The organism is Rhodopseudomonas palustris, from assembly GCF_003226555.1.
GTDB classification, from domain to species: domain Bacteria; phylum Pseudomonadota; class Alphaproteobacteria; order Rhizobiales; family Xanthobacteraceae; genus Rhodopseudomonas; species Rhodopseudomonas palustris_I.
On sequence record NZ_QKQS01000023.1, the window covers coordinates 548,346 to 775,788 of the forward strand.

Annotated in this window: 205 protein-coding genes and 1 tRNA gene (2 of these 206 only partly in view); 81 read left to right on the forward strand and 125 right to left on the reverse strand. The window is 65.1% G+C overall.

The annotated features are described in order from the left end of the window. The 4 genes from trpB to DNX69_RS15105 all read left to right on the forward strand — a co-directional run. Window positions 1-938, forward strand: partial view of a tryptophan synthase subunit beta gene (trpB, locus tag DNX69_RS15090; RefSeq protein WP_110786776.1) — the 3' portion only. It extends 277 nt beyond the left edge of the window; the window shows 938 of its 1,215 coding nt (coding positions 278-1,215); the start codon falls outside the window, past its left edge; the stop codon is at window positions 936-938. Next, window positions 938-1,774, forward strand: a complete 837-nt coding sequence (gene trpA / locus DNX69_RS15095; protein WP_110786777.1) for a tryptophan synthase subunit alpha — start codon at window positions 938-940, stop codon at window positions 1,772-1,774. Before trpB ends, trpA begins: the two co-directional genes overlap by 1 nt. Window positions 1,775-1,883: 109 nt before the next feature. After that, window positions 1,884-2,870 carry an acetyl-CoA carboxylase, carboxyltransferase subunit beta gene (gene accD / locus DNX69_RS15100; RefSeq protein ID WP_110786778.1) on the forward strand — a complete coding sequence of 329 codons (987 nt, stop codon included), beginning with the start codon at window positions 1,884-1,886 and terminating at the stop codon, window positions 2,868-2,870. Continuing rightward, the gene (locus DNX69_RS15105) at window positions 2,867-4,195 is read left to right on the forward strand and encodes a bifunctional folylpolyglutamate synthase/dihydrofolate synthase (RefSeq protein ID WP_110786779.1); all 1,329 of its coding nucleotides are present in this window, start codon (window positions 2,867-2,869) and stop codon (window positions 4,193-4,195) included. Before accD ends, DNX69_RS15105 begins: the two co-directional genes overlap by 4 nt. 9 nt (window positions 4,196-4,204) lie before the next feature. On the opposite strand, the gene DNX69_RS15110 is transcribed toward DNX69_RS15105, so the two are convergent. The 12 genes from DNX69_RS15110 to ubiE form a co-directional block, all read right to left on the reverse strand. Beyond that, window positions 4,205-5,242 carry an ATP-dependent DNA ligase gene (locus tag DNX69_RS15110; protein ID WP_110786780.1) on the reverse strand — a complete coding sequence of 346 codons (1,038 nt, stop codon included), beginning with the start codon at window positions 5,240-5,242 and terminating at the stop codon, window positions 4,205-4,207. Window positions 5,243-5,454: 212 nt separating this feature from the next. Next, window positions 5,455-5,775, reverse strand: coding sequence for a thioredoxin (gene trxA / locus DNX69_RS15115; protein WP_110786781.1), 321 nt, complete (start codon window positions 5,773-5,775; stop codon window positions 5,455-5,457). A 96-nt stretch (window positions 5,776-5,871) separates the two neighbouring features. Next, window positions 5,872-9,357 carry a double-strand break repair helicase AddA gene (gene addA, locus DNX69_RS15120; protein WP_110787639.1) on the reverse strand — a complete coding sequence of 1,162 codons (3,486 nt, stop codon included), beginning with the start codon at window positions 9,355-9,357 and terminating at the stop codon, window positions 5,872-5,874. After that, window positions 9,354-12,503, reverse strand: a complete 3,150-nt coding sequence (gene addB / locus DNX69_RS15125; RefSeq protein WP_110786782.1) for a double-strand break repair protein AddB — start codon at window positions 12,501-12,503, stop codon at window positions 9,354-9,356. Before addB ends, addA begins: the two co-directional genes overlap by 4 nt. A 76-nt stretch (window positions 12,504-12,579) precedes the next feature. Continuing rightward, the gene (locus DNX69_RS15130) at window positions 12,580-13,302 is read right to left on the reverse strand and encodes a nucleotidyltransferase family protein (RefSeq protein WP_110786783.1); all 723 of its coding nucleotides are present in this window, start codon (window positions 13,300-13,302) and stop codon (window positions 12,580-12,582) included. 147 nt (window positions 13,303-13,449) lie between these two features. Next, window positions 13,450-13,761, reverse strand: coding sequence for a PilZ domain-containing protein (locus tag DNX69_RS15135; RefSeq protein ID WP_110786784.1), 312 nt, complete (start codon window positions 13,759-13,761; stop codon window positions 13,450-13,452). 101 nt (window positions 13,762-13,862) lie between these two features. Next, a complete protein-coding gene (gene tsaE, locus DNX69_RS15140; protein ID WP_110786785.1) occupies window positions 13,863-15,383 on the reverse strand; it encodes a tRNA (adenosine(37)-N6)-threonylcarbamoyltransferase complex ATPase subunit type 1 TsaE in 1,521 nt (506 codons plus the stop codon). Beyond that, entirely contained in the window at window positions 15,380-17,893 is a 2,514-nt protein-coding gene (locus DNX69_RS15145; protein ID WP_110786786.1) for a sensor histidine kinase, read from the reverse strand. The genes tsaE and DNX69_RS15145 overlap by 4 nt, the downstream gene beginning before the upstream one ends. Window positions 17,894-18,112: 219 nt before the next feature. Continuing rightward, on the reverse strand, window positions 18,113-18,571 hold the full coding sequence (gene dut / locus DNX69_RS15150; RefSeq protein ID WP_110786787.1) for a dUTP diphosphatase: 459 nt from the start codon (window positions 18,569-18,571) through the stop codon (window positions 18,113-18,115). Next, on the reverse strand, window positions 18,568-20,013 hold the full coding sequence (gene coaBC / locus DNX69_RS15155; protein WP_110786788.1) for a bifunctional phosphopantothenoylcysteine decarboxylase/phosphopantothenate--cysteine ligase CoaBC: 1,446 nt from the start codon (window positions 20,011-20,013) through the stop codon (window positions 18,568-18,570). The genes dut and coaBC overlap by 4 nt, the downstream gene beginning before the upstream one ends. Window positions 20,014-20,066: 53 nt before the next feature. Then, window positions 20,067-21,644, reverse strand: coding sequence for a 2-polyprenylphenol 6-hydroxylase (gene ubiB, locus DNX69_RS15160; RefSeq protein WP_110786789.1), 1,578 nt, complete (start codon window positions 21,642-21,644; stop codon window positions 20,067-20,069). Next, complete coding sequence (gene ubiE / locus DNX69_RS15165; RefSeq protein WP_110787640.1) at window positions 21,641-22,402, reverse strand: bifunctional demethylmenaquinone methyltransferase/2-methoxy-6-polyprenyl-1,4-benzoquinol methylase UbiE; 762 nt, start codon at window positions 22,400-22,402, stop codon at window positions 21,641-21,643. The genes ubiB and ubiE overlap by 4 nt, the downstream gene beginning before the upstream one ends. A 127-nt stretch (window positions 22,403-22,529) precedes the next feature. Between ubiE and DNX69_RS15170 the strand changes: the two genes are divergently transcribed. Together DNX69_RS15170 and mutM are read left to right on the forward strand one after the other, a co-directional pair. Beyond that, window positions 22,530-22,913: a glyoxalase superfamily protein gene (locus DNX69_RS15170; RefSeq protein WP_110786790.1), complete on the forward strand. Its 384-nt coding sequence runs from the start codon at window positions 22,530-22,532 to the stop codon at window positions 22,911-22,913. A gap of 7 nt (window positions 22,914-22,920) precedes the next feature. Further along, complete coding sequence (mutM, locus tag DNX69_RS15175; protein WP_110786791.1) at window positions 22,921-23,796, forward strand: bifunctional DNA-formamidopyrimidine glycosylase/DNA-(apurinic or apyrimidinic site) lyase; 876 nt, start codon at window positions 22,921-22,923, stop codon at window positions 23,794-23,796. Between the two features lie 263 nt (window positions 23,797-24,059). On the opposite strand, the gene DNX69_RS15180 is transcribed toward mutM, so the two are convergent. The 3 genes from DNX69_RS15180 to DNX69_RS15185 all read right to left on the reverse strand — a co-directional run bounded on the left by DNX69_RS15180 (window position 24,060) and on the right by DNX69_RS15185 (window position 26,028). After that, window positions 24,060-24,335: a hypothetical protein gene (locus DNX69_RS15180; protein WP_110786792.1), complete on the reverse strand. Its 276-nt coding sequence runs from the start codon at window positions 24,333-24,335 to the stop codon at window positions 24,060-24,062. Window positions 24,336-24,406: 71 nt separating this feature from the next. Then, window positions 24,407-24,583: a hypothetical protein gene (locus DNX69_RS26345; protein WP_165825268.1), complete on the reverse strand. Its 177-nt coding sequence runs from the start codon at window positions 24,581-24,583 to the stop codon at window positions 24,407-24,409. Window positions 24,584-24,684: 101 nt separating this feature from the next. Further along, window positions 24,685-26,028, reverse strand: a complete 1,344-nt coding sequence (locus DNX69_RS15185; RefSeq protein ID WP_110786793.1) for a serine protease — start codon at window positions 26,026-26,028, stop codon at window positions 24,685-24,687. A gap of 197 nt (window positions 26,029-26,225) precedes the next feature. Between DNX69_RS15185 and DNX69_RS15190 the strand changes: the two genes are divergently transcribed. Further along, window positions 26,226-27,026, forward strand: a complete 801-nt coding sequence (locus DNX69_RS15190) for a HesA/MoeB/ThiF family protein (RefSeq protein WP_110786794.1) — start codon at window positions 26,226-26,228, stop codon at window positions 27,024-27,026. A gap of 123 nt (window positions 27,027-27,149) precedes the next feature. Continuing rightward, entirely contained in the window at window positions 27,150-28,838 is a 1,689-nt protein-coding gene (locus tag DNX69_RS15195) for an MFS transporter (RefSeq protein ID WP_110786795.1), read from the forward strand. A 52-nt stretch (window positions 28,839-28,890) separates the two neighbouring features. On the opposite strand, the gene DNX69_RS15200 is transcribed toward DNX69_RS15195, so the two are convergent. From DNX69_RS15200 to DNX69_RS15215, 4 genes are all read right to left on the reverse strand, one after another. After that, window positions 28,891-29,112, reverse strand: a complete 222-nt coding sequence (locus tag DNX69_RS15200) for a hypothetical protein (protein WP_110786796.1) — start codon at window positions 29,110-29,112, stop codon at window positions 28,891-28,893. Between the two features lie 133 nt (window positions 29,113-29,245). Continuing rightward, window positions 29,246-29,587 (reverse strand): phasin family protein, encoded by a 342-nt coding sequence (locus tag DNX69_RS15205; protein WP_110787641.1) that lies wholly within the window; start codon window positions 29,585-29,587, stop codon window positions 29,246-29,248. Window positions 29,588-29,828: 241 nt separating this feature from the next. Next, the gene (locus DNX69_RS15210; RefSeq protein WP_110786797.1) at window positions 29,829-30,233 is read right to left on the reverse strand and encodes a hypothetical protein; all 405 of its coding nucleotides are present in this window, start codon (window positions 30,231-30,233) and stop codon (window positions 29,829-29,831) included. A 78-nt stretch (window positions 30,234-30,311) separates the two neighbouring features. Beyond that, a complete protein-coding gene (locus DNX69_RS15215) occupies window positions 30,312-30,653 on the reverse strand; it encodes a hypothetical protein (protein WP_110786798.1) in 342 nt (113 codons plus the stop codon). 800 nt (window positions 30,654-31,453) lie between these two features. On the opposite strand from DNX69_RS15215, the gene DNX69_RS15220 reads away from it, so the two are divergent. Together DNX69_RS15220 and DNX69_RS15225 are read left to right on the forward strand one after the other, a co-directional pair. Continuing rightward, window positions 31,454-32,350 carry a PepSY-associated TM helix domain-containing protein gene (locus DNX69_RS15220; protein WP_110786799.1) on the forward strand — a complete coding sequence of 299 codons (897 nt, stop codon included), beginning with the start codon at window positions 31,454-31,456 and terminating at the stop codon, window positions 32,348-32,350. A gap of 135 nt (window positions 32,351-32,485) precedes the next feature. Then, window positions 32,486-32,896 (forward strand): flagellar basal body rod protein FlgC, encoded by a 411-nt coding sequence (locus tag DNX69_RS15225; protein ID WP_110786800.1) that lies wholly within the window; start codon window positions 32,486-32,488, stop codon window positions 32,894-32,896. Between the two features lie 107 nt (window positions 32,897-33,003). On the opposite strand, the gene DNX69_RS15230 is transcribed toward DNX69_RS15225, so the two are convergent. The 7 genes from DNX69_RS15230 to DNX69_RS15260 form a co-directional block, all read right to left on the reverse strand. Beyond that, window positions 33,004-34,062: an ABC transporter ATP-binding protein gene (locus tag DNX69_RS15230; protein ID WP_110787642.1), complete on the reverse strand. Its 1,059-nt coding sequence runs from the start codon at window positions 34,060-34,062 to the stop codon at window positions 33,004-33,006. Then, a complete protein-coding gene (locus DNX69_RS15235) occupies window positions 34,059-35,057 on the reverse strand; it encodes an ABC transporter ATP-binding protein (RefSeq protein WP_110786801.1) in 999 nt (332 codons plus the stop codon). The genes DNX69_RS15230 and DNX69_RS15235 overlap by 4 nt, the downstream gene beginning before the upstream one ends. A 3-nt stretch (window positions 35,058-35,060) precedes the next feature. Continuing rightward, window positions 35,061-35,969 (reverse strand): ABC transporter permease, encoded by a 909-nt coding sequence (locus tag DNX69_RS15240; RefSeq protein WP_110786802.1) that lies wholly within the window; start codon window positions 35,967-35,969, stop codon window positions 35,061-35,063. After that, the gene (locus tag DNX69_RS15245) at window positions 35,966-36,946 is read right to left on the reverse strand and encodes an ABC transporter permease (RefSeq protein WP_110786803.1); all 981 of its coding nucleotides are present in this window, start codon (window positions 36,944-36,946) and stop codon (window positions 35,966-35,968) included. The genes DNX69_RS15240 and DNX69_RS15245 overlap by 4 nt, the downstream gene beginning before the upstream one ends. A gap of 28 nt (window positions 36,947-36,974) precedes the next feature. After that, on the reverse strand, window positions 36,975-38,582 hold the full coding sequence (locus DNX69_RS15250; RefSeq protein WP_110786804.1) for an ABC transporter substrate-binding protein: 1,608 nt from the start codon (window positions 38,580-38,582) through the stop codon (window positions 36,975-36,977). A 91-nt stretch (window positions 38,583-38,673) separates the two neighbouring features. Further along, window positions 38,674-39,630, reverse strand: a complete 957-nt coding sequence (locus tag DNX69_RS15255) for a CobW family GTP-binding protein (protein WP_110786805.1) — start codon at window positions 39,628-39,630, stop codon at window positions 38,674-38,676. Further along, window positions 39,627-41,270, reverse strand: coding sequence for an amidohydrolase (locus tag DNX69_RS15260; protein WP_110786806.1), 1,644 nt, complete (start codon window positions 41,268-41,270; stop codon window positions 39,627-39,629). The genes DNX69_RS15255 and DNX69_RS15260 overlap by 4 nt, the downstream gene beginning before the upstream one ends. Before the next feature lie 238 nt (window positions 41,271-41,508). Here DNX69_RS15260 and DNX69_RS15265 point away from each other — a divergent pair, with 238 nt between their 5' ends. Continuing rightward, window positions 41,509-43,065 carry a PLP-dependent aminotransferase family protein gene (locus tag DNX69_RS15265; protein WP_110786807.1) on the forward strand — a complete coding sequence of 519 codons (1,557 nt, stop codon included), beginning with the start codon at window positions 41,509-41,511 and terminating at the stop codon, window positions 43,063-43,065. 34 nt (window positions 43,066-43,099) lie between these two features. Here the strand turns inward: DNX69_RS15265 and DNX69_RS15270 are convergent, their stop codons facing one another. Genes DNX69_RS15270 through DNX69_RS15285 form a run of 4 tightly spaced genes read right to left on the reverse strand, consistent with a single transcriptional unit; the run spans window position 43,100 to window position 47,975 of the window. Beyond that, the gene (locus tag DNX69_RS15270; protein ID WP_110786808.1) at window positions 43,100-44,308 is read right to left on the reverse strand and encodes an ABC transporter substrate-binding protein; all 1,209 of its coding nucleotides are present in this window, start codon (window positions 44,306-44,308) and stop codon (window positions 43,100-43,102) included. 18 nt (window positions 44,309-44,326) lie between these two features. Beyond that, entirely contained in the window at window positions 44,327-45,367 is a 1,041-nt protein-coding gene (locus DNX69_RS15275) for an alcohol dehydrogenase catalytic domain-containing protein (protein ID WP_110787643.1), read from the reverse strand. A 29-nt stretch (window positions 45,368-45,396) separates the two neighbouring features. Beyond that, entirely contained in the window at window positions 45,397-47,145 is a 1,749-nt protein-coding gene (locus DNX69_RS15280; protein WP_110786809.1) for a thiamine pyrophosphate-binding protein, read from the reverse strand. A 41-nt stretch (window positions 47,146-47,186) separates the two neighbouring features. Beyond that, the gene (locus DNX69_RS15285) at window positions 47,187-47,975 is read right to left on the reverse strand and encodes an SDR family NAD(P)-dependent oxidoreductase (RefSeq protein WP_110786810.1); all 789 of its coding nucleotides are present in this window, start codon (window positions 47,973-47,975) and stop codon (window positions 47,187-47,189) included. A gap of 201 nt (window positions 47,976-48,176) precedes the next feature. On the opposite strand from DNX69_RS15285, the gene DNX69_RS15290 reads away from it, so the two are divergent. Next, on the forward strand, window positions 48,177-48,839 hold the full coding sequence (locus DNX69_RS15290; RefSeq protein WP_110786811.1) for a TetR/AcrR family transcriptional regulator: 663 nt from the start codon (window positions 48,177-48,179) through the stop codon (window positions 48,837-48,839). Between the two features lie 53 nt (window positions 48,840-48,892). Here the strand turns inward: DNX69_RS15290 and DNX69_RS15295 are convergent, their stop codons facing one another. Continuing rightward, on the reverse strand, window positions 48,893-49,681 hold the full coding sequence (locus tag DNX69_RS15295; protein ID WP_110786812.1) for a sulfite exporter TauE/SafE family protein: 789 nt from the start codon (window positions 49,679-49,681) through the stop codon (window positions 48,893-48,895). 4 nt (window positions 49,682-49,685) lie between these two features. Continuing rightward, window positions 49,686-51,197: an aldehyde dehydrogenase family protein gene (locus DNX69_RS15300; protein WP_110786813.1), complete on the reverse strand. Its 1,512-nt coding sequence runs from the start codon at window positions 51,195-51,197 to the stop codon at window positions 49,686-49,688. A 211-nt stretch (window positions 51,198-51,408) separates the two neighbouring features. Here DNX69_RS15300 and DNX69_RS15305 point away from each other — a divergent pair, with 211 nt between their 5' ends. Together DNX69_RS15305 and DNX69_RS15310 are read left to right on the forward strand one after the other, a co-directional pair. Further along, window positions 51,409-51,816, forward strand: a complete 408-nt coding sequence (locus DNX69_RS15305; RefSeq protein ID WP_110786814.1) for a nuclear transport factor 2 family protein — start codon at window positions 51,409-51,411, stop codon at window positions 51,814-51,816. Beyond that, window positions 51,813-53,207 (forward strand): NAD(P)/FAD-dependent oxidoreductase, encoded by a 1,395-nt coding sequence (locus tag DNX69_RS15310; RefSeq protein ID WP_110786815.1) that lies wholly within the window; start codon window positions 51,813-51,815, stop codon window positions 53,205-53,207. The genes DNX69_RS15305 and DNX69_RS15310 overlap by 4 nt, the downstream gene beginning before the upstream one ends. 146 nt (window positions 53,208-53,353) lie before the next feature. Here the strand turns inward: DNX69_RS15310 and DNX69_RS15315 are convergent, their stop codons facing one another. From DNX69_RS15315 to kdpF, 7 genes are all read right to left on the reverse strand, one after another. Beyond that, window positions 53,354-53,662, reverse strand: a complete 309-nt coding sequence (locus DNX69_RS15315; protein ID WP_207803153.1) for a hypothetical protein — start codon at window positions 53,660-53,662, stop codon at window positions 53,354-53,356. 233 nt (window positions 53,663-53,895) lie between these two features. Next, entirely contained in the window at window positions 53,896-54,600 is a 705-nt protein-coding gene (locus DNX69_RS15320) for a response regulator (RefSeq protein WP_110786816.1), read from the reverse strand. Beyond that, complete coding sequence (locus DNX69_RS15325) at window positions 54,597-57,296, reverse strand: sensor histidine kinase (protein WP_110786817.1); 2,700 nt, start codon at window positions 57,294-57,296, stop codon at window positions 54,597-54,599. The genes DNX69_RS15320 and DNX69_RS15325 overlap by 4 nt, the downstream gene beginning before the upstream one ends. Then, complete coding sequence (locus DNX69_RS15330; protein WP_110786818.1) at window positions 57,296-57,913, reverse strand: K(+)-transporting ATPase subunit C; 618 nt, start codon at window positions 57,911-57,913, stop codon at window positions 57,296-57,298. Before DNX69_RS15330 ends, DNX69_RS15325 begins: the two co-directional genes overlap by 1 nt. Window positions 57,914-57,924: 11 nt before the next feature. After that, window positions 57,925-59,997 (reverse strand): potassium-transporting ATPase subunit KdpB, encoded by a 2,073-nt coding sequence (kdpB, locus tag DNX69_RS15335; RefSeq protein ID WP_110786819.1) that lies wholly within the window; start codon window positions 59,995-59,997, stop codon window positions 57,925-57,927. A gap of 15 nt (window positions 59,998-60,012) precedes the next feature. Beyond that, window positions 60,013-61,716, reverse strand: a complete 1,704-nt coding sequence (gene kdpA, locus DNX69_RS15340) for a potassium-transporting ATPase subunit KdpA (RefSeq protein ID WP_110786820.1) — start codon at window positions 61,714-61,716, stop codon at window positions 60,013-60,015. A 10-nt stretch (window positions 61,717-61,726) separates the two neighbouring features. Further along, a complete protein-coding gene (gene kdpF, locus DNX69_RS15345; protein ID WP_110787645.1) occupies window positions 61,727-61,816 on the reverse strand; it encodes a K(+)-transporting ATPase subunit F in 90 nt (29 codons plus the stop codon). 257 nt (window positions 61,817-62,073) lie between these two features. Between kdpF and rfbB the strand changes: the two genes are divergently transcribed. The 7 genes from rfbB (at window position 62,074) to DNX69_RS15380 (ending at window position 70,553) form a co-directional block, all read left to right on the forward strand. After that, window positions 62,074-63,135, forward strand: a complete 1,062-nt coding sequence (gene rfbB, locus DNX69_RS15350) for a dTDP-glucose 4,6-dehydratase (RefSeq protein WP_110786821.1) — start codon at window positions 62,074-62,076, stop codon at window positions 63,133-63,135. Between the two features lie 25 nt (window positions 63,136-63,160). Further along, window positions 63,161-63,718 carry a dTDP-4-dehydrorhamnose 3,5-epimerase gene (gene rfbC / locus DNX69_RS15355; RefSeq protein ID WP_110786822.1) on the forward strand — a complete coding sequence of 186 codons (558 nt, stop codon included), beginning with the start codon at window positions 63,161-63,163 and terminating at the stop codon, window positions 63,716-63,718. A gap of 4 nt (window positions 63,719-63,722) precedes the next feature. After that, complete coding sequence (gene rfbD / locus DNX69_RS15360) at window positions 63,723-64,616, forward strand: dTDP-4-dehydrorhamnose reductase (RefSeq protein ID WP_110786823.1); 894 nt, start codon at window positions 63,723-63,725, stop codon at window positions 64,614-64,616. A 1-nt stretch (window position 64,617) separates the two neighbouring features. Further along, on the forward strand, window positions 64,618-65,493 hold the full coding sequence (rfbA, locus tag DNX69_RS15365; RefSeq protein WP_110786824.1) for a glucose-1-phosphate thymidylyltransferase RfbA: 876 nt from the start codon (window positions 64,618-64,620) through the stop codon (window positions 65,491-65,493). 89 nt (window positions 65,494-65,582) lie between these two features. After that, a complete protein-coding gene (locus tag DNX69_RS15370; protein WP_110786825.1) occupies window positions 65,583-66,473 on the forward strand; it encodes a hypothetical protein in 891 nt (296 codons plus the stop codon). Between the two features lie 92 nt (window positions 66,474-66,565). After that, the gene (locus tag DNX69_RS15375; protein ID WP_110786826.1) at window positions 66,566-68,845 is read left to right on the forward strand and encodes an ATP-binding protein; all 2,280 of its coding nucleotides are present in this window, start codon (window positions 66,566-66,568) and stop codon (window positions 68,843-68,845) included. Next, the gene (locus DNX69_RS15380) at window positions 68,838-70,553 is read left to right on the forward strand and encodes a potassium channel family protein (protein ID WP_110786827.1); all 1,716 of its coding nucleotides are present in this window, start codon (window positions 68,838-68,840) and stop codon (window positions 70,551-70,553) included. Before DNX69_RS15375 ends, DNX69_RS15380 begins: the two co-directional genes overlap by 8 nt. A gap of 13 nt (window positions 70,554-70,566) precedes the next feature. On the opposite strand, the gene DNX69_RS15385 is transcribed toward DNX69_RS15380, so the two are convergent. The 6 genes from DNX69_RS15385 to DNX69_RS15410 form a co-directional block, all read right to left on the reverse strand. After that, window positions 70,567-71,391 (reverse strand): phosphodiesterase, encoded by an 825-nt coding sequence (locus DNX69_RS15385; RefSeq protein ID WP_110786828.1) that lies wholly within the window; start codon window positions 71,389-71,391, stop codon window positions 70,567-70,569. Further along, entirely contained in the window at window positions 71,388-72,212 is an 825-nt protein-coding gene (locus DNX69_RS15390; RefSeq protein WP_110786829.1) for a phosphodiesterase, read from the reverse strand. Before DNX69_RS15390 ends, DNX69_RS15385 begins: the two co-directional genes overlap by 4 nt. A gap of 64 nt (window positions 72,213-72,276) precedes the next feature. Continuing rightward, window positions 72,277-73,557, reverse strand: coding sequence for an ABC transporter substrate-binding protein (locus tag DNX69_RS15395; RefSeq protein WP_110786830.1), 1,281 nt, complete (start codon window positions 73,555-73,557; stop codon window positions 72,277-72,279). A 28-nt stretch (window positions 73,558-73,585) separates the two neighbouring features. Next, the gene (locus DNX69_RS15400; protein ID WP_110786831.1) at window positions 73,586-74,422 is read right to left on the reverse strand and encodes a carbohydrate ABC transporter permease; all 837 of its coding nucleotides are present in this window, start codon (window positions 74,420-74,422) and stop codon (window positions 73,586-73,588) included. After that, entirely contained in the window at window positions 74,419-75,363 is a 945-nt protein-coding gene (locus DNX69_RS15405) for a carbohydrate ABC transporter permease (protein ID WP_110786832.1), read from the reverse strand. The genes DNX69_RS15400 and DNX69_RS15405 overlap by 4 nt, the downstream gene beginning before the upstream one ends. After that, complete coding sequence (locus DNX69_RS15410) at window positions 75,356-76,510, reverse strand: ABC transporter ATP-binding protein (protein WP_110786833.1); 1,155 nt, start codon at window positions 76,508-76,510, stop codon at window positions 75,356-75,358. Before DNX69_RS15410 ends, DNX69_RS15405 begins: the two co-directional genes overlap by 8 nt. A 127-nt stretch (window positions 76,511-76,637) precedes the next feature. Here DNX69_RS15410 and DNX69_RS15415 point away from each other — a divergent pair, with 127 nt between their 5' ends. Continuing rightward, on the forward strand, window positions 76,638-77,516 hold the full coding sequence (locus DNX69_RS15415) for a LysR family transcriptional regulator (RefSeq protein ID WP_110786834.1): 879 nt from the start codon (window positions 76,638-76,640) through the stop codon (window positions 77,514-77,516). A 16-nt stretch (window positions 77,517-77,532) separates the two neighbouring features. Here the strand turns inward: DNX69_RS15415 and DNX69_RS15420 are convergent, their stop codons facing one another. From DNX69_RS15420 to DNX69_RS15485, 14 genes are all read right to left on the reverse strand, one after another. Further along, the gene (locus DNX69_RS15420) at window positions 77,533-78,231 is read right to left on the reverse strand and encodes an ABC transporter ATP-binding protein (RefSeq protein ID WP_110786835.1); all 699 of its coding nucleotides are present in this window, start codon (window positions 78,229-78,231) and stop codon (window positions 77,533-77,535) included. Further along, on the reverse strand, window positions 78,228-79,004 hold the full coding sequence (locus DNX69_RS15425) for an ABC transporter permease (protein ID WP_234826983.1): 777 nt from the start codon (window positions 79,002-79,004) through the stop codon (window positions 78,228-78,230). The genes DNX69_RS15420 and DNX69_RS15425 overlap by 4 nt, the downstream gene beginning before the upstream one ends. A 7-nt stretch (window positions 79,005-79,011) precedes the next feature. Continuing rightward, on the reverse strand, window positions 79,012-80,004 hold the full coding sequence (locus DNX69_RS15430) for an ABC transporter substrate-binding protein (protein WP_110786837.1): 993 nt from the start codon (window positions 80,002-80,004) through the stop codon (window positions 79,012-79,014). Window positions 80,005-80,020: 16 nt separating this feature from the next. Next, window positions 80,021-81,880, reverse strand: coding sequence for a [FeFe] hydrogenase, group A (locus DNX69_RS15435; RefSeq protein ID WP_110786838.1), 1,860 nt, complete (start codon window positions 81,878-81,880; stop codon window positions 80,021-80,023). A 4-nt stretch (window positions 81,881-81,884) separates the two neighbouring features. Further along, window positions 81,885-83,882 carry an FAD-dependent oxidoreductase gene (locus DNX69_RS15440; protein ID WP_110786839.1) on the reverse strand — a complete coding sequence of 666 codons (1,998 nt, stop codon included), beginning with the start codon at window positions 83,880-83,882 and terminating at the stop codon, window positions 81,885-81,887. Window positions 83,883-84,012: 130 nt separating this feature from the next. Next, complete coding sequence (locus DNX69_RS15445; protein WP_110786840.1) at window positions 84,013-85,722, reverse strand: chemotaxis protein; 1,710 nt, start codon at window positions 85,720-85,722, stop codon at window positions 84,013-84,015. Between the two features lie 7 nt (window positions 85,723-85,729). Continuing rightward, window positions 85,730-86,821, reverse strand: coding sequence for a protein-glutamate methylesterase/protein-glutamine glutaminase (locus DNX69_RS15450; protein ID WP_110787646.1), 1,092 nt, complete (start codon window positions 86,819-86,821; stop codon window positions 85,730-85,732). Between the two features lie 20 nt (window positions 86,822-86,841). After that, a complete protein-coding gene (locus DNX69_RS15455) occupies window positions 86,842-87,684 on the reverse strand; it encodes a CheR family methyltransferase (RefSeq protein WP_110786841.1) in 843 nt (280 codons plus the stop codon). A 162-nt stretch (window positions 87,685-87,846) separates the two neighbouring features. Then, window positions 87,847-89,655, reverse strand: a complete 1,809-nt coding sequence (locus tag DNX69_RS15460; protein WP_110786842.1) for a methyl-accepting chemotaxis protein — start codon at window positions 89,653-89,655, stop codon at window positions 87,847-87,849. Window positions 89,656-89,722: 67 nt separating this feature from the next. Next, entirely contained in the window at window positions 89,723-90,211 is a 489-nt protein-coding gene (locus tag DNX69_RS15465; protein WP_110786843.1) for a chemotaxis protein CheW, read from the reverse strand. Window positions 90,212-90,271: 60 nt separating this feature from the next. After that, window positions 90,272-90,742, reverse strand: a complete 471-nt coding sequence (locus DNX69_RS15470) for a chemotaxis protein CheW (RefSeq protein ID WP_110786844.1) — start codon at window positions 90,740-90,742, stop codon at window positions 90,272-90,274. After that, window positions 90,742-92,796, reverse strand: a complete 2,055-nt coding sequence (locus tag DNX69_RS15475) for a chemotaxis protein CheA (RefSeq protein WP_110786845.1) — start codon at window positions 92,794-92,796, stop codon at window positions 90,742-90,744. The genes DNX69_RS15470 and DNX69_RS15475 overlap by 1 nt, the downstream gene beginning before the upstream one ends. Beyond that, on the reverse strand, window positions 92,793-93,158 hold the full coding sequence (locus tag DNX69_RS15480; protein ID WP_110786846.1) for a response regulator: 366 nt from the start codon (window positions 93,156-93,158) through the stop codon (window positions 92,793-92,795). The genes DNX69_RS15475 and DNX69_RS15480 overlap by 4 nt, the downstream gene beginning before the upstream one ends. Next, entirely contained in the window at window positions 93,143-93,481 is a 339-nt protein-coding gene (locus tag DNX69_RS15485; RefSeq protein ID WP_110786847.1) for an STAS domain-containing protein, read from the reverse strand. The genes DNX69_RS15480 and DNX69_RS15485 overlap by 16 nt, the downstream gene beginning before the upstream one ends. A 279-nt stretch (window positions 93,482-93,760) precedes the next feature. Between DNX69_RS15485 and DNX69_RS15490 the strand changes: the two genes are divergently transcribed. Then, window positions 93,761-94,873, forward strand: coding sequence for an HD-GYP domain-containing protein (locus DNX69_RS15490; protein ID WP_110786848.1), 1,113 nt, complete (start codon window positions 93,761-93,763; stop codon window positions 94,871-94,873). 130 nt (window positions 94,874-95,003) lie between these two features. Here DNX69_RS15490 and DNX69_RS15495 read toward each other — a convergent pair whose 3' ends face one another. After that, window positions 95,004-95,693 carry a response regulator transcription factor gene (locus tag DNX69_RS15495; protein WP_165825269.1) on the reverse strand — a complete coding sequence of 230 codons (690 nt, stop codon included), beginning with the start codon at window positions 95,691-95,693 and terminating at the stop codon, window positions 95,004-95,006. Further along, window positions 95,690-98,026: an ATP-binding response regulator gene (locus DNX69_RS15500; RefSeq protein WP_133256017.1), complete on the reverse strand. Its 2,337-nt coding sequence runs from the start codon at window positions 98,024-98,026 to the stop codon at window positions 95,690-95,692. Before DNX69_RS15500 ends, DNX69_RS15495 begins: the two co-directional genes overlap by 4 nt. A 159-nt stretch (window positions 98,027-98,185) precedes the next feature. On the opposite strand from DNX69_RS15500, the gene DNX69_RS15505 reads away from it, so the two are divergent. From DNX69_RS15505 to torA, 3 genes are read left to right on the forward strand one after another with little or no spacing between them, the layout of a single operon-like run. After that, window positions 98,186-99,811, forward strand: a complete 1,626-nt coding sequence (locus DNX69_RS15505; RefSeq protein WP_110786851.1) for a c-type cytochrome — start codon at window positions 98,186-98,188, stop codon at window positions 99,809-99,811. Window positions 99,812-99,819: 8 nt separating this feature from the next. Next, complete coding sequence (locus DNX69_RS15510) at window positions 99,820-100,482, forward strand: TorD/DmsD family molecular chaperone (protein WP_110786852.1); 663 nt, start codon at window positions 99,820-99,822, stop codon at window positions 100,480-100,482. Continuing rightward, a complete protein-coding gene (gene torA / locus DNX69_RS15515; RefSeq protein WP_110786853.1) occupies window positions 100,472-102,943 on the forward strand; it encodes a trimethylamine-N-oxide reductase TorA in 2,472 nt (823 codons plus the stop codon). The genes DNX69_RS15510 and torA overlap by 11 nt, the downstream gene beginning before the upstream one ends. Before the next feature lie 144 nt (window positions 102,944-103,087). On the opposite strand, the gene DNX69_RS15520 is transcribed toward torA, so the two are convergent. Then, window positions 103,088-103,267, reverse strand: a complete 180-nt coding sequence (locus DNX69_RS15520; RefSeq protein ID WP_110786854.1) for a hypothetical protein — start codon at window positions 103,265-103,267, stop codon at window positions 103,088-103,090. 614 nt (window positions 103,268-103,881) lie between these two features. On the opposite strand from DNX69_RS15520, the gene DNX69_RS15525 reads away from it, so the two are divergent. The 5 genes from DNX69_RS15525 to DNX69_RS15545 all read left to right on the forward strand — a co-directional run bounded on the left by DNX69_RS15525 (window position 103,882) and on the right by DNX69_RS15545 (window position 108,206). After that, window positions 103,882-104,130, forward strand: coding sequence for a type II toxin-antitoxin system Phd/YefM family antitoxin (locus tag DNX69_RS15525; protein ID WP_165825270.1), 249 nt, complete (start codon window positions 103,882-103,884; stop codon window positions 104,128-104,130). Next, complete coding sequence (locus tag DNX69_RS15530; RefSeq protein WP_110786856.1) at window positions 104,127-104,588, forward strand: type II toxin-antitoxin system VapC family toxin; 462 nt, start codon at window positions 104,127-104,129, stop codon at window positions 104,586-104,588. The genes DNX69_RS15525 and DNX69_RS15530 overlap by 4 nt, the downstream gene beginning before the upstream one ends. A 519-nt stretch (window positions 104,589-105,107) precedes the next feature. Then, on the forward strand, window positions 105,108-105,362 hold the full coding sequence (locus DNX69_RS15535) for a helix-turn-helix domain-containing protein (RefSeq protein ID WP_110786857.1): 255 nt from the start codon (window positions 105,108-105,110) through the stop codon (window positions 105,360-105,362). Window position 105,363: 1 nt separating this feature from the next. Then, window positions 105,364-106,692, forward strand: coding sequence for a type II toxin-antitoxin system HipA family toxin (locus DNX69_RS15540; RefSeq protein WP_110786858.1), 1,329 nt, complete (start codon window positions 105,364-105,366; stop codon window positions 106,690-106,692). Between the two features lie 293 nt (window positions 106,693-106,985). Further along, a complete protein-coding gene (locus tag DNX69_RS15545; RefSeq protein WP_110786859.1) occupies window positions 106,986-108,206 on the forward strand; it encodes a DUF6538 domain-containing protein in 1,221 nt (406 codons plus the stop codon). On the opposite strand, the gene DNX69_RS26105 is transcribed toward DNX69_RS15545, so the two are convergent. The 7 genes from DNX69_RS26105 to DNX69_RS15575 all read right to left on the reverse strand — a co-directional run bounded on the left by DNX69_RS26105 (window position 108,164) and on the right by DNX69_RS15575 (window position 116,563). Further along, on the reverse strand, window positions 108,164-108,418 hold the full coding sequence (locus DNX69_RS26105; protein WP_133256018.1) for a hypothetical protein: 255 nt from the start codon (window positions 108,416-108,418) through the stop codon (window positions 108,164-108,166). The genes DNX69_RS15545 and DNX69_RS26105 overlap by 43 nt on opposite strands. A gap of 375 nt (window positions 108,419-108,793) precedes the next feature. Next, entirely contained in the window at window positions 108,794-109,696 is a 903-nt protein-coding gene (locus DNX69_RS15550; RefSeq protein WP_110786860.1) for a DUF4238 domain-containing protein, read from the reverse strand. 153 nt (window positions 109,697-109,849) lie between these two features. After that, window positions 109,850-110,623: a hypothetical protein gene (locus tag DNX69_RS15555; RefSeq protein ID WP_110786861.1), complete on the reverse strand. Its 774-nt coding sequence runs from the start codon at window positions 110,621-110,623 to the stop codon at window positions 109,850-109,852. Window positions 110,624-110,632: 9 nt separating this feature from the next. After that, complete coding sequence (locus tag DNX69_RS15560) at window positions 110,633-112,054, reverse strand: hypothetical protein (protein WP_110786862.1); 1,422 nt, start codon at window positions 112,052-112,054, stop codon at window positions 110,633-110,635. 335 nt (window positions 112,055-112,389) lie between these two features. Beyond that, window positions 112,390-114,165, reverse strand: a complete 1,776-nt coding sequence (locus DNX69_RS15565; RefSeq protein ID WP_110786863.1) for an ATP-dependent helicase — start codon at window positions 114,163-114,165, stop codon at window positions 112,390-112,392. After that, window positions 114,155-115,930, reverse strand: a complete 1,776-nt coding sequence (locus tag DNX69_RS15570; RefSeq protein ID WP_110786864.1) for an ATP-dependent nuclease — start codon at window positions 115,928-115,930, stop codon at window positions 114,155-114,157. The genes DNX69_RS15565 and DNX69_RS15570 overlap by 11 nt, the downstream gene beginning before the upstream one ends. 330 nt (window positions 115,931-116,260) lie before the next feature. Further along, window positions 116,261-116,563, reverse strand: coding sequence for a helix-turn-helix domain-containing protein (locus DNX69_RS15575; protein WP_133256019.1), 303 nt, complete (start codon window positions 116,561-116,563; stop codon window positions 116,261-116,263). A gap of 101 nt (window positions 116,564-116,664) precedes the next feature. Here DNX69_RS15575 and DNX69_RS15580 point away from each other — a divergent pair, with 101 nt between their 5' ends. Both DNX69_RS15580 and DNX69_RS15585 read left to right on the forward strand, forming a co-directional pair. Further along, window positions 116,665-117,201 (forward strand): hypothetical protein, encoded by a 537-nt coding sequence (locus DNX69_RS15580; RefSeq protein WP_110786866.1) that lies wholly within the window; start codon window positions 116,665-116,667, stop codon window positions 117,199-117,201. Between the two features lie 273 nt (window positions 117,202-117,474). Next, complete coding sequence (locus DNX69_RS15585; protein ID WP_110786867.1) at window positions 117,475-118,443, forward strand: hypothetical protein; 969 nt, start codon at window positions 117,475-117,477, stop codon at window positions 118,441-118,443. 97 nt (window positions 118,444-118,540) lie between these two features. On the opposite strand, the gene DNX69_RS15590 is transcribed toward DNX69_RS15585, so the two are convergent. The 6 genes from DNX69_RS15590 to DNX69_RS15620 all read right to left on the reverse strand — a co-directional run bounded on the left by DNX69_RS15590 (window position 118,541) and on the right by DNX69_RS15620 (window position 130,521). After that, entirely contained in the window at window positions 118,541-119,323 is a 783-nt protein-coding gene (locus DNX69_RS15590) for a hypothetical protein (protein ID WP_110786868.1), read from the reverse strand. 389 nt (window positions 119,324-119,712) lie between these two features. Beyond that, a complete protein-coding gene (locus DNX69_RS15595) occupies window positions 119,713-120,627 on the reverse strand; it encodes an ImmA/IrrE family metallo-endopeptidase (protein WP_133256020.1) in 915 nt (304 codons plus the stop codon). A 1,361-nt stretch (window positions 120,628-121,988) separates the two neighbouring features. Further along, complete coding sequence (locus tag DNX69_RS15600; RefSeq protein ID WP_234826985.1) at window positions 121,989-123,782, reverse strand: DUF262 domain-containing protein; 1,794 nt, start codon at window positions 123,780-123,782, stop codon at window positions 121,989-121,991. Between the two features lie 44 nt (window positions 123,783-123,826). Continuing rightward, window positions 123,827-128,716, reverse strand: coding sequence for an AAA domain-containing protein (locus tag DNX69_RS15605; RefSeq protein ID WP_110787648.1), 4,890 nt, complete (start codon window positions 128,714-128,716; stop codon window positions 123,827-123,829). 374 nt (window positions 128,717-129,090) lie between these two features. After that, a tRNA-Ser gene (locus DNX69_RS15615) sits at window positions 129,091-129,180 on the reverse strand. Between the two features lie 201 nt (window positions 129,181-129,381). Next, window positions 129,382-130,521 carry an ROK family protein gene (locus DNX69_RS15620; RefSeq protein WP_110786871.1) on the reverse strand — a complete coding sequence of 380 codons (1,140 nt, stop codon included), beginning with the start codon at window positions 130,519-130,521 and terminating at the stop codon, window positions 129,382-129,384. 356 nt (window positions 130,522-130,877) lie between these two features. Between DNX69_RS15620 and rplU the strand changes: the two genes are divergently transcribed. From rplU to DNX69_RS26350, 5 genes are all read left to right on the forward strand, one after another. Then, the gene (gene rplU, locus DNX69_RS15625) at window positions 130,878-131,258 is read left to right on the forward strand and encodes a 50S ribosomal protein L21 (RefSeq protein WP_110786872.1); all 381 of its coding nucleotides are present in this window, start codon (window positions 130,878-130,880) and stop codon (window positions 131,256-131,258) included. A gap of 89 nt (window positions 131,259-131,347) precedes the next feature. Then, window positions 131,348-131,620 carry a 50S ribosomal protein L27 gene (rpmA, locus tag DNX69_RS15630; RefSeq protein WP_110786873.1) on the forward strand — a complete coding sequence of 91 codons (273 nt, stop codon included), beginning with the start codon at window positions 131,348-131,350 and terminating at the stop codon, window positions 131,618-131,620. A gap of 134 nt (window positions 131,621-131,754) precedes the next feature. Continuing rightward, entirely contained in the window at window positions 131,755-132,354 is a 600-nt protein-coding gene (locus DNX69_RS15635) for a GNAT family N-acetyltransferase (protein ID WP_110786874.1), read from the forward strand. A 214-nt stretch (window positions 132,355-132,568) separates the two neighbouring features. After that, window positions 132,569-132,760, forward strand: coding sequence for a hypothetical protein (locus DNX69_RS15640; RefSeq protein WP_110786875.1), 192 nt, complete (start codon window positions 132,569-132,571; stop codon window positions 132,758-132,760). Window positions 132,761-132,891: 131 nt separating this feature from the next. Continuing rightward, on the forward strand, window positions 132,892-133,065 hold the full coding sequence (locus tag DNX69_RS26350; protein WP_165825271.1) for a hypothetical protein: 174 nt from the start codon (window positions 132,892-132,894) through the stop codon (window positions 133,063-133,065). Here DNX69_RS26350 and DNX69_RS15645 read toward each other — a convergent pair whose 3' ends face one another. Then, window positions 133,066-133,971: a DMT family transporter gene (locus tag DNX69_RS15645; protein WP_110786876.1), complete on the reverse strand. Its 906-nt coding sequence runs from the start codon at window positions 133,969-133,971 to the stop codon at window positions 133,066-133,068. Window positions 133,972-134,122: 151 nt separating this feature from the next. On the opposite strand from DNX69_RS15645, the gene obgE reads away from it, so the two are divergent. Together obgE and proB are read left to right on the forward strand one after the other, a co-directional pair. Then, window positions 134,123-135,184, forward strand: a complete 1,062-nt coding sequence (obgE, locus tag DNX69_RS15650; protein WP_110786877.1) for a GTPase ObgE — start codon at window positions 134,123-134,125, stop codon at window positions 135,182-135,184. A 140-nt stretch (window positions 135,185-135,324) separates the two neighbouring features. Continuing rightward, window positions 135,325-136,455 (forward strand): glutamate 5-kinase, encoded by a 1,131-nt coding sequence (gene proB, locus DNX69_RS15655; RefSeq protein WP_110786878.1) that lies wholly within the window; start codon window positions 135,325-135,327, stop codon window positions 136,453-136,455. Here the strand turns inward: proB and DNX69_RS15660 are convergent, their stop codons facing one another. Further along, window positions 136,456-136,692 carry a type II toxin-antitoxin system RelE/ParE family toxin gene (locus tag DNX69_RS15660; protein ID WP_234826986.1) on the reverse strand — a complete coding sequence of 79 codons (237 nt, stop codon included), beginning with the start codon at window positions 136,690-136,692 and terminating at the stop codon, window positions 136,456-136,458. It lies immediately after the preceding gene. A gap of 55 nt (window positions 136,693-136,747) precedes the next feature. Next, window positions 136,748-137,029, reverse strand: a complete 282-nt coding sequence (locus DNX69_RS15665; RefSeq protein WP_110786880.1) for a type II toxin-antitoxin system ParD family antitoxin — start codon at window positions 137,027-137,029, stop codon at window positions 136,748-136,750. 123 nt (window positions 137,030-137,152) lie between these two features. Between DNX69_RS15665 and DNX69_RS15670 the strand changes: the two genes are divergently transcribed. From DNX69_RS15670 to DNX69_RS15710, 9 genes are all read left to right on the forward strand, one after another. Then, a complete protein-coding gene (locus DNX69_RS15670; protein ID WP_110786881.1) occupies window positions 137,153-138,445 on the forward strand; it encodes a glutamate-5-semialdehyde dehydrogenase in 1,293 nt (430 codons plus the stop codon). A 24-nt stretch (window positions 138,446-138,469) separates the two neighbouring features. Next, complete coding sequence (locus DNX69_RS15675; RefSeq protein ID WP_110786882.1) at window positions 138,470-139,099, forward strand: nicotinate-nucleotide adenylyltransferase; 630 nt, start codon at window positions 138,470-138,472, stop codon at window positions 139,097-139,099. Window positions 139,100-139,297: 198 nt separating this feature from the next. Then, a complete protein-coding gene (gene rsfS / locus DNX69_RS15680; RefSeq protein ID WP_425327308.1) occupies window positions 139,298-139,765 on the forward strand; it encodes a ribosome silencing factor in 468 nt (155 codons plus the stop codon). An 84-nt stretch (window positions 139,766-139,849) separates the two neighbouring features. Then, entirely contained in the window at window positions 139,850-140,332 is a 483-nt protein-coding gene (gene rlmH / locus DNX69_RS15685; RefSeq protein ID WP_110786883.1) for a 23S rRNA (pseudouridine(1915)-N(3))-methyltransferase RlmH, read from the forward strand. Window positions 140,333-140,351: 19 nt separating this feature from the next. Next, window positions 140,352-141,737 (forward strand): murein hydrolase activator EnvC family protein, encoded by a 1,386-nt coding sequence (locus tag DNX69_RS15690; RefSeq protein ID WP_110786884.1) that lies wholly within the window; start codon window positions 140,352-140,354, stop codon window positions 141,735-141,737. After that, window positions 141,734-143,110 (forward strand): S41 family peptidase, encoded by a 1,377-nt coding sequence (locus DNX69_RS15695; protein ID WP_110786885.1) that lies wholly within the window; start codon window positions 141,734-141,736, stop codon window positions 143,108-143,110. Before DNX69_RS15690 ends, DNX69_RS15695 begins: the two co-directional genes overlap by 4 nt. Before the next feature lie 113 nt (window positions 143,111-143,223). After that, the gene (locus tag DNX69_RS15700) at window positions 143,224-144,639 is read left to right on the forward strand and encodes an IS1182 family transposase (RefSeq protein ID WP_110786886.1); all 1,416 of its coding nucleotides are present in this window, start codon (window positions 143,224-143,226) and stop codon (window positions 144,637-144,639) included. Between the two features lie 176 nt (window positions 144,640-144,815). Next, window positions 144,816-146,045, forward strand: coding sequence for a divergent polysaccharide deacetylase family protein (locus DNX69_RS15705; RefSeq protein WP_110786887.1), 1,230 nt, complete (start codon window positions 144,816-144,818; stop codon window positions 146,043-146,045). A gap of 35 nt (window positions 146,046-146,080) precedes the next feature. Continuing rightward, window positions 146,081-146,587 (forward strand): RNA pyrophosphohydrolase, encoded by a 507-nt coding sequence (locus DNX69_RS15710; RefSeq protein WP_110786888.1) that lies wholly within the window; start codon window positions 146,081-146,083, stop codon window positions 146,585-146,587. A gap of 52 nt (window positions 146,588-146,639) precedes the next feature. On the opposite strand, the gene DNX69_RS15715 is transcribed toward DNX69_RS15710, so the two are convergent. Further along, the gene (locus DNX69_RS15715) at window positions 146,640-147,710 is read right to left on the reverse strand and encodes a glycosyltransferase (RefSeq protein ID WP_110786889.1); all 1,071 of its coding nucleotides are present in this window, start codon (window positions 147,708-147,710) and stop codon (window positions 146,640-146,642) included. 218 nt (window positions 147,711-147,928) lie between these two features. Here DNX69_RS15715 and DNX69_RS15720 point away from each other — a divergent pair, with 218 nt between their 5' ends. Beyond that, the gene (locus DNX69_RS15720) at window positions 147,929-148,876 is read left to right on the forward strand and encodes a UDP-glucuronic acid decarboxylase family protein (protein ID WP_110786890.1); all 948 of its coding nucleotides are present in this window, start codon (window positions 147,929-147,931) and stop codon (window positions 148,874-148,876) included. Further along, complete coding sequence (locus DNX69_RS15725; protein ID WP_110786891.1) at window positions 148,873-149,382, forward strand: RNA pyrophosphohydrolase; 510 nt, start codon at window positions 148,873-148,875, stop codon at window positions 149,380-149,382. Before DNX69_RS15720 ends, DNX69_RS15725 begins: the two co-directional genes overlap by 4 nt. A gap of 200 nt (window positions 149,383-149,582) precedes the next feature. Here DNX69_RS15725 and DNX69_RS15730 read toward each other — a convergent pair whose 3' ends face one another. From DNX69_RS15730 to DNX69_RS15750, 5 genes are all read right to left on the reverse strand, one after another. Next, on the reverse strand, window positions 149,583-149,990 hold the full coding sequence (locus tag DNX69_RS15730; protein ID WP_110786892.1) for a F0F1 ATP synthase subunit epsilon: 408 nt from the start codon (window positions 149,988-149,990) through the stop codon (window positions 149,583-149,585). Between the two features lie 113 nt (window positions 149,991-150,103). Beyond that, window positions 150,104-151,534 carry a F0F1 ATP synthase subunit beta gene (gene atpD, locus DNX69_RS15735; RefSeq protein ID WP_110786893.1) on the reverse strand — a complete coding sequence of 477 codons (1,431 nt, stop codon included), beginning with the start codon at window positions 151,532-151,534 and terminating at the stop codon, window positions 150,104-150,106. 73 nt (window positions 151,535-151,607) lie between these two features. Continuing rightward, complete coding sequence (locus tag DNX69_RS15740; RefSeq protein WP_110786894.1) at window positions 151,608-152,483, reverse strand: F0F1 ATP synthase subunit gamma; 876 nt, start codon at window positions 152,481-152,483, stop codon at window positions 151,608-151,610. A gap of 143 nt (window positions 152,484-152,626) precedes the next feature. After that, window positions 152,627-154,159 (reverse strand): F0F1 ATP synthase subunit alpha, encoded by a 1,533-nt coding sequence (gene atpA / locus DNX69_RS15745; protein ID WP_110786895.1) that lies wholly within the window; start codon window positions 154,157-154,159, stop codon window positions 152,627-152,629. Further along, window positions 154,159-154,719 (reverse strand): F0F1 ATP synthase subunit delta, encoded by a 561-nt coding sequence (locus DNX69_RS15750; RefSeq protein ID WP_110786896.1) that lies wholly within the window; start codon window positions 154,717-154,719, stop codon window positions 154,159-154,161. Before DNX69_RS15750 ends, atpA begins: the two co-directional genes overlap by 1 nt. 705 nt (window positions 154,720-155,424) lie before the next feature. Between DNX69_RS15750 and DNX69_RS15755 the strand changes: the two genes are divergently transcribed. Then, a complete protein-coding gene (locus tag DNX69_RS15755) occupies window positions 155,425-155,901 on the forward strand; it encodes a septal ring lytic transglycosylase RlpA family protein (protein ID WP_110786897.1) in 477 nt (158 codons plus the stop codon). Between the two features lie 158 nt (window positions 155,902-156,059). On the opposite strand, the gene DNX69_RS15760 is transcribed toward DNX69_RS15755, so the two are convergent. Continuing rightward, window positions 156,060-158,270, reverse strand: a complete 2,211-nt coding sequence (locus tag DNX69_RS15760) for a primosomal protein N' (protein WP_110786898.1) — start codon at window positions 158,268-158,270, stop codon at window positions 156,060-156,062. Window positions 158,271-158,459: 189 nt separating this feature from the next. On the opposite strand from DNX69_RS15760, the gene DNX69_RS15765 reads away from it, so the two are divergent. Both DNX69_RS15765 and DNX69_RS15770 read left to right on the forward strand, forming a co-directional pair. Then, window positions 158,460-159,431 carry a tyrosine recombinase XerC gene (locus DNX69_RS15765; protein ID WP_110786899.1) on the forward strand — a complete coding sequence of 324 codons (972 nt, stop codon included), beginning with the start codon at window positions 158,460-158,462 and terminating at the stop codon, window positions 159,429-159,431. A gap of 141 nt (window positions 159,432-159,572) precedes the next feature. Further along, the gene (locus tag DNX69_RS15770) at window positions 159,573-160,163 is read left to right on the forward strand and encodes a DUF4337 domain-containing protein (protein WP_110786900.1); all 591 of its coding nucleotides are present in this window, start codon (window positions 159,573-159,575) and stop codon (window positions 160,161-160,163) included. A gap of 2 nt (window positions 160,164-160,165) precedes the next feature. Here DNX69_RS15770 and DNX69_RS15775 read toward each other — a convergent pair whose 3' ends face one another. The 12 genes from DNX69_RS15775 to DNX69_RS15830 all read right to left on the reverse strand — a co-directional run bounded on the left by DNX69_RS15775 (window position 160,166) and on the right by DNX69_RS15830 (window position 173,881). Beyond that, window positions 160,166-160,708, reverse strand: a complete 543-nt coding sequence (locus DNX69_RS15775; protein ID WP_110786901.1) for a hypothetical protein — start codon at window positions 160,706-160,708, stop codon at window positions 160,166-160,168. 41 nt (window positions 160,709-160,749) lie between these two features. Then, window positions 160,750-162,153 (reverse strand): dihydrolipoyl dehydrogenase, encoded by a 1,404-nt coding sequence (gene lpdA / locus DNX69_RS15780; RefSeq protein ID WP_110786902.1) that lies wholly within the window; start codon window positions 162,151-162,153, stop codon window positions 160,750-160,752. A gap of 31 nt (window positions 162,154-162,184) precedes the next feature. Next, window positions 162,185-162,931 (reverse strand): SDR family oxidoreductase, encoded by a 747-nt coding sequence (locus tag DNX69_RS15785; RefSeq protein ID WP_110786903.1) that lies wholly within the window; start codon window positions 162,929-162,931, stop codon window positions 162,185-162,187. A gap of 7 nt (window positions 162,932-162,938) precedes the next feature. Beyond that, window positions 162,939-163,340 (reverse strand): MAPEG family protein, encoded by a 402-nt coding sequence (locus DNX69_RS15790; RefSeq protein WP_110787650.1) that lies wholly within the window; start codon window positions 163,338-163,340, stop codon window positions 162,939-162,941. 60 nt (window positions 163,341-163,400) lie between these two features. Beyond that, the gene (gene odhB, locus DNX69_RS15795) at window positions 163,401-164,639 is read right to left on the reverse strand and encodes a 2-oxoglutarate dehydrogenase complex dihydrolipoyllysine-residue succinyltransferase (protein WP_110786904.1); all 1,239 of its coding nucleotides are present in this window, start codon (window positions 164,637-164,639) and stop codon (window positions 163,401-163,403) included. A 104-nt stretch (window positions 164,640-164,743) separates the two neighbouring features. Next, on the reverse strand, window positions 164,744-167,701 hold the full coding sequence (locus tag DNX69_RS15800) for a 2-oxoglutarate dehydrogenase E1 component (protein WP_110786905.1): 2,958 nt from the start codon (window positions 167,699-167,701) through the stop codon (window positions 164,744-164,746). A gap of 127 nt (window positions 167,702-167,828) precedes the next feature. Beyond that, on the reverse strand, window positions 167,829-168,713 hold the full coding sequence (gene sucD / locus DNX69_RS15805) for a succinate--CoA ligase subunit alpha (RefSeq protein ID WP_110786906.1): 885 nt from the start codon (window positions 168,711-168,713) through the stop codon (window positions 167,829-167,831). A 63-nt stretch (window positions 168,714-168,776) separates the two neighbouring features. Next, on the reverse strand, window positions 168,777-169,973 hold the full coding sequence (sucC, locus tag DNX69_RS15810; RefSeq protein ID WP_110786907.1) for an ADP-forming succinate--CoA ligase subunit beta: 1,197 nt from the start codon (window positions 169,971-169,973) through the stop codon (window positions 168,777-168,779). 96 nt (window positions 169,974-170,069) lie between these two features. Then, the gene (mdh, locus tag DNX69_RS15815; protein WP_110786908.1) at window positions 170,070-171,038 is read right to left on the reverse strand and encodes a malate dehydrogenase; all 969 of its coding nucleotides are present in this window, start codon (window positions 171,036-171,038) and stop codon (window positions 170,070-170,072) included. Between the two features lie 145 nt (window positions 171,039-171,183). After that, window positions 171,184-172,368: a cell division protein ZapE gene (zapE, locus tag DNX69_RS15820; RefSeq protein ID WP_110786909.1), complete on the reverse strand. Its 1,185-nt coding sequence runs from the start codon at window positions 172,366-172,368 to the stop codon at window positions 171,184-171,186. A gap of 58 nt (window positions 172,369-172,426) precedes the next feature. Beyond that, a complete protein-coding gene (gene thpR, locus DNX69_RS15825) occupies window positions 172,427-172,981 on the reverse strand; it encodes an RNA 2',3'-cyclic phosphodiesterase (protein ID WP_110786910.1) in 555 nt (184 codons plus the stop codon). 207 nt (window positions 172,982-173,188) lie between these two features. Further along, window positions 173,189-173,881: an arylesterase gene (locus DNX69_RS15830; protein ID WP_165825272.1), complete on the reverse strand. Its 693-nt coding sequence runs from the start codon at window positions 173,879-173,881 to the stop codon at window positions 173,189-173,191. Here DNX69_RS15830 and DNX69_RS15835 point away from each other — a divergent pair. The 4 genes from DNX69_RS15835 to DNX69_RS15850 all read left to right on the forward strand — a co-directional run bounded on the left by DNX69_RS15835 (window position 173,880) and on the right by DNX69_RS15850 (window position 179,111). Further along, the gene (locus tag DNX69_RS15835) at window positions 173,880-174,620 is read left to right on the forward strand and encodes an ABC transporter ATP-binding protein (RefSeq protein WP_110786911.1); all 741 of its coding nucleotides are present in this window, start codon (window positions 173,880-173,882) and stop codon (window positions 174,618-174,620) included. The two genes, DNX69_RS15830 and DNX69_RS15835, sit on opposite strands and share 2 nt — an antisense overlap. A gap of 3 nt (window positions 174,621-174,623) precedes the next feature. Next, the gene (locus tag DNX69_RS15840) at window positions 174,624-177,194 is read left to right on the forward strand and encodes an ABC transporter permease (protein ID WP_110786912.1); all 2,571 of its coding nucleotides are present in this window, start codon (window positions 174,624-174,626) and stop codon (window positions 177,192-177,194) included. A gap of 328 nt (window positions 177,195-177,522) precedes the next feature. Then, the gene (locus DNX69_RS15845; protein ID WP_110786913.1) at window positions 177,523-178,314 is read left to right on the forward strand and encodes a Bax inhibitor-1/YccA family protein; all 792 of its coding nucleotides are present in this window, start codon (window positions 177,523-177,525) and stop codon (window positions 178,312-178,314) included. Between the two features lie 245 nt (window positions 178,315-178,559). Beyond that, window positions 178,560-179,111 carry a GNAT family N-acetyltransferase gene (locus tag DNX69_RS15850; protein WP_110787652.1) on the forward strand — a complete coding sequence of 184 codons (552 nt, stop codon included), beginning with the start codon at window positions 178,560-178,562 and terminating at the stop codon, window positions 179,109-179,111. Between the two features lie 155 nt (window positions 179,112-179,266). Here the strand turns inward: DNX69_RS15850 and DNX69_RS15855 are convergent, their stop codons facing one another. From DNX69_RS15855 to acnA, 3 genes are all read right to left on the reverse strand, one after another. Then, the gene (locus tag DNX69_RS15855) at window positions 179,267-179,635 is read right to left on the reverse strand and encodes a DUF2794 domain-containing protein (protein WP_110786914.1); all 369 of its coding nucleotides are present in this window, start codon (window positions 179,633-179,635) and stop codon (window positions 179,267-179,269) included. Between the two features lie 412 nt (window positions 179,636-180,047). Beyond that, window positions 180,048-180,803, reverse strand: a complete 756-nt coding sequence (locus tag DNX69_RS15860) for a DUF1223 domain-containing protein (RefSeq protein WP_110786915.1) — start codon at window positions 180,801-180,803, stop codon at window positions 180,048-180,050. A gap of 167 nt (window positions 180,804-180,970) precedes the next feature. Beyond that, on the reverse strand, window positions 180,971-183,688 hold the full coding sequence (acnA, locus tag DNX69_RS15865) for an aconitate hydratase AcnA (RefSeq protein ID WP_110786916.1): 2,718 nt from the start codon (window positions 183,686-183,688) through the stop codon (window positions 180,971-180,973). Between the two features lie 215 nt (window positions 183,689-183,903). On the opposite strand from acnA, the gene ccmA reads away from it, so the two are divergent. The 6 genes from ccmA to DNX69_RS15895 all read left to right on the forward strand — a co-directional run bounded on the left by ccmA (window position 183,904) and on the right by DNX69_RS15895 (window position 187,287). After that, window positions 183,904-184,506, forward strand: coding sequence for a heme ABC exporter ATP-binding protein CcmA (ccmA, locus tag DNX69_RS15870; protein ID WP_110786917.1), 603 nt, complete (start codon window positions 183,904-183,906; stop codon window positions 184,504-184,506). Continuing rightward, window positions 184,503-185,171, forward strand: coding sequence for a heme exporter protein CcmB (gene ccmB / locus DNX69_RS15875; RefSeq protein ID WP_110786918.1), 669 nt, complete (start codon window positions 184,503-184,505; stop codon window positions 185,169-185,171). Before ccmA ends, ccmB begins: the two co-directional genes overlap by 4 nt. Before the next feature lie 93 nt (window positions 185,172-185,264). After that, entirely contained in the window at window positions 185,265-185,999 is a 735-nt protein-coding gene (locus tag DNX69_RS15880; protein WP_110786919.1) for a heme ABC transporter permease, read from the forward strand. Then, entirely contained in the window at window positions 185,999-186,172 is a 174-nt protein-coding gene (gene ccmD / locus DNX69_RS15885; protein WP_110786920.1) for a heme exporter protein CcmD, read from the forward strand. The genes DNX69_RS15880 and ccmD overlap by 1 nt, the downstream gene beginning before the upstream one ends. A gap of 15 nt (window positions 186,173-186,187) precedes the next feature. After that, a complete protein-coding gene (locus tag DNX69_RS15890; RefSeq protein WP_110786921.1) occupies window positions 186,188-186,784 on the forward strand; it encodes a DsbE family thiol:disulfide interchange protein in 597 nt (198 codons plus the stop codon). A gap of 140 nt (window positions 186,785-186,924) precedes the next feature. Next, entirely contained in the window at window positions 186,925-187,287 is a 363-nt protein-coding gene (locus DNX69_RS15895; protein ID WP_207803154.1) for a ComEA family DNA-binding protein, read from the forward strand. A 145-nt stretch (window positions 187,288-187,432) separates the two neighbouring features. On the opposite strand, the gene DNX69_RS15900 is transcribed toward DNX69_RS15895, so the two are convergent. Then, entirely contained in the window at window positions 187,433-188,050 is a 618-nt protein-coding gene (locus tag DNX69_RS15900) for a septation protein A (protein ID WP_110786923.1), read from the reverse strand. Beyond that, entirely contained in the window at window positions 188,047-188,994 is a 948-nt protein-coding gene (gene ftsY, locus DNX69_RS15905; RefSeq protein WP_110786924.1) for a signal recognition particle-docking protein FtsY, read from the reverse strand. The genes DNX69_RS15900 and ftsY overlap by 4 nt, the downstream gene beginning before the upstream one ends. Window positions 188,995-189,022: 28 nt before the next feature. On the opposite strand from ftsY, the gene DNX69_RS15910 reads away from it, so the two are divergent. Further along, a complete protein-coding gene (locus tag DNX69_RS15910; protein WP_110786925.1) occupies window positions 189,023-189,904 on the forward strand; it encodes an RluA family pseudouridine synthase in 882 nt (293 codons plus the stop codon). 5 nt (window positions 189,905-189,909) lie between these two features. Here DNX69_RS15910 and DNX69_RS15915 read toward each other — a convergent pair whose 3' ends face one another. Further along, window positions 189,910-191,007 (reverse strand): DNA topoisomerase IB, encoded by a 1,098-nt coding sequence (locus DNX69_RS15915; protein ID WP_110786926.1) that lies wholly within the window; start codon window positions 191,005-191,007, stop codon window positions 189,910-189,912. 385 nt (window positions 191,008-191,392) lie between these two features. On the opposite strand from DNX69_RS15915, the gene acs reads away from it, so the two are divergent. Next, window positions 191,393-193,345, forward strand: coding sequence for an acetate--CoA ligase (gene acs / locus DNX69_RS15920; RefSeq protein ID WP_165825273.1), 1,953 nt, complete (start codon window positions 191,393-191,395; stop codon window positions 193,343-193,345). Window positions 193,346-193,729: 384 nt separating this feature from the next. Beyond that, window positions 193,730-194,257 carry a L,D-transpeptidase gene (locus DNX69_RS15925; RefSeq protein WP_110786928.1) on the forward strand — a complete coding sequence of 176 codons (528 nt, stop codon included), beginning with the start codon at window positions 193,730-193,732 and terminating at the stop codon, window positions 194,255-194,257. Window positions 194,258-194,342: 85 nt separating this feature from the next. Here DNX69_RS15925 and DNX69_RS15930 read toward each other — a convergent pair whose 3' ends face one another. The 7 genes from DNX69_RS15930 to sdhC form a co-directional block, all read right to left on the reverse strand. Continuing rightward, window positions 194,343-196,163, reverse strand: coding sequence for an OmpA family protein (locus tag DNX69_RS15930; protein ID WP_110786929.1), 1,821 nt, complete (start codon window positions 196,161-196,163; stop codon window positions 194,343-194,345). Window positions 196,164-196,418: 255 nt separating this feature from the next. Beyond that, window positions 196,419-196,679 (reverse strand): hypothetical protein, encoded by a 261-nt coding sequence (locus DNX69_RS15935; protein ID WP_110786930.1) that lies wholly within the window; start codon window positions 196,677-196,679, stop codon window positions 196,419-196,421. Further along, entirely contained in the window at window positions 196,680-197,168 is a 489-nt protein-coding gene (locus tag DNX69_RS15940) for a pyridoxamine 5'-phosphate oxidase family protein (RefSeq protein ID WP_110786931.1), read from the reverse strand. It abuts the gene before it with no gap. A gap of 148 nt (window positions 197,169-197,316) precedes the next feature. Beyond that, the gene (locus DNX69_RS15945) at window positions 197,317-198,099 is read right to left on the reverse strand and encodes a succinate dehydrogenase iron-sulfur subunit (protein WP_110786932.1); all 783 of its coding nucleotides are present in this window, start codon (window positions 198,097-198,099) and stop codon (window positions 197,317-197,319) included. A gap of 139 nt (window positions 198,100-198,238) precedes the next feature. Beyond that, window positions 198,239-200,062: a succinate dehydrogenase flavoprotein subunit gene (gene sdhA, locus DNX69_RS15950; protein ID WP_110786933.1), complete on the reverse strand. Its 1,824-nt coding sequence runs from the start codon at window positions 200,060-200,062 to the stop codon at window positions 198,239-198,241. Between the two features lie 3 nt (window positions 200,063-200,065). Further along, window positions 200,066-200,479 carry a succinate dehydrogenase, hydrophobic membrane anchor protein gene (gene sdhD / locus DNX69_RS15955; RefSeq protein WP_110786934.1) on the reverse strand — a complete coding sequence of 138 codons (414 nt, stop codon included), beginning with the start codon at window positions 200,477-200,479 and terminating at the stop codon, window positions 200,066-200,068. Beyond that, on the reverse strand, window positions 200,476-200,874 hold the full coding sequence (gene sdhC / locus DNX69_RS15960) for a succinate dehydrogenase, cytochrome b556 subunit (RefSeq protein WP_110786935.1): 399 nt from the start codon (window positions 200,872-200,874) through the stop codon (window positions 200,476-200,478). Before sdhC ends, sdhD begins: the two co-directional genes overlap by 4 nt. 377 nt (window positions 200,875-201,251) lie before the next feature. Between sdhC and DNX69_RS15965 the strand changes: the two genes are divergently transcribed. Further along, entirely contained in the window at window positions 201,252-202,196 is a 945-nt protein-coding gene (locus DNX69_RS15965; RefSeq protein WP_110786936.1) for a cation diffusion facilitator family transporter, read from the forward strand. A 276-nt stretch (window positions 202,197-202,472) separates the two neighbouring features. Here the strand turns inward: DNX69_RS15965 and DNX69_RS15970 are convergent, their stop codons facing one another. Then, on the reverse strand, window positions 202,473-203,984 hold the full coding sequence (locus DNX69_RS15970) for a malonate--CoA ligase (protein WP_110786937.1): 1,512 nt from the start codon (window positions 203,982-203,984) through the stop codon (window positions 202,473-202,475). 276 nt (window positions 203,985-204,260) lie between these two features. Between DNX69_RS15970 and DNX69_RS15975 the strand changes: the two genes are divergently transcribed. From DNX69_RS15975 to DNX69_RS15990, 4 genes are all read left to right on the forward strand, one after another. Beyond that, window positions 204,261-204,836, forward strand: coding sequence for a fasciclin domain-containing protein (locus DNX69_RS15975; protein ID WP_110786938.1), 576 nt, complete (start codon window positions 204,261-204,263; stop codon window positions 204,834-204,836). A gap of 213 nt (window positions 204,837-205,049) precedes the next feature. Continuing rightward, window positions 205,050-205,691: a cytochrome b/b6 domain-containing protein gene (locus DNX69_RS15980; protein WP_110786939.1), complete on the forward strand. Its 642-nt coding sequence runs from the start codon at window positions 205,050-205,052 to the stop codon at window positions 205,689-205,691. Window positions 205,692-205,805: 114 nt separating this feature from the next. Beyond that, complete coding sequence (locus DNX69_RS15985) at window positions 205,806-206,585, forward strand: molybdopterin-dependent oxidoreductase (protein ID WP_110786940.1); 780 nt, start codon at window positions 205,806-205,808, stop codon at window positions 206,583-206,585. 164 nt (window positions 206,586-206,749) lie between these two features. Further along, window positions 206,750-207,262 carry a superoxide dismutase family protein gene (locus DNX69_RS15990; protein WP_110786941.1) on the forward strand — a complete coding sequence of 171 codons (513 nt, stop codon included), beginning with the start codon at window positions 206,750-206,752 and terminating at the stop codon, window positions 207,260-207,262. A 145-nt stretch (window positions 207,263-207,407) separates the two neighbouring features. On the opposite strand, the gene DNX69_RS15995 is transcribed toward DNX69_RS15990, so the two are convergent. Further along, window positions 207,408-208,595 (reverse strand): YbfB/YjiJ family MFS transporter, encoded by a 1,188-nt coding sequence (locus tag DNX69_RS15995; RefSeq protein WP_110786942.1) that lies wholly within the window; start codon window positions 208,593-208,595, stop codon window positions 207,408-207,410. A 226-nt stretch (window positions 208,596-208,821) separates the two neighbouring features. On the opposite strand from DNX69_RS15995, the gene leuB reads away from it, so the two are divergent. After that, window positions 208,822-209,934, forward strand: a complete 1,113-nt coding sequence (leuB, locus tag DNX69_RS16000; protein ID WP_110786943.1) for a 3-isopropylmalate dehydrogenase — start codon at window positions 208,822-208,824, stop codon at window positions 209,932-209,934. A gap of 164 nt (window positions 209,935-210,098) precedes the next feature. On the opposite strand, the gene DNX69_RS16005 is transcribed toward leuB, so the two are convergent. Both DNX69_RS16005 and DNX69_RS16010 read right to left on the reverse strand, forming a co-directional pair. Next, window positions 210,099-210,494 (reverse strand): hypothetical protein, encoded by a 396-nt coding sequence (locus DNX69_RS16005; RefSeq protein ID WP_110787653.1) that lies wholly within the window; start codon window positions 210,492-210,494, stop codon window positions 210,099-210,101. Between the two features lie 141 nt (window positions 210,495-210,635). Continuing rightward, window positions 210,636-211,442 carry a hypothetical protein gene (locus tag DNX69_RS16010; RefSeq protein ID WP_110786944.1) on the reverse strand — a complete coding sequence of 269 codons (807 nt, stop codon included), beginning with the start codon at window positions 211,440-211,442 and terminating at the stop codon, window positions 210,636-210,638. Window positions 211,443-211,558: 116 nt separating this feature from the next. Here DNX69_RS16010 and DNX69_RS16015 point away from each other — a divergent pair, with 116 nt between their 5' ends. Next, a complete protein-coding gene (locus DNX69_RS16015; protein ID WP_110786945.1) occupies window positions 211,559-212,593 on the forward strand; it encodes an aspartate-semialdehyde dehydrogenase in 1,035 nt (344 codons plus the stop codon). Between the two features lie 135 nt (window positions 212,594-212,728). Here DNX69_RS16015 and DNX69_RS16020 read toward each other — a convergent pair whose 3' ends face one another. Further along, window positions 212,729-213,373 carry a carbonic anhydrase gene (locus DNX69_RS16020; protein ID WP_110786946.1) on the reverse strand — a complete coding sequence of 215 codons (645 nt, stop codon included), beginning with the start codon at window positions 213,371-213,373 and terminating at the stop codon, window positions 212,729-212,731. Between the two features lie 182 nt (window positions 213,374-213,555). Between DNX69_RS16020 and DNX69_RS16025 the strand changes: the two genes are divergently transcribed. Beyond that, complete coding sequence (locus DNX69_RS16025; RefSeq protein WP_110786947.1) at window positions 213,556-214,434, forward strand: HpcH/HpaI aldolase/citrate lyase family protein; 879 nt, start codon at window positions 213,556-213,558, stop codon at window positions 214,432-214,434. Window positions 214,435-214,609: 175 nt separating this feature from the next. Here the strand turns inward: DNX69_RS16025 and DNX69_RS16030 are convergent, their stop codons facing one another. From DNX69_RS16030 to DNX69_RS16040, 3 genes are all read right to left on the reverse strand, one after another. Next, window positions 214,610-216,301: a methyl-accepting chemotaxis protein gene (locus tag DNX69_RS16030; protein WP_110786948.1), complete on the reverse strand. Its 1,692-nt coding sequence runs from the start codon at window positions 216,299-216,301 to the stop codon at window positions 214,610-214,612. Window positions 216,302-216,650: 349 nt separating this feature from the next. After that, window positions 216,651-217,256, reverse strand: a complete 606-nt coding sequence (leuD, locus tag DNX69_RS16035; RefSeq protein WP_110786949.1) for a 3-isopropylmalate dehydratase small subunit — start codon at window positions 217,254-217,256, stop codon at window positions 216,651-216,653. A gap of 85 nt (window positions 217,257-217,341) precedes the next feature. After that, the gene (locus DNX69_RS16040) at window positions 217,342-217,767 is read right to left on the reverse strand and encodes a metallopeptidase family protein (protein ID WP_110786950.1); all 426 of its coding nucleotides are present in this window, start codon (window positions 217,765-217,767) and stop codon (window positions 217,342-217,344) included. Between the two features lie 103 nt (window positions 217,768-217,870). On the opposite strand from DNX69_RS16040, the gene DNX69_RS16045 reads away from it, so the two are divergent. From DNX69_RS16045 to DNX69_RS16055, 3 genes are all read left to right on the forward strand, one after another. After that, window positions 217,871-218,215, forward strand: coding sequence for a hypothetical protein (locus DNX69_RS16045; RefSeq protein ID WP_110786951.1), 345 nt, complete (start codon window positions 217,871-217,873; stop codon window positions 218,213-218,215). 233 nt (window positions 218,216-218,448) lie between these two features. Further along, complete coding sequence (locus DNX69_RS16050) at window positions 218,449-218,730, forward strand: hypothetical protein (RefSeq protein ID WP_110786952.1); 282 nt, start codon at window positions 218,449-218,451, stop codon at window positions 218,728-218,730. 79 nt (window positions 218,731-218,809) lie between these two features. Next, window positions 218,810-219,151, forward strand: a complete 342-nt coding sequence (locus tag DNX69_RS16055; RefSeq protein ID WP_234826987.1) for a hypothetical protein — start codon at window positions 218,810-218,812, stop codon at window positions 219,149-219,151. Between the two features lie 162 nt (window positions 219,152-219,313). Here DNX69_RS16055 and leuC read toward each other — a convergent pair whose 3' ends face one another. From leuC to ffh, 6 genes are all read right to left on the reverse strand, one after another. Beyond that, on the reverse strand, window positions 219,314-220,723 hold the full coding sequence (gene leuC / locus DNX69_RS16060) for a 3-isopropylmalate dehydratase large subunit (protein WP_110786953.1): 1,410 nt from the start codon (window positions 220,721-220,723) through the stop codon (window positions 219,314-219,316). A 309-nt stretch (window positions 220,724-221,032) separates the two neighbouring features. Next, a complete protein-coding gene (gene rplS, locus DNX69_RS16065) occupies window positions 221,033-221,422 on the reverse strand; it encodes a 50S ribosomal protein L19 (RefSeq protein WP_107346377.1) in 390 nt (129 codons plus the stop codon). 113 nt (window positions 221,423-221,535) lie between these two features. Beyond that, on the reverse strand, window positions 221,536-222,282 hold the full coding sequence (gene trmD, locus DNX69_RS16070; RefSeq protein ID WP_110786954.1) for a tRNA (guanosine(37)-N1)-methyltransferase TrmD: 747 nt from the start codon (window positions 222,280-222,282) through the stop codon (window positions 221,536-221,538). Window positions 222,283-222,424: 142 nt separating this feature from the next. Further along, entirely contained in the window at window positions 222,425-222,973 is a 549-nt protein-coding gene (gene rimM, locus DNX69_RS16075) for a ribosome maturation factor RimM (RefSeq protein WP_110786955.1), read from the reverse strand. A gap of 12 nt (window positions 222,974-222,985) precedes the next feature. After that, complete coding sequence (gene rpsP / locus DNX69_RS16080) at window positions 222,986-223,306, reverse strand: 30S ribosomal protein S16 (RefSeq protein WP_110786956.1); 321 nt, start codon at window positions 223,304-223,306, stop codon at window positions 222,986-222,988. A 168-nt stretch (window positions 223,307-223,474) separates the two neighbouring features. Then, window positions 223,475-225,025 (reverse strand): signal recognition particle protein, encoded by a 1,551-nt coding sequence (gene ffh / locus DNX69_RS16085; protein WP_110786957.1) that lies wholly within the window; start codon window positions 225,023-225,025, stop codon window positions 223,475-223,477. 266 nt (window positions 225,026-225,291) lie between these two features. On the opposite strand from ffh, the gene DNX69_RS16090 reads away from it, so the two are divergent. Genes DNX69_RS16090 through DNX69_RS16100 form a run of 3 tightly spaced genes read left to right on the forward strand, consistent with a single transcriptional unit; the run spans window position 225,292 to window position 227,014 of the window. Next, the gene (locus tag DNX69_RS16090; RefSeq protein ID WP_110786958.1) at window positions 225,292-225,540 is read left to right on the forward strand and encodes a type II toxin-antitoxin system Phd/YefM family antitoxin; all 249 of its coding nucleotides are present in this window, start codon (window positions 225,292-225,294) and stop codon (window positions 225,538-225,540) included. Next, window positions 225,541-225,948 carry a type II toxin-antitoxin system VapC family toxin gene (locus DNX69_RS16095; protein ID WP_110786959.1) on the forward strand — a complete coding sequence of 136 codons (408 nt, stop codon included), beginning with the start codon at window positions 225,541-225,543 and terminating at the stop codon, window positions 225,946-225,948. Between the two features lie 4 nt (window positions 225,949-225,952). After that, a complete protein-coding gene (locus tag DNX69_RS16100; protein WP_110786960.1) occupies window positions 225,953-227,014 on the forward strand; it encodes an MBL fold metallo-hydrolase in 1,062 nt (353 codons plus the stop codon). A gap of 9 nt (window positions 227,015-227,023) precedes the next feature. Here the strand turns inward: DNX69_RS16100 and DNX69_RS16105 are convergent, their stop codons facing one another. After that, a protein-coding gene (locus DNX69_RS16105; protein WP_110786961.1) for an SIMPL domain-containing protein crosses the window boundary here: on the reverse strand, window positions 227,024-227,443 show its 3' portion. 279 nt of this gene lie beyond the right edge of the window; the window shows 420 of its 699 coding nt (coding positions 280-699); its start codon lies beyond the right edge, outside the window — the gene reads right to left on this strand; it ends in the stop codon at window positions 227,024-227,026.

Consider the following 227,443-nt stretch of genomic DNA (forward strand, 5'->3'; position numbering starts at 1 on the left):
ACACCGGCGCCCACAAGGTGAACAATGTGCTCGGCCAGATCATGCTGGCCAAGCGCATGGGCAAGCCGCGGGTGATCGCCGAGACCGGCGCCGGCATGCACGGCGTCGCCACCGCGACGATGTGCGCCAAGTTCGGCCTCCAATGCGTGGTGTTCATGGGTGCGGTCGACGTCGAACGCCAGCAGCCCAACGTGCTGCGGATGAAGGCGCTCGGCGCCGAAGTCCGCCCCGTCACCTCCGGCGCCAACACGCTGAAGGACGCGATGAACGAGGCGCTGCGTGACTGGGTCACCAACGTCCACGACACGTTCTATTGCATCGGCACCGTGGCGGGCCCGCACCCCTATCCGATGATGGTGCGCGACTTCCAGGCGGTGATCGGCCAGGAAGTCCGCGAGCAGATCGTGCAGGCCGAAGGCCGCCTGCCCGACTCGCTGGTCGCCTGCATCGGCGGCGGCTCCAACGCGATGGGGCTATTCCATCCGTTCCTCGACGATCCGGGCGTGGCGATCTACGGCGTCGAGGCCGCCGGCCACGGCCTCGACAAGCTGCACGCAGCCTCGATCGCCGGCGGCAAGCCCGGCGTGCTCCACGGCAACCGCACCTATCTGTTGATGGACCCGGACGGCCAAATCGAGGAAGCGCATTCGATCTCCGCCGGCCTCGACTATCCGGGCGTCGGCCCCGAGCACTCCTGGCTGCACGATGTCGGCCGCGTCGAATTCCTGTCCGCCACCGACACTGAAGCGCTCGACGCGTTCAAGCTGTGCTGCCGGCTCGAAGGCATCATCCCCGCGCTGGAGCCGAGCCACGCGCTCGCCAAGGTCGCCGACCTCGCGCCCAAGCTGCCGAAGGATCACCTGATGGTCGTCAACATGTCCGGCCGCGGCGACAAGGACCTCGCGTCGGTCGCCGAACATCTCGGGGGCCAATTCTGATGACCACCCGCATCGACACCCGCTTCGCCGACCTGAAGCAGCAGGGGCGCCCCGCATTCGTCACCTTCGTGATGGCGGGCGATCCCGATCTCGACACGTCGCTGCAGATCCTCAAGGCCCTGCCGGCCGCCGGCGCCGACGTGATCGAAATCGGCATGCCGTTCACCGACCCGATGGCGGACGGCCCGGCGATCCAGGCCGCTGGCCTGCGCGCCCTGAAGGCCGGCACCACGCTGAAGAAGACGCTGGCGCTGGTCCGCGACTTCCGCACCACCGACAACGCCACGCCGATCGTGCTGATGGGGTACTACAACCCGATCTACATCTACGGCGTCGACGCCTTCCTGGCGGACGCCAAGGAGGCCGGCGTCGACGGCCTGATCATCGTCGATCTGCCGCCGGAAGAGGACGACGAGCTGTGCCTGCCGGCCATGAAGGCCGGGCTCAACTTTATCCGTCTCGCCACCCCGACCACCGACGAAAAGCGGTTGCCGGCCGTGCTCGCCAACACTTCGGGCTTCGTCTATTACGTCTCGATCACCGGCATCACCGGATCGGCCGCGGCGGACGCCTCGGCGGTCGGCGCCGCGGTGCAGCGGATCAAGCGTCACACCAACCTGCCGGTCTGCGTCGGCTTCGGCATTCGCACGCCGGAAGCGGCTCAGGCGATCGCCGCGCAGGCCAACGGCGCGGTGGTGGGCTCGGCCCTGATCGATGCGGTCAAGGCCAGCCTCGACGCCGAGGGCCGCGCCACCAAAGCGACGGTCGGCGCGGTGGCGGATCTGGTCGCTTCGCTGGCGGCCGGCGTTCGCGGTGCGAAACAGGCTGCCGAATAGCAGCAATCGAAGCAGGACGATGGTCTGGACGGGGCTGGGCTCCGCCGCCATATCCTGACAATGCCATGAACCCAGGCGGCGCCCTGTCCGGCGACGCGCGGAGTACGTCATGAACTGGTTGACCAACGTCGTCCGTCCGAAGATCCGCAACATTCTGCGGCGCGAGACTCCGGAGAACCTCTGGATCAAATGCCCGGATACCGGACAGCTCGTGTTCTACAAGGACGTCGAGCAGAACCAGTTCGTCATCCCGGGCTCCAACTATCACATGCGGATGGGCTCGCTGGCGCGCATGAAGTCGGTCTTCGACAACGAGACCTGGTACGACGTCGCGCTACCCGAAGTCGTGGCCGACCCGCTGAAGTTCCGCGACGAGCGCAAATACGCCGACCGGATCAAGGACGCCCGCACCAAGACCGGCGCCCACGACGCAGTGCGCGTCGGCTTCGGCAAGCTCGAAACCTTTCCGGTCGTGGTCGCGGTGCAGGACTTCGACTTCATGGGCGGCTCGCTCGGCATGGCGGCGGGCGAAGCCATCATCCGCGGCATGGAGCTCGCGGTCGAAAAGCACGCCCCCTTCATCATGTTTGCGGCCTCCGGCGGCGCGCGGATGCAGGAAGGCATCCTGTCGCTGATGCAGATGCCGCGCACCACCGTCGCGGTGCAGATGCTGCGCGAAGCCAAGCTGCCCTACATCGTGGTGCTGACCAATCCGACCACCGGCGGCGTCACCGCCTCCTACGCGATGCTCGGCGACATCCACATCGCCGAACCGGGTGCGCTGATCGGCTTCGCCGGCGCCCGCGTGATCGAACAGACCATTCGCGAGAAGCTGCCGGACGGCTTCCAGCGCGCCGAATATCTCAAGGATCACGGCATGGTCGACATGGTGGTGCATCGCCATGACCTGCGCCCGACCCTGGCTCGGCTGTGCCGGATTTTGACCAAGTCCCCGGCGCTGACGGTCACCACTGCGGTCGAGGCGCCGGCCGAAGCCGTCACCCAGGCCGAGCCGGAGGCCGAAGCCCCCGAACAGAAGACCGCGGCTCCGGCGCCGACCGAGCCGCCGGCCCAGCCGGCCCCGCCGCAGGCGTGAGCGAAGGCTCCGCGCCGCCGGCCTCGCTCGGCGAGTTGCGCGCGCGCCTGGCGCGGCTGCATCCGATCGCGATCGACCTCACGCTCGGGCGGATCGAGCGGCTGCTCGCCGCGCTCGGCGATCCAGAACGCAAGCTGCCGCCGGTGATCCATGTCGCCGGCACCAACGGCAAGGGCTCGACCGTCGCCTTCCTCCGCGCGATTCTCGAAGCCGCAGGACTGAAGGTCCACGCCTACACCTCGCCGCATCTGGTCCGCGTCAACGAGACCATCCGGATCGCCGGCCGGCTGGTTCGCGACGACGAACTGCTGGCGGCGCTGACGGATTGCGAGCGCATCAATGCCGGTGAGCCGATCACGCTGTTCGAGATCGAAACTGCGGCTGCGCTGCGGCTGTTCGCCGAGCATCCCGCCGACGTCACCCTGCTCGAAGTCGGCCTCGGCGGCCGGCTCGACGCCACCAATGTGATCGAGCATCCGCTCGCTTGCGTGCTGACGCCGATCGGGATCGACCACACCGAGTTCTTGGGCCCGACCATCGCCGACATTGCAGCCGAGAAGGCCGGCATCCTGCGCCGCGGCGCACCGGTGATCGTCGCCGAGCAACGCAATGAGGCGATGGAAGTGATCGAACGCGAGGCCAAACGCCTGCGCGCTCCGCTGTTCGCCTGCGGCCAGCAATGGCACGTCCAGCTCGAACACGGCCGGCTCGCTTATCAGGACGAGCGCGGACTGCTCGATCTCGACGCGCCGAAATTGTTCGGCCGGCATCAGATCGACAACGCGGGCCTTGCGATCGCGGCGCTGCGCGCGCAATCGCGGTTCACGATCCCGCAGGACGCCTATCAGGCTGGATTGCAGGCGGCGGAGTGGCCGGCGCGGATGCAGCGGATCACCTCGGGCAAACTGCTCGACGACGCACCGGCCGGCTGCGAGCTGTGGCTCGACGGCGGCCACAATGCCGACGGCGGACGCGTCGCCGCCGCCGCGCTCGGCGATCTGGAAGAGCGGGTGTCGCGACCACTGGTACTGATCGCCGGAATGATGGCCAACAAGGACGCATCCGCGTTCCTCGCCAACTTCACCGGCCTGACGCGGCACCTGATCGCGGTGCCGATCCCGAACCGCGACGGCGCCATGTCGCCGGAAACGCTCGCTGCCGCGGGCCGGAGCCTTGGCCTGCGGGTCGAACTTGCGAGCGATGTTCCGGCGGCGCTGCGGCGGATCGCTTCGCTGTCCTACGAACTGCCGCCGCGTATCCTGATCACCGGATCGTTGTATCTCGCCGGCCATGTGCTGAACCTCAACGGCACGCCGCCGAACTAATCGTTCGGCTCACGCACCCAGCAACTTCATCGGATCGACCTGCTTCTGCCTGAGCTGATCCATCGTGCATTGCCGCGGCGCCTTATCGGGGCGCCAACGGAGCAAGCTGGTGCCGTGGCGAAAGCGGCCGCCGCTGAAGTGATCATAGCAGACTTCGACCACCAGCTTTGGCGCAAGCGGCTGCCACTCCGCCGATCGCGCCGTCGACCACCGGCTCGGCCCACCCGGCGCCTGACCGGTGAAGCCTACGCCGGAGAGTGTTTCGAGCTTGTCGGTGAGCGCCGGTTTCTCGGTGCGCTTCAACGCCGAGGTGAAGCCGACGTGATGCAGCAGGCCGGCCTTATCATAGAGACCGAGCAACAGCGAGCCGACCACCATGCGGCCACCGAGCGTGGAGCTGGCGTAGCGGAAGCCGCCGACGACGCAATCGGCGCTGCGGAATTGCTTGATCTTCTGCATGCCGTCGCGATTGCCGGACTGATAAGCGAGGTCGCGCCGCTTGGCGATCACTCCGTCGGAGCCGCCGCCGGCCTGCGCCAGCCATTTTGCAGCCTGCTTGTTGCTGGTGGTGACCGGCGACAACCGGAACGTAGGATGGCCTTTAAACTGCGCCTTGGCGAAGGCTTCGAGCGCCTCGCGCCGCTTCATCAGCGGCTCCGCCGCCAGCGCATCGTCGCGCGGGCTCGCCAGCAGATCGAACACCAACAGCAGCGCCGGCGTTTCGACCGAGAGCTTCTTCACGCGGCTCGCAGCAGGATGAATCCGCTGCAGCAGTGCGTCGAAAGAGAACGTCCGCCCCTGCGGCACGACGATCTCACCGTCGAGGACGAAGCTTTCAGCCTTCAGCTTCAGCGCCGCTGCAACCAGTTCAGGGAAGTAGCGGGTGAGGTCTTCACCCGACTTCGACCACAGCGCGACATCATCGCCGCTTCGCACGATCAGGCAGCGGAAGCCATCCCATTTCGGCTCGTACTGCCATTCCGGGCCGCTCGGGATGGCATCGACCGAACGCGCCTCCATTGGCTCGATCGGCGCGACACCGGTCATGGCGATGGATGATTTCCGCTTAGCCACAATACGAACCTACTGGTTGCTAATCGCTCCATCCGCGTCATTGCGAGCGTAGCGAAGCAATCCAGTGCGCCGAGCACGGGGCCGGATTGCTTCGTCGCTTCGCTCCTCGCAATGACGAGAGGCCGGAAAAGCAAAACGGCCGGCGGATTGCCGGCCGTCTCAGAACGTTCATGGCGCGTCGGAGTTCAGACCGCGGACGAGATCCACTGCTGCAGCTTGGCCTTCGGCGCGGCGCCGACCTGGCGCGAGGCCATCTCGCCGCCCTTGAAGATCATCAGGGTCGGGATCGACATCACGCCGTACTTCGAGGCGGTGACCGGGCTCTCGTCGACGTTGAGCTTCACGATCTTGACTTTGTCGCCCATCGCCCCGGCGATTTCGTCCAGCGCCGGCGCGATCATGCGGCACGGGCCGCACCACTCGGCCCAGAAGTCCACCACGACAGGCCCCTGGGCGTTGAGAACCTCGTTTTCGAAATCGGCGTCTGACACCTTACCAACGGCCATAGGATACCTCGTGAAACCGGATGAACAGCGGCGGCGGGAATCGCGCCGTGATGACGGGTGAACGTAGGAACGCACCGCGGTGCGGTCAAGCACGGCTCACGGCACCGTCAGATCGGCCTGCTCCGCGTCCAGCGCAAAGGCCGAAATCTCCATGATTTCAGCCGCTTCGGTCCACAGCAGAGCGGCCCGGACGATGCGCTGTGGATAGATCGCAGCGAGCACCGCCCGATAACGGGCAAGCTGGCGGATATAAGTTCTCGGCGCCTCGGCCTCGATCCGTGGCGGGGCGTGGTTGGTCTTGTAGTCGACGATCAGGACCTCAGTCTCGGTCACCACCAGGCGGTCGATCTGGCCGGAGACGAGCACCGGCCCGCCGCGACGCTGCAGCCGGCCGACGATCGGCACTTCGGCGCGGCTGCCGGGGCCGAACACCGCCGCGAATCTGGCATCGGCGATCAGCCCGAGCACCTGCGCGGCGAGCGCACCGCGCTCCTCCTCGCTCCAGTCCACCGCGTTGCGGGCGAGGAACCGGCCTGCCGCCGCGGAGCGATCGCCAGCGGCGATGTCCGGCAACGATTGCAGCAGCCGGTGCACCAGCATGCCGCGCTGCAGCGCGCGGCTGCGGCTGGCGTCGGACTCTCCCGGCCGCAATCGTCGGCGATCGTCCTCCTCGGCATCCGAGGGCCGCAACACCTGTTCGGCGGACGGCAGGCCGGGCGCCGGCCGGCGCAGCCAATCCGGCAGCGACGTGACCGTCGCCTCGCCGCTCGGCACCGCTGCGCCGGTTTCCTCGATCACATCCTCCGGGCGGCAGTAGCGCTTGATCACGCCGTCCGGCGGAACCTGCTGCATCACCAGCCCGGATGATTCCAGCCCCTTGCTGATCAGGTCGTACCAGGAGTGCGGCCGCACCTCGTTGCGGTTGCCCGGCATGCAGCCACCGACGATCAGTCGGTCGGCCGCGCGGGTCATCGCGACATAGAGCAACCGGCGATACTCGTCTTCGGTCTCCTCGATCATCGCGCTACGCGCCTGCTCGACGACGCTCGGATCGTCGGCCTTGCGCCCCGCCCACACCATCGCGGCGACCGAGCCCGGCGCGGCGTTGCCGCCGGGCAGCCGGATCAGGTTGAGCCGCTGGGTGTCGGCCGGCGACGAGGTGGTGTCGATCAGGAACACCACCGGCGCTTCCAGCCCCTTGGCGCCGTGCACGGTCATCACCCGGACTTCGTCGCGCGAGATCTCCATGTCGCGTTTGATCTCGGTGTCGGCCTCGCGCAGCCACGCCATGAAGCCCTGCAGCGACGGCGCCCGCTTCTGTTCGAAGCTCAGCGCCAATTCGAGGAACTCGTCGAGCGCATCATTGGCCTCCGGCCCGAGCCGCCGCAAGATGCGAGCTCGGCCGCTGTCACTACCGTCACCACCGAGCAGCCAGGCGTAGAATCCGAACGGCGTCTCGGCCTGCGCCCGCGCCGCGTAGGTCTCCAACCGGCGCTGCACGGCCGCAAACTTCTGATCGCCCGCGGCATGATCGGCGAGCGCGGCGCGTAGCGAGCCCTTGCGCTGCCAGGCCAGCTTGAACAGGTCGTCGTCATCGAGCCCGAACAATGGGCTCTTCAACGCCACTGCCAGCGCCAGATCGTCCTGCGGCAGCAGCAGCGCGTCGGCGAGATTCATCAGGTCGATGATTGCGATGTGCTCGGTCAGCTTCAGCCGGTCGGCGCCGGCGACCGGAATGCCGCCGCGCTTCAGCGCCTGGATGACCGCGTCGAACGCCGAACCGCGCCGCCGCACCAGGATCAGCACGTCACCATAGCTCAGCGGCCGGCGACGCCCCATCGGACCAGTCTGGGTGCCGCGCGCGATTAGTGCGCCGATTTCGGCCCGCACCTTGTCGGCGAGCCGGACCTCCGGACTGGTTTCCGACACCGCGTCGAACGGCGCCTGCCAGCCTTCGATCTGCGGACGATCGTCGGGAGTTTCCAGCGGCCAAAGATCGATCAGGCTCGGGCCAGCGTCGGCGAGCGATTGATGCAGCGGGTACGCCGAGTCCGCGTGGATACTGCGATAGATCGCCGGATCGCGGAACACGTGATCGACCGACTGCAGGATCGCAGCCCCAGAACGAAACGAGTAGTTGAACGCGACCTTCTCGAAACTCAGCCCGGCGCCGGTGAACCGCCGCTGCAGCAAGTCGCGCCATTCGGCGAACTCTTTCGGCACCGCGCCCTGGAACGAGAAGATCGACTGCTTCTCGTCGCCGACCGCGAAGATGGTGCGCTTGATGCCGTCGCGCGCGCCCTCGCCGGCGGTGAATTCGTCGATCAGCCGCGCCACGATCTTCCACTGCTTCGGCGACGTATCCTGCGCCTCGTCGATCAGCACGTGATCGACGCCGCGGTCGAGCTTGAAATGCACCCAGCCGGCCGCGCCGCTGTCGAGCATCGCCAGCGTCTTGTCGATCAGGTCGTCGTAATCAAGCAGACCACGTTCGCGCTTCTCGCGCGCGATGTTGCCGGCGACCTGCGCGGCGATCACCAGCAGCGCCCGTGTGCGCTCGCGCAAGGCCAGCGCGCGGCGGCGCTCGAGCAGGCCGGCGAGCCGGCTGCCTTCGCGCTGCAGCCGCTCGGCGAGGCCCGGTGCGCCATCGCCGAGTTTCTTGGTGATCAGGCTTTTGCGCAGCCCGCTATCCTTGGTGAAGAACACCTGGAGATAGGCTTCAATCTGCGCCGCGTCGGTGAGCGCCAGCGCCTCGCGCAACCGCCGGGCCTGCGCCTGATCGTTGGCGCTGCCGCCCTCGAACGTCGCTGCGACCGCAGCCCATTCCGATCGCGGCAGGTTCGGCCCATCGACGATGTCGCGATCGGCTGCCTCGCGGGTATCCTCCGGCGCGACGCCGAGCGTGGCGGACAATTGCGCCATCGCGCGTTCGACGCTGCCGGCTTGCGCGATCCAGGCCATGAAGCGATCGCGGCTCATGCAGGCTTCCTGCACCACATCGCGGAAGGTGACGTCGGCGGCACTCGTCATCGCGAACGCCAGCGCACGCCCGGCGTCGCTGTCTGGCGCCGCGGCGGCGCGCAGCAGCACGTCGAGGCTGGCGCGCTGCATCAGTTCGGCCTGATCGCGATCATCCAGCACGCTGAACCGCGCCGGCACGTTGGCCTCGAACGGAAACTGCTGCAGCAACCGGGTGCACAGCGCGTGGATGGTCTGCACCTTCAGCCCGCCGGGCGTCTCCAGCGCGCAGGCGAACAGTTTTCGCGCCTGCGCCAGCAGCGAAGGCCCGACCGCCTTGACGCCGGTGGCGCGGATCGCTTCGGACAGCGCGTCGTCGTCGAGCTTCACCCAGTGGCCGAGCGTCGTGAACACCCGCTCGGCCATGTTGGCGGCCGCCGCCTTGGTGAAGGTGATGCACAGGATGCGCTCCGGCGAGACGCCGTCGAGCAGCAGGCGAATGACGCGCTGGACCAGCACATGGGTCTTGCCGGAGCCGGCATTGGCGGAAACGAACACCGATGCCGATGGATCGGAGGCGATCTCCTGCCGGGCGCGGGCTTCGTTGGGGATGAGGCGGCTCATGACGCCGCGTCTCCGCGGCCACCGGCCGCCGACCATTCCTTGACCCGCGCCAGATCATCATAGGTGCCGTAGCGCTGCGACCACATCGACAGCACCAGCGAGCGATACGGCTGCTTGTCGTCCTCGAAGCGACGGATCAAGCCTTCGAGCTTGGCGCGGGCTTCGTCCGCGGCATCGTCCGGGTGCTGCGGCTCGTCCTTGCGCTCGATCTTCAGTTCGAGCACGCGCTCGTCTCCGGGCGGCGTATTGCCGCTGAGCTTGACGTAAGTCAGCTCGCTCACCGAAGCCGCAGCCGGAATGTCGGCAAAGCCACCGTCGCGCAGGATCGCCGCTTCGAGCGTGAGCTGCGGCGACAGCCCCATCCGCACCTGCTTGCCGGTCGGCGGATGGCCGGTCTTGTAGTCGAGGATCGCGTAGCTGCCGTCGTCGCGCTGCTCGATGCGGTCGGCTCGCGCCGACAATTCGAAATTGCGCTCACCGCTCAGCGGAATCACCAGCGTGCCGCGGCGCTCCGCCTGCACCTGCACGACACCGGTTCGGCGCTGTTGTTCCCACGCACCGAACCAGGTCGCGATCCGCAGGAAACGCGGCCACCACAGCGCGCGCGCCTCGGCATGATCCATCAGCGGCGCAAAGTGCTTCTGGCCGATCTCGCGCAGCGCCGCCACCGGATCGTCCGGCAGCGCGTCCTGATAGCGCTCGGTGAATTCGCCGAGCGCCGCATGGATCGCCGAGCCGCGATCGGCGCCCGACAGCGGCATGTCGACCGGATCGAGCGGCGACAGCCGCAGGATGTATTTGGCGAAGATCGTGTAGGGATCGCGCAGCCAATCCTCGATCGCCGTGACTGGCAGCTTCAGCGGCCGCGCGAGCCGCGGCGGTCTTGGCGCCGGCTGGGCGATCGGTATCACGCTCTCGGGGCGATCCAGTTCGTGCGCGTAGTCGAGATATTTCTGCCCGCGCGCCTTCATCGCCTTCCAGCGGTCCTCGCCGGCGACCGCTTCGAGCCGGTGCAGAAAGCGCGACGCCACTGCCGGCGCGCCGCCGACCTTGGCGGCGTGCGTGATGAACACCTCGTCGGCGCCGAGCGCCTGCGCGAAATCGTGCGCCGACAGGCCGATGCGCCGCTCCGGAAGATCGAGGCCGAGTTCGTGCCGCATCGGGCGGCTCAGCCACGGATCGATCCGCGGCGCCGGCGGCCAGACGCCCTCGACCAGGCCGCCGAGCACGACCCGGTCCTGCTGCGTCAGCCGCGCTTCGAGCGGGCCATAGATGCGGATCGGCGCCTCGGCGAGTTCGGGACGGCGAACGACGCGATCGCCGAACGCGGTCTCGAACACCTCGCCGTAGTCGCGCGCCGCCACCTGCACGCCGCTCGTCGGGCCCACCGCGGCGAGATCGTCGAATGCCCGCAGCAGCGCCGAGCCTTGCGGGCCTTCGAACGCTTCGACGATTCCGTCATGATCGGCCGTCAACGCCTTCAATACGTCGCGATGCCGCGCGCCGATCTCGCACAGGTCGAGCGGACTCGGCCCGAAGGTCTCCAGCGGTGCGAGCGCGGCCTTGAGCTGGGTAACTAGGTCCTGCGCCTCGTCGAGGCTCGGCTCGGACAATCGCGTGCGCGGCTCGGACGGATGCAGTGAGCTCGCCTCGCCGCGCTTCAGCTTGGCGAGCTCGCCCCGGAAGATCGCAAATTCCTTGGCGAGCCCGTCGCAGCCGGCGGGCGGCCGCGGACCGCGCAGCAGCGCCAGCTCCAGAGTCTCGATCGCGCTGCGCCAGCCATGGCCGGCGCGGCCGAGCCGCAGCAGCGGATGCTTGAGCAGCGCCAGCAGCGTCGCCGGCTCGCAGCCTTCGAGTGCCGTCTCGGCCGCAAGCCGCGCGAAAATGCCGGGCTGCGTCTCCATCAGCGAGTCGCCGCCGGAATCGTCGACCGGCAGATGCCAGCGGCCGAGCGCGGCCACCACGCGCCGCGCCAGCGCTCGATCCGGCGTGACCAGCGCCGCCGTCTTGCCCTGCTCACGCGCCTCGCGCAGCACCACCGCAATCGCCAGCGCCTCGGCTTCGGAATTCGGCGCTTCGATCAGCGTCAGCCCATCGGTGCCTTCGCCGATCAGGCGATCGACCTCGGCATCCTTCAGCCGGTCGTGCCACACTGCCGTCGCCGACGACGGCCGCAGCGCCTCGGAGGCGAGCAGTTCGCGGCCGTGCCGGGCCGGCGTGCCGAGCTGCTGCACATCGCGGCGCGCCACCCCCATCCGTTCGAGCAGGCCGTGCATGGCGTATTGCGGATGGTTCGGTGACGGCGGCATCACCAGCTTGCCGTGCTTGTCGCGATGGCCGCCGATCAGATCCCACGCCGCGTCGTCGAGATCGACATCGAGGCCGGGCAGCACCACCGCGCCGTGCGGCAGCCGCGCGATCGCGCTGAGCAGCTTCGCGGTCGCCGGCATCGAGCCGGTCGAGCCGGCGGCGATCACCGGGCCGCTGCGCTGGGTCGCCAGCCGCTGCGCCTCGGCGTCGATCAGCCGGTCGCGCCGCGCCGCCGGTTCGATCCGGTCGGTCTCTTGCAGATATTGCGGCCAAGCGTGGCCGGCGATCTTGAGGAAATCGAGCGTCAGGCTCCAGTAGCGATCGAACGCGTCGGGCACCAGCTTATCGAGGGCGGCCAAGTCGACGCCGCGAGTCGACATGTCGTCGATCAGCCGCGCCAGATCGTCGGCCAGCGCCAGCGCCGAAGCCGGTCCGCCGACCACCAGCGGCGCCTGCGACGGATCGGCCGGCTTCAGCCGCGCCGCCCAGCTCGCAACCAGCTGCGTCAGCAATAGCCGCCGCGGCAAGCCGTCGAGCGCCGGCGCAATCTCTAGTTCGGCGAGCCCCGACGCGGCCTGCGCGAATGCCAGCTCGTCCTCGTCGATGTCGCCGAGCGCGACGATCCGCGGCAGCAGCACCGCATCCATGCCGAGCACATCGAGGAAGATCTCGCGCGCCATCCGGCCGGCGCGCCGTGTCGGCAAATAGAGCGTGGCGTCGGCGAGTCGCTCCGGCGCATGACGCGCTTCGAAGCCCGCGACCAGCCGGCCGTCGACCAGGGCCGCGATGGTCGTGCGCAAGAACGGCGCCGAAGATGGAACGCTGAAAAGGTGCATCGATGTCCTGATTCGCCTTCGCCATCATGGCACGGCAAATCCGGCGAAAGGAGGTGGCCGGCGCGGGCCGGCTTCCTCAGGCGACGCTGGCGAGATAGGCCCGTTCGGCGGCAGCCACAGCGTCCGGCGTGCCGACATGCATCCACACGCCGTCGAGCCGCAGCCCGTGCAGCCGGTGCTCTTGGCCGGCGCGATCGAACATCTTGGTCAGCGAGAATTCGCCCTGCGGCGCGTCCTTGAAGATCGCCGGCGACATGATCGCGGCGCCCGCATAGACGAACGGAACCACCTCGGTTTCCTTGCGTCTGTGCAAGCTGCCGTTGGGGCTCATCGCGAAGTCGCCCTTGCCCGCATAGCCGATGCTGCCCGCGGTCGGCGCCATCAGCAGCAGGATGTCCATCCGCGACGGATCGAACGCTTCGGCGAGCCGCGCCAGATTGGGCCGCACGCCGTCGATCCACATCGTATCGGCATTGAGGTGGTAGAACGGCGCATCGCCGAGCAGCGGCAGCGCCTTGACCACCGCGCCACCGGTGCCGAGCACCTGATCGCGCTCGTCCGAAATGATCACCCGCGGGCTGGTCCGCCCGGCGACATGGTCGATGATCTGGTCCGGCAGATAGTGGACGTTGACGACCGCCTCGGCGACGTCGACCTCGGCCAGACGGTCGAGAACGTGGTCGAGCAGCGGACGGCCGGCGACGGACACCAGCGGCTTCGGCATTTGATCGGTGAGCGGGCGCATCCGCAGGCCGAGACCGGCGGCGAGCACCATGGCTTTGTGGGGACGAACGGTCATGTTCTCCGACTCGGAACGCACCAGGCGGCGCGAATCGATTGTATCACGCTGCTCCGAACGGTCTATCGGAGGCGATCTCTGGGTAGTCGGGGATCATGACGGAGATACGACGCGGAGCGAGCCGCCCGGCCGCATCGGCGAGGCGGCTCAGGCGTTCTCCACCTGCGCGGCCGGGCGCTTCTTTTTCTTGTCGAGGCGCAGGAAGCTGACGCCGATCTGGTCGCCGTTGATCCAGCTCAGTTCGCAACGCCGATAGGCCAGACCGGTCGACGACAGCAGCAGGAAGAACTCCTTGAGGTTGAGTCCTTCGACCGATCCATCGATCGTCAGCTTGGCGCCGAACTCGGAGACGTCCTCGATCGAACAGGGGCGACGCCAGGTGCCGTCAATCGCCATCATCTGTGCGCGCAACCCGCGATCGAATACAACGCGGCCGTCCTTATTGCGTTCGGCAACCATCTCGTCGTCCTTGTTCGGTCTTTGTGGCGCCAGGCCATGCCGCGGCGCCCCGCAAGATTACGGGGGGCCGCGCTAAAGATGGGTAAAAGAAATTCGCAGAATCAGAGCGGTGGCGGAACGTAGTCGCGGTACCACGCCCGGATCTCGGCGAGCGCCGGATGCGCCAGCGAGCGCGCCAGATACGCCCACACCCGCGGCTGATGCTTCAAGTACTGCGGCTTGCCGTCCCGACGGTTGAGCCGGGCGAAAGTTCCCAACAGCCGTGTATTTCGCTGTGCCGACATTACGGCATAGAGCCGTGCGAAACCGGCCGCGTCGAACTCCGGATCGGCGGCGAGCCGCGCTTTGACGTAGCGGCCGAGTAGCGACAGTTCCACCGCTTCGGGCACGTCGATGCGGGCGTCCTGCAACAGCGACACCACGTCGTAGGCGGCCGGGCCCTGCACGGTGTCCTGGAAATCGATGATTCCGACGCGCTCGATGCCGGGCCGATCCTCCAGCCAGATCAGATTCGGCGAGTGATAATCGCGCAGCACCCAGGTCCGCTGCTCGGCCGCGATGCCCGCCAGCAGCTTGCGCCACAGCGCGACGAATTCGGCGCGCTGCACCTCGGTCGGCGGCGCGCCGCGGTCGGGCAGATACCATTCCGGCATCAAACCGACCTCGATCATCATCGCGTCTTCGTCGAAGATCGGCACCGCGTAGCTCTCGCGTGCCGACAACGGCAAATGATCCGGCAGCGGCTTGGCGTGCAGTGCCGCCAGCATCTCGGTCGCGGCCTGATAACGCGCCACAACCGGCGCCGGCGGATCTCCTTCGACGAAGCCGACGCTGCCGAGATCCTCGGTGATCAGGAAGCCGGCGTCGAGATCGGCATGATGAATCGCGGGCGCCGAAAACCCGCGCTCCCGCAGCCCCTGAGCAATCGCAACGAACGGCCGGACGTCTTCGGCCAGATGCACGGCCGCGCTGTAGCTCTTGCCGGCATAGAGCGCGGGGCCATCCGGACGGCGCGGCGCGTTCATCAGAATGACGCTCTCAGTGCCGCGTTGCAGCCGCGCGTAGGAGCGTGTCGAGGCATCGCCCGGCATGTGAAGGCGCTCGGCATCGGCGTAGCCGGCGGTCTCGATGAAGCTGCGCAGCGCGGCGAGCCGTTCGACCTGCTTCACGGCCTTGCCGTGGCCGGTGATTTCCGCGGCACGCGCCGACGGGCCGAGCGCCGGGCGGTGGCTGAGCGCGATGTCGATGCGGTCTTCCGGCAGCTCCGACGCGGCGCGCTCGGGCCACTCGATCAGCGCGACGGTGCCGTCCGGCAGCGGCGACAGCCCGATCTCTTCCAGCTCGGACGGATCCTCGACGCGATACAGATCCGCATGCAGCAGCGGATACGGCGGCAGATCGTAAGTCTGCACCAGCGTGAACGTCGGGCTCGGTACTTCCAGCGCGTCGTCGGCCGCGAGATAGCGGATCATCGCCCGTGCCGCGGCAGTCTTGCCGGCGCCGAGATCGCCGGACAGCGTCACGACGTCGCCCGGGCCGATCAGTAGCGCCACCTCGGCCATCAGCCGCGCGGTCGCGAACTCGCTCGCGAGCGCGACCGAGAATGTCGCCGCCGCGCTCATTCGGCCGCGTGACGTTGGGCGACCGGCTCGATCGGAAACTCGCAGGTCACCGAGGTGCCACGGCCGACCGCCGATTCAACCTGGACTTTGCCGCCGTGCAGCTCGACGAACGAGCGCACCAGCGACAGGCCAAGCCCGGCGCCGCGATGCCGCGAGCCCTGCGGATCGCTCTCGAACAGATCGAACATCTTCTCCTTGAACGCCGGCGCGATGCCGGGCCCGGCGTCGGTGACGGTGAACGCCACCCGGGAGTCACCCTTGCGGACCGTCAGCCGCACCGTCCCCTGCGCGGGCGAGAAATCGATCGCATTGGCGAGCAGATTGTACAGCACCTGCACGACCCGACGCTCGTCACCGACGAAGCTGTCGATCGCCGGATCGACGTCGATCTGCAGCGCGATCTGATCGCGCGCCAGCCGGTCCTGAATCCCTTCGGCAGCGGCGTCGATCGTCTTGCGGATGGCGATCGGCCCGAGATTGAGCGTCATCGCCCCGGCGTCGATACTGGCGAGATCGAGGATGTTGTTGATGATCGCCATCAGCGCGTTGGTCGAGGTGGTGATGTAGTTCACGTACTCGGCCTGCTTGTCGGTGAGCGGCCCTGTCGAGGAATCGCTGAGGAAGTGCGCGAAGCCGATGATCGTGGTCAGCGGCGATCGCAGCTCGTAGGAAACGTGGTGGACGAAGTCGATCTTGATCCGATCGGCCGTCTCCAGCGCTTCGTTGCGCTCGCGCAGCGCGCGCTCGACGTTCTCGGTGTCGGTGAGGTCCTGGAACGTCAGCATCGTGGCGCCGTCGGGCAGCGGCATGGTCTTGCAGGCCAGCACGCTACCGTCCTTGCGCTCGAGCTTGAGCAGGACGTGGCGACGATCGTCGATGCCGGTGATGGCGCCGCGCAGCGCCTGCCAGAACACGTCGTCGTCGAACAGCGGCCGGCACCACTCCTCGATCGCCTCGATGTGCGGCTGGCTCTGCAGTGCCTCGGCAGACAGGTTCCACATCCGCGCGAACGGCGGATTGAACAGCTGCGCGCAGCCGTTGGAGCCGAACACCGCGACCGCTTCGGAGAGGTTGTCGAGCGTCTCGCGCTGGACGTCGATCAGGCCGCCATAGCGGCGCTGGAGGTCGAGGCTTTCGGTAACGTCGTCGAACAGATAGGTGACGCCACCTTCGGGATTCGGCGTGGTGACGATGCTGACGGCGCGGCCGTCCGGCAGATACCAGACGTCCTTTTCGGCTTCGACCGCCCGATAGGCTTCGTGCAGCTTGTTCTTCCACGCCTTGAAATCACGTTCTTCCGGCAGCTTGCGCTCGGCGCGCAGCCGGTCGAGCACCGTGGAATCGTCGGGATGGCTGTCGAGGAAGATGCGGTCGAGATCCCACAGCTTGCGATAGGAATCGTTGTAGAATTTCAGCCGGCGCTGGGCGTCGAACACAGCGACACCGGACGAAAGCTGATCGAGCGTGCGCCGATGCGCATCCGCCATTCGCTCCAGCGCGGCGCCGAGCGCGGCGGTTTCGGTGGCGTCGACCGCGATGCCGGCGCTGCCGCCGGGCACCTTGAGCGCCCGCACGTCGAAATAGCGGCGCTCGCCGCCGACCACGATCGGCAGCCGGCCGGTGAATTCGGCGCTGTCGCCGAGCGAGCGGGCCAGAGCGGCGCGGTCGCTGCTATCGAGCAATTCGAGATTGCGGCCGATCGCGTCCGCCGCGTCGCTGGCATCGGTCGCGCTCGCGTAGGCGTCGTTGGCGAAGCTAAGCGTGCCGTCGGAGCGGCGGGTCCAGATCGGCCACGGCGCGGCGGTGGCGAAGCCGCGCAGCATCTCGGTCTCTTCCTGCAACGCCTTGAAGCGGCGGGTCATGTCGGCGAGATCGCGGCGCACGCCGCTCAGTTCACGAATGCGGACGACGGCCTGGCCGCCGACGGCGCGGCCCATCGCCTCGATCGACCGCCCATTCGAGGTGACCAGCTGCAGCAGGAAGCCTTCGCCCTTGTCGAGCAGCGCGTCGACCGCATGGTCCATCTGCAGCGCCGGCTCGGGCGGCAGCCAGGTGCCGAACGCGAGGATCCGCTGCGACGGGCGGTTCTGGGCGTCCGCCGGCAGAAACAAGTCAGTGTCGCCACTGATCTGCGGCCGGCTCTCACCCGCGCTCCAGGAGACCAGCACCTGGGGCTCTGCGAACAGCAGCGCCTGGAAGCGATCGGACTCCGCCTGCAGCCCGTTGAGATCGGTGCGTAGCGCAGCTTCGCGCTCGAGCGCGCGCTGCCGCGTCCGGACCAGCACGATCGCCGCCATCACCGAAAAGCCCAGCGCCGCGAGCGCGACGATCAGCGTCATCATCTCGTGGCGATTGAGGTCGAGCAGCAGCGACGAGGTGACGACGGCCAGGCGATCGTCTGCGGCTCGCGCCGGCGACGACACGACCATCACGGCCGTCCCAGCCAAACCATGCACCAGCGACGTGCATGACAGACTGGTCCGACGTATGGACCCCAATACGCCTGACATCGATTGCCCCAAACCGCACGGCGCAACTGACAAGCCGCACCATAGCCGAATCAAGGGACATTATCGCCATCGCGACTCGGGGGGTAAGAGTCCAGACCGTGAACGGAGGCGCGACCGTTCGTAAACGGACGGTTTATATTTTCCGGCACGGATTCCGACCGTGCTTGACACTAAATCTAGTTGAGTCGCGGAAGTATCACCTCAATGCGGAGCCGCTACTCAACGACCGGTCGAGCCGAAGCCGCCGGAGCCGCGGCCGCTTTCCGGCAGCGCGTCGACCACGACGAATTGAGCGCGGCTGACCGGCGCGATCACCATCTGGGCGATACGCTCGCCGCGGCAGATGGTGAAGGGCTCGGTGCCGTGATTGATCAGCAGCACACCGATCTCGCCGCGATAATCGGCATCGATCGTACCCGGCGCGTTCAATACAGTGACGCCGTGCTTGGCGGCGAGCCCCGAACGCGGCCGCACCTGGGCCTCGTAGTTTTCCGGGAGCGCGATCGTGAGCCCGGTCGGCACCAGCACATAGCGGCCGGGCTGCAGCGTCGACGGCGCGCCCTGCGGAACCGCCGCGATCAGATCGAGCCCGGCGGCGTTCGCCGTCTGATAGTCCGGCAGCGGCAGCCCTTCGCCATGCGGCAGATGGCGAATCGAAACGGTGATCACTTGGCTCATGCTGGAACTGCCATTGCTTGGGCGATCCGCGCCACCAGCGCGGACGCGACTTCATCTTTGGTCATCAGCGGCCATGATTCGAGATCGGTGGCGGCGCCGTGGCGCATCAGCAGATGCACGGTGTTGCGGTCTCCGCCCATCACGCCGGTGGCCGGCGACACATCGTTGGCGACGATCCAGTCGCAGCCCTTGCGGGCGAGCTTGGCGGTGGCGTTGTCGATCAGGTTCTCGGTCTCGGCCGCAAACCCGACCACCAGCGGCGGCCGCCCTTCTGTCAGCTTCGAGATCGTGGCGAGGATGTCGGGATTCTCGGTGAGCTGCAACGGCGGCGGCCCGCCGGCGCCCTTCTTCAGCTTCTGCATCCCTTCGCTGGCGACGCGCCAGTCCGCCACCGCGGCGGCGAAGATCGCCACATCGGCCGGCAGCGCGGATCGCACGGCTTCAAGCATCTCGCGCGCCGACTCCACACGGGTGCAGACGACGCCGGCCGGCGCCCGCAGGTCGACAGGACCCGAGATGAGCGCCACCTCGGCACCCGCGGCAACCGCCGCAGCCGCGATCGCGTAGCCCTGTTTGCCGGAGGAACGATTGGCGATGTAGCGCACCGGATCGATCGGCTCGTGGGTCGGCCCTGCGGTGATCAACACCCGCTTGCCGCGCAGCGGCTTCGGCGGCTGCGGCCGCCACAGCGCTTCGGCCGCGGCCGCGATCTCGGTCGGCTCCGCCATCCGGCCGACGCCGGCCTCACCCCGCTCGGCCATCTCGCCGGCATTGGGGCCGATCATCGCGACGCCGTCCTGTTTGAGCTGAGCGACGTTGCGCCGGGTCGCGGCGTTGTTCCACATCAGCGGGTTCATCGCCGGCGCCAGCAGGATCTGGCGGTTGGTGGCGAGCAGGATCGCGGTCGCAAGATCATCGGCATGGCCGCCGGCGAGCTTGGCCATCAGGTCGGCGGTCGCCGGCGCGACCACGATCAGATCGCAGTCGCGGGCCAGACGAATATGCCCGGCGTCGAACTCGCTCGCGGGGTCGAACAGATCGGTGTAGCAGCGCTGATGCGACAGCGCGCTCGCGGTCAGCGGCGTGACGAACTGCTGGGCCGCCTTGGTCAGCACCACGCGAACGTCCGCGCCGCGCTCCTTGAGCCGGCGGATCAGGTCCATCGCCTTGTAGGCCGCGATGCCACCGCCGACGATCAGCGTCACCCGCGCGCCACCCGGCTGCGGCTGGGGACAAGCGCCGTCCGACGGATCGTCGGACATAGGGACTGACGGAACGGAAGGCTCGGCCGAGGAGGTCTCCGCGAAGCCCAGGCGCTTGTGGCAGGCATCGCGCAGGATCACCCGAACCTCGTCCTCCATCGAGCGGCCATTGGCGGCCGCGCGCTGGCGAAGTTCGGCTTTGAGGACGTCGTCGAGCTTGCGGATCGTCAGATTGGCCATGCGGAAAGGCTAATCGACGCTGGCATTGCATTCAAGACATGAACGCAATGCGATCAGATCATTCGTGACAGCGCGATCAGCACCCCGATGAAGGTGGCGGCGATCACCCACAGCGCCACCGTCCGGCCGCGGGTCCGGCCGCGCTCGTTGCGGCCAATCGCAGCGATGGTCTCCGGCGCCAGCACCAGGCCGTCCTTGGTCATGACCTCGAGCTGGTTCAGCACCGTAACAGCGCGCGACACGATGGTCGGCAGGCTGCTCAAAGTGTGGCCCAGTTCGCCGGCGCCGGCGAGCGCGCCCTCGACCTTGCCGATCGGACCGAGGTTGCGCTGGATCCACTCGCGCACCACCGGATCGGCGACCTTCCAGATGTCGAGCTTGGGATCGAACGACCGCGCCACGCCTTCGACCACCACCATGGTCTTCTGCAGCAGGATCAGCTCCGGCCGGGTCCGCATGTCGAACAGGCCGGTGACCTCGAGCAGCAGCGTCAGCAGCTTGGCCATAGAGATTTCTTCGGCGGTGCGATTGTGGATCGGCTCGCCGATCGCACGGATCGCCTGCGCGAAATTCTCGACCGAATGATGCGGCGGCACGTAGCCGGCCTCGAAATGCACCTCGGCGACGCGCCGATAGTTGCGGGTAATGAAGCCGAGCAGGATTTCGGCGAGGAAGCGCCGCTCCTTCGGCAGCAGCCGTCCCATGATGCCGAAATCGACCGCCACCAGCTTGCCGTCGCGATCCAGGAACAGATTGCCCGGATGCATATCGGCGTGGAAGAAGCCGTCGCGCAGCGCATGGCGCAGGAAGCTCTGGATCACCTTGCGGCCGAGCTCGACAGTGTCGACGTCGGCGTCCTTGAGACGGGCGTGATCGTTCAGCGGGATGCCGTCGATCCACTCCATCGTCAGCACGTTATGGCTGGTGCGGTCCCAATCGACTGTGGGGACGCGGAAGTCCGGATCGTCCTTGGTGTTCTCCGCCATCTCGGACGCAGCGGCTGCTTCCAGTCGCAGATCCATCTCCATGGCGACCGAGCGCGACATCGTATTGATGACTTCGACCAGCCGCAGCCGCCGCGCTTCGGCGGAGTACAGCTCGGCCTTCTCGGCGACGTAGAAGAAATCGGACAGGTCGCGCCTGAACCGCGACGACACGTTCGGCCGCAGCACCTTGACGGCGACCTGCTTGCGCACCCCGTCGACCTCGACTTCGCCGCGATGCACCTGGGCGATCGAAGCCGCCGCCACCGGCGGGCTGAGGCTGATGAACAGCTCGCGCAGCGGACGCTCCAGCGATGTCGCGATCGCTTGTTCGGCTTCGTCCTGGGAGAACGGCGGCAGCCGATCCTGCAGGCTTTCGAGATCGCGTGCCATCGCCACGCCGACGACGTCGGGGCGGGTGGCGAGGAATTGGCCGAGCTTGAGATAGGCTGGGCCAAGCCGGGTCAGCGCCCGCGTCAGCCGCGCCCCGGACTTGGCACCGCGGCGCTCGATCAGGCGCGCCAGCCGCACCGGCACCTGGCCGGCCGGCGGAATCAGCCCCGGATCGACCACGCCGAACACGCCCTCGCGCGCGAACACGAAGGCGGCGCGGCCGAGCCGCGCCACATGAGTGAGTGCTGCGATCACAAACGCCAGCCCGAATGCAGCGCGACGATGCCGCCGCTCATCACCTGCCAGTTGGCGCGCGCAAAGCCGGCGTCACGCATCATCTCGGCGAAGTCGTAGGGCTTGGGGAATTTGCGGATCGATTCGACCAGATACTGGTAGCTGTCGGCATCGCCGGTGACGACGCGGCCGATCTCCGGAATCACCCTGAACGAGAACAGATCGTACAATTTGGACAGGCCCGGCACGTCGACCGAGGAAAACTCCAGGCACAGGAAGCGGCTGCCCGGCTTCAGCACCCGATAGGCTTCCTTCAGCGCCAGATCGATCTGCGGCACGTTCCGGATGCCGAACGCGATGGTGTAGGCGTCGAAGCTGCGGTCTTCGAATTGCAGGCTCTCGGCGTTGCCCTCGACGAAATCGACCTTGTCGTCGAGATGGCGCTCAACCGCGCGCTGGCGGCCGACTTCGAGCATATCGGTGTTGATGTCGCAGACGGTGGCGTGGAAGCCGGCACCAGAGGCCTTGGCGGCACGGAACGAGATGTCGCCGGTGCCGCCGGCCACGTCGAGCAACCGGAACGGCGTGTCGTCACGCGGCGGGTTGAGGGTCGTGATCATCACGTCCTTCCACAACCGGTGCATGCCGCCGGACATCAGATCGTTCATCAGGTCGTAGCGGCTGGCGACGCTGTGAAACACGTCGTTGACCAGCGTCTGCTTCTCGTCCAGCGGAACGTCGCGATAGCCGAAATGCGTGGTCTCGCTCGGCTGGGTCATGTCCTTCATCGTCGGTACCTTTGTGCGGCGGACCATAGCGTGCCCGCTTGGAGAGCGCTACAACGCAGCCCATACGACGGCCGAGCGCCTTGGTCAAAGGCGGCGTCGGTCAATTCGGAGGGCCATCATGGCGACAGGCTTCAAGCGGGTGACCCCGACATTGAGAATGTTCGACACTGCCAAGGCGCGGGAATTCTATCTCGATTTTCTGGGATTCAGCGTCGTATTCGAACACCGCTTCGAGCCGGCGCTGCCACTGTTCATGCGGGTGCGGCTGGACGAGGCAGAACTGAACCTGAGCGAGCACCACGGCGACGCCTCGCCCGGCGCCAGCGTCACCATCGCCACGAGCGGCCTGGCGGAGTATCGGGCCGTCCTCCTTGCCAAAGCCTATGGCTATGCACGCCCGGGACTGGTGAACCAGCCGTGGGGCGATACCACGATGACCGTCACCGATCCATTCTTCAATCGTCTGATCTTCAGCGAGAGCCTGGGGCACGAGCGGGACTAGACGCGTCATGCCCGAACTGCCCGAAGTCGAAACCGTCCGGCTCGGCCTGCAGCCGGCCATGGAGGGATTCCGGATCGAGCGGGCGACGGCGAACCGCGGCGATCTGCGGTTTCCGTTCCAGGCCGACTTTGTCGCGCGGCTCAATGGGCAGACCATTACCGGGCTGGGGCGGCGGGCGAAATATCTGCTGGCGGACCTGTCGTCCGGCGACGTGCTGCTGATGCATCTCGGCATGTCCGGCTCGTTCCGCGTCGTCACCGAAGCTGGCGCGGCGACGCCCGGCGAGTTTCACCATCCGCGCAGCGAGGACCGCACCCACGACCACGTCGTGTTCGAGATGTCGAGCGGCGCCCGAGTGATCTTCAACGATCCGCGCCGCTTCGGCTTCATGAAGATCTTTCCGCGCGCCGCCATCGACGACGAGCCGCATCTCAAGGGCCTCGGCCCCGAGCCGCTCGGCAACGCCTTCGACGCCGCGATGCTGGCGCAGGCCTGCGCCGGCAAATCGACCAGCCTCAAGGCTGCGCTGCTCGACCAGCGCGTCGTCGCCGGGCTCGGCAACATCTATGTCTGCGAGGCGCTGTTTCGCGCGCACCTGTCACCGAAGCGCAAAGCCTCGACCCTGGCCAATCGCAAAGGCGAGCCGACCGACCACGCGGTGCGGCTGACGGAAGCGATCCGCGAGGTGCTGGGCGAGGCGATCAAGGCCGGCGGCTCGTCGCTGCGCGACCATCGCCAGACAAGCGGCGAACTCGGTTACTTCCAGCACTCGTTCAAAGTCTACGACCGCGAAGGCGAGCCGTGCCCGAGCTGCGGCGGCACGGTGCAGCGCTTCGTGCAAAACGGCCGATCGACATTCTGGTGCCCGAAGTGCCAGAAGTAGACAGAGTTCCGTGCAACAAGCGGTCCCAACCGGTCCAAAAATCCCGCCAGATCAAACCGTTGCAATGACCGGGCCGGTTCGGGATTTGATTCTGTTGTCGTTGAAACCAAGTACCTTGTACGGTATTGTGTGTACTGAAGCGATAGATCGGTTGGAAAAGCGCTTCCCCGCCAAGTTCTCTTGGTCCACGCGTGAGCGAGATAGACCAAACGGCCAAAGTGGAAACCGAAACGAGACCTCCCTTCGGGGAGGTCTTTTTCGTTTCAACGTGGCGCGAACCTGACCGGCTGGTTGGCCAAGATCTTATACGCCAGGATCACGAAGCGAATGCTGTTCGGACGTCTGCTGACATTCGAGCGTGTTTCAGCGAGGTGCGCGCTTTCGACCGTCAGGCGCAAATCGGCCTCGGCGTTGTTGGCGGCTCTTTGAAGCATAAAATAGATCTCATAAGGCCGCCTCTCCAGCTCGAGCCGAACCACGTATACGTAGTTGCGACGTTGCGAGGTCTGGTGAACCTTGCTGCTTGGCAGAGCTTCCATCAGCTTTGGGAGCCCAAGAGAAAGCTCGTACCGGATCGGACAGAATACTCTGTGTCGATCTTTCGCTTCAGTCACGCAATCTGGCCGGGCGAGTGGATGCCCTCGATGAATCTTTCGGTATAGCAATGATTGGCGAAGCCGACGTCGATCAGCAATTCTCGATTCATCGGCGCGCAGGGGCACGCAATTCTCATTGGCGCGAGATGACCAATCGGCATCTCCTCGCCGCAATAGACGATCGGCTTCACAGAATTCCGCTCTCGGCAATTTCATAAATATCCGCCGAAGATAATGAGGAGCGTCGATCCAGCCAACCCTCATTGGCTGGGCAAGCCGAGCGGCATCACGCTTACTTGCGCACGCAGATCACACGGACGACGCTGGCTTTGATGTCCTTGGCACTGCCTTCGGCCGGCCTGACGCCGACGCCGGCGAGATAGCCGCGGACCGTATCGGCGGAAATCAGCGCCGCCTGCGGCGCCGCTGCGCTATCGGCGGGTCCCGCGACGAGTGGCAGACGCAGCGTGGTCAGCCCAGCGAAACGACCGTCCGCATCTCGGGCCGGCGCACCAGAAAAGCCGAGGCTCGGCGCCGGCGTCACGGCCAGCCCTCCGGCGCTCCCGGCCGGAGTGACTTGGGCCTTGACCGAGGTGACGGCCGCGCCGCCGCCCTGGTTCTGCGGATCGGCGACGCCTGTGATCTCGACAGCTCCGGGCTTGGCCGCGCCGCCGCCGATCGGCAGCGGCTTCAGCTCGGACGCACCATAGATCCGCAGCAGCGCCAGCTCGTGCTCCTTGCTGCGATCGGCCAGATCGGCAGGGCCAAAGCCGGCGACCACGATCGACAGACAGCCCTCGACCGCTTCGCGATCGGCCAGGATGGCGCCATCGCCGCCGACGATCGTGCCGGTCGAATACTCGACCTTCTTGCGCGGCGGCGGGCCGCTCTGCACGCCGGCCGGGAACGGATTGTAGGCGCTCGACATCGCGACCACGACCGACTGCATCATGCCTTCGGTGGCCTGATCGTACAGCACGGTGAGGATGCGGACCTCGGCATCCTTGAAACTGCCGCGGATATAGAACTTCTTCTGGTTCTGAGTGCCCGACAGCACGAAGAAGTCGGGCTTGACCGCGCTGTATTCGACCTTGCGGCCAGGCTCCTTCTTCTCCTTGTCGGCGAGCTTGGCGATCGAGACGCCCGCCTCCTTGCGCCGCGACAGCGTCACCTGGATCGTGCCGGTGGACGAATTCCACCGGGTGCCGTCGGCATCGGAGACCTGTTGCGGCACCAGCCGGGTCGGCACGCCGAGCCGCGCGCCGGTGACCGGATCGGACACCAGCTTCCAGCCAACGCTGGCCTGCAGCTTGCGCGCCGCCTGAGCGAGTTGCCCGCGCTCCTGCGGATTGAGCACGCCGGTCGGCTTGTGGCCCTGGTTGGTCTGGAATTGCTTGATCGCGGCGATCATCCGGTCGGACACGTCGCCGTTGATCAGGCCGTTGTAATCGCCGGTCCAGGCGAGATCGGACTGGATCGCCTGGCGCTCGCCCTGCGCCAAGGTCTTGGCGGTCTCCGCAGGCGTCTGCGCCGCAGGAGACGCCGCCGCGGCCTGCTTCGGCGCGGCGTGTGCGCCATGCGCCGCCAGGGTGGCGGCACCGGCGACGATCAGGGTTGCAGCCAGCATCGATCTCATGACAATTCCCGAGCAAGGTTGCGCCATGCGCAAATAACCACAACCGCTTGGTCGGCGCCAACGTTGCGCCGGTTCGATGCGCAGCACCGAGGCGACGGCTTACCCGCCGGAGAGGATGAGCCGGATGCGCGTCCTCCAAATGACGGTGCAAATGTCGGTGCCGGTGTGGCCGTGGAAGTGAAGGATACCATCCGATCATGCTGAGTGCCGAGGAACTGGAACGCTACGCCCGCCACATCGTCCTCCGCGATGTCGGCGGCCCCGGGCAGGCGGCGCTGAAGAGCGCGCGGGTGCTGGTGGTCGGTGCCGGCGGGCTCGGCGCGCCGGCGCTGATGTATCTGGCCGCCGCCGGGATCGGCACGCTCGATATCGTCGACGACGACATCGTCACGCTGTCGAACCTGCAGCGCCAGGTCATCCACGCCACGCCGGACATCGGCGCCCGCAAGGCCGACAGCGCCGCGAGCCGGATCCTTGCGCTCAATCCCAACGTTCGCGTGGTGCCGCACCGGGTGCGGCTCGACGGCTCCAACGTGCTGGCGCTGATCGGCGGCTGCGACCTGGTGCTCGACGGCTCGGACAATTTTGCCACGCGCTATCTGGTGTCGGACGCCTGCTATCTGGCCAAGAAGCCGTTGATCACCGCAGCGCTCGGCCAGTTCGACGGATCACTGACCACGATCCGCGCCCACGAACGCAACGCCGCCGGCGAGCCCAACCCGACCTATCGCTGCCTGTTTCCCGAACCGCCGCCGGCCGGCACTGTGCCGAGCTGCGAAGAAGCCGGGGTGATGGGCGCGCTCCCCGGCATGCTCGGCTCGATGATGGCGCTGGAGGCGATCCGCGAAATCGTCGGCTTCGGTGAAGGCCTGGTCGGACGGCTGGTGATGATCGATGCCCGCGCCATGCGGTTCGAAACGCTGCGCTACAGCCGCGACCCGCAAAATCCGCTGAACGGCGATGCGCCGACGATCACCGATCTGAGCCGGCACGTTTGAGCCGCGCCCTGGCCTGAGAGCTGCGCCACGTTGGCTCTGGACAGCGCGAGCGCTTCGCAGGCATCACTGTTCGAGCGCCGATGAATCGGCGAGACGGTGAGGACGGCGGAGGGGCAGACCCAGATGGCGGGCACGGCGAAGCGCGGGCTGTTTTCCGGCGAAGGAATCGCGGCACCGCTGCGGCACGCGCTGTTCCGGCGGATCTGGCTGGCGAGCCTGTTGTCCAATCTCGGCCTGATGATCAACGGCGTCGGCGCCGCCTGGGCGATGACGCAGATGACCGCGTCAGCCGACAAAGTGGCGCTGGTGCAGACCGCCCTGATGCTGCCGATCATGCTGGTGGCGATGCCGGCCGGCGCGATCGCCGACATGTACGACCGCCGCCTGGTGGCGCTCGCAGCGCTTGGGATCGGTCTCAGCGGCGCCACGACACTTGCGGCGCTGGCCTATCTCGGCCTAGTGACGCCGAATACCTTGCTGCTGTTCTGTTTCGTGATCGGCACCGGCATGGCGCTGTTCGGCCCGTCCTGGCAGGCCTCGGTGTCCGAGCAGGTGCCGCCCGAAACGCTGCCGGCCGCGGTGGCGCTGAACGGCATCAGCTACAATATCGCGCGCAGTTTCGGCCCGGCGGTCGGCGGCATCGTGGTGGCAGCGGCCGGCGCCGTGGCGGCCTTCGCCGCCAATGCGATACTGTATCTGCCGCTGCTAATCGTGCTGCTGCTGTGGCGGCGGGAGAGCGAGCCGCCGCGGCTGCCGCCGGAGCGGCTGAACCGCGCGATCGTGTCCGGCGTGCGCTACATCACCAACTCACCGGCGATCCGCATCGTGCTGATCCGCACGCTGGTGACCGGCATCGCCGGCAGCTCGGTGCTGGCCCTGATGCCACTGGTGGCGCGCGACCTGCTGCACAGCGGCGCCGAGACCTACGGGCTGCTGCTCGGCGCCTTCGGCATCGGCGCGGTGATCGGCGCACTCAATGTCGGGATCGCGCGGCAGCGTCTGAGCAGCGAAGCCGCGGTCCGGCTGTGTGCGATGATCATGGGCGTCGCCATGGCGGTGGTCGCGATCAGCCGCTCGCCGCTGCTGACCGCCGCCGCATTGGTGATCGCCGGCGCGGTGTGGATGCTGGCGATCGCGCTGTTCAATATCGGCGTGCAACTGTCGGCGCCGCGCTGGGTCGCGGGACGTTCGCTGGCGGCGTTCCAAGCGTCGATCTCCGGCGGCATCGCGATCGGAAGCTGGGGCTGGGGCCATGTCGCCGACCTGTCCGGGGTCGCGCCGTCGATGCTGCTGTCGGGGCTGGCGATGCTGGCCTCGCCGGTGCTCGCCTTTCTGCTGCCGATGCCGCCGGTCGGCACCCGCACCGAAGACGCAGAGCTGCTGGACGACCCAGAGGTCAAGCTGGCGCTGACGTCGCGCAGCGGTCCGGTGGTGATCGAGATCGACTATCGCGTCGACGCCGACGAAGCCCGCCCGTTTCACAACGTGATGCAGGAAGTACAGCTCAGCCGCCAGCGCAACGGCGCCTATGGCTGGTCGATCGCCCGCGACGTCGCCGACCCTGAATTGTGGACCGAACGCTATCACTGCCCGACTTGGCTCGATTACTTGCGCCAGCGGAGCCGCTCGACCCAGGACGACCGCGCGTTGCACCGGCGCGCCATCGCATTCCATCGCGGTCCGGAGCCGGTACGGGTGCGGCGGATGCTGGAGCGGCCGTTCGGCTCGGTTCGCTGGAAAGAAGAATCGCCCGATCGCGCCGCCGCGACGGAGGTGCTGCCGGTCGCCGGCGTCAGCGGCGGGTCGACCTAATCACATCCCGCGCACAATCATTGCTTCGTCGCCATGCGTCCCGCAGGGACACTTACTGCCCGTGGTCGGCCAGCACCTTGGCGCATTTGGCGCTGAGCTTGGCACGGTGTTGCTGCAGGCAGTTCAGGATCGCGCCGTCGGATTCGTTCATCACCGCGCGGCAAAACCGCGACACATCGCGACCGCAGCCGGGATCGGGGCGGCGTTGCTCCTGCGCCTGTGATGGTCCGGCAATCAGGGCCAGTGAAATCATCGGGACAATGAACCTCAGCATGCCTCTCATCCAAGTCTGAACGGGTTGCGTCGAGCCCCTGGTCAATGCCGATCGGACATCGCCGTTCCCGGCAATCACGCTCTGCTGCGTCGCACTTACCCGTTGCGAAAAACCCGGGTCGCGTCCAACAAACCTACCCGTCGCTCGGAACGATCACAGTGGGATGCGTCATCTCGACGACGTCCTTGGCTTGGTCGGTGAGCACCCGGAATTGCGTCTGCAGGAATTCGGTCTGGATCCGGACGACGTCCTGAAAATCCTTGGCGTGCAGGAGCTGCTGGGAAAAATCGAAGGTGGCCTGGACGTTACGGTCGACGTAGCCCTTCAGCGCGTTGGCTTGACTGCTCTGGCCCATCGGAACCACCGACATGCTCTTGCTGATGAACTCGAGGTAGTTGGTCATCGCGCCGCGCGCCTGATCGAGGTTCTTGGTCATCATGTTCAGGATGACGTCGGACGAGTTCTTCTCTGCCATCTCGATCTCCTCGAGGCTCCCCAGCTGAACCAGCACACCAGATGGCCGCACGACCGGGCGCCCCTGTGCACACTCTTTGCGCGCGTCCATGATCGCAAAATCTGCAGCGCCGTCCAGTACTAACTGATCAGCCCTTAAATATGCCTAACCGCCGACACGCGAACGGCGGGCGTGGGGCGCCCCACACCCGCCGTTTTCGACATCGTCGTCGCACACGCCGAGCAGACCGCGCGGCGCGGAATTAGTTGAAGCGCGCGCGGTCGAGCTGATCCATGCCCTTCTGCGAGCGGTAAATCTCCAGGCAGTACCAGGCCAGCACGACCAGCGTGCCGATGCGCACCACCGAGGTCGGCAGCATCAGGCTGAGCGCGACGATCAGAAGCGGCACCGCCGCGGCCTTCACCACCTTGGTGCGGTCTTCGAAGATCGGGAAGAACCAGACCTTGTTCTCCGCCGCCCAGAACGGCGGCTTGACACGCTGCAGGCCATAGCGCGACCAGGTGTCCTTGAAGCCGAGCTCGCGGGCCCACACCAGATACAGCGTGACCCAGAACGCCAGGAAGGCGACCACGACGGACATCGGCCCGGCGGCGAAGCCGATGAGTAGCAGCACTGCGACGGCAAGTGCGATGAACCAGTTTTGCATCGGAGAGAACCTTTGAGACTGACGGGAGCCCGCGGGTGCTTGATTCAGCCGCCGGCTCCCAGAAGCGAACTGCCTGCGTTATTTGCGGGCGCAGGACACCACGATGGTGGAGGAGCTCGGGCCGCAGCTCGCGGTCATCTGCCCGTTCTCCAAAGAAAGGTTGTCGCTGAACTTGGCGCTGCTCGGACCGATGCAGATCGCGGAGATCAGCGCTTCGTCGGCCTCGCACGAGGTCGGGCAGCCGTTGGACGAGCAGGTCGACGAGGTCACGGTGCGGAAGGCGCTGACCGGCGGCGCCACCGGCGTGGCGGCGACAGCAGGTTCGATCAACGCAGGATGCGGCACGCCGACCTGGTTCACCACAGACAATGCAGCGACGAACGCAATGGCACCGAACAAGATCATCGTTGAGGAGCGCATACTACCTCCATACCTGTTGGAATTATCACCAGACGGTTTGCAACTGCAGCATGTTATCAACACCTCGGAATTTCAACAGGCGCAAGTTTCAGCACGCTTAAGGGCCGGGCAACTACGACTAAGGGTGAAGCCTCCGCCGAGCTGCTCGCGCGACAGCACGCGCCGACGGCGGCTTGATCACGACCGTCGACATCGATCACGGACCTTTAGCGGCGGACCGCTTGCAATGTTACCGTCGCTCACCGAATTGCGCGAGTTGGTGATTTGCCGGACAAGCGGCCACTTCGAACAGCGAGTCCAATCCGTCGGCAGAATTAGGACCGATGGCGCAGCGACGCGACACACACCAAGTCGCACATGCGGGCATGATGACCGTGACGACGGGCGGCGGCGATCGCGATCGTTGCGCAGACGGCGACCGTCTTTGATTCGGGATTTCCCGGACAGAGCCGCGACGGGATTCAGCTCCGCGAATCGCTTCTCTGCAGATCGGACCGCCGTCCTCGACACATCATCCTGCTCGGCTCGACAAGCGGAGAGGTTGCACGGTTTCCGCCGCAGGACTCGGATCAGAACGAATGATTGTCCGGCCTGCCGAACCTGTCAGCGAATCGATAGGTTCAGGGGCCTACAACATGCCGTGCCGCATCTGTCCCAACTGAGCCGCACTGGCTGCCGCGACATCAAGGCGGCCGGGCGCGCTCAAAAAGTCGGCGCCAACCGCCGCCGAAGATTCAAGCTCTGATCGACGACGGGATCCGCGTGTTTCTCGCCGCCTATCGCAACCCTGAAGTTCCATCATGAACAATGCACTTCTGCTCAAACTGCATCGCTGGACCAGTCTCGTGTTCGCGCTGCCGCTGCTCGCCATCATCGTCACCGGACTGATCCTGTCGGTCGAGCCGATGCTGCAAGCTCGCGGCCTGCCCGCCGGAACGCTCGATGCTGCCCGCCTCACCGGCCTGATCGAACGCTACGATCCGCAAGGCCAGGCCCGCGGGCTCGCCATCAACGCCACCGGCCAGCAGATGCGATTGCTCGGCATCAAGACGCTGCCGATCGATCTGGCGACTGGCGAAGCTGCGGCCGCGAGCGACACCACCGGCGACCTGCTGCTGTGGGCACGCCGCACGCACGAGCGGCTGCTCGGCTACGAATGGCTGGTGATCGGCTCGACGATCGCGATGACCGTGCTGATGACGATCGGCGTGCTGATGGGCTTGCCCCGGCTGCGCAACAGCCTCGCCGGCTGGCACAAGGGCGCCGCGTGGTTCACGCTGCCGCTGCTGCTGCTCAGTCCGCTGACCGCGCTGTGCATGGCTGCCGGGCTGACGTTTTCCAGTGGCCCGCCGCCGGCGCGGATGACGATCAAGCTGTCCGATGCGGTGCAACAGATCGCGCAGTCGCACGACGTCTCGCATCTAGCGATGATCGCCAATCGCGGCGGACGGATGATGGCCCGGATCTACGAAGACGGCGAACTGCGCGCCTATACCTTTGCGCCGGACGGCGTCACGGCGTTGCCGCGCAACTGGCCGCGGCTGCTGCATGAAGGCAACTGGTCGACGTGGCTGTCCGGCACGCTCAACGTCATCACCTCGGTGGTGCTGCTCGGCCTGCTGATCACCGGCGTCTGGCTATGGACCCGGCGCAAGCTGCGGCGTCGCCCGCAGCGTCCGGCTACGCAACCGGCCTGAAACAGCTCAGACCACTCACTCGCAGGATTGAGAATAGTCTAACCGGTTCGCTCAAATTGCACCGAAGCGGTGCACGGATCGTTGGGAGGTGCGGGCGTCTTCTGCCTGCACCTTTCCGCCGCAACGAGCGTGTCCATGTCCAGCATTTCGTCGATCGCCGTCTCCGGCCTGAAAGCAGCGACCCGCCGGTTGGAAGTCTCGGCCAGCAATGTCGCCAATCAGCAATCCACCGGCGCGCTGCCCGACACGAACGGCAAGGTCCCGGCCGGAGCACAGCAGCCCTACAGGCCGCTGCAGGTCAACCAGACCGACGCGCCGACCGGCGGCACCCAGACCAGCCTCGGCACCTCCTCGCCTGCCACTGTGCCCGTCTCCGATCCGCAAGCGCCATTCGCCAATGCCGACGGCATGGTGGCGGCGCCGAACGTCGATCTGGCGCAGGAATTCATCGGACAGATGGTCGCCAAATACAGCTACGCGGCCAACCTCGCGACATTGAAGGCCGACAAGGCCATGACCAAGTCGCTGCTCGACGCGACGGTGTAGAATCCCGCGCTCCCGCCATTGAGAGATGGCGAGGCCGACGGAGCAATCCAGCGCAGTACACGGCGCTGGATTGCTTCGCTACGCTTGCAATGGCGATAGGCCTCGAACTAACCGATCTGACCGCTCGTCACGCGCGGGGTGAAGTCGGGCACGCCGATCTCGTCTTTGCGGTGGCAGGCGACATAGTGTTCGTGGCCGGCGGCGTCGAGGAACGGCAACACCTCGCGGCAGCGTGCCTCGGCGAACGGGCAGCGCTGGGCGAACCGGCAGCCGGGCGGCGGATCGACCGGCGACGGCGGCTCGCCCTTGACCAGATACTTCGCCTTCAACTCGTCGCGGAGCGGACCGGGCGGCACCGCAGCCGACACTAGCGACCATGTGTAGGGATGGCGCGGCGCGGTGAACAGCGCCGAGGCCGGCGCCTGCTCGGCTATCTTGCCGAGATACATCACGGCGATCTCGTCGCAGAACTGCTGGATGACGCCGAGATCGTGCGAGATGAAGATGTAAGTGAGGCCGCGCTCGCGCTGCAGCTTCTTCAAGAGGTTGAGAATCTGCGCCTGGATCGCGACGTCGAGCGCCGAGACCGCCTCGTCGCAGACGATCAGCTCGGGTTCCGGCGCCAGCGCGCGGGCGATACACAGCCGCTGACGCTGACCGCCTGAGAACTGATGCGGAAACAGATCGGCAGCCTCGGGCGGAAGGCCGACCTCGGCGAGCAGCTTGCGCACCCGCGCGTCGCGCTCGCTGCGGCTGCCGATCTCGAGCAGATCGAGCGGCTCGCGGATCTGGTCCCCGGCGCGGCGTCGCGGATCGAGCGCCGAAAACGGATCCTGAAACACGATCTGCAGATGCTTGCGCGCCTTGCGCAGCGGCTCGCCGGTCAGCGGCATGATGTCTTCGCCGCGGAACACCACCTGGCCCGAGGTCGCCTGCACCAGCCGCATGATCGCCTGCGCGGTGGTGGACTTGCCCGAGCCGCTTTCGCCGACGATGCCGAACGTGGTGCCGCGCTTGACGCGGAAGCTGACTCCGTCCACCGCGTGGACGAAGGACGGCTTGTCCCATGGACGCTTGCGGCCGGTGCGGAAGTGCACCACGAGGTCGTTGACGTCGAGCAGATACGGGTCGCCGTCGGCCGGGCGAATGTCTTCGTGGATCATCATGCGGCGATCTCCGCGGCGCGCCAGCACGACACCGCATGTCCGGCTTCGATATTTCCAAGCGGCGGCTGCGGCTTCGACCGGCACAATTCCGAAGCATTGGCGCAGCGCGCCAGAAATGCGCAGTCCGGCCCGCGATTGCCCAGCCCCGGCACCATGCCGGGAATTTCGCCGAGATCGATCCATTCGGCCGGCTTGGCGACACCGACGGCGAGATGCGGAACGCAGCCGAGCAGACCGCGCGTGTAAGGATGGCGCGGAGTGGCGGCGATCTGGTGCGCCGGTCCGGTCTCGATGCAGCGGCCGGCATACAGCACCGCGATATCGTCGGCGAGCTCGGCAACCGCCCCGAGATCATGAGTGATCAGCACGATCGCGGTCTCGGTCTCGTCCTGAAGCTGGGCGAGCAGATCGAAGATCTGCGCCTGCACGGTAACGTCGAGCGCGGTGGTCGGTTCGTCGGCGATCAACAGTTTCGGCCGGCAGGCCAGCGCCATAGCGATCATCACCCGCTGCCGCATGCCGCCGGACATCTGATGCGGATACGCCTTGGCGCGCTGTTCGGCGGCCGGGATCTGCACCGCCTTGAGGAACTGCACCGCCTGCTCGGCGGCGTCCTTGCGGCTGAGCCGGCGGTGATAATACAGCACCTCGGCGATTTGATCGCCGACGGTGTAGAGCGGGTTCAGCGCCGTCATCGGCTCCTGAAACACCATCGACACCGCGTCGCCCCGCAGCGCACGCATCCGCTTCGGCCGCGCGGTCAGCAGATCCTCGCCGTCGAGCAGGATACGGCCGCCGGTGATGACGAAGCCTTCCGGCAGCAACCGCATGATCGCCAGCGCGGTCATGCTCTTGCCGCAGCCGGATTCGCCGACCAGCGCGATGGTGCGCCCCTTGTCGACGGTGAATGACAGGTTCTCCAGCACCGGCACCAGATCGCCGTCGCGATTGGTCATGCTGACGCTGAGATTTTCGACCGAAAGCACCGGCGTCATGATTTACCTCCGTCGCAGCCGCGGATTGACCGCATCGTTGACGCCGTCGCCGACCAGGCTGACCGCGAGCACCGCCAGGAAGATCGCGGCGCCCGGGAACGTCACCGCCCACCATGCGTCGAGCACGTAGTTGCGGTTCTGGCCGATCATCAGGCCCCAGCTCATGGTGTTGGGATCGCCGAGGCCGAGGAAGCTGAGACCGCCCTCGAACAGGATCGCGGTACCGATCGCCAGGGTCGCCGACACGATGATCGGCGGCAGCGCATTCGGCAGCACCACCCGCAGGATCAGATGCAGATTGCCGGCACCGGCGGCGCGCGAGGCCTTGATGAAATCGAGATCCCGCAGCCGCATGAACTCGGCGCGCGTCAGCCGCGCTGCCGACGGCCAGCTCACCGCGCCGATCGCCAGCGTAATGGTCGACAGTTTCGGACCAAACAGGGTCACCAGCACCATCGCGAACAACAGCGGCGGCAGTACCTGAAAGAATTCGGAGATCTTGACCAGGAGGGAATCGACCCAGCCGCCGAAGAAACCGGCGAGCGCGCCGACCGTGACGCCGATCAGGATCGTGATCAGCGCTGCCACCGCCCCCACGGTGAGCGTCGCCCGGCCGCCATAGATCAGGCCGGCCAGCACGTCGCGGCCGAGGTAATCCGTTCCGAACAGCGCATCTGCATCCGGCGGCGCGAACGGCATTCCGACGATGTCGAGCGGATCGACCGGATGCAGCCACGGGCCGAACGCGGTGCCTGCGAGCAGCACCAGCAGCAGGATCGCGCCGGCGACGCCGGACGGGCTCTTCATGAACTGGCGCAGCGCGGCCCGGGCCGGCGAGACCGCCTTCGGAACCTTGGTGGCGCTGGGAACGGGCTTCTGTGCCATCGCGAGCGAGGACTCCATCGTGCTCATCGGGCACCTGCGCGGATACGGGGGTCGATCAGGCGGTACACCAGGTCGGTGAGAATATTGGCCGCGATCACCATCACGGCGGAGAAGAACAGCACACCCATCAGGGTCGGGTAATCGCGGCGCAGGATCGAGTCGAACACCAGACGTCCCATGCCCGGCCAGGAATAGACCGTCTCCACTAGCACAGCGCCGGCGAACAGATTGCCGAATTGCAGGCCGACCACGGTGACGATCGGAATCAGCGTGTTGCGCAGCGCATGCTTGACCAGGACCACCCGCTCCGGCAGCCCCTTGGCGTGGGCGGTGCGGATGTAGTCGGCCGACAACACGTCGATCATGTTGACGCGCGCCAGCCGCGAATACTGCGCGACGAACACCAGCCCCAAGGTGATCGACGGCAGCACCAGATGCTTGGCGACATCCGCCACATAGGCAAATCCGGCTTTCGGATTGACCACATCGGTCATGCCGTTGACCGGCAGGATCGGCCACACCGACCCGAACAGCAGCAGCAGCAGCAGACCGGTCCAGAAGATCGGCGCCGCGTGGCCGGCGAGCGCCAGCACGGTGACGCCGTGGCTGAGCAGGCCGTTCGGCCGCCGTGCGCTGATCACACCCAGCACCGTGCCGATCAGCACGGCCACCACCAGCGACGCCGCAGCGAGATAAAGCGTCGCCGGTAGCCGCTGCAGGATCAGGCCGAGCACCGGCTGGTTGAAGTAATAGGAATAGCCGAAGTCGCCGTGCGCCACCTTGCCGAGATAGGTGAATAATTGCTCGAGCAGACTATGGTCGAGGCCGTACTTCGCCCGCAGCGCCGCGATCACCTCGGGCGACGCCCCACCCATCTCGCCGGCGATCACCTGCACCGGGTCGCCCGGTGCAAGATGGATCAGGCAGAAGTTCATCACCAGCACCGCCAGCAGCAGCGCGACGGCGTTGGCGAGTTTTCCGAACAGATGGGTGAGGAGAGCCATTGATGCTTCGTCGATTGAGGGTGGCGGATCAGTTCTTCGGCGGCGTGGCCCAGTGCAGCTCATCGAGCGGCGAGGCGACACCCCAGATCGTCGTCGGCAGGCTCGCAAGCCCCTTGGCGAACGCACTGTGGTAAGGCGTGGCGTTGATGTAGAAGATCGGCGCGTCTTGGACGACGATCTTCTGGAACTCCGAATACAGCGCCTTGCGCTTCTCGGGCGAGGTTTCCTTGGCTGCCTGGCCGAGGATTTCATCGATCTTCGGATTGGAATACTGCTGGGTGTTCGACCAGATGATACCCTTGCGGATATTCGAGCTGAGGTAGGTGCGATCGACACCGATCACCGGATCGCCCCAGTTGAACACCGTGTCCATCGTCAGGTCGAAGTCGAAATTGGCGACGCGCTGGGCCCAGGTCGGGAAGTCGGGCGCGGCGCGGACTTCCAGATTGATGCCGACCCGCTTCAAGGCCGAACGCAGATATTCGGCGACGTTGCGCTGCTGCTCGTCGTTGCCAGGGATGTAGTCGATCGTCAGCGAGGTGCGGACGCCGTTGCCGTCCGGCTTTAGCCCGGCCTCGTCGAGCAGCTTGTTGGCCTTGGCGACGTCGAACTTGTACTGCTCGACGGCCTTCTCCTCCAGCGGCGAGCCCGGCGCGATCGGACCGGTCGACGGCATCGCCTTGCCGCCCATCAGCTTCTTGACGATGAAGTCGCGATTGGCCGCGTAGGCGATCGCCTGACGGACGCGGGCGTCGTCGAGCGGCTTCTTCTTGGTGTTGAAGGCGAGCCAGTTCAGTGCGCCGATGCCGGCGAATCCCTTGTCGGTCACGACGACATTGGGCGCCTTCTCCAGCCGCTCGATGTCACGAACGCCGGTGAAGTACGGGACCACATGAACGTCGCCGCGCTCGGCCGACACCATCAGCGCATTCGGATCCGAGATCAGCCGCACTACGATCTTGTCGAGCTTGGGCCGGCCCGGGATGAAAAACTTGTCGAATTTCTCCAGCGTGTAGTAGTCGCCCTGCTTGTAGTCGGTGAGCTTGTAGGGGCCGGAGCCGATCGGCTTCAGGTTTGCCGGATGCGATTTGATGTCCTGGCCGTCGCCATAGACGTGCTTGGGCAGGATCGGCATCAGCGCCGGCGACATCGCCAGCAGCAGCGCCGGATGCGGATGCGCCAGCTTGATCACCGCGGTGTGCGGGTCGGGCGTATCGACGCTCTCGACCGCGGCCAGCATCGTCTTGAACGGATGGTTGGCCTTGATCGTCATGATCGAGAACGCGACGTCCTCCGACGTCACCGGTTTGCCATCGTGGAAGGTGGCGTTTTTGACCAGCTTCAACGTCACCGTCAGGCCGTCCTTCGACACCTCCCACGATTCGGCCAGATACGGCTGCGGATTCCAATTGTCGTCGTAGCGGAGCGGGCTGGCGAAGATCTGAGTGCTCGGCAACGCGGTGGCGATGCCGGACTGGACCGCGCCGTTGAAATGCCGCGGCACCTGGGTCGAACCGATCACCAGAGTGCCGCCGGCACCGCCTTCCGCAGCTCGCGCAGTGAATTCGAACGGCAGACCGATCAGGGCCGCTCCGCCGATGGCTCCGGCGAGGAAGGATCGCTTGGTCAACTTCATGGTCGGGACTCCGCTGTCGAGAGGCATGGATGGCGCAAGGAAACCGAAGCGAGACGGCCGCGGTCAGGTTCGAACGAATGGGCCGCCGCTGTCACGACGTCGCCCCGGCACACGCGAGCGCGCGATCGAGAATGGCATCGAGCTCGGCCGGCGACGGCAGGTCGGCGGTGCCGACTCCGACCAGAACGATTCCCGGCTCTGCGGGCTCGGCATCGGCGGTCGACAAGCTCCAGACGCTTTCGACCATCTGGAATACTTTCGCGTCGTCTTCGCCGGCGAGGCGGCAGGAGCCTTTCAGCCGCAACAGTTGCGGCGGCAGCTTGTCGACTGCGCAAGCCAGCCGGTTACGATCGAACCGGCCGGCGCGGCGATACGCCCAGCTCTTGAAGGTGGCGCCGTGATCGAGCGCCGGCGCCTCGACAGCATCGGCCCGGAAGCCGTTAGCCGCCGCGGCCGTTTGCAGCACCGCCAGCGTCGGCATCGCGCCTTGCGCGGTTTCGACGATACGAACATCCGGGCGCAGACTGCGCACCGCGGCCCGCGCCACTGTCAGAGCCTCGGAATCGACCAGATCGGTCTTGTTCAGCAGCACGACATCGCAGCGCTCGAACTGGCCGCGGACGGTGTCGCCGACCTTGGAATCGTCGATCAGTTGCGCGATCCGGCTGGCATCGGCCAGCACGATCACTTGATCGAGACGCAACGTCGGTTCGATCAGCGCGATCTCGGCGATCTTCCACGGATCGCCGACGCCGGAGGCTTCGATCACGATCCGCTCGAACGGCACGGCGGCGTCGAGCACCTTGCACATCGTCTCGATGAAGCTGGTCCCGATGCTGCAGCAGATGCAGCCGTTGGTCAGCGTCATCGTGGTGCCGTCGTGGCTCTGGATCAGAGTCGCGTCGACATTGACCTCACCGAAATCATTGACCAGCACCGCGGTGCGAGGACCGCCGCTACGCAGCAGATGATTGACGAAGGTGGTTTTACCCGCGCCCAGGAAGCCGCCGATCACCGTGACTGAAATGGTCGCGGATGCTGCCGTCATGCGCGGGGCGCCTCCAGGATCATACCGCCGACCACGGTGCCCCAGATAGCGACGTCCTTCAACCGCTCGGCCGGCATGGCAAGCGGATCTTCGTCGAGCACGACGAAATCGGCGTACTTGCCGGTCTCGATACTACCGACCAGATGATCCATCTTCAAAGTATAGGCGGCGCCGATCGTGATTGCAGCAAGCGCCTGCTCGATGGTGAGCGCTTCGGTATCCCGACCCAGCACCCGGCCGCTCGACGAGACACGATTGACCGCACACCACGCGGTGAACAGCGGCGCCAGCGGACTCACGGGCGCGTCGGAATGAATCGCAAACGGCACCCCGATCCGCTGCGCAGTTCCGGTCGCGTCGAGCCGCGCGGCCCGCTCCGGCCCCATCGTCAGCTCGTAGTGGGCATCACCCCAGTAGTACAAATGATTGGCGAACAGATTGGCGCAGACGCCGAGGCTCTTCATCCGGCGGAACTGCGCGGCGCTGGCCATCTGGCAATGCTGAAGGGTGTGACGATGATCAGGCCGCGGCGCCGCGACCTGCGCGGCCTCGATCGCATCGAGCGCAACCTCGGTCGCCTCGTCGCCGTTGGTATGAATGTGAAGTTGCACACCGGCGCGGTGATAGGCCTCAACCAGCCGCGGCAATTCTTCGGGCGCGATGTACCACAGCCCATTGGGAGCGCCGTTGTGATAGCCGGGCCAGCGCAGCCGCGCGGTGAAGCCCTGGATCGAACCATCGACCACCAGCTTGACGATACCGTAATGCAACTTGTCGCCGGCATGGCCGCGCAAGATCTCGAGTTTCGCGATGGCCTGCTCCGGCGTGTGCGACACCGCGGCCAGCGCCGGCACCAGACGAACGCCGAAGTCAGCGGCGCTGGTCACGCTACGATAGACCTCGATGGTCGGATCCGCGAGGTCATTGTGCAGATCGGTGATCGTGGTGACGCCCTGCACACAGGACGACGCGGCATAACGCCGAACGTCTTCCTCGGTGATGGTCCCGGCGAGCGGATTGTGGCCGAGCGCGCGAAACAGCCGCATCCGCGCCGGGATACCCTGCAGCTCCCCGCTGGCCAGCCCGTCGGCCCCCGCGACGACGCCGGAGATGTCGGTCGCATGCAGCAGATCGGCGAGTTCGAGCGTCGCGGTGTTGACGTTGTTGATATGGAACGAGGCGTGGACCACCAGGACAGGACGCTTGGTCGATACCCGGTCGAGATCCTGCCGGGTCAGCATCTTGCCGCCGATGTGCAGCGGATCGAAGCCCCAAGCATGCAGCGGCGAGCCATCGTCCGGCAGCTCGGCCTCGGCCCGCTGCAGCCGCGCGACGATCGCTTCGATGTCCGGCACCCCGGCCACCACCTTGCCCTCGGGCGACCGCCGATCGAATGCGCCGACATAGGGCTGCTTCCACATCAGCCCCTCCATGATGTGGCTATGGCCCTCGACGAAGCCCGGCATCAGCACTTTGTCGGCGAAGCGTGTATCGAGCCGGGCACCGCTCACCATCAGTTCGTCGGCGCTACCCGTCGCAACGATCCGACCATCTCGCACCGCAACATGCGTCGCGCTCGGCCGCGACGGGTTCATGGTGATAATCTTGAGAGCGGAATAAACGACCGTTTCAGACGTCACGCTTAGTCTCCAGGATTGCGACTGAGAGCGTGAAGCGATCGACCGATCGGCACTAGCGCCAGATGCCACGCACGGATGGAGCCAGGGCCATGCGTCAGCCGCCGCCCCCAATGGCTCGGTTCTTGCCTCCCGTTTGTAAAGGCTTCATTCTTCGGAATCGCAGCGGTTCCGGGTCGTCGCTCAGTGAGGGTATCGCGTCTTGGGAAAGCTAGCACAGCTCACATACCGGGAGTCCACGGTGGCACGCACGCCTAACCGCGATGCAATTGCCTCATCAGATGCCGCCGCATTAGGCAAAGACGACCTGTTCTGGGGCGCGTTGTTTCATAGCCTCAATCGCGGTGGCTCCTTTCTGCAGTTGCAGATTCGCCAGATCATCGTCGCCGCGATCGAGGACGGCCGGTTGCCGCTCGGCATGAAGATGCCGTCCAGTCGCGACCTCGCCACCGTGCTGAAAGTTTCGCGCAACACCGTGGTGATCGCCTACGAGCAACTCGTCGATCAGAATTTCTTGGTGTCGCGGCAACGCAGCGGTTATTTCGTCGCCGGTCTTCCCAAGAAGTTCGCCAACGATAAGGTTGCCAACGATCCAGCCGGCCTTGCCGAGATCACGAGCCGCGGCGACGAACACTGGGCCGACCGGTTCGCCGTCAAACCGTCGGCGCATCGCAACATCGTCAAACCGCTCGACTGGCAAACCCATCCCTATCCGTTCATCTTCGGCCAGTTCGACCCGAGCCTGTTTCCCACCAATGATTGGCGCGAAAGTGCGCGCGCCGCGCTCAGCGTACCCGAAATCAACAACTGGGCCCGAGACCTGATCGACGGCGACGATCCGGCGCTGATCGAGCAATTGCAGCTTCAAGTCCTTCCGCGCCGCGGCATCCATGCCCGGGCCGACGAGATCATGATGACGATCGGTGCCCAGCACGCGCTGTATCTGATCGCCACGCTGTTCATCAACGGAGCGACCAAGGTTGGCATCGAAGAGCCGGGCTATCCGGACGCCCGCAATATCTTCCGGATGCTGACGCCGAACGTGGTGCCACTCGCCGTCGACTCGGAGGGGCTGGTGCCGGACGCCACGTTCCAGAGCTGCACGCTCGCCTACGTCACCGCCAGCCATCAGTGCCCCACCGCGGTGACGATGCCGCTGCCGCGACGTTTGGAGCTGTTGAAGGCTGCCGCCGCCGGTGACGTGGTGGTGGTCGAGGACGATTACGAAGGCGAGCTGATGCCGGAATCGGCAACGCTGCCGCCGCTCAAGAGCCTCGATCGTGCCAGCAACGTGCTGTATGTCGGCAGCCTGTCGAAGGCGCTGGCGCCCGGCCTGCGGCTCGGCTACGTCGTCGCGCCCGCCCCGGTGATCCGCGAACTGCGCGCGCTGCGCCGGCTGATGCTGCGGCATCCGCCGCTCAACAATCAGCGGGTCGCCGCGCTGTTCATCGGCCTCGGCCATTATCGGGCGCATCTGTCCCAGGTCGGGCGCGTGCTGCTGGAGCGCGCGAAACTCCTCGACCAGCTGCTGCCGAAACACCTTCCGAGCTGCAGCTTCTCGCGCGGGCCGGGCTCGACCAATTTCTGGGTGACCTGCCCGACCTCGATCGACGCCACCGCGCTGGCTGAGGCGGCGCTCGAACAGGGCGTCGTCATCGAACCCGGCGCGGTGTTTTCGATGGACGAAACCGCGAGCCGGCACTGCTTCCGGCTCGGCTTCTCCTCGATCCGCACCGACCGCATCGAGGTCGGCATCGAGCGGCTCGGCAAGGTGCTGGCGCAGCAACTGAAAGCATAGCGCCCAGCCGCCGCGGCTGGTCGCTGCAGCTCGACTACGCGCCCAGCACTTCGCCGAACCGCACCCAGGCTTTGCCGTCCCACTTCTGCAACTGCACCTGGGTCAGCGGACGATAGTCGGTCGGGCTGGTGTTGACGCGGATGCCGGGCAGCAGCGTCGGCAGCTCGACGTCCTTCAGATTGGTCGCCTGCGCCATGATGTTTTCGCGCGTCCAGGTGTCGTCGCACTGCGTCAGCACCTTCACCAGCGCCGACGCCACCGTGTAGGCGTAAAGGTTGTAGAAATCGTCCTTGTTGCCTTCCGGGAAATAGCTCTGCATGAAGGCGAGGAAATCCTTGATGCCCTGATCGTCCTTCCAGGCCGGATCGGCGACGTCCTTGAGGTAGGCCGACGAGATCACGCCAATTGCGTTCTCGGGGCCGGCCGGGCCGATCGTACCCGCATAGGACGACGAGCCGCCGGTGATGTAGTGGCGGACCTGCCAGCGCGTCTCTGCCACCTTGCGGATCGCCTGCGCGGTGAACTTTGCAGTGGTGCCCGAGATCAGCGCATCGGGCGCGGCGGCGCGGAGTTGCAGGATCTGGGAATCGATCGTCGGCTCGGAAGTCTCGTGCGAGATGGTGACGAGCTGACGCGCCTCGCGCTCGCCCAGCACGTCCTTGGCGCCGAGCACGAAATCCTTGCCGAAATCATCGTTCTGATACAGCACCGCGAACTTCGCGTCGGGCTTCTCGGCCAGCATGTGCTTGACGAAGATCGCCGCCTCGGTCCGCGCGCTCGGCGCGAAGCCGATGCTCCACGGATGCGCCTTGTAGTCGCTCCATTTGTCGCCATTCACCGACAGGAACAGATGCGGGATCTTCTTGGCATTGGCGTATTTGACGATCGCCGAATTGGGTGCGGTGCCGAGATTGCTGAACAGCAGCGCCACCTCGTCGCTCTCGACCAGCTTGCGGGTCTGCTCCACGGTCTTGGCCGGGTTGAAAGCGTCGTCGTAATAGATGAAATCGATTTTGCGCCCGGCGATGCCGCCGCGGTCGTTGATCATCTTGAAATACGCGGCCTGGCAGCGCGCCTGCACCCCATAGGCCGACACCGGACCGCTCTGCGGCGAGGTGCTGCCGATGCGGATGCTGGTCGGCGTGATGCCGGTGGTGTCTGCGGCCTGCGCCTTCAACGATGTCGCCACCAGCATCGTGGCGGTGGTGCCGAGCAGAAACCGGCGGCGATCCATGGCTTTCATTGCGTTTCCCTTTTGTTGTTATTCGGCCGGTCCTTGACCGGGCCGCACCAGCACCTTGATCAGTGACTTCTCGGCGCGCAGCCGGTCGAAGATCTCGGGCAACTCGCCCAGCGAGACGACGCGCGAGATCATTGCGGCGGCGGTCGCGGCGTGGCCCGCCAGATAGCGGCTGACGTGATGGAAATCGGCCATCCTGTAGCCGAGCACGAATTTGAGCGTCGCCTCCTTGCGGATCGCGGTGCGCGGCAGCACCCGGTCTTCGGTCATGCAGACGCCGACGATCACGGCACGGCCGCGCAGCGCCATGACGTCGATGGTCTGCTGTAGAAAGCCGGGCGCGCCGACGCATTCGAAGACGATGCCCGGCGCGCCGATGCCGAGCCGGCTGAGCGCCGCCGGCAGACCTTCGGCGATCGGATCAATTGCCGCGACGGCGCCGATCTCCAGCGCGCAGGCGCGGCGGTTCGGATCCGGTTCGCTGAGGACCACCCGCGCGGCGCCGGCATCGCGCGCCATCAGCACGACGCCGAGACCGATCGGCCCGCCGCCGATCACCAGCACGTCGGCGCCCTGCATCGGGCCGCAGACATCGACCGCATGGCGCGCCACCGCCAGCGGCTCCATCAGCGCGCCATCACGCAGGCTGACATGATCCGGCAGGCGGATCGCCTGCCCGGCGCGGATCCGCACGTAGTCCGCATAGGCGCCCGGCAAGTCTGGGCGAAACCCCATGAAACTGCCGCTGGCGCAGGCCGCATCGCCGCCGCTGCGGCACGAGCCGCCCGCCGCGCAGGCGTCGCACAGCCAATACGGATTGGCCGCGACGCGGGTGCCGACCGTCCAGTCGGGGGCGGTCGACTGCACGATTTCGCCGGTGAACTCGTGCCCCATCACGGTGCCCGGCTGCAGCACGCCCGGCGTCTCGGCGGCGTGCAGATCCGAACCGCAGATGCCGGTGAACGCCACCTTGAGCAGCAGTTCGTTATCACCCAGCTCCGGCACGACAACGTCGCGCAGCACGAGCCGCTCCCCGGTCTTTTCGAACACCGCCGCTTTCATGAGATCGCCTCCGCGCTGATCTGAGCCGTTCATGCCTGCGGACGGATCGGGATGTTCTCGTAATAGGGGATCATGATCTCGCGCTTCTCGTCGCTGATCGTGCCGAGCGCCGCGACGGTGACCGGATGCACGACGTCCGGATCGATCATGATCTCGATGCAGGACGGCCGACCCGACGCATAGGCGCGGGCGATCGCCGGTTCGATCTCGTCGAACTCGGTGACGCGCTCGGCGTGACACCCGAACGCGGCCGCGACGCTGGCGTAGTTGGTGCCACGCAGCTCGCTGATCGCGCTGTAATTGGCGCCGTACATGATCTGCTGGCCGTGGATCGACATGCCCCAGATCTCGTTGTTGAGAACGATGGTGCAGATCGGCAGGCGGTGCCGGCTCATCGTGTCGAACTCCTGGATGTGGAAGCCCATCGCGCCGTCGCCGGTGATCTGCATCACCCGCTTGTCCGGATCGACAACCTGCGTGCCGATCGACTGACCGGGGCCAGTGCCGAGGCAGCCGAGATAGCCAACGCCCTGGACGTGGCCGGGCTGGTTGGTGCGCAGATGGAAGGCGGCCCAGCTCGCGGCCTCGCCGCCGTCGAGCACGATCGCTGCGTCCGGCCCCGCCGCCCGCACCGCGGCTTCCGCGGCCCAGAACGGATGGATGCCTTTCGGCCCCTGCTTGTCCGGAAACATGCCGCGCATTTTGGTCGGCGCCGCGGTCACGGCCCCGATCCAGGCCGGACGCTGCGGCCAGGCTTCGGCCGCGGCGGCCGCCCGCAGCGTGGTCAGCGCGGCGCCGACATCGGCGACGATCGGCAACTCGACATGGCGCAGCCGGCCGAGTTCGGCGGCGTCGCTGTGCACCTGAATCAGCTTTGCATCCTCGGGAAAGAACGCGGTGCTGCGGCCGGCGAGGCGGAAGCCGAACCGCGTCCCCAGCAGCAGCGCGGCGTCCGGGCGCTGCGCCGACAGCAGCGCCAGATTGCCGACAACCTGACCGTTGAGCGGATGACTGCTCGGAAACACGCCCATGCCGCGGGTGTTCGACACCACAGGGATCTGCGTGGCCTCGGCCAGCGCAACGAGATCGTCGCGGCAATCCGAATAGCGCGCCTCGCCACCGACCACGATCACCGGCCGCTCGCTCGCTTTCAGGATCGCGATCGCCGTCTTGATCTCATCCGGATGCGGCGCCGGGCGGGGGTGGATGTTGAGGCCGTGCGCCGGGCGGACGTCGTCCTTGTGGGCGCGCATGTGCAGCACGTCGATCGGCACGTCGAGCAGCACAGCGCCGCGGCGCCCGGTGGTGGCTTTGCGGATCGCCAGCGCGGTGAGGTCCGGGATGCGCTCGGTGTTGGTGATGCGATGCGCGTATTTCACCATCGGCAAGGTGACGGCGATCTGATCGACGCCGCCCTGCAACGCATTGGTCTCGGCTTCGCGCAGCGGCGGCGAGCCGACGATGAACAACGTCGGGATGCTGTCGAGCTGCGCGTTGAGAATTGCCGTGACGCCGTTGGTGAAGCCGGGGCCGGCGGTGATCACGCAGACGCCGAGCTTGCCGGTGGCGCGCGCATAACCATCAGCGGCGTGACCGGCCGAGGATTCGTGCCGGAAATCGATCAGCCGGATCTCGTTGGCTATGCAGCCGCGATAGAAGGATTCGAGATGACCGCCGTGCAGGGCGAACACGGTGTCGACGCCGGCGTCACGAAGCGTGCGGGCGAGCAGTTCGCCGCCCTCGAGCCAGTCGCCGGCCGATGAAGTCGCTGCGGACATTATTTGTTTCCTTTTGTTGTTGGTCTGCGCGGAGGGGCGGCTCAGGGCGCGGGTGCCAGATGTCCGAGGAAATTCGGCTGCCCGGTTCGGGCGGTCAGCCCGCCATCGACCGCTAACGCGACGCCGGTGACGTAGGAGGCGTCGTCGGATGCCAGGAACGCGATGGCGCCGGCGATTTCCTCGGGCGAGCCGGGACGGCCGAGCGGAATCAGCCGGTCGTACTCGGCCATTACCGCGGCGTTGTCGCGCAGCTTCAGCGATAGCGGCGTCGCGGTCAGGCCCGGGCACACCGCGTTCACGCGGAGGCCGTCGCGGCTGTAATCCAGTGCCATGTTGCGGGTGAGATTGATCACCGCTCCCTTGGCGGCGTTGTAGGCGGCGAAGCCGTAATCGCCGGCGAGCCCGGAGATCGACGCGGTGTTGACGATATTGCCGCGGGTCTTGATCAGATGCGGAATCGCGGCGCGGCTCGCGTGAAAGATCGAGTCCACGCAGATCCGGAACACGCGATGCCAAGCCTCCGGCGTCACCTCGGTGATCCGGCCGAACGCGCCCATGCCGGCATTGTTGATCAGGATATCGAGCCGGCCCTGCTCTTGTGCGGCGGCGGCGATCAGCGCGGCGACCTGCTCAGCCACGGTGACGTCGGCCACCATCGTCGAGATCCGCGCACTGACATCGGCCAGCGATTCGGCCTGCCGGGCCAGACCGTCCTGATCGATATCCGACAGATAGACATACGCGCCTTCGCGCGCGAGGCGGGCAGCCGTGGCGGCACCAATGCCCGATGCGGCTGCCGTGACGACAGCGACCTTGCCGTTGAAACGCATGGCGATGCGTCCTCCCGAAGTCCGCGCCGCTTGGCGGCTGCGGTGTGGCGTTGATCACCACTTTTAATATAACGCGTTATATCTATTTCCCACGCTGGCCGTCAAGACGGGTAAAGTGGCCGTATCGCCGCAGCCGATTTCGCGAATGCCGCGCGGCCGACTACAACATCCCTCTCAGGTGACTCGCACAGGACCGAAGCATTGCCCCCCCGCGAGCAGGCGCGCGAAGAACTGCGCCAGAAGATCATTGCCGGCGCCCGCGCGCTGTTATCGGAAATCGAGTCGGCAGAGTTCTCGATGCGCGCGCTCGCCGCGAAGGCCGGCGTCGCGCATATGACGCCCTACAACGTGTTCGGCTCGAAGCAGGCGGTGCTGCTCGCCGTGCTGGATGCCGACATGGCCGAGTTCGCTCGCGCGGTGCAGGAGCGCCACGTCGCCGATCCGTTGGCGGAACTTTACGAAGTGGTCGGGCTGTGCGCCGAGTTCTGGTTCTCGGACCCGTTATTCTACAAGACGCTGTATCGGGAACTGCTCGACCTGAAAGGCACGCCGCATCAGGCACTGGCGACGCCGCTACGCGACGGATTTTGGCGGCAGTTGACCCATGCGCTGGCGGATCGCGGCCATCTGCAGACGTTTGTCGCCGAGGCCCCGCTGGCGATGAATCTGCGCCGCATCACCCTGCAGGCGATCAGCGTCTGGATCGCCCGCGATCTCTCGAAGCGGGAAGTCGAAGCCGAACTCGGTTATAGCATCTCGCTGGCTCTGCTCGGGGTCACTGTGCCAGCCTCGTCTTCCCGCGTACTCACGCGGCTGATGAACTACCAGGCCATCCTCGTCGAGGCTGGAGCTCGAGACGGCTAGATACTCGTCGGCGCGCGGGAAGAGCCGGGTCGATCGCGGACGGGCTCGCCGCCTCACAACAGCTCGGAGATTCCCTTCGCGGCGCTGAGCAGCGCGACGCCGCCGAGGCTGGCGATCGAGACCCGGCGATGCAGCCGTTCGCTGCCTCGGCGAAAGCCTTGTTCGCCGATCCAGGTGCCGACGATCATCACCGGCAACGCCATCGCGGCCAGCCACAGCACGTTCACGGTGGCGAGGCCGACCAGAGCGATGCTGGTGAAGCCGGCGATCGAGGTGGCGAGGAAGAACACCAGTAGCGAGGCCCGCACCGCGACCGCACGAAACGGCCCCGACATGTAATAGACGATCGCCGGCGGGCTCGGCATCGCGGCAAGGCCGTTGAACAGACCGCACAGCACGCCGACGCCGGTGGTCACCGGCGGCGACGGAATCTTCGCGATGGCAAAGCCGCGACCGAGCACGACGACCGCCGCGGCCGTGATGGTGGCGATCACGATCCGCGCCACCGGTGCCGGCGCGACGCTGAGCGCCAAAGCGCCGATCGGTGAGCCGATCACCGCGCCGACGATCAGCCAGCGCAGCGAGGCCCAGTGGCAGTCGCGATGATTGCGACGCAGATCATTGAGCCCGCCGAGCAGCTGCAACAGCACAGCGACCGGCACCGCTTTCGCCGGCGGCATGAGCATGCCCATCAGCGGCACCGCGGCGAGCGCGAAGCCGAACCCGGTGAAGCCGCGCAGCAGCGCTGCCGCCAGCACTGCGCTGAGCACGCCGGCGATCGCCATCGGCGACGGCAGCGTCGACAGGAAACTCGCAGACGCCTCGGCGATCAGCTCGTGCATCGCGTCACCGCATATCGATGACGACGGTCTTCTTCTTGGTGAAGTGCTCGAGCATCGCCTCCAGCGACGCTTCCTTGCCGAGACCCGACTTGCGGAAGCCGCCATAGCTCAGATTCGGCTGGATGGTGAGGTTCTGATTGACCTGAACGTAGCCGGCATCGAGCCGCTGCACGGTGCGCAGCGCGCTGCGCAGATCGTTGGTCCACACCGTCGCGGCCAGGCCGAACTCGCTGTCGTTGGCGCGCGCGATGACGTCGTCCTCGTCGTCCCACGGCTGCACGCAGACCACGGGGCCGAAGATCTCCTCGCGCATCAGCGGCGAATCTTCGGGTACACCGGTGATGATGGTCGGCTGCAGGAACAACCCGTCCTTCAGATGCGCCGCGCCCGGCAGCTCGCCGCAGCGGTCGACCTTAGCGCCGGCGGTGCGGGCTCCGAGATCGATATAGGATTCGACCTTGGCCTTCTGCCGCTGCGAGATCACGGTGCCGATATCGGTCGCCTCGTCCAGCGGATCGCCGATTTTCAGCTTGTTCACCGCTTCGCGCAGCGCCGCCACGAAAGCGTCGATCAGCTTGGCGTGAACGTAGATCCGGCTCGCCGCGGTGCAGCTCTGGCCCTGGCGGGTGAACCGCATGCCGGCGATCGCGCCGGCGACGACCCGCGCCATATCGGCATCGGGATAGACGATCATCGGGCTCTTGCCACCGAGTTCGAGGCTGACCGGAATGATCTTCTTGGCCGCCATCTGGTAGATCAGCTCGCCGACCGCCTGCGAGCCGGTGAACGTGACCTTGGCGACCGCTGGATGCTCGACCAGCGCCGCACCGCAATCGCGGCCGGTGCCGCAGATCACGTTGAGCACGCCGTCCGGCAGCAGCTTGGCCATCAGCCGCGCCATTTCGATGGTCGCATACGGCGCTTCTTCGGAGGCTTTCACCACCACGGTGTTGCCCGCCACCAGCGCCGGGGCGATCTTCAGCATCATCAGCACCAGCGGCACGTTCCACGGCAGGATCGCGGCGACGACGCCGAGCGGTTCCCGGCTGGTGTAAGTGAGGATCTGCGGATCGAACGGCAGCGTCTCGCCCTTCAGTTCCGACGCGAGGCCCGCATACATCGTGATGATGTCGATCGCGGTCGCAACCTCGCCGCGGCATTCCGTCCGAATAGCTTTGCCGGTTTCCAGCGCCAGCACAGTGGCGATGACGTCGCTCTGCTCGGCGATCGCGCCTGCCGCGGCCGCAATCAGCTTGCCGCGCTGGCGCGCCGGCGTCGCTGCCCAGGCTGGGAACGCGGCCGACGCAGCCGCCACCGCGCGGGCGACATCGTCGCCGGTTGCGGCCGGCGCCTTGCCGATCACTTGCCCGGTCGCGGGATCGACGACGTCGAGCGTGGCGCCGCCGACGGACGGCACCAGGGCGTTGCCGATCAGGTGACGGGCCTGAAGTTGCGAGATCACCTCCGACACGGCGGGGGCGATGGCGGGATCGATGCGGGTGGCGATGTTGATCATCGTATCACCTTGGCGATCCGGCCGCTGCCGCGAAGGTCCAGCGTGGCCCAAGCCATTGGGCCAGACGCCAGTGCTTCGCGTCTGGTCCGCCGAGACCGCGCCATCTGGTTCTAAGGCGTGAGCGGCGGCTCGTGACACGCTTTGCACGAAGCTGCCGGCGGGTCCGCGCCAATCACGGAAACGCTCGCGCGCCCACTACGATGGAATCGACATGTCCGATCTCGATACTCAGCGCTTGCAGACGCTGCATCAGCTCTTCGACGCGTTCAACCGCCACGACGGCGCCGCGGTGATGACCGCAATGACCGACGACATCGTGTTCGATGCCGCGGCTGGCCCCGAGGCTTGCGGTCGCCGGATCGTCGGCACCGCCGATGTCCGCGCCGCATTCGAGACGACGTTCGCCACCTTCCCGGATGTGAGCTGGGAGTGCACCCGCCACGCCGTGTTCGGCGATCGCGGCATCTCTGAGTGGATCTTCCGCGCCACCACCAAGGACGGCGGCAAGATCGAGGCCGAAGGCGTCGATCTGTTCGGCTTTCGCGACGGCAAGATCTGCAGCAAGACCGCGTTCCGCAAGGACCGCCCGGTGCTGCCGGCGACGGGAGCATCGGCATGAACAAGCCCGTGAAGACCCCGCCGCTCGCCGCCTACGATCCGCACTACGATCCCTTGGTCAGCGAAGGCCCCGGCCGCAACCGCGACTACGCGCCGACCTATTGGACCGCGAATTGCGGTCCAATGCCGGAAGACGACGGCCCGATCAGCCGCGATACCGACGTCGATGTCGCGATCGTCGGCTCGGGCTTCACCGGGCTCGCCTCCGCGGTGTTCCTCGCCCGCGAGCACGGCATCAAGGCCGCGGTGCTCGAAGCCAATCGCGTCGCGTGGGGCTGCAGCACGCGCAATGGCGGCCAGGGCCAGAACGCGGCCGGCCGGCTGACCCGCTCGCAATGGATCGCGCGCTGGGGCCGCGACACGGCACTCAGGCTGCACGCCGAAATCAGCGACGGCTTCGAAACCTTCGAAGAACTGATCCGGCAAAGTCCGATCGATTGCGAACCGCAGCGCGGCGGTCATCTCTACATCGCGCACCGTCCACGCAACTTCGAGAAGATCTCGGCCGAGGCCAAGGTGCTGAGCGAGGTGTTCGGCGAGCCGACCAAGGTGATCTCGGCCGATCAGCTCCGCAGTGAGTACCTCAACGAGGCCGAGGCGGTGGGCGCGACGCTGGAACCGCGCGGCACCGGCGTGCATCCGGCCAAGCTGGCATTCGGCTATCAGCAGATGGCGCGCGACCTCGGCGCCACCGTGCATCCGGGCAGCCCGGTCATCGAGATCGAGCACCGCGGCGGCGCATTCTATCTTCGCACCCCGGGCGGCACCGTGAAGGCGCGCGCGGTCGGCATCGCCACCGGCGCCTATACGGCGCCCGGCTTGACGCCGTTGCTACGCGGCCGCTGCATGCCGATCCTCTCGAACTCGATCGTCACCCGGCCGCTGACTCCGGCCGAACTCGAAGCCACCGGCTTCAAGACCAAGCTGGTGCTGACCGATACCCGCACACTGCGTTATTACTACCGGCTGCTGCCGGACAACCGCATCCAGATCGGCAGCCGCTCGTCGATCACCGGCGCCGACGCCGACGCGCCCAAGCATCTGCAATTGCTGATCGACGGCCTGCACCGCAAGTTCCCGGCACTGCAGGGCATCGAGATCGATTATTCATGGTGGGGTTGGGTCGACGTCAGCCACGACATGATGCCGCGGATCTTCCAGCCCGATCCGGCGCAGAAGCTGGTCTACGCGCTCGGCTACGGCGGCAACGGCGTGTCGTATTCGGCCCAAGCGGGACGCCGCATGGCGCAGATGATCGCCGGGCAGCGCTTCAAGGGCCAGGACCTGCCGATCTTCACCTCGCCGCTGCCGACCCATACCTTCTCGCCGTTCCGCCGGATCGGCCAGCGGATGCTGTATCGCTGGTATCACTACCGCGACGAGGCGGCGTAAGGCCGCAAGGCTTCGTCATTGTGAGCCGATGACGAAGCCTGCACCGAGCAACGGCCGCCCATGAAAAATCCCGGCAGGTCGGACCTGCCGGGATTTTTCATTTCAGATCTGAACCGGCGTCATCTGCCGGAGAAGCTGTGAGCCGATCAGGCGGCCTTCTTGAGCGGGCGCACCACCGCCGGCTTGGGGCGGCGAACGTCGGCCGCGGGCCGCGAGGCGCGCTTGTCGAAGGCGTCACCGGCGGTGAGCACCACCAGACCGGCGATGCCGGCGAACGCGCCGGCCACCGCAACGGTGATCACCAACGGATAGCCGAAGGTGTAGATCAGCGCGGCGCCGACGACGACGGCGTTGAACAGGAAGAAATACGGCGCCTCCGGGCTGCCATGCTTGGCGTCCTTCACCAGCCAGCCGATCACAGGGATTTGGTAGAAGGCTTTAACCAGGAAGTTCACGGCGCTGCTCCTCTGAATGGGCCGCTGCCATCTGGAACGAGGGCCAAACCTACCCTCAATGCGAGCTCCGCAGCGAAGGGCTCTGCACTGCAAACTTTAGTCTATCGCAATGCAGAAATTGTCAATCACGAATGCGACGAATTTGCATTCGTAAGACGACGGGACCGTCAAAGAGGCCAACTTTTCCGTGAATGTCGCGCCGCCAATACGAGGCTCTGCGGCACCGGAGAACCTCACCGCAGCGGCTCGTCCCCCGCGCCGATCCGATAGCCGATGCCCGGTTCCGTCAGGATGATCTGGGGCTCGTCGGCCCGGACTTCGATCTTCTGCCGGAGCTGGCCGATATAGACCCGCAGATATTGCGTGTCCGAAGTATGGGCCGGTCCCCACACCGCCGCCAGGATCTGCCGGTGGGTGACCACCCGACCGGCGTGGCGGACCAGAAACGCCAGCAATTCGAATTCCTTGGGCGTCAGCTTGATCTCCACGCCGCCACGCGTCACCCGCCGCCGCACCGCGTCGATCTCGAGCCCGCCGACGGTCAGCGCGGCCGGCTCGTCGTGGCGCTGCATCCGGTGACGCAGCGCGGCGCGCATCCGCGCCATCAGCTCCCCGGTGGCGAACGGCTTGTTGACATAGTCGTCGGCGCCGAGATCGAGCGAAGCAATCTTCTCGGCCTCTCGCTCGCGCGCCGACAGCACCACGATCGGCAGGTCGGACCAGCTCCGCACCTGGCCGATCACCTCCTTGCCGTCGCCGTCGGCCAGACCGAGATCGAGCAGTACGATGTCGGGGGCCTGTGACGCGATGTGCTTGACGGCATCGGCCACCGTTTCGGCGTGAGCGACCTCGTAGCCGTTGGCTTCGAGCGCCGGCTTCAGAAATCGCAGGATCGCCGGTTCGTCGTCGACCACCAGCACCCGTGGCTTGCCGGTCATGATGTCCGCTCCTCGGTCGCGGCCGTGTAAGCGAAGCTCAGCACCATCCGGGTGCCGTGACCGGCTTCGACCGGGCTCACGGCAATAATGGTGCCGCCATGGGCCTGCATGATCCCGCGGGCAATTGCCAACCCGAGGCCGACGCCGCCACGATCGGTGGAGGCGGGTCCGGCGGCGGCGCTCTGCACGAACCGTTCGAAGATCTGCGGCAGATCCGCCGCAGGAATGCCGGGACCGTCGTCGGTGACCCGCAGCCGCACCCAGCCAGCCTCGACCTGGGCATCGATCACGATGTGCGATGTCGGCGGGGTATGCGTCACCGCATTACCGACGATATTGCCGAGCGCCTGCTCGATCAGAGCCGCATCGGCATTCACCAGCGGGACCGCGGCCGGCCATTGCAGGGTCAGGGTTTGCGGCGCGCCGCGGCGCCGGATTGCTGCGATCACCCGCGCGGCGATCTCGCGCAGATCGATCCAGTCACGGCGCAGCTCCAGCGCCCCCGACTCGATCCGGGTGATCGACAGCAGGTTCCGCACCATCTCGTCGAGGCCTTCGGCCTCCTCGCGGATATTGGCGAGCAGATCCCGGGTGGCATTGGCGTCGATCTTGTCGCCATAGGTCAGAAGGCTGGTCGCCGACCCCAGGATCGAGGACAGCGGCGTGCGGAAATCGTGCGAGATCGACGCCAGCAGCGTGTTGCGAACCCGCTCGGTCTCGGTCGCGGTTCGGGCGCTGACCATGTCGCGGGTCAGCGCGGCGCGTTGCAGCGCCGCCGCGGTCTGCTCGGTGAGCGTATCGAGCAGCGCCTGCGCTTCGGAATCCAGCGCCGCACCGTCCTTGCCCTGCATCATCACGCCGACCACGCCGTAGGTCGTATCACCGGTGCGCACCGGCAGAAACCGCCACGGCACGATCGGCAGCGTGCCGGTTTCGAACCCAGCCGCCTCGGCGTGGGTGAAGGCCCAACGCGCCGCCATGGTCGCGGCCTCATCGAGCGAATCCTCCGGCGGCCAGGCCGCGGCCAGCACCAACTCGTCATCACGCGGCAACAGGACCATCACCGAGCGGCCGAGACTGGCGTGGATCTCACTGGCCGCGCCCTCAGCGATCGCATCCATCGTCGCCAGCCCGGACAGCCTTCGGGTGAATTCGTACAGCCGGCGCATCGCCCGGACCCGGCCCGCCGAGACGCGCGCCTGTTCGCGCAGCCGGCCGGCGAGCGTGGCGGCGACCACGGCGACCACCAGATACACTAACAACGCCAGCAGCTCGTAGGGCTCGGCGATGGTGAAGGTGTAGAGCGGCGCGATGAAGAAGAAATTGTAGGTGAGGAACGACAGCGCCGAGGCGAAGATCGCCGGCCCGACGCCGGACTTCACCGCGCTGAACAGCACCGCCATCAGGAACACCGCCGACAGGCTCGCCGCCGGAATCACCTGGGCGAGGCCGCGACCAACCAGCAACGCGCCGGCCACCGCGACCGCGGCATAGAGGAAATGTGCCGGCGCCGAGGCATTCATCCGCGACGCCAGCGACCGCTGCACCGGAACACCCGAATCCGACGGCAGCGGCACCAGATGGATGCCGATGTCGGTCGATCGCTGCATCAATCGCTGCGGCAGCGAGCCTTGCAGCCACTGGCGCAACGTGCCGCCGCGGGCACGGCCGATCACGATCTGGGTGACGTTCTCGAACCGCGCAAACCGCAGCAGTTCATCGGGCAGATCATTGCCGGTCAGGGTGTGGATCTCGGCCCCCAGACTTTCGGCGAGCTTCAGGGCGCTATCCACCTGCTTGCGTGACGTGGCGTCGAGCCCGATGCCGGAGCGCTCCACCGTCACCGCGATCCACGGCGCGTCCATCAGATCGGCGAGCCGCTTGGCGGTCCGCACCACTCCGGGCGAGGCCGCATCCGGGCCGACGCAGGCGAGGATCCGCTCCCCGGCCGCCCACGGCCCCTCGATCGCCTGCGCCTGCATCCGCTCCACCAGCGCAGCGTCGACCCGCTCGGCTGCGCGGCGCAGCGCCAGCTCGCGCAGCGCGGTCAGATTCTGCGGCTTGAAGAAGCTCTCGACGGCACGGGAGGCGGTATCCTGGACATAGACCTTGCCTTCGGCGAGCCGCTTCAGCAGTTCGTCCGGCGGCAGGTCGACCAGAACGATCTCGTCGGCGCGATCGAACACCTTGTCCGGCACGGTCTCGCGCACCCGGATCTTGCTGATCTTCAGCACGACATCGTTGAGGCTTTCGAGATGCTGGATGTTCAGCGTGGTCCAGACGTCGATGCCGGCGGTGAGTAGCTCGTCGATATCCTGCCAGCGCTTCGGATGCCGGCTGCCGGGAACGTTGGTATGGGCGAATTCATCGACCAGCAGCAGCGACGGCTTTCGTGCGAGCGCGCCGTCGAGATCGAATTCCCGCATCACCCGATGCCGGTACACGATAGGGGCGCGCGGCAATTGCTCCAGCCCCTGCAGCACCTGCTCGGTCTCGCGCCGACCGTGGGTCTCGACCAGCCCAGCGACGACATCGCGCCCCCCGGCCTGCTCGCTGCGCGCGGCGGAGAGCATCGCATAGGTTTTGCCGACGCCGGGAGCGGCGCCGACAAAGATCTTCAGCCGGCCGCGCCCCTCCTTGCTGGCGAGCGCCAGCAAGGCATCCGGGGAGGCGCGTGCGGTGACGGTGGTGGACATCAGGTTCTCGGCCGGCTCTGCCCCAATCTATCCAGCGCCAAGTTTAATTGCAGTACGTTGACGCGAGGTTCGCCGAACACGCCGAGGTCACGGCTTTCGATCCGACTTTCCACCAGCTCGCGCAGCTCGGCCTCCGGCAGATTCCGCGCCTTGGCAATGCGCGGGAGCTGGAACAGGGCCGCCTCTGGCGAGATCTCCGGGTCGAGGCCGCTGCCCGAGGTGGTGACCAGATCGACCGGCACCGGCGCATTCCGATTCTCCTGCCTGGCGGCGGCGACGTCCGCGGCCAGCCGGTCAGCCAGCACCTTGCTGGTCGGGCCGAGGTTGGAGCCGCCGGAGGCGGCGGCGTTGTACGGAGCCGGCACGGTTTGGCTGGGATCCTGCGGGTCCGGCGCGGTCGTCGCCGACAGCCGGCCATGGAAGTATTTGGCGTCGGCGAACGACTGGCCGATCAGCGCCGAGCCGATCACCCGGCCATCCTGCTCGATCAGACTACCGCTCGCGCGCGCGGGAAACAGCGCTTGTGCGATCCCCGTCACGGCCAGCGGATACACCAGCCCGGTCAGGCAGGCGAGTGCAACGAACGTCACGAGCGCGGGGCGGATATCCTTCAACATGGCGTCACCTTTCAGGCCAGATGCAATGCGGTCACCGCGAGATCGATGACCTTGATACCGATGAACGGCAGCACGATGCCGCCGAGGCCGTAGATCAGCAGATTTCGGCGCAGCAGTGCGGCGGCGCCGACCGGCCGGTAGGTCACCCCCTTCAGCGCCAGCGGAATCAGCGCGATGATGATCAGCGCGTTGAACACAATCGCCGACAGGATGGCGCTTTGCGGTGTCGAAAGCCCCATGATGTTGAGCGCACCGAGCTGCGGATAGAACGCCACGAAGATCGCCGGGATGATGGCGAAGTACTTGGCGACGTCGTTGGCGATCGAGAACGTGGTCAGCGCGCCGCGGGTCATGAGGAGCTGCTTGCCGATCTCGACCACCTCGATCAGCTTGGTCGGATCGGAATCGAGGTCGACCATGTTGCCGGCTTCGCGTGCGGCCTGGGTGCCGCTCTGCATCGCCACGCCGACGTCGGCCTGGGCGAGCGCCGGAGCGTCGTTGGTGCCGTCGCCGCACATCGCGATCAGCCGGCCATTGGCCTGCTCGCCGCGGATGTAGCGCAGCTTGTCCTCGGGCGTGGCCTGGGCGATGAAATCGTCGACGCCGGCTTCCGAGGCGATCGACGCCGCGGTGACCGGATTGTCGCCGGTGATCATCACCGTCTTGATGCCCATCCGTCGCAGCGCCGCGAAGCGCTCCTTGACGTCGGGCTTGACCACGTCCTTCAGATGAATGACGCCGAGCAGCCGCCCGGCTTCGGCGAGCCCGAGCGGCGTGCCGCCGGCACGGGCGATGCGATCGACCGCAGCGCGAAACGCCGGCGGCTCGGCGACGTCGGCGCCGGATTCGTCTCGGACGAATTTCAGCACCGAATCGACCGCACCCTTGCGCAAGCGGCGGCCGCCGGCGTCGATGCCAGACAACCGGGTCGTCGCCGAGAACGGGATGAATTGCGCGTCCGACGGAGCCGCATCGATCGACAGCCCGAATTTCTCCCGCGCTAGCGCCACGATGGAACGTCCTTCGGCGGTCTCGTCGGCTTGGCTGGCGAGCAACGCGGCTTCCGCCGCCTCGGCTTCGCTGACGCCGGGCACCGGGATGATCTCGGAAGCGAGGCGATTGCCGAACGTGATGGTGCCTGTCTTGTCGAGCAGCAGCGTGTCGATATCGCCCGCGGCCTCGACCGCACGGCCCGACATCGCCAGCACGTTGAACCGTACCAGCCGATCCATGCCGGCGATGCCGATCGCCGACAACAGCGCCCCAATCGTGGTCGGAATCAGCGTCACGAACAGCGCCACCAGCACGATCACGGAGATCGAGCCGCCGGCATAGTTCGCGAAGCTCGGGATCGCATCGACCACCACCACGAAGATGATGGTGAGGCCGACCAGCAGGATATTGAGCGCGATTTCGTTCGGCGTCTTCTGCCGCTCGGCGCCTTCGACCAGCTTGATCATGCGGTCGAGAAACGACGAACCGGCCGCCGTCGTGATCCGGACCACGATTCGATCGGAAATCACCGTGGTGCCGCCCGTCACCGCCGACCGATCGCCGCCGGATTCGCGGATCACCGGCGCGGATTCGCCGGTCACCGCCGCCTCGTTGACGGAGGCGATACCTTCGATCACTTCGCCGTCGCCGGGGATGGTGTCGCCAGCCTCGCACAGCACCAGTTCGCCGACCTCGAGGCGCTCGGCCGCGACAGCTTCGTACAGTTCGTTGTTGCCCGGCATCAGTAACCGCTTGGCGGTGGTCTGAGCCCTGGTCTGCCGCAGCGTGTCCGCCTGCGCCTTACCTCGTCCTTCGGCGACGGCTTCGGCGAAATTGGCGAACAGAACCGTGAACCACAGCCAGACCGTGATCTGCAGTTCGAACAGCATGCTGTTGCCGTCGGTGAGAGCGTCGCGGATCGTCAGAACGGTGGCGAGCGCGGTGACCACCTCGAGCACGAACATCACCGGATTCTTGATCAGCGTCCGGGGGTTCAGCTTGACGAAGGCCTGACCGATCGCAGGCACCAAGATCGCCGGATCGAGCATCGTCGCGGACGACGTCCGCTTGCGCAGTTTCGAGACTTTCATGACCGTTGCTCCGAACTAATAGGCCGCGCCTTGCAGCATCGACAGATGCTCGGCGATCGGACCGACCGCGAGCGCCGGGAAGAAGGTGAGGCCGCCGACAATCAGGATGGTGCCGACCAGGAGGCCGACGAACAGCGGCCCGGTGGTCGGGAAGGTGCCGGCGGTGGAAGCGACGGACCTCTTGGCGGCGAGCGAGCCGGCGATCGCCATAGCCGGGACGATCATCCAGAATCGACCCAGGAACATCGCGACGCTGCCTGTGAGGTTGTAGAATGGCGTGTTGCCGGACAGCCCGGCGAACGCCGAGCCATTGTTGGCGGCCTGCGAAGTGAAGGCGTACAGCACCTCGCTGAAACCGTGGGGACCGGCATTGGCCATCGAAGCCAACGCGGACGGAACCACCACCGCGACCGCGGTGAAGCCGAGCATCAGCAGCGGCAGGATCAAGATCGCCAGCATCGCCATCTTGACCTCGCGGGCTTCGATTTTCTTGCCGACATATTCGGGGGTCCGACCGACCATCAGCCCGGCCAGGAAGATGGTGATCACCACGAACAGCAACATGCCGTAGAGGCCGGCGCCGACGCCGCCGATCACGATCTCGCCGAGCTCCATGTTGATCAGCGGGATCATGCCGCCGAGCGCGGTGAAACTGTCGTGCATCGCGTTGACGGCGCCGCAGGAGGCGGCGGTGGTGATGACCGCAAACAGTGCCGAGGCGGCGATGCCGAACCTCGTCTCCTTGCCCTCCATGTTGCCGCCGGAGAGACCAAGCGCCTGCATGGCCTCGGTGCCGTGAGCTTCGGCCCAGTAGCAGACCGCGACGCCGGCGACGAACAATACGCCCATCGCGGCGAGGATCGCCCAGCCCTGGCGCTGGTCTCCGACCATGCGGCCGAACACATTGGTGAGGGCTGCGCCGAGCGCGAAGATCGCCAGCATCTGCACGAAGTTCGACAGCGCGGTCGGGTTCTCGAACGGATGCGCCGCATTGGCGTTGAAGAAGCCGCCGCCGTTGGTTCCGAGCATTTTGATCGCGACCTGCGACGCCACCGGCCCGAGCGCGATGGTTTGCTTGGCGCCTTCGACCGTGGTGGCGTCGGCATAGGGTCCGAGCGTTTGCGGCACACCCTGCCAGACCAGGAACAGCGCGAGGACCACGCACAGCGGCAGCAGCACGTAGAGGGTGCAGCGGGTGACGTCGACCCAGAAATTTCCGATCGTCTTGGCCGACGCACGGGCGAAGCCGCGGATCAGCGCCACCGCCAGCACGATGCCGGTCGCAGCGGACAGGAAATTCTGCACCGTCAGGCCGAGCATCTGAGTGAGATACGACAACGAGCTCTCGCCACCATAGTTCTGCCAGTTGGTGTTGGTGAGGAACGAGATCGCGGTGTTGAGCGACAGGTCCGGAGCCACCGCACTCTGCCCGGCCGGATTGAGCGGCAACAGGTTCTGCAGCCGCAGCAGCCCATACAGCAGAGCGAAGCCGGCGACGTGAAACAACAACATCGCCACCGTGTAGCTGAGCCAGTGCTGCTCGCGCCGCGGATCGACGCCGGCGACGCGATACAGCCCGGCTTCGACCGGGCGGAGCGCGAAGGAGAGCCAGGTGGTCTTGCCTTCGAAAACCGCAGTGAGATAGGCGCCGAGCAACGGCGTCAGCGCCACGACGATCGCGCAGAACAGCGCGATCTGGGTCCAACCGATCAGGGTCATGGCCGGCTCCCTAGAATTTTTCCGGGCGCAGCAGCGCGACCACCAGATAGATCAACAAACCGGCACTGACTGCGGCGGCGAGTGACAATTCAAACGGCATCACCGCCTCCATCAGATCCGGTCACAGGCATAGGCGTAGCCGATCGTCGCCGCGAACAGCGCGGCGGCGACCAGCAACATGAGAACGTCCAGCATCGAAGCCTCCTGACAAACGGGCTAAGATGCAGCTACGGTGCGGCGCGTAAGGATACGATGCGGAATTGCCCCGCCCGGTATAAAGACGGCATAAGGCCGGTACCGAAGACAACGCCACCGCCGGCCGCTAGATTGCACCCGCAACCCAACCCTAGATGATTGATGACAAAGCGTTTTCTCGTCACCGGCGGAGCCGGATTCATCGGTTCGGCAGTGGTCCGACGGCTGATCGGCTCGACCACGCACGAGGTGCTGGTGGTCGATAAGCTGACCTATGCGGGCAATCTGGAATCGCTGGCTCCGGTCGCAGACGATCCACGCTATCGTTTCGTGCGGGCCGACATTGTCGACGCCGCAGCGATGCACCGGCTTTTCGACGAGTTCTCCCCCGACGTGGTGATGCACCTCGCCGCGGAGAGCCATGTCGACCGCTCGATCGACGGTCCCGGCGACTTCATCCAGACCAACATCGTCGGCACCTATTCGCTGCTGCAGGCGGCGCTGGCGCATTGGCGCGCGCTGCCCGCCCCGCGGCGTAACGGCTTCCGCTTCCATCACATTTCTACCGACGAGGTGTTCGGCTCGCTCGGTGCCGAGGGCCTATTTCAGGAGGATACGCCGTACCAGCCGAAATCGCCGTATTCCGCCTCAAAGGCGGGGTCGGATCATCTGGCGCGGGCCTGGCATCACACCTACGGCCTGCCCGTCGTGATCACCAACTGCTCCAACAATTACGGCCCGTACCACTTTCCCGAAAAGCTGATTCCGCTGACCATCATCAAGGCGCTGCGCGGCGAAGCGATCCCAGTGTACGGCACCGGCGCCAACGTTCGCGACTGGCTGCATGTGGAGGATCACGCCGATGCGCTGCTGCTCGCCGCCGAGCGCGGCGAGATCGGCGAAAGCTATAATATCGGCGGACGCAACGAGCGAACCAACCTCGAAGTCGTGCAGGCGATCTGCGGACTGCTCGACGAGCTTGCACCCGATGCGGCGATCGGATCACGGGCCAAGCTGATCAGCTTCGTCGCCGACCGCCCCGGTCACGACGCCCGCTACGCGATCGATGCCAGCAAGGTCGAGCGCGAGCTCGGATGGCGTGCGCGCTACAATTTCGACGACGGCCTGCGCCAGACCGTGCAGTGGTATCTCGACAATCGGACGTGGTGGGAGCGGGTCCGTTCAGGTGTGTACCGCGGTGAGCGTCTCGGCGTGGCGATCTAGCGGCGAACGGAGCAACCATAAGATCATGCTGACAGTCACATCCGCCGCGATCGAGGCGGTGAAGATCATTACGCCGAGAGCGTTCACCGATTCCCGCGGCACCTTCGCCGAGACCTACAACAGGCAGCGCTTCGTCGATCACGGCATTGCGCTCGACTTCGTCCAGGACAACCAGTCGATTTCGACCGCGGCCGGCACCATCCGGGGCCTGCATTTCCAGAGCGCACCGTTCGCACAGGACAAGCTGGTGCGGGTCGCGAAGGGGCGCATCCTGGACGTCGCAGTCGATCTCCGCCGGTCTTCGCCGACCTACGGCCAATGGGTGGCCGAAGAACTGTCCGCCGAGGACGGCAAGCAGCTGCTGATTCCGATCGGCTTCGCGCACGGCTTCTGCACGCTCGAGCCCGATACGGTGGTGGCCTACAAGGTGACCAATTACTATTCGCCGCCGCATGATCTCGGGATCGCCTGGAACGATCCCGACCTCGCAATTCGCTGGCCGGTGAGCGCCGGTCAGGCGGTGCTGTCGGACAAGGATCTGAAGCTGCCGCCTCTCGCGTCGCTGCCGAGCTATTTCGAGTAGCGCGATGCGGATCGTCGTCACCGGTCGTCACGGTCAGGTCGCGCAGGCGCTCCGGGAGCGCGCCGCCGGATCGACCACAGAGATCATCCTGCTGGCCCGTCCGGAGATCGACCTGACCCGCCCGAACGAGATCGAAGCAACGCTGGTCGACCTCAAGCCCGACGCGATCGTCAATGCTGCGGCCTATACGGCCGTTGATCAGGCCGAAAGCGCGCCGGAACTCGCCTACACAATCAACGCCGAAGGCGCCGCAGCCGTGGCGCGCGCCGCCGCGAAGCTGGGCGCCCCGATCGTGCAGCTGTCGACCGACTACGTGTTCGACGGGAGCAGTGACCAGCCCTATCGCGAAGACGCACCCACCGGGCCGCTCGGTGTCTACGGCGCGAGTAAACTCGCCGGCGAACGCGCGGTGGCGGACGCCGCACGCGATTACGCGGTATTGCGGACGTCCTGGGTCTACGCCCCATTCGGCAAGAATTTCGTCCGCACCATGCTGGCCCTGGCACGGCAGCGCGACGAAGTTCGCGTGGTCTGCGACCAAATCGGCGCACCGACCAGCGCGCTCGATATTGCCGACGGTGTGCTGGGCGTCGTCCGGAATTTGCTGGCGCAGCCGGCCCGGTCGGATTTGCGCGGGATCTTCCACATGACTGCAGAAGGCACCGCCACCTGGGCCGAGTTCGCCGAGGCGATTTTCTCCGCATCACGAGCAGCCGGCGGGCCATCCGCGAAGGTGATCCCGATTCCGACCAACGAGTACCCGACCCCGGCGCGGCGGCCGGCGAACTCCAGGCTCGACACCTCGGCGCTCGCCGCCGCTCATGGCATTCGCCTGCCGCACTGGCGGCATTCGCTGCGACCGTGTATCGAGCGGCTACTTGCGCAGGACGCGAACTGACATGGTCACCAAGGGCATCATTCTGGCCGGCGGCAGCGGAACCAGGCTGCATCCGATGACGGCCGCTGTATCGAAGCAGTTGATGCCGATCTACGACAAGCCGCTGATCTATTATCCGCTGGCCACGCTGATGATGGCCGGTATCCGCGATATCCTGGTGATCTCGACGCCGGCCGATCTGCCGCGATTCCAGCAACTGCTCGGCGACGGCGCCTCGTGGGGGATGTCGTTCAGCTATGCCGAACAGCCCAAGCCCGAAGGGCTGGCGCAGGCGTTCGTCATCGGCGCCGACTTCGTCGCCGGACAGCCGTCAGCCTTGGTGCTCGGCGACAATTTGTTCTACGGCCACGACCTGATCCCTCTGCTGCAGAATGCTGCGCAGCATCCGGAGGGTGCCACGGTGTTCGCCTATCAGGTCAGCGATCCGGAACGCTACGGCGTGGTCGAGTTCGACGATGCGCAGGTCGCCCGTTCGATCGAGGAGAAGCCGGCGCAGCCGCGCTCGAACTGGGCGGTCACCGGGCTGTATTTCTACGACCAGGACGTCGTCGACATCGCATCGAACCTGAAGCCCTCCGCACGCGGCGAGCTCGAGATTACCGACGTCAATCGCACGTACTTGGAACGCGGCAAGTTGAGGGTCGAGAAAATGGGCCGTGGCTTCGCCTGGCTCGACACCGGCACGCCCGACAGCCTGCTCGACGCCGGCGAGTTCGTGCGCGTGCTCGAAAAACGCCAAGGTTTCAAGATCTGCTGCCCCGAGGAGATCGCCTTCCGGTTTGGCTGGATCGACGCGCGCCAGCTCGAACGGCTGGCGCAGCCGCTCGCGAAGAGCAATTACGGCCGCTACCTGCTCAAGCTCGCAACGAACCCGTGAGCAACGCAAGTCGGCATCCGGAACTTGCCTCGGCAGGGCGAAGCTGCTGAGACCATCGGGCGCCCCCCTGACAGACCAGAGACTTAACCGTGCCGAAGAAGCTCTCCGACTACACTTTTGCCGACTGGAAGCGGCTGCGGCCGCTGTCGCAGGGTCTGAAGACCGCGCGGTACAATCGGATCGATCGGCGGTATCGCCGGCAGCCTGCCAAAATCGGCGACCCCGCGGCGGTGGCCAGGATGATCACCGGCCGGCGCGCGCTGTTCACGGTGGCGTATCAGGATCCGCAGGCGATCGATCTGCAGATACCACTGATCCGGCTGTTCGTGCCGGGTGCGCTGTACATCGTGGTCGACAATTCGCCCGACGATGACCGCGCCGCAGAGATCGAGAAGATCGCCGCCGCCCACGGCGTGCCTTACTTACGCGCACCCGAGAACCCGTGGCAGAAGAGCAGCCGCTCGCACGGCATCGTGCTGAACTGGATCTGGCACAACATCATCCGCCCCGGCGCGCCGGAGCTGTTCGGGTTGCTCGACCACGACCTGTTTCCGACTGCACCGGATGATCCGTTCGCGCCGCTCGCCACCCAGGACGTCTATGGCTACGTCCGCACCACCGAGCCGCCGAGTGAGCGCTGGTTCCTGTGGGCCGGCTTCACCATGATGCGGTTCGCCGCCGTGCGCGATCTGCCGCTCGACTTCGGCCAGGACTGGTTCCTCGGCCTGGATACCGGTGGCGGTAACTGGGGGCCGCTTTACAGCAAGCTCGACCTCGCCAAATTGCAGCAATCTCGGTCGCGCTTCGTGCCGTACCGCGACGGCCTCGCCACCTATGACGGGCCGTTCCAATGGTGCGGCACCTGGCTGCACGAGGTGGGCCAGATGGGCGAGCCAGAAATCATGCGCGACAAGCGCCGGGTCGTGATGGAGCTGCTGGCACCGCATCTGGAAGCCGCGCAGAACCTGCCGGCGCGCTGATCCGGGTCAAGGCGCCCGACGCGGCGCCGTCACAAGCTGTGCCGTCAGGCGGGTGCTTGGGCGAATGGCTGGAGGCCGAGCGAGGGACGTGGATGGGTGAAGCCGACAGCGGCGGCATCGTCACCGCCAGGAATGTCGACCTGTCGAGCTGCGACCGCGAGCTGGTGCAATATCCGGAGGCGATCCAGCCGCACGGCGCGATGCTCACCGTCGACGAGCAGTCCGACCGCGTGCTGCATGCCAGCGCCAATTGCGCGGCGTTCATCGGCAAGCCGCCGGAAGCGGTAATCGGCGCCCCGATCGCTTCCGTGCTCGGGCCGGGTTGGCACGAGCTGATCGGCTCGCTGCACCGGATGCCGCTCGACAGCGGACCGGTCAACATTGCCCGCGAATCCTTCCTCGGCTCGGACCAGGGCTGGCATCTGTTCGCCCATCGCTGCGGCGGCCTGATCATCCTGGAATTCGAGAAAGCCGAACCGGAAGGCGCCGGCACGACGTCGAACCTGTATTCCGAAGTCCGCGCCGACCTCGCCGCGCTGCAGGCCACCGAGGGCGTGCAGACGTTCTTCGATCTGGCCGTCGAGCGGATCCGCGCCTTCACTGGCTACGACCGCGTGATGGCTTATCGCTTCGCCGAGGACGGCAGCGGCCAGGTGATCGCCGAAGCCAGGCGCGACGATCTCGAACCGTATCTCGGGCTGCATTATCCGGCGACCGACATTCCGGCACCGGCGCGGCGGCTGTTCGCGCTGAGCTGGGTGCGGCACCTGCCGGATGTCGGCTACACACCTGTGCCGCTGCTGGCCGCGAACTCGCCGCTGGTCGCCGGCCCGGTCGACATGAGCTTCGCGAGCCTGCGCAGCGTCTCGGTGATGTACACCGAGTACCTGAAGAACATGGGCGTGCAGTCGACCCTGGTGATGCCGCTGGTGAAGGAAGGCCGGCTGTGGGGCCTGATTTCGGCGATGCATCATGCGGCGCCCCGCCACATCTCGCATCAGATGCGGATGGCCGCGGAGTTTCTCGCCCACACGCTGTCGCTGCTGATGGCGGCGAAGGAAGACGCCGAGCAGTTCGAGCGGATCAGCGCCAGGAAGGCAGCCGCGGACGAACTCACCCGCCTGCTGACCAACGAGGCCGACGTCGGTGCTGCGTTACGCACGTCGGGCTCACTCGACCTGCTGAACGCGATGATCGATGCCGGCGGCATTGTGGTGCTGTCCGGCGGCGAGCCAGCGACCCGCGGCGACACACCAGCCCGCGGGCCGCTGCTCGAACTGACAAACTGGCTACTCGATCACGCCACACCGGTGTTCGTCACGGATCGGTGGCCGGGCCTCGATCCCGCCGCGCAAGCCGTCGCCAAACAGGCGAGCGGTGTATTGGCCGTGCGGCCGCGGCCCGATCAGCCGATCCTGATCGCCTGGCTGCGCCCCGAACAGATCGAGGACGTGCAATGGGCCGGCGACCCGCGCAAGCCGGTCGAGATCAGCGAGGCCGACGGGATGCAGCGGCTGCGGCCGCGAAACTCCTTCGCGCTGTGGAAGGAGAGCGTGCAGGGCCGCGCGGTGCCGTGGCGCGACGACGAGAAGGATGCCGCCACGCAGCTTGGCGCCGCCATCGCCGAGATCGTCGCGGCCCGCAAGGGACGGATCGAGCGGATCAACCGGGCGCTCGAAGCCTCGCATTCGGAGCTGAGCCGCTACACCGACGTCACGTCTGCCGAATTGAAGGAGCATCTACGCGGCATCCACCATCTCACTACCTCGCTGCGCCGCCGCCAGGGCGAAGTGCTCGACGAGGAAGGCCGCCAGCAGGTCGCCACCATCCTGAAACTGACGCAGCGGATGGATGCGCTGGTCGATGCGCTGCTCGACCGCAGCCGGGGAGACAGCGACACAACGATCGAGACGGTCGACCTCGATGCCGTGGTCGACGACGCCTTGGCGCCGTTCGCGCGCCGCATTGCCGAAGACCGCATCAAAGTGCGCCGGCCGATCCGGCTCGGCACAGTGCAAGGTCGTCGCGAGTGGATCGGCGAAGTGTTCACCAATCTGATCGGCAACGCCATCCGCTACAACGACAAGCCGGAGCGCTGGATCGAAATCGGTGTCGAGACCGGTACGCCGCCGCGCTACTATGTGCGCGACAACGGCGTCGGGATCGCCGACACGGACCAGCAATTGATCTTCCAGATGTTCCACCGCATCGATCGGCCCGGCCTGAAACCCGAAGGTGCCGGCACCGGCCTTGCGATGACACGCCGGATCGTGGCCCATCACGGCGGTCGCATCTGGGTGCAGTCGCGCCTCGGCGAAGGCTCGACGTTCTATTTCACGCTCGCGCCGGACGCGGAGCGCGGCGATGCGTAGCGTCGTTTGGCTCGGGCTGTCGCGGCTGCGCCTCCCACTTGTGCTGCTGGCGCTGGTGTTCGCGCTGTCGACGCTCGGCCTGATGCTGATCCCCGGCGTCGACGCCCAAGGTCAGCCGTGGCGGATGACGCTGTTGGAGGCATTCTACTTCGTCACCTACACGGCCACCACGATCGGCTTCGGCGAGCTGCCGCATCCGTTCACCAATCAACAGCGCGTCTTCGTCACCATCATCATCTATCTGTCGGTGATCGGCTGGGCCTGGCTGCTCGGCTCGTTTCTCGGCCTGGTTCAGGAGAAGGCGTTTCAGCAGACGCAGGTCAACCGACGGTTTCGCCGCGCGGTCGCGAAGCTCGATCAGCCGTTCTATCTGGTGTGCGGGCTCGGCGACACCGGCATGACCGTGGTGCACGCGCTACGCCAGCTCGGCTCACGCCTGGTCGCACTCGACAAAGACGAGCGCGCCGTGCAGCAGCTCGAGATCGAGGGACTGAACGGCAAAGCGCCTGCGCTGGTCGCCGACGCCCGCTCGCCGGAGACGCTGACCACCGCCGGGCTGATGAAAGCGGAATGCAAGGGTGTGCTGGCGCTGTGCAACGACGACGAGGTCAATCTCGCCGTCGCGATCGCCGCCTCGATCCTGCGTCCAGGTTTGCCGGTGATCGGTCGCGCCGACACCCAGGCGACCGCCGCCTCGATGGATTCGCTCGGCACCCATCGGGTGATCAACCCGTTCCGCGAATTCGCCGAACACCTGACGCTGGCGATGCGTGCGCCGGACGTCTATCGGCTGATCGCCTGGCTGACCGGCGCACCCGGCGCCTATCTGTTTCCGAGCGCGCCGGCCCGGATGCCGGCCGCCCCCGGACATTGGATCGTATGCGGCTACGGCCGTTTCGGCCGCGAGGTCGTCGCCGCCGTGCAGCGCGGCGGATTCACTGCGGCCATGATCGACCCGGTCGGCTCGCTGGTCGATCACCATCACGCCGTGCACGGCCGCGGCTCGGACGTCGCAGCGCTGCACGAAGCATCGATCGGCCGCGCGGCCGGCATCGTCGCCGGCACCGATGACGATGCGGAGAATTTGGCGATCGCGCTGGCGGCGCGGCGACTGAAGCCGGACATCTTCGTGATCGCCCGGCAGAACCAGCGGTCCAGCCGCATGCTGTTCACCAAGCTCGGTGCCGATATCACCATGGTGCCGAGCGAGATCATCGCCAATCAGTGCCTCACGGCACTGCGCACGCCTCTCCTCGCCGACTTTCTCGAGGCCGCGCGTCACCAGGACGCGTTGTGGGCGTTCACGCTGTCCGAGCGGCTGCGCGACGCGTTCGGCAACGACACGCCACGGTTCTGGAGCGCCATGCTCGATGCCGAACATGCGCCGCGGCTGATCGGCAGCGACGGCAGGCTGGAGCGCCCGCTGACGATCGCCGAGCTTTGTGTCGACCCGGACCACAGCGACTCCGCACATCCGCAGCGGCGGCGCGTGATCGTGCTGCGACTGATCCGCGGCGACACCACGATCGAAACTCCCGGCGACGACGAGATGCTGCAGCCCGGAGACACGCTGCTGTGCGTCGGCTGCCCGACTGCCGAGTCGATGCAGCAACGCCTGCTCGGCAATCCGGACGCGACCGCATGGGTCTCCGGTCAGCCGCTGGAACTGGCCAGCCGGACTGGGCGCTGGTGGCAACGGCGGCGCTAACCCGCCGCGCCCGTCAGAACGAGGTGCGATGCAACGCGACGCTGTCGTGCAGCGAGAACAGCGGTCCGTCGTACATGAACGAGCACTGGTGGATCACGATGCGGTCCGCCTCGACACTGACATGGGCGTAGTCCGGCGGCTCGTGCGAGCCTGGGATGTGGCCCTCGGCGACGAGATCGAACGCGACCTGATGCGCCAGCCCGCGCTGGATGTGATACGGGATGCCGCGCCACACCCCGGAGATCGGCCGGTGCAGATGGCCCATGAACAGATAGTCCGGTTTGCGGGTGCGGGCGATCACCTCCCACTCCGCATCCGGATTGGCGAGCCGGATCGTATCCATGTAGCGCAAGCCGGTGTCGAACGGCGGGTGATGCTGGAACAGCAGCAGCGGCCGGTCGGCCGGTGCTTCGGCGAGGGCACGTTCGAGGAACGCCAGCCGGGCGTCGCACAGCAGGCCTTCGTGGTTGGGCGCGGCTTCGTTCAGCGTGTCCAGCGTGACGATCGTCGCCGATTCGAACACCTGCAGGGTGTGCACGAAGCCGTTCGCATCGCGCGGCACGCCGGGGAAGAATTTCGCGAAAGCGTCGCGCTTGTCGTGATTGCCCATCATCAGGATGGTCGGCGCACGCAATCCCGCCAGCACCGAAGCGAGATTGTCGTAAGCAGGTTCTTCGCCCCAATGCGCCAGATCGCCGGTGACGATCACGAAGGCCATGTCGGGATGCTCGCGATTGATCCGCGCCACCGCGGCGCCGAGCCGCTCGGCCGGATCGAGCCCGTAGATGCGGCGGCCGCGGGCGACGAAATGCGTATCGGTGAGGACGACAAACTTCATCGCGGCATGGTCTCCCTGTTCCAGGCGTTGTAGTCGGGCGAGCCCTCGACCCGGACCTCGCCGGTGTAGCCGAACTCGACCATGTGGACGGTGACGTAATCGTCGCCGAAGAACACCACGCCGTAGGATTCCGGCAGGTCCGACGCACTCAGCATCCGGTGCTCGGAGAACAGCGGATAGCTGGCATGGTTGGTGCCGCGCAGCGAGCTGACCGGCACGCCGGCCACCGAGCCGGCCAGCGGCAGATGGCAGTGGCCGAAGAAGATGTGGCGGATGCGGTCGCGGTGCCGGCCGACGATCCGGCGGAATGCGGCGTCGTCGAGCAGCCGGATCTGATCCATCGGGCCGAGATGCGTCGGCATCGGATTGTGATGCATGAACAGCAGGAACGGACCGGGATGTTCGGCGAGTTGCCGGGTCAGCCACGCCCTGCGCGTCTCGCAATAGCGGCCCGCATGGGTGCCGGCTTCGGCGGTGTCGAGCAGCAGGCAGCGGCCGGCCGGGGTATCGACCACAGCCTGCACTAGGCCGTGCTCGTCGGCGCATTCCGGAAACACGCTCAGGAAATTCTCGCGGCGATCGTGATTGCCGATGCACAGCCGCACCGGGATCGGAAACGCGTCGATCTGCGCTTTGAGCCAGCGATAGTCGTCGGCATCTCCCCAGTCCGACAGATCGCCGGTGATCACCATCAGTTCGGCATCGTGATGGTCGCGCAGGATATGGGTGAGCGCCCGTTCGAAATTGAGTCGCGGATTGCGGCCGCCGATCGTCGCGCCCGGCGTGGTGAGATGGATGTCGCTGAGATGGATCAGTTTCATGGCCCGCTCCAAAACGTGACGTGACGGAGCGCCGGCGGCGCCCCGTCACGCGTGGGTTCGTGCGTTACTTGGCGGCGCCGACGGTCTTCGGCAGCAGGGCCTGGACGTCCTTGGTCATGTCGGCGAGCACCGCGTCCGGCTCCTTGGCACGCGCGCCGGAGACGATCGAGTTGAGGTGGTCCTTGATCACGTCGGTGATCTTCAGGCCGTTGTCGCCGGGGAACGCATACCACTTGGTTAGCAGGCCGAGCTGGCTGACGGCGGTGTAGTTGTTCGGGTTCTTCTGGTAGAAGTCCTTCAGATAGACGTCGTTGGCGACCTTGTTGGGCGGCATGTAGCCGGTGGTCTCCGCCATGATCGCCGCGCCCTTCGGGCCGGTCCAGAACTTCACCACTTCCCAGGCGGCGTCGCGCTTGGCCTTGTCCTTGGCGGTGATCAGCACGACGTTGCCGCCGGCCGGAAGCCGGCCGTTCGGCTTGACGACGTCCGGGAACGCGATGGTCTTGAGCGCAAACTTGCCGCCGATCATGTCGGTGGTCTTCTTCAGGTCGGAGGTCGAGGTGATGTGGATCCCGGTCTTGCCGGCCGCGAAGGTGGCGCGCATCGACGGCTGATCGAGATTCGGCATGCCGCCCTCGGTGACCAGGCGGGCGATGGTGCGCATCGCGAACTGGCCTTCGGCGCCGTCGAACGCCACCTTGGTCTCGTCGGCATTGAGCATGGTGCCGCCGCGCGCGAACACCGGCGCCTGCCACAGCCAGTTGCCGGTGATGTCCCAGGCGTAGGTGATGCCGTTGGTGTCGGATCCGAGCGCCTTGACCTTCTTGGCCAGATCCAACAGGCCGTCCCAGGTGGTCGGCAGGTTGTTCACATCGCCGCCGGCCGTTTTCACCAGGTCGAGATTGACGTAGACGATCGGCAGCGAGATCGCGAACGGCAGCGCATAGACTTTGCCGCTGGCGGTGCCGATATCGTACATTGCCTGGTGGAAGCCCTGCTTGTCGAAGTCCTTCTCGGCCGCGATGTAGCCGTCGAGCGGCGCCGGGATGTTCTTGTCGACCAGCACGCGGATGCGGTTCAGGCCCTGGAAGGTGACGTCGGGCAGCTGATTGGTCACCGCCTCGCGCAGCACCTTCTGGGTGGCTTCTTCGTACGACTCGTAAGGCGCACGGAAGCTGACCTTGATCTCCGGATGCACCTTGGCGAATTCTTCGGCGATCCGCTTGTGGGTCTCGGTGAACAGCTCCGGATACGGGAACTGCAGCACCACTTCGGTCTGCTGCTGGGCGTGGGCGATGCCCGCAACCAGCGTCATCGCGGCTGCGGCGATCCATCTCTTCAGCATGTCGATCTCCTGTTTGGGTTAGGCTGACTTACTTGAGGCCGGTCAGAGTGATGCCTTCGATGAAGCGGCGCTGCGCGAGCAGGAAGGCGACGACGAGCGGGGTGATGATCACGATCGCGGCCGCCATCAGCGGGCCGTAGCTGGTGCCCGCTTCGGCATTGCGGAAATGCGCGACCGCGAGCGGCGGCGTGTAATATTGCTGGCTGTTGAGCACGATCAGCGGCCAGAAGTAGTCGTTCCAGTGCGCCACCACCGAGAAGATGCCGAACGCAGTGACGGCGGGGATCGCGGTCGGCAGCATCACCCGCCAGACGATGGCGAACTCCGACATCCCGTCCATCCGCGCGGCGTCGAGCAGATCGTCCGGCACGGTCATGAAGAACTGCCGCATCAGGAAGATGCCGAACACCGAGATGGTGAACGGCAGCACCAGCGCCGCGTAGCTGTCGAGTGCACCGAGCTGGTGCAGCAGCAGGAACACCGGAATCGCGGTCGCCTGCGGCGGGATCAGGATGCCGAACAGAACCAGCGCGAACAGTGCCTTGCGCCCGACGAAGCGCAGCTTGGCCAGTGCATAGGCGGCCGGCAGCGCGACCAGCAGCTGGCAGGTGAAGATCGCCACGGTGACGATCACGCCGTTGAGCAGGAAGCGGCCGAGATCGGCCTTGCCGAAGGCGATGCGCAAATTCTCCCACAACGCGAAATGATGCGGGATCAGATGCAGGTCGCTGGAGTAGATCTCGTCCGGCGGCTTCGACGCGGTCGAGATCATCCAGATGAACGGCGTCAGCATCAACACGGCACCGAGCATCAACACGGTGTGGCGGAGACCGGAGCGGATCAGGCTTGGTCGCGCGGCGCTCATGCGTAATGCACCTGCTTGGCGGCGAGCCGCGATTTCACCAAAGTCAGCAGCAGCACCAGGCCGAGGAACACCACGGTCACCGCGGCGGCATAGCCGGAGCGGAAGAACTCGAAGCCTTCCATGTACATGGTGTGGATCAGCACCTCGGTCGATTTCGACGGTCCGCCCTTGGTGAGGACGTGGACGGTGTCGAACACCTGAAACGACCGGATGCCGGTGATCACCACCACGAACAGCGTCACCGGCCCGAGCATCGGCCAGGTCACCAGCCGGAATCGCGACCACGCGCTGGCCGCGCCGTCGATCTCGGCGGCGTCATAGAGATGCTTGGGGATCGACATCAGCCCGGCCAGGAACAGCACCATGTTGAAGCCGACCGCCTGCCAGATCCCGATCGCGCACAGCGCGTACAGCGCGGTGCCGCGGTCCTGCAGCCACGGATGCGGGGCGAGGCCGACCATCTTGATCAGCCCGTTCACCAGACCGAACTGCGGATGCAGCATGAACTCCCACACGATCGCCATCGCGATCAGGGTCGCCATCACCGGCAGGAAGTAGATGGTGCGATAGAAGCTGCGGAGGCGCGTGCCGCTCTCGATCAGCATCGCGACGCCGAGGCCGAGCGCGACCGAGCCCGGCACCACGATCACCGCGTAGGTCAGCGTATTGGTGAGCGAGACCCAGAACACCCGGTCGGCGAACAGCTGCTGATAATTGGCCAATCCGATCCAGCCGAACGACGGCGCGCCGAGCTGATAGTCGGTGAACGACAGCGCCACCACCCCGGCGAGCGGGCCGATCAGCATCAGCAGCATCAGGGTGAATGCCGGGGCGACCAGGCCGTAGGCGATGGTGCCGCGGCGGCTGGCGTGCGGCCGCACCGCGACGGGCGCATCGGCGAGCTCGTCGAGATCGCGCAGCGTGACGGCGGCGTCAGACATGGGCGACCTCCCGGATCATCTCGACCGATGCTTCAGTGCGGATCGCGATCCGCTTGCCGGCGGCGTCGAACAGCCGGATCGCCTCGGGCGCGAAGCCGAACCGCTGGGTGCTGCCGATGCCCGGAAGCCGCAGCGGGTCGTCGAGCCGGATCACCACCGGATCGCTCAGCCCGTCGCAGCCGAGATGCACGAAGGCTTCGGCGCCCATGTTTTCGACATGCATCACCACGCCGGACAGATCGCCACTGCCGAGGCTGAGCCGCTCCGGGCGGACCGCGACGCGACAGGGACCGGCACTGGCCGTGGCGCGGGCTGCGAGCGTCCGATCGAGCATCACGATGCGGCCATCGCTCTGCACCACGCCGGGCAGCACGTTGATCTTCGGGCTGCCGATGAACTCGGCGACGCGGATATCGCGCGGATTGTCGTAGACGTCGCTCGGTGTGCCGACCTGCACCAGTTCGCCGCCGATCATCACGGCGATCCGGCCGGACATCGTCATAGCCTCGGCCTGATCGTGCGTGACGTAGACGAAAGTCGCTTTGAGCCGGCGATGCAGCTGCGCGATCTCGGCGCGCATATGGACGCGGAGTTTGGCGTCGAGGTTGGACAGCGGCTCGTCGAACAGAAAACCGACCGGCTCACGCACCAGCGCGCGGCCGACCGCGACGCGCTGACGCTGGCCGCCGGAGAGCTGCCCGGGTTTGCGCGACAGCAGCGGCGAGATTTCGAGCTGCGACGCGACGCGCTCGACATCGGCACGGATGCCGCGCTCGACATGGTAACGGTTCGGCAGCAGCCGGCCGATCAACGGTGCCCGCTCCAGCGCCGACAGCCGCTTCATCCGCAGCGGCACCGCGATGTTGTCGAACACCGACAGATGCGGGTACAGCGCGTAGGATTGAAACACCATCGCAAGATTGCGCGCGCTCGGCCGGATGTGATCGACCGCGACGCCGCCGATCTTCACTTCGCCGGAGCTCTGCGGCTCCAAGCCGGCGATCACCCGTAACAGTGTCGACTTGCCGCATCCGCTCGGGCCGACCAGCGACACGAACTCGCCGTCGTGGATCGACAGATCGACGCCCTTGAGCACTTCGGTGTCACCGAACGATTTGCGGATCGCGCTGAGCTCGATCTTCGCCATCACCTGTCCCCTGGCCTCGTTGCGATGCGGCACAGGGTTACGGGCAGCGTCTGACAGTCACATAACGGTCAGCAGCTTGGCTTATGACGCTCACGAGGTTTCCTGGTGATGCGGAGCGGCCGGCCCAATGGCTCTGACTTCGGCGCGGATTCGCGCCGTCAACGCAGTGTTCGATGCCGGCAGTTTTGCAGCTGCGGCGCGGCGGATCGGCGTTTCTCAATCGGCGGTGGCACAATCGGTGCGCGAACTCGAAACCGAGTTCGGCGTCACGCTGTTCGAGCGCCACGGCGCCAACCTGATCCCGACCTCGCTGTGCCGCCAGCTCTACGGCACCACCAGCCGGATGCAGGCGATCGAAACCGACGCGCTGTCGATCCTGTCACAGCGAGAAGAACTGGCCGGCGGCGAACTCCGCGTCGGGCTCGGCAACTCGATGCCCGGCATGGCGCTGATCGCGACCTTCAAGCAGATGTACCCTAAGGTGCAGGTGGCGATCGAAATCGGAAGCTGGTCGGCGATCGTCGCCGCCGTGGTCGATCAGCGCGTCGACATCGGCGTACTGCCGGACGTGCCGGCCGACCGGCGCTTCCGCCGCGAGATCTGCCTTGAACAACGCGTGGTGGCGCTATGCCATCCAAACCATCCGCTGAAGAAGAAACCGCAGCTCTCGATCACCGAGCTGATGCGCTATCCGCTGGTGTTCCGCACCCGCGATTCCTCGACCCAACGGGCGGTCGACCGCGCGTTCCGCGCCGCCGGCCTGCGACCGGTGCCGTCGATCGTGGTCAACACCCGCGAAGGCATGCTGGAGGCGGTCGCCAATCATCTCGGCGTCGGCTTCATGTGGGAGCACGGCTCCAGCCGCGTCGACCGTATCGCCAAGGTGCCGATCGCCGAACTCGACGCCGAATCCCCGGAGTGCATCTTCGCGCTGGCCGGCAAGAAGGGGCGGCTGGTCGAGTTGTTCTTCCTCGCCAACGGCGCCCACTCGCCGCCGCGCGAGTGAGACGGCGGCGGCGGCGTCACCGGCCGGTCAATGCGGACACGAAGGTCCGCACCACGTCACTGGCGGGATGGTGCGCGATCTCGGCCGGTGTACCGGTTTGCTCGATGAGTCCCGCCGACAGGATGGCGAGGCGATCGCATTGCATTGCCTCCGGGCCGTCATGGGTGACGATCAGCATCGTCAGGCTGCTGCGCGCATGGATGTCCCGCACGATCCGCCACAGCTCGGCCCGCACCAGCGCGTCGAGCGCACTGAACGGCTCGTCGCAGAGGAGCAGATCCGGCTCGATCACCAGCGCCCGCGCGAGCGCCACCCGCTGCCGCATCCCGCCGGAGAGCTGGCGCGGATATTTTCGGGCATCGTCGCCGGAGAGGCCGACATTCGCGAGCATCGCCCGTGCGCGGTCGCGGCGCTCACTTCGGCGAAGGCCGAGCGCGATCAGCGGAAACGCCACATTGTCGAGCGCGCTGCGCCACGGCAGCAGCGCAGGGTCCTGAAACACCATGCCGAGTCGCGTGCTGCGGCGCTGCACGACGCCGGCGTCCGGCCTCAATAAACCGGCGGCGAGCGCCATCAAGGTACTCTTGCCGCTTCCGGACGGTCCCATCACGGCGGTGATCGAGCCTGCTTCGACGTCGAAATCGATACCGCGAAGCACCGGTGCGACCTGATAGCCGAACTGCACCCCGCGGAACTGCAGCAGCGGCTCGCTCATCGGCCGCCGCTCCGTTCGTCGTCGCGCCACAGCCACAGCCGGTGCTGCAGCCGCTGCAGCACGCCGGCATCGACCACGATCAGCACGCCGACCACGACCACCACCCAGGCCATGGTCTCGGCGGTGTCGACATGGGCGCGCGCGGTGGCGAGGCCATCGCCGATCCCGCCGGCGCCGGCGAGCAGCTCGGCCATTACCGCCACCTTCCAGGACATCGCCAGCGTGGTCACCAGCGCCGGAAACAGATGGCTCAGCAGTTGCGGCCCATACACTTCGGTCAGCCGCGCCGACAGTGGCACTTGGTACACCCGCGCCATCCGGGCCAACGTGCCGTCGAGACTGCGCACGCCTTCGAGCGCTGCGGCGAACAGCATCGGCCCGATGGCGGCCGCGACCGTCACCACCACCGCCCAGCGCCCGCCGAACCAGAGCAGCGCCATCACCACCCAGGCGATCGCCGGCACCCCGAGCAGAATGATCGCAACCGGCTGCAGCGCGCGCTGCGCCTCTTCGCGCAGGCCGGCGAGCATCCCGGCACAGCAGCCGATCAGCACGCCGATCAGCCAGCCAAGCCCGGCATTGCCGGCGGTCTCGGCGAGCGCCGGCCCGACCTGGCCGGCACGGATCATCCGCCACAGCGTAGCCGCGGTGTCACCGAGGCTGGGCAGCACCAGCGGTCCATAGGCGCGATGGCCAAGCTCCCACAGCGCTAGTAGCAGCGCGATGCCGACGAGGCTCCAGGCCCACGAGATCCGCGCTTTACCTCGCCGCACCGGACGCTCACCCTGCATAGAACGCCGGATCGGGAAGCCGGCCGCCGACGATGCCCGGGTCCAGCTCCATCAGATTCTTGAAGTACACTTCGATGTCGTCCCGCGCCTGCCGGGCCGGAACGACGTCGAGGCGGACATGCGGCAGCGACGCCGCGATCACTTCGGCCGGCAGGCCGAGTGCCGGCGCGGCAAGATCTGCGGCCTCGCGCGGATGCACCGAAATCCAGTTACTTGCTTCGACGCAGGCGGCCTGCACGGCGGCGACGATCTCCGGCCGAGAGTTGAGCAACTCGGCACTGACTGCGAGTCCGACTTGCGGAATCCGCGGCCCGCGACCGGTGTGGCGGCCATAGAGTTCGGCGATATCCAGCACCCGATACACCGGCCTGCCGTCCTGCCTGGCGCGGAGCAGCGCGGTGGAGGCCGCCGGCTCGTGCAGCACAGCGACGTCGCTGCGGCCGGCGAGAAACAGCGGCACCGCCTCGCCCGGCGAGCCGACATATTCGCAGCGGACATCGCGGTCCGGATCAAGCCCGGCCCAGCGCAGCACTAGCCGAAACAACAGATCGGGCGCCTCGTTCTTGTTCGACAACAGAATGCTGCGACCGGCGAGATCCGCCACCGACTTGATCGCCGGATCCCGCGCCATCACGTACAGCACGCCCCAGGTGACGACGTTCAGCATGCGCGTTCCGGCGCCGCGGTTGAAGAAATTGGCGGCCGCGTAGGTCGAGGTCGCGAACAGCCGGAACTGTCCCGACGCAATCCCGGCGCGCATCTGATCGGTGCTCTTCCAGAGCTGGAAACGCGCTCCGGGCGCGACCTGCTGCAGCCGCTCCGACGCCACCGCACGAACGAACAGCGCCGACGGCGTCGCCGGAATTCCCCACAGTGTCAGCGGCTCGGCGGCGAGCGTCCGCGTCAGCCCCAGCGCCGGCAGCGCCGCAAGGCCGCGCACCACGTCGCGCCGAGTGGGGACCAGATGCTGTGGCGGCGACATCCTGAAGCACTCCGCGTCAGTACAGGATCGTGCTCATGGTGAGATCGTCCCAGATCTCCTTGACGGTGTGCTGCAGCTCGCGCTTGCGCGAGGCATAGTGGGTGTGCAGCAGCTGATGCGCGATCTCGGAATTCGGCGCCTGCAGCAGTTCGCGGTACAGCGCCTGCACCTGGGGATTGTTGTGCGATTGCCGGACCTTCGCAGCCCGGTCGACATTGTAAATGGTCTCGCGGCGCTTCAGCGCCAGCGGCAGATACGCTTTCTTCGAGCGCAGCGATCCGCCGCCGTCGACGCAGCCGCCCGGGCAGGCCATCACCTCGATGAAATCGTAGTTCGCCTCGCCGCTCAGCACCGATTCCACCAGCCGGCGGGTATCGCCGAGACCGTGCACCATCGCGACCTTGACCTCGCCGACCGGGCCGCCAAGATCAACCCGCGCCTCGCGCAACCCTTCGAAGCCGCGGAGCTGCGTCAGCTCGATTCGCTCCAATTCGCGGCCGTTGACCAGCGCGTAGATGGTGCGGATCGCCGCCTCCATCACGCCGCCGGTGGTGCCGAAGATCGCGCCGGCGCCCGAATAGGCGCTCAGGAACGGGCGATCGAACTGCGACGACGGCAGATCCTTCAGGTCGATGCCCTCGCGCCGCAACAGCCGGGCGAATTCGCGCGTGGTCAGCACCAGGTCGGTTTCCGGGTGCCCGTCATGGACCATTTGCGGACGCACCGCCTCGTCCTTCTTGGCGATGCACGGCATGATCGAAATCACCCGGATGCGCTCGGCCGGCACGCTGAGCTGTTCGGGCAGGTAGCTCTTGGCGATTGTCGACAGCACCTGCTGCGGCGACTTGGTCGAGGACAACAGCGACAGCACCTCCGGATAGTGGATCTCGGCGAAATTGATCCAGGCCGGGCAGCACGAGGTGAAGGTCGGCCGCCGCCCCTGCTTCAGCCGCGCCAAGAGCTCCGCGCCCTCCTCCATGATCACCACGTCGGCGGCGAAGTTGGTATCGAGCACCACATCGACGCCGAGCTTGCGGCAGGCGGCGATGATCTGGCCTTCGACATTGGTGCCCGCCGGCAACCCGAATTCTTCGCCGAATGCCACCCGCACCGCGGGGGCGAACTGCACCACGGTGACGACGTTCGGATCGCAGATGTAGTCGAGCGCGCGGTCGGTCTCGTCGCGCTCGCCGAGCGCACCGGTCGGACACACCAGCACGCATTGACCGCAGGAGACGCAGACCGAGTTCGGATAGCCGTCGGCGTCGCGCAGCGCCACCATCCGCTCCAGACCGCTGCCTTCGATCGCCAGCGCGTCGATCTTCTGGTGATAGCGGCAGATCGCGACGCAGCGCTGGCAGCGGACGCAGCGCCGCATGTCGCGCACCATCGACGGCGAACTCTGATCGACCGGGCGCGCCTCGGTCCGCTCGCGATCGAAGAACCGGTTCTGCTGCAGCCCGACGAACTGCGCCAGATCCTGCAGCTCGCAACTGCCGTGGCGGATGCAGGTGGCGCAATCCTGCAGATGGTCGGCCATCAGCAATTCGACCTGCAGACGCTGCATGTCGCGCGCCTTCTTGGAGCGGGTCTGCACCTCCATGCCGTCGCGCACCGGCGTATTGCAGGCGGTGACGATCTGCGGCGTGTCCTTGCCGGCCTGCAGGATCTCGACCAGGCACACCCGGCAGGCGCCGGGGGTGTGATCGATGTCTTCCAGTTCGCACAGCGTCGGGATGTAGACGTCGTAGCGCCGTGCGCAGGACAGGATGGTCTCGTTGGCGAAGCCGGTGCAGGCGACGCCGTTGATCGACAGCGAGATCGTCGCCTCGGCGGGATCGCGGGCGGAATGGCCGGCCTGGTCGGGGGTGCACATCGCTTCAAGCCGCTCCTTCCGGGATCGGATGCTTGGTGACGACGGAGTAGACCCGGTAGCAGCGCATGCAGCGCTGGGTCTCCGCATAAGCGGCCCGCGCGTCGATGGTCTGCTCGACCTCGCCGAACATGTGCTTGCGCAGCTCGGGATCGATTTCGGGATTGTGCACCCGATACGCATTGCGCACCGGGGCTTCGACGATCTCGTTGGCCAGCATGCGGTTGTCGGCGATCAGCTTGCGCATCCGCGACCGCTTGAAGAACCGTACCGAACCGCGCTGGATCCAGTCGTCGATGTTGCGCGCCGCCTTCAGCCCGGCGGCCATGGCGTAGACCAGGGTCGATGGGCCGGTGACGCAGTCGCCGCCAGCGAACACGCCGGGGCGCGAGGTCGCCAGCACCCGGTCGGTCGCGACGCAGCGCCAGCGATCGAACGCGATGCCGTCGCTCTCGATCAGCGGACCGTCTTCGACCTGCTGGCCAATCGCCGCGATCAGCACGTCGCAGCGCATCGCGGTTTCGCTGCCCGGAATCGGCCGTACCGAGCTGCGACCACTGGCGTCGGGCTGGCTCGCCTGCATCCTCGTCAGCACCACGCCGGTGACCTTGCCGTGCTCGGTGACGATCTCGGCCGGCGCACTGAGCACGTGAAATTCGACGCCTTCGGCGCGGGCGGCCTCGATCTCGGCCGGATCGGCCGGCATGTCGGCGAGGGTGCGGCGATAGACGACGTGGACCTTGTCGGCGCCGAGCCGGATCGCCGAACGCACGCAGTCCATCGCGACATTGCCACCGCCGACCACCACCACCTCGCCCTGCAAAACCAGCGGGGCGACGCCATCGACGTGGTCGTGAACCTTGAGCAGGAAATCGATGCCGCTGAAGTAACCGTCATGCGAAACGTCTTCGCCATCGACACCGAGCCGTGCCCCCTGCTGACAGCCGAGCCCGAGGAACACCGCGCGATAGCCGCGCGCGAACAGATCGTCGATCGAGAAATCGCGGCCGAGCCGCTGATCGAACAGGAAGCGGCCGCCGAGATCGGCGATGATGTCGGTCTCCAGCGCCAACGTGTCCTTGGGCAGCCGGTAGCTCGGAATCCCGATCTGCGCCATGCCGCCGGCCTGGCTGGCCTTGTCGAAGACATCGACGTGATAGCCGCGCAGCAGCAGGTGATAGGCGCAGGAGATGCCGGCGGGGCCGGCGCCGATCACCGCCACCCGCATGCCGTCGGCGAGCGGCTTGCGGATCATGTCGCGGGTAAATTTCAGCGCGTGCGGACCGCTCTGCTGGTCGGCGACGTAGCGTTTCAGCGCCTTGATGCCGACCGCCTCGTCGACGAATTTGCGCCGGCACGCCTGCTCGCAATAGCGCACGCAGACCCGGCCGCAGGTCGCGGCCATCGGGTATTTCTGCAGCAGCACGCCGAGCGAGCTCTCGGGTTTGCCGTCGCGGATGTAGTCGATATAGCGCGGCACGTTGACTTTGGACGGGCAGGCTTCGATGCACGGCGCCGTCACATAGGCCATGCCGTGCTGAGCCGGGATCGGCCGGTGCGAAGCCAGCTCCTGGTCGATCCGCTCGCGAAACTCCCGCAGCACCGCGAGCAGCGCGACCGCACAGGTTTGCCCCAACCCGCACAGCGAGGTTTGCCGGATCTGCTCGCCCAGCACCACGATGTCGTCGAGCGTGATCGCGGCATCCAGCCCGCGGCGCATCTGATCGAGCGCATCCCGCACCAGCACGGTACCGATCCGGCAGGGCGTGCAGGCCCCGCAGGACTGCTCGGCAGCGGTCTTTAGGTAGTGATAAAGTGCATCGACCAGCGACACCGTGGGGTCGAACACGAAGAACCCGCGATCGGCGATGAAAGCGCGGATCGCATTGCCTTCGTCGAATTCATCGAAATTCGCCAGCGCATAGCCCGCCGCCCGCGCCTCGTCTGCGCCGGTTCGTGCGTCATAGGCCACACCGTCCCAGACCCCGTACACTACCTGCGTCATCTCGACCCCGCCCCAGGGTACTGCCCGCATCGATCAGCCGATCAAAGCCGATTTGCGCCGAAGCCGTGATGACACAGATCAGAAATAACCGGCCGTCCGGGACGCAGTGGCGACGGAGGGTCCGCAGAAGCTAAAACAGCTCGAAGTCACAATCACTTGCGGCAGGCGCTGGCTGCTTGGTGGTGAGTCCGAATGGCGTCAGGAACTGGCGATGGACGTCGCGCTCGCGCTCCATCGTGTAGCGGGCGTAGAGTTCATCGAGCAGGGCCTCATCCTGATGGCCGAACCCGACCCCGCTCAGATCGCCCGCCGCTTTTTCGAGGCACCTTGCTACCGCCGGCAGCGCCGAGGCGCTGGATCCGAGCGACGTCATCTGCTCGCGGGCGCCATTCATCACCGCATCGAACTTGGCGCCTTCGTCGATCAGCCGGCCGATCAGTCCGCCGAGCCGGTCATTGCCGGCCTCGACGTCGTGCAGCGTATGGAGAATGGCCGTCTCCATGCTCGTCAGATTGGTCTGATCGCTGTTGGCGCGTGACTTTCGCAGATCGTCGCCGACCTTACCGATCTCCTCCAGGAGCGGCCTCAGCCGGATCGCCGCGCCGGTCATCTGGTCGGCGGTCAGCTTCATCTCGTGAGCGATCACCACGAAGGCCCGCCCCTTGACGCCGAGATGGCCGGCGCGAAGACCGGCATTCATGCCGATCAGCGAGATGTCGACCACCGAGTCGGACAGATTGGCGATCGCGTCGCGAAACTTCTCCAGCGTGTCTTCGACCACGCTCAACGCTTCGTCGATCGAGCGTCCGCCGTCATCGCACATCGCGATCAGGTTCGACGCCTGGGCGAGGGTCTGTCGCACCCGCGACAGGAACGAAGCGGATCCGCCCTCGCGGCCGCCATGTAAAGAGCGACCCTTTTCGACCAGCGTCGCGACCTCGGCGAGAATCGTCGACAGCGCTCGGACGATCTCACCGATGCCGGCGTCGAATTCCTGCTGGGCGTCCTGCAACTGTGCCGCTTCGAGATTGACCAACAGCCGGGGCAGGGGCTGCACTTCCGTCATGTCGGGCACCAGCGTCGGCTCCGGATCGGCCGCGCGCCGCAGACCTTCGCAAACATGCTCCAGGCGCTGACGGGTGCTGTCGCCGGCCTGCAGCGACACGATCGACCGTCCGACCACCTCGCTGATGGTCCGAGCACTACTCCCCGCCAGCTCTGCAACGCCGATGCTGTCGTTACGTTGCCGGCCGAGATCGGCGAATGCGGCCATCAGTTCGCCGCCGGAGGCGCCGAGCTGTGGCCGATAGCGCCGCTCGAATTCGCTCTGCCGGCCCCAGGTGGTTTCCACCGCGGCGGCCAGCAACTGCTGATCCTTGACGCAGGCTTCGATCGACGACTGCACGGTCCTGCCGAGATCGTAAGCCTCCCGGGTGAAGGCGATGAAGCCCTCGCGATCACCTTCGAGCGAGGCCGATTCGATCCTGGCGCTGCGGGCGATGGTGGTGATCATCTCGACGTGCTTGAGCAGCTGCTTCAGCAACGTCCCGGCCTCGGCGACGCTGCCGCGCAACTGATCGAGCAGCGCACTTTCGGCCGGCAGCGTGTCGGCAAGGCTTTTCAACCGGCCGGCGATGTCGCGCAGCGCACCGGATGCCCCCTCGATCTGCGCGGACGATAGCTCGCGAGCAAGATCGGTCAGCGCCTCGTTGAGACCCTGGAAGATGGTGTGGCCTTCGCCGAGCTGGCCGCCGACCTGGGCAAAGGCGGTCTCGATCCGGGACGCGACCAGTTCAATCGACGCAACGGCGTCGGCAATCGGATGTTTCAATGAGGACACGATGCGATCAATCCGCTGAGGCCGGTTGCTTCGCTTGTTGCCAAGCCATGATCTCGCGCGGAATCTGGTTCAGCGACACCACCTTCTCGACCGCGCCGCAGGCGATCGCTTCTTTCGGCATGCCGAACACCACACAGCTCTCTTCATCCTGCGCACAGGTGGAGGCACCGAGCTTGCGCATCTCGAGCAGACCGCGCGCGCCGTCGTCGCCCATGCCGGTCATGATGATACCGAGAGCGTTGGCGCCGGCATATTGGGCGGCGGAGCGGAACAGCACGTCGGCCGAGGGGCGATGCCGCGACACCGGCGGCCCGTCTTTGATGGCGATCTGATAGCGCAGGCCGCTGCGCACCAGCAGCATGTGGCGGGCGCCCGGCGCAATGTAGGCCCAGCCCGGCAGCACCGGATCGCCGTCCTCGGCTTCCTTGACGTTGATCCGGCAGCCGGCGTTGAGCCGCTTGGCGAAGGCGGCGGTGAAGCCCTGCGGCATGTGCTGGACGATCAGGATGCCCGGACAGTTCGGCGGCAGCACCTCCAGCACGTCGTAGAGGGCTTCGGTGCCGCCGGTCGAGACGCCGATACACACGATCCGCTCGGTGGTCGGACGCGACCGTCCGGCGACCGGCGGCGGAATGATGGCGTCCGCTGTCAGCTTTTGCTCGATCACCTTGCGCGCCGCGCGGGGACGGACCCGGGCGCGCGACGCGGACTTAATCGCTTCGCGCAGCCGGCCGGAGCTCTCCATCAGCGCCTGTCGGGTATCGACTCGCGGCTTGGGCACGATATCGACGGCGCCGGCCTCGAGCGCCTCGAACATCAAGTCCGAGCCCTCGGCCGTCAGCGACGAGCAGATCACCACCGGGATCGGATGTTGCGCCATGATCTTGCGCAGGAATGTGATGCCGTCCATCCGCGGCATCTCGATGTCGAGCAGGATGACATCGGGCAATTCGTTCTGCAGCCGCTTCGCTGCGACGAAGGGGTCCGACGCGGTTCCGATCACCTCGATCTCGGGATCTTCGCCGAGGATACTACCAAGGACCTGTCGCACCGAGGCGGAGTCGTCGACGATGAGAACCCTGACCTTCTGCTTCGCCATCTGGTGCGCTCCAATCATCCCTATAGTCTAAAGACGGTTGGTTGAACCTGCCTTAACTTCGGCAGGGCGCTGTGGATCATCGACTCGGAGTGGCCGACCAGCAGATAGCCGCCCGGCCGCAGATGCGAGCACAACTGCTCGACCACTTTGCGCTGGGTGTCGCGGTCGAAATAGATCAGCACGTTGCGGCAGAAGATGATGTCGACGTCGCGGTCCACCGGATAGGACGAATCCATCAGGTTCATCCGCGTGAAGTTGGTCAGCCGACGCAGTTCCGGAACCACCCGCACCTCTTGCCGAGCGCGGTCACGCGAGGTCAGGAAGTAACGCTCGATAAACGGTGCCGGCACAGGCGCGATCACTTCACGATTGTAAATCGCGGCCGTCGCGACGCGCAGCACGGCGGTCGAAATGTCGGTTCCGAGGATCCGAAACTGAAACCGGCGGCCGGCCTGCACCATGTCGTCCAGTACCATCGCGGTGGTGTAGGCCTCCATGCCGGTCGAACACGCAGAGCTCCAGATCTTCAGATCGTTGGATTTGCGGTCGGGCAGCTTGAGAAGCTCCGGTACCGCGACAGTTCTGAGAAACTCGAAGTGCTGCGGCTCACGAAAAAAGTCGGTCTTGTTGGTGGTGACGACGTCGATGAGATGCGTCAGCTCTTCGTCGAGGACCGCTTTGTCGAACAGGTTGTCGACATATTCGCCGACACCCGAATAGTTCAGCGCTCGCACCCGCTTGTGGAGACGTCCCTCCAGCATCAGACGCTTGGCGGTCGGCATCTTGATGCCGACCTGACCTTCGATCAACTCGGCCAGCGAGCGAAACTGCCTGTCCGACAATTGACGATTAGCTTGGACCATGGGGAATACTCAAACTGCCGGTCCGACGACCGCTCGTCTCGCAACGGACAAACTGCTGCAATCGATCGTGCAACCGCCGATCGGCGCTTTGGGAAGGTGAACGCCCGATCAGGCGTTCACCGCTGTTGGTCTGGCTCGCGGGCGCACGATCCCGCTTACCGCTCAGCGCTGGAAGTCAGCGTCGCGGTCGTCTTCGCCGTCACCGAGCGCGAAGGCGAAACCACCGCCGCCGGCGGCTTTGAGCTGGCGCTGCGGCTTGGCGGCCACAGGCTTCTTGGGGCCGCGATCGACGGCGGCCATGTGGGCGGCCTTGGCGCGGAGCTGAGTCACGGCCTTATCGAGCGGAGCGCCGTGCGACGCAGACGTGCCCTGCTCGATGCGGAAGAACGCGATGGTCGACTGCAACTGCTCGGCCTGCGAGGCGAGCTCCTCCGAGGTCGAGGAGACCTGCTCGGAGGCGCTGGCGTTCTGCTGGCCGACCTTGTCGAGCTGCTGGATCGCCTGGTTGATCTGCGACGATCCGACATCCTGTTCGCGGCAGGCCGACGAGATCTCCTGCACCAGCTCGGAGGTCTTCTTGATGTCCGGCACCAGCCTGGCGAGCATATCGCCGGCTTCCTGCGCGACCCGCACGGTTTCGCCGGAGAGTTCGCCGATCTCGGTCGCGGACGCCTGGCTGCGTTCGGCGAGCTTGCGGACTTCCGAGGCGACCACCGCGAAGCCCTTGCCGTGTTCGCCGGCCCGGGCCGCTTCGACCGCGGCGTTGAGCGCCAGAAGGTCGGTCTGCCGTGCGATCTCCTGCACGATGGTGATCTTCTCGGCGATCGTCTGCATCGCCTGAACGGCGCGGCCCACGGCGGCCCCGCTGGCTTCGGCGTCCTTGGCGGACTGCGCGGCGATCTTTTCGGTCTGGCTGGCGTTCTCGGCGTTCTGCTTGATGTTGGCCGCCATCTCTTCCATCGACGAGGAAGCCTCCTCGGCCGAAGAGGCCTGCTCGGTGGCACCTTGCGAGAGTTGCTCGGCGCTAGCCGACAGTTCCTGGCTGCCGGCCGAGACGTTCTGAGCCGCGGTGAGCGCTTCCGACACGATCTGGCGCAGCTTCTCGACCATCTGCTCGAGCGCGATGCCGAGCGTATCCTTCTCGGACAGCCGTTTGGCCTCGGTGGTGAGATTGCCGCGGGCGATCTCGTTGGCGACATCCGCCGTGGCGTTGAGGTTGGCGGTCATCGCATTCAGCGACTTCACCAGATCGCCGATTTCATCGTTGCTGGAGACGTCGATTTTCTGGCTGAGATCGCCGATCGCCACCGCGTCGGCAAGCCCCACAGCCCGCGACAGGCCGCGGCTGATATTGACCGCGATCCAGGTCGCAGCGATCAGAGCGATGATCAACGAGACGATGACGAGGCTGATCAGCATCAGCTGTGCACGAGCGCCGTCCTCGATCGCCTGTTCCGACCGATCCGACATCGTCTTCCTGACGTAGTTGATATATTCGTTGAGATCGGCCGTTGCTTCGGTGATCTCCTTCCGAACCTCAGTGCTCGACAGTTCGGTCGCCCTCGCCTTGTCGGACTTTGCCAACCGGAGGGCCTGATCCTCGCTGTTGTTGACGCGCAGATACGCCGCGGAGAACTTGTCGAGAATCCGTTTGCCGTTTTCGCTCGCAAGGGCGTGGACCTCGTCTCTTGCTCGCATCAGCTTCGTGCGAATGCTGGCGATCTCCGCAACGTAGCGATCCACCTCGTTCTCGGCAGTCGCCAGGATGGCGTTCTTTTCTGCCCGAATCTGCTGCAGCAGCATTTCGTTCAAGTGGTTGGCTTTATCCATTCGGTCTGCCGCCGCCGTCAGAGCCGTCGTGGTCGCGGTCATCTCGCTCAGCTTGAAATAAGCCACCGCCCCGGCGATGGCGGACAGCAGGATCACGACACCGAAGGCGCCGGCCAGCTTTGCTTTGACAGTCAGTCTCATGTCGAGATTCCTTAGAGGTCGAAGATTTGGGCCAAACTCACGCAACAACTGATCCGGACCGGGCGGCTCAAGCCGCCAGGTCGTTCGATGGGTTCGCGGCAGCGCCGGCCGACACGTCAGTGCTGGCCATCAGGCGCGCCAGATCGAAAATGATGACGAAGCGATCGCCCTTGCGACCGATGCCGGCGATGTAGTCCGACTTCCATTTGCCGCCGACGTCGGGGACCTGTTCGAGCGAGCTTTCTTCGATATCGGTGACTTCGTAGACACAGTCGGCGACGAAGCCGACGCCGACGACGCGGCCCGCAACCGGCACGTCGAGAATGATGATGCGGGTTGCATCGGTGGTCGGCACCGGTGGCAGATCCAGCTTCAGCCGTAGATCGAGGATTGGATAACCGGTGCCGCGCACGTCGATCATGCCGAGCATGAACTCCGGCGCATGCGGCAGCCGCGAGATCGGCCGCATGTCGAGGATTTCACGCACGTTGCGGATCGCCATGCCGAACGTCTCGCCGGCGAGTCCGAGCGTCAGATATTGCGCGGTTTCGGCCATGTCTTCCTCACTTCAGCGTAGGTTGGCGGCAGGCGCCGCCGGATGTCGGACCGAGGGCGCTCAATTCAGAATCCGTTCCATGTTCGGCACGACGACGAATTCGTCGCGCCACTTGGTGATGAAGCGGATGTATTCCGGCTTCCAATGCATGCCGACGCGGGGCGTCTGCTGCGCGTCGGTGCGGGAAATCTCGGTGACCTCGTAGACCCGGTCGGCACTGACGCCGACCAGCACCGGCTCGTTGTCGATGCGAACCTCGATCACCACGATGCGGCTGTCAGCGGTGTGGTTCAGCACCGGCATGCCGAAGCGGATGCGCAAGTCGGCGAACGGAATGACATTGCCACGGACGTTGATCACGCTCGGGACGAACGCTTTGGCGCCGGCGACCTTGGTGGCGGGAATGGGATCGATGATTTCGCGGACCGTTCCGGCGTCGAGCGCGAATTTCTCATCGCCTAGCCCGATCATGACCACCTGCATCGCGTCGGCATCACCGTCGGCTGCACTTTGGACCCTATCGCTGTTCATCAGGCTGCCTCGCTCATCTGCTTTTCCGCCTGCGCCTGGGCGAGCCCGACCAGTTGCACCACGTCGAGGATCAGGGCGGCGGTGCCGTCGCCGAGAATCGTCGCGCCAGAGAAGATCGTGACGTCGGAGTGCAGCTTCGACAGCGACTTGATCACGGTCTGGTGGTTACCGAGGATCTGGTCTGCCACCAGGCCGACGCGGGTCTCTCCCGTCGAGATGATGATCGTCTTCTGGTACTGATCCGGTTCGCCGTCGGCATCGAAGATTTCGCGCAGGCGCAGGAACGGCACGAGATTGCCACGGACGTTGAGGAAGTTGCGGCTGCGCGAACGCTCATCCTCGGCGGTGAGTTCGACGCACTCTTCCACGGCGGACAGCGGGATGATGTAGCGACCGCCGCCCACCCGGATCAGCAGGCCTTCAATAATCGCCAGCGTCAGCGGCAGGCGCAGTGTGACGGTGGTGCTGACGCCGGGGACGGTCGAGAGATCGATCGTCCCGCGCATGTTTTCGATGGTACGCTTGACCACATCCATGCCGACGCCGCGGCCGGACAGCGCCGAGACGGTTTGCGCCGTCGAGAAGCCGGGGTGGAACAGAAATTGATGAATCTCCTGGTCGGTGGCCGAAGCTCCCGGCGTGATCAGGCCCTGCTCTTCGGCCTTGGCGCGGATCCGAGCGGTGTTCAGGCCGCCGCCATTGTCTTTCACGGTCACGAGGACCTGTGCGCCGGCATGCACGGCGGCGAGTTCAATCCGGCCCTGCTCCGGCTTGCCGGCAGCGACCCGCGCGGACGGCGATTCGATGCCATGATCGATCGCGTTGCGGATCAGGTGGACCAGCGGATCGGCCAGGCACTCGATCATCGTCTTGTCGAGTTCAGTGTCCTCACCCGAGGTCATGAACTCCACCGGCTTGCCGAGATCGCGCGACAGATCGTGGACCAGACGGTGGAAGCGGCCGAACAGCGAGCCGATCGGGACCATCCGCGCGCCCATCGTGGTGTCGCGCAGGCTGGAGGCGAGCCGTTCGATCTCTTCTGCGATCAGCTTGATCGAAATGTCGTCGCCGGAGGCGGCGAGTTGGCTGAGGCGTGCCTGTGCGATCACCAGTTCGCCGACCCGGTCCATCAGTTCGTCGAGCCGCTCGGCCTGAACCCGGACAGTGGCGATGCCGCGGTCGTCGGCACGGCGCGGCTCGCCGCTGCGGCGCTCCACGGCCGGTGCCACGGTCGCAGCCGGTTGCGGCGCAGGCACGGCCTCTTCCGCATGCTGCGGCGGCTCCGGAGGCAGAATCGACACCTCGGGCAGTTCGAGCATCGGCACCGGCTGCGGAGCCTCGCCTTCGAACAGCGGCTCCAGAACGAGCTGCATCTCGTCCTGGACGAACATGAAGACGTCGTCGATCGCGGCCTTGTCGCAATCCGAATGCAGCGAGACGTCCCACTTCAAATAGCAATCCTCGGGCACCAGCTCATCGAGGAACGGAATGCCGTCGGTCAGCGGCGTTGCGAAGCAGGAGCCGAGCTTGCTGAGGTCATCGAGCAGATCCAGCGGATTGGATCCGTTGCGCAGGATCTGGGAGTCGAATTCAAAGCGCAGATGCCATCCGACCTGCCGGCGCTCCGACGCTTGCGCTCGTGCCGGCACAGGCGACGACACCGGCGCTTCGACGGCTGCGGTCGGCGAAACGAATCGGCTGAGGTCGGCCAGGATCGCATCGCCGATGATCGCGTCGGTCTCGTCGGGCGTTTCGATCAGAGCGCGGATGTAGTCCTTGGCGGCGAGCGCGACCGACACCAGATCATGGGTCGGCTTGATCTCACCCTTGCGGACGCGCTCGAACGCGGTCTCGAACTCGTGGGTAAAGGTGGCGACCTTGTCGAACCCGAACATCGCGCCCGACCCCTTGATGGTGTGCAGGGCGCGGAACGCGGAATCGACCAGCTCGCGGTCGTCGGGGTTCTGGCCGAGATCGAGCAGCGCCGCTTCCAGCACTTCGAACAGCTCGGCCGCCTCCTGGCGGAAGACTGCTGCCGGATCGATCGTGGTCATGACCGCACCAGTTTGCTCACCACGGAGAGCAGCTGCTCCGGCTTGAACGGCTTGGTGATCCAGCCGGTGGCGCCGCAGCTCTTGGCCTCCTGTTTGACCGCGTCGTTGGACTCGGTGGTCAGAAACACGATCGGCAGGCCGACCAAATTGGGCTGCTTGCGCAGCGCCTTGATCAGCTCGAGCCCGTTCATCACCGGCATATTGAGGTCGGTAATGACGAGATCGACCTTGGTGGCCTGGGCTTTCGACAGGCCCTGGGCGCCGTCGCCGGCCTCGAGCACGCTGTGGCCGGCCGGCTCGAGCGTCACCTTGATCATCTGGCGGATGCTTGGGGAATCGTCGACAGTCAGGATCGTGGCCATTGCGAGCCACCTTTCTTCTGCGGGAAATGCTGGTCGATCATTTCGTCGCCGGCAAAGCCGGCGCGCTCGATGGTGGTGCGCAGGACTTCGGAGAGCTCGGTCAGCACCACCGGGCGCCCTTGGGCCGCTCCGGTCTTGGCGGTCGACAGCAGGAGCTGGATCGAGGTGAGATCGGCCCTGTTCACTCTTGAACAGTCGATCTCCAGCGGGCCTTGGCGACCGAGCGCTTCCTGGATCGTCTCGTGGATGCTTCGGATGGACGAGATACTACAATCGGAAGGGAGCCGAAGCGCGCCTCCCGCTTCGGTGGGTTCTAACGTCATTGCACGCCCCAGCCGCGAGGCGACTCGATCGCCGCCACACGATTACTTTGTCGATACCGCAGAGCGTGACGCGCAATTATTAAAATAGTGTACTACGCCCCGTTGTCGCAGAGCTCTGAGCACCCGACGCATAACTGGAAGCCCTCTATACGGTGAACTACGGGGTAGCTCCAAAATTCATTATTAGATCAAACGATCGCCAAGCGGCACACACTTAGTCTGAACTTAAGGGGTAACTGATAGGGTCAAGTTCGACGCAGGGATTTCTGGTTGTACAGAATGTTAATTCAGGCACTGGTTGTTGACGACAGTCGATCGGCTTTGGAATACCTGACGCGAACCATCGAAGCGGACGGACAGGTCCATGTGATCGCCTTTACCGACCCGCTGCAGGCGCTGGCTTCGGCCCGCAACCTCGATATCGACATTGTCTTCGTCGATTACGAGATGCCGCATATGGACGGCATCAGCCTGATCCGGCGGCTGCGATCCCTGCCGAAGTTCTCCGACGTCCCGATCGTCATGATCACCTCGATCGAAAGCGACGAGGTGCGGCTGCACGCGCTCGACGCCGGTGCGACCGACTTTCTCCCGAAGCACCCGAAGAATCTGGAGACCCAGGTCCGGCTGCGCAACATGATCCGGCTCGGCTCCGCGGTCCGCAAATTGAATGATCGCGCCGCACTGCTGGCGAGCGAAGTGGCACGCGCCACCCACGCGCTGCAGGAGCGCGAGGAGGAGATCATCCTGCGGCTGGCGCTCTCGGTCGAATATCGCGACAACGACACCGGCGATCACACCCTCAGGGTGGCGAAGTACAGCCGAATGATCGCCGAAGGACTGGGATTGCCGGAAAGGCTGTGCCGGGAGATTTACCTAGCCGCCCCGCTGCATGATGTCGGCAAGGTTGCCACCCCCGACCAAATTCTCCTCAAGCCGGGCAAGCTGACGCCGGACGAGATCGCCGTCATGCAAACCCACACCACGATCGGCGCGTCGATCCTCGCCGGCAGTCGGTGCGAGCTGATTCGGCTCGCCGCCGACATCGCCGTCGCCCATCACGAGCGATGGGACGGCACTGGCTATCCGAACAAACTCAAAGGCGACGAGATTCCCATCGCGGCCCGGATTGTCGCGGTCGCGGACGTGTTCGACGCGCTCTCCACCGCCCGCCCATATAAAGAGGCAATGCCTTTGCCGGTAGCGCGGCAGCATCTCGAAAACGGGCGCGGCCTGCATTTCGATCCAGCCTGCGTCGATGTCTTCCTGGCGCGCTGGGACGACGTCGTTGCGATCGCGGCGGACCGGTTGCGGCTTCGTCCGACAGACGAAGCCCCGCTTCAGCCCGCGCTGAACTCGGACGTCACGGAGCCCACGAAGTCGGACGTCTGACCGGCCCGGTCGACTCCTTGCATCTCGACTCCTCACATCGCGGGGAGACTCAGTTGCCCCCGCCCCGCACGGCGGAGCGCGGTCCCGGCCGATCCCCGTCAGTTCGGACGGTCAGCGCGGCGCGCGACGATCACGCGCCTGAGCCCTCGGTCAACGAATAACCGAGACCGTGAACCGTGATGATCTGCAGCGTGCTCCCGGAGATCCGCCTCCGGAGTCGCGAAACGAGCACATCGCCCGTGCGGTCGCCGTAAACCCACTCCCGCCCCCCGATCGCCTTGCTGATGTCGCTGCGACTTTGGGGAATCTCGACATTCTTCATGAAATGAGCGAGAAGGCGGTTCTCTGCCGGCGAAAGGCACTCCGTTCGTCCGGCAACGGCGAGCCGGCGGGTCACGAGATTCAAATGAAACGTCTCGCTGATCGACAATACGGCAGGGGCGGACGTGTCGCGACGCGTCGCAAGGTGTCTCTCGATGCGAGCCTTCAACACGGCCGGCTCGACTGGCTTGCTGACATAGTCGAGCGCACCGAGACCGAGCCCCAGCAACTGATCGTTCGGCGTGGACAGGCTCGACAGAACGATGAAGGACGATCTCGCGTCCGCCTGTATCTCAGGTGCGAGAAGCAAGCCGTCGGTATCGGGCAGCCGTCTGTCGAGAATGACGAGGTCGAAATGCTCGTCCTTGAGCGCGGCCAGCCCGGCCGCCCCGTCGGCCGCACAGGTGATCGAGTGCCCCATCTGTCTGCCAATGTCCTCGACCATGAAATGGATGAGGACATCGTCGTCGACCAGGAGAATTTTCGCCGCAGAACTCATTTCGACTGTTTTGTAGGGCCGATGGCCAGGCAGCCTTCGGGAAGCGCATAGGCGAGTAGACGGCTGACAATCGGTCCCGTGACTGACCATGGCGCTCGTTCCACGCCGGCTTGCTCGAGTTGACGCAACATCGTGGCGAGGTCGTTGAATCCGAAGATCGCCGAGCCGCTCGCCAGCTTGTGGGCTTGCACAGTGAGCTCTACATCGGGGCATCCGGGCTTGATCTCGCTCAACATCGATCGAAATTCCACCCAGCTCTGCAAGAACGCATCGGCCATCTTGGTGCGTGCAGCGTCGGACAATCCGCCGAGCATGTCAGCGGGGCGAGGTGAGAGCCCATAGATGGCCTTGGACAAGGCTTCGGCATCGAGCGGCTTCTGAAGCAGGGCGGTGAACAGGCCGCGTTGCTCTGCCGATTCCCGCACGACATCGACATTCGCACTCAGGAGAAAGAGCGGGGTGGCGCTGTATGCGGGATCACGCCGGAGGTCTTCGGCGAATTGAACACCGGTCCCGTCAGGGAGCCGATAATCGACGATGAAGATGTCATATTGGTCCGATGCCGCATCACGCAGGACATTGGCCTCCGCAAGGCTCTGCGCGTGATCGACCGCCAAGCCCGCCCGCTCCAGCATCGCGGTCGTGACCCAGGCATTGATGTCGTCGTCATCGACCAGAAGGCAGCTCAGACCAAGCTGCCTCTGTCCAAGACCAGCGCCATCGGCCGCCACTCCCGGATCGGGCAGCACGAGAGGCAGACGGATCTCGAGGACGGCGCCGTCGCGTTCCTCGATCGCATCGAGGCTTCCGCCGAGCGCGAGCGTCATTCGTTGCGCGATCGCGAGGCCGAGCCCCGAACCGGTTCGGTGCGTCACCCTCGGCCGCAGCTCGCTCGGCGGATGCTTGAGCATCTCGGCGATCTCTTCGGGCAAGCCGGGACCGTGATCAGAAACACGGAAGACGAGCGCGCCTCTATCGAGGCGAGCCCTGACCTCGACGCCGCGTCCATCATCGTAGCGTAACGCGTTCTGAATCAGATTGCCGAGAACCTGTTCGAACATCGACCAATCGAGCTGGACCTCGTCGGGCATTCCCTCCGCTCGATCCAGCCGGAGAGGAATCGCCCGCTGCCGCGCGAAAACGCTCTTCACCCGGATGACGTCATTGAGCGCCTTGCTCAAGATCACCTTCTCCGGCCGCGGCACCGGCGCCTGATGCTCGAAGCGTGAAAAATTCATGACATTGCCGAGCGTTGAATTCAGCGAACGGGCCGAGATTTCGAGCAGATCGATGAGCTCGCGCTGCTGCTGGCCGTCCGCCTCCTTCATCAGGCCCACGATGCCCAGAATGCTGTGAAGCGGGGCACGGATTTCGTGGGACATCGCCGCCAGAAACAACGACATCGTGCGCTCGGATTCGCGCGCCTTGGAAATTGCCGCCCGATGTTCTGTGACATCATGGAGCAGCAGGATCAGCGAAGCCTCCAGCTTGTTCGCCGTATCCTCCACCCGCCGCAGCCGAATATCGAAGCATCGGCTGCCGAGGCGGGTCGGCATCCAGATGGCGTCCCACTCGTTCCCGGCGACGCCGACGATCTGATCGACGACTGCCTGCAGATCCTTGCGATGGGTTTGTAGGGCCAAGCGATAGTTCAGCCCGCCCGGCTCCGAGACGCCTGCGAACGTCTGGAGCGCCGCCTGGTTGGCGGTGATCAGCGTGCCGTTGTCGGCGACGATCAGAACAGGGCTACGCAAGCTCTCGAGCGCCGCGAAATACTGGTCGCGCTCACGCGTGAGGCGTCTCTGCGTTTCGGCGAACGCACCTTCTTTCGATTCGGTCGCTGCCCAGGGCGCGAGCATGGCGAGTTCAGCTTCGCCGAAAAAGTCGTCGAGCCTTCGGATGAATTCATCGGGTGGCGAGAGCTGCAGCGCAGCTTCGTCCTTGACCGATGCCTGGGAGAAAAGGTCCGTGAAGTGTTCGCGATAGGCTCGATGGTATATCTTGAACAGCCCATTATGCATTTCGAGCGGGATGCCGAGGTCGTGGTGAGCCTGAGCGGCTCGGCGAAGCCGGGCAAACCGGCTATCGACGCGGTAATCGTAGCGTCCGTTATGTCCGCCGCTGCGCACATGATCGGCCAGATAGGCGACCAGCCCTTCGTTGAGGCTGTCGATCGATTCGGTCCACGCTGCGCGCAGCGAACTGGCCCCGTCGGAATAGCCTCGTTCCTGGGCGAGCTTGATCGTCCTGTCGACCAATTGCTTCTGCTGACGCAACAGCAACGGGCCGGTCAACTCCGCGGGCCAAGCTATCACCACTGCTCCTTCGGCCAATCGCCCTCACGCGTCCTGCGCAGGTCAACGACGCCCCTCGCCGCAGCCTGTTTACAAGCCATTTACATTTCCCTCACAAGCCGGCAGCCCGCCGCAGCCTTCACCCTACTAGGATAAGGCTTATCCACTGGACGCTTTCCAATGCCAGGAGGCAAGCACATGCGACTGCGGCACAAAAAACTCTATCTTCTGGCCGGGACCTGTGTGCTCCTCGGTGCGGCCGGCTTCCTGGCTTTGACCTCTCCTTGGTTGTGGTCTGCCACCCACCCGTCGCGCGAGACGATCGATCTCGCCGGCGCCGACCTCGCCAACGGCCGGAAGGTGTTCGTCGCATCGGATTGTGCGACCTGCCATATGACGCCCGGACAACAGGACGATACGAAGCTCGGCGGCGGCGGGACGCTTCAGACTCAATTCGGCGTGTTTCACATGCCCAACATCTCACCCGACCGCGAGACCGGTCTGGGTGGATGGACGCTCGCCGAGTTCGACCGCGCATTGCGCGAGGGCGTCGGCCCGGACCGGATCTGGCCGGACGGCAAGAACCTCTATCCGGCATTCCCCTACACCTCGTATCAGAGACTGAAGGGCACCGACGTCCGGGATTTGTTCGCGTACCTCAAGACGCTTGCGCCGATCCGCAATGTCGTCTCAGACCACGAGCTGAAATTCCCGTACAACATCCGCCGGGGCGTCGGCGCTTGGCGACTCCTGTTCCTCGACGGCGTCCGCAAGGAGGTCCCCGTCCCCGCAGGCGTCGATGTCGCGAAGTTCAGGCGCGGCGAATATCTCGTGGAAGGCCCCGGGCATTGCGCGGAATGCCATTCGCCGCGCGGCGTCATGGGCAACGTCATTGCCGACAAACGCTATTCCGGTGGCCCCGCGCCTGACGGCGTCGATTACTTTCCGAACATCACACCCGACGAGACCGGCATCGGCTTCTGGTCGCCTGCGGCGATCGCGAACTACCTCGCCACTGGCGTGAATCCGATCGGTCGTACAGCCGCCGGCGATATGGCCGAAGTGATCAAGAACACCTCACAGCTTCCCCGCGACGATCTGGAGGCGATGGCGCTCTACTTGAAGCACGTCCCGGCGGTCGACAAACCCGCGCCCGGCATGCCGGAGCCGAACCGCACCGACAAGGTGGTGATGCTGCAGAACGCGGTGCGAGTTGCGCCTACGCTGCCGGTGTCACCCCAGACTGCGATCGTGCAAGGCGCCGACGTGTGGGTCGCCGGTACCAAGTCCTTGTGGGTGTCGCAGAGTGGCGTCGGCAGCGCCACCCCGGAGCAGGGCAAGCTGCTCGGAGGCGCACATGGGAAGGTCGGACAACGTGTGGGCGACAAGGTGCAGCTCACTGTGAAGGGCTGGCAGATGACCGATGTGCCTTCGATCATCTACCAGAGCAAAGGCCATCGCATCATGGTGGCGGTCCTCGACAAGGACGCCGTTGCCGCCGTCGAACGCGGTACCGTCGAGAAGGATAGCGAGACCGGCCAGACTTGGGTGCCGGTTCAGATCACCTTGTGGAGCGACGACAAGAACCTCAATACCGACCGCCAGGCACTGTGGAGCTACAGCGCGACGACGTTCCAGAAGTCGTGCTCGGCCTGCCACGTCCTGCCGCAAAAGACGCACTTCACGGCGAACCAGTGGATCGGCACGTTGAAGGCGATGAAGCGCTTCACGTCCTTCAGTGACGATCAATACCGGCTGATCCTGGCCTACCTCCAGAACCATTCAAAGGATCTGAACGAGGCAAGCGGGGAGACCAAGCATTGAGCGGCGCGATGAGCTCTTTCGATCCCGACGGCGCGGATACGGTTCTGACGAGCGAGTGGCTGGCGAAGCAATTTCTCGCTCCGCCGGACGCCGAGCAGGTTCGATCCATCCGCAGCCTTCGGGGTCAGATTGCGCTCCGCGAGATTGGAGCGTCGCTGAATCAGCAGCAGGCAGCCGACACGATCTGCCAGATGCTGAACGCAGATTCGAGTGAGAGCGTCGCCGAAACGTTGCAGCGCCGGCATGTGGCGCTGTTCGAAGGCATGTTTCGGCAGCGTTGCGTTCTTCCCTATGCGAGCGTTTGGGACGGGACTGACCGACTGGGCGGCCCCGCCGTGACTCGGATGAAGCGCCTGATGCGCGATCTCGACATCCACCTCGACAGCGCGTGCAAGGAAATGCCCGACCACCTCGGTATCTGCCTCGCAGTGCTCGCGGAAGCGCTGCGGCAGGAGCGCAAGGATGTCGTATCTGCGCTGCTGAGCGATCTGCGCGGGTGGGTGCCTCGCTTCAGCGAAGCCCTCATCCAAGCCGACGGACCTAATTACTGCGGAAATCTGGCACGCTTCCTCGTCCCGCTGCTCGACCGCATCGGCCAAGGCCTCTGCAGCGAGACAGGTCACGAACAGGACAATGCCAGGGACTATGAAAGGGCAGGTTATGACCAATAATACGCTGTCAAAGGCTGCACACAGCCTGTCTTTATCCAAACGGGACTTTCTGAAGGGATCAGCAGCGGCGGCCCTCGGCTTGTCCGGCCTCGGCCTGTTCGGTCGCGGTGCTGAAGCGCAAGGCCAGACCCGACAGATCTTGTCCGGGTGCCATTGGGGCGTCTTCTACGGCAAGGTCGAGGACGGACGGGCCACGGCGTTCGTGCCCTGGGAAGGCGATCCGGCACCGTCGCCGCAGCTTCCCGGCGTCATGGACTCGATCTATTCGGAATCCCGCATCCGCTATCCGATGGTGCGGCGCGCCTGGCTCAAGGATGGTCCGGGCGCCGATCCGGATGGACGCGGTAGCGGCGATTTCGTGCGGGTGAGCTGGGACAAGGCCATCGAGCTCGTCGCCGGCGAGATCACCCGGGTGCGCCAGAAGTATGGACAGCAGGCCGTCTTCGCCGGCTCCTACGGCTGGAAGAGCCCGGGCAAGATTCACAATTGCCAGACGTTGCTGCGGCGCATGCTGAATTTGACCGGCAGCTTCACCAACAGTGCCGGTGACTACTCGACCGGCGCGGCCCAGGTCATTCTGCCCTACGTCTCCGGCTCGATCGAAGTCTACGAACAGTGCACGACCTGGAAGAACCTCGCCGAGAACTGCAAGCTGATGGTGTTTTGGGGCTGCAACCCGCTCAACAACTCGCAGATTTCCTGGCAAGTCGCCGATCACGGCGCTTTCCCCGGCGTGCAGGCCCTGAAGGCCGCCGGCACCAAGGTCATTTGTATCGACCCTATCCGAACGGAAACCTGCAAGGAACTGAACGGCGAATGGATCTCCCCCCGGCCGCAGACCGACGTCGCGCTGATGCTCGGGATCGCTCACACGCTGTATGCCGAAAAGCTCCATGACGCGGAGTTCTTGTCGCGCTACGCGACCGGATTCGACAAGTTCCTGCCCTACCTGCTCGGCAAGACCGACAACACGCCGAAGACCGCCGAATGGGCCTCCAAGATCTGCGGGCTGCCCGCGGCCGAGATCCAGGAGCTTGCACGCCGTTTCGCAGCGAACAGAACAATGCTGGCGCTGGGTTACTCGACGCAGCGTCAGCATCACGGTGAGCAGATTCACTGGATGCTGATCACGCTGGCGGCGATGCTCGGACAGATCGGCCTGCCGGGAGGCGGCTACGGCTTGAGCTATCACTACGCATCGGGCGGAGCTCCGACGCACACGACGCCGATTCTTAAGGCGATCGACGATGCTTCGGGGCAGAAGGTCGAGGGGGCGGCGTGGCTCGCCCAGAGCGGCGCGGTTTCCATTCCGGTGTCGAGACTGGTCGAGACCTTGCTCAATCCCGGCAAGACGATGCAGTTCAACGGGCACGACATCAAGCTGCCGCTGATCAAGCTGGCCTATTGGGCCGGCGGCAATCCGTTTTCGCATCAGCAGGATCGCAACGAGATGCTGCGCGCTTGGCGGCAGCTCGACACCTTCATCGTCCACGACTTCCAGTGGACGGCCTCGGCGCGGCATGCAGATATCGTGCTGCCCGCGACTACCAGCTACGAGCGCAACGACATCGAGCAGGTCGGCGACTACGCCTTGAGCCACATCGTGCCGATGAAGAAGATTGTCGAGCCGATGTTCGAGTCGCGCAACGACTTCGACATCTTCGCCGCGATCGCCGCCAAGCTCGGCAAAGGCTTCGAGTTCACCAAAGGCCTCAGCGAAATGGACTGGATCCGCGGCCTCTACGAGGCCGCCAAGGTCGAAGCGCGGGCCAAGGGCATGGAAATGCCGGTGTTCGACGTGTTCTGGGACAGCAACAAACCGCTCGAATTCCCTCTCAGCCCCGAGCAGGCGAATTTCGTGCGTCACGCGGATTTCCGTGCCGATCCGCTTCTGAACGCGCTCGGCACCGCGTCGGGCAAGTTCGAGCTGTACTCAGCGGCGATCGAGAAATACGGCTACGACGATTGCCCCCCGCACGCGACCTGGATGGAGCCGATCGAACGACTCGATGGCCCGACAACGCAATACCCGCTGCACATTGCGTCGAACCATCCTCAGATGCGCTTGCATTCCCAGCTCTGCGGCACCTCGAACCGGCGCAGCTATGCGGTGGCGGGGCGCGAACCGTGCTGGATGAATCCGCAGGACGCGGCGACGCGCGGACTGTCCGATGGCGACGTGGTCCGGGTCTTCAACGACCGCGGCCAGATTCTGGCCGGCGTGAAGATCACCGAGGACATTCGTCCCGGAGTCATCCGCATCAATGAGGGGGGCTGGTTCGACCCGGTCGATCCGCGCGAGATCGGCAGCCTGTGCCGATATGGCGACGTCAACGCTCTGACCACAGGGATCGCGACCTCGCGACTGGCACAGGGCAACTGCGGCCAGACCGGCGTGGCGCAGGTCGAGCGCTACACCGGCCCCGTGCCGGCCGTGACGGTGTTCTCGCAACCGGCCTGATACCGGCCGGTGACCGATCGGCTCGATGCAGAAAGCCGGGCGACCGAACATTCGATTGCCCGGCATCTCTCCGTCGTAACCAGCGTTCGGACCGCGATGACGACCTGATCAGCTTCGCATCATCGAGCCGAATAAGTGAGACGATCAGGCTGCGAGGTCGGCTTGCTGCGGCGGCGACAGCTTCGATTCGTCGATGAAATCCAGCGCGCCATTGATCTCGACCGCGCACATCCGCGCCGCGTCCCGGTTCACGAAGATCGCACGGACGACACCGCGGCGTCCGTTGTCCTTGCAGACCTCATCGCCAAGCTTGAATCGGTTCATTCTCGCACTCCCGAACAAGAGCCGGTGCCACGCATCCAGCCCGACCTCCTTCCTGGCGCGGAAAAGGTTAACGAGGCATTAACCATACGGAATGAGCCAGGCCGCCAGCCAAAGTTCAGGCCGGGGGCCCATGGGCAAGTCGGACAGTGACGAAGGCAGCCGCGACTGAACCAGCCGGCGCGTCAAACGTCATGGCTGGTGAAGGACGGAACTCGTGGGCAGCGCCAGGGGCGGAGAAGAAGGGATGCAGGCCATTTCTTCTTTGGCCGAATTTCCGGGTGTTTCTGCGGAGCACGTCCGTCACTACGCAGTCTCAAATAATAAGGCGATGGCGCCGACGTCCTCGACAACCACAAGGCGTCTCTGCAGTGTTACGCCTGCGCCAGCGTGCTCGTCGGCCTGATCGAGATCCTTGCGGGAGGTTCTCGCCTTCTCCCGCATCGAACGCCTGTTTCCCTTTACGGCCAGAGCGCAAATATCTTGTCGCGCTCGTCGCTTGTTCGATGAGTTCTTCGACGCGGCGACTGACGCTCCGGATACCGATAATGGGCGTTGAAATCCGCCCTTCAATGAACTACATGTAGTCACATATGGCTACATATGTGAGGCGCGACATGCTGACCATCAACCTCAGAGACGCCAAGGCCGGATTTTCCAGCCTCGTTGATGAAGCCATCAAAGGAGAGATCGTGACCATCACCCGTCATGGTAAGCCCGTGGCGGCAATGGTTTCGGTCGAGGCGGCGGAGATCGCGCGCAAGGCGCTCGATCGCAAACGGGCGGGCCTCGTCAGCTATCTCAGGACTTTTCCAGGCGGAGAGTTTCCACGCAACCGCAAGCCGTCGCGGGATGTTGAGCTTTGAGCGGCTTCCTTCTCGACACCAACGTGGTTTCCATGCTGGCGCCGGCGAAGTCGGAAGCATCCGCTGACTTCCTCACCTGGCTGGACCGCATGGACGCAGATGGACGGCTATTTCTGTCGGTCGTCTCCATCCATGAGATCGAGAAGGGAATCGCGCGCCTCGACCGCAAGGGAGCCAAAACGAAGGCCGCGAGCCTGAAGGCGTGGCTGAGTGGTCTCGTCTCGACATACGATGACAAGATCATCGGCTTCGATGCCCAGGCCGCCGCAATCGGCGGGCGGCTGGAAGCGAAGGCGCTTGCGGCCGGTCACGACCCCGGCATGGCTGATGCCGTGATTGCCGGGACCGCCGCAGCGCATGAACTCGTCATCATCACCCGCAACACGAAGCACTTCCTGCCGTTCGATATCGCCGTGCTGTCGCCTGACGAGGCCGCCGCACAGGGAAGCCCGGCATGACCACTTCCACGATCTCCCTGCGCGCCGCCCTCTCCCTGCGCGCGTCGAGGGCGCGGTAGGCCGAGTATAAGTTCGATAATCCGGCAGATGGTCCGCACCTTCGAAAAGACCGCCCGCGCATCCGCCTTGAAGGGGGCGGCTGTGCCGCGATCACCTGCGCCCACTCGTCCAGCGCGCCGAGGTCGCGAGATAGCGCAGTTTCCGGGCGTTAGCTTGATCACGAGCAGACTTGCTTGCTGGCGCGCCTGTTCCAAAGCCCGTGGTGGGGAGCCGGATCGTCGGACCAGCCCTCAGCCCGCACCCTCCATGATCTGGGAAAGTGCTTGCGCACAAGCGTGCTTGCTCAGCAGCAGGGATGTCCCGACTTGATCGGCGGCGGGCGCGGTTACAAGGTCCAATCGGACATACGCGTATGCGTATAATACGATGATATACGCGTTTGCGTATTCTGTGATATATACTGTAGCGCGTATATTGACGAATTATACGCGAGCGCGTATTCTGGGTGGGGAGGCTCTCATGACCGACCAGATCGCCCGCAACGAGAAACAGCTCGGCGCCATCTTGCGCCGTGTCAGAAAGCAGGCCGGCCTGACCCAAGGCTCGCTCGGCGATCATATCCATTTGCGCCAAGCCACGGTGTCCCGCCTCGAAGCCGGAGAACCCGCGATCCAACTGCGAACCCTGATGGCCGCGCTGTCGGCGCTCGATCTCGAGCTGGTCGTCCGGCCCCGGAGCAAGGCAGCGCCCGCAGACATCGAGGACCTGTTCTGAGATGGCGCGCAAGCGCACCCATGTGCCGCTCAACGTCTTTCTGAACGGTCGGCTCGTCGGCGTCCTGCGCCGCGAATCGACGGGCGCCACCGACTTCCAATACGCGCGCGGATGGCTGGATTGGGAAAACACGTTCCCGGTGTCGCTGTCGCTTCCGTTGCGTGAAGACCGCTATATCGGCGCACCGGTCATCAATGTGTTCGACAATCTGCTCCCCGACAGCGACGCGATCCGCAAGCGCGTCGCCGAGCGCGTCGGCGCCGACGGGATCGATGCCTACAGCCTGCTGGCCGCACTGGGCCATGATTGCGTGGGCGCGCTGCAATTCCTGCCCGACGGCGTCGATCCGGGTTCGCCCGGCGCCATCGATGGCACGCCCGTCAGCAACGACGAAGTGGCCACGCTCATCAACAATTTGGCCAGTGCGCCGCTGGGCATGGGCGAGGATGAGGATTTCCGCATCTCCATCGCAGGCGCCCAAGAGAAGACTGCCCTGCTACGTGTCAATGGCCGGTGGCTCAAACCGTCCGGCACTGCGGCCACCACGCACATCCTCAAACCCCAGATCGGGCAACTGCCGAATGGCGTCGATCTGTCGAACAGCGTCGAGAACGAATACCTCTGCCTCAAACTGCTCGCCGCCCTGGGCGTGCCGACCACCAACACCGAGATCGCTGATTTCGGGGGCCGGCGGACGCTGGTCGTGGAGCGGTTCGACCGGCGCTGGACCAAGGACGGACGGCTGCTGCGGCTGCCGCAGGAGGATATGTGCCAGGCCCTCTCCGTGCCGCCCACGCGCAAGTATCAATCCGATGGCGGCCCTGGTATTCGTGATATTGTCGAATTGCTGAAAGGCAGCGACAAACCGGACGAGGATATCGCCACCTTCATGCGCGCCTGCATCCTGTTTTGGATGCTCGGTGCCACGGATGGCCACGCCAAGAATATCAGCATCGCCATCAGCCCCGGTGGACGCTTCCGTCTCACCCCACTCTACGACGTGCTGACCGCCCAACCCAGTCTCGACGATGGCCAGATCCAGCAGAAGGCCTTCAAGCTCGCAATGTCGGTCGGAAAGAACCGGCACTATCTGGTCAACGAGATCGTGCCGCGTCATTTCATGCAGACTGCGGCCCTCGCCGGCGTTGGCGCCGAGCTGATGCGCAGTCTATTCGAGGATCTCGCCGGACGCGCGGTCGCAACAACCGATGCCGCTCTGGCAGCGCTGCCGACCGGTTTTCCTGAGCAAGTCGCCGCCTCCGTGAGGGCGGCTGTCCTGGCGCGTGCTCGCCTGCTTTTCGAGTTTGCGGCCACACAAGCGTCCCGATGAGGCCATAGATAGCCGATGTATCCAGCCTCATCGTCCATTCAAGCCGGCCTGAGCAGATCGACAGCACCGAGCCCGACCGGCCATCGCAGCGAACCGTCGCCTGCGGCACGTCGACAAGGGAGCGAACGGCGGATCTGGATCCCCTGAATTTCAGGGACTTTTTCGCTATCTGAAAAACATGGCGGAGAGGGAGGGACTCTCCCCTGACGGGAGCAAAAGACCCCTTCTTTACAAGTCTATCCTTCATTTTCAGGGCTTCTTGAGCGGCCGGTGCTACACCGAGGTGCTCCACCATGCCCGTGATCAAGATGCCGACCCCGATCAAACGGCCCACCAGCGACTTCTATTGGATCCGGAAGAAGGTCCCGGAGAAGATTCGCCATTTGGTCGGTAAGACCGAGGTCTGGGCCAGTCTTCAGACCAAGGACCAACGGCAGGCCTTCATCAGGATCGGAGCCGTCAACGCGGCCATCGAGGCCGACTGGACACGGCTGCGGGCGGACGCAGCGCGGGCCCCTGCCGCGGAAGAGGCCGTCGCCCCGCCGCCCCTCAAGCTGACCCACCAGGACCTGCACGCCATACGCGGAGAGCTCCACTCTCGGATTCGTAACGCCCACATGCAGGAGCCCCCAACCGGCTTCGGCCTGGTGCGTATTGTCGCCGCCGACGAGGAATCCCTTCACCTAGATGCGATCGAGCTTCTCGAAAAGGGCGGCTACGACGTTTCTCCGGAGAACGTCGAACGCCTAAAGCCGCTCCTTGAGAAGGCGCGAGGGGACGCCGTAAAGGACCTCCAGCACGCGCGCCTCGGCGAATACGATCAGATCGCCGACCTGACCAAGATCCCGTCCCGCACGACTCCCGCGCTCGACCTGATCAGGGCCTTCGAAGAATTCGCAGCAAAGGGCGGACTGAAGGGGGGCAAGTTCGGTCCGACGGCGAAGCGGTGGCGCCCAAAGATCAGCGCGTTCTGCAACTTTATCGGCCACCGCGACCTAAAGCGGATGACGACGGCCGACGGCTACAAGTGGGTCGATCATCTGGTCGAAAAGGGCTTTGCCCGAAAGAGCATCAGGGACGTCTGGATCGCAGCGTTGTCCGCCACCGCCGGATTCATGGTCGAGCGGCGCAAGCTGGACCTGAACGCTTTCCGCGGTATCCGCGTGCGAGAGGATGACGGAGCGGTCGCTCAGCGGGAAAAGCTCAACAGCGAGCCGCCCCGCAAGGGCTTCAATCCCGAAGAAGCGGAGCTGGTCCTGAGGGGAACGCTCTCCACGCCGAGTCATCTGATCTCCGCCGAAATGCGCGCGGCACGGCGCTGGCTGCCGTGGCTCTGCGCGTACAGCGGTGCCAGGGTCAACGAGCTGACCAGCCTTTACCCCGAGGACATCAAGAAGGGGCCGAAAAATATCTGGACACTGGCGATCAAGCCCTCACTGGAGAAGACTAATCAGTGGCGCGTTGTTCCGATTCACAGGGCTTCCTCGACTACGTCGATCAACGACGCAAGTTGAACAAGCCATTGTTTTATGAGCCCGACCGGAGCCGCGGTGGGAAGCCCGGTAACCCGCAGTTTAAGAAGGTCGCCGAACGGATCGGCGAATGGGTTCACGGCCTCGGCATTCCAGTCGGCGTCAAGCCCAACCATGCATGGCGCCATCTCTTCAAAAGCGTGGCCCGAGACGTGAAGATGGATCGCGAAGTTGAAGCTTTCATTACGGGTCATCGGCCGAAAGAAGCGAACTCGGGCATCGACTACGGTGACCGTTGGACCGAGACACTGTCGGCGCAGATCGAAAAGTACCCGCGGTTCAGAATTCCAGCCTTGAATGCCCGTCCAGTCCCGCACAAGCGAAAGCGTCGGGCGAATTCAGAGGTCGCTTCGGCACGGGCTGCTTTGGAGGCTCGCAAAGCTGCGAGACCGACGCGGTCCCCAAATTCTGATCAGACCGCGGAGCCACAACGTTAGAGTAACGCTGCTTGGTCGCCTATCGCGTTTCGAATCCCTTAAGGAGGTCGATGCCCTCAGGACGATATCAACTGGGGACACGTCCAATCAAAACTCTGACGGTCTTTCCCGTTGAAACGATGCCGTCGCAATCTAGCGGACGTCGGCATATCGCTCAAGACACGAGGCCGACCGTGCAAACACCTGCAGGTGTGCGGCGCGCACGACTAAGTGGTTGAGCTCGTTCGCTTGCTCAGCGGTAAGACCGGTAGCGGAAAAGAGCGGCTCCTCGTCAACATCCGCCATAAGCAGCGCCGCGGTCGGCGAGATAGGATAGTAAATCGACAACCGGTCGGTCGGAACGGGGCGCCTGCCCTTCAGATTGATTGCCGGCTGGTCACTGACAACGAATGGTACCTTGGAGAAGTTCTGAACGACGACGAGTTTGCGCCTCTTGCGCTCGAGGTACAGGCTGGCACCGACATTCGTCGCCGCAATGTGGATTATAACGTTCCAGACACGTTCGAGGGCCGGACTGAGCTCAAGAACGCGCTCCTTAATGCCGCGGGTCCGCAAATATTGCGTGCATAGATAATTAAGGAACGTGATGCACTCGTCGTCGTCGGCATAGAAGCCGAGGTCACCTGCCAGGGCACGCTCCAGCGACGGCCTAAAAGATGATTCAATGCTGGCGTGGTAATCCTCGAGCACGTTCGACGCGTGCTCATCGAGTTGCGCTTCGATCTCTGACCAGTTCGGACTTCCTCGGAAGCGCTCCGCCGATTCGAATGGCGCAATCAGCCCCGCGACTAGGCTGGCGTGTGTGCGGACCGCCGCGGGATGTCCTTGCCCGAAGAGCAATTTGAGCAGCGTCAGATCGTGAGGCGTGAGGCGCTGAAGCTTGTAGAAGTCGGTTTGCACCGCAAGCACGCGCGTGCCGCTCGGAAAGACGCGTCCGTCCTGCAGACAGAACAAGCCCCTGTCCGTTGTCCACGGGCGGAGATAGGTTTGCCAAACATGGTGATGGCGGCGCTTCCGCCGTTGATTTGCGTTCATAGTCGATCAGAAGTTTGAGGCGAACGACGGTCATCCAGCGACCGCACCTCCGAACTGCCTGACAAAGCGGGCAGAACGGCGGCTTTTGGCCCAATTGGTTGATCGCCCCGTGAAACAGCGCCAGAGTACGCCTGCGGGAGCTGCCTCCAGTGGTTACCTCCGGCACTTCGTTAGGAGCTGCCACTCGCAGTGGCCATTAGGGGCGCAGCTGCCGAGTTTCAGATACGCCCGGCCCTCGCGCTGGCTTTGCGCGATAAATTCGGGCGTCGCGCCCTTCATCCTAGCGACGCTTTGATAGGCGAGGCGGTACAGGATCGGCGTGACCCCGGCCCCTGTGCAGGCAACTCCCCCTTGCCAAGACGTCGGGAAATCCATCGGACGGATTGGCAACCCAGTGCATGACAGCCCGTTTGCGCTTCCAAGCAACCCCGTCAATCCCGGAATCTCCAACCTCTCCTTCGATATGGTGATCGGACGGGCGCAGCCGGGATCATCGTCGGTCGCCCACTTCCCGAGGTAGTCGTAGCCAGAACTCTCCTGAACGTCCTCGGTGACCATCCCGGAGGCCGTCGACGCGTCGTATACCACCAGCGCGCCGACAACGAGGGCCGGCACGCACAACGCCACGGTTGCGCATCCGAGTTCGACCAGCGGAGCCGCAAGGGCAACGCCGGCCATCGCGCCGAGCTCTTTTCCACCGACCCTAGCGTGCACCTTGTTTGGGCTTTCCCCGGCCGCCACGCCCGCCTTCAGATCGTGGTAGATGAAAGCCGGACCTGCAACCGCGGCGGCGGCCTTGTGCATGGTGGACGTACCTTTTTCCATCAAGGCCAAACCGGCCTCGGCGAACTCCTCAAGAAATTCATCAGCTGCCGCCGGTACACAGGAGAAGGCCAGCACGATAATCGCCGCGATTGAGCGCCACATAACGGCCTCCTACTTCTGCGCGAACACGCTCATCGCGACTATCCGTTCAAGCTGGCAGTTGCCACCACTCAGATCGAACCAGACCGCTAATAGGATGTAAGGGTCCTGCCTCAGAGCGTAGATCTTGACGCCGCGCCCCGGGCCGACCGCCCCGCCGACTGCGTAGGTCGCTGTACTCATCCCGGGATCGACGTCGATATCGAGGCGTCCGTCTGCCCTGCGCATGTCCTCGACGGTGCCAGCGATAGCGTCGAATTTGGTTCCGCACGGTATCTGGGCGTTGTTGGCGATCATCCCGCTGGCGAACAGCCTGTCCCTTGCCAGAAGACGAAACTTTCCGTTCGCTCTCAGCGTTGCCGTGTAGTCGGCGACCGGATCGAGGGTAGAGGTGGCCTTGGCGTACGACTTTGCATTCGACGAGCGGATTGCCTCCGACGCAGACCGGATGTGATCAACGAGCGTCCCGGAGGTTCTTACCCATGGCGGCTCGTCGCCATAGATCCGATCGCTGCGCAGGATTTCTCCCGGCACAAGTAGTCCTCGGTCCGGCACAGTCGCGCCGGCCCGGTAGCCGAGCAAGAGGCCTACGTCGGCGACCGGATGATAGATCACGAAAGTCGACCCTCCACGTGTCGACTGGATTGGCATGAACACACCGCCGCGCGCCAAGAAACTCAACGCCATCTGTGTGGCTCGATAAGAGGCGAAGCCGCCACTCTCCTGAATCTGGGAAATCAATGGCGCATAGTCTGCCGGCCAGCCGCTCACTCCTTCCGCGGCACCGACGCGGACTTTCGCAAGAGCTGCGAATTCATGCATGAAATGGGGATCCCGGTCGTCATCGGCCTGCGAGGCCGCCTGAACGCCTTTGCTATAGGTAGATTCTGACGCCGCGGCCTGCGGGAAAGGCGAGGTAACCGCGGCGCTCTTCATCTCGCCGCGGCCCCTCTGGATAGTCGCGATCGGAAGCAGCCGTCCGTCCTTAAACTCGAAGAAGTGCGCACTGTTTTCGCCCTGCTCGTAGAGCAGGCCCGAGAATACGACGAGGCGACTGTCTGGGCGGAATTCGATCGGGTTGAACTTGTCGTCGACGGTGCCCCAACAGCACACGGTCGGCAGGAATGTGACCTTGCCGGTAGGCAGGTCGAGGATTACACCAGTCACGCATTCGGCACCGCAACCCCAAGAAGCGAGGACGTGATGTCCCGCGAAGTTGGCAGACTGTTTCGAAGCCTTAGTGATCCTGGTCCGGTACTTGTATTCCTCTGGCGTACTTAGATCGGGAGCACTGGGTAGCCAGATCAGCGGACTGATCGCCGGATAATCGCGGAACTGTGGGACATAACTGGTTTGCGCATCTATCCCTGTCGGCAGCAGCCATGCGCAAAGCAGAAGCGAGACACTTGCGATGAAATGTCTGTTCATCTTCATTGAACAGTTCTCGTATTCAAAATTGAACGACTCTCAATAGTAAAACACGAATCCGTATTCGTGGCACCCAAGTGTTTCATAGCGAACGATGCTGATCGTTTCCCAATTCCTGCTTGCTCGTGCTCAGATGTCATAATGCTAAGGGCGGTCCAGCCGCACACGCTTCATCATATCGGCTATTCGATCGATTCTTAATGTGATTGTCGACTCAGACACACCTTTCTCGCTGATCGTCGTTGGTACGCCCCTGCAGTCTGGCGCTTGCGACGCGTAGCTTTTGCGAGAGGCCCTTTCCTACGCGGCACTAGCACAAAGCTTCCGTTTTGTTGCGCGGGTTAAATCTTCTGCGCCAATTCCGCTATCCATGGAGAATGATTGTTTTCCTGGTAGATGAGGCAAAGTTCTTTCCTGGGGCGGGTCACGCCCACGTAGAATGCGCGTCGCGCATCACGAAGCGACATAGGGCTCTGTTGATCCCTTCGGCTAGGCAGATCCTGTACGTTGATGCCGTACATGATGACGGCGTCGAATTCGCGTCCCTTGGAGCTGTGCATCGTGGTTAGGGTCACGCGACCCGCCGTCCCGTCGAACCGCCCGGCAAAGTGATGAAGCGGGAGATCGAGACCCTCGTCGGGGTTGGTATTTGCGACCATCTCGTCGCAGACGTCCCAGTCCTGCTCTGGATTTCTCGCTACCGAGCGCCAATGTTTAATCACATCGGTAGAGAACCTTCTCAGCCAGGCATTAGTGCTCTCACCGGAGCCAATTGATCCGTTGAGAAATACCATGAAGTCGGTCGAGAATTGATGCTCGACCGATTCGGGCACGCGTCGTCCAAAGACCAGCGAGACGGCCTGCGAAAGGAGTCGCGCGTAGGTCGGATTCGCATCGCGCCAGCCGCCGGCGACCCATCGGGCGCTTGCCTCTATCAATCTGGAGAGCCGCGAGGTCCGGCGGACGAGTGCCTGAGGGTCCGTCCGGACGAAGGGGATGTCTGCGGCCTTCAACGCCGCCGCGACCCGGTCGCCCTGCCATCGATCCCTATAGAGCACTGCGATCTCGTCCGGCGCGTAATTCTTGGCCAAGAGGCCGGGGACGATGGATCGCGCGATCGCTTCCGCCTGATGATCGAGCCCGTAGGGTACGGGAAAGAACGACAGTTCTCCGTCCGGCGCGCCCGCGATCCCACGGTAGTCGCGATGCTCTCCTAACGCGCCGAGCGAAGCCCGGATGATCTTCGCGCCGGAGCGGTAGTTGAAGCGCAGCCTTATAGTGCGGACGTCGCTGCGTGAGGTGAGACCTTCCAGAAGATCTCCGTTGGCGCCCGCGAAGCCGTAGATCGACTGGTCCACGTCGCCGACGGCGAAGAGCCGGATGCCGGAGCCGAAGCAGAGCAGCAGCACGAGCTCGTGGAGCGCATGTCCCAGATCTTGGTATTCGTCCACGAAGAGCACCGGGTACTTGGCCCGGATCGCCTCTCGGATCCAGACGTGCTCCTTGAGCATGCGGAAGGCCATGAGCGGCATGTCTTCGTAGTCGATCAGGCCTCGTGCGCGGAGCTCGCTTTCGTAGGCTTCGATGAAACGAGCCAACTCTATGTTGGTCCCGTACCATTCCGGGCGGGAACGATCGACGTCCCGCTTCCGCTTCGCCTCGGCGTATTTCCAGCGATCCTGAGGGTCGTCACGACCGCCGATCGCTTTGTCGTATGCGACAGCGACCGCGGAGCTTCGTTCAGCCTTGGTCGCGACGCGGAAATCCTGGGGCAGGCCGATCGGCACGCAGCGCGCATACGGCATCAGGACCTGACCGAGGGCGAAGCCGTGCACGGTACCGACGAAGGCACGGTCGCCCGGCGCGATCCCGAATGCCTGCAGACGAGTCTCAAGTTCGATCGCGCATTCGTTGCTGTACGTGATGCAGGCTACGCCGCGTGGATCCAGGACGTCGTCCCGCAGCGCGCGCGCCATCGCCGACGTCAGTGTCTTCGTCTTGCCGCTGCCGGGACCGGCCAGAACGACGCAGTGACCGGATTCGCGGATCGCGGCCGACTGCTCGGGGTTGCTTTGGTGGTCCTCGACGGCGCGTTGCCAGGCCCGTTCACTGAACACGGTCCACCACGTACTTGATCGCTCCCGCGATGTAGACCGGAGGCGCGAGACCCCCGGTCATCTTGGCCAACTTCGCGCTGAGACGGCCCTTGCCGATGTCGGCGATCATCGCCAGGAGTTGTACGGCATCGACCGGTACACCGTTTCTCCAAGCCTTCAGACGACTGGTCCTCGTCGAGCCGAAGCCTTGCGCTTCCAGTATGTCCAGCAGCGGATTTCTCAGCGTCAGCGTGTTGGCGACCGAGACTTCGAACGTATGATCGTTGAGGAAGACGCCGAACGTGGCGAATGCGCTGCCGAAGCCGGCGAAGTCCATGGCTTCCCATTGCTGCCACTGCGCCGGCGCAACCGCCGCGGCGTAGCCGGACTGAATGTAGTCCCGATAGATGTCGAGGGTGCGCCTGCGGCCAAGTGCCGAGCCGTCGATCTGCGGATCCCAGTCCGTCACGATCGAAAACGGAAGATTGAGGGCGGCGGCGAGTTTGACGTAAGGGCGGAAATTGGTCCCCGCGACGTTGCACACCGTGATGCCGAGATCGTCCAGCGAGTACCCCATCGACTTCGCGAAGACAGGCAACAGCGCCTCTTCCGCGTCGCCTTCGACGAATATGACGCCGCGGGAGAACAGGAGTTCAGCACGCGTGGCATCGAGGTAGTTCTCCAGGTCGTCGAGTTCGTCGGGCGTCACCGGCAGTTCCGCGAGCGATCGGGCGTAGGTCGAAGTCCTGTCCGTCTTCAGCAGGATGATCGAGCGCAAAGGTGCGACCGCGGCCAGGGTCGGGGAATGACTGGTGACGATCAGGGACTGCGTCGCGTCGTTGTTTTCGAACAGCTTCTTGAAGACGGACCTCTGCAGCTGCGGGTGGAGATGGGCTTCGGGTTCTTCGATGCAGAGCAGCGAGAAATTCCTCTCGTTCTTCCGTCGTCGCCAGGCGAACTCCGCCAGCTTGAGCGCGATGAGCGCGACGTTGGCCGATCCGAGACTGGCTTCCGAGATGCCGCGTTTGCCTCCGTCGATGAACATGGCAATCGCCCTGAACAGGCGTAGCGGGTCCGTCGGCGCGAAACGCAGCCGGGCGTCGATATCGGCCTTGCCGGCCAGTTGGAGGATGTCGGCCCTGAGCGCGTTCTCGAGCGTCCTGATCGCCGGAAGAGTCTCGAGCGTGGTGGTCGCCGCCGCGAGCTCGGCCGAGACCTTGGAGATATCGACCGGATCGATGGCCGCGACGGCTTCCTCGAGGAGATGTCGCAGCGGGGAGCTGCGCCACGATCCGAGCTGCCCTTCCGCGTCGCGCAGCGCGTCCAGTACGTCGATCGCGATGCGGCGCCGCACCTTTCCGGGAATGCCGCGGTTTTCGTCGCCGCCGCCGTAGAGTAGGAATTCGCAATCCGCGCTCGTCCGGACCGGACCGGCCACGTCGGCCTTCTTACGGTAGAGATAGGTCAACCGGGCGACCAGCGGATTTGTAGGCGTCCTGAAATCGGTGAGCAGCGCGTTCAAGGCCGGGTCGGCGCCGAAGTCCGATATGTCCAGGGACACCTCGATGGGCTGATCGTAGTTCGGCGGATTGGCGTCGAAGAAGTCAGACAGCCGCAGCTGCCGCGCGGCATCCGGCAACATCGGGTCGAGGATCAGCTGGATCGCGAAGAGAAGGTTGCTCTTGCCGATCGCGTTCTCTCCGAGGAGGACGCCATTGCCCGACAATGCGATGTCCAGCTCCCTGAAATTTCTGAAATTCCGTACACTTAGCTTGCTCAGGCGCATCGCTTCCTCGTCCCCTGGTTGTGGAGGAACATAGGGCGACGACTCGGACCTTGGAACAGGCTTTTCGGCGCCCAGTGCCGGCGCCGATCTACCGACCTGATCAAAGGGTTCGGGATTGCGCCTACGAACGGGAACGAACTCGCGCGCGCGAAAGCGGACCAACGAATCACCATCAATGCCAATCGACCGGAGGACGCCACTAATCGACTAGCTCGTCGCCGGTTCGCCCGTCACATCAGGCGCCACGTCAGAATGCCGAAGTCCGGGCCAGTGCCACGAAGGCCTTCGGCGCCGCCAGTAAAGCCGATACCGCTCGATCTCAATCTGAGTTCACTCCGGCCGGCCGCCGGCGCGTTCGACCTGGCCGCGTGATCGGGGCGTAGGCTTGGCCTCGAAGAGGTCAGCCAGTTGGACGCCGAGCGCGCCTGCGATCGCTTCTAGCATGAGAACTGTCGGATTCGACCTCCTGTTCTCGATCAGCGAGATGACGCCCTGCTCGACTTCCAGAGCCGCTGCGAGTTGATCCTGCGACCAGCCTTTGGCCAGCCGCAGCCGACGGAGATTCGTCGCGAGAAGTTCGACGGCAGTCGACTCCCGCTGAGGAAAACGACGTCCGAATCCAGTCTGGGCCATGGACCGGACGGTCCGGATTTCCTCCAAAAGTAGCTATGTGATTTATCACATATTTTACGGCTGGCCCCTTACGCTCTCCTCCGCCAATCCAGGAGGATCACATGGGACTGTACGCGCTTGAGGGCACCATCACGCAATTCGGCCAGTGCCAAGTCGACAACGATCTCGTCGTCTACGCCTACATCGAAGTGGTCGACGCCGCCGGTCTGCGAACGCTGATCAAGAAGGTCGCGGTCGGCGTCGACGTCCAGGCGCTCATCGAACCGGGGATGGAGGGGACCTTTTTCATCGACGAGTTCTTCGTGGTCGGCCGCCGCATCCTCAGCCAATTGTGGGGCGTTTCCACGACCGAACGCGATGTCATCGATAGCGCGAACCTTCGAACGATGCTGGCAGCCTCCAACATGTTCAGGGGGATCGTCTTCACCCCGCTTATGGGATTGGGTATCCCGTACCTGCTTGCCGGTATCGGGCAGTGCTGGTCACTGATCGACGGTTCGGGCAACCGCAGGCGTTATTTTGACAAGGCCATCAACGGCGACGTCGGAAGTCGACCGGGGCCGCCCCTGCCGGAGCGTTTGGGGCTGGCTCTGGGAAGGGCCGTTGCCGACCTGACCCGCAGACATGCGGGCAGCTAGATCAATCGAGCTGTGGGCGCACGTCCGATCCTGTGGAGGCCCTGGCGGACGACACTGCGCCTTAGCTCAGTGAATAAAGCACCAAATCGAGAACACCCCAATTAATAAGGACTTCCGAAATGGCTTCGGGACTTTCTCGGGACTTACGAGCTCCTTCGGGCCCTCTCCAAAGCACCTTTTGTCAACCCTCCTTCCAGACAGTCTTCCCGCGTTAGGAAGGCAAAAAGCATCCCGTTGCAACCTCGGGGTAGGGGTCCCCGGGACGATTGATCGATGGCACGACAAGGAAAACTCGAACTGAGACAAGCTGTTTTCGCCGCAGCCGATCAGATCGCACTGGAAAGGGGCTTAGCGGCCGTTGGAGTGGACAGCGTGTTTGCGGAGACCGGCGGTGGGCGCCAAGCGGTGGAAGAGTTCGTCAAGGCCTGGAAGGCTCGTCAGCAGGTGCGCGCCGAGGAGATGCCGGACAGCATCCGGCTTATGGCGAAACGCATCGCTGAAGAGGCCTGGATATTGGCGGCCATCGCTCACGGCAGTCTCCGCTCAGGCACCGATGCTCCTGGATTCGAGGGTCCCGATCGCCAGGTTGATGAGGAGCGAAGGTTCAGCTCGCCGAACGACGGAGGGCGGAGGCGATCGGTAAAGCCAAAGGTCTCATCTCATCAAACTGGCAAGGGTGAGTTTGATCGGCTTCTTCAGCCCAAAACTTGGCAGGGCGTCATGAATCCCAGGTTCGCGGAGGCGGTGTCGCACGCGCTGGCAAAGGCCGCTCGGCCTCTGTACGCGCGTGAACTCGAAAGTTGCAGCTATCCACCCTCCCGGCTCGATAGATTCGATGCAGCTAAACCTGGAAGGGCGATTATGAAGGCCTTGGACGGAGCGGCGCTCGTCCGCCTGAAGCCCGGCACGTTATGGTTCGAAGGTGCTGAGGTTCCGGAGCGCCCGAAGCGCAAACCTAAATACACATCGGTTGGAACGGACCTATCCAAGCGCCGACGACTGGCGCCCGATTTGATCGAGCAGGCAGTCCAATATATCCGACGAACCTCATCGACGGTAAGGTTTGTCGAAATTTGGGATCACGTGAATCCACCGGAAGGCTTCTCCAAGTCGTGGCTGCGGCATGCTCTGCACCTCCTGAGCAAGGAGGAAGACGCGCGCATACTTCGGCCAGATGATGGTCTATATCGCCGGACCGAGCCTACACGTAAGCCTCCTCTCGCACCTAAGGGAGATAAGTAGATGATCGGGGTGAGCGACGAAGCGTAGTCGTTGCCGGCTTCGGTGGCGGCGGGAGGGAACACCCCGCCGACCCATTCTGGGTATTTCCAAATTCCGTTTACTGGGGCAGCTGACGGCGGCTGTTTGACACCGCGTTGCCGAAGTCCTGTGCCGCGTGCGAGCTGATCGCCAGATTGGGGCTGTTGGCGCTAAACGTGGGGCCAAACGTGAGCAGCAGATCGTGCGTCCGAATGCGTCCTGCCCCTACTAGAGGCAAGCCACCGTTACCCGTTGTGACGCGGACTAGCTTCCAAGCCGGCGTCACAGTCCCACTGGTCGTCACCACAAATTTGATGTGGTAGGATAGGAAATCTTCCTTAAAGATCGAGTCCTTTTTGTTCCCGCCGGAAGAAGGTAAGTAATACCGGCTCCTGAGGGCATTCTCGAGCCAATCTGATATCCCAAGGTCGCTAAGGAGGAGAGAACTCGCTCTAGCGTTAGAGCTGGAGCACGGGCTACTACTTGCCCCCTTAAGCTTATCTAACGCCCAGTAGTTGCCGAATTTGCTTTCCCTCGTCGCCTGCGAAGATAGCACGGCCCCTGCACCGATTGTGAACGTTGGCGACGACAGGTAGGTCGCCCCAGGATTCAGTGCCCCCGACTCGTCAACCTGTAGGTCCAGCGTTGTCTGAACCGCCCACCCCCCGGGGAGGACGCCGGCTTTTCTGCTTGCGACGACCGCATCGACGATGTCGCAGTACACTTTACTCTTGATAGCGAACTCGAACGCCCCGCCGGCCGAAAAGTCCGAGTTGACCGGCGTCCCCTCACCGTACTCCTGAATCGGTGGAACGTACGTGCCGCAGCCCGCTACCGAGACGATTGCAGCGGCCGCGGCCACCGATCGCGTTATCACCTGAAGATGTCGAAGTATTCGGGGCATTGAAAATTGCACACCTTTTTGCCGTCCCGCATGGTGGCGTGTGCTCTGCAATGGCTGGCCGGGCACTTGACTGGTTGCGCGGGATTTCCCAAGGGATCTACGAGTACGTCGCAGCGAGCGATCAATGCGGTCGGGCAGACGATAAGTTTTTCGCGTTGGCTAGGACTCTGGGCGTCCGCCGCCGACGAAAGAAGCATAACTGTGAAGATTGTCAGAGCTCGAAAAAACATTCTGCGCCATGAGTTAAATAATAATTTCGTAAGTCTAAATTACCTGTTTCTGCGCTACAATACGCGGCCGTCGCTTCCTTCAAATATCTTCAGCCTGTTGCCAGGATGTCACGGAGGCTATTTGACGCTATTTTGTCGACAGCGCTCGAAGTCGACAACTAGCTGATGCGACGTCGGTGTGTCGGTAATGATATCGTTGACCGTCAGTATTCGAAGTTCGAAATTCGGATGACTGACGCCTCTGTCCGCGAAAAGGTCCTTCGCGCATAGGGTCGAGCCGCCGAAGCTACCAATCACGCGGATGCCGGCGAGATTGAATGAAACCTTTGAGAGTGCCAATTCGATTTCCATAGCACTTAAGAATGCGTCAATTCGCGTCCTATCTTTGCCGGCGGCGATTAATGCCTTTGCCGCGAACTCGTCTGCGGCACGCTCTCTAGCTTTGACCTCATTGTCATCGAAGTTAAGGTCTGGCGACTCCCTGTCCATGTAGCCAGGATGGCCTTCTTGTTGGTGACCCACTTCGTGTAGGAGCATGAAGGCAAGTAAGTGGGAGGCGTCGATCTTCGAAGTCATCTCCGAGTCCTGCGCGTAACGAGACACCTTCGTCCGGAACGCTTCCGCCTGAACGAAGATGCAGCGGCAAGACCGAAATCGCACCTGAATGACGAACGGCTGCGGCGTGACGGCGATGAGGAACAACTTGATCGCGCTTGGCGTCGATGCGCCGTTTCCTTCAACTTCCCACGACTGCTGGAGCCTGAACGACGAGGACGCTGAAAGCACCGCGTTTGCCGCCGTGGATGCGCTCTCCAAAAGCGACCGCCCCTCGACGCTATGCCGGTATCCGCTGACCTCGACCGGATCAGAACTCTGCGCCGCCTGGGCATGCACTCCGATTGTGATCGCAATCGCCGTACCAAGGAAAATATGCGATTCATCCCGCCCCCAGGCCGGGCCGCAGCGTCTCCTGTTGCTGCCTTGCCGCTCACGCGCCCTAGCACCAAGGTATGCAAACTCGGTGATTTCCAATCTTGCCTACTTCTATCGGCGGCGGGGACGGAACGTTGCGAAGCACGACGTTGGGTAGCGAATTTGGACCACCCAGAAGTTGATTAGGACGGTTGAGCACAGAATTGGCCCCCCCTAATACTTGTACTGGATCGCGGATCACTGAATTCGGCCCGCCGGCGAGCCCCGCGACGTTTCGGATCACGAAACCTTTTCTTCCGAAAAGGTCGTTGTTGTCGCCGAAGCATCCACGGCTGCCGCCGATTCCATGTTCAGCGCACTTGGTCAACTCCCGGACAGTCAACCGAGACGCTGCGCATCCGGCGGCCACGTAAGGTTGACCTCCGCCCGACGCGACGCATTGGACCGCTATTTGCTGCTCGGGGTTGAGGTGCAAGTTCAGAAATTTGTTGGCGGCGCAGGAGCCAAATCCTTGGACATCACCTTGCGATTCCACAGCGCAGTCAACGGCCGCCTTTCCTTCGGGCGACATACTATTGCCGAAGAGAGTACGAGCCGCACATCCGGCAAATCGGCCGCTTGCCACATCCCCGCCTTCGGCGCAAGTTAGCAGCCTACGCTGCTGCGGGGTTAACCTGTCTCCGATCAACCCATTAGCGATGCAGCCGGCGAAACTATCTGCGTCGTCGGAATTTTGGGCAGCGCAATTGATCGCCCTCAACTGGTTCGTGGTCAGTCTGGATCCGAGAAGACCCCTGCCGGCGCAATTGGCGAGATTTTCCTGATTGCCGTTGGCGCTCTCGACACAGCTAAGAAGCATCGCGCTGTCGCGGTCGAGAGCAATCGCGCCTCGCGTGCATACCAGGAATTTCTCGATGTCCGGCTGCTGAGCTTGTCCAGTTAGTTGAGCGCACTGCAGCGCACCCGCCACTGCATCCGATGATACTGCGGCGCTCAAGGCCGGGATGTTTTCTATCGAGGGTGTCGACCCGTCCACAGGGACCGGCACCATCACAGATGGTGGTGGACCGGCTGGATGGCTACCCGGCTGAAGTCCGCTGTGGGTGGCTATCCATTGCGCCACAAGGGGACAGGGCCCTGCCCCAAGCGGGCCGGCACAGATGGGCCCCTGCACCGGATCAACCCAAAGAACTTGAAGCATCTGGGCCGATGCGAAGCGAGAAATAGTAATGACCGCCAAAATGACGAGGAAAAAATAATTGCTTAGTAGGCGCATGCGAAGCCCCCAAAAAGGACGCCGCGACGGGTTAGGTCCGAAAATTTACGGTCAGAACAGACCTAAGATGTGGTGAATTCGTCTTTATGTCAACTTCGTTGAACTTTGCTCGCCCCTCGGAGTACGCGCGCCTTCCTCGCGCTCGGCTCCGCAAACGATCGGCGTAAATGTATCCCCGACAGCGTTATGTCAGGGGCACGGATCGGACGGCATCCGAATCGAGAGGCGCGTAGTTGCCGCTAGGGACCGTCTGCCGGATCCCCCAACGCTTAGCAAGCAACGAAAGGTGACGGTCTTGGCGGCTTCGGTAGACACTGACATCCCAATCCGGGAGTTCACTTAATTCCTGTACACTTGCGTATGTCGCTCTTTTTTTGCCTGCGCTTGTCTCGCCGAGACCAAAATAGACTTTTCGCTTCTGAAGGAAGGGAAGATTCGACGCTGATGAATTCTTACGCGACGTCAGTAAGACAAGATTGCCTATCGTGTCCGTGATCGCTTCTCGCTCGTCTGAGTCGAAGCACCCCCACTCGCCTTGGGCGGGCGTCTGCGGCAGTATGTGTTCGACCGTTTTCTGTCCTATCCACACGACGACCTGTTCGGACAGCAATCGATCGAGGCGTTCAAGAACGGCGCGAGTGACCCTGACGGGGAACTTGCTATAGATTTTGCCGCTTAGGGCCGCCCACGCATCGTCGTTCTCCTCCGCCGTCGCCACCAGCTTGCTTGCAAGCTCCTCATGCGGCGCCGCGAGAGCACCTATGATTTCGCCGTAACGGTTCATCCGCTGCGTGTCGTAGCGACGCCCGAGCTGCATTATCCACGCGAGACCTTCCAGCTTTAGAAGTATCGAAAGAAGCCTTTCGGAAGCGCCGAACTGCATCGCAGCGGCGAGTGCCACAGGGATCCAGTCTTTATTGGGAACCAGGCGGAGCCCCGCCAAGACCTCGGAAAATTCGCTTTGAAGATCAGGCGGAAAGTCTGCTCCAAGGCCATCGACGATCTCTGCAAACCAGCGTTTAGCCGGAGCAAGCTCATGGTTAAGAAAGTTCTTAACGTCCTCAGGCGAGGCGTTCTTGAAGCGGGTTTCGTAGGCCTCACTTAGAGAACTTCGGTTCTTACCCTTCTCCCGTATGAACCTGAGGCTCTCCAGCAAATTTTCAAAATCATTGCGACCGAGGTCGGTCTCGAATTCGCGCCACCTGGCGGCCTGGTGCTTGATGTCAGCTTGATCCTTGAACTTTCCGAGCAAGTCCGCCTTGATGACGTCCGCGTTGGACAAATCGAGCCCGCGGTCGTTTAACACCCTGAAGATCCTCAAGGCCGCACCGCGCGATTCCGTGGAGACCACGACGAGCACGCAATTATTCAACAAGAAGCTGACAAGACGCTGGCGATCCTCGATGGCCATCTCAAGGACGCGATTGCGTAGCGCAACAGCGTTGCCCCACATCAACCTCTGCGCTTCATTCTTCGGATCGTGCGCCGGCGCCGGCTTGCAGGTAGCCCCCGGATCCTGAATCGCTTCACGAAAGAATATGCGGTCCTCAAAATGGGGAAGCACTCTCACCGACTCGACCTGTTTTTTGAACAGGTTCGGTTTGATGTATACCGCGCCTCCAATAGCTTCGAGAGCATCCTGATTAGTCTCTATATCCCGTAAAACAGCCGCCAGTATGGTGAGCGTCGTGAGGCGCTGCTGACCATCAACGACCTGACCAATGGTCTCTTTTTGCGGCCGTATCAGGACGATACTTCCGAGGAAGTACGGCTCGTCTCCGCCGGCATTCATCGCCTCCCGCAAATCTTCAACCAACTGGAGAGCTTCATCCGAAGTCCAGGCATATGGCCGCTGATAAGGAGGTATCTCATGAATGAACTTGTCGCCCAATACTTCCGCAACCGTATGTTCCTCGGCATGTATCACGTTATTGAGTCCTTGGTTTTGCGATTCTCGTCCCTTTTCGGCAGCGAGCATTTGAGCGAGGGCGTCACCCCCGTCTCGGCTCCTCAATGCCGTCGCTAATTCAGCCGAATTCCCTCTTTGGCGGCCCGCACGATCAGCACACGTCGACTCTGACCACCATCTTCGATCTCTATCTCGTCTTCCTCGCTGAAACCGACCATCTGCCTTCCGAACGCGGTGCCAACACTGATCACACCATTGACCGGATCATGCCTGTCTTGGCTCAACACGAAGCTGGCTGTTTTGTTATCATCGAGATAGCGAACTACGATGCGGTCCCCAACCTCGATGCCCCCCTCAGGCCGCTCCCGTGCCTTGCTAACTTCGCCCGACGAATGCCTTGATTGTATTCTCGCATCAACGACCCGTTGCTCGGCGTAGCGCTCCGAAGGAGACTCGATGGTCATTGGGCGAATGCCGTTCGAGTCTAGGATCTGGAAAAGATCGGCCATGCAGCCATCCGGGTCGACGATAAAGCTCGACGCCCAACAGCGCCAGAATCGCCAGCCGACGCGCTCAAGCACGCGCTGTCTAGACATATCGTCGGCCCATTTTTCAGCGCCATGATACTTATCGCCATCGCACTCAATCGCCAGCCGGCGGTCCCCGGCTCCTTCGACCACCAAGTCGATCTTGAACCCCATGGCACCGACCTGCGGGGTGACTCGATATCCGCGGTCAACGAGTCGACCCAACACGGCCCGTTCGAAGTCGGAATCGCACAACGAAGCCAAGTCTCCCGCGGCACGTTGGCTGCCCTTCATGGGATCCCGAAAATGCCGAATGACCTTCGCTTTCAAGTCTTCGGGTTTGAGTTCTTCCTCGCGGACGGACCTCACCAAGTAGAGCCGGTCCCGCGCACGTGACATTGCGACGTTGAAGCGCTGTTCGAAGTGAAGGGCGGTCTGCGATTGCTTGTGTGCCGGATCAGCCACCATTGAAAGGAAGACGATATCGCGCTCGTTTCCCTGGAACGTCGCGCTGTCGCCGCATGCGATCTTGTGGCGGAGAAAAATCTCCTCGCCAACGGCATCGAGCAGCATGCGGTTGATCAAGGCTGCCTGCTTCGAACCGATCAACGAGATGACGCCGATGCTGCGCCAACGGTCACCCTCTCCTATCCGAGATAGCGAGGGGTTCTCAATAATGTTGAGGACCTCTGAGACGACGACCTCCGCCTCCCGGTGATTGACCTTGTCGCCGGTCCGTTCGCCATCGGGCACGTAGATATCCACCAAAGGAGGATCTATGCGCTCATGAGTCGTCGGAATGCGCAATGGAACAAGCGCCTCGGTGTAAAACTGCGTCGAGAACCGGATAATGGGCTCGACGCACCTGAAGTGCTCTCGCAGCATAACGAACTTGTCTGGAAACATCACCTTGGCAAGGTCGTACAGCGATGCTCCCGGCAACAGCAATGTCTTGAATGGTTGATTGGTCAGGAAGGTCCGCTCAAGACGTTCGATCTTCGCGTTGTCGATAAACGCGGCGGTCGGACTGACCTGTTTGTCATCCCCGACGACAAGGATCTTGCGCCCGCGGAGGAGAGCCGTCACCTCCTTGATATCGGACTGCGACGCCTCGTCCATGATGACGAGATCGAAGGTACCCAACTCGCCCGAAAGCTGCTCAGCGACGCGCCAGGATGGCATGATCCAGCACGGCACTCCATCGTAACAGGCCGCCATCGCTTTGCGAGCGTCACGACGGTGGCGCATGGCGCCCTTGCCAGTGCCCTTTCCTACCTTTCTCAAGGCGGTCGCGAACATCATCAAGGCTGCGCGGACTTGACCGTTCATCGAACTGGCGAGAGCATAAAAAGTGCGTTCGCGGACGAGCTGTTGGAAGCTCTTCGCGACGGTCTCTTCGAGCCTGGAACGTTCCGCCGCGAGGCTACCGAGGGCGCCACGCTGATCAAGCGACGACAGATAGCTCTGAGCGGCGCCCCAGTTCCATGCCTCACGCCAGTCGGAAGGGATCTGGAGATCCTGGCCGTCTGAGGCAGCTATGTCGCGTAGCTTGGCGGCCCAGGCAGGGGCGCCGGCGAATTCGAGGTTGTCCGCGACTTCCCGCACAGTCTCGAAATGGGAGCGGTGATGGGCGAGGTCATCGATCGCCTGTAGCAGCTTTGTCCAGGTATCTTCCACGCGCGCTTCAGGCAGGCCGGCCTTCCCGACGACATCGTCTAGAAAAGACTTCGCCAGTCGACCGAACTTTCCTCCACTTTCTCCGAAAAGCTCGGAGAGCCGTGCGACTTCCTGTTTCGCGGCAGCGAGCCGAACCGCTGCGATAGCATTCCGGAGCGTCGTCCGGATGGATCGCAACTTCGCTTCATCAGGCCATAATCCCGTCGTGTCACCAATGGCCACGTCGCGCAGCCCGGCCTGAAGGCCGTCATGGATTCCCGGTGCGACAATGAGCGTGCCCTCCAGCGCATCCGCAAGTTCGGAGAGTTGTCGAGGCACATCTATGCCGACACCCGCTGCGGCAAGCTCTGGCACCAGTCCATTCCATCGAAGACGTAGATCGGTGAAACGCCTGCGCCAGGCCACGTAATCGCGGACGTGCGACCATTCCTCGGAGCTGGAGGGGGGCCGCGAAAGGATGCGGATTGCTTCGAGGGCTGGCCGGAAGGCCCTTTCCTTGAAGGCGAATAGGCCGAACACTTTGTCGCCGGCGGCACAACGCGCGATCAAGTCTTCCAATTCCGGAGACACATCGTCCTGCACCGTGACCGGCGTCTGCAAATACTTGAAGTGCTCTGAGACGATTGATTTGGCATCCGGCAAGAACGACCGCAGCGCCTGCATCACAGGGTCGTCCTTGTTCAACTGCGCGGCCGTGCATATTGAACGTAGAAACGGAAAACGTTCCAGATAACGGCAGGCGTCGAGCAGAATGTCGAGCGCCTCCGCAGCAAGCTCGGCCTTCTCGAGTGCTTCCACCGAATGCAGCCGCAGGACGAGCGAAGAATCCTTAGCGGCCTCCGCGTTCAGCGCGTCGGCTCGCTGGATGTCCAGATGGAGGTTAGCAAGCGCGCGTCCACTGGGCAGGTCAGCTACCGACGGCAGGTCGGCGCGTAGATGCTCGATGCGTGCGCCCAGCGCGAGCCTGGCGTCGCGGATCCGAGCGAGGTCGTCATCATCGAAGGCTGCATTCGCTGAAAATACGGCTGGCCGATCAACGAACCATGAATATTTGTCGCCGCTCGCAACGACCGCCGCTGCCAATTCGGCTGGTCGCAGATCGCTGCCAGGGACAACCGAAAGTTGTTTCTCCGCAAGCTGGCCGATCTCGTCGTCGATCTCGACAATCCGCCTGCGCATACCGATGATCGAATTCTCCAGATCGCGAATTAGTCGGAGTTGTTCGCCTGGACGGATACTCTCGATTATCGATTGGAGGAGACGGACCGCCCCTTCGAGTTGCTTGAATCCTTCCTTTTCCAACGTCGTGATACTGATAGCTAGATCGCGCACTTCGGGCGGCAGCTGATCGCGCAGCACTGCGAGCGCGGGCTCGCCGTGGGAAACGACGAGTACGCGGCGGCCAAGCGCCAGATAGTGGCAAATAATGTTCGATATTGTATGAGTCTTACCTGTCCCAGGCGGCCCCTGGACTACGACGCCGTCGTTCTCCTCCAGCCTTCTGACGATCTCGACCTGTTCGTCGTTAAATGGTTTGGGGAAGAACAGGTCGCCGAGCGGCGCGCTAGGTTCGTCTATGACTCCCGATTCTGACAAGCCTCCCAAAGAGCCTGTCAACGAGCCCCACCGATTGGTCCTTGAAGGTGCCGGGCCCATTACCAAAGTACGTGATGGCCCCGGAAGGTCGCCGGGCGAGAGTTCAATTGCGTGCTTGAGATTCGCAATGTCCTGAAGGAGGAAGTTGTCAGATCGCTTTCGTGCCGCCACGACCCAGCGGTCGGTAACGACGAGGTTCTGTGTCGCCGGGCGCGGGGGTACCGTGGGCTCAATGCGCTCGCTGTCCGGAAGATAGATGCCTTCAGAATCCAGTCGCGTCTGGCAAGCCCGCAGAACGACTTCGAAGCTTTCCCGCTCGAACGGGTTCACGCCCGGGTCCTCATCGACGACCGAAAGCGCCCGACGGGCGGCATCCTGAGCCATGGGGACGCCGTCGATCTTGAGTTCGTCGTAGGGTCGCAGGTTTACGGTCGCCGGTGCCTGCCGTGGACGGATTCTGATTGTGCCCGCCGCGGCTTCGTCGATTTCTATTTCAACCAATCGTTCGATCAGCGGCAGATCGATCAGCGTGCCTTCAATCATCCAGCGCGAAAGACCGATCCCCCAGACCAACTCGATTGCCTGTTCCGCGCCGCCCAACTCGGACAGCTGGGCAACCTCGAACAGCTTTTGATAGAGAGCGATCGATCGTCTGCGCGGCTGCTCGGCGACAGCCCATGGCAACCAAGACTGCGAGATGTAATTTTCAGTCTCAGTGGCTATCTCCGGCCAATCTTCCAACGGTAAGCGAACGTCGAACTGACCTCTCGCGCCTGCCGCGAAAGACTCCGCGCAGTCCTCCGCCCGCGCTCGCCCTGAGGCCAGGAGCGCATCGCATTCACTTTGGGGGACGGTAATCAGCGCGTGGCCGAGCGACACCGGCGCCTTTTCGGGGTCCGGTGACAGATCAATCCAGAACGCCAACCAATTGGGGGGCATAGGCGGGTCATGGCGCCTAAGCCGCTCCATGCTCAGCCAAATTGGACCATCGTCGTCAGTCAAATCGTGGGTGACACCCGGCAGCGCATGAAATTCATGTTCGTGAAACGCATAGGTCTGGCCGTTAGCGAGGCGATACTCGGAAAGCCGGCACGCCGGTCGCTCGTCCAGCTTGACGACCTGCTCGACGTAGTCGAGCAATTCCGCGAGGCGTTCTGCGGGGGCTCCGTCGGCTCCCTCTGCGCGTTCCTCTGCTCCCTTCAAGGCCGCCCCCGATCCCTCGTCGCATTTCGCCCAAATCATCCGCTGCAATAATCGAAACTCGGCGCCCCTTACAACTTTGTCGAGAAGAAGCGGTCCGACTTTCGTTATGAGGCGGGGCGCTTGAGGAGGAAGACACCTGCATCGAGATGTTTTCTGACGCGGTGTTGAAAGAGATCGGCTTCGTGGCTCAGCTATATGAGGACGGCAGATGCGCAAAGTTCGATGCCGTCATCAGTGCCCTGATGATGAAAGCCGCAGGCGTTGATATAAGATTGAATGCCGCGGAGGTGCTACACCGCGGTGCTCCACCGCTCCATTCTCGGCGGCTCTCTAAGTGGCTGATTTTGAAGGACTTCTTCGCTATACCAAATTAATGGCGGAGAGGGAGGGATTCGAACCCCCGATAGGCTTGCACCTATGCCGCATTTCGAGTGCGGTGCATTCAACCACTCTGCCACCTCTCCTGGTGCCAAAAGCGGGCGATTCACGCCCGGTGGTCGGGGCGTGTTCTAGGCGAGGCGGGGCGGATGCACAAGGTGGGTCTGAAGATTTGCCGGCCATGACCGTGCCGCCACGGCGACCGGCCCGACCCGCACGGCCGGCCCCCGCCGGCCAAGACTGGCAACCGGTCCGGTGGACCGATGCCAGCCGGCCCGGTCGGCCGCTCAAGCCTTTTCTTTCCGCTCCTTCTTGTCCTTGTCTTTTTCCTTCTCCCGCTCCTTCTTCGGCTTGTCCTTGTCCTTGGACTTGCGGTTGGTGAAGCGGGCGTTGCCGAGGCCGGTGCCAATCGTCAGCACGCCCCAGCGCTCGAATTCCTGCATGAACGGCACCTCGCTGAGGCCCTGGGCGACACCGTCATTGTGCATCAGGATCGCGGTGTCGTGCCTGCCGATCGTCGGGATTCCTTCGAGCAGGCTGCGCGGCAGATGGAATTTGCTGCTCTCCCAATTGCCGGGCAGGTTCTGGGCGCCCTTTTCGATGCTGCCGTCGGCGTTGATCACGCCCGGACAGGAAATGCCGATGAACGGCGCCAGCTTGAAGCCTTCGTCCTCGGCGTCCGAGATCAGCTCCTTGAGCATCCGGGTCAGCCGCTTGACCGTAGCTTCGCGCGTCGGCTCGTCGTCCGCGTGCCGCCACAGATCGGACTTCCAGACAGAGGCCTTCGACAGGTCCGGCGCCTTCTTCCAGGCGGTCTCGACCACACCGCAGCGGATGTTGGAGCCCCCAATATCGACCGCCAGGATGCTGTCATGCGCTTCGAAGATCCAAGACGGCGCCAGATGCAGGCAGCCGATCAGCCCGGCCTCGTCGGGGTGAAATCGGATCGGCACCAGATCGATCTTATATCCTTCGGATCGCAGCAGGATTTCGGTCCGCGCGATGGCGATTTCACCGAGCCGGCTCTGCCGGAAGCCACCCCCGACCACGATGCACTCGGTATCGGCCCAGACCTTGGTCTTTAGAAACCGCTTGGTGACGTAAGCAAGCTCTTGGGCGAAGTCTTCAATCGCACTGTGCACCAGCGCCGCGGCGCCGGCGTCGTCTCCAGTCAGCACCTTGTCGAGCATGCTCTTGGAGATGTCATCGGTCGCGGTGTCGCCGAACGGATCGGCGCCGGACTTGCGGAGCGGCTTGCGCCAGGAATCGAGGATCCGCTGAAATGCACCCTTGCTGGCGCGATCGCCGAGAAAGCCGTCGTCGTCCTTCAGCTCGATGTTGTAGGTGTCGACGTCCACCGACGGCAGCCGCGCCGCACCGTGGACGGCGATGCCCGCAGTCGTCGTGGCCAGCGTATCCTCAGCCATAGCCGCTCCCCCCGCATGAAAACCGGATGACAACGATCCGGGAACCGGTTGGTTGCATGCGCGGGACGGAGGGCGACCGAGCAACAATCGACCCCACTGCCCGCAAATCGGCTGGTGCGAGGCGGATTCGGCCGGCCTTGTCTTGACTCGACGTCACCGGCCGATATAAGTCACGCACCGGCGCGGGCAGGTCTCGCGCCGCATTGTTTTTGTGCGGCCAGAGGCGAGGCTTTCGCCCGGCTCAAGTCCATCCGCACCAAAGCCGCGACGCTTCGTCGTCGCACCCCGTCATCGACTGACCAAAAAGCCGGCCCGGGTTCACCCGAGGCCGGGATCGAACACGAAGGAAGAAAAAGATGTTCGCAGTCATCAAAACCGGCGGCCGGCAGTACCGTGTCGTTCCGGAAGATGTGCTCGAAGTAGGCAAGCTCGACGGCGACGTCGGCACCATCATCCAGCTCGGCGAAGTGCTGGTGCTGGGCGGCGACACCCCGGTTCTCGGCGCGCCCACCGTGGCCGGCGCGACCGTGGCGGCCGAAGTGCTGGACCACAAGCGCGGCCCGAAGGTGATCGCGTTCAAGAAGCGCCGCCGCAAGCACTCCAAGCGCAAGCGCGGCTATCGCGACGAAATCACCGTGCTGCGGATCACCGAGATCCTCGCCGACGGCAAGCAGCCCTCGGTCGGCCCCCGCCCCAAGCGCACCAAGGCGGCCCCGGCTGCGGAAGCTGCCGAATAAGTCGCAGCGCGCAGCAGGCGTGACAAAAAAGCGGGATGATTCCGTAACAGGATTCATCTAAAAGGTATTTCGGATTTTGGAGACGAGCCATGGCTCATAAAAAGGCGGGCGGTTCCTCGCGCAACGGACGTGATTCCGCAGGCAAGCGCCTCGGCGTCAAGACGTTTGGCGGCGAGCATGTGATTCCCGGCAACATCATTGCGCGTCAGCGCGGCACCCAGTGGCATCCCGGCCTCAACGTCGGCATGGGCACTGATCACACCTTGTTCGCCAAGGTGGAAGGTCGCGTCGAATTCCGCGCCAAAGCCAACGGCCGCACCTACGTATCGGTACTCCCGATTGCGATGCAGGCGGCCGAATAGACGGTGGACCGAAATATGTGTCCGCCGGGTCCTGTCAAACCGGCGGAGCACACGTAAGGGCTCCAGGGGAGGCGGGATAACCGGCCTCCCCTTTTTCTTTGCGTACTTTTACGGCGCATCTTCAGGAGCCCGCCATGTTGCAGGAGATCCCGACCACCACGCCCTCGTTGCGCGAAGCGAGACCGTGCGTCCTCGAGACCGAGCGGCTGACGCTGCGTAAACCGGTCCTCGCGGACGTCCAGGCCATCGCTTCGCTCGCCAACGATCGCCGAGTCGTCGAGATGACCCGGCGAATGCCTTTCCCCTACAGCCGCGACGACGCCGCGCGCTTCGTCACCGCGCTGGGCCAGGGCCACGACAGCGTGTTCCTGATCGAGGCCGAGGATCTGGAGCCGATCGGCCTCGTCGGTGTCGATTGGAGCGATCGCGACGCGCCCGAGCTCGGCTATTGGCTCGGCGTGCAGCATTGGGGCAACGGCTACGCCACGGAAGCCGCGCGCGCGGTGATCGACTTCACCTTCGAGGTTCACGGCGCCAAGCAGATGATCTCCGGCGCCCGCGTCATCAATCCGGCGTCGCGCAACGTGCTGGAGAAGTGCGGCTTCCAATGGACCGGCGTCGAGCTGCACCGATTCGAAGCAATCGGATCGTCGACCCCGGTGGACTGCTTCCGCCTGAGCCGTGGGGTGTGGTCGTCGCTGAAGAAGTGGGGCACCACCAAGCGGCGGTGCTGACCCGCGGGGTCCCGCGTCGCCAATAATGAAGTGAACGGATCGGCCGGGCCGCGCCCCGGCCGATGTTGTTTCGGGACAGTCGTATCAAGCCGCGGCATCGCCGTTACCGGCCGCTTAACCACGGCGAGACGACGGGCCGTCAGCCTCGGTCGGAACCGAGTTCAGCGAAGCGCGCAGGCTGCGTAGGACGGACTTCCACACAGGGAGTTCCGAAATGTCCGCTCATCGCTACATCCAAGCCGTCCTCGCCCGCGACCTCGCCGAAGACATCAAGCCGCTCGCGCCCGCGACGATCGATCAGATCGAACGCGCCGCCGACCGCGCCGCGGAGGCCGATCAGCATCGCGAGCGGGCCGAACAACTCAGCTTCCGCTTCGTCGATCTCGACCGCCGTTTCGGCATCTGATCACGACGCATCGCGGCGCGTTCAATCGACGTTTAACTATCGCCGAGCGCACGCGTCGCTTCCGTCCCCGTGACTACGCGATTTTCATCAATGCCGTGTAGTCAGGCATCAGTTCGACCAGGGAGATCCAGATGTCCGATTCGCCCGACCAAGCCGTCGCCGCCCGCGACGTGCGTGACGAATTCCGTGCCGACCTCGACGCTTTCGAGGCGACCGAACGCAAACTGCTGATCGAGGACCGCCGCGAACGCGCCCGCCAGCTCAGCGAACGCTTCAGCGGCTTGGCGCTCCGGGTCGGCGAGTAATCATTCGCCCTTGGACGCCGGTGGCCCGCCACGCTCGCGCCAACCGAGATACAGCCCGGCCGCGATGATGATCGCGACCCCGGCCATCGTTGCCCGTGACGGCACATCCCCGAACAACAGCCAGCCGAACGCGGCTGCGAAAATGATCATCGTGTACTGATACGGCACCACGACGCTCGCCGGCGCCAGCCGCAGCGAGCGGTTGACGCATAGCAGACCGACCGCCGACACCACACCCGAGAGCCCAAACCACACCAAATCGGCCGCAGACGGCGTGATCCAGCCGGACGGCGCCAGAACTAATCCCAGCACCAGCGTGCCGGCGAACTGCTGCGAGGCCAGCACCATGTCGGGCGTTTGCCGCAACAACCGGGTGAGCAGCAGCAGGCCGGCAAACAGCACGCTGGCCAGGATCGCGATCAGCGCCGGCCCGCTCATGGTCTGGGCCGATGGCTGCAGCGCGATCAGGACGCCGACGAAGCCGACGACGATCGCGATTCCGCGCGCCCGATCGATGGTCTCGCCCAGAAACAACGCGGCGCCGACCGACACGAACAGCGACGAGGCGAGATAGAAGGTGATGACGTCGGCCAGCGGCAGATAGACCGTGGCCAGATAGAATACCGCCACTTCGCCGGCTGCGATCAGCGTCCGCGCCAATTGCAGCCCCGGTCGCTCCAGCCGCAGGAACGCCCGGCGCTGGCGCCAGATCAGCGGCGACAGCACCAGCAGCCCGGCCAGAGCCCGCAGCACCAGGAGCTGCCCGACCGAATAGATCGCTACCACTGTTTTGCCGGCCGCATCGGCGAACGAGAATGCCAGCATCGCCAGTAGCATCAGCAGGATGCCGGCGATCCGCGCGGCACGCGGGTCGGACGCGGTGGTTATTTTAGCGAACAGCCCCATATTGGCCCGGATGGTTGTGACGGCCGCTTATCGCCCTGGGGTGCGAGCCGGCGCAAGGCGGCGGAGAGTCGCTTGGACTTTCAGACCGCCCTGGCTGCAGACGGTGATCGAAGTGTTGCCGCGCCCCCCGACCTTACGATACGGATGACCCATGAAATTCCTCGATGAAGCCAAGGTTTACATCCGCTCCGGCGACGGTGGGAACGGTTGCGTGGCGTTCCGCCGCGAGAAGTTCATCGAGTTCGGCGGCCCCAATGGCGGCAATGGCGGTCGCGGCGGCAATATCATCGTCGAGGCCGCCGACGGCCTGAACACGCTGATCGACTACCGTTACCAGCAGCACTTCAAGGCGCAGAAGGGCGGCAACGGAATGGGCAGCGACCGCCACGGCGCAGGCGGCAAAGATATCGTGATGAAGGTGCCGGTCGGCACCCAGATCTTCGACGAGGACAAGGAAACGCTGATCCACGACTTCACGAAGGTCGGCGAGCGTTTCGTGCTGGCCAAAGGCGGCAATGGCGGCTTCGGCAACGCGCATTTCAAATCCTCGACCAACCGGGCGCCGCGCCACGCCAACCCCGGCCTGCCGGGCGAAGAGCGCTGGATCTGGCTGCGACTGAAGCTGATCGCCGACGCCGGCCTGGTCGGGCTGCCGAACGCCGGCAAATCGACTTTCCTGTCCAAGGTCAGCGCCGCCAAGCCGAAGATCGCCGACTATCCGTTCACCACGCTGCATCCGCAGCTCGGGGTGGTGAACAGCGACGGCCGCGAGTTCGTGCTAGCCGATATTCCCGGTCTGATCGAAGGCGCCCACGAAGGCGCCGGCCTCGGCGACCGCTTCCTCGGCCATATCGAGCGTTGCCGGGTGTTGCTGCATCTGATCGACGCCACCTGCGAACACGCCGGCAAGGCCTACAAGACGGTGCGCGGCGAACTCGAAGCCTATGCCGAGACACTGGTCGACAAGATCGAAATCGTTGCGCTGAACAAGATCGACGCTGTCGAACCGGACGAACTGAAGAAGCAGAAGGACCGGCTGAAGCGCGCCGCCAAGAAGACGCCGCTGCTGCTGTCAGGCGTCACCGGCCAGGGCGTGCCGGAGGCGCTGCGGGCGCTCGCCGCGGTGATCGGCGAAGCGCCGGTGTCGGACAAAGCGATCGGCACCGCCGACAATCCGGCCGAAGCCAAGCCCTGGGCCCCGCACGACGCGTGAACCGGCCCCCTCCGCCGGATTAGGACAGGCCTGCTGATCCGTTCGCACGGCTTGCGCGGGTCGGCTCGGTGCTGCAAAACGGCCGTCTTCCTGCCAGTCGCGCCGCTTTGCGCCCAGCGACATTGTGATCGATACCTTCCATGGCCAGCCCCAAGCTTCACGATTTCCGCCGTATCGTCGTCAAGGTCGGCTCATCGCTGCTGATCGACTCAGTCGCCGGCGAGGTGCGGGCCGGATGGCTGACGGCGCTTGCCGCCGACATTGCCGAACTGCATCGCGGCGGCCGCGATGTGATGGTGGTGTCGTCCGGCTCGATCGCGCTGGGACGGAGCCGGCTGAAGCTGCCGCGCGGGCCGCTGAAGCTCGAAGAAAGCCAAGCCGCCGCCGCGGTCGGCCAGATCGAACTGGCGCGGACCTGGTCGGAAGTGCTCGGCGCCCATGGCATCGGCGCCGGACAGATCCTGGTGACGTTCCAGGACACCGAGGAACGCCGCCGCTATCTCAACGCCCGCTCGACCATCGGCAAACTGCTGGAATGGCACGCTGTGCCGGTGATCAACGAGAACGACACCGTTGCCACTACCGAGATCCGCTACGGCGACAACGACCGGCTCGCGGCGCGCGTCGCGACCATGGCGAGCGCCGATCTGCTGATCCTGCTGTCCGACATCGACGGGCTGTACACCGCGCCGCCCGGCAGCAATCCCGACGCCACGCTGATCCCGGTGGTCGAAGCGATCACCGCCGAGATCGAAGGCATGGCCGGTGCGGCAGGCTCGGAGCTGTCGCGCGGCGGCATGCGCACCAAGATCGAGGCGGCCAAGATCGCGACCTCTGCGGGAACGCATATGCTGATCGCCTCCGGCAAGATCGATCACCCGCTCAAGGCGATCGCCGACGGCGGCAAGTGCACCTGGTTCCTGACCCCCGCCAATCCGGTCACGGCGCGAAAGCGCTGGATCGCCGGGTCGCTGGAGCCGAAGGGCACGCTGACGATCGACGCAGGCGCGGTCAGCGCACTACGCGCCGGAAAGAGCCTTCTGCCGGCCGGCGTGATCCGGGTCGACGGCCAGTTCTGCCGCGGCGATGCGGTGATCGTGCGCGGACCGGATACTCACGAGATCGGCCGCGGCCTGGTCGCCTACGACGCCGAGGACGCCGATAAGATCAAAGGCCGCTCGTCGCCGGACGTGATGACGATCCTCGGCATCACCGGCCGCGCCGAGATGATCCATCGCGACGATCTGGTGGTCGGGACGGCGCCGGCGTGATCAGGGCGCGATATCCTTGGGCGTAATGTCCTGGCGCCCGTGCAGCACACGCGCAATCCGAATGGCTCCCGCCTCGGCCGTGTAGAAGACCAGGTAACTACCGACAGGAAAACTCCGGACTGTTGGTGACAGTTCGGGGCGCCGCCGCCCTGCACCAGGATTCTGCGTGAGGAGGTCGAACGTTTGGGTGATCAATTCGATCACCGCATCAGCAGCGTATTCGTTATCAAGTTGCAAGAAATGACCAGATCTGGTCGAGGTCGGTGCGCGCGCGCGTGGGCTGAGGCGACGATTAAGAAACACTTTTGGAGGCTGCTGCGCGCGCAGCGGCGAGCCTCTCCCGTCCACGTCGCTTCACATCCTCAGCCAAAGTCTTGGCGTCGAACTCCTCGCCAGGCCCGCTGTCCAGCCCTTTCTGGATCTCCGCCCGGAGCGCCTCAAGCTTGGCTTCGCGCGCCTGCATCTGGCGCAGGCTTTCCCGCACGACGTCGCCGGCGGTCTCGTAGCGACCGCTTTCGACCAAACTGTCGACAAACGCTGCGGAGTGCTCGTCGAGGGTGTAGCTGCCGGCCATGGGAGCCTCCTTGAGCAGATTTCAAAAGGATAGGGATCACCCGGTTTCCCCGCAACCGGCTTGGCGTACCGGCGTTTTCCGCCTATTTACATGACGCACCACGGATTTTTTGGGTCCAACGCCATGACCGCCTCGCTCAAAGCCATCGACGGCAGCGCCGAACTGACGACGCTGATGACCGACCTGGGTCGCCAGGCTCGCGCCGCCGCCCGGATCCTGGCGCTGGCGCCGCCGGAGCAGAAGAACCGCGCGCTGGAGGCGATGGAGCGCTCGATTCGCGCCGGCGCCGACAAGATCCTGGCGGCGAATGCCGAAGACGTTGCCGACGCCAAAGCGGCTGGCACCACATCGGCATTTCTGGACCGGCTGACGCTGACACCGGCGCGCGTCGAGGCGATGGCCGAGGGCATCGCGGTGGTACGCGGCATCGCCGACCCGATCGGCACCGTCACCGAGAGCTGGCAGCGCCCGAACGGGATGACGATCGAGCGCGTCCGGGTGCCGCTCGGGGTCGTCGCGGTGATCTTCGAAAGCCGGCCCAACGTCGCCGCCGACGCCGGCGTGCTGTGCCTGAAGTCCGGCAACGCCGTGATCCTGCGCGGCGGCTCGGAGAGCTTCCGCTCCTGTCGCGCGATTCACGACTGCTTGGTGCAGGGCCTGCGCGAAGCAGGGCTGCCGGACGCTGCGATTACTTTGGTGCCGACCCGCGACCGTACTGCTGTAGGGTTGCTGCTCGGCGGTCTCGATGGCGCGGTCGACGTCATCGTACCTCGCGGCGGCAAGAGCCTGGTGGCGCGCGTCGAGAGCGAAGCGCGAGTACCGGTGTTCGCCCATCTCGAAGGCGTCAATCACGTCTATGTCGATCGCAGCGCTGATCTGGCTATGGCCAAATCGATCGTGCTGAACGCCAAGATGCGCCGCACCGGCGTCTGCGGTGCAGCCGAAACGTTGCTGATCGATCGCGCCGCGGCCACAACGCATCTGGCGCCTCTGTTGGCGATGCTGATCGACTCGGGATGCGAAGTGCGCGGCGATCAGGCCGTGCAGCAGGTCGATCCCCGGGTGAAGCCGGCGAGCGATGAGGACTGGGACACCGAATATCTCGACGCGGTGATCGCCGCCAAGCTGGTCGACGGCGTCGATGCGGCGATCGCGCATATCCATGACCACGGCTCGCACCACACCGATGCGATCGTCGCCGAGGACGCGCAGGCGGCGGCGAAGTTTCTCGGCGAAGTCGACTCCGCGATCGTGCTGCACAACGCCTCGACGCAGTTCGCCGACGGCGGCGAATTCGGCTTCGGCGCCGAGATCGGAATCGCCACCGGCAAATTCCACGCCCGCGGGCCGGTCGGCGCCGAGCAGCTCACGACCTTCAAGTATCGCATCCACGGCAGCGGGCAGACCCGGCCGTGATGCCGCCGCGCCGCCGAGGCTGAGGTGACGCCGGATCTCGCCGCGGCGCGCCGCGCGATTCCGCCGTTCACGCCCGGGATGCGAATCGGGCTGCTCGGCGGCTCGTTCAATCCGCCGCATCTGGCGCATCGCGCGATCAGTCAGTTCGCGATCAAGCGGCTGAAGCTCGATCGGGTTTGGTGGCTGGTATCGCCGGGCAATCCGCTGAAGGACGTCTCCAGCCTGCGCGAGATCGACGCCCGGGTCGCTGCGGCACAGGCAATCGCGGACGATCCGCGGATCCAGGTCAGCCGTCTCGAAGCCGTCATCGGCACCCGCTACACTGCAGACACTCTCCGCTATCTGCGCCGGCATTGTCCTGGCGCTCGCTTCGTCTGGATCATGGGCGCCGACAACTTGGCTCAGTTCCATCGCTGGCAGCAGTGGCAGCAGATCGCGGCCGATGTCCCGATCGCGGTGATCGACCGTCCGCCGACCAGCCTCCGCGCACTGGCGTCTCCCGCCGCGCAGCGCCTGATGCGAATGCGACTTCCTGCTAACGAGGCCGCAACCCTGCCGGATCGCCGGCCACCCGCTTGGGTGTATCTCACCGGGCTGAAATCGCCGGTATCGTCGACCGCTCTGCGGAATCCCGACGGAAGCTGGAAGACATGATGGCCGCGTCCGCTGGACTCTCGCCGCGCAGCACCCCACATCCGACCTGTGACTTTTGCGAGACGGCACGGCGGCGGCGTGGGCCCGCCGAGGCCACTCTGATTCCACTTTGCTGGAAATTGCTTTAGAATGGCCTGTGGTCGTCGAGAGTCGGCGCCCACGATACAGTGAAAGGAAAGGTCCCTGACCACTTCTGTATTGTCTACGTCGGCTTTGCCGAAATCGGTCGCGGCAAAGGCTTCGCGGTCCGCGTCAACCAGGACTGCGCCAGTACCGATCCATGAGGCGATCGCGCCGGATGCATCGCAGTTCAAGGCTGCGCCGGATGCGGAAGCGACGCTGAAACTGATCCTCTCCCGCCTCGACGACATGAAGGCGGAAGAGACGGTGACCATCGACCTCCGCGGCAAATCAGCGATGTTCGACTACGTGGTCGTCACCACCGGGCGGGCCAACCGCCACGTCGGTGCAATTGCGGAGAACGTCGTCAAGGCGCTGAAGCAGGCCGGCATCGCCGCCCCGCACGTCGAAGGCTTGCCGAATTGCGATTGGGTGCTGATCGACAGCGGCGACGTCGTCGTGCACGTCTTCCGTCCCGAGGTCCGCGAGTTCTACAACCTCGAGCGGTTGTGGACCCAAGGGCCCTCGCCGGCGAAGACGCTGTAACCGCAGCACTAGGCGTCGTCGCGCCCGAAAGGCGCGAGACCGAATGATGATTGGCGCGGTTGCGCGCGGAGGGCGCGTGAGCCGATGCGATTGACTGTCGTTGCTGTCGGCAAATTGAAGCAGGGGCCGGAGCGCGAGCTTGCCGAGCGTTATCGGTCGCGGTTCGACGACCTCGGCCGCAAGCTCGGCTTCCGCGGCCTGGATGTCTATGAAATTGCCGAAAGCCGGGCCCGTGAGACGCCGGCGCGGATGGCGGAGGAAGCCGCCGCGATCTCCGCCCAGGTGCCGGACGGGGCCATGCTGGTCACGCTCGATGAGCGCGGCCAAAGTCTCGGCAGCGTGGCCTTTGCCAACCAGCTCGGTCGCTGGCGGGACGAGCAGGCGCCCAGTACCGTTTTCGTGATCGGCGGCGCCGACGGACTTTCGCCCGAATTGCGGCGCAAGGGAAAGTTGAGCCTGTCGTTCGGCGCTGCGACCTGGCCGCACCAAATGGTCCGAATGATGCTGCTGGAGCAGATTTACCGGGCCGCGACGATCTTGGCGGGACATCCTTATCATCGTGCGTAACCGACGCCGTAGTGAACCGATGCATGCACCGCGCGCCTCCGCTGCGAGTGACGAAGCGACTGCCGGTTTCTGGCGGCCCGCCGCGCTGTTGTCCGCCAGCCTCGCGGTCAGCGGACTGATTGGCGCCACCCTGGAGCACACCCTGATCGCTCCGGCAGCCGCCCAAACCGCGCCTGCCAAGACGACGACCACGCCATCGATGGCCGATCTGATCAAGCAGCACGAGCAGGAGCTGGAAGCCGCGCGCGCGCAGCAGAAAAGCGCGGCAGAGCAGCAGGACAAGCTCAAGGCCGATCTGGCCGCAATCGGCGCCGATCGCACCAAACTGAACCAGGAACTGATCGACGTCGCCGCCAAAGTGAGGACGGTCGAAACCCGGATCAGCGACGCAGAAGCCCGTCTTCGTCCGCTCGATGCGCGCGAAACCGAAATCCGCACCTCTCTGGATCAGCGCCGCGACGAGATCGGCGAAGTGCTGGCGGCACTGCAACGCGCCGGACGCCGCGCCCCGCCAGCCCTGCTGGTCCGCCCCGAGGATGCGCTGGAGTCGCTGCGCACTGCGATCCTGCTCGGCGCGGTGGTGCCCGAGCTGCGGACTCGTGCCGAACGTCTGGCCACCGATCTCGGCGAGCTGATCGCGGTGCGCCAGAAGATCTCCGCCGAACGTGACCAGCTCGCTGCTGACCGCAACCGACTGACCTTGGACCAGACCCGGCTGGCAGCATTGGTCGAGGAACGGCAGCGGCAACAGAGCGCTGTCGAAAAGGACATCGAGGCCGAGCGCGGCCGAGCGCTGACGCTGTCACGTCAGGTCGACAGCCTGCAGGGGCTGATCGCCAAAATGGAGCAGGATCTCAAGAGCGCCGCGAAGGCCGCGACTGCGGCCGAGCGGAAGGGAGCCCCGGTCTCCGGCAAACCCAATCTGGCTGCGCTCAAGGATCCGGGCCGGCTCAGCCCGGCGATCGCGTTCGCCTCCGCCAAGGGGATGCTGCCGCTGCCGGTCAACGGAACCAAGATCCGCGATTTTGGCCGCCCCGACGGTGTCGGCGGCGTCGAGCGCGGTATCTCACTGGCGACACGCGCCGGAGCCCAGATTACGACACCTTGCGATGGTTGGGTGGTCTATGCGGGCCCGTTCCGCTCCTATGGACAACTCTTGATCCTCAACGCCGGTGGCGGGTATCATGTCCTGATCGCCGGGATGGAGCGCATTTCAGTCAATATCGGCCAGTTCGTGCTCACGGGAGAGCCGGTCGCGACCATGGGGTCGACATCGCGGGTCGCCTCGATCCTCGCGGCCAACGCCAGTCAGCCCGTGCTCTACGTCGAGTTCCGTAAAGACGGCACTCCCATCGATCCTGGCCCATGGTGGGCCGCAAATGAAGGCGAAAAGGTTCGCGGATGATGCGCAAGACTTCGGTAATCCTCCTCAGCGCCGTCACCGGCGCCGCGCTGACACTTTTCGTCACTCAGCCGCGCACGATGCTGATGGGCGCCAGCGCGCGGGCTGCCACGTCCGACACCTATCGCCAGCTCAATCTGTTCGGCGACGTGTTCGAGCGCGTCCGCAGCGATTACGTCGAGAAGCCTGACGACTCCAAGCTGATCGAATCCGCCATCAGCGGCATGCTGACCGGCCTCGATCCGCATTCGAGCTACATGGACGCCAAGAGCTTCCGCGACATGCAGGTGCAGACCCGCGGCGAGTTCGGCGGGCTCGGCATCGAAGTCACGATGGAAGATGGGCTGATCAAAGTGGTGTCGCCGATCGACGATACTCCCGCATCGAAGGCAGGCATCCTCGCCAACGATATCATCACCAATCTCGACGACGAGGCGGTGCAGGGCCTGACCCTGAACCAGGCGGTCGAGAAGATGCGCGGCCCGGTCAATACCAAGATCAAGCTGAAGATCGTCCGCAAGGGCCAGGACAATCCGATCGAAGTCACGCTGGTGCGCGATAACATCCGCGTCCGCTCGGTGCGCGCGCGCGTCGAAGACAGCGACATCGGCTACATCCGCATCACCACCTTCAACGAGCAGACCACCGAAGGGCTCAAGAAGGAGATCGCCAATCTCACCAATCAGATCGGCGCCGACAAGCTGAAGGGCTTCATCCTTGACCTGCGCAACAATCCGGGCGGCCTGCTCGAAGAAGCCGTGACGGTGTCGGACGCATTCCTAGATCGCGGCGAGATCGTCTCCACTCGCGGTCGCAATGCCGAAGAAACCCAGCGCCGCTCCGCCCATGCGGGCGACCTCACCAAGGGCAAGCCGCTGATCGTGCTGGTCAACGGCGGTTCGGCTTCGGCGTCGGAAATCGTCGCCGGCGCGCTGCAGGACCACAAGCGCGCCACCGTGGTCGGTACCCGGTCGTTCGGGAAGGGCTCGGTGCAGACCATCATCCCGCTCGGTTCGGGCAACGGCGCCTTGCGGCTGACCACCGCGCGCTACTACACGCCCTCGGGCAAGTCGATCCAGGCCAAGGGCATCACTCCGGATATCGAAGTGATGCAGGACGTGCCCGCCGACCTCAAAGCACGCACCGACACGAAGGGCGAAGCCTCGCTACGCGGCCACCTCAAGGGCTCGGACGGCGACGAGAAGACCGGCTCGCAATCCTACGTGCCGCCGGACACCAAGGACGACAAGGCGCTCAAAGCCGCCGCCGACCTGTTGCACGGTATCAAGGTCAACGCTTCGGCCCCGACCGACAAGCAGACGACCGGCGACAAGGCCGCGATCGACAAGCCGGCCGGCAATAAGGCCGCGAACTGATCGTCCGCTCCCACGGTTCAATACGTTCGCTAAAGGGCGGCCTTCGGCAGGCTGTGTGAGAACTGAACGAGTCGGTTAGACTGGGCCGCATCGGCAACGGTGCGGCCTTTTCCATGAGCTATGTTCGCGGCGAAGATCGGATGCAGGCGTCGCTTCTGCCTGCGGCGGTGGAAGAATACGTGGCGGCAGAGGCGCCGGTCCGGGTGATTGACGCCTTTGTCGACGGGCTAGACGTGAAGGGACTCGGGTTCGGCCGATCGGTGCCGGCGACGATGGGCCGCCCGTCTTACGATCCGCGGGACCTGCTGAAGCTCTATCTCTACGGCTACTTGAATGAGGTCCGCTCCTCGCGCCGGCTGGAACGGGAGTGCCGCCGCAATGTCGAGTTGATGTGGCTGGTGCGGCGCCTTTCGCCCGACTTCAAAACGATTGCGGACTTCCGCCGCGATAATGGCCCGGCGATTGTCGGCGCCAGCCGGGCGTTCGTGCTGTTCTGCCGGGATCAGGGACTGTTCACGGCGCGGCTGGTGGCACTGGACGGTTCCAAATTCCGGGCTGCCGCCAGCGCCAAGCGGGTGCTGGGACGGCGCGAGATCGCCGACGAGACGGCCCGTCTCGATCGCCGGATCGCCGGCTATCTGGCCGATCTGGACCACAGCGATGCCCGCGAAGGCGACGATGCCCCTGGCGCCACCGCAGCGGCGCTGGCCGCCCTCGAGGCTCGACGCGCCGAACTTGATCGCCTGGCCGCCCAACTCGACGACGACCAGCGCAACACGGTGGTGGAAGGCGAGCCGGATGCGCGGCCGATGGGCTACGGCAAGGGGCCGAAGCCGCCGTCCTGCAATCTGCAAACCGCGGTCGATGCCGATACCGGCCTCATCCTGCACCACGAGGTGACCGCCGAGCCGACCGACAATCGGCTGCTGCATCCAATGGCCAAAGCCACAAAGGACACCCTCGGTGTCGTGAGCCTGACGGTCGTGGCCGACGCCGGCTATTCGAATGGCGCTGGAGCCGCCGCTTGCGAGAACGACGGCATCACCCCCTGTGCTCCCGCGAACCGTTCCGTCAACAACCAGGGCGACGGCACGCTGTTCGATCGATCGGCCTTTGTGTATCAGCCGGACACCGACACCTATGCCTGCCCCGGTGAGCGCGTGTTGGTTCGCAAGCAGATCATGCGGCGAGACAATTGTGTGCTCTACGCCGCGCAGGATTGCTCGGGCTGCGCCCTCAAGACACGCTGCACCCACGCAGCGCGCCGGTTTTTGACGCGCCACCTCCACGACGACGCTCTCGCGCGCATGAACGCCCGCGTCGTCGCCGACCCAGACCTCATGTGTCAGCGCCGATGCGCCGCCGAACACCCCTTCGGCACCATCAAACGCATGACCGCAGGGGGGCGATTCCTCACCCAGGGCCGCCAAAAGGTCAGCAGCGAAGCCGCCCTCAGCGTCCTCGCCTACAGTATCCTGCGCGCCATCAACCTCGTCGGCGCCGCCACCCTGAGAACCAGCCTCGCCTGAGCCAAAAACCATCGCGTTAAAGAAAAAGGCCCCGGAAAACCGGAGCCTTCGACTTTTCACACGGCCTGCTGCTGGGCGCCCTTTTTGCTGCGCAGCCGTCTGGAAAGGCTGCGCGCGGCGTCGGTAACGGCGCATCGTGCTATCGTCGCAACGACTGATTCGGGAGATCGTTGGCAGTGTCGGCGGACGAACTGAGCACCCCGCTGGGCCAAAAGCGGAGCCGTTGGCAGCGGCTGCGCCGGTTTCGGCTGCCGTTCACCGCAAGTCAGGCGATCGCGACCGCGCTGGGCCTGTTCGTCCTGGTGTTCCTCGGCTTTGCGATATTCGGCAATGACCCGTTTGGCGGCGAGCCGATCGTTCACGTCGAGATCAAGCCGGCCCCCGACCAGCCAAAACAGGCAACTGCCGAGGCCGGCAAGGACAATGGCGGCAAGAGCGACGGCGCCCCGGCAGCTGCGACCGAGCAAAGCGGCAGCAAGGAAGCGGCCGGCCAGAAGACCATCACCATCATCGACGGCTCGAAGGGCACCCGCCAGGATGTGGTGGTGGCGACCGACGAGCCGAGCCAAAAGGAACCGGCCGCCAGCCAGATCAACGCCGACGGCATCAACCCGAGGCTGCTGGAGCAGTCGCGCTACGGCATGATCCCGGTGATGGCCGGCGGACTGAAGCCTTTCTCCGCTTACGCCATGACCAGCGACGCCGACCGCGCCAAGGCTGAGCGGGTGCCGACCGTGACCATCGTCGTCAGTGGTCTCGGCATCGGCGCGGCCCGCACCAACGACGCGGTGATGAAGCTGCCGGCGGCAGTGACGCTGGCCTTCACTCCATATGGGGCCGATCCCGGGAAGCTGGCCACGGAAGCACGGCAACGCCGCCATGAAGTGGTGCTGCAGATTCCGATGGAGCCGTTCGACTACCCGGACAATGATCCCGGCCCCCAGACTCTGCTGACCTCCAGTGCTACCGAGCAGAATCTCGACCGCCTGAAGTGGCATCTCAGCCGGATCCAGGGCTATGTCGGACTGTCGAACTTCATGGGAGCAAGGTTTGTCGCCACCGAGCCGGCGATGCAGGCAGTGATCCGGGATGCCGCCAAGCGCGGCCTCGGCTACCTTGACGACGGCACCGCGCCGCGCAGCGTGGCCGGCACCCTCGCCAAATCGCTTGCGATCCCTTATGCGCGGGCCGATCTAACGATCGATGCGGTGCCCGCTGGCACGGATATCGACAAGGCCCTGGCGCGGCTGGAGGGTATCGCCAAGGAGCGAGGCAGCGCTATCGGCATGGCTTCTGCGCTTCCGGCGACGATTGAACGAATTGTCAACTGGAGCAAGAGCTTGGAAGGAAGAGGCATCCTGCTCGTGCCATTGACAACGGCGATGCTGAAATCAAAATCGAGTTGAGTCCCCGTACCCGGGGATCGGAAGGCACTGACGGAATGGCCCGATACGAAGACCTGCCCTATCGAACCTGCGTCGGCGTGATGCTGATCAACCGGGAGGGTCTGGTGTTCATCGGGCGCCGCGCCGGTGGCATCGAACACGTCGACGACACCCACGTCTGGCAGATGCCGCAAGGCGGCGTCGATCCCGGCGAGGACACCTGGGAAGCCGCCAAGCGCGAGCTTTATGAAGAGACCAGCGTGCACTCGGTCGAGAAGCTCGCCGAAGTGCCGGATTGGCTGATCTACGATATCCCGCGCACCGTGGCCGGCCGCGCCTGGAAGGGCCGCTATCGCGGCCAGCGCCAGAAGTGGTTCGCGGCCCGCTTCACCGGCGCGGACTCCGAGATCAACGTCGTCCACCCCGGCGACGGCCACAAGGCGGAGTTCACCAGCTGGCGCTGGGAGCCGATGCGCAATCTCCCCGAACTGATCGTGCCGTTCAAACGGCCGGTCTACGAGCGCGTCGTCAAGGAATTCTCGCAGCTCGCCGCCGCGGTGTAACGTGATTGATCTTGCCGCCTCGTCGCGCGGTGGCAGGCAGGCTGCGGCGCTATTACCTCGCCGCCATCGCCGCCTGCAGGATGTGGTCGCAGTGTGCCTTCACGGTATGGTGGGCAAAGACATGGTCGCGAGCCGCGAGCGCCATGCGGCGCAGCTTGTCCTTGTCCGCGAGCGCTGACGTGACGGCGCGCTCCAGCCCGCCCGGTTCGATGTCGTAGTACACGCCGTGCGCGCCCGACAGCAGCGGCGCGTAGCGTACGATCGTCGGGTTGTTCATCAGCGGCACCGACTGGACGATCGGCGCCTCGTAGTGCCGGTAGCAGTCCCAGCCCATGCCCTCCGGCGACCACGCCAGCCAGGAATGCGACATCCGCTCCATGAAGGCATCGTAGGGCAGCCGCTCGGTCGGCTGATCGATCCGCACGCCCATCGCCCGCAGGCGTTCTAATTCCGGCAGGCCATCACGCCGCACCGTTGAATTGCCGTCGACCGCACCGATGAAGAAGATGTCGTGGGTCTTCTCCGGAAACGGAGCCTCGCGCCAGCGCGCGTCGAACCGGAACTGCGGCAACGAGATCGGACGCAGCTTATCGATCCGGCGCTGCCATTTCTCGCTGCGACGATAGCGCAGCGTCGGCAGATGCGGATGCACCGTGCCGGCCAGCGCCTGCCATTTGTCGCAAGGCAGCTCGCGCTTGAAATACGCTTTGGCCTTGTCGAGCAGAAACACGCTGCTCTTCGAGATCGCGAAGTGATCGTCCATCTCGACCGCAACCAGCGGCACCGGCGACTTCACCCAGCGAAACACGCTGGGGCCGAACTGGCGGGTCAGCGCCGCCCACGGATTGGTCGGGGTGTAGAAAATTCCGCGGGCCCAATAGCGCGGATTCCAGGGCGAATAGCGCAGACTGTTGACCACCACGACATCGTATTCGCCGCGGCTGGCGGCGCGCAGCTCACGCAGGACGCGGTCCGGCGTCGAGAAGCCGTCGAGCTCGCCGAAGTCGTCGGTCAGCTTGGTCCAGGTCCAAAGGCAAGTGGTGCGCTCTGGATATTGCAGTTTGAAATAGCCGCCGCCGATCTCGAGGATACGAAGCTGGGAGGTATCGACTGGCGCGGTCATGGAGCGAAATCGCCTGGCGTGGAATCGCGTTCAGGCGCGATGCGCCCAGGGCGTCGGCGATGGGCCGGTTTCGGCGCTTGCCTAGCATGGGGTTTCTTGCCATTCAATGCGGCGGAAAACGGCCGCGGCGACCGCGCTCGGCCGTCCTTTTGAGCCAAATGGGCACCCGTTCCCGCGACTGCGGCACGCTCGAACCCGCCCCAGCCCAGGACCCAGCGATGCGATTGTCCCGACGAATTCTCGTGAGCGGCGGCGCCGGCTTCATCGGTTCGCACCTCTGCGACAAGCTGCTCGCCGAAGGCCACGAGGTGCTGTGCGTCGACAATTACTTCACCGGCTGGCGCCGCAACATCGAGCATCTGGTCGGCACCCCGCACTTCGAAGTGATGCGCCACGACGTGACCTTTCCGCTCTATGTCGAGGTCGACGACATCTACAATCTGGCCTGCCCGGCCTCTCCGGTTCACTATCAGCACGATCCGGTGCAGACGCTGAAAACCTCGGTGCACGGCGCGATCAACATGCTCGGCCTTGCCAAGCGCACCCGTGCGAAGATTTTTCAGGCTTCGACCAGCGAGGTTTACGGCGATCCGACCGTGCATCCGCAGCCGGAAAGCTATTGGGGCCACGTCAATCCGATGGGCATCCGCGCCTGCTACGACGAAGGCAAGCGAGCTGCTGAAACGCTGTTTTTCGATTACCACCGTCAGCACAAAGTACGCATCAAGGTGGCGCGGATTTTCAATACTTACGGGCCGCGGATGCATCCGAATGACGGCCGCGTGGTGTCGAATTTCATCGTCCAGGCGCTGTCCGGCAACGACATTACGATCTACGGCGACGGCAGCCAGACGCGCTCGTTCTGCTATGTCACCGACCTGCTCGACGGCTTCGCTAGATTGATGGCCACCGGCGACGAATTCATCGGTCCGGTCAATCTCGGCAACCCGGTGGAGTTCACCATCCGCCAGCTCGCCGAGATGGTGATCGAGATGACGGACTCGAAGTCGAAGCTGGTGATGATGCCGCTGCCGTCAGACGATCCGCGGCAGCGTCAGCCTGATATCTCGCTGGCACGGCGCGAGCTCGGCTGGGAGCCGCAAGTGCCGCTCGCCGACGGTCTGAAGGAAACCATCGGCTACTTCCGCACCCTGATGGCGTCGTGACCGCGCGCCCGCCCGTCGAGTCGCTGCCCTACCGCCGCAACGTCGGCATTGCGTTGTTCGGCGACGATGGTCGTGTCCTGATCGGGCGACGGTTTCGCGACGACGGCCCCGAGATCATTCTGCCGGGCCTCGAATGGCAAATGCCGCAGGGCGGCATCGACGAGGGCGAAGAGCCGCGGGTCGCGGTGATGCGCGAGCTTTGGGAGGAAACCGGCGTCACCAACGCCGAGATCCTCGGCGAAACCGATTGGGTCAGCTACGACTTCCCGCCTTACGACGGTCCCGCCCATCGCCTGGCGGTGTTTCGCGGCCAGCGCCAGAAATGGTTCGCGCTGCGCTTCACCGGCAGCGACACCGAGATCAATCCGCTCGCCGTCCGCAACGGCATGCCGCCGGAATTCGACGCTTGGCGCTGGGAGCCGCTCGACCGCGTCGCCGACCTCGTCGTGCCGTTCCGACGGGAAGTCTATCGCGAGGTGGCGCGGAGCTTTGCGCGGTTTGTATAGCTGCCTCCACGCGTCATTCCGGGGCGCGAGCGATCGGCTCGCGAACCCGGAATCTAGAGGTGATTGAACGAAGAGTCAGCAACGTCGAGATTCGGGGTTCGCGGACGTTGCCCTCGCCCCGGAATGACGCCGGAGCCTCAAAAGCAAATGGCCGGGACGAGGCCCGGCCATTCGAAACTTCAGCGCACCTGACGGCGACGTCAGTGCATCGCGGTGGTGTTGAGCTCGTGCTGGATGCTCTTGAAGTGATCCAGGCGCTCGATCGCGCTGTCGAGTGCGTCACCGACCTTGCCGGGAAGCTGCTGCTCCATGGTCTGAATGGTCGCGGCAAATTCTGCCAGATCCACGTCCGGAGCCGGCGTGGCGACGTCGGCCAGCACGGTCAGGCCCTTCTCGGACACTTCGGCGATGCCGCCGAGCACCACGATTTTCTGCTTGTTGGCCCCCGCGGTCACGGTGAGGATGCCGGGACGGATCACCGCCACCACCGGTGCATGACCGGCGAGCACGCCGAAGTCACCCTCAGCGCCCGGAATATCGACCTGATCAACTTGGCCGGAGAAGGCGACTTGTTCGGGCGAAACCAGATCGAAGTGGAAGGTGGACATGCTCGCTGCTCTCTCTGCGGTCACCCGCGGGCTCGACCCGCGGGTCCATCAGTGAAACTGATTTGAGGCGATGGATGGCCGGGTCGAACCCGGCCATGACGTGCTCTCTCGGCTCAGGCCGCCTCGGCGGCGAGCTTCTTGCCCTTCTCGACCGCCTCTTCGATGGTGCCGACCATATAGAACGCCGCTTCCGGCAGGTGGTCGTACTTGCCTTCGCAGATCGCGCGGAAGCCCTTGATGGTATCGACGAGGTCGACGAACTTACCCGGCGAACCGGTGAACACTTCGGCGACGAAGAACGGCTGCGACAGGAAGCGCTCGATCTTACGGGCGCGAGCCACGGTCAGCTTGTCCTCTTCGGACAGTTCGTCCATGCCCAGGATGGCGATGATGTCCTGCAGCGACTTGTACTTCTGCAGGATCTGCTGAACCATGCGCGCGGTGGTGTAGTGCTCTTCGCCGACGATCGAGGCCGACAGCATGCGCGAGGTCGAGTCGAGCGGGTCCACCGCCGGGTAGATGCCCTTTTCCGAGATCGCTCGGTTGAGCACGGTGGTGGCGTCCAAGTGCGCGAACGAGGTCGCCGGCGCCGGGTCGGTCAAGTCGTCGGCCGGCACGTAGATCGCCTGCACCGAGGTGATCGAACCCTTGGTGGTGGTGGTGATGCGCTCCTGCAGCGCGCCCATGTCGGTCGCGAGCGTCGGCTGATAACCCACCGCCGACGGGATACGGCCGAGCAGCGCCGACACTTCCGAGCCGGCCTGGGTGAAGCGGAAGATGTTGTCGACGAAGAACAGCACGTCCTGGCCCTGATCGCGGAAGTGCTCGGCGACGGTCAGACCGGTGAGGCCGACGCGGGCGCGGGCGCCCGGGGGTTCGTTCATCTGGCCGTACACCAGGGCGCACTTGGAGCCTTCGCCGCCGCCCTTCTTGTTGACGCCGGACTCGATGAACTCGTGATAGAGGTCGTTGCCTTCGCGGGTCCGCTCGCCGACGCCGGCGAACACCGAGTAACCGCCGTGGGCGCGGGCGACGTTGTTGATCAGTTCCTGGATCAGCACGGTCTTGCCGACGCCGGCGCCGCCGAACAGGCCGATCTTGCCGCCCTTGGCGTAAGGCGCGAGCAGGTCGACGACCTTGATGCCGGTGACGAGGATTTCGGCTTCGGTCGACTGGTCGGTGTAGGCCGGGGCTTCCTGGTGGATGGCGCGGAGGCCTTCCGAGCTGATCGGGCCCTGTTCGTCGACCGGCTCACCGATGACGTTCATGATGCGGCCGAGCGTGCCGGCACCGACCGGCACCGAGATCGGCGCACCGGTGTCGGTGACTTCCTGGCCGCGAACCAGACCTTCGGTGGTGTCCATCGCGATGGTGCGGACGGTCGATTCACCGAGATGCTGCGCAACTTCGAGCACCAGGCGGTTGTCGCCGTTGGTGGTTTCGATGGCGTTCAGAATGGCCGGCAGATGCCCTTCGAACTGAACGTCGACGACGGCGCCGATCACCTGCGTGATGCGTCCGGTCTGATTGGCGGGTGTAGCCATTTCAACTGTCTCCCTGAAGTCCGAAAACCCGTCCACGGTCGATCGACCGGACGTAAATCGTTGTGAAGTCGCGTCAGATCGCCTCGGCGCCCGAGATGATCTCGATCAGTTCCTTGGTGATCATCGCCTGCCGGGTGCGGTTGTAGACCAGCGTCTGCTTGCGGATCATCTCACCGGCGTTGCGGGTGGCGTTGTCCATCGCGCTCATCTGCGCGCCGTAGAACGAGGCGTTGTTCTCGAGCAGGGCGCGGAAGATCTGCACCGCGAGGTTGCGCGGCAGCAAGCCCGAGAGGATCTCGTCCTCTTCCGGCTCGTACTCGTAGGAGGTGGCCACCGCGCCGGCGGCGGGCGCCGTCACTTCCAGCGGGATCAACCGCTGGGCGGTCGGGATCTGCGAGATCACCGACTTGAACCGCGAGTAGAACAGCGTGCAGACGTCGAACTCGCCGGCATTGAAGCGGGCGATGACCTTCTGGGCGATCTCCTCGGCGTTGACGAAGCCGATCTGACGCACCGAGCGCAGTTCGACATTGTCGATGATCTGCTTCTCGAAATTGCGGCGGAGTTGCTCGTAACCCTTGCGGCCGACGCAGAAGAACTTGACGGTCTTGCCTTGGCCCATCAGCTCGTACGCGCGCTCGCGAGCGAGGCGGACGATCGAGGAGTTGAACGCACCGGACAGGCCACGCTCGCCGGTGCAGACCAGCAGCAGATGAACCTGATCCTTGCCGTTGCCGGCCAGCAGCACCGGCGCGCCGGGCGAACCCGCAGCGGCGCCGGCGATATTCGAAATCACCGCTTCCATCTTCTCGGCGTAGGGCCGCGCTGCTTCCGCCGCCGTCTGGGCGCGGCGCAGCTTCGATGCGGCCACCATCTGCATCGCCTTGGTGATCTTCTGCGTCGCCTTGGTCGAGGCGATGCGGACGCGCATGTCTTTAAGTGAAGCCATTCTCAGTCCACCCCGGCGATCCGACCTATGATCCGACCGCGAACCTCACACTCGTTATGCCCGGGCTCGTCCCGGGCATCCACGATGTCGAATAGCCACGTCGAGGACGTGGATGGCCGGGGAGGACCCCGGCCATGACAGTATCAAGCAAACGTCTTGGCGTAGCTTTCGACCACCGCCTTGAGCTTCGCAGCGGTGTCGTCGGAAAGATCGCGGCTGGTGCGGATCGCTTCCAGAATGCCCGACTCCTTGCCGCGCAGCAGCGCCAGCAGGCCGTCCTCGAACGCACGCACCTTACCGAGCGGCAGCGCATCGAGATAGCCGTTGGTGCCGGCCCAGATCACGCAGACCTGCTCTTCCATCTTCAGCGGCGAGAACTGCGGCTGCTTCAGGAGTTCGGTCAGGCGCGAACCGCGGTTCAGAAGGCGCTGGGTCGCGGCGTCAAGGTCGGAGCCGAACTGCGCAAACGCCGCCATTTCGCGGTACTGCGCGAGCTCGCCCTTGATCTTGCCGGCGACCTTCTTCATCGCCTTGGTCTGCGCCGACGAACCGACGCGCGACACCGACAGACCGACGTTCACAGCCGGGCGGATGCCCTGGAAGAACAGGTCGGTTTCCAGGAAGATCTGGCCGTCGGTGATCGAGATCACGTTGGTCGGGATGTAGGCCGACACGTCGTTGGCCTGGGTTTCGATCACCGGCAGAGCGGTGAGCGAGCCGGCGCCCTTCTCGTCGTTCAGCTTCGCGGCGCGTTCCAGCAGGCGGGAGTGCAGATAGAACACGTCGCCCGGATACGCTTCGCGGCCCGGCGGACGGCGCAGCAGCAGCGACATCTGGCGGTAGGCGACGGCCTGCTTGGACAAGTCGTCGTAGATGATCACGGCGTGCATGCCGTTGTCGCGGAAGTACTCGCCGATGGTGCAGCCGGTGAACGGCGCGATGTACTGCATCGGCGCCGGGTCCGACGCGGTGGCGGCGACGACGACCGAGTATTCCAGCGCGCCCTGCTCTTCCAGGACCTTCACGAACTGGGCGACGGTGGAGCGCTTCTGACCGACCGCGACGTACACGCAGTACAGCTTCTGGCTCTCCGGCGCGCCTTCGACGTTCAGCGGCTTCTGGTTCAGAATGGTGTCGAGCGCGATCGCGGTCTTGCCGGTCTGGCGGTCGCCGATGATCAGCTCGCGCTGGCCACGGCCGATCGGGATCAGCGCGTCGATCGACTTCAGGCCGGTCGCCATCGGTTCGTGCACCGACTTGCGCGGAATGATGCCGGGCGCCTTGACGTCGACGCGCTTGCGCTCGACCGCCTGGATCGGACCCTTGCCGTCGATCGGATTGCCCAGCGCGTCGACAACGCGGCCGAGCAGACCCTTGCCGACCGGCGCGTCCACGATCGAACGGGTGCGCTTGACGGTCTGGCCCTCCTTGATCTCGCGGTCGGCGCCGAAGATCACGACGCCGACGTTGTCGGTTTCGAGGTTCAGCGCCATGCCGCGGGTGCCGTTCTCGAACTCGACCATTTCACCGGCGAGCACATTGTCCAGGCCATAAACGCGGGCGATACCGTCGCCGACGGACAACACCTGTCCGACCTCGGAGACTTCGGCTTCCTGGCCGAAATTCTTGATCTGGTCCTTGAGGATCGCGGAAATTTCCGCGGCGCGGATGTCCATCAGCCTGCCTCTTTCATCGCGTGCTTGATCGAATTGAGTTTGGTGCGGAGCGAACTGTCGACCATTCGGCTACCGAGCTTGACGACAAGCCCGCCGATGATCGCCGGATCGACATTGATATTGAGAGCGACATCCTTGCCGGTGACCGACTTCAGGGCCGCCTTCAGCGCTTCGAGATTCTTGTCGCTGAGCTTCTCGGCCACGGTCACGTCGGCAGTTGCTTCGCCCTTGAACCTGGCGACGAGCGCGCGATAGGCGCGGATCACGTCGGCGACCACGAACAGCCGGCGGTTGGCAGCGAGGACCTTCAGAAAATTGGCGCTGATGCCGGTGATGCCCGCTTTGTCGAGCACCGCGGCCAGCGCCTTGCCCTGCACCTCGGAGGCGAACACCGGGCTACGGACCAGGCGAACCAGATCGGGGCTGCCCGCCAGCATGGCGCTGAACTTGTCCAGATCGGCCATCACCGCATCGATGGATTTCTCGTCGCGGGCCAGTTCAAACAAAGCGGTCGCGTAACGACCGGAGACTCCGGAAACCGATGGATCTTCAGATGCCACGAGCGCGCTCTTCTTGCTGTCAAATGGCCAAGGAAAAAACCGTCGCCACGAAGCGGCGCCCCCGATTTAAGCCCTTGGAATTCAAGCTGGACTTCGATTTCTGACCGGCACGATGGTCCGGCGGCCTTTAAAATCGCGGCTTTGCTAACATAGCGCGCGCGGAGGTGCAACACGATGGCACGAGCCCGCGGCGCCTTGTTGCAGATCAACCGGCGGGGCGGACGAAACAGCACTTCGGCCCGCCGTGGATCACGGGCTCTCCGAGCATCGACGGAGCGACGCGACGCCAACACTCAGTCACCGTGAGTAGAGCTCGCGAGACGCCGAACCACCGCCGCAACCCCTTCGCCTCACGCATGGGGCTAATCCGCCTGATCACAACTTCTCTATCTATGGTTGCAGAAATGGCCGCACCGCGAGCACTCGGCCTTAACAGGCGATTACTTGCGTGATTCGCAGTCGGCATTCATGAAAACTTCGTAATTCAATACTCGTTCAACGAACCAAGTAATGTGTAAGTATAATATCTGTTGATATCAGAGTACCGCATCGTGATCCGAAGGATCACCAAATATTGCGCCCTGAAATATGACTGATTGACCGTCAATATTAAGCCTCATTACAAGACCACTCGTTCGCCCGCGAACACAGGGACGGGGGTTCCACTTGCCGCATGTAAGGCAATACTCGACTTAAGGATAGGATATGGTTCGAAAGAAAACACCGGCGCTGCTCACCACCGGGCCGGCCACGGCCGCGGCGATGATCGTCGCCTCTGTCTTCCTTGGCGGATCGATCGGCGAAGCCTCAGCGAAAAGCCGACATCAACGCCACCATCATCACCATAGCCATCATCAAAGTGACTGGCGTTCGGCCAACGCCTCACTGGGAAACGGAAGCGGGCGTAGTTTTTCGGGCATGGCCTCCTACTACGGCAACGAATCTGGCCGCCGCACCGCGTCGGGTCAGCGCTTCAATCAGCATGCAATGACCGCCGCTCACCGCACGCTTCCATTCGGCACCAAGCTGCGCGTCACCCACGGCGGCCGCAGCGTCGTCGTCACCATCAACGATCGCGGTCCGTTCATTCGCGGTCGCGTACTCGACCTGTCGACCGGTGCTGCGCGCGCGATCGGACTGACCGGCCGCGGTGTCGGCCGGGTCGTTGCGGAAGTGATGTAACCGCACGAAGGCGGTCCCTCTTCGCTCTGCTTCTCAAACGCCTGACGTCGGGATTGGTTCAGCCAAAAAGCCGTCCTCCGATCGGCGTCATGTGACAAAGCCTGCCGTCGATTGCGACGGCAGGCTTTTTGTTCTGCGGCCCGAGGCTACAGGCAAGATCACAGGAAGCTTTGCGGATCGACGTCGACCTCGAGCTTGAGATTACCTTTTGTCTTCGGCCCCTTTGCCAGCCAAGAGCGCAAGTAGTTCGACAGATCGAAGCCGCGCACCGATTTCACCAGCAGCCGGAATCGATAGCGCCCTTTGATCACCGCGAGCGGCGCTTCTGCGGGGCCGAGCACCTGCACCCGCTCGTCGAATGGCGCGGCGCTGGCGAGCTGGCGACCGAAGCTTTCTGCGGTCGGCCGGTCACCGGCAGATATGATCAGGCTCGCGAGCCTGCCGAACGGCGGATACAGCGTCCGCTCGCGGATATCGATTTCGCTGGCGTAGAAGGCCTCGCGATCACAGGCGACCAGCGCTTTCATCACCGGATGCTCGGGCTGGTGGGTTTGCAGGAAACCGACGCCGCGGCCCTGCTCGCGCCCCGCACGCCCGATCACCTGATTGAGTAGTTGGAAGGTGCGCTCGGCAGCGCGTGGATCACCATTGGACAGGCCGAGATCGGCATCGACGACACCGACGAGATTCAGCCGCGGGAAGTTGTGGCCCTTGGCGACGAGCTGTGTGCCGATGATGATGTCGACCCGACCTTCGGCGATCTCATTGAGCTCGCTGCGCATGGTCTCGATCGAGGTGATCAGGTCGCTCGACAGCACCATGGTGCGGGCATTGGGAAACAGGCTCGTCGCCTCCTCCTGCAGCCGCTCGACGCCGGGGCCGACTGCGACCAAAGATTCTTCCGCCCCGCAATGCGGGCACTGGTTCGGCCGCGGCATCGAGAAGCCGCAGTGATGACAGACCAGCCGCTGCCGGAAGCGATGGTCGACCAGCCAAGCGTCGCAGATGGTGCAGGCGAAGCGGTGACCGCAGGCGCGGCACAGCGTCAGCGGCGCATAGCCACGGCGGTTGAGAAACAGCAGCGCCTGTTCGCGCCGTTCGATCGCGAAACCGATCTGCTCGGCGAGCCGCGGCGAAATGAAGCGGCCCCGCATCGGCGGCTCGCGCCGCAGATCGATCGCTTCAATCTGCGGCATGTGCTGACCGCCGAACCGTGAGGGCAGCGGGATGCGCTGGTAGCGCCCCTTGCGGGCATTGACCTCGGTCTCGACCGACGGCGTCGCCGACGCCAGCACGATCGGAATTTTCGCGATCGATGCCCGTACCACCGCCATGTCGCGGGCGTGATAGTGCGCGCCGTCTTCCTGCTTGTAGGCTTGGTCGTGCTCCTCATCGACGATGATCAGCCCGAGATCCGCGTAAGGCAGAAACAACGCCGAGCGCGCCCCGACCACGACACGGGCCTCGCCGGCTGCGATCGCCGCCCAATTGCGCGCGCGGGTGCGCGGGGTCAGTTCGGAGTGCCACTCCAGCGGCCGCACCCCGAATCGCTGCGCGAAGCGATCGAGAAACTGCCCGGTCAGCGCGATCTCCGGCATCAGAATCAGGCTCTGCCGGCGCTGCCGGATGACCTCGGCAACTGCTTCGAAATAAACTTCGGTTTTGCCTGAGCCGGTGACACCGTCGATCAGCGCCGCCTGAAAGCCCCCCGCCGTCACCAGCCCGCGCATCGTTTCGGCCGCGCGCGCCTGCTCCGGCGAAAAGTCCGCCGGCGCGAAGTCCGGGTCGGGCTCCGGCGCCGGGTTTTCGCGCGGTAGCGGTTCGACCGACAGGGTGCCCTCGTCGACCAGGCCGTCGATCACGCCGGGGCTGACGCCGGCTTCCTTGGCGACGTCGGATTTGCCGTGCAGCAGCCCGTCCGACAGGATCTCCAGCAGGCGGCGGCGCGCCGGCGTCATCCGCTGCGGCGGCACCCCGACCAGCCGCACCCCCATGCGCTGGCGCTCCGGGCCGAGATGCTCGCCCATTCTTAGGCACATCCGCAGCACCATGCCGCGCGCCGACAGCGTGTAGGTCGAGACCCAGTCGACCATCCGCCGCAGCTCGTCGCGCAGCGGTGGCACGTCGAGCTTTTCGGCGACGTCCTTGAGCCGGTTGTGTAGCCGCGGATCGGGATTGGGATTCTCTGCCCAGACCACACCGAGCACTTCGCGGGCGCCCAGCGGCACCGCCACCACATCGCCCGGCTTCAGCGCAAGCCCGCGCGGCACCCGGTAGGAATAGGCCTGGTCGATCGCCACCGGCACCAGCACGTCGACGACGCTGGCGGAGCCGTTGGCGGCCGGGCGGCTGGTCGGAAATTCATCCATCGCCCGGTGTGCCGCCAAAGCCGACTTTCATCAATGGGAAAGGAAATCGGCTATGATCACGGACACCGCCTCCGCGTCATTGCGAGGAGGCGAAGCCGACGAAGCAATCCGTGCCGCGCTGCAAGGCTTCTGGATTGCTTCGCTTCGCTCGCAATGACGGGGAAAGTCCTCGTTGGACCGACGAACCACATGCCCAAAGCCCAACCCGCGCCTCCGCCTCTCGAACTCGCCTGTGCGGCGGCCGACCTTACCGCCGAGATGGCGAAATGGCTGTCGCATCTGCGGGCCGAGCGGCGTCTGGCGGGAAAGACGCTGGAAGCCTATGCGCGCGACGTCCGGCAGTTTTTGCAATTCCTGGCCGATCATTGGGGCGGCGAAGTCACGCTCGGCCGGTTCGCGCGGCTGGAGGCCACCGATGTCCGCGCCTTCATGGCGGCGCGCCGGGCGGACGAGATCGCCGGCCGTTCGCTGATGCGGGCGCTGGCGGGGCTGCGCTCGTTCGGGCGCTTTCTCGAACGCGAAGGCAAGGGCCGGGTCGGCGCGCTGGCCTCGGTGCGGGCGCCGAAGATCAAGAAGAGCCTGCCGAAGCCGCTGCCGATCGCCGCCGCCAAGCGGCTCGCGGACGCCGACGAACGCGCCGGCGAGGATCGCGAGACCTGGGTGCTGATTCGCGACGCCGCCGTGATGGCCCTGCTCTACGGCTCCGGCTTGCGAATCTCCGAAGCGCTCGGCCTGAAGCGCCGCGACGTGCCGGCGCCCGGCAAGGGCGACACCCTGATCGTGCACGGCAAAGGCAACAAGACCCGGATGGTGCCGGTGCTGCAGAACGTGCTGGCGCAGATCGCCGACTACGCGGCGGCCTGTCCTTACAACCTGCCGCCGGACGGCCCGATGTTCGTCGGCGCGCGCGGCGGGCCGCTCAGCCCGCGAATCATTCAGCTGGCGATGGAGCGGCTGCGCGGCGGCCTTGGGTTGCCCGACAGCGCCACGCCCCACGCGCTACGGCATTCGTTTGCGACGCATTTGCTGAGCCGCGGCGGCGACCTTCGCGCGATCCAGGAATTACTCGGCCACGCCTCGCTGTCGACCACGCAGGTCTATACCGGCATCGACACCGAGCGGCTGCTGGAAGTCTATAACAGCGCCCATCCGCGGGCTTGAGCGGCGGAACGCGGTTCGCCAAAGCTGTTAGTCCGGCTCCGGCGGCCTTGACCCCGCCATTTATCCAACTGACAAGATCGCGGTGCTACAAGGCCTGCTCGGCGCAGACGTAGTGATTGCAGTGACAGGAGATTCCGGACGATGGGCGCGCACGAAAGCATGGAGCACGCGGAGCATGCCGAGCATGCGTCGGGCTCCAACAAGGGCATCGCGCTGCTGATTTCGGTGATTGCACTGTTCCTGGCGTTTTCTGAAACGCTCGGCAAAGGTGCGCAAACCGAAGCTCTCGCCAAGAACGTCGAAGCCTCCAACCTGTGGGCGTTCTTCCAGGCCAAGAGCATTCGCCGCACCACCGTGCAGGCGGTCTCCGAGCACGCCAAGCTCAGCCTCGGCACCGTGCCGGACGAGGCCACCAAGGCGGCGCTGCAGAAGCAGATCGACGACTGGCAGAAGACCGCATCGCGCTATCGCTCCGAGCCCGAGACCGGCGAGGGCTCCGAACAACTCGCCGCCCGCGCCAAGCACGCCGAGCACGAGCGCGATCTGGCGATGGCCCGCTACCACCACTACGAGGTCGCTTCCGCCGCCTTCCAGATTGGCATTGTGCTGGCCTCGGCGACGATCATCACCGGGATGATGGTGCTGGCCTGGATTTCCGGCCTGCTGGCGATCGGCGGGCTCGGCTTCATGGCGATCGGCCTGTTTGCGCCTCACGCCGTGCATCTGATGTAGGATCAAACCGCGGTGCGGATGCGCCGGCGCAGCGCTCCGATCCGGCGCAGCAGTCGGCTCCCCCAGCCATCGCCGTCGCCCTTCAGCAGCTCGGCGAACTTGGCCCGGATCTGCGCCATGACCGGCGCGACGATCGCATGCGCCTTGGCGCGCAGCTCAATCACCCAGCGATAGGTCGCGGCGAACCAGCGCAGCTGTAGCAGCTTCGGCTTGGTGACGTCGAAGATGAACGCGGCGACGCCGAGGCCGAACACCTGGGCGAGCGCGAACACACCGAGCCCCGCGATCCATTTGCCCTCGGCGAGCAGCGCAATTGCGAACAGCTTCAGCGGATACAGCGGCGCCACCGGGACCAGAAATACCGGCAGCGTCATTTCCGGGGACAGGTGGTCAACCCACCGCGCGAGCCGCTGTTTGAGCTCGCGCAGCGGGATCAGCGCGACGATCCGCGCGATCAGCGGCTCGACGTGGTCCCAGAACCACGCCTCGATCAGGAACAGGATCGCCAGCAGCACCCACAGGGGCTGCCACAACCGACGCTTCATCACACCACCATCCGTAGGCCGGCCTTCGCGCCGGCTCTCGGTCACATATGGATGGCGCGCTTCCCGACCGTAAGGGCGGCTTCCTTGATGGCTTCCGAGCGGGTCGGATGGGCGTGGCAGGTGCGGGCCAGATCCTCGGCCGAGCCGCCGAATTCCATCAGCACCGCCGCCTCGTGGATCATCTCGCCGGCCTCGCGGCCGATGATGTGGACGCCGAGCACGCGGTCGGTTTTGGCGTCCGCCAGGATCTTCACAAAGCCGTCGGTGGTCTGGTTGACCTTGGAGCGGCCGTTGGCGGTGAACGGGAATTTACCGACCGTGTAGGCGACGCCGGCCTGCTTCAGGTCCTCTTCGGTCTTGCCGACGCTCGACACTTCCGGCGTCGTGTACACCACGCCGGGAATGACATCGTAATTCACATGGCCGGCCTTGCCGGCGATCAGCTCGGCGACCGCGACGCCTTCGTCCTCGGCCTTGTGGGCCAGCATCGGACCGCGCACCACGTCACCGATCGCGTAAACGCCCTGGACGCTGGTGGCGAAGTGATCGTCGATCACCACCCGCCCGCGTTCGTCGAGCGCCACACCGGCTTCCTTCAGTCCGAGGCCTTCGGTGTAGGGGACACGGCCGATCGCGACCAGCACGACGTCGGCTTCCACCGTCTCCGGATTGCCGCCGGCCGCCGCTTCGACATTCACCTTGAGCTGATTGCCGGAGCTGTCGACGCCGGTGACCTTGGCGCCGAGCTTGAAAGCGAAGCCCTGCTTCTCGAGGATGCGCTGGAATTGCTTGCAGACTTCCGCGTCCATGCCCGGGAGGATGCGGTCGAGAAATTCCACCACGGTCACCTGCGCGCCGAGCCGACGCCACACCGAGCCGAGTTCGAGGCCGATCACGCCGGCGCCGACCACGACCAGCTTGCCCGGCACCTTGTCGAGCGACAGCGCGCCGGTCGACGACACTACCCGCTTCTCGTCGATCTCGATGCCCTTGAGCTGCGCCACCGCCGAGCCGGAGGCGATCACGATCGACTTGGTGTCGACGGTTTGCGCCTTTCCGTCCGCGCCGGTCACTTCGACCTTGCCGGTGCCGAGGATCTTGCCCTTGCCCGCCAGCACGTCGATCTTGTTCTTCTTCATCAGGTATTCGACGCCTTTGACGTTGCCGTCGATACCCTGCTGCTTGAAGTTCATCATCGCCGGGAGATCGAGCTTCGGCGCCGGCACGCCGATGCCCATCTTGGCGAACGAATGTCCGGCCTCCTCGAACAGCTCGGAGGCGTGCAGCAGCGCCTTCGACGGCATGCAGCCGACGTTCAGGCAGGTGCCGCCGAGCGTGGCGTTCTTCTCGACCACTGCGACCTTGAGGCCGAGCTGTGCGGCGCGAATCGCGCAGACGTAGCCGCCGGGGCCGGTGCCGATGACGACGAGATCGTAGGTGGCCATAGTTCAATCCTGTGGGTTGGCGCCGGCGCGACTATCGTCCCCCGGACACGTCGAGGATGGCGCTAGTGACGTAGGAGGCCTCGTCGGACAGCAGCCAGACGACGGCATTGGCGATTTCTTCGGCGCGACCGACGCGCCGCATCGGCACGTTGACGCTGAGGCGATGCGCACGTTCCGGATCGCCGCCGGAGGCGTGGATCTCGGTATCGATCAGACCAGGCCGGATCGCCGCGACGCGAATGCCTTCGCCGGCGACTTCGTGGCCGAGCCCGACCGTGAAGGAATCCACCGCGCCTTTCGACGCGGCGTAGTCCACGTAGGTGTTCGGCGAGCCTAGCTTGGCGGCGACCGACGACAGATTGACGATGACGCCGCCACGGCCGCCGTGGCGCGTCGACATCCGCTTCACAGCCTCGCGCGCGCACAGAATGCTGCCGGTGACGTTGACGGCCATCATCCGCTGAATGCGCTCGGCCGACATTTCATCGACCCGCGCGGTCGGACCGACGATGCCGGCATTGTTGACCAGCGCGCCGAGCGGGCCGAATTGGTCCGCGGCAGCGAACAGCGCCAGGATGTCGGCCTCATCGCCGACGTCGCATTTCACCGCGATGGCCTTGCCGTTGCTGGCCGCGATTTCCGCCACCACCTCGTTCGCGGCGGCTTCGTTGCTGGCGTAGCCGATCACGACCCTGAAGCCGCGCTTGGCGCAGCCGAGCGCGGTGGCGCGGCCGATGCCGCGGCTCCCTCCGGTGATGATGACGACGCGATCGGTCATGCGCACCTCAGCTCAGCAAACGGATCAGCATGGCGATCAGCGCCAGCAGCGCCACGAACCAGACGATGCTGCGGGCGAATGGAATTTCGACGATGTAGAGCGGCGCATACAAGGCCCGGGCGATCAGCCAGACGACAGATGCCGTCGCGGCGTAGCCGCCGGCCTTGCCGGTGATCGCGAGGGCCAGCGCGAGACCCACAAACGCCGGATAGGTTTCGAGCAGATTGCGGAAGGCACGCGCGGCACGACCGGCGAAGCGGCCCTTCGGCGTCCGCGGCTCGTCGCGCGGGCCGGCCTGATAGGCGCCGCCGAGCTCCAAAGTGGTGGGGATCGAGGCGAGAAACATCTGCACGATCAGCAGCACCACGCTCCAGCCCAGCACCGTGATTTCGGTCGGCATCGGCGGCATCGTTTCCCCCAAGGTCAGCGGCGGCGCGTCGGAGCTGCGCCGCCCGCGTTGACAGCAGTCTTAGAGATCCAGCACCAGACGCGCCGGATCTTCCAGGCTCTCCTTGACGCGAACCAGGAAGGTCACCGCTTCCTTGCCGTCGATCACGCGGTGATCGTAGCTCAGCGCCAGATACATCATCGGGCGGACTTCGATCTTGCCGCCGACCACCACCGGCCGCTCCTGGATCTTGTGCATGCCGAGAATGCCGGACTGCGGCGCGTTTAGGATCGGGGTCGACATCAGCGAGCCGTAGATGCCGCCATTGGTGATGGTGAAGGTGCCGCCCTGCATCTCTTCGATCTTGAGCTGGCCGTCGCGGGCGCGCTTGCCGAAATCGACGATGTTCTTCTCGATGTCGGCGATCGACTTGGTGTCGCAGTCGCGCACCACCGGCACCACCAAGCCCTTGTCGGTGCCGACCGCGACGCCGACATGGTAGTAGTTCTTGTAGATCAGGTCAGTGCCGTCGATCTCGGCGTTGACCGCCGGGATGTCCTTCAGCGCCTGGACGCAGGCCTTGGTGAAGAAGCCCATGAAGCCGAGCTTGGCGCCGTGCTTCTTCTCGAACACGTCCTTGTACTGGGCACGCAGCGCCATGACGTTGGTCATGTCGACCTCGTTGAAGGTCGTCAGCATCGCGGCGGTGTTCTGAACTTCCTTGAGCCGGCGCGCGATGGTCTGGCGCAGCCGGGTCATCTTCACCCGCTCTTCGCGCGCGGCATCGTCAGCCGGCGACGGGGCGCGGACCTGCACGGCGGCGGCCGGCTGATTGACCGGGGTCGGCGCCGAGGCGGCCTTCTCGATCGCCGCCAGCATGTCGCCCTTGGTGACGCGGCCGTCCTTGCCGGAGCCCGGCACAGTCGATGCGTCGACGCCACTTTCGGCCGAGAGCCGGCGCACCGACGGCGCGTCGGACGGCGGGGTCTTGGCGGCGGGAGCTGCCGCCGGGGCAGGCGCAGCCGGAGCCGGCGCGGGGGCCGCCGGCTTGGCGGGAGCTGCAGCCGCCGACTTGGCCGGGGCGGCACCGTCGGTGATCTGCCCGAGCAGCGCGCCGACCGCGACGGTCTCGCCATCCTTGGCGACGATTTCGCCGAGCGTGCCGGCCGACGGGGCCGGCACCTCGATCGTCACCTTGTCGGTTTCGAGTTCAACCAACGGCTCATCGACCGCCACCGCTTCACCAGGCTTCTTGAACCAGCGGCCGATGGTCGCCTCGGTCACCGATTCTCCGAGCGTCGGAACGCGAATTTCAGTCATCGTTATCGTCCTTTTGCAGCGTCGCGGCTGTCGCGCCGGCGCCCGCCCCGTGATCCAAACTCAGGAAATACCGAAGGGCCGCCGTCAGGCGGCGGCCCGATGCGTCAACGCAACGCGTCGTCGAGGAACGCCTTGAGCTGCGCCACGTGCTTCGACATCAGACCGGTCGCGGTCGCCGCCGAAGCAGGTCGGCCGGCGTAACGCGGCCGGCGATGCTTGGCTTCGATCTGATTCTGCACCCACTCCAGATACGGCTCGATGAAGTGCCAGCCGCCCATGTTGCGGGGCTCTTCCTGACACCACACCAGTTCCGCATCCTTGAAGCGCGACAGCTCGTGCACCAGGGTCTTCAACGGTACCGGATAGAGCTGCTCCACGCGCAGCAGATAGACGTCGTCGATGCCGCGTTTTTCGCGCTCGTCATAGAGATCGTAATAGACCTTGCCGGAGCAGACCACGACGCGGCGGATCTTGGCGTCCGCCGTCAGCTTGGTCTTTTCGTCCGGCTGCGTCTGCGCGTCGTCGAGCAGGATCCGATGGAAGCTGGTGTCCGGACCGAGCTCGTCGAGCCGCGAGACTGCCCGCTTGTGGCGCAGCAGCGACTTCGGCGTCATCAAGATCAAGGGCTTGCGGATCTCGCGCTTGAGCTGACGGCGCAGCACGTGGAAGTAGTTGGCCGGGGTGGTGGGATACACCACCTGCATGTTGTCTTCGGCGCACATCTGCAGATAGCGCTCGAGGCGGGCCGAGGAGTGCTCCGGCCCCTGCCCCTCGTAGCCGTGCGGCAGCAGGCAGACCAGGCCGGACATGCGCAGCCACTTGCGTTCGCCCGACGAAATGAACTGGTCGAACAGCACCTGCGCGCCGTTGGCGAAGTCGCCGAACTGGGCTTCCCACAGCGTCAGCGCATTCGGCTCCGCCAGCGAGTAGCCGTACTCGAAGCCGAGCACCGCTTCTTCGGACAGCAGCGAATTGATCACCTCGTAGTGGCCCTGATCGGGCGAGAGGTGGTTGAACGGGGTGTAACGGGTCTCGTCTTCCTGATCGATCAGCACCGAATGGCGCTGCGAGAAGGTGCCGCGTTCGGAGTCCTGTCCAGACAGACGGATGCGATGACCTTCCAGCAGCATGGTGCAGAACGCCAAAGCCTCGCCGGTCGCCCAGTCGATGCCGTTGCCGCTGTCGATCGCCTTGGCGCGGTTCTCGAGGTAGCGCTGCACGGTCCGGTGCAGCCGGAATCCTTCCGGCACCCTGGTGATCTTGTGGCCGATTTCCTTGAGGCTCGGCAAATCGACGCCGGTGATGCCGCGCCGAGGCTCTTCTTCCTGGTCGGCGGATTTGAAGCCGGCCCATTTGCCATCGAGCCAGTCGGCCTTGTTCGGGCGATAGCTCGAAGCGGCTTCGAATTCGGCATCGAGCCGGGCGCGCCAATCGGCCCGCGCCTTGTCGACTTCGCCCTCGGTGATGACGCCGTCGGCGATCAGGCGCTTGGAGTAGATTTCCAGCGTGGTCGGATGCCCGGCGATCTTGCGGTACATCATCGGCTGGGTGAACGACGGCTCATCGCCTTCGTTGTGGCCGTGACGCCGGTAGCAGAACATGTCGATCACGACCGGCTTATGGAACTTCTGCCGGTACTCGACCGCGATCTTGGCGGCGAACACCACCGCCTCCGGATCGTCCCCGTTGACGTGGAAGATCGGCGCATCGATCATCTTCGCCACGTCCGACGGATACGGCGACGACCGCGAATAGCGCGGATAGGTGGTGAAGCCGATCTGGTTGTTGACGATGAAGTGGATCGAACCGCCGGTGCGGTAGCCCTTCAGGTCGGACAGCGCGAAGCACTCCGCGACCACGCCCTGGCCGGCGAACGCGGCGTCGCCGTGCATCAGCAGCGGGAGTACCGACACCCGCTCCTCGGGCAGATCGCCATGCTGGTCTTGCTTGGCGCGCACCTTGCCGAGCACCACCGGATCGACGATCTCGAGATGCGACGGATTGGCGGTCAGCGACAGGTGGACCTTGTTGTGGTCGAATTCGCGGTCCGACGAGGCGCCGAGGTGATATTTGACGTCGCCCGAGCCTTCGACTTCGTCTGGGTTGGCCGAGCCACCCTTGAACTCGTGGAACAGCGCCCGGTGGGCCTTGGCCATCACCTGGGTCAGCACGTTGAGGCGGCCGCGATGCGGCATGCCGAGCACGATCTCGCGCACGCCGAGATTGCCGCCGCGCTTGATGATCTGCTCCAGCGCCGGGATCAGCGCTTCACCGCCGTCGAGACCGAATCGCTTGGTGCCGGTGAACTTCAGGTCGCAGAACTTCTCGAAGCCTTCGGCTTCGATCAGCTTCATCAGGATCGCGCGCCGGCCCTCGCGGGTGAAGCTGATCTCCTTGTCCGGACCTTCGATCCGCTCCTGGAGCCAGGCCTTCTGCGCACCATTGGAGATGTGCAGAAATTCGATGCCCATGGTCTGGCAGTAGGTGCGCTCGCAGATCGCAACAATGTCGCGCAACGACCCGTATTCGAGGCCGAGAACGTGATCGAGGAAGATCTTGCGGTCGAGATCGGCCTCAGTGAACCCATAAGATCGGATATCGAGCTCTTCATGGTCGCGCGCCGGCGACAGGCCGAGGGGATCGAGCTTGGCGTGAAAATGGCCGCGCATCCGGTAGGCGCGGATCAGCATCAGGGCCCGAACCGAATCGCGGGTCGCCTGCAGCACGTCGGCCGAAGACAGCTCGACGCCGCGGCTCTGGGCCTTCGCCTGAATCTTCTGGCCGACGTTCTTTTCGACCTGATTCCAATTGCCGTCGAGCGCCGAGGTCAGATCGTCCTGCGGGGTCAGCGGCCAGTTCGGCCGCTCCCAGGACGGACCCTCGGCGTTCTTCTGGATGTCGCCGGGACTGTCTTTCAAACTCTGGAAGAATGCCTGCCAGTCGGCATCGACCGAGGACGGATCGTTTTCGTACCGAGAGTACAAATCGTCGATATAGGTGGCGTTGGCGCCCTGTAGAAAGGAAGACAGGGCGAAAGCGGCATTCGCGTCCTGGCGAGACATGATTGCTTCCTGATTATGAGATCGCGACTTAATCGCGATAAGCTGATCCGGTTACCGGATCAGCAACATAGTGCACCTTTTATCCTATTCTAGGGAAATGTAAGCTCGGAACGACACAAGGTTTGAATTAGGACTTCAATTTTTCGGCAAGCGTTTTGCCGAGACGCGCCGGCGACGGCGATACGGTGATGCCGGCAGCTTCCATGGCAGCGGTCTTCGATGCCGCATCGCCCTTACCGCCTGAAATGATCGCGCCGGCGTGGCCCATGCGGCGGCCGGGAGGGGCGGTGACGCCGGCGATGAATCCCACCGTCGGTTTCTTGCGGCCGCGCTTGGCCTCGTCGATCAGGAACTGGGCGGCGTCTTCTTCCGCCGAACCGCCGATCTCGCCGATCATGATGATCGACTCGGTCTTGTCGTCGGCGAGGAACATCTCCAGCACGTCGATGAACTCGGTGCCCTTGACCGGGTCGCCGCCGATGCCGACCGCAGTCGTCTGGCCGAGGCCCTCGGCGGAGGTCTGGAACACCGCCTCATAGGTCAGGGTGCCGGAGCGCGACACGATGCCGACCGAGCCCGGCTTGAAGATATTGGCCGGCATGATGCCGATCTTGCACTCGCCGGCCGTCATGACGCCCGGGCAGTTCGGCCCGATCAGCCGCGACTTCGAGCCGTTCAGCGACCGCTTCACCCGCACCATGTCGAGCACCGGGATGCCCTCGGTGATGCAGACGATCAGCGGGATTTCCGCGTCAATCGCCTCGCAGATCGCATCCGCAGCACCCGGCGGCGGCACGTAGATCACCGACGCATCCGCCCCGGTCTTGTCGCGGGCCTCACGGACCGTATCGAACACCGGCAGGCCGAGATGGGTCGAGCCGCCTTTGCCCGGCGAGGTGCCGCCGACCATCTTGGTGCCGTAGGCGATCGCCGCCTCGGAATGGAAGGTGCCGTTCTTGCCGGTGAAGCCCTGGCAGATAACGCGGGTGTTGCTGTCGATCAGAATGGACATGGTCGGTGATGCTTTCGCGGTCGAACGGAATGGTCGGAGGCAGCGGAGAGGCCGGAAGCGGCCTCAGGCTCCCTTCACGGCGGCGACGATCTTCTGCGCGGCGTCGTCGAGATTGTCGGCGGGCAGCACGTTGAGGCCGGAATGCTTGATGATCTTCTTGCCGGCTTCGACATTGGTGCCTTCGAGGCGGACCACCAGCGGCACGTCGAGACCGACTTCCTTGACCGCAGCGACCACGCCCTCGGCGATCACGTCGCACTTCATGATGCCGCCGAAGATGTTGATCAGGATGCCCTTCACGTTCGGATCGGCGGTGATGATCTTGAACGCCGCCGTCACCTTCTCCTTGCTGGCGCCGCCGCCGACATCGAGGAAGTTGGCCGGGGACATGCCGTACAGCTTGATGATGTCCATGGTCGCCATGGCAAGACCTGCGCCGTTGACCATGCAGCCGATGGTGCCATCGAGGGTGACGTAATTGAGGTCGTATTTCGACGCCTCGATTTCCTTGGCGTCTTCCTCGGTCTCGTCACGCAGCGCCTGGATGTCGGCGTGGCGGTAAAGCGCGTTGCCGTCGAACGAAATCTTGGCGTCGAGGCACTTCAGATCGCCCTGCTTGGTCAGCACCAGCGGGTTGATCTCGAGCATGTCCATGTCTTTGGCGACGAACGCGGTGTACAGCTTGGTCACCATCGCTTCGGCCTGCTTGGCCTGTTCGCCCTTGAGATTCAGTGCCTTGGCGACGGTGCGGCCGTGATGGCCCATGATTCCGGTCGCCGGATCGACCGTGAACGACACGATCTTTTCAGGGGTCTCGTGGGCGACGTCCTCGATCGACATGCCGCCTTCGGTCGAGACCACGAAGGAAATCCGCGACGTGGCGCGATCGACCAGCAGCGACAGGTAGAACTCCTTGTCGATCTCGGAGCCTTCCTCGATGTAGAGGCGATTGACCTGCTTGCCGTCGGCGCCGGTCTGCACCGTTACCAGGGTGGCGCCGAGCATCTGCTTGGCGAATTCCTTGACCTCGTCGATCGACTTGGCGAGGCGAACGCCGCCCTTGTCGCCCGCGGAGGCTTCCTTGAACTTGCCCTTACCGCGGCCGCCGGCGTGGATCTGGCTCTTCACCACCCAGACCGGTCCGCCGAGCTGCTTGGCAGCGGCTTCCGCCTCAGACGCCTTGAAGATCGGGAAGCCGTGACCGACCGGCACGCCGAACTCGCGCAGCACCGCCTTGGCCTGGTATTCGTGAATATTCATGGAGTTGCCCTTCGCCAGATCGCATCCAGCCGATTGAACCGCGATGCTGCGCCGATCTCAAAACGGATCGGCGCAGCCAGTTTGGTGAGACGTTCCTCAGTGCCCGAGCAGATCGGGCGCAATCTTCTTGCAGGCGTCGACCAGGCCCTGAACGGCAGCGACCGACTTGTCGAACGCTTCCTTGTCCTTGCCGGCCAGCTCGATCTCGACGATGCGCTCGACACCCTTGTCGCCGATCACCACCGGCACGCCGACATACATGTCCTTGACGCCGTATTCGCCGTTGAGGTGAGCCGCAACCGGCACCACCCGCTTCTTGTCCTTCAGATAGCTCTCTGCCATCGCGATCGCCGACGCCGCCGGCGCATAGAACGCCGAGCCGGTCTTCAGCAGATTGACGATCTCGGCGCCGCCGTTGCGGGTACGATCGACGATCTCGTCGAGGCGCGCCTGCGAGGTCCAGCCCATCTTGATCAGGTCGGGCAGCGGGATGCCGGCGACGGTCGAATACTTCACCAGCGGCACCATGGTGTCGCCGTGGCCGCCGAGCACAAAGGCGGTGACGTCTTCGACCGAGACGTTGAACTCGTCGGCCAGGAAGTAGCGGAACCGCGCCGAGTCGAGCACGCCGGCCATGCCGACAACCTTCTTGGCCGGGAGGCCCGAGGCCTTCTGCAGCGCCCACACCATCGCGTCGAGCGGGTTGGTGATGCAGATCACGAAGGCGTCGGGCGCGTACTTCTTGATGCCGGCACCGACCTGCTCCATCACCTTGAGGTTGATGCTGAGCAGATCGTCACGGCTCATGCCCGGCTTCCGCGGCACGCCGGCGGTGACGATCACCACGCGGGCGCCCTCGATCGCCTCGTAGGAATTGGCACCGGTCAGCTTGGAATCGAAACCGTCGACCGGCGAAGATTCCGCAAGGTCCAGCGCCTTCCCCTGTGGCACGCCCTCGGCGATGTCGAACAGCACCACGTCGCCGAGCTCTTTCAGCCCGATCATGTGTGCCAGCGTACCGCCGATCTGGCCGGAGCCAATCAAAGCAATCTTATCGCGCGCCATGGGAAAGCAGTCCTTTGAGCCCGTGGGTGGGGAGGGGTGGGAAATCCGCTTGGGTGGTTATCGCTTTCGCCCCATGCGTTCAAGTCAGCGAGCGCTCATTTGTTGGGCCGGCGGCCCTGCAAACGGCGGGTGGCTCGGAACAGACCTAGGTTTCGACCAGTCCGGTGGTGTCGCCGGTAGCGGTAGAGTCGCGCCGGCCGTGCGGCAGCGCCAGATACGATTCCGATCCCATTTCTGTGAGACGGGAGACCGTCCGATTGAATTCCAGCGCCTCGAAGCCTTCGGTGGCGCTATAGAGTCGTGCCGGCTCGGCCGCGGCCGAGGCCATCAACTTCACCGAGTTGTCGTAAAGCGTATCGATCAGCGCGATGAACCGCTTGGCAGCATTGCGATCGGCGTAGTCCATCGCCGGCACGTGATCTATCATCAGCGTGTGATACTCATGTGCGAGCCGCAGATAATCGCTGGCGCCCAGCGGTTTCTGGCACAGATCGGCGAACGAGAACCGGGCGACGTGATGGTCGGCCTGCGGGACGTGCAGGATACGGCCCTTGATCGAGATATCGCGCGGCTCGCCCTTGGCGGTGCCGGTGATCCGATGCCAGGCCCGGTCGATCGTCGCCGTCGCCTCGGCATCGTCGGGAGTCAGCCAGACCTTCATGCCGGCGAATTTCTCGAGGCGGTAATCGGTTCGCGCATCGAGGCGTATCACCCGCATATGCCGCTTCACCTGACCGATGAACGGCACGAACAGCGAGCGGTTGAGGCCGTCTTTATAGAGATCGTCCGGCGCCACGTTGGAGGTCGCCACCACTACGGTGCCGAGCTCGAACAGTTTGGTGAACAGCCGGCCGAGGATCATCGCATCGGCGATGTCGGTAACGTGGAATTCGTCGAAACACAGCAGCCAGGCCTCGTCGAGGATCGACGCCGCCGTCAGCTCCATCACGTCGGCATCCGGAATCTCGCCGCGTTTGATCGCCTGGCGGAAGCCGTTGATGCGGTCATGGGTCTCGGCCATGAACTCGTGAAAATGTGACCGCCGCTTCAATGCGATCGGGCTGGCGTCGAAGAACAGATCCATCAGCATGGTCTTGCCGCGACCGACCTCGCCGTGGATGTAGAGCCCTTGCGGGGGCAACTGACCGGCATCGCTGCCGCCGAACAAGCGACCGAAAAAACCCTGCTTTTTCGGAGGCTTGTATCCGTCCAGCGCCTCGTTGAGAAGCGTGAAGGCCTGCACTGCGCGAGCCTGCGCCGGGTCGGCTTCGATGCTGCCGGAGGCGATCAGGGATTGATATTGTTGGCGGAGCGAGAGCGACGAGGACATGCGGCCTTTTACCGCCTGATCGGGCGGCAAAATGCAAGCCGGGAATTCGGTCGGAGAGCTATGCGCGAGACCGAGGGGCGGTCAGCTCGTAAGGCGCCTCGACCACATACGGGCCGCCGCCGGTCGATGCCCGCGCCGAATACAGCACGAACCGCTCGGCCTTGAACACCTTGGACGGGAAGTAGCCGCGGATCGACAGATAGTCGGCGACATCGCGACTGGAGACGTCGCCGCGCAGCCGCGCCAGGGTGACGTGCGGGGTGAACTTCCGTCCCTCGGGATCGAGCCCGACCCGCTGCATCAGCCGCTCGAGTTCGGCCTGCAGTTCGATCAGCGGTTTCGACGGCACCACCGAAGCTACCACGGCGCGGGGCTTCTTGCCGCCGAAGCTGGACAGCCCCTGCAGCGTGACTTCGAACGGCTTGCGATTGACCCGGAACAGCGTCGAGGCGATCTCGTTGGCGGTGATGCCATCGATGTCGCCGATGAACCGCAAGGTGAGATGATAATCGTCCGGATCGACCCAGCGCGCCCCCGGTAATCCACCACGTAAACTCGACAGGGTCTGGCTGATCTCGGCCGGAATCTCCAGTCCCGTAAACAAACGCGGCATCGGCACACCCTCGAACCTGAGGCCCGATTGCGGCTGCCTATCCCGATCGTGGGGCCGTCCCGCGCAGGGACACGGCAGTCCGCAAAACGTCCGGCGAATCAACGATACGATTCTGTACCGCGTTTGTGTAACAGCGCTACAGCGGAGCCCACCCAGGGCCCAAAAAGCTGAGGGCAATCCGCCCCTTAAGCTCGGATGGCCGCTTTCTCAGCGGCTCTGCATCTGGAGCGGGCGGAGCAGCGCCTCGACCTTGGGCAAAATCCGCTCGACGATGACGTCGACACCCGCCGCCGTCGGATGAATGCCGTCGGCCTGGTTGAGGTTCGACACCGCAGCGACACCATCGAGGAAGAACGGATACACCGGCACGTCATACTGCTTGGCGAGCTCCGGATAGATCGCGTCGAACTGCGCCGCGTAGTCCTTGCCGTAGTTCGGCGGCGCCAGCATGCCGGCGAGCAGCACCGGCAGATTGCGCGCCTTCAGCCGCTTCAGGATCGCGTCCAACGCCTTGCGCGGAACCTTCGGATCGGTGCCGCGCAACGCATCGTTGGCTCCGAGCTCGACGATGACCGCGTCGGCATCGGGCGGCACCGACCAGTCGAGCCGCTCCAGGCCGCCGCTGGCGGTATCGCCGGACACGCCGGCATTCACCATCTCGGTGTCTATGCCCTTGGCTTTGAGCGCCTTTTGCAGCTTGGCCGGAAACGCATCGGCGGCCGGCAGGCCGTAGCCGGCGGTCAGCGAGTCGCCGAGCACCACGACTTTCAACGGCTTGGCGACCACCTCGGCCCGCGCACTTTGTCCGGGCGATGCCGCCAGTCCAAGTCCCAGGACCAGCGCGATCGTGCGCGCCCACCCCTCGACCGCCAAGATTGAATAGCCATATGAGGCAGCCATGGACAGTCTCATTGAACCCTCGTCATTGGCCGGTGCGCCGGACAGTATCGCGATCTCCAACGTCAACCTGTCGCTGGGCAGCGGCGCCGCGCGGGTGCACATCCTCAAGGACATCAGCCTGCGCGTCGGCTCCGGCGAGGCGATCGGACTGATCGGCCCGTCCGGCTCCGGCAAGTCCACCCTGCTGATGGTGATGGCCGGGCTGGAGCGGCCCGACAGCGGTCAGGTGGTGGTGGGTGGCACCTCGTTCAATGGTTTGGACGAAGACGCGTTGGCCCGCTTCCGCGGCCGCCAGATCGGAATCGTGTTTCAGTCCTTCCACCTGATCCCGACCATGACAGCGCTGGAAAACGTGGCAGTGCCGCTGGAGCTGGCCGGTCAGGCCAATGCGGCGGACCGCGCGGCCCAGGAGCTGGCGTCGGTGGGGCTCGGTGAACGGCTGCACCATTACCCGTCGCAGCTCTCCGGCGGCGAGCAGCAGCGCGTCGCGCTCGCTCGAGCGCTGGCTCCCGACCCGGCGATCCTGGTCGCGGACGAGCCGACCGGCAATCTCGACGAGACCACCGGCCGGCAGATCGTCGACCTGCTGTTCACCAAGCATGCCGAACGGGGCATGACGCTGGTATTGGTGACCCACGACTCGTCGCTGGCGCAACGCTGCGACCGGGTGGTGCGGCTGCGCTCCGGGCGGATCGACGCGACGCAGCCGGGCTCCGCCGCGCGCGCAAGGTCGGCCTGATCGATGAGCGTCGTTGCCGAGACGCCGCCACGTGCCCGCTCGTGGTCGCTGCCGCTGCGCTACGCGCTGCGCGAGATGCGCGGCGGGCTGAGCGGATTTTACGTATTCATCGCTTGTATCGCGCTCGGCGTGATGGCGATCGCCGGCGTCGGCTCGGTCGCGGCCAGTCTCGGTGACGGCCTCGCCCGCGAGGGCCGCACCCTGCTCGGCGGCGATGCGGCGTTCTCGCTGATCCAGCGCGAGGCGACGCCCAGCGAAGTGGCTTTCCTGCGCAGCCGGGGCGAGGTCTCGGTCGCCGCCACGATGCGCGGAATGGCGCGGACCGAAGACGGCCGCTCCGCCCTGGTCGAGCTGAAGGCGGTCGACGGTGCCTATCCGCTGCTCGGCGAGCTGAAACTCGAGCCCCCGATGCCGGTCGCCGACCTGCTTGCCCGGCGTGACGACGCTTATGGCGCCGCCGCCGACCCCGCCCTGCTGGCGCGGCTCGATCTGAAGGTCGGCGACAAGGTCATGATCGGCAGCGACACCTTCCAGATCCGCAGCGTTGTCGCCGCCGAGCCCGACAAGCTGTCCGGCAATATCGGCTTCGGTCCGCGGTTTCTGATTAGCGACGAGGGCCTGCGCGCAACGCAGTTGTTGCAGCCGGGCAGTCTGGTGCGCTGGATCTATCGCGTCCGTCTGCCGGACAACGGCGCTGACGACCGCGCGGCACAGCGGCTGGTCGATGACACCCGGGCGGCGCTGCCGCATGCCGGCTGGGAGATCCGCACCCGTGGCAACGCCTCGCCGCAGCTCGAACGCACCATCACTCGCTTCACCCAGTTCCTGACCCTGGTCGGCCTCGCCGCGCTGGTGGTGGGGGGCGTCGGCGTCGCCAACGCGGTGAAGAGCCATATCGATCGCCGCCGCGACGTCATCGCCACGTTCAAGGCGGTCGGCGGCACCGGCGGCAGCGTGTTCGCGATCTATCTGACCCAGGTGATTGTGCTCGCCGTGATCGGTGCGGCGATCGGACTGGCGCTCGGGGCCGCAATCCCGTTCGCGATCGTCGGCCTGTTCGGCCAATTGCTGCCGCTGCCGGTGATCGCCGCAGTGCATCCGGGCGAGCTGGCGCTGTCGTTGCTGTACGGCCTGCTGACCGCGCTGGCGTTCGGCCTATGGCCGCTGGCGCAGGTTCGTGATGTGCCGGTGGCGATGCTGTTCCGGGAGGCTGCGACCGCGATCGGTCACCGCCCGGGGGTGAAGGATCTGGCCTGGATCGGTCTCGTCGTCGCGGTGCTGCTGACGCTCGTGATCGGCCTGTCTTACGACAAGCGGATAGCGCTTGCGGTCGTCGGCGCCACGCTCGCGGTGTTCGTGCTGCTGCGCGGCGTTGCCGCCGCCCTGATGGCGATCGCGCGGCGGCTGCCGCGGTCGCGCATCACCATGCTGCGACTTGCGGTCGCCAACATCCATCGTCCCGGCGCGCTGACGCCCTCGGTCGTGCTGTCGCTGGGCCTCGGCCTCGCGGTGCTGGTCACGGTCTCGCAGGTCGACGGCAATCTGCAGCGACAGTTCACGGCGGCGCTGCCCGAGAAGGCGCCGACCTTCTTCTTCATCGACATTCCCTCCAGCGAGACTGAGCAATTCGGCACCTTCCTGCACCAGATCGCGCCGAACGCGACGCTCGAGGATGTGCCGATGCTGCGCGGGCGGATCGTCGCGGCCCGCGGTGTCCGTGCCGAGGATCTCAAGCCGGCGCCGGACGCCGAATGGGTGCTGCAGAGCGACCGCGGCCTGACCTACGCCGCCGAGGTCCCCGCCGGCTCGAAGGTTGTCGAAGGGCGGTGGTGGCCGAAGAACTACAGCGGTCCGCCGCTAGTGTCGTTCGACAAGAAACTGGCCCAGGGGCTCGGCCTGACGATCGGCGACAAGGTCACGGTGAACGTGCTGGGCCGCGAGATCACCGCGACGATCTCCAACCTGCGCAGCATCGACTGGCAAAGCCTCGGCATCAATTTCGTCGTGGTGTTTTCGCCCGACACCTTCCGCGGCGCGCCGCACACCCATATCGCCACGCTGACCGAGAGCGGCAGCACGCCGCAGAGCGACGCCGCCGTGATCAAGCAGGTGGCCGACCGGTTTCCGATGGTGACGTCGGTCCGGGTGCGCGAGGCGCTGGAGACGGTCGGCGGCGTGGTGGCGAACCTGGTGCTCGCGGTGCGCGGCGCCAGTGCCGTCACGCTGATCTCGGCCATCCTGGTGCTCGGCGGCGCGCTCGCCGCCGGCCATCGCCACCGGGTCTATGACGCTGTGATCCTGAAGACGCTCGGCGCCACCCGGGCGCGGCTGATCGGGGCCTTCGCGCTCGAATACGCGATGATCGGCCTCGCCACAGCGGCTTTTGCAGTGATCGCCGGCTCTGTCGCCGCGTGGCTGATTGTCACACGGTTGATGACGCTCAGCTTCGTCTGGCAGGCCGGATCGGCGGCAGGCGTGGTGGTGGCCGCGCTGGCGGTCACCGTCGGCCTTGGACTGATCGGCACATGGCTGGCCCTCAACCAGAAGCCCGCTTCCGTTCTGCGCAATTTATAGTTATGCAGCCCCGCGGCATCGGGCTGCGCGGCGTGTTGGCACTCCCCTTCGACGGCCCCTGAAACAGGCCGGAAACCATGGGTTTCGACCAAGGTCGGACGCTGGTTTCTTTACCCTTCCGGAGCGGAGCGACATTCAGCCGCGCATAATATCTTGCCTGGACCGTGTTAGTTTCCCACATATCAGAATGGGTCGGACGGCTCGATGAACAGGCGTTCATAATGGGTTCAACCTCGAACTCCATACGCCTCGTCACTCCGTCCGGGATAGATTAGTACTGGCTTTCGCCACCCTTCGCGACCGGCCAGACAAACTCGGGATCTCGACCATGTCGGACTTGGACCGCAACTACACTTCTCCCTTCGGCCGGGCCGCCGGACGCGTCGATACCGCGACCGTCGACGCCGGGCTGCGCGCCTACATGCTGCGCATCTACAACTACATGACGATCGGCCTGGCCATCACCGGTCTGGCCGCTCTCGGCGTCTATATGGGCGCCGTGACCACGGACGCTGGCGCCGCCGCCGCACGGGTCGGCAACACCATGCTGACCTCGTTCGGCGTGGCGATGTTCGTCAGCCCGCTGAAGTGGGTGTTCATCCTCGCCCCGCTGGCGATGGTGTTCGTCATTTCCTTCGGCATCAACCGCCTGAAGCCGCAGACCGCACAGCTGCTGTTCTGGGCGTTCTCGGCGCTGATGGGCATCTCGCTGTCGTCGATCTTCCTGGTGTACACCCACACCTCGATCGTCCGGGTGTTCTTCATCACCGCGGCGGCGTTCGGTGCGCTGAGCCTTTATGGCTACACCACCAAGCGTGACATGACCGGGATGGGCTCGTTCCTGATCATGGGCCTGTTCGGCGTCGTGATCGCCAGCCTGGTGAACCTGTTCGTCGCCTCGTCGATGCTGCAGTTCATCGTCTCGGTGGTGGGCGTGCTGGTGTTCGCCGGCCTGACCGCCTGGGACACTCAGCGGCTGAAGAACGACTACATCTACGGCTACGGCTCGATGGGCGGCGACGTCGCCGAGCGGGCCGCCATCACCGGCGCGCTGTCGCTGTACCTGAACTTCATCAACCTGTTCACGCTGCTGCTGCAGCTGCTGGGACAGAAGAAATAAGCCCCTTCACCTCGGTGAAACCAAAAGCCCCGGCCTCGCGCCGGGGCTTTTTTGTTGGGCGAACGAACGTCCGAACCAAAGAACTTGCGCAAGGCGCCTCACCGCAAACGCCCGCCATGGCCAGGCTCGACCCGGCGATCCATCCTTTGAGAGGAACGGTTTATGCCTCGCGAACAGGATGGATACGCGGGGCGAGCCCGCGTATGACGCTGAGACTGGCGATCCGCTCCGAACCCGAATTTCGCATGTCCGACCTCCTCGTCCGCCCCGCCACGCCTGCCGATCTGCCCGCCATCACCGCGATCTATGAGCAGGCGGTGCGCTTCGGCACCGCCACCTTCGAGCTGACACCGCCCGACCTCGCCGAGATGACGCGGCGGTTCGACTCCCTGATCGGAGGCGGCTTTCCGTATCTGGTCGCGGAAGCGGGCGGGACGATTGCCGGCTACGCCTATGCCGGACCGTACCGGCCGCGGCCGGCCTATCGGTTCACGGTCGAAAACTCGATCTATCTCGATCCAGCTGCACACCGCCGCGGCATCGGCAGCGCCTTGCTGCGCGATCTGATCGCCGAATGTACGGAACGCGGCTTCCGCCAGATGATCGCGGTGATCGGCGATTCCGCCAACGCCGCCTCGATCGCCCTGCACCGCAAGGCCGGGTTCGTCCCGATCGGCACCCACACCGACGTCGGCTTCAAATTCGGCCGCTGGCTGGACTCGGTGCTGATGCAGCGGATGCTGGGCGACGGCGGCAGGACGGTGCCGAAGGCAGAGGCAGGGCCGATTAACATGTGATGCCGTCACCCTCCGCGAAGGCGAAGGGCCCAGTATTCCAGAGAGTCGATGCTGATCACTGGCGCTGGGATACTCGGTCGCCCGGACAAGCCGGGTGATGACACGGGGGACCATCGAGACGCTTCGCCCCCGACCCAGCTCCGCCGCGGTTCGGGTCACACCAGCGCCAGCTTGCGGTCGATCACCAGCAGCACGCGGTCGAGTTCGTGGCCGCGGCGCAGGATCTGACCGGAGGCGCCGATCACGCAATACGCCCCCTGTTTGCGGGTGAGCCGCGGATCCTTGACGATGCGATAGATCGGGACTTCCGAAGCCCGCCGGAAGATCGAAAACACGGCGTGGTCTTTCAAAAAGTCGATGGCGTAATCGCGCCACTCACCAGCCGCGACCATCCGGCCATAGAGATTGAGGATGCGATTGAGCTCCAGGCGGTTGAAGGTAACCCGTCCCTGCAGCGGCGCGCCGCCTGAGCGCTCCGCTGCGCGGCTCTCGCTGGGATCAGCCTCCCCGGAAATCAGATCCATCGGCGCCTCCTGTCACGTCGCTGACATGATTGCGCCGCTGGCGCCGGGCCGCAAGAGGATCGAAAGCAGCAGGGCGTCAAAGCTGATCGGCGACCGCGCAATCTCACGGCTTCGTTAGGCGAATTCTTATTGCCGCCCGATTTTCGCCAACCGGGCGCCAAGCCGGCTTGCGATAAAACAATCACTGCGTTGGCCCGGTCACTTCGGCTTCGGATTCCTCAGCCCCCAGCCCCCTGAAGCAGTTGGGACCGGGCCTGTACGCAGAACCTCAATCCCCCTCCTGGGCCGACGCAAGTTGGTCCTTTTTTGTTTTTGGGCGCCAATCTACCGGCGCAGCTCCGCATCACGGAGCGCTCAGCCGAGCCGAATCGCCCGAGCTCGTTGCTCCCGCCGAAATCCAGACGATTGCCGTTCAGTTTAACGAGGTGAAGGCCGCCCCGAGCATCGCGCCGGGTTTGTCACGGCTGCCATTCTGGACGTACACCGCCGCCGCATCGACGCCGTCGCCGACGACGTTCTCCAGCGGCACGGTCCATTGCTCGGCAGCGCCGTTCCAATCCCCGACCTTCAGCAGATTGCGCACGACGTTATGATAGGTGACGTGGCGCCCGCGATTCTCGCCGCGGCCGATCTCGATCGGGATCGCTTTCGACACCCCGCAGATCCAGACTTCACCATGCCTCGCGGGATCGCCGTCAGGGGCCGCAGCGACCACGACCTTGATCTCCTTGCCCTCGACCGACAGCGACACCGGAACGTTCATCACCCCGGCAGATCGATCGGTGGTCTTGATCGCGCTGTCGATGCCCGCCCGGTTGCTGCCGACCAGATGCGCCGAGCCGTTGACGACGACCTGCGGGGTGAACACGTCGCGGTCGCCCCGCACTTGCGAATAGGCCTTCTGGCGGGCGGTGAAGCGGGCGTCGGCGAGCGTGTCTTTCCAGCCGAGGTAGTCCCAATAGTCGATCGGTAGGCTGAGGGCGATCACCGACGGATCGTGGGCGAGCTCACCGATGATCTTGTCCGCCGGCGGACAGGACGAGCAACCTTGCGAGGTGAAGAGCTCGACGACGGCACGGGGCTCGGCGGCAGCAAGATCCACCGTCGCGATCGTCACGCACAGGCCGAGTGCGCCGGACCACCGCGAAAATCCACCAACACCGTTCATCGTCGTTTGCCGAACCGCCTTGGCGAGAGAGCTTCGGGACGGCGGAGCGCCGCCCTCCAACGAGGAGCCTTAAAACGAAAAGGCGGCCCTTTGCATAGGCCGCCTTCCGTTCACCTGCCACTCACTTCGCAGTGAGGCGATCTTCTACTCTTGGCTGAGCTCGCGGCTCAGGCTGCGAGCTTGCGCAGCACGTAGTGCAGAATACCGCCGTTGCGATAGTAATCGAGTTCGTCGAGCGTATCGATGCGGCACAGCAGCGGCACGCGCTTGCGCTTGCCTTCGGCCGAGGTGATCTCGGCTTCCAGCATCTGACGCGGCTTGAGGTCGCCTTCGAGACCGCGGATCGTGACCTTCTCGTTGCCCTTCAGGCCGAGCGACGCCCACGAGGTGCCCTCTTCGAAGGTCAGCGGCAACACGCCCATGCCGACCAGGTTCGAGCGATGGATGCGTTCGAAGCTCTGGCAGATCACGGCGCGAACGCCGAGCAGACGGGTGCCCTTCGCGGCCCAGTCGCGCGACGAACCGTTGCCGTATTCGGCACCGGCGAACACCACGAGCGGCACCTTCTCTTCCTGGTACTTCATGGCGGCGTCGTAGATCGACATCTGCTCGCCGTCCGGCCAGTGCTTGGTGAGGCCGCCTTCCGGAATGTTGCCGTCGGCGCCCTTCAGCATGTGGTTCTTGATGCGGATGTTGGCGAAGGTGCCGCGCATCATGACTTCGTGGTTACCACGGCGGGTGCCGTACTGGTTGAAGTCGGCCGGCCGCACCTGGTGCTCCGACAGATACTTGCCTGCCGGCGACGTCAGCTTGATCGAGCCCGCCGGCGAGATGTGGTCGGTGGTGATCTTGTCGCCGAACAGCGCCAGGACACGGGCGTCGACGACGTCGACGATCGGCTCCGGCTGCTTGGTCATGCCTTCGAAATACGGCGGGTTCTGTACGTAGGTCGAGCCCATGTTCCACTTGTAGGTCTCGCTCTCGACCGTCTTGATCTTGCGCCAGTTGGTGTCTCCCTTGAACACGTCGGCGTAGCGCGACTTGAACACCTTGGAGGTGACGAACTTCTTGACGAAGGCGTTGATCTCCTTGGTGGTCGGCCAGATGTCCTTCAGATACACCGGCTTGCCGTCCTTGCCGGTGCCGATCGGCTCGACCGCGAGGTTCTTGGTGACGCTGCCGGCGAGCGCATAGGCGACCACCAGCGGCGGCGAGGCGAGGTAGTTCGCCTGCACGTCCGGCGACACTCGGCCTTCGAAGTTGCGGTTGCCCGACAGCACGGCGGCGGCAACGATGCCGTTGTCGTTGATCGACTTCGAGATCTCTTCCGGCAGCGGGCCGGAATTGCCGATGCAGGTGGTGCAGCCGAAACCGACGAGGTTGAAGCCGACCTTGTCGAGATCCTTCTGCAGACCCGAATTGGCCAGATACTCGGCCACGACCTGTGAGCCGGGCGCCAGCGAGGTCTTCACCCACGGCGCCGACTTCAAGCCCTTGGCGGCGGCATTGCGGGCCAGCAGGCCGGCGCCGATCAGCACGCTCGGGTTCGAGGTGTTGGTGCAGGAGGTGATCGCGGCGATCACCACGTCGCCGTGGCCGAGATCGAAATTGCGGCCTTCGACCTTGTAGCGGGCGCCGTCGAGCGCCTTCTTGTACTCGGCGTCCATCGCGGCCGTGAAGCCCTCGGACACCCCCGACAGCGCGATGCGGCCCTCGGGGCGCTTCGGACCGGCCATCGACGGCACGACGTCGGCAAGGTCCAGCGTCAACGTCACCGTGAAGACCGGATCGGGCGACTTGGCGGTGCGGTACAGACCCTGCGCCTTGGCGTATTTCTCGACCAGCGCGACGCGGGCGGACGCGCGGCCCGAGGTCTTCAGGTAGTCGAGCGTTTCGGAATCGACCGGGAAGAAGCCGCAGGTCGCGCCGTATTCCGGCGCCATGTTGGCGATCGTGGCCTTGTCGGCAACCGAGAGGTGATCGAGGCCGGGGCCGAAGAATTCGACGAACTTGCCGACCACGCCCTGCTTGCGCAGCATCTGGGTGACGGTGAGCACCAAGTCGGTGGCGGTGACGCCTTCCTTGAGCGCGCCCTTGAGCTTGAAGCCGACCACTTCCGGTAGCAGCATCGACAGCGGCTGGCCGAGCATCGCGGCTTCCGCCTCGATGCCGCCGACGCCCCAGCCGAGCACGGCGAGACCGTTGACCATGGTGGTGTGGGAGTCGGTGCCGACCAGCGTATCCGGATAGGCGACCTCGAAGGTGCCGGTCTTGCGACCGATGGTCATCTTCTGCTTCTTGGTCCAGACCGTCTGCGCCAGATATTCGAGATTGACCTGGTGGCAGATGCCGGTGCCGGGCGGCACCACCGAGAAGTTCGAGAACGCCTTCTGGCCCCACTTCAGGAACTCGTAGCGCTCCTGGTTCTGCTTGTATTCCTCGGCGACGTTCTTCTTGAACGCCTGGTTGTTGCCGAAGAAGTTGACGATCACCGAGTGGTCGATGACGAGGTCGACCGGCACCAGCGGGTTGATCTTCTCGGCGTCACCACCGAGCGCCTGCATGGCGTTGCGCATCGCCGCCAGATCGACCACCGCCGGCACGCCGGTGAAGTCCTGCATCAGCACGCGCGCCGGGCGGAACGCAATCTCGTGCTCCAGCGCCTTCTTCCGCATCCACTTCGCGACCGCCATGATGTCGGCCTTCTTGACGGTGCGGTCGTCCTCGTTGCGTAGCAAGTTTTCCAGCAGCACCTTCATCGAGTAGGGCAGGCGGGAAATGCCTTTCAGGCCGTTCTTCTCGGCGGTGGGCAGGCTGTAATAGACGTAAGACTTGCTGCCGACCTTGAGGATCTTCCGGCATTTGAAGCTGTCGAGCGAGGTCATGTAAGGCGGGTCCCAGATTATCGTTTTCGATGGGGCGAGCTTGTATGCTGGCTCCGGAGGGGCAGGCCGTCCGGCTTGCGGGCGCCGATCGTGTGCTGCATCAAGTTCCGGCTTATAGAACCTTTCCAATTGCGCCGCCAGTTCGACAATGACAGGCGAGCGCATCGATTTGTGAGTAGACCGTTCCGATCCCGGAGCGGAACAGGTTGGGATGCATGCGACTGTCCGGGCGCGACTTACGATGTGTACGAGGAGGCCGCGAGGTATTCGCCGAACTCGCCTTCGATGCAAGCGGCGGCGAGGCGCTGGCACTGGTCGGACACAATGGCGCCGGCAAGACGTCGCTGCTGCGGCTGATCGCCGGACTGCTGACACCGGAGGCCGGAACCATCACACTCGACGGCGGGGAACCGGATACGCCGGTGGCCGAACAGGCGCACTATCTCGGCCATCGCGACGCGCTCAAGCCGTCGCTCAGCGTCGCCGAAAATCTCGGCTTCTGGCGCGACTTTCTCGGCGGCGAGCGCGCCGACCTGGACACCAGCATCAAGGCGGTCGGGCTCGGTCACGCCGCCGAATTGCCGGCCGCGTATCTGTCCGCCGGGCAGCGCCGTCGGCTATCGATCGCCCGGCTGCTGGTGGTCCGGCGGCCGATCTGGCTGCTCGATGAGCCGACCTCCGCGCTCGACGTCAAAGGCCAGGACTTGTTCGTCGGCCTGATGCAGAACCACCTCGCCGCCGGCGGCATCATCGTCGCCGCCACCCATACCCCCCTCGGCATTCCGGTGCGCGAGCAGCGGATCGGAGCCGCAACATGACCGCGCTCGGCGCCATCGTACGCCGCGATATCAGGATCGCGCTCCGGGTCGGCGGCGGCGCACTGATCGGCGTGCTGTTCTTCCTCACCGTGGTGGTGCTGATGCCGTTCGCGGTCGGCCCCGACCTCGCCCTGTTGAAGCGGCTCGGCCCGGCCATCCTGTGGCTCGGCGCGCTGCTCGCCAGCCTGCTGACGCTTGACCGGCTGTTCACCGCCGACGCCGAGGACGGCTCGCTCGACCTGATCGTGATGAGCCGGACACCGCTGGAACTCACCTGCGCTGCCAAGGCGCTGGCGCATTGGCTGGCGGCCGGGCTGCCGCTGATCGTCGCTACCCCCGTCCTCGGCCTCCTGCTCAATCTCGACGGCAGCGCCTCGCTGGCCGTGATGGCGACGCTGCTGGCCGGCACGCCGGCCCTGACCTTCACCGGCATGATCGGCGCCGCGCTGGCGGTGACGCTGCGCCGCGGCGGGCTGCTGCTGGCCGTGCTGGTGCTTCCGCTGTCGATCCCGGTGCTGATCTTCGGCGTTTCCGCCTCGCAGGCGGCGATCGTCGGCCCGGTGTCTTTCGGCACCCCGTTCTCGATCCTGTGCGCGATCTCGCTGCTCAGCCTGGTGATCGGCCCGTTCGCCGCCGCCGCCAGCCTGCGGCAGGGGATGGATTAGGGCGCTTCACCTCCGATCAACTCCCGCGGAAGTCGGGGTCGATCTGCGCCATATCATTGCCTGAGACCGCTCCGGCCATTATCAGGGTGCGCCATGAAGCTGACCGAACTCGCCAACCCGACCCGGTTCCTGAGCTATGCCGGCCGCCTGCTGCCTTGGCTGGCCGGCGCGACCGCATTGGCGCTGGCGGTCGGGCTGACCCAGGCGATGCTGGCGCCGGACGACTACCAGCAGGGCGCCACCGTCAAGATCATGTTCGTGCATGTGCCGAACGCCTGGCTGGCGATGTTCGTCTGGGGAGTGATGAGCGTCGCCTCGCTCGGCACGCTGGTGTGGCGGCATCCGCTCGCCGACGTTGCGGCCAAGACCGCGGCACCGATCGGCGCCGCGTTCACGTTCCTGGCACTGGTCACCGGCTCGTTGTGGGGACGGCCGATGTGGGGCACCTATTGGGAATGGGACGCTCGGCTGACCTCGATGCTGGTGCTGTTTCTGATGTATCTCGGGCTGATCGCGCTGTGGCGCGCGGTCGAGGATCCGTCGCGGGCGGCCCGCGCCGCCGCCGTGCTCACCTTGGTCGGCGCCATCAACCTGCCGATCATCAAGTTTTCAGTCGACTGGTGGAATACGCTGCACCAGCCGGCTTCGGTGATGCGGATGGGCGGATCGACTCTGGACAAGGCGTTTCTGGTTCCGCTGCTGGTCACGGCAATCGGCTTCTCGCTGCTGTTTCTGACCCTGCATCTGGCGGCGATGCGCAACGAGATCCTGCGCCGGCGGGTGCGCTCGCTGCAAATGATGCAGGCCAGCCGGGCCGAGGCGGCGTGATGTTCGGCAAATACGCGGATTTCATCGTCTCGTCCTATGCCGCGACCGGCATCGTGGTGCTGTTGCTGATCGGCTGGGTGGTGCTCGACTATCGCAAGCAGAGGGCGCGGCTGCGCGACCTCGAAGCCCGCGGCGCGATCCGCCGCTCCGGCCGCAGCGCCACCGACCACTAACACCGACGGATCATCATGACCGATACGTTCGAACCCGCCTCGCCGAAGCGCCGATCTTGGCTGGTGGTCCTGCCGGCACTGCTGTTCGCCGGACTGGCGGTCCTGTTCTGGTTTCGACTCGGCGACAGCGACGTCTCGCGGATTCCCTCGGCGCTGATCGGCCGGCCGGCGCCGCAGACACCGCTGCCGCCGCTGGAGGGACTGACTCGCGACGGCACTCAGGTGGCTGGCCTCGATCCAGCGATGCTCAAGGGCAAGGTCAGCGTCGTCAACGTCTGGGCGTCGTGGTGCGTGCCGTGCCACGACGAGGCGCCGCTGCTGGTGACTCTGGCGCAGGACAGCCGGTTTCAGGTCATCGGGATCGACTACAAGGACAAGCCCGAGAATGCCCGCCGCTTCCTCGGCCGCTACGGCAATCCGTTCGCCGCGGTCGGGGTGGACGCCAACGGCCGCGCCGCGATCGAATGGGGCGTGTACGGCGTGCCGGAAACGTTCATCATCGGCCGTGACGGGAAGATCGCCTACAAGCTGGTCGGCCCGATCACACCGGACAACATCGAGAAGGTGCTGAAGCCGGAGATCGGCAAGGCATTGGTCGCGCCGCAGAGCTGATCGACCTGTTAGCACCGCCGAAAGCTCTTGAAAAATAAACCGGACCGTTTATCGGCCGTTCATCGCGCCGCCATTGCGGCGCCATGAATCCGGGATGAGCTTCGAAGCGTTACTAACAACGTCCTTTGGAGGGACATCCGATGGGTACTTCGACTTTGCGTCGCCTCACGCTCGCCCCGCTCGCCGCCGCCGTCGCGCTCGGCCTGCTCGTTTCCGCGCCCGCGATGGCGCAGACGCCGCAGCCCGCGACCAAGATGGCTCCGGCACCGAAGGCGGAGCCCAAGGCCGCCGCCCCCGCGAAGGCGGAGAAGACCGAGCTGCTCGACATCAATTCGGCGACCGCCGAACAGCTCGACGCGCTCCCCGGCGTCGGCAAGGCCTACTCCGCCGCGATCATCAAGGGGCGCCCCTACAAGGGCAAGGACGAGCTGGTGCACAAGAAGATCGTGCCGCAAAAGACCTACGACGGCATCAAGGACAAGATCATCGCCAAGCAGAAGTAAGCGTCTGCACTTCGTCATTCCGAGGAGCGTAGCGACGAAGCAATCCAGCGCCGTGCACTGAGCTGGATTGCTTCGCGGAGCCTGTGCTCGGACGGCGCGAAGCGCCGATCCGGGTGCTCGCAATGACGGGGAGAGGGAAGCGCTGTCAGCGCCCCGACACGTCGCCTTCGTCGGCGGCGCTTTGTTCGAGCGTCGCGGGCTCGACCGTGTAGCGCTTGGTCAGCGGCATTTGCATCAACGCGAACAGCATGGTCAGCGGCACCATGCCGAAGACCTTGAAGTTGACCCAGAAGTCGGTCGACTGCGTTCGCCACACCGCTTCGTTGAGCAGCGCCATCGCAAAGAAGAACAGCGCCCAGCGCAACGTCAGCTTCCGCCAGCCTTCCGGCGTCAGGTTGAACACCTGATCGAACATGACGGCGATGAAGGAGCGGCCGAACAGCAGCCCGCCGCCGAGCACCGCGCCGAACAACGTGTACACGATGGTCGGCTTCATCTTGATGAAGGTCTCGTCGTGCAACACCAGCGTCAGAGTGCCGAACACCAGCACCACCACGGCGGTGACGATCGCCATGATCGGCACATGCTTCGTGACCACATAAGAGGCGATGACCGCTGCGACCACCGCCACCATGAAGGCGCCGGTGGCGGCGAACAGATGAAACTTGGCATTGACGACGAAGAATACCAGCAGCGGCCCAAGCTCGGTCGCGAGCTTGAACAGCGGATGCGGCCGGTTCTTCTCGAGCAGGTCGTCGGTCATGCCGCCTCCGTGCCGGCGATCGCCTTGGCGAAATCACGCGCCGTGAACGGCGACAGATCGTCGGCGCTCTCGCCGACGCCGATGAAATGCACCGGCAGTTTATGCTTCTCGGCGATCGCCACCAGAATGCCGCCGCGGGCAGTGCCGTCGAGCTTGGTCATCACCAGCCCGGTGACGCCGGCGGTCTTGGTGAACGCCTCGACCTGCGACAGCGCGTTCTGACCGACGGTGGCGTCGAGCACGAGCAGCACCGCATGCGGCGCGCTGGCATCGACCTTCTTGATGACACGAACGATCTTCTCGAGCTCGCTCATCAGCTCGGTGCGGTTCTGCAGCCGGCCGGCGGTGTCGATCAGCAGCACATCGCGGCCCTGCTCCTTCGCCGAGGTGAGCGCGTTGAACGCCAACCCTGCGGCATCGGAGCCTTGCGCGCCGGCCACCACCGGCGTTCCGGTGCGCTCGCCCCAGACCTTGAGCTGGTCGATCGCCGCGGCCCGGAAAGTATCGCCGGCAGCCAGCATCACCTTGTGGCCCCCGGCGGCGAAATGCTGCGACAGCTTACCGATGGTGGTGGTCTTGCCGGAGCCGTTGACCCCGACCATCAGGATCACGAACGGCTTCTTGCCGGCGTCGATCTGCAGCGGCTGTGCCACCGGCGCCAGCACCTTCTCGACCTCCGCGGCGACGATCTCTTTGACATCGCTGGCCGAGATCATCTTGTCGTAGCGGCCCTCGCCGACCGCCTTGGCGATCCGCGACGCAACCTCCGTGCCGAGATCGGCGCGCAGCAGCACGTCCTCGATCTCCTCGAGCATCGCCCGGTCGAGCTTGCGCTTGGACACGAATTCCGACAGCGCCGTCCCGATCGAGCTCGAGGTGCGCTTCAGACCGCTGGACAGCCGCCGCCACCAGCTCTGTTTCGAATTTTCCGGAGTGTCGTTCATCAGGGCGCTGTGTTAGCCGTTTCGCGCCATGAACGAAAGCCACTCCGATCAATTCGAGCCGCCGGAACTGAGCCCGGAGGAGATCCAGGCACGCGTGCTGTATCGCGACGGGCTGATGCTGGTGATCGACAAACCGCCTGGCCTGCCGGTGCATCGCGGGCCGAAAGGCGGTCCGAATCTCGAAGCCTCGTTCGACGCGCTCCGCTACGGTTTGCCGCGCCCCCCGGTGCTGGCGCATCGGCTCGACCGCGACACCTCGGGCTGCCTGGTGCTCGGCCGCCATCGCAAGGCGACGGCCACGCTCGGGCTGCTGTTCAAGCATTCGCGGATTTCCAAGACCTATTGGGCGATCGTCGAGGGCGGCCCGGCCGAAGACGAAGGCAGCATCGACCTGCCGATCGGCAAGCTCAACGCCGAGCGCGGCTGGTGGCAAAAGATCGATCTGGAGCATGGACTGCCGTCGCTGACGAAATGGACCGTGCTCGGACGCTCGCCCTCCCCTCCCCCTTGCGGGGAGGGGGCGGGGGTGGGGGTCCACAGTGGGAGCCTCACTTCGGGGCGCCCTCACCCCACCCCTCTCCCGCAAGCGGGAGAGGGGGCTCTCAGTGCCGAGGGAGAGGGTGAGGGTCTGTCTCGAAAGCCGGGCGGTGCGCACCTCACCTGGCTGGCGCTCGAACCCGTCACCGGTCGCACCCACCAGCTCCGGGTGCATTGCGCCGCGATGGGCTGGCCGATCTTCGGCGACAACATCTATGGCAATGGCCCGCGGTTCGGCGAGCCGCGCTTGCATCTGCACGCCCGCGAGATCGTGATTCCGCTATCCCGCAACAAGCCGCCGGTGGTCGTGACCGCGCCGCCGCCGACCCATATGCAGCCGCGGCTCGCCGCCTGCGGCTGGGTGCCCGACTGACGGCCTCAGGCCGCTGCCGCCATCACCACTTGGGCGAGCAGCTGCTCGCGCTTGGCCTGGGAGCGGGTACCCTTCAGGGTCGATGCAAACCGTTCGAGAATGCCGTCCTCGAACGCAGTCACGATGGTGGCGTGCACATAGCTCTTGCGGCAGATCGCGGGGGTGTTGGCAAGCTCGTCGGCCGCAGCCCGCACCGCCTCCAGCACCTGCTTTCGCCGGCCGCGGGCACTGCTGGCCGGTTCGATCCGCGCCAGCGATTCCAGCACCACTGCCGAGGCCATCAGGGTGCGAAAGTCCTTCAGCGAAATCCGAATGCCCGCAAGTTCGCGCAGGAAGATGTTGACCTGGGAGGTCGAGACCAGGTGCACCGCGCCGTCGATGCCGACGTACTGGAATAGCCGTTTGCCCGGCAGCTTGCGCAAGATGCCGATGGCCCGTACCAGCCGGGCCGCGCCGCATTCCTTGCGCACCGCTTTGCCGCCCTTGGCCTTGAACGACAGGGTCACGCAGTCGTCCTCGATCGCCACGTTGGACTTCAGCAGCGTGGCGGCACCGCGGGTGCCGTTGAGCCGCGCATAAGATTCGCTGCCGGGCCGGATCGCGGTCCGGGCGATCAGCTCGATGACCGCGGCGAGTGCAAACTCCCGGGTCGGTTGATCACCCGACAGGTGTTTCGCGACCGCGCGGCGGATCTTCGGCAGCGCCCCGACGAGTTGCGCCAGCCGGTGCGCCTTGCGGGCTTCTCTCACCTTTTCCCAGTCTGAGTGGTAGCGGTACTGCAGCCGGCCGGCAGCATCGCGGCCGACCGCCTGCAGATGCGAGGCCGGATCTGCCGAATAGCGAACCTCCTGATAGGCCGGCGGTACCGCCAGCGCATTGAGCCGACGGATCGTGCTTTGCTGTTTCACCTGCGAACCGTCGGCGCGCAGATAATGCCAGCGCTTGCCGCGCTTGATGCGGCGGATGGTCAGATGATCGACCTCGCCCAAATGCAGACCGAAGTCCTCGGCGAGCTCGGCGACGCTCCCCGGCTCCACGGCCGCGCCGCCGCTCTGCGGGGTCGCGCCGGATTCGGGAAGTTCGAAATTCTGCCGATCGATCATGCCGTTAACACTCCCGCGCCAGAGCCAACAGCTAATGCGCTAGCCGCACAGTCGTTCCGGCAAGCGCGCCGCCGCTGCGCACGCATCGCGATCACGGCTCTGCACATGCGCGCGATCAGCGCCAAAAGTCGGATGACTGCACCGCTTGTCGCGGCCCGGCGGGCCGACGCATAATTGTCTCAACAACAACAGCCGGAGGCTGAGACGATCGCACGTCTCTTCACCGGCGATGCTCCCCCGTCACGTTTCCATGACTTCGCCCGGATCGCAGGATCAACGATCGGCGGAGCCAGACTTGTTGGCGGGTGAGTCGCCGGTTGCAGCGGGGTTGCGGTCGAGCACCGACGGCGGGTGCGGCATTGGCCGCGTTTTTGTGGAGGAACGAATGTCCGAGAAGATCTACGACGTGCCTGCCGAGTGGGCCAGCCGCGCTTTCGTCGACGATGCGAAATATCAGGAGATGTATGCGCGCTCGGTGAAAGACCCGAGCGGGTTCTGGGCGGAGCACGCGGGGCGCGTCGACTGGATCAAGGCGCCGACCAAGATCGACAATTGGTCGTTCGCGCCCGGCAACATCTCGATCAAATGGTTCGAGGACGGCGTGCTGAACGCCGCCTACAACTGCATCGACCGCCACCTCGCCAAGCGCGGCGACCAGGTCGCGATCATCTGGGAAGGCGACGATCCTTCGCAGTCGCGCAGCATCACCTATCGCGAGCTGCACGACGAGGTCTGCAAGTTCGCCAACATCCTGCGCAACCGCAATGTTGGCAAGGGCGACCGCGTCACCATCTATCTGCCGATGATCCCGGAAGCCGCGTTCGCGATGCTGGCCTGCGCCCGGATCGGCGCGATCCACTCGGTGGTGTTCGCCGGGTTCTCGCCGGACAGCCTCGCCGGCCGCATCAACGACTGCCAGTCCAAGATCGTCATTACCGCTGACGAAGGCCTGCGCGGCGGCAAAAAGGTGCCGCTGAAGGCCAATGTCGACGCCGCGCTGAAGAAGTGCGAGGGCGTCGATTGGGTGATGGTGGTCAAGCGCACTGGCGCCGCGGTCGAAATGGATGACGTCCGCGACTTCTGGTACCACGAAGCGGCCGAGATGGTGACGACCGAGTGCCCGGTCGAGCACATGCACGCCGAAGACCCGCTGTTCATCCTCTATACCTCGGGCTCGACCGGCCAGCCCAAGGGCGTGCTGCACACCACCGGCGGCTATCTGGTGTTCGCGTCGATGACGCACCAGTACGTCTTCGATTACCACGACGGCGACATCTACTGGTGCACCGCCGACGTCGGCTGGGTCACCGGCCACAGCTACATCCTGTATGGCCCGCTCGCCAACGGCGCCACCACGCTGATGTTCGAAGGCGTGCCGAACTACCCGAGCAATTCCCGGTTCTGGGAAGTGATCGACAAGCACAAGGTCAACATCTTCTACACCGCGCCGACCGCGATCCGCGCACTGATGCAGGCGGGCGACGAGCCGGTGAAGAAGACCTCGCGCAAATCGCTTCGCCTGCTAGGCTCGGTCGGCGAGCCGATCAATCCGGAAGCCTGGGAGTGGTACCACCGCGTGGTCGGCGAGGACCGCTGCCCGATCGTCGACACCTGGTGGCAGACCGAGACCGGCGGCATCCTGATCACGCCGCTGCCCGGCGCCACCAAGCTGAAGCCAGGCTCGGCGACCCGGCCGTTCTTCGGCGTGGTGCCCGAGATCCTCGATCCGGAAGGCAACGTGCTGGAAGGCGAATGCACCGGCAATCTCTGCCTCGCCCGCTCCTGGCCCGGCCAGATGCGGACGGTGTACGGCGACCATGCCCGGTTCGAGCAGACTTACTTCTCGGCCTACAAGGGCAAGTACTTCACCGGCGACGGCTGCCGCCGCGACGCCGACGGGTTCTACTGGATCACCGGCCGGGTCGACGACGTCATCAACGTCTCGGGCCACCGCATGGGCACCGCCGAGGTCGAATCCTCGCTGGTGGCGCACCCCAAGGTGTCGGAGGCCGCGGTCGTCGGCTATCCGCACGACATCAAGGGCCAGGGCATCTACGCCTACGTGACCCTGATGGCCGGCGAGGAGCCGACAGAGGATCTGCGCAAGGAGCTGGTCGCCTGGGTCCGCAAGGACATCGGCCCGATCGCCTCGCCCGACCTGATCCAGTTCGCGCCCGGACTGCCCAAGACCCGCTCCGGCAAAATCATGCGCCGGATCCTGCGCAAGATCGCCGAGGACGAGCCGTCGTCGCTCGGCGATACCTCGACCCTGGCGGACCCCGCAGTGGTCGACGACCTGGTCGAGCATCGCCAGAACAAGCACCACAAAGCGGGCTGATTCGTCCCCGCGGCTGCGGTCGCCTCGCCATCTAGCAAGGCCCCGCCTCCGATCCGGAGGCGGGGCCTCTCGCGTTTGGCGGGCACGATCACCCCATCGGCATTTGATAGTTGCTGCGGACAGGGCGCGGTTCGATCGGCCTCCCTTGGCCGCTGTGCTGATTCGATCACATCCGAGCGAGGATCGCCGCCGGCAGAGCGCTTTGCCGGCAGGTGTTGTTTGCCGGACATTTACTTTGTTCCCCGGATTTTCCTTCACTGGTACGTCAGCGTTCACTTTGGTCGTCCAGCACATACCGATTGGTTAGTTCGCGCTGCGACCATCGCGGGTGCTGAGGGGGCGCCGGAGCCAAGCTGACCGGTGCGAGGAAACTGGAGAGACTGAATGTCTTTTGGATTTCATTCGGCGAAATTGGGCATGACCCTCGCGGTTTTGGCAGGCGCCAGCGTGTTGAGCGCGCCGCGGGCCGAGGCCCGGCCCGATCTGGTGGCCTTCCGCGAGGATGTCTCCCCGGGCACCATCGTGGTGAAGACCCACGAGCGCCGGCTGTACCTTGTGGTCGAGCCCGGTCACGCTGTGCGCTATCCGGTCGGTGTCGGCAAGGCCGGCAAGCAATGGGCCGGCGTCACCAAAATCGACGGCAAGTATCGCAACCCGGCTTGGGCGCCGCCGGCCGACGTCAAGCACGACGTCCCGAGTATCCCGGATGTGATCCCCGGCGGATCGCCCGCCAACCCGATGGGCGTCGCGGCGATGACGCTGGCGGGCGGCGAATACGCCATCCACGGCACCAACCGGCCACGCTCGATCGGCGGCTTCGTGTCCTACGGCTGCATCCGGATGCTGAATCAGGACATCACCGACTTGTACGAACGCGTCCGGGTCGGCACCACCGTGGTGGTGGACCGCTGACCGTCGCGCCCCAATAGAAAAGCCGGGCCAAAGAAAAAGCCGCGGAGCGCCCGCGGCTTTTTTGTCGTTGTGAATCAGCGCTTGCTCAGCGCCGGGGCGCGGCACCTGGAGGCGGCGGCGGCAACGACGCCTGGCCTCCGTTGAGCAGCGGCGTGATGCGCCGGATCGTGACCCGGCGGTTCTGACGCTCCGCCCCCTGAGTCGGGATTTTCAGATACTGCTCGCCATAGCCCTGCGAGGTCAGGTTCTCGGCCGGCACCCCGAACTGCTGGGTGAGCAGCGTCGCGGCGGCCTCGGCGCGACGATCCGACAGCGACAGATTGTCGGTGTCGTTGCCGACCGCGTCGGTGTGGCCTTCGATCAGGAACACCTCGCGCGGGTTACGCTGGATCGCGCGGTTGAGGCCGTCGGCAATCACCTGCAGCTTCGCCGCCTGGTCCGGGGGAATCTCCCACGAGCCGGTGTCGAAGTTGATGGTGTTGAGGTCGATCGACGGCATCCGCTGCCGCACCGACGGGCTGTAGCGGATCTCGTCCATGCTGTAGCGGCGCTCGATCCGCTCCACCGGCGGCGCCTCGAGCGTGTCGTAGATCAGCTCCGGCGATGCATCGTCGTAGTCGACGATATAGCGGTCGCGCGGAATCCGGATGACCGGCGGCGGCAGGTCGACATAGAAGTTCGCGCGGTCGCGCGGACCGTAGCTGTTGTCGATGATGACGATCTCGCGGCCGTCGCGGTCGCGGCGAATCCGGCGCAGCAGCTGGCCGTCGTCACCGGTGACGTTGATGATCTCGGTGCCGTCGGGGCGCACCACGATAGTTCGGGTGCCGCCGCCCCGGATGTCTTCGGTGCGAATATTGCGCGCGCCGTAGCGGAAGCGATCGAGCTCGTTGTGGCGGATGAACTCCTGGCCGCCCGGATCGCGCACGATGACGCGGCCGGGCTCGGTGATGACGATGCGACCGTTCTGCTGTACCTCGCGCCGCTGGCTGCGGAAGTCCGAGATGTTGCGCGGTCCCTGCGGCGCCGCGCCGTTCGGAATCGGGGTCAGCGCCTGAGGCGACGGCGGCGGCGCGGCCGGGATCGGCGCAGTCACCGTCGGTGGCGGAGGTGGCGGCGGCGCGACAGCCGGAGCGGCGGCGGGTGGCGTCGTCTGAGCCGGCTGAGGTTGGCTGCGCTGAGGCGAAGCGGTTGGCGCGACGGCGGGTCCAGCACCCGGGGCTCCGGGACCAGCCTGTGGCCGCTGCGGCGGTGCTCCCGCAGGAGCGCCGGGTTGCGGGCCGCGCTCGCCCGGCGGACGGGCGGCCGGCGCAGCAGCCGGACCGGTCGGTTGGGCCGGCGGAGTTTCGGCTTTCGGCTGCGCCGACGGAGCTGGAGCCGGAGCCGGAGCCGGCGTTGCAGCGGGCGGCGGCGGACCGCGACGCGGAGCTTCTCCCGACGGAGGCGGGGTCGCGCCTGGGGGCGGGCCACGGCGCTGCGGCGCCTCGCCGGGAGGCGGCGCAGGCGGACGTTGCTCGGCAGGAGCGGCGGACGGTTTGGGCGGAGCCGATTGCGGGGCGATCTGGGGCGGACCGTTATGGCTGGGCTGGGGCGGCACCGGACGCGTGGGCGCTGGTGCGGCCGTCGGAGGCGGTGGCGGAGGCGGAGGAGCGGCCTTCGGAGGGGCTGGCGGCGGCGGAGGTGGCGGGGCGCTCGGGGCGGCCTTGGGCGGCGCGGGCACCGGGCGCGGACCGGGCCTCGGCTCCTCCTTCTTCTTGTCCTCGGACGGGGCCGGCGCCGGGCCGCCCTGCACCGCCTGCGCGAGCAGGACCGGCGCGGACGCGCGCTCCGCAGCGGCGGGATGACTGATCAGCGACCCGAGCGTCAGCGCCGTGGTCGCGAGCAGTGCAACATTTAGCTTCGTCATCAAACAGACCCTCAATGGAGCAGGCAGGCTTTCATTCGACGAAGTCGAAGGATCACCGCCACGCTCCGATCAACGACAAGGCGTGAGGCCCAATTGTGGCAACAGGCTTCTGCCGAGGAGAAATAAATCCGCCGCGTTCGAGCCTCGAACGCGGCGACATTCATCATGAGTTCATGAGCAGGATCGGCATTACGGGCAGGGTCGACTGATCCATGCGTGGTAACAAGTACGAACCGGACACTGACAGGCGAGGCGTTACGCCACGCCGGGATTCGGCACGCCGGGGCCGGGCGGACTCCGTCCCGGCAGTTCGTCCGGCGTCTGCCCGGGTAATTCGGTCGGCTGCGGCGGCGCACCCGGCTCTTCGATCGGCGGCGGAATATCCGGATTGGGATTGCCGGGAGGCTGCTCCAGCGGGGGCTCGGTCGGCGTGCCGGGCGTGCTCGGCGGCACCTCCGGTGGCGGCGTCGCCGGCCCCGGGTCGTTCGGCACTTCTTGGGGTTCGCCGGCCGCCATCTAGATCGCCACCTTGGCGTTCTCGCCGAGATCCGGGCGTCCGCCGGTAGCAGCCGCAACCATCATCTTGGCGTAGCTGACGACTGTGCCGGGCGAGTCCCAATACTCGGCCTCTTCTGGCGTCACCTTGAGAACGCGGATGTTCGGATCCTCCGGGCTGTCCCACCACGCCTTGGCCTCGGTGCCGAACAGCTCCTTGATCTTGGCGCGGTCGTTGCTGATCGCCGCATAGCCGCTCACCGAAACGTACTTTTGGGCACTGGCATTGGCGAAGCCGAGATTGACGTGGTGATCCTTGGCGATCTCCTCGTCCTTGTGGCGGCGCACGTCGGTGAGGAAATAGATCGCGCCTTCCTCGGGTCGCACATAAGCAGCCATCGGCCGCGAGCGGATCTTCTCGCCGTCGCGCGTCGCCAGCATCGCGAAGGTAATTTTCTTCATCAGATCCCAGGCGTGCTGCGAGTCGCCCTTGTTGGAATTGATCGCCATGTCTCGTCTCCCATGTGTTCGCGGCGATAACGAACGCTTTGCGGCGATGTTCCGCCGATGAGACAACGGCCTCGGGGAGAGATCGGTGATCAAAACAAAACGGCCGGGCGAAAGCCCGGCCGTTCGTATCAGTAACGATTTGCGCCCGTCAGATCTGGCGTTCGACCAGCTTGAGCTTGAGGTTGGCGATCGCTTCCGACGGGTTGAGACCCTTCGGGCACGCCTTGGCGCAGTTCATGATGGTGTGGCAGCGATAGATCCGGAACGGATCTTCGAGATTGTCGAGACGCTCGCCGGTGGCCTCATCCCGGCTGTCTTCGACCCAGCGGGTCGCCTGCAGCAGTGCGGCCGGGCCGAGGAAGCGGTCCGAGTTCCACCAGTAACTCGGGCACGAGGTCGAGCAGCAGGCGCACAGGATGCACTCGTACAGGCCGTCGAGCTTCTCGCGGTCGGCGTGGCTCTGCCGCCATTCCTTCTGCGGGGTTGGCGTCACGGTCTGCAGCCAGGGCTGGATCGAGGCGTACTGGGCGTAGAAGTTGGTGAGGTCGGGAACGAGATCCTTCACCACCGGCTGGTGCGGCAGCGGGTTGATCTTCACCGCGTCGTCACGGACGTCGTCCATCGCCTTGGTGCAGGCCAGCGTGTTCTCGCCGTCGATGTTCATCGCGCAGGAGCCGCACACGCCCTCGCGGCAGGAGCGGCGGAAGGTCAGGGTCGGATCGATATTGTTCTTGATCCAGATCAGGCCGTCGAGAACCATCGGGCCGCAATCGTGCTTGTCGACGTAGTAGGTGTCGACGCTCGGGTTCTTGCCGTCGTCCGGATTCCAGCGATAGACGCGGAATTCACGAACCTCGGTCGCGCCTTCCGGCTTCGGCCAAGTCTTGCCGCCGACAATCTTCGAATTCTTCGGAAGTGCGAATTCAACCATCTCGTCTCACCCTCTCGTCATTCCGGGGCGCGCGAAGCGCGAACCCGGAATCTCGGTCCGTCGGTGCCGCTCGGGATTCCGGGTTCGTGCGCGTGCCGCGCACGCCCCGGAATGACGGGGCATTGTTCGTGCGTTTGCCTCAATACACCCGCGGCTTCGGCGGAATGTACTGCACGTCGTTAGTCATCGTGTAGTCGTGCACCGGCCGGTAATCGATGGTCACGTCGCCCTTGTCACCGATCCAGGCCAGCGTGTGCTTCATCCAGTTGGCGTCGTCGCGGTCCGGGAAATCCTCGCGGGCGTGGGCGCCGCGGCTCTCGGTGCGGTTGGCGGCGGAGTTCATCGTCACCACCGCCTGGACGATCAGATTGTCGAATTCCAGCGTCTCGACCAGATCGGAATTCCACACCAGCGAGCGATCCGACACGCCGACATCGCCGACGCTGCCATGAACCTTCGCGATCAGATCCTTGCCTTCGGCGAGCACTTCGCCGGTGCGGAACACCGCGCAATTGTTCTGCATCACGTGCTGCATCCGCTCGCGCAGCTTGGCGGTCGGCGTGCCGCCCTTGGCGTAGCGATACTTGTCGAGGCGGCCGAGCGACATCTCGGCGGAGCTCGCCGGCAGCTCGGGCTGCTTGCCGTTCGGCACCAGCTTCTCGGCGCAGCGCAGCGCCGCGGCGCGGCCGAATACCACCAGGTCGATCAGCGAGTTGGAGCCGAGGCGGTTGGCGCCGTGCACCGACACGCAGGCGGCTTCGCCGATCGCCATCAGGCCCGGCACCACCGCGTTGTCGTCGCCGTCCTTCTTGGTGACGACTTCGCCGTGGAAGTTGGTCGGGATGCCGCCCATGTTGTAGTGCACGGTCGGCAGGATCGGGATCGGCTCGCGGGTGACGTCGACGCCGGCGAAGATCCGCGCCGATTCCGAGATGCCCGGCAGCCGCTCGTGCAGCACTTCCGGCGCCAGATGGTCGAGGTGCAGGAAGATGTGGTCCTTCTTCTTGCCGACGCCGCGACCTTCGCGCATTTCGATGGTCATCGCGCGCGAAACGACGTCGCGCGAGGCGAGGTCCTTGGCCGACGGCGCATAGCGCTCCATGAAGCGCTCGCCCTCGGAGTTGACCAGATAGCCGCCCTCACCGCGGGCGCCTTCGGTGACTAGGCAGCCCGAGCCGTAGATGCCGGTCGGGTGGAATTGCACGAACTCCATGTCCTGCAGCGGCAGGCCGGCGCGCAGCGCCATCGCGCCGCCGTCACCGGTGCAGGTGTGCGCCGAAGTGCAGGATGCGTAGGCGCGGCCGTAGCCGCCGGTGGCCAGGATCGTGGTTTGCGCCTTGAAGCGATGGATGGTGCCGTCGTCGAGCTTCAGCGCCACCACGCCGCGGCAGCAGCCCTGATCGTCCATGATCAGATCGATGGCGAAGAACTCGATGTAGAACTCGGCCGAGTGGCGCAGCGCCTGGCCGTACATCGTGTGCAGCATGGCGTGGCCGGTGCGGTCGGCGGCCGCGCAGGTGCGCTGCGCCTGGCCCTTGCCGAAATCCATCGTCATGCCGCCGAACGGCCGCTGATAGATCTTGCCGTCTTCGGTGCGCGAGAACGGCACGCCCCAATGCTCGAGCTCGTACACGGCTTCCGGCGCATTGCGCACCATGTATTCGATCGAGTCCTGATCGCCGAGCCAGTCCGACCCCTTCACGGTGTCGTACATGTGCCAGCGCCAGTCGTCCTTGTGCATGTTGCCGAGCGAGGCCGAGATGCCGCCCTGCGCCGCCACGGTGTGCGAGCGGGTCGGGAACACCTTGGTGATGCAGGCGGTGCGGAGGCCCGCCTCGCTGCAGCCGACCACAGCGCGCAGACCGGCGCCGCCGGCGCCGACCACCACGACGTCATAGGTGTGGTCCTCGATCGGATAGGCGTTGCCGCCCGCCGCCGGGGCGCCGTTGCCGTTCGCCGCCATGCCTTAAACTCCGGATGCCATTTTGAAGATCGCAAAGATCGCGGCCAGCGCCACGGCGATCGAGAAAAAGTTGTTGGCCATGATGGTGACCAACTTGAGCTTTTCGTTCTGGACGTAGTCCTCGATCACCACCTGCATGCCGATCTTCATGTGGATCGCCGACGCAATGATGAACAGAATCATGATCAGCGAGATCAGCGGCGAGCCGAGGATCTGCGCCGCCGCGGCCTGATTGCGGCCGAGCAGCATCATGATCACCACGATGGTCGGCAGGATCAGCAGCGTCATGGCGACGCCGGTGATGCGCTGGCGCCAGAAATCCGAGGTGCCGGACCCGGCGGGACCGAACTTGCGGACCTTTCCGATCGGGGTGCGCATCGTCGCCGATTTGTTTGCGCCGTGTGGGTTTCCGCTCATCGGGCCACTCCCATCGAATAGGCGATCACCCAGAGCAGAACGGTCAGCACGATGCCGCCGATCAGCGCCGCCCAGGTCAGCCATTCGCGGTCGGCGGTCTTGAATCCGTAGCCGAGATCCCAGACGAAGTGGCGGACGCCGCTGAGCATGTGGTGCATCAGCGACCAAGTGTAGCCGAACACGATCAGCCGGCCGATCCACGAGCCCGTAAAGGCCTGGACGTTGGCATAGGCGGTCGGGCCTGCGGCGCAGGCGATCAGCCACCATGCCAGCAAGAGGGTTCCAGAATACAGCGCAACACCGGTGGCGCGATGGACGATGGACATCGTCATCGTCAGGCTCCAGCGGTAGGCCTGCATGTGAGGCGAAAGCGGTCGTTCCATCCTGGCGGTCATCGGCTCAATCGGTTGGCGGCGAGCGGACAGGGCCCCGGGGAGAGGCTCGCGAAGGTGCCTCTATTTACGGAGCTCAGGCATTCAGCGCAACGACGAAATGACATACTCGGAATGTAAATTCATTTTTTGAATGCACCGTCGATGCAAGGCCATGCACGCCATGGCCGGCGGCTTGCCCGGTCGGAGCGCTGAAGGCCGATTCACAAGCTCAGACGACGCTATCGCGTTGCTATCGAGATGCGGCTGCACAGCCCAATGAGAATTGGACCAATTCTGATCAGCAACGCGCACCGCGACTTTCGTATCTCCCGGCGACGTGCGAGAGTTGATTCCCGTCGCCAGAGCGGCGCCGCTGGGCTCCACTGCGTTCTGTTTGAATGAGTCACGATCATCATCACCATCACGGACCGAGTGCCACGCACGGTCCTGGTGGTCATAGTCATGCGCCGAAGGATTTCGGCCGCGCCTTCGCGATCGGCATCGCGCTGAACGTCGTATTTGTGATCGCCGAAGCGGCATTCGGTTACTTCAGCAATTCGATGGCACTGATCGCCGACGCCGGACACAATCTGTCCGATGTCGCCGGCCTGGTGGTGGCGTGGATCGCGGCCGGACTGTCAAAGCGGCCGCCGTCGGCGCGTTACACCTATGGCCTACGCGGCTCCTCGATTCTGGCGGCCCTGTTCAACGCGGTGTTTCTGCTGCTGGCTGTCGGTGCGATCGGCTGGGAAGCTATCGTACGGCTGCTCGCACCCGAGCCGGTCGCCGGGACCACCGTGATGGTGGTGGCCACCATCGGTATCGGCATCAATGCCGCAACCGCCTGGCTGTTCGCGTCGGGCCGTCACAGCGACCTCAATATCCGCGGCGCTTACTTGCACATGGCGGCGGATGCGGCGGTATCGGCCGCCGTGGTGGTGGCCGGTGTCATCATCTTGTTCACCGGCTGGTATTGGATTGATCCGACCGTCAGCCTGCTGGTCGCGATGGTAATCGTGTGGGGCACCTGGGGTCTGTTACGCGATTCCACCGCGCTGTCGCTGGCCGCAGTGCCACCCGGCATCGATCCGGCGGCGGTGCGTGCCTTCCTGGCGAAGCTCCCCGGCGTGACCCAGGTGCACGACCTCCATATCTGGGGCATGTCCACCACCGAAGTGGCCCTGACCTGCCACCTGGTGATGCCGGGCGGCTCGCCGGGCGATCCGTTCCTGGTCGACCTCGCCCACGAACTGCAGGACGATTTCGGCATCGCGCATACCACGGTGCAGATCGAAACCGACCCCAACACCGTCTGCGCGCTGGCGCCGGATCACGTGGTGTAGATCTCTGCAAACGACGTCGTCGCTGATCGGGACCATTTGTGAGGCAAGGAGCCCGGTAGCTCCCCTCCCCCTTGGGGGGGGGTCGGGGGTGGGGGTCCACGGGCACTGTGCTCGCGGCACCCCCACCCCGGCCTCCGCTACGCTCGGCCGCCCCTCCCCGCAAGGGGGAGGGGCTCAATCAGCGCCTCGCACCATCAAAGCCGTCGTTAGTTCGACCGCCCTTCCCCGTCATTCCGGGTTCGCGCTGCGCGCGCCCCGGAATGACGGTGCTGGTTGTTACTTATAGATATCCTTGTAGGTGTCGCGCAGCACGTTCTTCTGGACCTTACCCATGGTGTTGCGCGGCAGGTCGTCGACGAACAGTACCTTCTTCGGCATCTTGAACTTGGCGAGCTGACCGTCGAGGCCTTTCAGAACCTGCGCTTCGTCGATGGTAGCGCCGTTGTCGCGCACCACCACGGCGGTGACGCCTTCTCCGAAATCGGCGTGCGGCACGCCGATCACCGCGGATTCGACCACGCCGGGCATCGCGTCGATCTCGCTCTCGATTTCCTTCGGATAGACGTTGAAGCCGCCGGTGATGACCAGATCCTTGCCGCGGCCGAGAATGTGGACGTAGCCGCGCTCGTCGATCTTGCCGAGGTCGCCAGTGATGAAGAAGCCGTCGTCGCGGAATTCCGACTTGGTTTTCTCCGGCATCCGCCAATAGCCCTTGAACACGTTCGGGCCCTTCACCTCGATCATGCCGATCTCGCCGCGCGGCAGCTCCTTGCCGGTTTCCGGATCGGTGACCCGCGCCGAGACGCCGGGCAGCGCCGGGCCGACCGCGCCGGGAACGCGGTCGCCGTCATACGGGTTCGAGGTGTTCATATTGGTCTCGGTCATGCCGTAGCGCTCGAGCACGGCATGGCCGGTCTTCGCCGCCCATTCGCGGTGGGTGTCGGCGAGCAGCGGCGCCGAGCCGGAGATGAACAGCCGCATATGGCTGGTCGCCTCTTTGGTCAGCCGCGGGCTCTGCAGCAGCCGGGTGTAGAACGTCGGCACGCCCATCAGCACCGTGGCACGCGGCATCAGGTCGAGAATCCTGTCCGGATCGTATTTCGGCAGGAAGATCATCGAGGCGCGCGCAAAAAGCGTGACGTTGCTGGCCACGAACAGACCGTGCGTATGATAGATCGGCAGCGCGTGGATCAGCACGTCGCCCGGCGTGAAGCGCCAGAAATCGACCAGCGTCAGCGAGTTCGACGCGAGGTTGTCGTGGCTGAGCATCGCACCCTTGGAGCGGCCGGTGGTGCCGGAGGTGTAGAGGATCGCCGCAAGATCGTCATTGCCGCGTTCGACCGTGGCGAAATCCTCGCTGGCCTGCGCCGCCGCATCCGTCAGCGAGCCCTGACCGTCGGGGCCGAGCGTCTCGACGGTGGCGCCGACCTTGGCGGCGATCGCCGCGATGCCGTCGCGTTTGGAAGGATCGCACACCACGAGCTTCGGCTCGGCATCGGTGATGAAGTAATCGAGCTCGTGCAGCGTATAGGCGGTATTGAGCGGCAGATACACGCCGCCGGCCCGAACCGTAGCGAGATACAACACCAGCGCCTCGACCGATTTCTCGGTTTGCGCCGCAACACGGTCGCCGATCTTCAAGCCACGCGCCACCAGCACATTGGCGACGCGCCCTGCCCGCGCCACCAGATCGGCGTAGCTGATTTTGTCGCCGGCCGCGGTTTCGATCGCGAGCTTGTGCGGGTCGTCGAGCTTGTCGAACAGGCGGGCGAACAGATTGGCGTTCATGTCGATGTTCCAGGCGCGTCAGGTTGTCGGGAAAGCGCCGTTGATTACCAAGAACGCTCCGGCCAGCGCAACGCCATAACCGCGCGGCGGCGCGCCTGAACGAACAAGACCGCATTCGGTTTCACCCTGCGACAAAAAAGAATTCCTGAAACGGCGCCGAAAACCTCCCGTAGCTCGCCGCGACGAGGCGACGAGTCCCCCTCGAGGGTGCACGCCGGCGTCACTCACCCTCGCCCGCGGCAATCGCGGGCTGCAATCAGTCTCGGGAGACGAACCATGACGAAGCGAATTGCTCTGCTGACCGCCGCCGCCTTCAGCGCTCTGGCGCTCGCCGCCACTGTGAGCGTCCCGGCCTCCGCCGAATCCGGCAAGATGATGAAAAGCTCGGGCGACACCGTGATGGTCGGCGGCGCGCCGATGTATCCGTCGAAAAACATCGTCGAGAACGCCGTCAAGTCCAAGGATCACACTACGCTGGTCGCCGCCGTGAAGGCCGCGGGCCTCGTCAAGACGCTGGAGGGCAAGGGCCCGTTCACGGTGTTCGCCCCGACCAACATGGCGTTCGACAAGCTCCCGGCTGGCACCGTCGACACTCTGGTCAAGCCGGAGAACAAGAAGCAGCTCACCAAGATCCTCACCTACCATGTGGTGCCCGGCAAGCTCGAAGCCTCCGATCTCACCGACGGCAAGAAGCTGAAGACGGTCGAAGGCGAGACCCTGACGGTGAAACGGATGGGCGACCAGGTGATGCTGATCGACGCCAAGGGCGGCAGCTCGACGGTGACGATCCCGAACGTCAACCAGTCCAACGGCGTCATTCATGTGGTCGATACCGTGCTGATGCCGTCGTAAGCGCGGCTCCTCTCCGCAGCGCTTGATGTCCCCCAAGGCGCGGCGGAGACTGCGGCGACCTGCCGCAAACGAGGGCGCGGGCCGGGTGACCGGCTCGCGCTTTCGTGATCCGGCTCGCCTGTGACGGCGCAATGATCGATAATCGGCCGTAACGAAACAGGCGCATTGCCCGTAGTATCCGGTGTAAGCAGCTGGCTTTCAGGAATAGGGCCGATGTCCACCACCGCACTGACCGATCCTGCCCCGACGACCGCAGCGCCCCCCGAATCAGGCGCTGCCCTGCATCCGCTGTGGGTGCGGGTGATGCACTGGGTCAACGCCGCCGCGATGCTGGCCATGATCCTGTCCGGCTGGCAGATCTACAACGCCGCGCCGCTGTTCAGCTTTCAGTTTTCGCCGACCCTGACGCTCGGCGGCTGGCTCGGCGGCGGGCTGCTCTGGCATTTCGCAGCGATGTGGGTGCTGGTGATCAACGGCGTGCTGTACGTCATTCTCGGCTTCGCCACCGGCCGGTTTCGCCGCAAGCTGTGGCCGATCTCGTTCCCAGCCATCGTTTCCGACCTGTCACAAGCGGTCCGGCTACGGCTGTCGCACGACGATCTCAACCGCTACAACTCGGTGCAGAAAGCCCTGTATGTCGGCGTGTTGCTGGTCGGCGTGGTGACGGTCGGGTCCGGCCTCGCGATCTGGAAGCCTGTCCAATTCCATTACCTCACCGCTCTGCTCGGCGGCTACGATACTGCGCGCTACGTGCATTTTGCCGCGATGAGCGCGATCGTCGCCTTCTCGGCGATCCATATCGCGCTGGCCGCCCTGGTGCCGAAGGCGCTGCGGGCGATGATTCTCGGACGCTGAACTCGAACCAGTTTCTCCGTCATGGCGAGCGCAGCGAAACCGTCCGGCCCCTATGTCCCGAGCTGGACTGCTTGCTCGCTTCGCTCCTCGCAATGACGCCATGAGGACAAAGACATGCTGCGCATCAAAAGACTGCTGATCCCGGGCGTCGACAAGAAGCTGCTGGTTCGCGACGCCGCCAAATTGATGCCGGACGTGTCGCGGCGGCGCTTCCTCGCCGGCGGCGCCAGCCTCGGCGCGTTGACGCTGCTGACCGGCTGCGACGTCGTCGATAGCGACAGCGCCGAGCATCTGCTCGCTCAGGTGTCGAAATTCAACGACGCGGTGCAGGCGGCGATCTTCAGCCCGACCACGCTGGCGCCGACCTTCAGCGAGAAGGACATCACCCGGCCGTTCCCGTTCAACGCCTACTACTCACTGGACGAAGCGCCGACGATCGACGGCGGCGAGTGGAGGCTGGAAGTCTCGGGCCTGGTCCAGAACAAGAAGAGCTGGACCCTGCCGGAACTGACGCAGCTGCCCGAGGTATCGCAGATCACCCGCCATGTTTGCGTCGAGGGCTGGAGCGCGATCGGGCAGTGGAGCGGCGTGCGGCTGCGTGACTTCCTCGAACTGATCGGCGCCGACACCAAGGCGAACTACGTCTGGTTCCGCTGCGCCGACGACTACACCTCGCCGATCGACATGCCGACCGCGCTGCACCCGCAGACCCAGATGACTTTCAAATTCGGCAACGAGGTGCTGCCGCGCGCCTACGGCTATCCGATGAAGATCCGGATTCCGACCAAGCTCGGCTTCAAGAACCCCAAATACGTCGTGTCGATGGAAGTCACCAACGACTACAAAGGCGGCTACTGGGAAGACCAGGGCTACAACTCGTTCAGCGGATTGTAGTTATCTCCCGCAGCCATGACCGGCGCGCAGCATGATGGCCTCGATCTGGCGAGATCGCGGCGTGGCCGGGTCAAAAAGTTCCTTCCGGCCGCCGCGGCCAAACGTCAGGTGCCGTTCAAGCGCTGCGGTGTTAGTCTGCCCGGACTAACCAGACCGGAGGCACCATGATTCGACACGCATTGCTTTGCACAGCCGCGCTAATCGGTTTCGTCACCGCTGCGCCCGCGGCCGAAATGGCCAAGGCGGCGCTGAAGAACGCCGACGGCAAACAGGTCGGCCACGCCAACCTGACGCAAGGCTCGACCGGCGTGACGATCTCGCTTGAATTGACTGGTGTTCCGCCCGGCGAGCACGCCTTCCACATTCATGAGACCGGCAAATGCGAGCCGCCTTTCACGTCGGCCGGCGGTCACTTCAATCCGGAAGGTCATAAGCACGGCAAGATGTCCGACGGCGGCCAACACGCCGGCGATATGGACAATGTTACCGTGCCGGCCGACGGCAAGCTGCAGAAGCTGGTGATCAACAACAAGGTGACGCTCGACAAGGGCAAGCCCAATTCGCTGTTCAAGGACGGCGGTACGGCACTGGTGATCCACGCCGGGCCCGACGACTACAAGTCAGACCCGGCCGGCAATGCCGGCGGCCGCATCGCCTGCGGTGTGATCGAGCCATAGTAACCAGGCACGTCATTCCGGGGCCCGCGAAACGCGCGTGAACTCGGAATCTCGACATGTTCGGCGCGGGCACACGTCGCAATAAACTCTGGATTCCGGGTTCGCTTGCTGCGCAAGCGCCCCGGAATGACGGTGCGAGTTGGGGCTACTTACGAAGCGGGCGCTGGAACGCCGACAGCGCGGCGCCGAGCGCCAGTGTTGCGGCGGAGACGGCGAGCGCGGATGACAGGCTTCCAATCGCGTCGGTGATGGCGCCGACCACCAGCGGGCCGAGGGTCTGGCCGATGCCGAAGGCGATCGTCATCGCGGCGATCGCGCCGGGCCAGGCCGCCTGCGGATAGTTGAAGCGGACGAAGGCGGTGGTCGAGGCCACCACCGCGAAGAACGACACCCCGAACACCAGCGCCGAGGTCGCCAACATCAACGGCGACAGGCTGAACAGCGGCAGCACCGCGCCAACCGCATTGACCGCCAGGATGATGGTGGTCGACAGCCCGCCGCGATGCAGCGCCATCACCCGGCGCCACACCCAGGGCGTGACGAAGGCGCTGATCCCGATCAGGCACCAGAACGCGCTCTGTGCCGCGGCGCCGCCGCCGGCATCGCGCACATAGGCGATCATGAAGGTCATGTAGGCGATGTAGCCGGCGCCGAACATGAAGTAGCCGGCCAGATAGATCAGCACCGGCAGAGCCTTGAACGGTGCGGCACGGCCGCCGCCGAGCCCGGCGTCGACCCCGATCGGCGCCACCAGCACCGGCAGCGTCATTGCGGCCGACAGCGCCGCCAGCACCAGCCAGCCGAGCCACCACGAGCCGGGGCCGGCCGCCTGCAGCAGAAATGGCGCGATCAGCCCCGACGACAGGATGCCGATGCCGGGGCCGGCATAGAACAGGCTGAGCAGAAACGCCGACCGCGCCGGCTGCGCCTGGGCGATGGTGGTGGCGAGCGCGCCGCCGGCCACGAACGCCAGCGCCGCGCCGATCCCGGCGATCAGCCGGGCGGCGGAGAGCAGCACGAAATTGCCCGAGATTGCGCACAGCGCCAGCGAAGCGACGCAGGCTAGCGTGCCGAGCCTGACGATCGGGGCCATTCCGAACCGGGCGACCAGCCGGGACGTCACCAGCGCGCCGACGAGATAGCCGGCGGCATTGATGGTGTTCATGAATCCGGCCGCCGAATACGACCAGCCGAGGCTGTCGCGCATGTCCGGGAGCAGCAGCGAATAGGCAAAGCGGCCGATCCCGAGCCCCACGGTCGGCGCAAGCGACAAGATCAGGATCAGGCGCGCAGGATGAGCGGGCGCCGCCTCAGTGCGGTCGAGCAGGGTCAAGGGAAGGTCTCCGGCGCGTTCATTGTGACAGCGAATGCGCGCCACCCGCAACACGCAGCCGCGGCAACACTGTCTTGCCAAGCCCGCACCGGCGATCTAGCACTCGGCCCGCGAATTCCTCACGGCGTCATTGCCGGGCTCGACCCGGCAATCCAGCTTCTTGCGAGACGGATGGATGCCCGGGTCAAGCCCGGGCATGACGACCTCCATTGATATCGAGGCTCACATGGCAACGCACAAACTGCTTCTTCTTCCCGGCGACGGCATCGGCACCGAAGTGATGGCCGAGGTCAGCCGACTGATCGACTGGCTCAACAAGGCCGGCATTGCCAGCTTCGAGACCGAGCACGGCCTGGTCGGCGGCGCCGCCTATGATGCCGACAAGGTGGCGATCACCGACGCCACCATGGCGCTGGCGCAAGCGTCCGACGCGGTGATCTTCGGCGCAGTCGGTGGCCCGAAGTGGGACGGCGTGCCGTACGACGCCCGCCCCGAAGCCGGTCTGCTGCGGCTGCGCAAGGATCTGGCGCTGTTCGCCAATCTCCGGCCGGCGGTGTGCTATCCGGCGCTCGCGCAGGCCTCCAGCCTGAAGCCCGAGGTGGTCGAAGGCCTCGACATCATGATCGTCCGCGAGCTGACCGGCGGGGTGTATTTCGGCGAGCCCAAGACCATCACCGACCTCGGCAACGGTCAGAAGCGCGCGGTCGACACCCAGGTGTACGACACCTACGAGATCGAGCGGATCGGCCGGGTCGCGTTCGACCTCGCGCGCAAGCGCCGCAACAAGGTGACTTCGATGGAGAAGCGCAACGTCATGAAGACGGGCGTGCTCTGGAACGAGGTGATCACCGCGGTGCACGACCGCGAATACAAGGACGTCCAGCTCGACCACCAGCTCGCCGACTCCGGCGGCATGAACCTCGTGAAGTGGCCGAAGCAGTTCGACGTCATCGTCACCGACAATCTGTTCGGCGACATGCTGTCGGATATCGCCGCGATGCTGACCGGCTCGCTCGGCATGCTGCCCTCGGCCTCGCTCGGCGAAGTCGACGCCAAGACCGGCAAGCGCAAATCGATGTACGAGCCGGTGCACGGTTCGGCGCCGGACATTGCCGGCAAGGGCATGGCCAATCCGGTGGCGATGCTGGCCTCGTTCGGCATGGCGCTGCGCTATTCGCTCGACATGGGCGCGCTCGCCGACAAGCTCGACGAAGCGATCGCCGCGGTGCTGGCCAAGGGCCTGCGCACCGCCGACATCAAGAGCGAAGGCGCGACCGTGGTGTCGACCTCGCAGATGGGCGAGGCGATCGTCGCCGAGCTGCAGGCGCTGCACGCCTGACGACGTCATTCGCGGGATTGTCCCGCGAGTCCATGTTCAAGGACGCGATGGACCGCCGGGCCAGCCCCGGCGGCGACGCTCGAGCCAAAAACAAACGCCCGCCGATTCGGCGGGCGTTGTCGTTTCTGACGCTGTGGCAGCCGCGGCCAGAGCCGCGAGCGCAATCAATACAGCGGGAAGCCGGTCGGATAGCCGCCGAGATCGGACGCCGGGTTAAGCGGCTGGCGATCGATCGAGCGCTGGCCGTTCTCGCGGGCGAACGAATAGCCCGGCGGGAAGGCGTAGTCGGAGAAGTGGCGTTCGCCCGGCTGCACTTCAGTGCCGGCGTCGAGCCAGGAGCGCTTGGTGACGTACACCCGGGTGCGCGGGCCGGCCTGATAGACCCGGTTCGGGCCGCGGGCGCCGTAGCGGATCTGGTCGGAGGTGTATCCCCGCTTCTTCGGCGCGGCATCGGCGGTGCTGGCACCGATCACGGCGACAGCGGCTGCCGCGAGCAGCCCCGGCAACAGTCTGGCGGCAGTGAATTTCACGAACATCGGAGTCCCCATCGGCAGGCGCATTCCAGTTTCACCCTTGTAGCCGTCGCCGCATACCCGCCACAAGGTCAATCCGGCAACACCGGGCGACAATCCTTCAATCCGCCTGTCGCCGAATTGTTGCATGAACTCCAGAGCGTTACCGCGCCGACGGGCGGTTTCGCCTTACAACCGGCCGCGTAGCACGGGGTCCTGGAGACCGGTCACCCAGTCGGCCGGGGCCGAAGCGGTCGGAATGTGATTCGGCGTGCAACGACCGCGGCGCAGCTCGGCCTGAGCAAACGCCGCGGCGGTGGCGGCATCGCCGCTCAGCAACACCAGCCGGTCGAGCAGGCACGCAGCGGCGGCGCGGCGCTCCGGACCGGTGGCGCCGCGGCAGGAGAAGCCGGAGATGCGGAGCCCGGCAGCCTCGATCGGCTTGATGAATCCGAGGCAGGCCCCGTCGCTCTGTAGGCCCCCGGCAGGGGCGAACAGCGTGACAGGACCGAATTTGGTCTCGATCACGCCCGCCGTTTCGATCCCGCCAGCCCCCTCAGGCTCCATTCGGGCGGCGAGCTCGGCCTCTGCGGCCTGACCGGACGCCTCCCTGCCGAACCGATAAATCTCGATCTCGGCAGCCGTCGGCGCCCCCGCTGCGGCGATCCGCAGGATATCCTTCCGGCCTCCGCCGGGATGCCGAAGGACTTGCTGGGTCTCCACCTTGCCCGGCCAATCGAGCTGGCTGATCGCGAAGGCGGGCGACGAGTGCTCGGCGACGCTCCAACCGGGCGCCGTCGCATCGGTGGCGGCGGTGATGGCAGCGTCGGTCAGCGGATTGGCGGCGTAGAACACCACGATGCCGATCAGCGCCAGCGCCCCGACATAGGCCAATATCCTCACCACGGTCTCGCGGCATTCGTCGGCAAAGCCGCGCAGCGCCGGGTGAATCCGGGACGAAAGGGGGGCGGCGCGGAGGGCCGGATGGCTTCGCATTGGCGCGGGCTCAAAAGGGTATTACGTTGTGTTAGCGGCGTTTCTCGCATAGAAGCGCTGACTTCTCCTTGCCGTGGTTTGACGCAAGCGAAGCAATTTTCTTCGGAGAGTGAACAATGGGTTACAAAGTCGCGGTAGTGGGTGCGACCGGCAATGTCGGGCGTGAGATGCTCGCCATTCTGGACGAACGCAAGTTCCCGGCCGACGAGGTGGTGGCGCTGGCATCGCGCCGCTCCGTCGGCGTCGAGGTGAGCTACGGCGACAAAACCCTGAAATGCAAGGCGCTCGAGCACTACGACTTCAGCGACGTCGACATCTGCCTGATGTCGGCCGGCGGAGCTGTGTCGACCGAATGGTCGCCGAAGATCGGTGCGCAGGGCGCGGTGGTGATCGACAACTCCAGCGCGTGGCGGATGGATCCGGACGTGCCGCTGATCGTTCCGGAAGTGAACGCCGCGGCCGCCGCCGGTTTCACCAAGAAGAACATCATCGCCAACCCGAACTGCTCGACCGCGCAGCTCGTGGTGGCGCTGAAGCCGCTGCACGACCACGCCAAGATCAAGCGCGTCGTGGTGTCGACCTATCAGTCGGTGTCGGGCGCCGGCAAGGACGCGATGGACGAATTGTTCTCGCAGACCAAGGCCGTCTACACCAACAGCGAGCTGGTGAATAACAAATTCCCGAAGCGGATCGCCTTCAACCTCATCCCGCAGATCGACGTCTTCATGGAGGACGGCTTTACCAAGGAAGAGTGGAAGATGATGGCCGAGACCAAGAAGATTCTCGACCCCAAGATCAAACTGACCGCGACCTGCGTGCGCGTGCCGGTGTTCGTCAGCCATTCCGAAGCGGTCAATATCGAGTTCGAGAACCCGATCACCGCCGACGAAGCGCGCGAGATCCTGCGCAAGGCGCCGGGTTGCCTGGTGATCGACAAGCACGAGCCGGGCGGCTACGTCACGCCATACGAAGCCGCCGGCGAGGACGCCACCTACATCAGCCGCATCCGCGAGGATGCGACGGTGGAGAACGGCCTGGTGCTGTGGTGCGTGTCCGACAATCTGCGCAAGGGCGCAGCGCTGAACGCGATCCAGATCGCCGAAGTGCTGATCAACCGCAAGCTGATCACCGCGAAGAAGAAGGCGGCGTAGTTATCGTTCATCGTCGGCGCGGTCGCCGATATCGGACAACTACTCAGCAACTGATCACAGATCGTAAAATGGCCGGGGCATGCCCCGGCCATTTCTATTCGTGGTGACGGCACACGGCGATTACCGCTGGCGCGCTCAGACCAGCTTGGTTGCCGGCACGAACTGCTTGCTATCCTGATCGAGCACGAACAGATCGCCGTCGGCGACGCCGAAGTAAGCGCCGTGGAGCTGCAAGCGACCGCGTTCGACCAGGATCTGGATGCACGGGAAGGTCATCAGGTTTTCGATGCTGCGGAACACCGCGGCTTTCTCGATCCGGGTGCGGAACTCCTGCACGCTCTCGTGGTCCCGCTTCTCGACCACCTCGCCAGGCTTGGTGAACATCTGCATCCAGCGGCCGATGAAGTCGCTTTCGGTCAGCGGCGGAGTCTTGTCGGTGAAGGCTTTGATGCCGCCGCATTGGGCGTGGCCGAGCACCACGATGTGCTTCACCTTCAGCACCTGCACGGCGAATTCCAGCGCCGCCGAAACGCCGTGGGCGCCGCCATCGGGCTCGTACACCGGCACCAGATTGGCGACGTTGCGGACCACGAAGATTTCGCCCGGACCGGCGTCGAAGATAACCTCGGGCGAGACGCGGCTGTCGCAGCAGCCGATCACCATCACTTCCGGCGACTGTCCGCGCTCCGACAGTTCGCGATAGCGGGTCTGTTCGGTCGGCAGCCGCTGGTTGCGGAACGCTTCGTAACCCGAGATCAAGGACGACGGAAAGGAGGTCATCGGCGCGGTCTCTCCATGCGTTGGAACATTGGCGCGTATGCAAACGGGATCGGATGCGATCAGGATACGCGCGCGCCTGATCCCGCACGGATAATCACAGGATGCGGCCGCGAACAAGCCTTCCGGCCCGAGGGCCGAGATGCTATCGCCTCGGCCGATTTTCGTTTTGCCAGGGGGGAACCATGATCCGACCGCGCCGCAGCCATTTGTTCATGCCGGGATCGAACGCGCGGGCGCTCGAAAAGGCCCGGCTGCTGCCGGCAGACGGTCTGATCCTGGACCTCGAAGACGCGGTGGCGCCGGACGCCAAGGATGCGGCGCGCGACCAGATCGCGGCGGCCGTGGCGACAAAGGGCTACGGCAAGCGCGAAGTCCTGGTGCGGATCAACGCACTCGACACCGCTTGGTGGCAGGACGACATCGCGATGGCTGCGAAGGTCGGGCCGGACGGCATTCTGGTGCCGAAGGTCTCGACCATCGAGGACATCGCCACCGTCGGTAACAAGCTCGCCGAACTCGGCGCCGATCCGTCGATCCGGGTTTGGATCATGATCGAGACCGCGCGCGGCGTGCTGCACGCCGAGGAGCTGGCCGCCCAGAAGCACGATGCCAAGTCGCGGCTCGAAGGCTTCGTGTTCGGCCCCAACGACATCTCACGCGAGACCGGCATCCGGATGCTGCCGGGCCGCTCCACCATGCTGTCGATGATCACGCATTGCGTGCTGGCCGCCCGCGTCCACGGCCTGATCGCGCTCGACGGCCCGTACAGCGACATCGGCAATGTCGACGGCCTGTCGGAAGAGTGCGCGCAGGCGCGCGACCTCGGCTTCGACGGCAAGACGCTGATCCATCCCGGCCAGATCGATGCCTGCAACGCCGCCTTCACGCCGCCGGCCGAGGACGTCGCCCAGGCCCGCAAGATCCTCGCGGCGTTCGACAAGCCGGAGAACCAGGGCCGCGGCGCGATCCAACTCGACGGCCGCATGGTCGAACGCCTGCACGCCGAAATCGCCAGGAAGACCATCGCGATCGCCGACGCGATCGAAACCGCGGGCCGGTAAGTCCGAGAGCAAAGCATCACAACGCACGGTCATTCCGGGGCGCTCACGAAGTGAGCGAACCCGGAATCCCGCGGTTATTGTGCGACCGCAGGTGCCTCGAACATCGAGATTCCGGGTTCGCCGCTGCGCGGCGCCCCGGAATGACGGTGTTTGTGGCTGGCGGTCCCGTCCTTCGTCAGGCCGCCCGCACCGATGCCAGGAAGTTACCGACCTCGGCGCGGAGCCGGCTGCTTTCGCTCGACAGCGACTGCGCGGCCGACAGCACCTGCACCGAGGCAGCGCCGGTCTCGCGAGCGCCGGCCTGGACGCGAGTGATGTCCTCGTCGACCTGCGCGGTGCCGTGCGCGGCGTGCTGGATGTTGACGGCGATATCCTTGGTGGCCATGCCCTGCTCTTCGACCGCAGACGCGATCGAGGACGAGATCTCCGACATCTGGCCGATGATCGAGCAGATCTCCTTGATGGCCCCGACTGATTCGTCGGTCGCCGCCTGAATGCCGGTGATCTGCTGGCCGATCTCTCCGGTGGCCTTGCCGGTCTGTTCGGCCAGCGCCTTGACCTCCGCCGCCACCACGGCGAAGCCGCGCCCGGCTTCGCCGGCTCGCGCCGCTTCGATCGTCGCATTCAGTGCCAAGAGATTGGTCTGACCGGCGATGTTGCTGATCAGCTCGACGACGTCACCGATCCGCGCGGCCGCCGCAGACAATTCGCCGACCCGTTCGTTGGTCCGGCGAGCCTGATCGGCCGCTTCGGTCGCGACACTGGCGGAGGTCTGCACCTGCCGGCCGATCTCGTGCACCGACGCAGTCAGCTCCTCGCTGGCGGATGCGACCGACTGCACGCCGGCCGACGCCTCCTGCGACGACGACGCGACATCGACTGCGAGCTCGAGCGACCGCGCCGCAGTCGACGACAGCGAATGGGCCGCGGCCTCCAGTTCGTTGGCGGCCGCCGACACGGTCTTGATGATCTCTCCGACCGCATCCTCGAACCCATCGGCGAGCCGCGCCATGTCGGCCTTGCGCCGCTCGGCGGCGAGGTGCTCCTGCCGGCTCTTCTCGGCGGCCTCCTGGTTCGCCTTGTGCTCGGCGTTGGTCTTGATCGCGGCGATCGCCTTGGCCATGGCGCCGATCTCGTCGCTGCGGGCGGCGCCGGGGATCACCACGTCGAGCATGCCGGCGGCCATGGCCTGCATGGCGGCGGTGAGACGCACCACCGGACGGACCATTCCGATCGCAAGGCCGGCAACGCCGAGTGCGATCACGAGCGCCGCAAAGCCCGACAGCATCCATACGATCATCGAGTAGCTCCCGACCTGCCGGACGGCTTCGGTTTCCAATTCGGCATTGGCCGCATTGGCCCGTCTGACGATGTCGTCGATGATGGCGCGGTGAGCCCCGTAGATCGCATCCAGCTTGGTGTAAGCGGCTTCCGCCGCCGCCTGATCACCCGCGCTCAAGGCCGGGATCAGCTCCTGCTCGGCAACGGTCCAGAACTTCTGCACCTCGGCGTCGGAATCCACCGTCAGCCGCGCCTTCAATGTAGGGTCGAGCTCAGAGCCGGACCAGAATTTCCGTCTTTCGAGATAGGCGCCGCGTAGCTGTTCGAGCTTGGCGGCATGCGCGCGCCATTCCGTGGGGCGGCGCAGCGCCAGCGTCGCTTCGAGATAGGCTTCGATCACATAGGCCGGCGGCGGCAGGATGTCGGCGACCAGATCGTTACCGAGCTTGATCTGTGAATACAGCGGCCCGCCGACCCGCAATTGATTGAGCGCCATGAAGTTGGTGGTCAGCATCGCCGTAAGGCTCGCCAGAACGACCACGGCGAAGACAACGATCATCGATGTGATCGAGAGACGGATTTTCATGAAGGGAGTCTCGGATGGAGAGGTTCCAATCCGATTAGTTCCGCGGATTTAAGACGACGTTACGCAGCGCGGAAATCGACCCCAGACTATCGTCGTCAGTCGATGCGGTGACGGCAAATTGCAATCATTGCCTGACCGATTTCGTGCTGCACGCGGCTCGCGTCGTTGCCGACAATCAGAACCGAGGCAGCGCTTCAATGCGAGGCAAGCGCGGGTGTCGCGCAACAACCGATCCGCGACACCGCCAGGAAACTCGAAGCAACGAATTGATCCCGCGCGCAACCGCGGACCACTTGGACCTTCATGGCCAGGAGTTCTCTCCCCGCACGAAGCGGGGAGAGCACAGGCGTTACGCCCAGGCGCGTTCGGTCTTCAGCTTGGACTCATAGGCGTCGATCGACGGCTTCTTTTCCAGCGTCAGCCCGATGTCGTCGAGGCCGTTGATCAGGCAGTGCTTGCGGAACGGGTCGATTTCGAACTTGATGGCGCCGCCATCGGGACCGCGGATCTCCTGCGCCGGCAGATCGATCGTCATCGTGGCGTTGGAGCCGCGCTCGGCGTCGTCGAACAGCTTGTCGAGATCGGCCTGCGAGACCCGGATCGGCAGCACGCCGTTCTTGAAGCAGTTGTTGTAGAAAATGTCGCCGAACGAGGTCGAGATCACGCAGCGGATGCCGAAATCGAGCAACGCCCAGGGAGCGTGCTCACGGCTCGAGCCGCAGCCGAAATTGTCGCCGGCGACCAGGATCTTGGCGCCGCGATAGGCCGGCTTGTTGAGGATGAAGTCCGGGTTCTCGCTGCCGTCGTCCTTGTAGCGCTGCTCCGAGAACAGACCCTTGCCGAGACCAGTCCGCTTGATGGTCTTCAGGTACTGCTTGGGAATGATCATGTCGGTGTCGACATTGATGATCTTCAGCGGCGCCGCAACGCCTTCCAGCGTGGTGAACTTGTCCATCGTCAGGTCTCCGGGGTTTGGAATGGTCTTAACGCCCCTTGGCCGGCGGTCAAGCCGGCAAACCGCAGGGCCGCGCGCGGCAGGCTCAATCCTCGGCCGTCTCGTCGGTCGTCTCGTCGGCCTTGGCCTCGATCGCTTCCATATCGTCGTCCGACAGGCCGAAATGGTGGCCGATCTCGTGCACCAGGACGTGGCGGACGATGTCGCCCAGCTCGTCGTCGTGCTCGGCCCAATAATCCAGGATCGGCCGGCGATACAGCCAGATCATATTCGGCATCGGGGCAACGTCCTGGCTGGTTCGCTGCGGCAGGCCGACACCCTGAAACAGCCCGAGCACGTCGAATTCGCTCTCGGCCCCGAGTTCGTCCAGCACCTCCTCGGTGGCGAAATCGTCGACCCGGATGATGACGTCCTCGCACAGCGAGCGGAATTCGCCGGGCAGGCGGGCGAACATCTCGTGCGCCATCTGTTCCAGCTCGGCCAGGGTGGGGGCTTTGGCATTGATCCACATAGCGGCCGTTGTACGCGATCGGGTGGGGGCGGCAAGCGGCTTGCGGTTGACGGCGGCGCCACGATCGGGGACTTTGCCGCGGGGCTTTGAAGGGGCGGACAGCATGAACCAGCTCGGCATGGGGCGGATCACGATCGCAGCGGCGACGCTGGGACTGGGGCTGGCTTGCGGCCTCCCTACGGCGACACCGGTTGAGGCCCAGCAGGCGGTGGCGGCCACGAACCACGCGGCGGCCGATCGCCTCACTGACGTATCGTCACAGGAGCGGGTTCGCCGGGCGCCGCGGCGGCTGCCGATCTATCCGCGCGACGACAGCGACGGCGTGATCCCGCGCTTCGACCCGGGCCGCAACGCCGTCCGTGAATGCACCGCCAGCTACGTCCAGGAACATCGCCCGAGCGGCACCGTGATTGTGCCGCGGATGAATTGTTTCTGGCGGCGCGGCTGATCGCCGACACCACCCGACAACTCTGCAACTAAGCACGACTCGGTACGCTGAGTACCGAGAAGATTGGCTGCGCCTGGGGAACCTCGGGCCTCGATCGCGCATTGCCGGGCGGCGGTTACGTATTCACACCGCGTTCACGTCGAGCACGTCAGCTTGATCTTCAGGGGGCTACGCCGAGCGGCACGCCGACCGCATCAAGCGGAAGAGCGCGCCGTCAACCAAGGAGCTGTTGAATGAACATTCTCAAATTGTCGGGTCTGGCTGTGATCGCCGGTCTGTTGCTGATCGCCGCGCCTGGCAAACGCGCCGAAGCGGCACCGTTGTCGGCCCCGGGCATTGCAGCCGCCGTACAGCACGACGCGATCCCGCAGGCGACCGAGGTGCACTATCGCCACCGCCGGCACATCCACCGTCATCATCACCGCTGGCATCGGCATCACCACGTTCGCCGTTACTACGGTCACCGGCATCACCATCGTCACTACCGGCACCACCATCACCGCCACTGGCGCTGATACGGATCGGTTACCAACGGGCCCGCAAATGCGGGCCCGTTTCGTCTCAAGCGGTTGCAATCGAGCAGGCGACGCCGACATGATGCTGAAGCAACCGATGGAGGTGACGATGCGTGCATGGATCGGAGCGACCATCCTGGCGACAGCGCTCGGCGTCGCAGGCCCTGCGGGCGCAAGCCCGGCAACTCCCGCCAAGGCGACCGGCGTCTCGGTCCCGCAAGCGACCGACGTCAGCGCGCGGCAGCGTAAGCCGCATGCCAAGCCTCGCCATGTCCGCCGGCACCGGTCGCCGCACCGCACCTATGTGTACGGACCACGCGGAACTTACGACTACAATGCCCACCCGCATTGGTACCGGCCCGACCCGGTCGCGCCGTTCTTCCCGTTTGGCTACGGCTGGGGCCTCGGGCCATCGTGGTAAGCCCGGGAGCGCGTTCTGATCGCTTCCTTTGGCTATCGCCAAATTCAGTTCTGAGCTCGACGCGACCCGCGAAGCAGAACAGGCGCCCCGAGGGACGCCTGTTCGCTGTTCTGTCGAACCAAGATTGGTAGTGAAGTCCCGCCGCGAACCAGCTCGCCGCCGTCAGTGCCAGTCGCGGATGTCGACGAAGTGGCCGGCGATCGCGGCGGCGGCGGCCATCGCGGGCGACACCAGATGGGTGCGGCCCTTGAAGCCCTGGCGGCCTTCGAAGTTGCGGTTCGAGGTCGAGGCGCAGCGCTCTTCGGGCGCCAGCTTGTCGGGGTTCATCGCCAGGCACATCGAGCAGCCCGGCTCGCGCCATTCGAAGCCGGCCTTGATGAAGATCTTGTCCAGCCCCTCGGCTTCGGCCTGCTCCTTCACCAGGCCGGAGCCCGGCACGATGATGGCGTTGACGTTGCCATTGACGGTCTTGCCCTCGGCAACCTTGGCGGCGGCGCGCAGATCTTCGATGCGGCCGTTGGTGCAGGAGCCGATGAACATCCGGTCGATCTTGATATCGGTGATCTTGGTGCCCGGGGTCAGGCCCATATAGGCCAGCGCACGCTCCTTGGAGAGCCGCTTGGCTTCATCGGCAATGTCGGCCGGGTTCGGCACGCGGCCGGTGACCGAGATCACGTCCTCAGGGCTGGTGCCCCAGGTGACGATCGGCGGCAGCGCTGCGGCGTCGAGCTTGAGCTCGTGATCGAAATGCGCGCCATCGTCGGAGCGCAGCGTGTCCCAATAGCGCAGCGCCGCATCCCAGGCGTCGCCCTTCGGCGCCAACGGACGGCCCTTCAGGAATTCGTAGGCCCGCTCGTCCGGCGCGATCAGGCCGGCGCGGGCGCCGCCTTCGATCGACATGTTGCAGACCGTCATGCGGCCTTCCATCGACAGCGACCGGATCGCGTCGCCGGCGTATTCCAGCACGTAGCCGGTGCCGCCCGCGGTGCCGATCTCGCCGATGATCGCCAGGATCACGTCCTTGGCGGTGACGCCGTCCGGCAATTGGCCGTCGACCGTCACCCGCATGTTCTTGGCCTTCTTCTGGATCAGCGTCTGGGTCGCCAGCACGTGCTCGACCTCGGAGGTGCCGATGCCGTGCGCCAGCGCGCCGAACGCGCCGTGGGTCGAGGTGTGGCTGTCACCGCAGACGATGGTGGTGCCGGGCAGCGTGAAGCCCTGCTCCGGACCGATGACGTGGACCACGCCCTGACGCTTGTCGAACTCGTTGTAGTAGGTGATGCCGAAGTCGCGGGCGTTCTCGGCCAGCGCGGCGATCTGCTCGGCGCTTTCCGGATCCGGATTGGGCTTGGAGCGATCCGTGGTCGGCACGTTGTGATCGACCACCGCCAACGTCTTTTCCGGCGCATGCACCTTGCGGCCGGCGGTGCGCAGACCTTCGAACGCCTGCGGCGAAGTGACTTCGTGCACCAGATGGCGGTCGATATACAGCAGGCAGGTGCCGTCTTCGGCCTCGTGGACCAGATGGTCGTTCCAGATCTTGTCGTACAGCGTGGTGGGCTTGGCGGACATGGTGTCGGTCCTTCGGAAGGATCTCTGAATTGTCGAAGTGAGCAGGATCGCGCGGCGCGCATGCGCCGTCGGCTGATCAGCTAATCAGCGCGGCCGTGGTCAGCCGGCCGAAGAACCGCCACGGCAGGCGGCTGCGGTCGTCGAGCACAATCTTCGAGGCGCGGCGGCGGTTTGGAAACATTCCATCCATATAGCACGTCGCGGCAGGGCCACAATGTTTCGCCGCGCAGGCAGGCGCGCAGCGCAGGCGCAACAAAAAAGCGCGACCCGAAGGCCGCGCTTTCGAAAAACCAAATCTAGAGGTGCCGATTACTCGGCGGCAGCGGCCGCGACGGTGCGGTCCTGCTTCTTCTCGACGATGCGGGCCGACTTGCCGCGCAGGTTGCGCAGGTAATACAGCTTGGCACGACGCACCTTGCCGCGGCGCACAACCTTGATCGAGTCGATCATCGGCGACAGTAGCGGGAACACGCGCTCCACGCCCTCGCCATAAGAAATCTTACGGACGGTGAAGCTCTCGTTGATGCCGCCGCCCGAGCGGCCGATGCAGACGCCTTCGTAGGCCTGCACGCGCGAGCGCTCGCCTTCGACGACCTTCACGTTGACGATCACGGTGTCACCGGGACCGAACTCCGGAATCGTCTTGCCGGCCGACAGCTTGTCGAACTGCTCTTTTTCGAGCGTCTGAATCAGGTTCATCGATAATTCTCCATCGGCGGCGCGCCCGACCATCCCGGCGCGGGCTGCGCAAAGATCCATTGTCCTGCCATTGCACGGATTTGGCGGTGCTATACGGCAATCCTGGGGGTTTGTCACCCGTCCGTCTTGTTTTTTGGCGTTTTTTGCGATTCGCCCTTTGCCCGAATGGTTTGCGCCGGCCTAGCGGCCCACAAATCCGGCCGCCGGGCCCTGGTCAGGGCCTCGGCCTCGGCGAGTCGCCAGGCCGCGACCTTGGCGTGATCGCCCGACAGCAGCACCTCGGGGATCGGGCGGCCCTCGAAACTCTGCGGCCTGGTGTATTGCGGATATTCCAATAGACCGGCCGAAAAGCTCTCGTCGGTCGAGGATTCCAGCTTGCCCATCACCCCCGGCAGCAGCCGGACGCAGGCGTCGATCAGCGCCATCGCGGCGATCTCGCCGCCGGACAGCACGTAGTCGCCGATCGAAACCTCCTCCAGCCCGCGCGCGTCGATCACCCGCTGGTCGATGCCCTCGAACCGGCCGCAAACGATCAGCGGCCCAGGACCGGCCGCTAGCTCGGCGACGCGGGCTTGCGTCAATGGCCGGCCGCGGGGGCTCATCACCAGGCGCGGGCGGTCCGCGGCGGCTTCCACCGCATCGATCGCGGCCGCCAGCACATCGGCACGCAGCACCATGCCGGGCCCGCCGCCCGCCGGGGTGTCATCGACGCTGCGGTGCCGGTCTGTGGCGGCGGCCCTTATGTCGCGCGCCTCCAGCGCCCACAGCCCGGACGCCAGCGCCCGGCCCGCCAGGCTGACGCCGAGCGGGCCGGGAAACATCTCCGGGAACAGCGTGAGGACAGTGGCGCGCCAGGTCATGCAGAGCCTGCAAAGGGTAAGCCGTCATGCCCGCACTTGATCCGGGCATCCATCATCTTCGCAAGAAGATGGATCGCCGGGTCGAGCCCGGCGATGACCACAGAGAGTGTAGCAGCGTTCGGCCGGACCGATCGACGAACCCTCACGCCTCCGGATGGTTCGGCGTGTCGCCTTCGATCTCGTTCGGCGGCTCGATCACCACCTGGCCGCTCGCGAGGTCGACGGTCGGCGCCACCGCATTGGTGAACGGCAACAGCAGCGTCGGCCCGGACGGCGGCGCGATTTCGATGATGTCGCCGGCACCGAAATTATGGATCGCCACCACCTTGCCGAGCGCGTCGCCCGCCGTGGTCACGGCGGCGAGCCCGATCAGGTCGGCGTGGTAGTATTCGTCGTCCTCGGTCGGCGGCAGCTTGTCGCGCGCGACGTAGAGCTCGACGCCGTTGAGCCGTTCGGCCTCGTCACGCGTGGTGACGCCTTTCAGCGTCACCACCAGATGGCTCTTGGCTTCGCGCGCCGATGCGATCTCGAACTGGCGCGCGCCGTCCTTGGTCGCAAGCGGACCGTAGTCGGCCACGGCGAACGGATCGGCGGTGAAGCTCCACAGCCGCACCGCGCCGCGCACGCCATGCGGCGCGCCGATTCGCGCGACGCAGACTTGCCGGGCGACGCAGGTGAGCCCGGACGGCATCAGCCGCCCCGCTTACTTGCCGTCGGCGGCCTTGCGCTCCTTGCGCGGCACCGCCTTCTCCGGGTTGTTGCGGGCTTCGCGCTTGCGGACACCGGCGGTGTCGAGGAAGCGGGCGACGCGATCCGACGGCTGCGCGCCCTTGGCGAGCCAGTCCTTGACCTTGTCGAGGTCGAGCTTGATGCGGGCTTCGTTGTCCTTGGCCATCAGCGGGTTGAAATAGCCGAGGCGCTCGATGAAGCGGCCGTCGCGCGGGAAGCGCGAGTCGGCGACGACGACATGATAGAACGGGCGCTTCTTGGTACCAGCGCGCGCGAGGCGGATGACGACGGACATTGCGGATCTCCTAGGTGGGGGTTCGTGTGTGCGAGTTGAGCAGTTAGTTCGTCATTCCGGGGCGCGCGTGAAACGCGCGAACCCGGAATCTCGAGCTGTTCCGCGACAGAGATTCCGGGTTCGCCGCTACGCGGCGCCCCGGAATGATGGAGAGGTGAGAGAGCGACCTCATTTCTTCTTCCCGAATCCCGGGAAGCCGCCGAGGCCGGGCAGCGTCGGCTTGCCGGACAGGCCGGTGAGGCCGGGCAGATTGGGCATGCCGCCGCGCAGCGACGCCGGCAGGTCCTTCGGCAGCTCCGGCAGGCCTTCGGGCATGTCGCCGCTCTTCATCTTGTCCTGCATCGCCTTGATCTCGTCGGGTGACGGCATGCCGCCGCCGAAGCCCATCGCCTTGGCGAGGCCGGCCATCGGGCCGCCCTTGCCGCGGCTGACGGCTTTCATCATGTCGGCCATGTTGCGGTGCATTTTCAGCAGCTTGTTGACGTCCTCGACCTTGATGCCGGCGCCGGCGGCGATGCGCTTCTTGCGGCTGGCCTTGAGGATGTCGGGATTCTTGCGCTCCTCGCGGGTCATCGAATCGATGATCGCGACCTGGCGCTTGAGGATCTTGTCGTCGATGCCAGCCGCGGCGATCTGGTTCTTCATCTTGGAGATGCCGGGCATCAGCCCCATCAGCCCGCCGATGCCGCCCATCTTGGTCATCTGCAGCAGCTGATCGCGCAAGTCCGTCAGGTCGAACTTGCCCTTGCGCATCTTCTCGGCGACGGCGGCGGCCTTTTCGGCATCCAGCGTCGCGGCGGCCTTCTCGACCAGCGAGACGATGTCGCCCATGCCGAGAATGCGGCTGGCGATCCGGCTCGGATGGAAGTCTTCGAGCGCATCGGTCTTTTCGCCGGTGCCCATCAGCTTGATCGGCTTGCCGGTGACGGCGCGCATCGACAGCGCCGCACCGCCGCGGCCGTCGCCGTCGATCCGGGTCAGCACGATGCCGGTGAGGCCGACGCGCTGATCGAACGCGCGGGCGAGGTTGACGGCGTCCTGACCGGTCAGCGAGTCGGCGACCAGCAGCACTTCGTGCGGATTGGCGGCGGCTTTGATCTCGGCCGCCTCGCTCATCATCTCTTCGTCGAGCGTGGTGCGGCCGGCGGTATCGAGCAGCACGACATCGTAGCCGCCGAGCTTGCCGGCTTCCATCGCGCGGCGGGCGATATCCGGCGGCTGCTGACCGGCGACGATCGGCAGCGTGTCGATCGACAGGTCGCGGCCGAGCACCGCGAGCTGCTCCATCGCCGCCGGGCGGTAGACGTCGAGCGAGGCCATCAGCACCTTGCGCTTGTCGCGCTCGGTCATGCGGCGCGCCAGCTTGGCGGTGGTGGTGGTCTTACCCGAGCCCTGCAGACCGACCATCATGATCGGAACCGGCGGCACGGCGTTGAGGTCGATCGGCTGGACCTCGGCGCCGAGCGTAGCGATCAGCTCGTCATTGACGATCTTGACCACCATCTGGCCCGGCTTGACCGACTTGACGACGGTGGCGCCGATCGCCTGCTCGCGGACCCGCTCGGTGAACGAACGCACCACTTCGAGGGCGACGTCGGCTTCCAGCAGCGCGCGGCGGATTTCGCGCATCGCCGCGTCGACATCGGCCTCGCTGAGCGCACCGCGCCCGGTCAGCCGATCGAGAATGCCACCCAGCTTTTCCGACAGATTGTCGAACATCGGCCCAATTCCAGCGACGGCCTTCCGGCGAAAGGCCTACAAAACCAAACACTTATGGCGCCCGAGGGCGCATCGCGCTGTCGGACGTTGACCTCCGGCCTCATAGGACCGGGCGGCGGATCGAAAAGAAGACTTTTCGAGATTTCGGCGGCATCTAGACGCGACGTCGCCCCGAAGTCAAGAAATCCGGCACTCCGGCGCCTTGGTGGGACTCCCGACTACGCGGAAAGACGCTATATTTCGAGAGCTTAACGAGGTCCAAGGTCATGAAGCACGTCAGCCTGGCAGATGCGCGGGCCAACATCGCGAAACTGCTCGATGAGGTCGAACGCGGCGAGACGGTCACGATCAGCCGCGAGGGAGCGGGTTCGTTCGAGCTCGCGCCTCCGTTCGACGAAAGCCGTCGGGAGGATGCGCGGCGGGCCATCGAAGAATTGAAAGAGCTGCGCAAGAAGTCGGGGCGGGCAACTGCCGAAGAGATCATTGCCTGGCGTGACAAAGGTCGTCGGTTCTAAGTGCGCTTCGTCATCGATGCCTCTGTCGCAGCGGCGTATTGTTTCGACGACGAGGATGAACCCATCGCCGATGCCGCGTTTGCGCGCCTCCACGGCAGCGCAACCGCTGTGGCCCCCGCGCTATTCTGGTTTGAACTTCGGAACACCTTACTGGTCGGATCGAGGCGAGGTCGTATCGACAGTCAGCAGATCAAGCGCGTTCTGGATCGCATCAATCGTGCGGCCATCACGTTTGATCGCCTCCCATCTGCGGATGCCCTGTTTGATCTGGCCCAGCGCCATCGCCTGACCTTCTACGACGCCGCCTATCTCGAACTCGCGCAGCGCGAGCGGATCGAGCTGGCAACGCTCGACGCCGCACTGGTCCGGGCAGCGACCGCCGAAGGCGTCGCGCTGGTTGGTGCATGAGCGGATGAGCTTGATCACGCGCCGCCGCCTGCTGGCGACCGCTGCCGGCCTGGCCGCAACGGCCGGGCTTTCCTCCTTCTGGATATCCCGCATGAGCTATTATCAAGGCCCGGTCACCGATCACTTCGATGGCACGCGGTTTTTCGATCCTGACGGCGCCTCCCCGAAGAGCTTTCTCGACGTGTTGCGCTGGCGGTTCAGCCACAAGCCGGCGCAATGGCCGGAGTGGGCGCCGAGCCCGTTCGCCGACACACCGCCGCCGCGCATCGACGGCACCGGCGCGCGGCTCGTCTATGTCGGCCATGCGAGCTGGCTGCTTCAGACCGGCGGGCTGAACATCCTGATCGATCCGGTGTGGTCGGAGCGGGTGTCGCCGGTCAGTTTCGCCGGGCCGAAGCGCCACAACGATCCGGGCATCGCGTTCGACAAACTGCCCAAGATCGACGTGGTGCTAGTGTCGCACGGCCATTACGACCATCTCGATCTCGCGACGCTGTCGCGGCTCGCCGCCGCCCACAAGCCGCGGGTGATCACGCCGCTCGGCAATGATCTGACCATGATGGCGCACGACGGCAGCATCCGCGCCGAAGCCTATGACTGGAGCGACCGGGTCGAACTGAACGACCGTGTCGCGGTGACGCTGGTGCCGACCCGGCACTGGACCGCGCGCAGCCTGTTCGACCGCAACCGCGCGCTATGGGCGAGCTTCGTGCTCGAAACCCCGGCCGGCAAGATCTACGTGGTGTGCGATTCCGGTTATGGCGATGGCCGGCACTTCCGCCGCGTCCGCGATGCCCATGCGCCGCTGCGGCTGGCGATCCTGCCGATCGGCGCCTACGAGCCGCGCTGGTTCATGCAGGATCAGCACATGAACCCGGCCGATGCGGTGAAGGCGCTGGCCGATTGCGGCGCCGAGCGGGCGCTCGCCAATCACCACGGCACCTTCCAACTCACCGACGAGGCAATCGACGCGCCCGAGCAGGCGCTGGATGCGGCGCTCGACGCAGAGGGAATCCCGCGCGAGCGCTTTCCGGTGTTGAAGCCCGGGCAGGTGTTCGAGCTTTAGGCGCTGCGCTTACTTCGCCTTGATGGCCCAGTTCACCGTCACCGAGACGTTCAGGGTTTGCTCGCCCGGCGCGACCTGAGCACCGTCGGCAAACTCGGCCGCCATCTTGCGCATCGGCATCACGACGGGGCTGGAATCCTCCACGATCGACAGCGGCGCCCCGAGCGTGAGGCCCGCGGCGCGCGCGTAGATCTCGGCCTTGCGGCGCGCATCGGCAACCGCTTCGGTCCGTGCTTCGTCGAGCAGCTTCGAGGAGTCGCTGACCATGAAGCTGATGCCGCGGACCTCATTGGCGCCGGCCGCCATCAGCCGGTCGAGCACACCCGCCACCGCCGCGATGTCACGGATCCGCACCGACACGATGTTCTTGGCCACATAGCCGGTGATTTCGCTCGGGCCCGGCCGATCGGCATATTGCGGCTGCAGCGA

What these genes read in the sequence shown, in the direction of transcription:
- trpA (WP_110786777.1), top strand. Translation starts at nt 938, where the DNA reads ATGACCACCCGCATCGACACCCGCTTCGCCGACCTGAAGCAGCAGGGG.
- accD (WP_110786778.1), top strand. Translation starts at nt 1,884, where the DNA reads ATGAACTGGTTGACCAACGTCGTCCGTCCGAAGATCCGCAACATTCTG.
- DNX69_RS15110 (WP_110786780.1), bottom strand. Translation starts at nt 5,242, where the DNA reads ATGACCGGTGTCGCGCCGATCGAGCCAATGGAGGCGCGTTCGGTCGAT.
- trxA (WP_110786781.1), bottom strand. Translation starts at nt 5,775, where the DNA reads ATGGCCGTTGGTAAGGTGTCAGACGCCGATTTCGAAAACGAGGTTCTC.
- addA (WP_110787639.1), bottom strand. Translation starts at nt 9,357, where the DNA reads ATGAGCCGCCTCATCCCCAACGAAGCCCGCGCCCGGCAGGAGATCGCC.
- addB (WP_110786782.1), bottom strand. Translation starts at nt 12,503, where the DNA reads ATGCACCTTTTCAGCGTTCCATCTTCGGCGCCGTTCTTGCGCACGACC.
- DNX69_RS15130 (WP_110786783.1), bottom strand. Translation starts at nt 13,302, where the DNA reads ATGACCGTTCGTCCCCACAAAGCCATGGTGCTCGCCGCCGGTCTCGGC.
- DNX69_RS15135 (WP_110786784.1), bottom strand. Translation starts at nt 13,761, where the DNA reads ATGGTTGCCGAACGCAATAAGGACGGCCGCGTTGTATTCGATCGCGGG.
- tsaE (WP_110786785.1), bottom strand. Translation starts at nt 15,383, where the DNA reads ATGAGCGCGGCGGCGACATTCTCGGTCGCGCTCGCGAGCGAGTTCGCG.
- DNX69_RS15145 (WP_110786786.1), bottom strand. Translation starts at nt 17,893, where the DNA reads ATGTCAGGCGTATTGGGGTCCATACGTCGGACCAGTCTGTCATGCACG.
- dut (WP_110786787.1), bottom strand. Translation starts at nt 18,571, where the DNA reads ATGAGCCAAGTGATCACCGTTTCGATTCGCCATCTGCCGCATGGCGAA.
- coaBC (WP_110786788.1), bottom strand. Translation starts at nt 20,013, where the DNA reads ATGGCCAATCTGACGATCCGCAAGCTCGACGACGTCCTCAAAGCCGAA.
- ubiE (WP_110787640.1), bottom strand. Translation starts at nt 22,402, where the DNA reads ATGACCCAGCCGAGCGAGACCACGCATTTCGGCTATCGCGACGTTCCG.
- DNX69_RS15170 (WP_110786790.1), top strand. Translation starts at nt 22,530, where the DNA reads ATGGCGACAGGCTTCAAGCGGGTGACCCCGACATTGAGAATGTTCGAC.
- mutM (WP_110786791.1), top strand. Translation starts at nt 22,921, where the DNA reads ATGCCCGAACTGCCCGAAGTCGAAACCGTCCGGCTCGGCCTGCAGCCG.
- DNX69_RS15180 (WP_110786792.1), bottom strand. Translation starts at nt 24,335, where the DNA reads ATGGAAGCTCTGCCAAGCAGCAAGGTTCACCAGACCTCGCAACGTCGC.
- DNX69_RS15185 (WP_110786793.1), bottom strand. Translation starts at nt 26,028, where the DNA reads ATGAGATCGATGCTGGCTGCAACCCTGATCGTCGCCGGTGCCGCCACC.
- DNX69_RS15190 (WP_110786794.1), top strand. Translation starts at nt 26,226, where the DNA reads ATGCTGAGTGCCGAGGAACTGGAACGCTACGCCCGCCACATCGTCCTC.
- DNX69_RS15195 (WP_110786795.1), top strand. Translation starts at nt 27,150, where the DNA reads ATGGCGGGCACGGCGAAGCGCGGGCTGTTTTCCGGCGAAGGAATCGCG.
- DNX69_RS15200 (WP_110786796.1), bottom strand. Translation starts at nt 29,112, where the DNA reads ATGCTGAGGTTCATTGTCCCGATGATTTCACTGGCCCTGATTGCCGGA.
- DNX69_RS15205 (WP_110787641.1), bottom strand. Translation starts at nt 29,587, where the DNA reads ATGGCAGAGAAGAACTCGTCCGACGTCATCCTGAACATGATGACCAAG.
- DNX69_RS15210 (WP_110786797.1), bottom strand. Translation starts at nt 30,233, where the DNA reads ATGCAAAACTGGTTCATCGCACTTGCCGTCGCAGTGCTGCTACTCATC.
- DNX69_RS15215 (WP_110786798.1), bottom strand. Translation starts at nt 30,653, where the DNA reads ATGCGCTCCTCAACGATGATCTTGTTCGGTGCCATTGCGTTCGTCGCT.
- DNX69_RS15220 (WP_110786799.1), top strand. Translation starts at nt 31,454, where the DNA reads ATGAACAATGCACTTCTGCTCAAACTGCATCGCTGGACCAGTCTCGTG.
- DNX69_RS15225 (WP_110786800.1), top strand. Translation starts at nt 32,486, where the DNA reads ATGTCCAGCATTTCGTCGATCGCCGTCTCCGGCCTGAAAGCAGCGACC.
- DNX69_RS15230 (WP_110787642.1), bottom strand. Translation starts at nt 34,062, where the DNA reads ATGATGATCCACGAAGACATTCGCCCGGCCGACGGCGACCCGTATCTG.
- DNX69_RS15235 (WP_110786801.1), bottom strand. Translation starts at nt 35,057, where the DNA reads ATGACGCCGGTGCTTTCGGTCGAAAATCTCAGCGTCAGCATGACCAAT.
- DNX69_RS15240 (WP_110786802.1), bottom strand. Translation starts at nt 35,969, where the DNA reads ATGAGCACGATGGAGTCCTCGCTCGCGATGGCACAGAAGCCCGTTCCC.
- DNX69_RS15245 (WP_110786803.1), bottom strand. Translation starts at nt 36,946, where the DNA reads ATGGCTCTCCTCACCCATCTGTTCGGAAAACTCGCCAACGCCGTCGCG.
- DNX69_RS15250 (WP_110786804.1), bottom strand. Translation starts at nt 38,582, where the DNA reads ATGAAGTTGACCAAGCGATCCTTCCTCGCCGGAGCCATCGGCGGAGCG.
- DNX69_RS15255 (WP_110786805.1), bottom strand. Translation starts at nt 39,630, where the DNA reads ATGACGGCAGCATCCGCGACCATTTCAGTCACGGTGATCGGCGGCTTC.
- DNX69_RS15270 (WP_110786808.1), bottom strand. Translation starts at nt 44,308, where the DNA reads ATGAAAGCCATGGATCGCCGCCGGTTTCTGCTCGGCACCACCGCCACG.
- DNX69_RS15275 (WP_110787643.1), bottom strand. Translation starts at nt 45,367, where the DNA reads ATGAAAGCGGCGGTGTTCGAAAAGACCGGGGAGCGGCTCGTGCTGCGC.
- DNX69_RS15280 (WP_110786809.1), bottom strand. Translation starts at nt 47,145, where the DNA reads ATGTCCGCAGCGACTTCATCGGCCGGCGACTGGCTCGAGGGCGGCGAA.
- DNX69_RS15285 (WP_110786810.1), bottom strand. Translation starts at nt 47,975, where the DNA reads ATGCGTTTCAACGGCAAGGTCGCTGTCGTCACGGCAGCCGCATCGGGC.
- DNX69_RS15295 (WP_110786812.1), bottom strand. Translation starts at nt 49,681, where the DNA reads ATGCACGAGCTGATCGCCGAGGCGTCTGCGAGTTTCCTGTCGACGCTG.
- DNX69_RS15300 (WP_110786813.1), bottom strand. Translation starts at nt 51,197, where the DNA reads ATGATCAACATCGCCACCCGCATCGATCCCGCCATCGCCCCCGCCGTG.
- DNX69_RS15305 (WP_110786814.1), top strand. Translation starts at nt 51,409, where the DNA reads ATGTCCGATCTCGATACTCAGCGCTTGCAGACGCTGCATCAGCTCTTC.
- DNX69_RS15310 (WP_110786815.1), top strand. Translation starts at nt 51,813, where the DNA reads ATGAACAAGCCCGTGAAGACCCCGCCGCTCGCCGCCTACGATCCGCAC.
- DNX69_RS15320 (WP_110786816.1), bottom strand. Translation starts at nt 54,600, where the DNA reads ATGACCGGCAAGCCACGGGTGCTGGTGGTCGACGACGAACCGGCGATC.
- DNX69_RS15325 (WP_110786817.1), bottom strand. Translation starts at nt 57,296, where the DNA reads ATGTCCACCACCGTCACCGCACGCGCCTCCCCGGATGCCTTGCTGGCG.
- DNX69_RS15330 (WP_110786818.1), bottom strand. Translation starts at nt 57,913, where the DNA reads ATGTTGAAGGATATCCGCCCCGCGCTCGTGACGTTCGTTGCACTCGCC.
- kdpB (WP_110786819.1), bottom strand. Translation starts at nt 59,997, where the DNA reads ATGAAAGTCTCGAAACTGCGCAAGCGGACGTCGTCCGCGACGATGCTC.
- kdpA (WP_110786820.1), bottom strand. Translation starts at nt 61,716, where the DNA reads ATGACCCTGATCGGTTGGACCCAGATCGCGCTGTTCTGCGCGATCGTC.
- kdpF (WP_110787645.1), bottom strand. Translation starts at nt 61,816, where the DNA reads ATGCCGTTTGAATTGTCACTCGCCGCCGCAGTCAGTGCCGGTTTGTTG.
- rfbB (WP_110786821.1), top strand. Translation starts at nt 62,074, where the DNA reads ATGACAAAGCGTTTTCTCGTCACCGGCGGAGCCGGATTCATCGGTTCG.
- rfbC (WP_110786822.1), top strand. Translation starts at nt 63,161, where the DNA reads ATGCTGACAGTCACATCCGCCGCGATCGAGGCGGTGAAGATCATTACG.
- rfbD (WP_110786823.1), top strand. Translation starts at nt 63,723, where the DNA reads ATGCGGATCGTCGTCACCGGTCGTCACGGTCAGGTCGCGCAGGCGCTC.
- rfbA (WP_110786824.1), top strand. Translation starts at nt 64,618, where the DNA reads ATGGTCACCAAGGGCATCATTCTGGCCGGCGGCAGCGGAACCAGGCTG.
- DNX69_RS15375 (WP_110786826.1), top strand. Translation starts at nt 66,566, where the DNA reads ATGGGTGAAGCCGACAGCGGCGGCATCGTCACCGCCAGGAATGTCGAC.
- DNX69_RS15380 (WP_110786827.1), top strand. Translation starts at nt 68,838, where the DNA reads ATGCGTAGCGTCGTTTGGCTCGGGCTGTCGCGGCTGCGCCTCCCACTT.
- DNX69_RS15385 (WP_110786828.1), bottom strand. Translation starts at nt 71,391, where the DNA reads ATGAAGTTTGTCGTCCTCACCGATACGCATTTCGTCGCCCGCGGCCGC.
- DNX69_RS15390 (WP_110786829.1), bottom strand. Translation starts at nt 72,212, where the DNA reads ATGAAACTGATCCATCTCAGCGACATCCATCTCACCACGCCGGGCGCG.
- DNX69_RS15395 (WP_110786830.1), bottom strand. Translation starts at nt 73,557, where the DNA reads ATGCTGAAGAGATGGATCGCCGCAGCCGCGATGACGCTGGTTGCGGGC.
- DNX69_RS15400 (WP_110786831.1), bottom strand. Translation starts at nt 74,422, where the DNA reads ATGAGCGCCGCGCGACCAAGCCTGATCCGCTCCGGTCTCCGCCACACC.
- DNX69_RS15405 (WP_110786832.1), bottom strand. Translation starts at nt 75,363, where the DNA reads ATGTCTGACGCCGCCGTCACGCTGCGCGATCTCGACGAGCTCGCCGAT.
- DNX69_RS15410 (WP_110786833.1), bottom strand. Translation starts at nt 76,510, where the DNA reads ATGGCGAAGATCGAGCTCAGCGCGATCCGCAAATCGTTCGGTGACACC.
- DNX69_RS15415 (WP_110786834.1), top strand. Translation starts at nt 76,638, where the DNA reads ATGGCTCTGACTTCGGCGCGGATTCGCGCCGTCAACGCAGTGTTCGAT.
- DNX69_RS15420 (WP_110786835.1), bottom strand. Translation starts at nt 78,231, where the DNA reads ATGAGCGAGCCGCTGCTGCAGTTCCGCGGGGTGCAGTTCGGCTATCAG.
- DNX69_RS15430 (WP_110786837.1), bottom strand. Translation starts at nt 80,004, where the DNA reads ATGTCGCCGCCACAGCATCTGGTCCCCACTCGGCGCGACGTGGTGCGC.
- DNX69_RS15435 (WP_110786838.1), bottom strand. Translation starts at nt 81,880, where the DNA reads ATGTGCACCCCCGACCAGGCCGGCCATTCCGCCCGCGATCCCGCCGAG.
- DNX69_RS15440 (WP_110786839.1), bottom strand. Translation starts at nt 83,882, where the DNA reads ATGACGCAGGTAGTGTACGGGGTCTGGGACGGTGTGGCCTATGACGCA.
- DNX69_RS15450 (WP_110787646.1), bottom strand. Translation starts at nt 86,821, where the DNA reads ATGGCGAAGCAGAAGGTCAGGGTTCTCATCGTCGACGACTCCGCCTCG.
- DNX69_RS15455 (WP_110786841.1), bottom strand. Translation starts at nt 87,684, where the DNA reads ATGGTCCAAGCTAATCGTCAATTGTCGGACAGGCAGTTTCGCTCGCTG.
- DNX69_RS15460 (WP_110786842.1), bottom strand. Translation starts at nt 89,655, where the DNA reads ATGAGACTGACTGTCAAAGCAAAGCTGGCCGGCGCCTTCGGTGTCGTG.
- DNX69_RS15465 (WP_110786843.1), bottom strand. Translation starts at nt 90,211, where the DNA reads ATGGCCGAAACCGCGCAATATCTGACGCTCGGACTCGCCGGCGAGACG.
- DNX69_RS15470 (WP_110786844.1), bottom strand. Translation starts at nt 90,742, where the DNA reads ATGAACAGCGATAGGGTCCAAAGTGCAGCCGACGGTGATGCCGACGCG.
- DNX69_RS15475 (WP_110786845.1), bottom strand. Translation starts at nt 92,796, where the DNA reads ATGACCACGATCGATCCGGCAGCAGTCTTCCGCCAGGAGGCGGCCGAG.
- DNX69_RS15480 (WP_110786846.1), bottom strand. Translation starts at nt 93,158, where the DNA reads ATGGCCACGATCCTGACTGTCGACGATTCCCCAAGCATCCGCCAGATG.
- DNX69_RS15485 (WP_110786847.1), bottom strand. Translation starts at nt 93,481, where the DNA reads ATGACGTTAGAACCCACCGAAGCGGGAGGCGCGCTTCGGCTCCCTTCC.
- DNX69_RS15490 (WP_110786848.1), top strand. Translation starts at nt 93,761, where the DNA reads ATGTTAATTCAGGCACTGGTTGTTGACGACAGTCGATCGGCTTTGGAA.
- DNX69_RS15495 (WP_165825269.1), bottom strand. Translation starts at nt 95,693, where the DNA reads ATGAGTTCTGCGGCGAAAATTCTCCTGGTCGACGACGATGTCCTCATC.
- DNX69_RS15505 (WP_110786851.1), top strand. Translation starts at nt 98,186, where the DNA reads ATGCGACTGCGGCACAAAAAACTCTATCTTCTGGCCGGGACCTGTGTG.
- DNX69_RS15510 (WP_110786852.1), top strand. Translation starts at nt 99,820, where the DNA reads ATGAGCTCTTTCGATCCCGACGGCGCGGATACGGTTCTGACGAGCGAG.
- torA (WP_110786853.1), top strand. Translation starts at nt 100,472, where the DNA reads ATGACCAATAATACGCTGTCAAAGGCTGCACACAGCCTGTCTTTATCC.
- DNX69_RS15520 (WP_110786854.1), bottom strand. Translation starts at nt 103,267, where the DNA reads ATGAACCGATTCAAGCTTGGCGATGAGGTCTGCAAGGACAACGGACGC.
- DNX69_RS15525 (WP_165825270.1), top strand. Translation starts at nt 103,882, where the DNA reads ATGCTGACCATCAACCTCAGAGACGCCAAGGCCGGATTTTCCAGCCTC.
- DNX69_RS15535 (WP_110786857.1), top strand. Translation starts at nt 105,108, where the DNA reads ATGACCGACCAGATCGCCCGCAACGAGAAACAGCTCGGCGCCATCTTG.
- DNX69_RS15540 (WP_110786858.1), top strand. Translation starts at nt 105,364, where the DNA reads ATGGCGCGCAAGCGCACCCATGTGCCGCTCAACGTCTTTCTGAACGGT.
- DNX69_RS15545 (WP_110786859.1), top strand. Translation starts at nt 106,986, where the DNA reads ATGCCCGTGATCAAGATGCCGACCCCGATCAAACGGCCCACCAGCGAC.
- DNX69_RS26105 (WP_133256018.1), bottom strand. Translation starts at nt 108,418, where the DNA reads ATGACCCGTAATGAAAGCTTCAACTTCGCGATCCATCTTCACGTCTCG.
- DNX69_RS15550 (WP_110786860.1), bottom strand. Translation starts at nt 109,696, where the DNA reads ATGAACGCAAATCAACGGCGGAAGCGCCGCCATCACCATGTTTGGCAA.
- DNX69_RS15555 (WP_110786861.1), bottom strand. Translation starts at nt 110,623, where the DNA reads ATGTGGCGCTCAATCGCGGCGATTATCGTGCTGGCCTTCTCCTGTGTA.
- DNX69_RS15560 (WP_110786862.1), bottom strand. Translation starts at nt 112,054, where the DNA reads ATGAAGATGAACAGACATTTCATCGCAAGTGTCTCGCTTCTGCTTTGC.
- DNX69_RS15570 (WP_110786864.1), bottom strand. Translation starts at nt 115,930, where the DNA reads ATGCGCCTGAGCAAGCTAAGTGTACGGAATTTCAGAAATTTCAGGGAG.
- DNX69_RS15575 (WP_133256019.1), bottom strand. Translation starts at nt 116,563, where the DNA reads ATGGCCCAGACTGGATTCGGACGTCGTTTTCCTCAGCGGGAGTCGACT.
- DNX69_RS15580 (WP_110786866.1), top strand. Translation starts at nt 116,665, where the DNA reads ATGGGACTGTACGCGCTTGAGGGCACCATCACGCAATTCGGCCAGTGC.
- DNX69_RS15585 (WP_110786867.1), top strand. Translation starts at nt 117,475, where the DNA reads ATGGCACGACAAGGAAAACTCGAACTGAGACAAGCTGTTTTCGCCGCA.
- DNX69_RS15600 (WP_234826985.1), bottom strand. Translation starts at nt 123,782, where the DNA reads ATGCTCGCTGCCGAAAAGGGACGAGAATCGCAAAACCAAGGACTCAAT.
- DNX69_RS15620 (WP_110786871.1), bottom strand. Translation starts at nt 130,521, where the DNA reads ATGGCTGAGGATACGCTGGCCACGACGACTGCGGGCATCGCCGTCCAC.
- rplU (WP_110786872.1), top strand. Translation starts at nt 130,878, where the DNA reads ATGTTCGCAGTCATCAAAACCGGCGGCCGGCAGTACCGTGTCGTTCCG.
- rpmA (WP_110786873.1), top strand. Translation starts at nt 131,348, where the DNA reads ATGGCTCATAAAAAGGCGGGCGGTTCCTCGCGCAACGGACGTGATTCC.
- DNX69_RS15635 (WP_110786874.1), top strand. Translation starts at nt 131,755, where the DNA reads ATGTTGCAGGAGATCCCGACCACCACGCCCTCGTTGCGCGAAGCGAGA.
- DNX69_RS15640 (WP_110786875.1), top strand. Translation starts at nt 132,569, where the DNA reads ATGTCCGCTCATCGCTACATCCAAGCCGTCCTCGCCCGCGACCTCGCC.
- DNX69_RS26350 (WP_165825271.1), top strand. Translation starts at nt 132,892, where the DNA reads ATGTCCGATTCGCCCGACCAAGCCGTCGCCGCCCGCGACGTGCGTGAC.
- DNX69_RS15645 (WP_110786876.1), bottom strand. Translation starts at nt 133,971, where the DNA reads ATGGGGCTGTTCGCTAAAATAACCACCGCGTCCGACCCGCGTGCCGCG.
- obgE (WP_110786877.1), top strand. Translation starts at nt 134,123, where the DNA reads ATGAAATTCCTCGATGAAGCCAAGGTTTACATCCGCTCCGGCGACGGT.
- proB (WP_110786878.1), top strand. Translation starts at nt 135,325, where the DNA reads ATGGCCAGCCCCAAGCTTCACGATTTCCGCCGTATCGTCGTCAAGGTC.
- DNX69_RS15665 (WP_110786880.1), bottom strand. Translation starts at nt 137,029, where the DNA reads ATGGCCGGCAGCTACACCCTCGACGAGCACTCCGCAGCGTTTGTCGAC.
- DNX69_RS15670 (WP_110786881.1), top strand. Translation starts at nt 137,153, where the DNA reads ATGACCGCCTCGCTCAAAGCCATCGACGGCAGCGCCGAACTGACGACG.
- rlmH (WP_110786883.1), top strand. Translation starts at nt 139,850, where the DNA reads ATGCGATTGACTGTCGTTGCTGTCGGCAAATTGAAGCAGGGGCCGGAG.
- DNX69_RS15690 (WP_110786884.1), top strand. Translation starts at nt 140,352, where the DNA reads ATGCATGCACCGCGCGCCTCCGCTGCGAGTGACGAAGCGACTGCCGGT.
- DNX69_RS15695 (WP_110786885.1), top strand. Translation starts at nt 141,734, where the DNA reads ATGATGCGCAAGACTTCGGTAATCCTCCTCAGCGCCGTCACCGGCGCC.
- DNX69_RS15700 (WP_110786886.1), top strand. Translation starts at nt 143,224, where the DNA reads ATGAGCTATGTTCGCGGCGAAGATCGGATGCAGGCGTCGCTTCTGCCT.
- DNX69_RS15710 (WP_110786888.1), top strand. Translation starts at nt 146,081, where the DNA reads ATGGCCCGATACGAAGACCTGCCCTATCGAACCTGCGTCGGCGTGATG.
- DNX69_RS15715 (WP_110786889.1), bottom strand. Translation starts at nt 147,710, where the DNA reads ATGACCGCGCCAGTCGATACCTCCCAGCTTCGTATCCTCGAGATCGGC.
- DNX69_RS15720 (WP_110786890.1), top strand. Translation starts at nt 147,929, where the DNA reads ATGCGATTGTCCCGACGAATTCTCGTGAGCGGCGGCGCCGGCTTCATC.
- DNX69_RS15730 (WP_110786892.1), bottom strand. Translation starts at nt 149,990, where the DNA reads ATGTCCACCTTCCACTTCGATCTGGTTTCGCCCGAACAAGTCGCCTTC.
- atpD (WP_110786893.1), bottom strand. Translation starts at nt 151,534, where the DNA reads ATGGCTACACCCGCCAATCAGACCGGACGCATCACGCAGGTGATCGGC.
- DNX69_RS15740 (WP_110786894.1), bottom strand. Translation starts at nt 152,483, where the DNA reads ATGGCTTCACTTAAAGACATGCGCGTCCGCATCGCCTCGACCAAGGCG.
- atpA (WP_110786895.1), bottom strand. Translation starts at nt 154,159, where the DNA reads ATGGACATCCGCGCCGCGGAAATTTCCGCGATCCTCAAGGACCAGATC.
- DNX69_RS15755 (WP_110786897.1), top strand. Translation starts at nt 155,425, where the DNA reads ATGGTTCGAAAGAAAACACCGGCGCTGCTCACCACCGGGCCGGCCACG.
- DNX69_RS15760 (WP_110786898.1), bottom strand. Translation starts at nt 158,270, where the DNA reads ATGGATGAATTTCCGACCAGCCGCCCGGCCGCCAACGGCTCCGCCAGC.
- DNX69_RS15765 (WP_110786899.1), top strand. Translation starts at nt 158,460, where the DNA reads ATGCCCAAAGCCCAACCCGCGCCTCCGCCTCTCGAACTCGCCTGTGCG.
- DNX69_RS15770 (WP_110786900.1), top strand. Translation starts at nt 159,573, where the DNA reads ATGGGCGCGCACGAAAGCATGGAGCACGCGGAGCATGCCGAGCATGCG.
- DNX69_RS15775 (WP_110786901.1), bottom strand. Translation starts at nt 160,708, where the DNA reads ATGAAGCGTCGGTTGTGGCAGCCCCTGTGGGTGCTGCTGGCGATCCTG.
- lpdA (WP_110786902.1), bottom strand. Translation starts at nt 162,153, where the DNA reads ATGGCCACCTACGATCTCGTCGTCATCGGCACCGGCCCCGGCGGCTAC.
- DNX69_RS15785 (WP_110786903.1), bottom strand. Translation starts at nt 162,931, where the DNA reads ATGACCGATCGCGTCGTCATCATCACCGGAGGGAGCCGCGGCATCGGC.
- DNX69_RS15790 (WP_110787650.1), bottom strand. Translation starts at nt 163,340, where the DNA reads ATGCCGCCGATGCCGACCGAAATCACGGTGCTGGGCTGGAGCGTGGTG.
- odhB (WP_110786904.1), bottom strand. Translation starts at nt 164,639, where the DNA reads ATGACTGAAATTCGCGTTCCGACGCTCGGAGAATCGGTGACCGAGGCG.
- DNX69_RS15800 (WP_110786905.1), bottom strand. Translation starts at nt 167,701, where the DNA reads ATGTCTCGCCAGGACGCGAATGCCGCTTTCGCCCTGTCTTCCTTTCTA.
- sucD (WP_110786906.1), bottom strand. Translation starts at nt 168,713, where the DNA reads ATGTCCATTCTGATCGACAGCAACACCCGCGTTATCTGCCAGGGCTTC.
- sucC (WP_110786907.1), bottom strand. Translation starts at nt 169,973, where the DNA reads ATGAATATTCACGAATACCAGGCCAAGGCGGTGCTGCGCGAGTTCGGC.
- mdh (WP_110786908.1), bottom strand. Translation starts at nt 171,038, where the DNA reads ATGGCGCGCGATAAGATTGCTTTGATTGGCTCCGGCCAGATCGGCGGT.
- zapE (WP_110786909.1), bottom strand. Translation starts at nt 172,368, where the DNA reads ATGTCCTCGTCGCTCTCGCTCCGCCAACAATATCAATCCCTGATCGCC.
- thpR (WP_110786910.1), bottom strand. Translation starts at nt 172,981, where the DNA reads ATGCCGCGTTTGTTTACGGGACTGGAGATTCCGGCCGAGATCAGCCAG.
- DNX69_RS15835 (WP_110786911.1), top strand. Translation starts at nt 173,880, where the DNA reads ATGGACAGTCTCATTGAACCCTCGTCATTGGCCGGTGCGCCGGACAGT.
- DNX69_RS15830 (WP_165825272.1), bottom strand. Translation starts at nt 173,881, where the DNA reads ATGGCTGCCTCATATGGCTATTCAATCTTGGCGGTCGAGGGGTGGGCG.
- DNX69_RS15840 (WP_110786912.1), top strand. Translation starts at nt 174,624, where the DNA reads ATGAGCGTCGTTGCCGAGACGCCGCCACGTGCCCGCTCGTGGTCGCTG.
- DNX69_RS15845 (WP_110786913.1), top strand. Translation starts at nt 177,523, where the DNA reads ATGTCGGACTTGGACCGCAACTACACTTCTCCCTTCGGCCGGGCCGCC.
- DNX69_RS15850 (WP_110787652.1), top strand. Translation starts at nt 178,560, where the DNA reads ATGTCCGACCTCCTCGTCCGCCCCGCCACGCCTGCCGATCTGCCCGCC.
- DNX69_RS15855 (WP_110786914.1), bottom strand. Translation starts at nt 179,635, where the DNA reads ATGGATCTGATTTCCGGGGAGGCTGATCCCAGCGAGAGCCGCGCAGCG.
- DNX69_RS15860 (WP_110786915.1), bottom strand. Translation starts at nt 180,803, where the DNA reads ATGAACGGTGTTGGTGGATTTTCGCGGTGGTCCGGCGCACTCGGCCTG.
- acnA (WP_110786916.1), bottom strand. Translation starts at nt 183,688, where the DNA reads ATGACCTCGCTCGACAGCTTCAAATGCCGGAAGATCCTCAAGGTCGGC.
- ccmA (WP_110786917.1), top strand. Translation starts at nt 183,904, where the DNA reads ATGCGACTGTCCGGGCGCGACTTACGATGTGTACGAGGAGGCCGCGAG.
- ccmB (WP_110786918.1), top strand. Translation starts at nt 184,503, where the DNA reads ATGACCGCGCTCGGCGCCATCGTACGCCGCGATATCAGGATCGCGCTC.
- DNX69_RS15880 (WP_110786919.1), top strand. Translation starts at nt 185,265, where the DNA reads ATGAAGCTGACCGAACTCGCCAACCCGACCCGGTTCCTGAGCTATGCC.
- ccmD (WP_110786920.1), top strand. Translation starts at nt 185,999, where the DNA reads ATGTTCGGCAAATACGCGGATTTCATCGTCTCGTCCTATGCCGCGACC.
- DNX69_RS15890 (WP_110786921.1), top strand. Translation starts at nt 186,188, where the DNA reads ATGACCGATACGTTCGAACCCGCCTCGCCGAAGCGCCGATCTTGGCTG.
- DNX69_RS15895 (WP_207803154.1), top strand. Translation starts at nt 186,925, where the DNA reads ATGGGTACTTCGACTTTGCGTCGCCTCACGCTCGCCCCGCTCGCCGCC.
- DNX69_RS15900 (WP_110786923.1), bottom strand. Translation starts at nt 188,050, where the DNA reads ATGACCGACGACCTGCTCGAGAAGAACCGGCCGCATCCGCTGTTCAAG.
- ftsY (WP_110786924.1), bottom strand. Translation starts at nt 188,994, where the DNA reads ATGAACGACACTCCGGAAAATTCGAAACAGAGCTGGTGGCGGCGGCTG.
- DNX69_RS15910 (WP_110786925.1), top strand. Translation starts at nt 189,023, where the DNA reads ATGAACGAAAGCCACTCCGATCAATTCGAGCCGCCGGAACTGAGCCCG.
- DNX69_RS15915 (WP_110786926.1), bottom strand. Translation starts at nt 191,007, where the DNA reads ATGATCGATCGGCAGAATTTCGAACTTCCCGAATCCGGCGCGACCCCG.
- acs (WP_165825273.1), top strand. Translation starts at nt 191,393, where the DNA reads ATGTCCGAGAAGATCTACGACGTGCCTGCCGAGTGGGCCAGCCGCGCT.
- DNX69_RS15925 (WP_110786928.1), top strand. Translation starts at nt 193,730, where the DNA reads ATGTCTTTTGGATTTCATTCGGCGAAATTGGGCATGACCCTCGCGGTT.
- DNX69_RS15930 (WP_110786929.1), bottom strand. Translation starts at nt 196,163, where the DNA reads ATGACGAAGCTAAATGTTGCACTGCTCGCGACCACGGCGCTGACGCTC.
- DNX69_RS15935 (WP_110786930.1), bottom strand. Translation starts at nt 196,679, where the DNA reads ATGGCGGCCGGCGAACCCCAAGAAGTGCCGAACGACCCGGGGCCGGCG.
- DNX69_RS15940 (WP_110786931.1), bottom strand. Translation starts at nt 197,168, where the DNA reads ATGGCGATCAATTCCAACAAGGGCGACTCGCAGCACGCCTGGGATCTG.
- DNX69_RS15945 (WP_110786932.1), bottom strand. Translation starts at nt 198,099, where the DNA reads ATGGTTGAATTCGCACTTCCGAAGAATTCGAAGATTGTCGGCGGCAAG.
- sdhA (WP_110786933.1), bottom strand. Translation starts at nt 200,062, where the DNA reads ATGGCGGCGAACGGCAACGGCGCCCCGGCGGCGGGCGGCAACGCCTAT.
- sdhD (WP_110786934.1), bottom strand. Translation starts at nt 200,479, where the DNA reads ATGAGCGGAAACCCACACGGCGCAAACAAATCGGCGACGATGCGCACC.
- sdhC (WP_110786935.1), bottom strand. Translation starts at nt 200,874, where the DNA reads ATGACCGCCAGGATGGAACGACCGCTTTCGCCTCACATGCAGGCCTAC.
- DNX69_RS15965 (WP_110786936.1), top strand. Translation starts at nt 201,252, where the DNA reads ATGAGTCACGATCATCATCACCATCACGGACCGAGTGCCACGCACGGT.
- DNX69_RS15970 (WP_110786937.1), bottom strand. Translation starts at nt 203,984, where the DNA reads ATGAACGCCAATCTGTTCGCCCGCCTGTTCGACAAGCTCGACGACCCG.
- DNX69_RS15975 (WP_110786938.1), top strand. Translation starts at nt 204,261, where the DNA reads ATGACGAAGCGAATTGCTCTGCTGACCGCCGCCGCCTTCAGCGCTCTG.
- DNX69_RS15980 (WP_110786939.1), top strand. Translation starts at nt 205,050, where the DNA reads ATGTCCACCACCGCACTGACCGATCCTGCCCCGACGACCGCAGCGCCC.
- DNX69_RS15985 (WP_110786940.1), top strand. Translation starts at nt 205,806, where the DNA reads ATGCTGCGCATCAAAAGACTGCTGATCCCGGGCGTCGACAAGAAGCTG.
- DNX69_RS15990 (WP_110786941.1), top strand. Translation starts at nt 206,750, where the DNA reads ATGATTCGACACGCATTGCTTTGCACAGCCGCGCTAATCGGTTTCGTC.
- leuB (WP_110786943.1), top strand. Translation starts at nt 208,822, where the DNA reads ATGGCAACGCACAAACTGCTTCTTCTTCCCGGCGACGGCATCGGCACC.
- DNX69_RS16005 (WP_110787653.1), bottom strand. Translation starts at nt 210,494, where the DNA reads ATGCGCCTGCCGATGGGGACTCCGATGTTCGTGAAATTCACTGCCGCC.
- DNX69_RS16010 (WP_110786944.1), bottom strand. Translation starts at nt 211,442, where the DNA reads ATGCGAAGCCATCCGGCCCTCCGCGCCGCCCCCCTTTCGTCCCGGATT.
- DNX69_RS16015 (WP_110786945.1), top strand. Translation starts at nt 211,559, where the DNA reads ATGGGTTACAAAGTCGCGGTAGTGGGTGCGACCGGCAATGTCGGGCGT.
- DNX69_RS16020 (WP_110786946.1), bottom strand. Translation starts at nt 213,373, where the DNA reads ATGACCTCCTTTCCGTCGTCCTTGATCTCGGGTTACGAAGCGTTCCGC.
- DNX69_RS16025 (WP_110786947.1), top strand. Translation starts at nt 213,556, where the DNA reads ATGATCCGACCGCGCCGCAGCCATTTGTTCATGCCGGGATCGAACGCG.
- DNX69_RS16030 (WP_110786948.1), bottom strand. Translation starts at nt 216,301, where the DNA reads ATGAAAATCCGTCTCTCGATCACATCGATGATCGTTGTCTTCGCCGTG.
- leuD (WP_110786949.1), bottom strand. Translation starts at nt 217,256, where the DNA reads ATGGACAAGTTCACCACGCTGGAAGGCGTTGCGGCGCCGCTGAAGATC.
- DNX69_RS16040 (WP_110786950.1), bottom strand. Translation starts at nt 217,767, where the DNA reads ATGTGGATCAATGCCAAAGCCCCCACCCTGGCCGAGCTGGAACAGATG.
- DNX69_RS16045 (WP_110786951.1), top strand. Translation starts at nt 217,871, where the DNA reads ATGAACCAGCTCGGCATGGGGCGGATCACGATCGCAGCGGCGACGCTG.
- DNX69_RS16050 (WP_110786952.1), top strand. Translation starts at nt 218,449, where the DNA reads ATGAACATTCTCAAATTGTCGGGTCTGGCTGTGATCGCCGGTCTGTTG.
- DNX69_RS16055 (WP_234826987.1), top strand. Translation starts at nt 218,810, where the DNA reads ATGATGCTGAAGCAACCGATGGAGGTGACGATGCGTGCATGGATCGGA.
- leuC (WP_110786953.1), bottom strand. Translation starts at nt 220,723, where the DNA reads ATGTCCGCCAAGCCCACCACGCTGTACGACAAGATCTGGAACGACCAT.
- rplS (WP_107346377.1), bottom strand. Translation starts at nt 221,422, where the DNA reads ATGAACCTGATTCAGACGCTCGAAAAAGAGCAGTTCGACAAGCTGTCG.
- trmD (WP_110786954.1), bottom strand. Translation starts at nt 222,282, where the DNA reads ATGACCTGGCGCGCCACTGTCCTCACGCTGTTCCCGGAGATGTTTCCC.
- rimM (WP_110786955.1), bottom strand. Translation starts at nt 222,973, where the DNA reads ATGCCGTCCGGGCTCACCTGCGTCGCCCGGCAAGTCTGCGTCGCGCGA.
- rpsP (WP_110786956.1), bottom strand. Translation starts at nt 223,306, where the DNA reads ATGTCCGTCGTCATCCGCCTCGCGCGCGCTGGTACCAAGAAGCGCCCG.
- ffh (WP_110786957.1), bottom strand. Translation starts at nt 225,025, where the DNA reads ATGTTCGACAATCTGTCGGAAAAGCTGGGTGGCATTCTCGATCGGCTG.
- DNX69_RS16090 (WP_110786958.1), top strand. Translation starts at nt 225,292, where the DNA reads ATGAAGCACGTCAGCCTGGCAGATGCGCGGGCCAACATCGCGAAACTG.
- DNX69_RS16100 (WP_110786960.1), top strand. Translation starts at nt 225,953, where the DNA reads ATGAGCTTGATCACGCGCCGCCGCCTGCTGGCGACCGCTGCCGGCCTG.